The sequence below is a fragment of the Roseomonas fluvialis genome (genome assembly GCF_022846615.1).
Taxonomy (GTDB): Bacteria; Pseudomonadota; Alphaproteobacteria; order Acetobacterales; family Acetobacteraceae; genus Neoroseomonas; species Neoroseomonas fluvialis.
In genome coordinates this window covers 1,885,001-2,112,886 of the sequence record NZ_AP025637.1, presented here as the reverse complement: position 1 = coordinate 2,112,886, position 227,886 = coordinate 1,885,001, and the positions used below count along the sequence as shown (strand labels likewise).

Annotated in this window: 202 protein-coding genes, 4 tRNA genes and 2 rRNA genes (1 of these 208 running past the window's edge); 103 read left to right on the top strand and 105 right to left on the bottom strand. The window is 70.8% G+C overall.

All coding sequences use genetic code 11. The annotated features are described in order from the left end of the window. Positions 1–380 carry the 3' portion of a cyclase family protein gene (locus MWM08_RS10250; protein ID WP_244459340.1) on the top strand. 310 nt of this gene lie to the left of the window's left edge, so 380 of the gene's 690 nt are visible here — the last part of the coding sequence; the start codon falls outside the window, past its left edge; its stop codon occupies positions 378–380. Between the two features lie 59 nt (positions 381–439). Here MWM08_RS10250 and MWM08_RS10245 read toward each other — a convergent pair whose 3' ends face one another. After that, entirely contained in the window at positions 440–1,426 is a 987-nt protein-coding gene (locus tag MWM08_RS10245) for an NAD(P)-dependent oxidoreductase (RefSeq protein WP_244459339.1), read from the bottom strand. On the opposite strand from MWM08_RS10245, the gene MWM08_RS10240 reads away from it, so the two are divergent. Further along, a complete protein-coding gene (locus MWM08_RS10240; protein ID WP_244459338.1) occupies positions 1,425–2,612 on the top strand; it encodes an MFS transporter in 1,188 nt (395 codons plus the stop codon). The genes MWM08_RS10245 and MWM08_RS10240 overlap by 2 nt on opposite strands. Position 2,613: 1 nt before the next feature. On the opposite strand, the gene MWM08_RS10235 is transcribed toward MWM08_RS10240, so the two are convergent. After that, positions 2,614–3,411 (bottom strand): enoyl-CoA hydratase/isomerase family protein, encoded by a 798-nt coding sequence (locus MWM08_RS10235; RefSeq protein ID WP_244459337.1) that lies wholly within the window; start codon positions 3,409–3,411, stop codon positions 2,614–2,616. 86 nt (positions 3,412–3,497) lie between these two features. Here MWM08_RS10235 and MWM08_RS10230 point away from each other — a divergent pair, with 86 nt between their 5' ends. Further along, positions 3,498–4,460 carry a Gfo/Idh/MocA family oxidoreductase gene (locus MWM08_RS10230; protein ID WP_244459336.1) on the top strand — a complete coding sequence of 321 codons (963 nt, stop codon included), beginning with the start codon at positions 3,498–3,500 and terminating at the stop codon, positions 4,458–4,460. On the opposite strand, the gene pobA is transcribed toward MWM08_RS10230, so the two are convergent. Then, the gene (pobA, locus tag MWM08_RS10225; RefSeq protein WP_244459335.1) at positions 4,448–5,623 is read right to left on the bottom strand and encodes a 4-hydroxybenzoate 3-monooxygenase; all 1,176 of its coding nucleotides are present in this window, start codon (positions 5,621–5,623) and stop codon (positions 4,448–4,450) included. The genes MWM08_RS10230 and pobA overlap by 13 nt on opposite strands. 117 nt (positions 5,624–5,740) lie before the next feature. Here pobA and MWM08_RS10220 point away from each other — a divergent pair, with 117 nt between their 5' ends. Beyond that, positions 5,741–7,279 (top strand): ABC transporter substrate-binding protein, encoded by a 1,539-nt coding sequence (locus MWM08_RS10220; protein ID WP_244459334.1) that lies wholly within the window; start codon positions 5,741–5,743, stop codon positions 7,277–7,279. 161 nt (positions 7,280–7,440) lie between these two features. On the opposite strand, the gene MWM08_RS10215 is transcribed toward MWM08_RS10220, so the two are convergent. The 6 genes from MWM08_RS10215 to MWM08_RS10190 are packed head-to-tail and all read right to left on the bottom strand — an operon-like array spanning position 7,441 to position 13,751. Next, the gene (locus tag MWM08_RS10215) at positions 7,441–8,388 is read right to left on the bottom strand and encodes an ABC transporter ATP-binding protein (protein ID WP_244459333.1); all 948 of its coding nucleotides are present in this window, start codon (positions 8,386–8,388) and stop codon (positions 7,441–7,443) included. Further along, positions 8,385–9,356, bottom strand: a complete 972-nt coding sequence (locus MWM08_RS10210; RefSeq protein ID WP_244459332.1) for an ABC transporter ATP-binding protein — start codon at positions 9,354–9,356, stop codon at positions 8,385–8,387. Before MWM08_RS10210 ends, MWM08_RS10215 begins: the two co-directional genes overlap by 4 nt. Further along, positions 9,353–10,204, bottom strand: coding sequence for an ABC transporter permease (locus MWM08_RS10205; protein ID WP_244459331.1), 852 nt, complete (start codon positions 10,202–10,204; stop codon positions 9,353–9,355). The genes MWM08_RS10210 and MWM08_RS10205 overlap by 4 nt, the downstream gene beginning before the upstream one ends. An 11-nt stretch (positions 10,205–10,215) precedes the next feature. Further along, positions 10,216–11,133, bottom strand: a complete 918-nt coding sequence (locus tag MWM08_RS10200; RefSeq protein WP_244459330.1) for an ABC transporter permease — start codon at positions 11,131–11,133, stop codon at positions 10,216–10,218. A 44-nt stretch (positions 11,134–11,177) separates the two neighbouring features. After that, positions 11,178–12,785 carry a gamma-glutamyltransferase family protein gene (locus tag MWM08_RS10195; RefSeq protein WP_244459329.1) on the bottom strand — a complete coding sequence of 536 codons (1,608 nt, stop codon included), beginning with the start codon at positions 12,783–12,785 and terminating at the stop codon, positions 11,178–11,180. A gap of 3 nt (positions 12,786–12,788) precedes the next feature. After that, positions 12,789–13,751 (bottom strand): Bug family tripartite tricarboxylate transporter substrate binding protein, encoded by a 963-nt coding sequence (locus MWM08_RS10190; RefSeq protein WP_244459328.1) that lies wholly within the window; start codon positions 13,749–13,751, stop codon positions 12,789–12,791. A gap of 69 nt (positions 13,752–13,820) precedes the next feature. Here MWM08_RS10190 and MWM08_RS10185 point away from each other — a divergent pair, with 69 nt between their 5' ends. Beyond that, positions 13,821–14,735: an ABC transporter substrate-binding protein gene (locus MWM08_RS10185; protein ID WP_244459327.1), complete on the top strand. Its 915-nt coding sequence runs from the start codon at positions 13,821–13,823 to the stop codon at positions 14,733–14,735. Here MWM08_RS10185 and MWM08_RS10180 read toward each other — a convergent pair. The 5 genes from MWM08_RS10180 to minC all read right to left on the bottom strand — a co-directional run bounded on the left by MWM08_RS10180 (position 14,719) and on the right by minC (position 19,002). Next, entirely contained in the window at positions 14,719–15,696 is a 978-nt protein-coding gene (locus MWM08_RS10180; RefSeq protein ID WP_244459326.1) for a Bug family tripartite tricarboxylate transporter substrate binding protein, read from the bottom strand. The genes MWM08_RS10185 and MWM08_RS10180 overlap by 17 nt on opposite strands. 73 nt (positions 15,697–15,769) lie before the next feature. Beyond that, positions 15,770–16,936: a uroporphyrinogen decarboxylase/cobalamine-independent methonine synthase family protein gene (locus tag MWM08_RS10175; protein WP_244459325.1), complete on the bottom strand. Its 1,167-nt coding sequence runs from the start codon at positions 16,934–16,936 to the stop codon at positions 15,770–15,772. A gap of 126 nt (positions 16,937–17,062) precedes the next feature. Then, positions 17,063–17,350: a cell division topological specificity factor MinE gene (minE, locus tag MWM08_RS10170; RefSeq protein ID WP_244459324.1), complete on the bottom strand. Its 288-nt coding sequence runs from the start codon at positions 17,348–17,350 to the stop codon at positions 17,063–17,065. Further along, positions 17,350–18,168: a septum site-determining protein MinD gene (gene minD, locus MWM08_RS10165; RefSeq protein ID WP_244459323.1), complete on the bottom strand. Its 819-nt coding sequence runs from the start codon at positions 18,166–18,168 to the stop codon at positions 17,350–17,352. The genes minE and minD overlap by 1 nt, the downstream gene beginning before the upstream one ends. A 63-nt stretch (positions 18,169–18,231) precedes the next feature. Beyond that, on the bottom strand, positions 18,232–19,002 hold the full coding sequence (gene minC, locus MWM08_RS10160; protein ID WP_244459322.1) for a septum site-determining protein MinC: 771 nt from the start codon (positions 19,000–19,002) through the stop codon (positions 18,232–18,234). Between the two features lie 279 nt (positions 19,003–19,281). On the opposite strand from minC, the gene MWM08_RS10155 reads away from it, so the two are divergent. The 5 genes from MWM08_RS10155 to MWM08_RS10135 are packed head-to-tail and all read left to right on the top strand — an operon-like array spanning position 19,282 to position 22,980. Then, positions 19,282–20,187 carry an ABC transporter substrate-binding protein gene (locus tag MWM08_RS10155; RefSeq protein WP_244459321.1) on the top strand — a complete coding sequence of 302 codons (906 nt, stop codon included), beginning with the start codon at positions 19,282–19,284 and terminating at the stop codon, positions 20,185–20,187. Positions 20,188–20,189: 2 nt separating this feature from the next. After that, positions 20,190–20,627 (top strand): acyl-CoA thioesterase, encoded by a 438-nt coding sequence (locus MWM08_RS10150; RefSeq protein WP_244459320.1) that lies wholly within the window; start codon positions 20,190–20,192, stop codon positions 20,625–20,627. A gap of 60 nt (positions 20,628–20,687) precedes the next feature. Further along, the gene (locus MWM08_RS10145) at positions 20,688–21,650 is read left to right on the top strand and encodes a D-2-hydroxyacid dehydrogenase family protein (RefSeq protein ID WP_244459319.1); all 963 of its coding nucleotides are present in this window, start codon (positions 20,688–20,690) and stop codon (positions 21,648–21,650) included. Next, positions 21,647–22,492 carry an alpha/beta hydrolase gene (locus MWM08_RS10140; RefSeq protein ID WP_244459318.1) on the top strand — a complete coding sequence of 282 codons (846 nt, stop codon included), beginning with the start codon at positions 21,647–21,649 and terminating at the stop codon, positions 22,490–22,492. Before MWM08_RS10145 ends, MWM08_RS10140 begins: the two co-directional genes overlap by 4 nt. Beyond that, on the top strand, positions 22,489–22,980 hold the full coding sequence (locus tag MWM08_RS10135; protein ID WP_244459317.1) for an MOSC domain-containing protein: 492 nt from the start codon (positions 22,489–22,491) through the stop codon (positions 22,978–22,980). Before MWM08_RS10140 ends, MWM08_RS10135 begins: the two co-directional genes overlap by 4 nt. 6 nt (positions 22,981–22,986) lie before the next feature. Here the strand turns inward: MWM08_RS10135 and MWM08_RS10130 are convergent, their stop codons facing one another. Further along, complete coding sequence (locus tag MWM08_RS10130) at positions 22,987–24,993, bottom strand: BTAD domain-containing putative transcriptional regulator (RefSeq protein ID WP_244459316.1); 2,007 nt, start codon at positions 24,991–24,993, stop codon at positions 22,987–22,989. Positions 24,994–25,428: 435 nt separating this feature from the next. Between MWM08_RS10130 and MWM08_RS10125 the strand changes: the two genes are divergently transcribed. From MWM08_RS10125 to MWM08_RS10115, 3 genes are all read left to right on the top strand, one after another. After that, positions 25,429–26,004, top strand: coding sequence for a hypothetical protein (locus tag MWM08_RS10125; RefSeq protein WP_244459315.1), 576 nt, complete (start codon positions 25,429–25,431; stop codon positions 26,002–26,004). Between the two features lie 75 nt (positions 26,005–26,079). Further along, on the top strand, positions 26,080–26,892 hold the full coding sequence (locus MWM08_RS10120; RefSeq protein WP_244459314.1) for a DUF6065 family protein: 813 nt from the start codon (positions 26,080–26,082) through the stop codon (positions 26,890–26,892). Between the two features lie 250 nt (positions 26,893–27,142). Continuing rightward, positions 27,143–27,955 (top strand): DUF169 domain-containing protein, encoded by an 813-nt coding sequence (locus MWM08_RS10115; protein WP_244459313.1) that lies wholly within the window; start codon positions 27,143–27,145, stop codon positions 27,953–27,955. A gap of 313 nt (positions 27,956–28,268) precedes the next feature. On the opposite strand, the gene MWM08_RS10110 is transcribed toward MWM08_RS10115, so the two are convergent. The 6 genes from MWM08_RS10110 to MWM08_RS10085 form a co-directional block, all read right to left on the bottom strand. Then, a complete protein-coding gene (locus MWM08_RS10110) occupies positions 28,269–29,726 on the bottom strand; it encodes a UdgX family uracil-DNA binding protein (RefSeq protein WP_244459312.1) in 1,458 nt (485 codons plus the stop codon). Further along, positions 29,726–30,958 (bottom strand): putative DNA modification/repair radical SAM protein, encoded by a 1,233-nt coding sequence (locus MWM08_RS10105; RefSeq protein WP_244459311.1) that lies wholly within the window; start codon positions 30,956–30,958, stop codon positions 29,726–29,728. The genes MWM08_RS10110 and MWM08_RS10105 overlap by 1 nt, the downstream gene beginning before the upstream one ends. Before the next feature lie 107 nt (positions 30,959–31,065). Continuing rightward, complete coding sequence (locus MWM08_RS10100; protein ID WP_244459310.1) at positions 31,066–31,761, bottom strand: SDR family oxidoreductase; 696 nt, start codon at positions 31,759–31,761, stop codon at positions 31,066–31,068. Next, the gene (locus MWM08_RS10095) at positions 31,761–33,179 is read right to left on the bottom strand and encodes a M20 family metallopeptidase (RefSeq protein WP_244459309.1); all 1,419 of its coding nucleotides are present in this window, start codon (positions 33,177–33,179) and stop codon (positions 31,761–31,763) included. Before MWM08_RS10095 ends, MWM08_RS10100 begins: the two co-directional genes overlap by 1 nt. A gap of 58 nt (positions 33,180–33,237) precedes the next feature. After that, a complete protein-coding gene (locus MWM08_RS10090) occupies positions 33,238–35,436 on the bottom strand; it encodes a xanthine dehydrogenase family protein molybdopterin-binding subunit (RefSeq protein WP_244459308.1) in 2,199 nt (732 codons plus the stop codon). Positions 35,437–35,449: 13 nt separating this feature from the next. Further along, positions 35,450–35,914 (bottom strand): (2Fe-2S)-binding protein, encoded by a 465-nt coding sequence (locus MWM08_RS10085; protein WP_244459307.1) that lies wholly within the window; start codon positions 35,912–35,914, stop codon positions 35,450–35,452. A gap of 130 nt (positions 35,915–36,044) precedes the next feature. Here MWM08_RS10085 and MWM08_RS10080 point away from each other — a divergent pair, with 130 nt between their 5' ends. Then, positions 36,045–36,584, top strand: a complete 540-nt coding sequence (locus MWM08_RS10080; RefSeq protein ID WP_244459306.1) for a carboxymuconolactone decarboxylase family protein — start codon at positions 36,045–36,047, stop codon at positions 36,582–36,584. A 70-nt stretch (positions 36,585–36,654) separates the two neighbouring features. Next, positions 36,655–37,581: a polysaccharide deacetylase family protein gene (locus MWM08_RS10075; protein ID WP_244459305.1), complete on the top strand. Its 927-nt coding sequence runs from the start codon at positions 36,655–36,657 to the stop codon at positions 37,579–37,581. On the opposite strand, the gene MWM08_RS10070 is transcribed toward MWM08_RS10075, so the two are convergent. Next, a complete protein-coding gene (locus tag MWM08_RS10070; protein WP_244459304.1) occupies positions 37,578–38,336 on the bottom strand; it encodes an amino acid ABC transporter permease in 759 nt (252 codons plus the stop codon). The genes MWM08_RS10075 and MWM08_RS10070 overlap by 4 nt on opposite strands. Before the next feature lie 27 nt (positions 38,337–38,363). Here MWM08_RS10070 and MWM08_RS10065 point away from each other — a divergent pair, with 27 nt between their 5' ends. Continuing rightward, a complete protein-coding gene (locus MWM08_RS10065; protein WP_244459303.1) occupies positions 38,364–39,155 on the top strand; it encodes a transporter substrate-binding domain-containing protein in 792 nt (263 codons plus the stop codon). Position 39,156: 1 nt separating this feature from the next. Here the strand turns inward: MWM08_RS10065 and MWM08_RS10060 are convergent, their stop codons facing one another. From MWM08_RS10060 to MWM08_RS10050, 3 genes are all read right to left on the bottom strand, one after another. Further along, the gene (locus tag MWM08_RS10060) at positions 39,157–39,462 is read right to left on the bottom strand and encodes a hypothetical protein (protein ID WP_244459302.1); all 306 of its coding nucleotides are present in this window, start codon (positions 39,460–39,462) and stop codon (positions 39,157–39,159) included. An 80-nt stretch (positions 39,463–39,542) separates the two neighbouring features. Continuing rightward, a complete protein-coding gene (locus MWM08_RS10055) occupies positions 39,543–40,097 on the bottom strand; it encodes a cupin domain-containing protein (protein ID WP_244459301.1) in 555 nt (184 codons plus the stop codon). Then, positions 40,097–41,065, bottom strand: a complete 969-nt coding sequence (locus MWM08_RS10050; protein ID WP_244459300.1) for a S1C family serine protease — start codon at positions 41,063–41,065, stop codon at positions 40,097–40,099. Before MWM08_RS10050 ends, MWM08_RS10055 begins: the two co-directional genes overlap by 1 nt. A 322-nt stretch (positions 41,066–41,387) precedes the next feature. Between MWM08_RS10050 and MWM08_RS10045 the strand changes: the two genes are divergently transcribed. The 6 genes from MWM08_RS10045 (at position 41,388) to MWM08_RS10020 (ending at position 49,042) form a co-directional block, all read left to right on the top strand. Further along, positions 41,388–42,407, top strand: a complete 1,020-nt coding sequence (locus MWM08_RS10045; RefSeq protein WP_244459299.1) for a phosphotransferase family protein — start codon at positions 41,388–41,390, stop codon at positions 42,405–42,407. Then, positions 42,404–43,693, top strand: coding sequence for a phosphopyruvate hydratase (gene eno, locus MWM08_RS10040; protein ID WP_244459298.1), 1,290 nt, complete (start codon positions 42,404–42,406; stop codon positions 43,691–43,693). Before MWM08_RS10045 ends, eno begins: the two co-directional genes overlap by 4 nt. A 178-nt stretch (positions 43,694–43,871) precedes the next feature. Next, positions 43,872–44,810, top strand: a complete 939-nt coding sequence (locus tag MWM08_RS10035; RefSeq protein WP_244459297.1) for an NAD(P)-dependent oxidoreductase — start codon at positions 43,872–43,874, stop codon at positions 44,808–44,810. 447 nt (positions 44,811–45,257) lie between these two features. Then, positions 45,258–46,565: an MATE family efflux transporter gene (locus MWM08_RS10030; protein WP_244459296.1), complete on the top strand. Its 1,308-nt coding sequence runs from the start codon at positions 45,258–45,260 to the stop codon at positions 46,563–46,565. Between the two features lie 153 nt (positions 46,566–46,718). Further along, positions 46,719–47,849, top strand: a complete 1,131-nt coding sequence (locus MWM08_RS10025) for a hypothetical protein (protein WP_244459295.1) — start codon at positions 46,719–46,721, stop codon at positions 47,847–47,849. Next, positions 47,846–49,042 carry a hypothetical protein gene (locus tag MWM08_RS10020; RefSeq protein WP_244459294.1) on the top strand — a complete coding sequence of 399 codons (1,197 nt, stop codon included), beginning with the start codon at positions 47,846–47,848 and terminating at the stop codon, positions 49,040–49,042. The genes MWM08_RS10025 and MWM08_RS10020 overlap by 4 nt, the downstream gene beginning before the upstream one ends. A gap of 9 nt (positions 49,043–49,051) precedes the next feature. On the opposite strand, the gene MWM08_RS10015 is transcribed toward MWM08_RS10020, so the two are convergent. Beyond that, positions 49,052–50,284: an ABC transporter substrate-binding protein gene (locus MWM08_RS10015; protein WP_244459293.1), complete on the bottom strand. Its 1,233-nt coding sequence runs from the start codon at positions 50,282–50,284 to the stop codon at positions 49,052–49,054. A 68-nt stretch (positions 50,285–50,352) separates the two neighbouring features. Next, a complete protein-coding gene (locus tag MWM08_RS10010; protein WP_244459292.1) occupies positions 50,353–50,766 on the bottom strand; it encodes a hypothetical protein in 414 nt (137 codons plus the stop codon). Between the two features lie 116 nt (positions 50,767–50,882). On the opposite strand from MWM08_RS10010, the gene MWM08_RS10005 reads away from it, so the two are divergent. Together MWM08_RS10005 and MWM08_RS10000 are read left to right on the top strand one after the other, a co-directional pair. After that, positions 50,883–52,289 (top strand): phenylacetate--CoA ligase family protein, encoded by a 1,407-nt coding sequence (locus MWM08_RS10005; protein ID WP_244459291.1) that lies wholly within the window; start codon positions 50,883–50,885, stop codon positions 52,287–52,289. Positions 52,290–52,561: 272 nt separating this feature from the next. Next, on the top strand, positions 52,562–54,016 hold the full coding sequence (locus MWM08_RS10000) for an N-acyl-D-amino-acid deacylase family protein (protein ID WP_244459290.1): 1,455 nt from the start codon (positions 52,562–52,564) through the stop codon (positions 54,014–54,016). 57 nt (positions 54,017–54,073) lie between these two features. Here the strand turns inward: MWM08_RS10000 and MWM08_RS09995 are convergent, their stop codons facing one another. Beyond that, positions 54,074–54,571 (bottom strand): RidA family protein, encoded by a 498-nt coding sequence (locus tag MWM08_RS09995; RefSeq protein WP_244459289.1) that lies wholly within the window; start codon positions 54,569–54,571, stop codon positions 54,074–54,076. A gap of 69 nt (positions 54,572–54,640) precedes the next feature. Here MWM08_RS09995 and MWM08_RS09990 point away from each other — a divergent pair, with 69 nt between their 5' ends. The 3 genes from MWM08_RS09990 to MWM08_RS09980 all read left to right on the top strand — a co-directional run bounded on the left by MWM08_RS09990 (position 54,641) and on the right by MWM08_RS09980 (position 58,042). Beyond that, complete coding sequence (locus MWM08_RS09990) at positions 54,641–55,225, top strand: LysE family translocator (protein WP_244459288.1); 585 nt, start codon at positions 54,641–54,643, stop codon at positions 55,223–55,225. Between the two features lie 53 nt (positions 55,226–55,278). After that, complete coding sequence (locus MWM08_RS09985) at positions 55,279–55,902, top strand: protocatechuate 3,4-dioxygenase (RefSeq protein ID WP_244459287.1); 624 nt, start codon at positions 55,279–55,281, stop codon at positions 55,900–55,902. 82 nt (positions 55,903–55,984) lie between these two features. Next, positions 55,985–58,042 (top strand): DUF4139 domain-containing protein, encoded by a 2,058-nt coding sequence (locus MWM08_RS09980; RefSeq protein ID WP_244459286.1) that lies wholly within the window; start codon positions 55,985–55,987, stop codon positions 58,040–58,042. A 222-nt stretch (positions 58,043–58,264) separates the two neighbouring features. Here MWM08_RS09980 and MWM08_RS09975 read toward each other — a convergent pair whose 3' ends face one another. The 4 genes from MWM08_RS09975 to MWM08_RS09960 form a co-directional block, all read right to left on the bottom strand. Beyond that, positions 58,265–59,239 (bottom strand): Bug family tripartite tricarboxylate transporter substrate binding protein, encoded by a 975-nt coding sequence (locus MWM08_RS09975; RefSeq protein WP_244459285.1) that lies wholly within the window; start codon positions 59,237–59,239, stop codon positions 58,265–58,267. Positions 59,240–59,383: 144 nt separating this feature from the next. After that, on the bottom strand, positions 59,384–60,355 hold the full coding sequence (locus MWM08_RS09970) for a Bug family tripartite tricarboxylate transporter substrate binding protein (RefSeq protein WP_244459284.1): 972 nt from the start codon (positions 60,353–60,355) through the stop codon (positions 59,384–59,386). 382 nt (positions 60,356–60,737) lie between these two features. Continuing rightward, positions 60,738–61,703: a Bug family tripartite tricarboxylate transporter substrate binding protein gene (locus MWM08_RS09965; RefSeq protein WP_244459283.1), complete on the bottom strand. Its 966-nt coding sequence runs from the start codon at positions 61,701–61,703 to the stop codon at positions 60,738–60,740. A gap of 182 nt (positions 61,704–61,885) precedes the next feature. Then, entirely contained in the window at positions 61,886–62,866 is a 981-nt protein-coding gene (locus MWM08_RS09960; protein ID WP_244459282.1) for a Bug family tripartite tricarboxylate transporter substrate binding protein, read from the bottom strand. A 162-nt stretch (positions 62,867–63,028) separates the two neighbouring features. On the opposite strand from MWM08_RS09960, the gene MWM08_RS09955 reads away from it, so the two are divergent. The 3 genes from MWM08_RS09955 (at position 63,029) to MWM08_RS09945 (ending at position 68,567) form a co-directional block, all read left to right on the top strand. Beyond that, positions 63,029–64,663 (top strand): thiamine pyrophosphate-binding protein, encoded by a 1,635-nt coding sequence (locus tag MWM08_RS09955; RefSeq protein WP_244459281.1) that lies wholly within the window; start codon positions 63,029–63,031, stop codon positions 64,661–64,663. Positions 64,664–64,669: 6 nt separating this feature from the next. After that, complete coding sequence (locus MWM08_RS09950; RefSeq protein ID WP_244459280.1) at positions 64,670–66,793, top strand: glycosyltransferase; 2,124 nt, start codon at positions 64,670–64,672, stop codon at positions 66,791–66,793. A gap of 160 nt (positions 66,794–66,953) precedes the next feature. Beyond that, on the top strand, positions 66,954–68,567 hold the full coding sequence (locus MWM08_RS09945) for a caspase family protein (protein WP_244459279.1): 1,614 nt from the start codon (positions 66,954–66,956) through the stop codon (positions 68,565–68,567). A 6-nt stretch (positions 68,568–68,573) separates the two neighbouring features. On the opposite strand, the gene MWM08_RS09940 is transcribed toward MWM08_RS09945, so the two are convergent. Continuing rightward, complete coding sequence (locus tag MWM08_RS09940; protein ID WP_244459278.1) at positions 68,574–69,842, bottom strand: nucleotide sugar dehydrogenase; 1,269 nt, start codon at positions 69,840–69,842, stop codon at positions 68,574–68,576. A 162-nt stretch (positions 69,843–70,004) separates the two neighbouring features. On the opposite strand from MWM08_RS09940, the gene upp reads away from it, so the two are divergent. Then, positions 70,005–70,637 (top strand): uracil phosphoribosyltransferase, encoded by a 633-nt coding sequence (gene upp, locus MWM08_RS09935; RefSeq protein ID WP_244459277.1) that lies wholly within the window; start codon positions 70,005–70,007, stop codon positions 70,635–70,637. 183 nt (positions 70,638–70,820) lie between these two features. On the opposite strand, the gene MWM08_RS09930 is transcribed toward upp, so the two are convergent. Genes MWM08_RS09930 through MWM08_RS09920 form a run of 3 tightly spaced genes read right to left on the bottom strand, consistent with a single transcriptional unit; the run spans position 70,821 to position 75,896 of the window. Next, positions 70,821–71,297 (bottom strand): TspO/MBR family protein, encoded by a 477-nt coding sequence (locus MWM08_RS09930; protein WP_244459941.1) that lies wholly within the window; start codon positions 71,295–71,297, stop codon positions 70,821–70,823. Between the two features lie 41 nt (positions 71,298–71,338). After that, on the bottom strand, positions 71,339–72,640 hold the full coding sequence (locus tag MWM08_RS09925) for an aspartate aminotransferase family protein (RefSeq protein WP_244459276.1): 1,302 nt from the start codon (positions 72,638–72,640) through the stop codon (positions 71,339–71,341). Positions 72,641–72,692: 52 nt separating this feature from the next. After that, positions 72,693–75,896, bottom strand: coding sequence for a DUF3971 domain-containing protein (locus MWM08_RS09920; RefSeq protein WP_244459275.1), 3,204 nt, complete (start codon positions 75,894–75,896; stop codon positions 72,693–72,695). 17 nt (positions 75,897–75,913) lie between these two features. On the opposite strand from MWM08_RS09920, the gene MWM08_RS09915 reads away from it, so the two are divergent. Then, entirely contained in the window at positions 75,914–78,901 is a 2,988-nt protein-coding gene (locus tag MWM08_RS09915; RefSeq protein WP_244459274.1) for a bifunctional [glutamine synthetase] adenylyltransferase/[glutamine synthetase]-adenylyl-L-tyrosine phosphorylase, read from the top strand. Beyond that, complete coding sequence (gene bcp / locus MWM08_RS09910; RefSeq protein ID WP_244459273.1) at positions 78,898–79,365, top strand: thioredoxin-dependent thiol peroxidase; 468 nt, start codon at positions 78,898–78,900, stop codon at positions 79,363–79,365. Before MWM08_RS09915 ends, bcp begins: the two co-directional genes overlap by 4 nt. A 15-nt stretch (positions 79,366–79,380) precedes the next feature. Here bcp and MWM08_RS09905 read toward each other — a convergent pair whose 3' ends face one another. Beyond that, positions 79,381–79,932, bottom strand: coding sequence for a hypothetical protein (locus MWM08_RS09905; RefSeq protein WP_244459272.1), 552 nt, complete (start codon positions 79,930–79,932; stop codon positions 79,381–79,383). 246 nt (positions 79,933–80,178) lie between these two features. Then, positions 80,179–80,679 (bottom strand): hypothetical protein, encoded by a 501-nt coding sequence (locus MWM08_RS09900; protein ID WP_244459271.1) that lies wholly within the window; start codon positions 80,677–80,679, stop codon positions 80,179–80,181. Between the two features lie 129 nt (positions 80,680–80,808). Here MWM08_RS09900 and MWM08_RS09895 point away from each other — a divergent pair, with 129 nt between their 5' ends. From MWM08_RS09895 to MWM08_RS09880, 4 genes are all read left to right on the top strand, one after another. Then, complete coding sequence (locus MWM08_RS09895; protein ID WP_244459270.1) at positions 80,809–81,786, top strand: Bug family tripartite tricarboxylate transporter substrate binding protein; 978 nt, start codon at positions 80,809–80,811, stop codon at positions 81,784–81,786. A gap of 5 nt (positions 81,787–81,791) precedes the next feature. Then, the gene (locus MWM08_RS09890) at positions 81,792–83,036 is read left to right on the top strand and encodes a CaiB/BaiF CoA transferase family protein (RefSeq protein WP_244459269.1); all 1,245 of its coding nucleotides are present in this window, start codon (positions 81,792–81,794) and stop codon (positions 83,034–83,036) included. 99 nt (positions 83,037–83,135) lie between these two features. Next, positions 83,136–83,675, top strand: a complete 540-nt coding sequence (locus MWM08_RS09885) for a TetR/AcrR family transcriptional regulator (RefSeq protein WP_244459268.1) — start codon at positions 83,136–83,138, stop codon at positions 83,673–83,675. Positions 83,676–83,742: 67 nt separating this feature from the next. Next, positions 83,743–84,384 (top strand): glutathione S-transferase family protein, encoded by a 642-nt coding sequence (locus tag MWM08_RS09880; protein ID WP_244459267.1) that lies wholly within the window; start codon positions 83,743–83,745, stop codon positions 84,382–84,384. A gap of 3 nt (positions 84,385–84,387) precedes the next feature. Here the strand turns inward: MWM08_RS09880 and MWM08_RS09875 are convergent, their stop codons facing one another. After that, positions 84,388–85,407: an L-idonate 5-dehydrogenase gene (locus MWM08_RS09875; RefSeq protein ID WP_244459266.1), complete on the bottom strand. Its 1,020-nt coding sequence runs from the start codon at positions 85,405–85,407 to the stop codon at positions 84,388–84,390. Then, the gene (locus MWM08_RS09870) at positions 85,404–86,345 is read right to left on the bottom strand and encodes a 2-hydroxyacid dehydrogenase (protein ID WP_244459265.1); all 942 of its coding nucleotides are present in this window, start codon (positions 86,343–86,345) and stop codon (positions 85,404–85,406) included. Before MWM08_RS09870 ends, MWM08_RS09875 begins: the two co-directional genes overlap by 4 nt. 140 nt (positions 86,346–86,485) lie before the next feature. On the opposite strand from MWM08_RS09870, the gene MWM08_RS09865 reads away from it, so the two are divergent. Further along, positions 86,486–87,241: an SDR family oxidoreductase gene (locus MWM08_RS09865; protein WP_244459264.1), complete on the top strand. Its 756-nt coding sequence runs from the start codon at positions 86,486–86,488 to the stop codon at positions 87,239–87,241. Here the strand turns inward: MWM08_RS09865 and MWM08_RS09860 are convergent. The 18 genes from MWM08_RS09860 to MWM08_RS09775 all read right to left on the bottom strand — a co-directional run bounded on the left by MWM08_RS09860 (position 87,238) and on the right by MWM08_RS09775 (position 103,792). Then, a complete protein-coding gene (locus tag MWM08_RS09860) occupies positions 87,238–88,104 on the bottom strand; it encodes an HpcH/HpaI aldolase/citrate lyase family protein (RefSeq protein ID WP_244459263.1) in 867 nt (288 codons plus the stop codon). The genes MWM08_RS09865 and MWM08_RS09860 overlap by 4 nt on opposite strands. Continuing rightward, positions 88,101–89,006 carry a polysaccharide deacetylase family protein gene (locus MWM08_RS09855; RefSeq protein WP_244459262.1) on the bottom strand — a complete coding sequence of 302 codons (906 nt, stop codon included), beginning with the start codon at positions 89,004–89,006 and terminating at the stop codon, positions 88,101–88,103. The genes MWM08_RS09860 and MWM08_RS09855 overlap by 4 nt, the downstream gene beginning before the upstream one ends. Before the next feature lie 169 nt (positions 89,007–89,175). Further along, positions 89,176–90,150: a Bug family tripartite tricarboxylate transporter substrate binding protein gene (locus MWM08_RS09850; RefSeq protein WP_244459261.1), complete on the bottom strand. Its 975-nt coding sequence runs from the start codon at positions 90,148–90,150 to the stop codon at positions 89,176–89,178. Between the two features lie 99 nt (positions 90,151–90,249). Continuing rightward, positions 90,250–91,767 carry a TadE/TadG family type IV pilus assembly protein gene (locus MWM08_RS09845; RefSeq protein WP_244459260.1) on the bottom strand — a complete coding sequence of 506 codons (1,518 nt, stop codon included), beginning with the start codon at positions 91,765–91,767 and terminating at the stop codon, positions 90,250–90,252. Then, positions 91,764–92,336 carry a TadE/TadG family type IV pilus assembly protein gene (locus MWM08_RS09840; RefSeq protein WP_244459259.1) on the bottom strand — a complete coding sequence of 191 codons (573 nt, stop codon included), beginning with the start codon at positions 92,334–92,336 and terminating at the stop codon, positions 91,764–91,766. Before MWM08_RS09840 ends, MWM08_RS09845 begins: the two co-directional genes overlap by 4 nt. Beyond that, a complete protein-coding gene (locus tag MWM08_RS09835) occupies positions 92,314–92,814 on the bottom strand; it encodes a TadE/TadG family type IV pilus assembly protein (RefSeq protein ID WP_244459258.1) in 501 nt (166 codons plus the stop codon). The genes MWM08_RS09840 and MWM08_RS09835 overlap by 23 nt, the downstream gene beginning before the upstream one ends. Next, positions 92,811–93,533, bottom strand: a complete 723-nt coding sequence (locus MWM08_RS09830; protein WP_244459257.1) for a tetratricopeptide repeat protein — start codon at positions 93,531–93,533, stop codon at positions 92,811–92,813. The genes MWM08_RS09835 and MWM08_RS09830 overlap by 4 nt, the downstream gene beginning before the upstream one ends. Positions 93,534–93,552: 19 nt before the next feature. After that, positions 93,553–94,473 carry a type II secretion system F family protein gene (locus MWM08_RS09825; RefSeq protein ID WP_244459256.1) on the bottom strand — a complete coding sequence of 307 codons (921 nt, stop codon included), beginning with the start codon at positions 94,471–94,473 and terminating at the stop codon, positions 93,553–93,555. Continuing rightward, a complete protein-coding gene (locus tag MWM08_RS09820) occupies positions 94,470–95,426 on the bottom strand; it encodes a type II secretion system F family protein (protein WP_244459255.1) in 957 nt (318 codons plus the stop codon). The genes MWM08_RS09825 and MWM08_RS09820 overlap by 4 nt, the downstream gene beginning before the upstream one ends. Beyond that, entirely contained in the window at positions 95,423–96,820 is a 1,398-nt protein-coding gene (locus tag MWM08_RS09815; RefSeq protein WP_244459254.1) for a TadA family conjugal transfer-associated ATPase, read from the bottom strand. Before MWM08_RS09815 ends, MWM08_RS09820 begins: the two co-directional genes overlap by 4 nt. Continuing rightward, positions 96,808–98,049, bottom strand: coding sequence for a CpaE/TadZ family protein (locus MWM08_RS09810; protein WP_244459253.1), 1,242 nt, complete (start codon positions 98,047–98,049; stop codon positions 96,808–96,810). Before MWM08_RS09810 ends, MWM08_RS09815 begins: the two co-directional genes overlap by 13 nt. Further along, entirely contained in the window at positions 98,036–98,344 is a 309-nt protein-coding gene (locus MWM08_RS09805) for a hypothetical protein (RefSeq protein ID WP_244459252.1), read from the bottom strand. The genes MWM08_RS09810 and MWM08_RS09805 overlap by 14 nt, the downstream gene beginning before the upstream one ends. A 14-nt stretch (positions 98,345–98,358) precedes the next feature. Then, positions 98,359–99,822, bottom strand: coding sequence for a type II and III secretion system protein family protein (locus tag MWM08_RS09800; protein WP_244459251.1), 1,464 nt, complete (start codon positions 99,820–99,822; stop codon positions 98,359–98,361). Then, a complete protein-coding gene (gene cpaB / locus MWM08_RS09795; RefSeq protein ID WP_244459250.1) occupies positions 99,819–100,685 on the bottom strand; it encodes a Flp pilus assembly protein CpaB in 867 nt (288 codons plus the stop codon). Before cpaB ends, MWM08_RS09800 begins: the two co-directional genes overlap by 4 nt. Before the next feature lie 4 nt (positions 100,686–100,689). Further along, positions 100,690–101,208: an A24 family peptidase gene (locus MWM08_RS09790; protein ID WP_244459249.1), complete on the bottom strand. Its 519-nt coding sequence runs from the start codon at positions 101,206–101,208 to the stop codon at positions 100,690–100,692. Between the two features lie 121 nt (positions 101,209–101,329). Continuing rightward, complete coding sequence (locus tag MWM08_RS09785) at positions 101,330–101,515, bottom strand: Flp family type IVb pilin (RefSeq protein WP_198370732.1); 186 nt, start codon at positions 101,513–101,515, stop codon at positions 101,330–101,332. Positions 101,516–101,690: 175 nt separating this feature from the next. Then, positions 101,691–102,611, bottom strand: a complete 921-nt coding sequence (locus tag MWM08_RS09780; protein WP_244459248.1) for a nucleoside hydrolase — start codon at positions 102,609–102,611, stop codon at positions 101,691–101,693. After that, positions 102,608–103,792: an amidohydrolase gene (locus MWM08_RS09775; RefSeq protein WP_244459247.1), complete on the bottom strand. Its 1,185-nt coding sequence runs from the start codon at positions 103,790–103,792 to the stop codon at positions 102,608–102,610. The genes MWM08_RS09780 and MWM08_RS09775 overlap by 4 nt, the downstream gene beginning before the upstream one ends. Before the next feature lie 67 nt (positions 103,793–103,859). On the opposite strand from MWM08_RS09775, the gene MWM08_RS09770 reads away from it, so the two are divergent. Further along, the gene (locus MWM08_RS09770; RefSeq protein WP_244459246.1) at positions 103,860–104,543 is read left to right on the top strand and encodes a phosphoribosyltransferase; all 684 of its coding nucleotides are present in this window, start codon (positions 103,860–103,862) and stop codon (positions 104,541–104,543) included. Then, positions 104,540–106,096, top strand: a complete 1,557-nt coding sequence (locus MWM08_RS09765) for an ABC transporter substrate-binding protein (protein ID WP_244459245.1) — start codon at positions 104,540–104,542, stop codon at positions 106,094–106,096. The genes MWM08_RS09770 and MWM08_RS09765 overlap by 4 nt, the downstream gene beginning before the upstream one ends. Here the strand turns inward: MWM08_RS09765 and MWM08_RS09760 are convergent. Then, positions 106,093–106,719 carry an SOUL family heme-binding protein gene (locus MWM08_RS09760; RefSeq protein ID WP_244459244.1) on the bottom strand — a complete coding sequence of 209 codons (627 nt, stop codon included), beginning with the start codon at positions 106,717–106,719 and terminating at the stop codon, positions 106,093–106,095. The two genes, MWM08_RS09765 and MWM08_RS09760, sit on opposite strands and share 4 nt — an antisense overlap. A gap of 108 nt (positions 106,720–106,827) precedes the next feature. Between MWM08_RS09760 and MWM08_RS09755 the strand changes: the two genes are divergently transcribed. The 3 genes from MWM08_RS09755 to MWM08_RS09745 are packed head-to-tail and all read left to right on the top strand — an operon-like array spanning position 106,828 to position 111,355. After that, entirely contained in the window at positions 106,828–109,683 is a 2,856-nt protein-coding gene (locus MWM08_RS09755; RefSeq protein WP_244459243.1) for a molybdopterin oxidoreductase family protein, read from the top strand. After that, complete coding sequence (locus MWM08_RS09750; RefSeq protein ID WP_244459242.1) at positions 109,680–110,417, top strand: 4Fe-4S dicluster domain-containing protein; 738 nt, start codon at positions 109,680–109,682, stop codon at positions 110,415–110,417. The genes MWM08_RS09755 and MWM08_RS09750 overlap by 4 nt, the downstream gene beginning before the upstream one ends. Further along, positions 110,414–111,355 carry a dimethyl sulfoxide reductase anchor subunit family protein gene (locus MWM08_RS09745; protein ID WP_244459241.1) on the top strand — a complete coding sequence of 314 codons (942 nt, stop codon included), beginning with the start codon at positions 110,414–110,416 and terminating at the stop codon, positions 111,353–111,355. The genes MWM08_RS09750 and MWM08_RS09745 overlap by 4 nt, the downstream gene beginning before the upstream one ends. Before the next feature lie 158 nt (positions 111,356–111,513). Here the strand turns inward: MWM08_RS09745 and MWM08_RS09740 are convergent. The 8 genes from MWM08_RS09740 to MWM08_RS09705 form a co-directional block, all read right to left on the bottom strand. Next, positions 111,514–111,590: transfer RNA gene (locus MWM08_RS09740), tRNA-Pro, on the bottom strand. A 46-nt stretch (positions 111,591–111,636) separates the two neighbouring features. Next, positions 111,637–112,059 (bottom strand): MerR family transcriptional regulator, encoded by a 423-nt coding sequence (locus MWM08_RS09735; protein WP_244459240.1) that lies wholly within the window; start codon positions 112,057–112,059, stop codon positions 111,637–111,639. Further along, positions 112,056–112,361: an integration host factor subunit alpha gene (locus tag MWM08_RS09730; RefSeq protein WP_244459239.1), complete on the bottom strand. Its 306-nt coding sequence runs from the start codon at positions 112,359–112,361 to the stop codon at positions 112,056–112,058. Before MWM08_RS09730 ends, MWM08_RS09735 begins: the two co-directional genes overlap by 4 nt. Positions 112,362–112,600: 239 nt before the next feature. Beyond that, on the bottom strand, positions 112,601–113,581 hold the full coding sequence (locus MWM08_RS09725; protein WP_279323241.1) for a beta-ketoacyl-ACP synthase III: 981 nt from the start codon (positions 113,579–113,581) through the stop codon (positions 112,601–112,603). Positions 113,582–113,595: 14 nt separating this feature from the next. Next, positions 113,596–114,648 (bottom strand): phosphate acyltransferase PlsX, encoded by a 1,053-nt coding sequence (gene plsX, locus MWM08_RS09720; RefSeq protein WP_255751398.1) that lies wholly within the window; start codon positions 114,646–114,648, stop codon positions 113,596–113,598. 38 nt (positions 114,649–114,686) lie between these two features. After that, positions 114,687–114,887 (bottom strand): 50S ribosomal protein L32, encoded by a 201-nt coding sequence (gene rpmF / locus MWM08_RS09715; protein WP_230164179.1) that lies wholly within the window; start codon positions 114,885–114,887, stop codon positions 114,687–114,689. A gap of 196 nt (positions 114,888–115,083) precedes the next feature. Beyond that, a complete protein-coding gene (locus MWM08_RS09710; protein WP_244459238.1) occupies positions 115,084–115,590 on the bottom strand; it encodes a YceD family protein in 507 nt (168 codons plus the stop codon). Further along, entirely contained in the window at positions 115,580–116,134 is a 555-nt protein-coding gene (locus MWM08_RS09705; RefSeq protein WP_244459237.1) for a ubiquinol-cytochrome C chaperone family protein, read from the bottom strand. The genes MWM08_RS09710 and MWM08_RS09705 overlap by 11 nt, the downstream gene beginning before the upstream one ends. Positions 116,135–116,201: 67 nt before the next feature. On the opposite strand from MWM08_RS09705, the gene MWM08_RS09700 reads away from it, so the two are divergent. Next, complete coding sequence (locus tag MWM08_RS09700) at positions 116,202–116,711, top strand: outer membrane protein assembly factor BamE (protein ID WP_244459236.1); 510 nt, start codon at positions 116,202–116,204, stop codon at positions 116,709–116,711. 146 nt (positions 116,712–116,857) lie between these two features. On the opposite strand, the gene MWM08_RS09695 is transcribed toward MWM08_RS09700, so the two are convergent. The 10 genes from MWM08_RS09695 to glyA all read right to left on the bottom strand — a co-directional run bounded on the left by MWM08_RS09695 (position 116,858) and on the right by glyA (position 125,629). Next, positions 116,858–118,057 carry an MFS transporter gene (locus MWM08_RS09695; RefSeq protein WP_244459235.1) on the bottom strand — a complete coding sequence of 400 codons (1,200 nt, stop codon included), beginning with the start codon at positions 118,055–118,057 and terminating at the stop codon, positions 116,858–116,860. A gap of 264 nt (positions 118,058–118,321) precedes the next feature. Further along, entirely contained in the window at positions 118,322–119,290 is a 969-nt protein-coding gene (thiL, locus tag MWM08_RS09690) for a thiamine-phosphate kinase (protein WP_244459234.1), read from the bottom strand. Next, entirely contained in the window at positions 119,287–119,781 is a 495-nt protein-coding gene (gene nusB, locus MWM08_RS09685) for a transcription antitermination factor NusB (RefSeq protein ID WP_244459233.1), read from the bottom strand. The genes thiL and nusB overlap by 4 nt, the downstream gene beginning before the upstream one ends. Continuing rightward, positions 119,778–120,263, bottom strand: a complete 486-nt coding sequence (ribH, locus tag MWM08_RS09680) for a 6,7-dimethyl-8-ribityllumazine synthase (protein ID WP_244459232.1) — start codon at positions 120,261–120,263, stop codon at positions 119,778–119,780. The genes nusB and ribH overlap by 4 nt, the downstream gene beginning before the upstream one ends. Next, positions 120,260–121,390: a 3,4-dihydroxy-2-butanone-4-phosphate synthase gene (ribB, locus tag MWM08_RS09675; protein WP_244459231.1), complete on the bottom strand. Its 1,131-nt coding sequence runs from the start codon at positions 121,388–121,390 to the stop codon at positions 120,260–120,262. Before ribB ends, ribH begins: the two co-directional genes overlap by 4 nt. Continuing rightward, positions 121,387–121,998: a riboflavin synthase gene (locus MWM08_RS09670; protein WP_244459230.1), complete on the bottom strand. Its 612-nt coding sequence runs from the start codon at positions 121,996–121,998 to the stop codon at positions 121,387–121,389. The genes ribB and MWM08_RS09670 overlap by 4 nt, the downstream gene beginning before the upstream one ends. Then, positions 121,980–123,098, bottom strand: a complete 1,119-nt coding sequence (gene ribD / locus MWM08_RS09665) for a bifunctional diaminohydroxyphosphoribosylaminopyrimidine deaminase/5-amino-6-(5-phosphoribosylamino)uracil reductase RibD (RefSeq protein ID WP_244459229.1) — start codon at positions 123,096–123,098, stop codon at positions 121,980–121,982. The genes MWM08_RS09670 and ribD overlap by 19 nt, the downstream gene beginning before the upstream one ends. 49 nt (positions 123,099–123,147) lie before the next feature. Then, the gene (locus MWM08_RS09660; RefSeq protein ID WP_244459228.1) at positions 123,148–123,798 is read right to left on the bottom strand and encodes a zinc metallopeptidase; all 651 of its coding nucleotides are present in this window, start codon (positions 123,796–123,798) and stop codon (positions 123,148–123,150) included. A 30-nt stretch (positions 123,799–123,828) separates the two neighbouring features. After that, positions 123,829–124,284 carry a transcriptional regulator NrdR gene (nrdR, locus tag MWM08_RS09655; protein ID WP_244459227.1) on the bottom strand — a complete coding sequence of 152 codons (456 nt, stop codon included), beginning with the start codon at positions 124,282–124,284 and terminating at the stop codon, positions 123,829–123,831. Between the two features lie 10 nt (positions 124,285–124,294). After that, the gene (glyA, locus tag MWM08_RS09650) at positions 124,295–125,629 is read right to left on the bottom strand and encodes a serine hydroxymethyltransferase (RefSeq protein WP_244459226.1); all 1,335 of its coding nucleotides are present in this window, start codon (positions 125,627–125,629) and stop codon (positions 124,295–124,297) included. A gap of 148 nt (positions 125,630–125,777) precedes the next feature. On the opposite strand from glyA, the gene MWM08_RS09645 reads away from it, so the two are divergent. After that, positions 125,778–126,590, top strand: coding sequence for a class I SAM-dependent methyltransferase (locus tag MWM08_RS09645; RefSeq protein WP_244459225.1), 813 nt, complete (start codon positions 125,778–125,780; stop codon positions 126,588–126,590). 85 nt (positions 126,591–126,675) lie between these two features. Here the strand turns inward: MWM08_RS09645 and rpiB are convergent, their stop codons facing one another. Next, a complete protein-coding gene (gene rpiB, locus MWM08_RS09640; protein ID WP_244459224.1) occupies positions 126,676–127,116 on the bottom strand; it encodes a ribose 5-phosphate isomerase B in 441 nt (146 codons plus the stop codon). 21 nt (positions 127,117–127,137) lie between these two features. Beyond that, positions 127,138–127,998, bottom strand: a complete 861-nt coding sequence (locus MWM08_RS09635; protein WP_244459223.1) for an FkbM family methyltransferase — start codon at positions 127,996–127,998, stop codon at positions 127,138–127,140. Between the two features lie 234 nt (positions 127,999–128,232). On the opposite strand from MWM08_RS09635, the gene MWM08_RS09630 reads away from it, so the two are divergent. Then, entirely contained in the window at positions 128,233–129,195 is a 963-nt protein-coding gene (locus tag MWM08_RS09630; RefSeq protein ID WP_244459222.1) for a glycosyltransferase family 61 protein, read from the top strand. Positions 129,196–129,199: 4 nt separating this feature from the next. Here the strand turns inward: MWM08_RS09630 and MWM08_RS09625 are convergent, their stop codons facing one another. The 3 genes from MWM08_RS09625 to MWM08_RS09615 form a co-directional block, all read right to left on the bottom strand. Then, positions 129,200–130,327: a capsular polysaccharide export protein, LipB/KpsS family gene (locus tag MWM08_RS09625; RefSeq protein WP_244459221.1), complete on the bottom strand. Its 1,128-nt coding sequence runs from the start codon at positions 130,325–130,327 to the stop codon at positions 129,200–129,202. Positions 130,328–130,386: 59 nt separating this feature from the next. Continuing rightward, positions 130,387–131,211, bottom strand: coding sequence for a class I SAM-dependent methyltransferase (locus tag MWM08_RS09620; RefSeq protein WP_244459220.1), 825 nt, complete (start codon positions 131,209–131,211; stop codon positions 130,387–130,389). Positions 131,212–131,273: 62 nt separating this feature from the next. Next, on the bottom strand, positions 131,274–132,197 hold the full coding sequence (locus tag MWM08_RS09615) for a hypothetical protein (RefSeq protein WP_244459219.1): 924 nt from the start codon (positions 132,195–132,197) through the stop codon (positions 131,274–131,276). A gap of 209 nt (positions 132,198–132,406) precedes the next feature. On the opposite strand from MWM08_RS09615, the gene MWM08_RS09610 reads away from it, so the two are divergent. The 7 genes from MWM08_RS09610 to MWM08_RS09580 all read left to right on the top strand — a co-directional run bounded on the left by MWM08_RS09610 (position 132,407) and on the right by MWM08_RS09580 (position 140,029). Then, complete coding sequence (locus tag MWM08_RS09610) at positions 132,407–133,015, top strand: hypothetical protein (protein WP_244459218.1); 609 nt, start codon at positions 132,407–132,409, stop codon at positions 133,013–133,015. A gap of 16 nt (positions 133,016–133,031) precedes the next feature. Next, positions 133,032–133,985: a glycosyltransferase family 2 protein gene (locus MWM08_RS09605; RefSeq protein WP_244459217.1), complete on the top strand. Its 954-nt coding sequence runs from the start codon at positions 133,032–133,034 to the stop codon at positions 133,983–133,985. After that, positions 133,975–136,335, top strand: coding sequence for a glycosyltransferase (locus MWM08_RS09600; protein ID WP_244459216.1), 2,361 nt, complete (start codon positions 133,975–133,977; stop codon positions 136,333–136,335). Before MWM08_RS09605 ends, MWM08_RS09600 begins: the two co-directional genes overlap by 11 nt. Before the next feature lie 157 nt (positions 136,336–136,492). Next, a complete protein-coding gene (locus tag MWM08_RS09595) occupies positions 136,493–137,818 on the top strand; it encodes an O-acetylhomoserine aminocarboxypropyltransferase/cysteine synthase family protein (RefSeq protein ID WP_244459215.1) in 1,326 nt (441 codons plus the stop codon). Further along, positions 137,815–138,870: a porphobilinogen synthase gene (gene hemB / locus MWM08_RS09590; protein ID WP_244459214.1), complete on the top strand. Its 1,056-nt coding sequence runs from the start codon at positions 137,815–137,817 to the stop codon at positions 138,868–138,870. The genes MWM08_RS09595 and hemB overlap by 4 nt, the downstream gene beginning before the upstream one ends. Continuing rightward, positions 138,863–139,186 (top strand): hypothetical protein, encoded by a 324-nt coding sequence (locus MWM08_RS09585; protein WP_244459213.1) that lies wholly within the window; start codon positions 138,863–138,865, stop codon positions 139,184–139,186. Before hemB ends, MWM08_RS09585 begins: the two co-directional genes overlap by 8 nt. Positions 139,187–139,234: 48 nt before the next feature. Further along, on the top strand, positions 139,235–140,029 hold the full coding sequence (locus MWM08_RS09580) for an SDR family NAD(P)-dependent oxidoreductase (RefSeq protein WP_244459212.1): 795 nt from the start codon (positions 139,235–139,237) through the stop codon (positions 140,027–140,029). A 63-nt stretch (positions 140,030–140,092) separates the two neighbouring features. On the opposite strand, the gene MWM08_RS09575 is transcribed toward MWM08_RS09580, so the two are convergent. Then, positions 140,093–140,929: an alpha/beta fold hydrolase gene (locus tag MWM08_RS09575; protein WP_244459211.1), complete on the bottom strand. Its 837-nt coding sequence runs from the start codon at positions 140,927–140,929 to the stop codon at positions 140,093–140,095. 27 nt (positions 140,930–140,956) lie between these two features. Then, positions 140,957–142,162 (bottom strand): CaiB/BaiF CoA transferase family protein, encoded by a 1,206-nt coding sequence (locus MWM08_RS09570; RefSeq protein WP_244459210.1) that lies wholly within the window; start codon positions 142,160–142,162, stop codon positions 140,957–140,959. A gap of 142 nt (positions 142,163–142,304) precedes the next feature. Here MWM08_RS09570 and MWM08_RS09565 point away from each other — a divergent pair, with 142 nt between their 5' ends. The 4 genes from MWM08_RS09565 (at position 142,305) to MWM08_RS09550 (ending at position 146,751) form a co-directional block, all read left to right on the top strand. Then, positions 142,305–143,276 carry a Bug family tripartite tricarboxylate transporter substrate binding protein gene (locus MWM08_RS09565; protein ID WP_244459209.1) on the top strand — a complete coding sequence of 324 codons (972 nt, stop codon included), beginning with the start codon at positions 142,305–142,307 and terminating at the stop codon, positions 143,274–143,276. A 74-nt stretch (positions 143,277–143,350) separates the two neighbouring features. Continuing rightward, positions 143,351–144,862: an aldehyde dehydrogenase family protein gene (locus MWM08_RS09560; RefSeq protein ID WP_244459208.1), complete on the top strand. Its 1,512-nt coding sequence runs from the start codon at positions 143,351–143,353 to the stop codon at positions 144,860–144,862. A 149-nt stretch (positions 144,863–145,011) separates the two neighbouring features. Beyond that, a complete protein-coding gene (locus tag MWM08_RS09555; RefSeq protein WP_255751397.1) occupies positions 145,012–146,187 on the top strand; it encodes a tyrosine-type recombinase/integrase in 1,176 nt (391 codons plus the stop codon). Between the two features lie 81 nt (positions 146,188–146,268). After that, entirely contained in the window at positions 146,269–146,751 is a 483-nt protein-coding gene (locus MWM08_RS09550; protein WP_244459206.1) for a hypothetical protein, read from the top strand. A gap of 455 nt (positions 146,752–147,206) precedes the next feature. Here the strand turns inward: MWM08_RS09550 and MWM08_RS09545 are convergent, their stop codons facing one another. Continuing rightward, entirely contained in the window at positions 147,207–148,100 is an 894-nt protein-coding gene (locus MWM08_RS09545; RefSeq protein WP_244459205.1) for an AbiTii domain-containing protein, read from the bottom strand. 257 nt (positions 148,101–148,357) lie between these two features. Between MWM08_RS09545 and MWM08_RS09540 the strand changes: the two genes are divergently transcribed. The 12 genes from MWM08_RS09540 (at position 148,358) to MWM08_RS09485 (ending at position 155,786) form a co-directional block, all read left to right on the top strand. After that, positions 148,358–148,561: a hypothetical protein gene (locus tag MWM08_RS09540; RefSeq protein WP_244459204.1), complete on the top strand. Its 204-nt coding sequence runs from the start codon at positions 148,358–148,360 to the stop codon at positions 148,559–148,561. Between the two features lie 90 nt (positions 148,562–148,651). Continuing rightward, a complete protein-coding gene (locus tag MWM08_RS09535; RefSeq protein WP_244459203.1) occupies positions 148,652–151,030 on the top strand; it encodes a VapE domain-containing protein in 2,379 nt (792 codons plus the stop codon). A 336-nt stretch (positions 151,031–151,366) separates the two neighbouring features. Then, complete coding sequence (locus tag MWM08_RS09530; protein ID WP_244459202.1) at positions 151,367–151,753, top strand: hypothetical protein; 387 nt, start codon at positions 151,367–151,369, stop codon at positions 151,751–151,753. Positions 151,754–152,847: 1,094 nt separating this feature from the next. Continuing rightward, positions 152,848–153,072 carry a hypothetical protein gene (locus tag MWM08_RS09525; protein ID WP_244459201.1) on the top strand — a complete coding sequence of 75 codons (225 nt, stop codon included), beginning with the start codon at positions 152,848–152,850 and terminating at the stop codon, positions 153,070–153,072. Positions 153,073–153,076: 4 nt separating this feature from the next. Then, positions 153,077–153,280: a hypothetical protein gene (locus MWM08_RS09520; RefSeq protein ID WP_244459200.1), complete on the top strand. Its 204-nt coding sequence runs from the start codon at positions 153,077–153,079 to the stop codon at positions 153,278–153,280. Positions 153,281–153,285: 5 nt separating this feature from the next. Further along, the gene (locus MWM08_RS09515) at positions 153,286–153,540 is read left to right on the top strand and encodes a hypothetical protein (protein WP_244459199.1); all 255 of its coding nucleotides are present in this window, start codon (positions 153,286–153,288) and stop codon (positions 153,538–153,540) included. Continuing rightward, positions 153,537–153,785 carry a hypothetical protein gene (locus MWM08_RS09510; RefSeq protein WP_244459198.1) on the top strand — a complete coding sequence of 83 codons (249 nt, stop codon included), beginning with the start codon at positions 153,537–153,539 and terminating at the stop codon, positions 153,783–153,785. The genes MWM08_RS09515 and MWM08_RS09510 overlap by 4 nt, the downstream gene beginning before the upstream one ends. Then, positions 153,782–154,231, top strand: a complete 450-nt coding sequence (locus tag MWM08_RS09505; protein WP_244459197.1) for a hypothetical protein — start codon at positions 153,782–153,784, stop codon at positions 154,229–154,231. The genes MWM08_RS09510 and MWM08_RS09505 overlap by 4 nt, the downstream gene beginning before the upstream one ends. Beyond that, on the top strand, positions 154,224–154,700 hold the full coding sequence (locus MWM08_RS09500; protein WP_244459196.1) for a hypothetical protein: 477 nt from the start codon (positions 154,224–154,226) through the stop codon (positions 154,698–154,700). The genes MWM08_RS09505 and MWM08_RS09500 overlap by 8 nt, the downstream gene beginning before the upstream one ends. Continuing rightward, positions 154,675–154,878 (top strand): hypothetical protein, encoded by a 204-nt coding sequence (locus tag MWM08_RS09495; protein ID WP_244459195.1) that lies wholly within the window; start codon positions 154,675–154,677, stop codon positions 154,876–154,878. Before MWM08_RS09500 ends, MWM08_RS09495 begins: the two co-directional genes overlap by 26 nt. A gap of 51 nt (positions 154,879–154,929) precedes the next feature. Beyond that, positions 154,930–155,139: a hypothetical protein gene (locus MWM08_RS09490; RefSeq protein WP_244459194.1), complete on the top strand. Its 210-nt coding sequence runs from the start codon at positions 154,930–154,932 to the stop codon at positions 155,137–155,139. Positions 155,140–155,327: 188 nt separating this feature from the next. Next, positions 155,328–155,786 (top strand): surface-adhesin E family protein, encoded by a 459-nt coding sequence (locus MWM08_RS09485; RefSeq protein WP_244459193.1) that lies wholly within the window; start codon positions 155,328–155,330, stop codon positions 155,784–155,786. Positions 155,787–155,927: 141 nt separating this feature from the next. Here the strand turns inward: MWM08_RS09485 and MWM08_RS09480 are convergent, their stop codons facing one another. After that, on the bottom strand, positions 155,928–158,306 hold the full coding sequence (locus MWM08_RS09480; protein ID WP_244459192.1) for a tetratricopeptide repeat protein: 2,379 nt from the start codon (positions 158,304–158,306) through the stop codon (positions 155,928–155,930). 98 nt (positions 158,307–158,404) lie between these two features. Between MWM08_RS09480 and MWM08_RS09475 the strand changes: the two genes are divergently transcribed. The 4 genes from MWM08_RS09475 (at position 158,405) to MWM08_RS09460 (ending at position 163,707) form a co-directional block, all read left to right on the top strand. Then, complete coding sequence (locus MWM08_RS09475; RefSeq protein ID WP_244459191.1) at positions 158,405–160,795, top strand: penicillin acylase family protein; 2,391 nt, start codon at positions 158,405–158,407, stop codon at positions 160,793–160,795. A gap of 154 nt (positions 160,796–160,949) precedes the next feature. Next, positions 160,950–161,714: an arginyltransferase gene (locus tag MWM08_RS09470; protein WP_244459190.1), complete on the top strand. Its 765-nt coding sequence runs from the start codon at positions 160,950–160,952 to the stop codon at positions 161,712–161,714. 30 nt (positions 161,715–161,744) lie between these two features. Then, positions 161,745–162,695, top strand: coding sequence for a catechol 2,3-dioxygenase (locus MWM08_RS09465; RefSeq protein WP_244459189.1), 951 nt, complete (start codon positions 161,745–161,747; stop codon positions 162,693–162,695). Between the two features lie 61 nt (positions 162,696–162,756). Continuing rightward, positions 162,757–163,707, top strand: a complete 951-nt coding sequence (locus MWM08_RS09460) for an MBL fold metallo-hydrolase (protein ID WP_244459188.1) — start codon at positions 162,757–162,759, stop codon at positions 163,705–163,707. 3 nt (positions 163,708–163,710) lie between these two features. Here MWM08_RS09460 and MWM08_RS09455 read toward each other — a convergent pair whose 3' ends face one another. After that, positions 163,711–164,691, bottom strand: coding sequence for a TRAP transporter substrate-binding protein (locus tag MWM08_RS09455; RefSeq protein ID WP_244459187.1), 981 nt, complete (start codon positions 164,689–164,691; stop codon positions 163,711–163,713). 137 nt (positions 164,692–164,828) lie between these two features. Here MWM08_RS09455 and MWM08_RS09450 point away from each other — a divergent pair, with 137 nt between their 5' ends. Both MWM08_RS09450 and MWM08_RS09445 read left to right on the top strand, forming a co-directional pair. Beyond that, positions 164,829–165,860, top strand: a complete 1,032-nt coding sequence (locus MWM08_RS09450) for a uroporphyrinogen decarboxylase family protein (RefSeq protein WP_244459186.1) — start codon at positions 164,829–164,831, stop codon at positions 165,858–165,860. Then, positions 165,860–166,717: an amidohydrolase family protein gene (locus MWM08_RS09445; RefSeq protein ID WP_244459185.1), complete on the top strand. Its 858-nt coding sequence runs from the start codon at positions 165,860–165,862 to the stop codon at positions 166,715–166,717. Before MWM08_RS09450 ends, MWM08_RS09445 begins: the two co-directional genes overlap by 1 nt. On the opposite strand, the gene MWM08_RS09440 is transcribed toward MWM08_RS09445, so the two are convergent. From MWM08_RS09440 to MWM08_RS09420, 5 genes are all read right to left on the bottom strand, one after another. Then, the gene (locus MWM08_RS09440; protein WP_244459184.1) at positions 166,718–167,998 is read right to left on the bottom strand and encodes a TRAP transporter large permease; all 1,281 of its coding nucleotides are present in this window, start codon (positions 167,996–167,998) and stop codon (positions 166,718–166,720) included. Next, positions 167,995–168,480: a TRAP transporter small permease gene (locus MWM08_RS09435; protein ID WP_244459183.1), complete on the bottom strand. Its 486-nt coding sequence runs from the start codon at positions 168,478–168,480 to the stop codon at positions 167,995–167,997. The genes MWM08_RS09440 and MWM08_RS09435 overlap by 4 nt, the downstream gene beginning before the upstream one ends. Beyond that, a complete protein-coding gene (locus MWM08_RS09430; RefSeq protein ID WP_244459182.1) occupies positions 168,477–169,472 on the bottom strand; it encodes a TRAP transporter substrate-binding protein in 996 nt (331 codons plus the stop codon). The genes MWM08_RS09435 and MWM08_RS09430 overlap by 4 nt, the downstream gene beginning before the upstream one ends. Positions 169,473–169,547: 75 nt before the next feature. Continuing rightward, positions 169,548–170,276 carry a maleate cis-trans isomerase family protein gene (locus MWM08_RS09425; protein WP_244459181.1) on the bottom strand — a complete coding sequence of 243 codons (729 nt, stop codon included), beginning with the start codon at positions 170,274–170,276 and terminating at the stop codon, positions 169,548–169,550. Further along, a complete protein-coding gene (locus MWM08_RS09420; RefSeq protein ID WP_244459180.1) occupies positions 170,273–171,166 on the bottom strand; it encodes an ABC transporter substrate-binding protein in 894 nt (297 codons plus the stop codon). The genes MWM08_RS09425 and MWM08_RS09420 overlap by 4 nt, the downstream gene beginning before the upstream one ends. Positions 171,167–171,300: 134 nt before the next feature. On the opposite strand from MWM08_RS09420, the gene MWM08_RS09415 reads away from it, so the two are divergent. Further along, complete coding sequence (locus MWM08_RS09415) at positions 171,301–172,269, top strand: Bug family tripartite tricarboxylate transporter substrate binding protein (RefSeq protein ID WP_244459179.1); 969 nt, start codon at positions 171,301–171,303, stop codon at positions 172,267–172,269. 45 nt (positions 172,270–172,314) lie between these two features. Here the strand turns inward: MWM08_RS09415 and MWM08_RS09410 are convergent, their stop codons facing one another. Genes MWM08_RS09410 through MWM08_RS09400 form a run of 3 tightly spaced genes read right to left on the bottom strand, consistent with a single transcriptional unit; the run spans position 172,315 to position 174,926 of the window. Further along, complete coding sequence (locus MWM08_RS09410; protein WP_244459178.1) at positions 172,315–173,262, bottom strand: Bug family tripartite tricarboxylate transporter substrate binding protein; 948 nt, start codon at positions 173,260–173,262, stop codon at positions 172,315–172,317. A gap of 29 nt (positions 173,263–173,291) precedes the next feature. Next, a complete protein-coding gene (locus tag MWM08_RS09405; protein WP_244459177.1) occupies positions 173,292–174,197 on the bottom strand; it encodes a dioxygenase family protein in 906 nt (301 codons plus the stop codon). Between the two features lie 36 nt (positions 174,198–174,233). Beyond that, positions 174,234–174,926, bottom strand: coding sequence for a polysaccharide deacetylase family protein (locus MWM08_RS09400; RefSeq protein WP_244459176.1), 693 nt, complete (start codon positions 174,924–174,926; stop codon positions 174,234–174,236). A 103-nt stretch (positions 174,927–175,029) separates the two neighbouring features. Between MWM08_RS09400 and MWM08_RS09395 the strand changes: the two genes are divergently transcribed. From MWM08_RS09395 to MWM08_RS09380, 4 genes are all read left to right on the top strand, one after another. Continuing rightward, positions 175,030–175,752, top strand: a complete 723-nt coding sequence (locus MWM08_RS09395; protein ID WP_244459175.1) for a GntR family transcriptional regulator — start codon at positions 175,030–175,032, stop codon at positions 175,750–175,752. A gap of 39 nt (positions 175,753–175,791) precedes the next feature. Continuing rightward, on the top strand, positions 175,792–176,835 hold the full coding sequence (locus MWM08_RS09390; protein ID WP_244459174.1) for a uroporphyrinogen decarboxylase family protein: 1,044 nt from the start codon (positions 175,792–175,794) through the stop codon (positions 176,833–176,835). A 97-nt stretch (positions 176,836–176,932) separates the two neighbouring features. After that, entirely contained in the window at positions 176,933–178,099 is a 1,167-nt protein-coding gene (locus MWM08_RS09385; RefSeq protein WP_244459173.1) for an acyl-CoA dehydrogenase family protein, read from the top strand. Positions 178,100–178,215: 116 nt separating this feature from the next. Continuing rightward, complete coding sequence (locus tag MWM08_RS09380; protein WP_244459172.1) at positions 178,216–179,148, top strand: calcium-binding protein; 933 nt, start codon at positions 178,216–178,218, stop codon at positions 179,146–179,148. A gap of 39 nt (positions 179,149–179,187) precedes the next feature. Here the strand turns inward: MWM08_RS09380 and MWM08_RS09375 are convergent, their stop codons facing one another. Beyond that, positions 179,188–181,131 carry a class I SAM-dependent methyltransferase gene (locus MWM08_RS09375; RefSeq protein WP_244459171.1) on the bottom strand — a complete coding sequence of 648 codons (1,944 nt, stop codon included), beginning with the start codon at positions 181,129–181,131 and terminating at the stop codon, positions 179,188–179,190. Positions 181,132–181,225: 94 nt separating this feature from the next. On the opposite strand from MWM08_RS09375, the gene MWM08_RS09370 reads away from it, so the two are divergent. The 23 genes from MWM08_RS09370 (at position 181,226) to MWM08_RS09255 (ending at position 212,875) form a co-directional block, all read left to right on the top strand. Next, positions 181,226–181,990: a response regulator transcription factor gene (locus MWM08_RS09370; protein ID WP_244459170.1), complete on the top strand. Its 765-nt coding sequence runs from the start codon at positions 181,226–181,228 to the stop codon at positions 181,988–181,990. Positions 181,991–182,052: 62 nt separating this feature from the next. Further along, positions 182,053–182,778, top strand: coding sequence for a calcium-binding protein (locus MWM08_RS09365; protein ID WP_279323240.1), 726 nt, complete (start codon positions 182,053–182,055; stop codon positions 182,776–182,778). Between the two features lie 91 nt (positions 182,779–182,869). Beyond that, complete coding sequence (locus MWM08_RS09355) at positions 182,870–184,963, top strand: glycosyltransferase family 2 protein (protein ID WP_244459169.1); 2,094 nt, start codon at positions 182,870–182,872, stop codon at positions 184,961–184,963. After that, positions 184,960–186,252, top strand: coding sequence for a glycosyltransferase (locus tag MWM08_RS09350; protein ID WP_244459168.1), 1,293 nt, complete (start codon positions 184,960–184,962; stop codon positions 186,250–186,252). The genes MWM08_RS09355 and MWM08_RS09350 overlap by 4 nt, the downstream gene beginning before the upstream one ends. Next, positions 186,215–186,910, top strand: a complete 696-nt coding sequence (locus tag MWM08_RS09345; protein ID WP_244459167.1) for a hypothetical protein — start codon at positions 186,215–186,217, stop codon at positions 186,908–186,910. Before MWM08_RS09350 ends, MWM08_RS09345 begins: the two co-directional genes overlap by 38 nt. A 2-nt stretch (positions 186,911–186,912) precedes the next feature. Next, positions 186,913–188,631 (top strand): ATP-binding cassette domain-containing protein, encoded by a 1,719-nt coding sequence (locus MWM08_RS09340; RefSeq protein WP_244459166.1) that lies wholly within the window; start codon positions 186,913–186,915, stop codon positions 188,629–188,631. Next, positions 188,628–190,274, top strand: a complete 1,647-nt coding sequence (locus MWM08_RS09335; RefSeq protein ID WP_244459165.1) for an ATP-binding cassette domain-containing protein — start codon at positions 188,628–188,630, stop codon at positions 190,272–190,274. Before MWM08_RS09340 ends, MWM08_RS09335 begins: the two co-directional genes overlap by 4 nt. Further along, entirely contained in the window at positions 190,271–191,605 is a 1,335-nt protein-coding gene (locus MWM08_RS09330) for an HlyD family type I secretion periplasmic adaptor subunit (RefSeq protein WP_244459164.1), read from the top strand. Before MWM08_RS09335 ends, MWM08_RS09330 begins: the two co-directional genes overlap by 4 nt. Before the next feature lie 61 nt (positions 191,606–191,666). Beyond that, positions 191,667–195,557, top strand: a complete 3,891-nt coding sequence (locus MWM08_RS09325; RefSeq protein ID WP_244459163.1) for a glycoside hydrolase family 99-like domain-containing protein — start codon at positions 191,667–191,669, stop codon at positions 195,555–195,557. A gap of 51 nt (positions 195,558–195,608) precedes the next feature. Next, positions 195,609–196,052 (top strand): hypothetical protein, encoded by a 444-nt coding sequence (locus MWM08_RS09320; protein ID WP_244459162.1) that lies wholly within the window; start codon positions 195,609–195,611, stop codon positions 196,050–196,052. A 36-nt stretch (positions 196,053–196,088) separates the two neighbouring features. Further along, positions 196,089–197,105, top strand: coding sequence for a hypothetical protein (locus tag MWM08_RS09315; protein ID WP_244459161.1), 1,017 nt, complete (start codon positions 196,089–196,091; stop codon positions 197,103–197,105). Between the two features lie 43 nt (positions 197,106–197,148). Beyond that, positions 197,149–198,351: a polysaccharide pyruvyl transferase family protein gene (locus MWM08_RS09310; protein ID WP_244459160.1), complete on the top strand. Its 1,203-nt coding sequence runs from the start codon at positions 197,149–197,151 to the stop codon at positions 198,349–198,351. A 351-nt stretch (positions 198,352–198,702) separates the two neighbouring features. After that, entirely contained in the window at positions 198,703–199,809 is a 1,107-nt protein-coding gene (locus MWM08_RS09305) for a helix-turn-helix domain-containing protein (RefSeq protein ID WP_244459159.1), read from the top strand. A 183-nt stretch (positions 199,810–199,992) separates the two neighbouring features. Further along, complete coding sequence (glsA, locus tag MWM08_RS09300; RefSeq protein ID WP_244459158.1) at positions 199,993–200,997, top strand: glutaminase A; 1,005 nt, start codon at positions 199,993–199,995, stop codon at positions 200,995–200,997. A gap of 28 nt (positions 200,998–201,025) precedes the next feature. Continuing rightward, a complete protein-coding gene (locus MWM08_RS09295; RefSeq protein WP_244459157.1) occupies positions 201,026–202,675 on the top strand; it encodes an MFS transporter in 1,650 nt (549 codons plus the stop codon). Next, a complete protein-coding gene (locus tag MWM08_RS09290; protein WP_244459156.1) occupies positions 202,672–203,649 on the top strand; it encodes an asparaginase in 978 nt (325 codons plus the stop codon). Before MWM08_RS09295 ends, MWM08_RS09290 begins: the two co-directional genes overlap by 4 nt. Continuing rightward, complete coding sequence (locus MWM08_RS09285; protein WP_244459155.1) at positions 203,646–204,638, top strand: lipid A deacylase LpxR family protein; 993 nt, start codon at positions 203,646–203,648, stop codon at positions 204,636–204,638. The genes MWM08_RS09290 and MWM08_RS09285 overlap by 4 nt, the downstream gene beginning before the upstream one ends. A 202-nt stretch (positions 204,639–204,840) precedes the next feature. Then, positions 204,841–206,523 carry a porin gene (locus MWM08_RS09280; protein WP_244459154.1) on the top strand — a complete coding sequence of 561 codons (1,683 nt, stop codon included), beginning with the start codon at positions 204,841–204,843 and terminating at the stop codon, positions 206,521–206,523. A 125-nt stretch (positions 206,524–206,648) separates the two neighbouring features. After that, complete coding sequence (locus MWM08_RS09275) at positions 206,649–208,031, top strand: M20/M25/M40 family metallo-hydrolase (protein WP_244459153.1); 1,383 nt, start codon at positions 206,649–206,651, stop codon at positions 208,029–208,031. A gap of 1 nt (position 208,032) precedes the next feature. Then, complete coding sequence (locus MWM08_RS09270) at positions 208,033–209,568, top strand: AbgT family transporter (RefSeq protein ID WP_244459152.1); 1,536 nt, start codon at positions 208,033–208,035, stop codon at positions 209,566–209,568. A 60-nt stretch (positions 209,569–209,628) separates the two neighbouring features. Beyond that, positions 209,629–210,087: a hypothetical protein gene (locus MWM08_RS09265; RefSeq protein ID WP_244459151.1), complete on the top strand. Its 459-nt coding sequence runs from the start codon at positions 209,629–209,631 to the stop codon at positions 210,085–210,087. Positions 210,088–210,151: 64 nt separating this feature from the next. Further along, positions 210,152–210,829 (top strand): MarC family protein, encoded by a 678-nt coding sequence (locus MWM08_RS09260; protein WP_244459150.1) that lies wholly within the window; start codon positions 210,152–210,154, stop codon positions 210,827–210,829. Between the two features lie 216 nt (positions 210,830–211,045). After that, a complete protein-coding gene (locus MWM08_RS09255) occupies positions 211,046–212,875 on the top strand; it encodes an SLC13 family permease (protein WP_244459149.1) in 1,830 nt (609 codons plus the stop codon). Between the two features lie 243 nt (positions 212,876–213,118). On the opposite strand, the gene MWM08_RS09250 is transcribed toward MWM08_RS09255, so the two are convergent. From MWM08_RS09250 to MWM08_RS09210, 9 genes are all read right to left on the bottom strand, one after another. Next, positions 213,119–216,835, bottom strand: a complete 3,717-nt coding sequence (locus tag MWM08_RS09250) for a cellulose biosynthesis protein BcsC (protein WP_244459148.1) — start codon at positions 216,833–216,835, stop codon at positions 213,119–213,121. Between the two features lie 2 nt (positions 216,836–216,837). Further along, the gene (bcsA, locus tag MWM08_RS09245; RefSeq protein ID WP_244459147.1) at positions 216,838–221,346 is read right to left on the bottom strand and encodes a UDP-forming cellulose synthase catalytic subunit; all 4,509 of its coding nucleotides are present in this window, start codon (positions 221,344–221,346) and stop codon (positions 216,838–216,840) included. Then, positions 221,343–222,164: a cellulose synthase operon protein YhjQ/BcsQ gene (locus MWM08_RS09240; protein ID WP_244459146.1), complete on the bottom strand. Its 822-nt coding sequence runs from the start codon at positions 222,162–222,164 to the stop codon at positions 221,343–221,345. Before MWM08_RS09240 ends, bcsA begins: the two co-directional genes overlap by 4 nt. A 470-nt stretch (positions 222,165–222,634) precedes the next feature. Then, positions 222,635–223,705: a family 8 glycosyl hydrolase gene (locus tag MWM08_RS09235; RefSeq protein WP_244459145.1), complete on the bottom strand. Its 1,071-nt coding sequence runs from the start codon at positions 223,703–223,705 to the stop codon at positions 222,635–222,637. Between the two features lie 327 nt (positions 223,706–224,032). Next, positions 224,033–224,109 (bottom strand) — tRNA-Met (locus MWM08_RS09230). Between the two features lie 57 nt (positions 224,110–224,166). Further along, a 5S ribosomal RNA gene (rrf, locus tag MWM08_RS09225) occupies positions 224,167–224,281 on the bottom strand. A gap of 108 nt (positions 224,282–224,389) precedes the next feature. Further along, positions 224,390–227,127, bottom strand: a 23S ribosomal RNA gene (locus MWM08_RS09220). A gap of 343 nt (positions 227,128–227,470) precedes the next feature. After that, positions 227,471–227,542, bottom strand: a tRNA-Ala gene (locus MWM08_RS09215). 158 nt (positions 227,543–227,700) lie between these two features. Continuing rightward, positions 227,701–227,777, bottom strand: a tRNA-Ile gene (locus tag MWM08_RS09210). Positions 227,778–227,886 lie beyond the last annotated feature (109 nt).

Here is a 227,886-nt window from a genome sequence, read left to right as displayed (position 1 = left end):
AAGTCCAGGCGGCCGTGGCGAAGTCAGGCCAGACGATCCAGAAGGGCGACACCGTGCTGGTGTGGCTCGCGACGAATGAACGCCTGCTCGGCAAGCCCGGCTACCTGCATGATTTCCCCGGGCTGTCGCTGCCCGCGATCCATTGGCTGGCCGACCAAGGCATCGGCATGTTCGGCGTCGAGGCGATCAGCCCCGCACCGGAAGGCGAGCCCAATTTCCAGGCGCACATGGCCTGCGCCGAGCGCGGCATCACGCACATGGAATGCCTCGCAAACCTCGACAAGCTGATCGGGCGCGGGCGCTTCCGCTTCATCGGCTTCCCGCTGAAGATCCGCGGCGGAACCGCGAGCCCGATCCGCGCCGTGGCGATCTTCGAGTAGCGCCCGATCCGCAAACGCGGCAACGGCGAAGCGGTGGATCGGCTGCTTGGCGACAGCGCCTACCGCTCGTTCAGGAAGCGGTGGATCTCGGTATTGTCGACCTTGGGGCCAAGCCGTTCCACCGCATCCGTCCACAGCGAACGGCATAGCGCGAGCGAGGGCGCATCGACGCCCGTGCCCTCCGCGATGCTGCCCGCCGTCTCCAGGTCCTTGCGCATGAGGCCGAGCTGGAAGCCGCCGGCGTAGCGGCGCGGGATGATCTCCTGCCGCGCCTTGGTCTCGGTCGCAATGTTCCGGCCCGACGACGCGTTCATCACATCGGTCAGGATGCCGAGGTCCAGCCCCAGCGCCTCCCCCATCCGCAGCGCCTCGGCGGTGGCCAGGAGCCCGGCTGCATAGACGAAGTTGTTCAGCGCCTTCATCGCATGCGCCGAGCCGACGGCGCCGGTGCGGATGATCGCCTCCCCCATCCCGCGCAGCACCGGCTCAGCCTGCGCGAAGGCCGCAACTTCACCGCCAACCATGATGGCCAACGTGCCCGTCTGCGCCTTCGCCACGCTGCCCGAAACCGGCGCATCGACGAAGCCCGCGCCGCGGTCCGCCGCCAGCGCCGCGAAGCGCCGCGTCTCGCCCGGCTCCGAGGATCCCATGTCGATCACGAGCATGCCGGGCCGCAGCGCCGGCAGTAGCGCTTCCATCACCGTTGCGACGATGCGGCTGTTGGGCAGCATCAGCACGACCACATCAACGCCCGCCGCGACCGCAGCGGGGTCGGGCGCGAACTGCACCGCTCCGGGTGCCGCACGCTCGGCCAAGGCATCGCGTGCCGCGGCTGCCGTATCGCAGGCCAGCACCGCAAAGCCGCGTGCCAGCAGCGATCGCGCCATGGGCAGTCCCATCATGCCGAGCCCGATGAAGCCGATGCGTTGCGCCATGGTCGTTCCCTTCCGCGCGTGATGCGCCGGATGCTCCGCCGCTGCCGCGCCGCTGGCAAGCCGCGGCGCGGGTGTTGCACCCATGCGCATGGCGCCTAGGCTGTGCATCATGGCACCCTGGATCGCCGCCCTCGGGGCCACCCTTCTGATGCAGTCCGTCGCGTCCTTCATGACGCAGACGCTGCCCGTGGTGGCGCCGCTCATCACCGCCAGCGCCGGCCTGGCGCCCGAGCGCATCGGCAATTTCTCCTCCCTGGTGGCCTTCGGCACGGTGCTGTTCCTGCTGCTGGGCGGGCCTTTCCTTGCGCGGCTGGGGCCGGTCAGGATGCTGCAGGCCGGGGCGGTGCTGGCCGCGGTCGCGCTGCTCGTCGCGGGCCTGGGCACGGTGGCCGCTATTGGCCTCGCCTCGCTGCTGCTGGGCGTGGGCTATGGCCCCTCCCCGCCCGCGGGCAGCCGCATCCTCGCCGCGACGGCGCCGAAGCACCACCGCACGCTGATCTTCTCGGTCAAGCAGGCCGGCGCGCCGCTGGGGGGCGCGCTGGCGGGGCTGGTCGCGGCGCCCATTGCCATCGCCGCGGGCTGGCCCGCCGCCCTGCTGGTGGCGGTCGGCACCTCGCTGCTTGCCGCCGCCGCGATCCAGCCGCTGCGATCGATGCTGGATGCCGAGCGCGACGCGACGCGCAGCATAGCCCTGCGCGACGTGCTCTCCGCGCACACCATCGCTGCACCCATCGCCGCCTTGCGCGTCGATCCGCTGCTGCCGCGCCTGACTGCGCTGTCGGTCGCCTTCGCGCTGTGCCAGGGCTGCCTGTTCTCCTTCACCGTCACCTGGCTGGTCGAAACCCGCGGCATGGGCCTGGTCGAGGCCGGCGGCGTATTTGCCGCAATGCAGGTGGCGGGCGTGGTGGCGCGCATCCTGCTGGGCTGGCTCGCGGACCGCACCGGGAACGCCACGCGCAACCTGGTGGTGCAGGGCTTCGTCGCGGCGGGCAGCGTGGCGGCGTTGGCGCTGCTGCCGACGCAGGCCGACGCGCTGCTGCTGCCGCTATGTGCGCTGGCGGGCTTCGTCGGCGCGTCCTGGAATGGCATCTCGTTGGCCGAGGTCGCGCGCGTCGCCCCGCCCGATCGCGTCAGCGACGTCACGTCGGGCACCACGCTCTTCGTCTTCCTGGGCTACGTCGCCGGACCGTCGGTATTCTCGCTGCTGGTCACGCTGACCGGCGGCTGGACTCTGCCAATGTTGGCGGTCGCCGCACAGCTCGCGGTGGTGGCGGCGCTGGTCGGGCGTGCGCGGTAAGTCATCCTGCCCAGGCCGGCGGGCGCTTCTGCTGGAAGGCCGCGATGCCCTCGCGCGCTTCCGGTCCCGCCGCACATTTCGCGAAGGCCTGCGCGCCGGCTTCCGCGTAGCCGTCCGGCGAGAGCGGACCCAGGGCAGCGATCAGCGCCTTGGTCTCGGCGAGCGCCATCGGCGCGCCCTGCCGCAGGTCGGCCAGCACAGTGCCAACCGCGGCGTCGAGCCCAGCCGCATCGTCCACCACCTGATGCACCAGGCCGAGCCGCCCGGCCTCCGTCGCGTCGATCACATCGCCGCGCAGCACCATGCGCGTGGCAGCGCTGCGGCCCATGCGGCGCGTCAACCAGGGCAGGATCTGCGCCGGCACCAGGCCGCGGCGCACCTCCGGCGCGCAGAAGCGCGCATCGGCGGTGGCGATCGCGATGTCCGCAGAACACACCCAGCCGAGTCCGCCCGCATGCGCCGAACCCTGCACCGCCGCCACCACCACCTGCGGCAGGCGCGACAGGCGCAGGAAGCGCTGGCCCGTGCGATGATTGCGCGCCTGCTGCGCAGCCAGACGCTCGGCCTCCGTGCCCCCGGACGCCACTTCGCCAAGGTCGAGCCCTGCGCAGAAATGCCCACCGGCGCCGCTCAGCACCACCACGCGCGAGTCATGGTCCGCCTCCAGCGCATCGAGCGCCGCGTCCAGCGCCGCGCCCATCGCGTTGTTCATCGCGTTGCGGCGCTGCGGGCGATTGAGCGTGAGGCGAACCACCGGCCCCTCGCGCGTGATCTGCACCGGCGTTTCGGTCTCGGACATGCGTTCCCCCATCGCTTGCGCGCGCAGGATAGACCGCGGCGGCGCGGGCGGCGATACAGGGCGACGAACACAGGGGGGCTGCGCACATGATCGCGCTCGGTATCGTGGGCTTCGGCATCATGGGGGAACGGCTCGCGCGCTTCGCGGCCGGGCATGCGCAGGTGCGCATCGCCGGCGTGTGGGACCCGGCGCCGGAGGCCGCCGCTCGCCTGGCCGCCGCCGCGCCGGGCGTGCCGATGCTGCCATCCGCCGAGGCGGTGATCGCGGCCTGCGACTGCCTGTATGTCGCCTCGCCGCCGGCCTTCCACCTGGCGCATGCGCGGGCGGCGTTCGCCGCGGGCAAGGCGGCGTTCCTGGAGAAGCCGCTATCGGTCGACACGCAGGCGGCGCGCGATTTCGTCGCCGCGGCGGAAGCCGCGGGCGCGCGTGGCGCGGTGAACTTCCCGATGGCGTCCTCGCCCGCGGTCGCACAGCTCGAAGCCTGGCACGCGGATATCGGCACCCCGCGCGAGGCCGCCATTACCGTCGCCTTCGCGGCCTGGCCTCGATCGTGGCAGCGCGATGCGGCGGCGTGGCTCGATCGCCGCGAACAGGGCGGCTTCACGCGGGAGGTCGTCTCGCATTTCCTGTTCCTGACGCGCCGCCAGCTCGGCGCGCTTTCGCTCGACGCCGCGCAGGCGCGCTTCGATGCCCCCGGTCGCGCCGAGACCGCGATTGCCGCGCGCCTGACGGCCGGCGGTGTGCCGGTCACGCTGTCGGGTGGCGTGGGCACCACGCTGGCCGATGACTATAATGAATGGCGGCTGGAGACTCCGGCCGGCGCGATCCGCCTGCGCGACTGGTCCTTTGCCGAGCGTCGTGGCGCCGATGGCGTGTGGTCGGCGGCACCCGACGCGCTGCCGAACGAGAAGATGCGCCCCATGGTGCTACAACGGCAGCTCGACGGCGTCGCCGCCATGACGCGCGGGCAGCCGCATCACCTGGCCACGCTGCGCGAGGCGCTCGAGGTGCAGGAGGTGGTCGAGGCGATCCTCGCTCAACCGGCGTAGGGCAGGCCCACGTAGTTCTCCGCCAGCGTGGTCCGCGCCGCGACGGACCCGGTCAGGTAGTCGAGCTCCGCCAGGCGCACCCGGTGCTCGAAGGCGTCCTCGCCATCCGTGCGGTGCAGCAGCTGCGTCATCCACCAGGAGAACCGCTGCACCTTCCAGATACGTTCGAGGCAGGTCGCGGAATAGGCATCCATCAGGTCGCCACCCTCGCCGGCGAAGAAGGCATCCAGCGCGCGCACCAGCACGCGTACATCCGCGATCGCGAGGTTCATGCCCTTCGCCCCGGTCGGCGGGACGATGTGCGCGGCATCGCCCGCCAGGAACAGGCGCCCGTGGCGCATAGGCTCCGCGACGAAGGACCGCATGGCGGTCACACCCTTCTGCAGGATCGGGCCCTCCGGCAATTCGCCGTCGGCCGCGCCGAGGCGCCTGCGCAGTTCCGACCAGATCCGGTCGTCCGACCATTGCGCCGGGTCCTCGTCCGGCGCGCATTGCAGGTACAGCCGGCTGACGGCATGGCTGCGCATGGTGGCGAGCGCAAAGCCGCTGTCGTGCCGCGCGTAGATCAGTTCCTCCGACATCGGGCGCGAGCGCGACAGGATGCCGAGCCAGGCGAAGGGGTAGATGCGGTCGAAGATGCGCAGGTCGGCCGGCGGAATGGCGGCCCGGCAGATGCCATGGAAGCCGTCGCAGCCGGCGATGATGTCGCAGTCCAGTACCTGGTCGCGCCCATCATGGCGGAAGGAGACGCGCGGGCGGTTCGTGTCGATGTCGTGGACCGCGACGTTGGACACCTCGAACAGCAGCGGCAAACCGGCGCGAAGGCGCGCGGCGATCATGTCCTTCACCGCTTCCTGCTGGCCGTAGATGGTGACCACCTTGCCGCCGGTCAGCCCCGCGAGGTCGATGCGGTGCGCCGCACCGCCAAAGCGCAGTTCGAGCCCGCGATGCACCAGCCCCTCGAGATGCAGGCGGTCGGCGACGCCGGCCTCGGTCAGCGTATCGACCGAGCCCTGTTCCAGCAGACCGGCGCGGATGCGCCCCTCGACGTAGTCGCGCGACCGCGCCTCGAGCACCACGGCATCGATGCCGCGCTGGTGCAGCATCTGCGCCAGCAGCAGGCCGGCCGGCCCGGCGCCGATGATCCCAACCTGGGTGCGCATCGCGAACGTCTCCCTGCGCGCTGGTATGGCGGGCGCGGAAGCCGGCCGCAAGGCTCGGGCTTGCCGGGCGGGCGCCGCAGTCCCTAGGCTGTCGCCAAGCAACGGGAGAGCACCGACATGACGATCTCACGACGCGTTCTGGGCCAGGGCGCCGCGGCGGTTCTGGCGGCCCCGATGATCCTCGCGCGCCCGGCACACGCGCAGCGCAGCGCGAACACCCTGCGGATCGCCTTCCGCGACGCCGTGCCCAACGTGGACCCGTATTTCAACAGCCAGCGCACCGGGCTGATCATCGGCCACCAGGCCTTCGACGGGCTGACGCATCGCGACCCCGCGACCTTCCGCATCGTGCCCGCACTCGCGACCGAATGGCGCTGGGTGGACTCCACCACCATCGACTTCACGCTGCGCCAGGGCGTGAAATTCCACGACGGCAGCGCCTTCGGCCCGGACGACGTGGTCTACACCATCAACACCGTGGCCGACCCCAACACGCGCGTGGCCACGCCGTCGAACTACAACTGGATCGATGGCGCCGAGAAGACCGGCGACTGGACCGTGCGGCTGAAGATGAAGCGGCCGACGCCCGCGGCGCTGGAATACGCTGCCCTGGTCATGCCGATCTGGCCCAAGGCCTATCGCGAGCGCGTCGGCGCCGAGGGCTTCTCCCGCGCGCCGATCGGCACTGGGCCGTACCGATTCACGAAGGTCGATGTCGCGGCCGGCGTCGAATACGAACGCTTCGCCGACTACTACCAGGGCGGGCCGAAGGGACGCCCGGCGATCCAGCGCCTGGTCGCGCGCTACATCGGCGATGCGGCGACCGAGCTGACCGAGTTGCTCGGCCAGCGCGTGGACTGGATCTGGAACATGAACCCCGACCAGATCGCGAACGTGAACCGGCTGCCCTACCTGCAGGCGACCCAGCAGGAATCGATGCGCGTCGGCTTCCTGAACCTGGATGCGGCGGGGCGCAGCGGCGCGGGCAACCCGATGACGAACCTCAAGGTGCGCCAAGCGGTGTGGCACGCGATCGACCGGCAGCAGATCGCCGACCGCCTGGTCGGCGGCGGGTCCCGCGTGCCATCGGGGCCGTGCTTTCCGTCGCAGTTCGGCTGCAATGCGGATGCCGCGGTGCGCTACGACTACGACCCGGCGAAGGCGCGCGCGCTGCTGGCCGAGGCCGGCTTCCCGAACGGCTTCGACATCGAGCTGACGTCGTACGTGCAGCCGCGGCAATGGTCGGAGGCCGTGCAGAACTATCTGCAGGCCGTGGGCATCCGCGCCCGGCTCAACCTGATGCAGGTTGCCGCGCAGATCCAGCGGTCCATGCGCGGGGAGCTCGCGATGCAGATGGGCTCGTGGGGGTCCTATTCCATTAACGACGTCTCGGCGATCCTGCCCAACTATTTCGCCGGCGGGGCGGACGACTACGCGCGCGACGCCGAGCTCACGCGACTGGTCGAGGAAGGCGGGTCGACCGCCGACGAGGCCGTGCGCAAGGCGGCCTACGATGCCGCTCTCAGGCGCGCCACCGAACAGGCGTATTGGCTGCCGCTGCACACCTATGTCAGCGTCTTCGGCTTCCAGCGGCAGCTCGAATTCCCGACCTTCGCAGACGAGCTGCCCCGCTTCTACCTGGCGAAGTGGAAGTAGGAAGTCTTTATTTGGCCCTCAGACTGCGGGCGCCGGCCGTCCGGCCGGCCTGCCTTTGCGCCGTGCACGGATGCGCCGGCGCCCTCTGATGGTGTGGGCGCGGTCGCGCTTCGCGGTCGCGGATCGAGGCTGAAGCCTCGATCCGAAGTGGCCAGGTTCATTCAAGCCAAATGGCATTCCACGAGGCCTGCGGCATCGTTCGCGGGCCTCGGTGCTTCGGTGGCGCATTTCGCGATCGCCACCGGACATCGCGGGTGGAAGCGGCAGCCGGGCGGGATATTCGCCGGATCGGGCATGACATCGCCGAGCCCAACATCCGGCACGCCCAGCCCGGGTTCCGGCGTCAGCACGGATGCCAGCAGCGCGCGCGTGTAGGGGTGGCGCGGTGCGGCGAACAGCGTCTCGCTTTCGGCGCGCTCGACGATGCGGCCGAGGTACATCACGGCCACCTCGGTCGCGATGTGTTCCACGACCGCCAGGTTGTGGCTGATGAACAGGTAGGTCAGGCCCAGGTCGCGCCGCAGCTCCGCCAGCAGGTTCAGGATCTGCGCCTGCACGCTGACATCGAGCGCGCTGGTCGGTTCGTCGCACACCACGATGCGCGGGCGCAGCACCAGCGCGCGCGCAATCGCCACACGCTGTCGCTGCCCGCCCGAGAGCTGCGCCGGATAGCGCGTGCCCTGGTCCGGCGAGAGGCCGACGCGCTCCAGCGCCTCGTTCACGCGGCGGTCGATGTCGTGGCCGGAGATATCGCCCTGCGCGATGAGCGGCATGGCCACGATGTCGCGCACCCGGCGCTTGGGATTGAGCGAGGCGAAAGGGTCCTGGAACACGGGCTGGATCAGCCGCGCGCGTGCGCGCCTGTCCATTGCGGACAGCCGCTGTCCGTCAACCACGACATCACCCGCGGATGGTTCCAGCAGGCCGAGGATGAGGCGCGCCAGCGTCGACTTGCCGCACCCGCTTTCCCCCACCACGCCCAGCACGCTGCCCGGCGGCACGGCGAACGACACGTCATCCACCGCGATCACGCGCTTGGGCGGCGCGAAGACGCCTTGGCGCACGCGGAATTCGCGTCTTAGCCCACGGACCTCGATCGCCGCCGTCATGCCGCGGCCTGCCAGCCGGGGTGGAGGACGCAGAGCGTCGCGTGGTCGGGACCGGCTTGCTGGCGCGGAATGCTGCCGGCACAGGCGAGTGTTGCCTGCGCGCAGCGGTCGCGGAAGCCGCAGCCGGTGAAGCCTGGCTGGATGCGCGGCACCACGCCCGGGATGCTGCCCAGGGGTTCATCGCGCCTCACCTTGCCCGGCACCGGCACGCAGGTGAGCAGGCCACGCGTGTAGGGATGCTCCGGTGCCGCGAACAGCGCGGCGGTCGGCGCGCTCTCCACCACCTCACCGGCATACATGACCGACACCCGGTCCGCGACGCGCGCAACAATGCCGAGGTCATGCGTGATCAGCAGGATGCCGAGCCCGAGCTCCTTCTGCAGCGTCGCCAGCAGCCGCAGGATCTGCGCCTGGACCGTCACGTCGAGCGCGGTCGTCGGTTCGTCCGCGATCAGCAATTCAGGGTCGCACATCAGCGCCATGGCGATCATCACGCGCTGGCGCAGCCCGCCGGAAAGCTGATGCGGAAACTGACCGAGCCGCAGCCCCGGCGCGGTGATGCCCACGCGCGCCAGCAACTCCGCCGCGCGATCCACGGCCTGCACGCGCGTGGCCCCGCGATGCCGGCGCAGCACCTCGGTCATCTGCGACCCCACCGTATAGGCCGGGTTCAGGCTGGTCATCGGTTCCTGGAAGATCATCGCCATGCGGTCGCCGCGCAGGCGGGACATCTCGCGTTCGTTGAAGCGACCGATCTCCTGGCCGGCGAAGCGCAGCGCCGTGGTCTCGCGCTTCGATCCGCGTGGCAGCAGGCCCATGACGGACAATGCGCTGATCGACTTGCCGCAGCCGGATTCACCCACCAGGCAATGCGTCTCGCCCTTGTTCACCGTGATCGACGCGCCGCGCACCGCGGCGGTCGAGCCGATCGTGACGCGCAGGTCGGCCACTTCCAGCAGGGCGCTCATCGCGACAGGTCCGTGCCCATCATGTCGCGCAGCGCATCGCCCAGCAGGTTCACCCCCAGCACCAGGATGAACAACGCCGCACCGGGGATGATGATGACCCAGGCCTCGAAGAACATGTATTCCTTGGCTTCGCTGATCATCAGCCCCCAGGAGGGCAGCGGCGGCGGCACGCCGAGGCCGAGGAAGGACAGCGCGGCTTCCAGCAGGATCGCCAGCGCCATCTCGAGCGTCGCGACCACGGCCAGGTGCGTGGCGATGTTCGGTAGCACCTCGCGCGTCAGCACCCACCAGCGCGACACGCCGGCGCACCAGGCGGCTGCGACGTAGTCCAGGTTGCGGATCTGCATGGTGGTGGACCGCGCGACCACCGCGAAGCGGTCCCACAACAACAGTCCCAGCACCAGCACCACCAGCATGAAGGACGACCCGCGCAGCGCCGCCACCGCCAACGCCACCAGCACGGCCGGGATCGACAGCCGCGTGGTGATGCAGAACACCACGAAGTCGTCGATCTTCCCGCCGTAGAAGCCACCCAGCACGCCGAGCGTGATGCCGATCAACCCCGAGGTGATGACCGTCAGCACGCCGATCACCATCGAGATCCGCGCCCCATAGATCAGCCGCGAGAGGTAATCCCGGCCGAGCTGGTCCGTGCCGAGAAAGTTCTGCGGGACGCCCCCTTCCATGAAGGATGGCGGCACAAGGCGTCGGTTCAGGTCGATCGCGAAGGGATCATAGGGAACGATCCAGGGGGCCAGGATCGCGACAATCGCGGTGAAGCCGACGATCACCGCTCCGACCACGAAGCCCGGGTTGCGCAGCAGGCGCCCACCGCGCGTCATGGGCATGACCGCGCCGCTCATGCCGTGCGCAGCCGCGGGTCGAGCACGGCGTTGAGCAGATCCGCCAGCAGCGTCAGCGCGATGTAGATGAGGGCGAGGACCAGCACCACCGCCTGCACCACCGGGAAGTCGTTCTTGCTGATGCTCTCCCAGGCCAGGAAACCGACGCCGTGCAGCGCGAAGACCGTCTCGATCACCACCGACCCGCCGAGCATGAAGCCGAGCTGAACCGCCGCGATCGACACCACCGGGATCGCCGCGTTGCGGAAGCCGTGCTTGACCAGGATGGACAGGCGCGACAACCCCTTCGCCCGCGCGGTGCGGATATAGTCCGACGACAGCGCCTCGATCATGCCCGACCGCGTGAGGCGCGTGAGCGACGGGATCGCCGAGAAGGCCAGCACCACGCCCGGCAGGATGTAGCCGTCCCACGTCTCCACGCCCGAGATCGGCAGCCAGCCCAGCTGCAGCCCGAACACGATCATCAGCACAAGGCCGAGCCAGAAGGACGGCATGGCCTGGCCGATGATCGCGACCAGCCCGACCGCGCGATCCACCCAGGATCCCTCGCGCACCGCCGCCAGGATGCCGAGCGGCAGCGACACCACCAGTGCGATGACCAGCCCCACCAGCCCCAGCGTCAGCGTCACCGGCATGCGGCTGCCGATCAGGTTGGCGACGCGGTCGCGGAAGAAATAGCTCTCGCCAAAATCACCCTGCAGCGCGCGGCCGAGCCAGTCGAAATACTGCACCCAGACCGGCCGATCGAGGCCATAGACGCGGCGGATCGTCTCGACGTCGGCCGCGGTCGCGTTTGGCCCAGCGATCGAGATCGCGAGGTCACCCGACAGCCTCGTCAGCATGAAGGCCAGCGTCAGCACCGTGAGTGCGACGAGCACCGCGACCGCGAAGCGACGGAGGAAGAAGCGAAGCATCCCGCGGCGAGCCTAGGCGCGCCGCACATCGGGGGGCAAGGGCCTCACCACGCCGCGGCCCAGCCATCGCGTCGCGGGTCGGAGGCGCCCATGCGCACGCCGTTCTCGAGCACGCGGATGGCCGCGACCGAACACGCGCCCTCGAGGTCGCCCACCACCTTCACCTGGTGGCCGCGTTCGCGCAGGCCGGCGATGGCGGCCTCGCCGAAGCCGCGCTCGATGGTGAGCACGTCCTCGCCGCCATGCGGGTAGTTGCTCTCCTGGCCGGGCTGGGAGGAGGTCCAGCGCGGCGCCTCCAGCGCCTGCTGCGGGTCGAAGCCGAACACTGCGCAGGAGACCAGCACCTGGAAGTTCACCTGCACCTGGTTGTCGGCGCCGGGCGTGCCGAAGACCATCCAGGGTTTGCCGTCCTTCATCACCATCGGCGCGTTCATGGTGTGGCGCACGCGCCGCCCGGGGGCCAACTGGTTCGCGTGCCCATCATCGAGGTGCCAGTAGGACATGCGGTTGTTGAGCAGGATGCCGGTGCGCGCACCCGTCACGCCGGAGCCGAACGCGCCGTTGATCGACTGGATGGCGGAGACGGCATTGCCATCGCCATCGACCACGCAGAAGTAGGTCGTGTCGGCCTCGGCCATCGCGCGAACCGGCAGGTGTGCAGCACGTGCGCCGATGGCGGCCGCGTGCGCATTGCGTCGTGCGTCCGACAGCAGCGCGGCGAAGTCCGGCGCGTCGCGCCCCGCCTCGGCCTCGCGGTCCAGGAAGGCGCGCTTCTTTGCCTCGACCATCAGATGGATCAGCGTGGGCGATCCCCAGCCGAGCGCGCCCAGGTCCTCCGCCTCGATGATGCGCAGCATCTGCAGCAGGGCAAAGCCCATGGATGGCGCGGGCGTCTGCCGCACCTCGAAGCCGCGCCAGGTGATGCCGATGGGCGGGGCCAGCAGCGGTGCGACGGCGGCGAGGTCGCCGGCCGCGACCAGCGCGCCGACGTCCACGCAATCCGCCGCCAGGTCGCGCGCGACATCGCCGCCGAAGAACGCCGCCGCGCCGGCCGACGCCAGCCGCTGCAGCGTCGCCGCAAGCGCCGGCTGCGCGATGATGGTGCCGACCGCCGGCACTGCGCCACCAGGCAGCCAGATGGCGCGGCTGGTGGCATCGGCCTCGATGATCTTGCGGTTCTCGCCGATGAAGTGCCGCAGCGCGTGGGTTGCGGCGAAGCCCTCCCGCGCGGATTCGACCGCCGCGCCGAACAGCGCGCCCCAGGTCTTCGCACCATGCGCCGCATGCAGCGCCGCCAGGCCCGCCAGCTTGCCCGGAGTCTGGATCGACAGGGGCCCGCGGTTCGCCACGCCGCCCTCCGCACGATAGCGCGCGACCGTCGCGGCCGCGGGCGCCTGGCCGGTGCCGGCGAAGGTCTCGGCCCGCCCGGTCTTGGCCGACCAGTGGTGATAGAAGCCATCGCCACCAAGGCCCGACATATGCGGTTCCACCACGCCGAGCGTCAGCGAGATGGCCACCGCCGCATCCGCCGCCGACCCGCCCGCGCGCAGCACGTCGAGCCCCGCCTGCGTCGCGACCGGATGGTTGGTCGCGACCGCGCCGCGGCGGCCCATGATCAGCGGGCGGTGCGCGCGGATGCCGTCATAGGCCATGGCTCAGCCCCCTGCCCTGATGCGCGCGCCGACCGGCGCCCAGCGATCGACTTCCGCGCGCAGCAGCGTCTGCGCCGCGGTCGGCGAGCTGTCCGCCCAGGTGTCCACGCCCGACCGGCGCAGCCGTTCCTGGACCGCCGGGTCGGCCAATGCACGCGCCGCCGCGGCCTCGAGCGTGGCGACCACCGGCGCCGGCGTGCCCGGCCGCACGAACAGCATCTGCCAGACACTCAGGTCGTAGCCGGGCACTGCCTGCGACATGCTGGGCACGCCCGGCAGCAGCGGCGATGTCTCGCGCGAAGAAACGGCCAGCCCGCGCACCTGCCCGCCCTGCATGAGCGGTGCGAGCATCGACGGGCTGTCGATGGTGAGCTGTACGCGCCCCGCCACCAGATCCTGCACCGCCAGCGCCGCCGTGCGGTAGGGCACGATGGTGTAGTTTACGCCCGCCACCTGCTTCAGCAATTCACCCGCCAGGTGGTTCGCCGCGCCGGGGTTGGTCGATCCGAAATTCACCGCATCGCCCTGCGCGCGCAGCCAGGCCATCAGTTCCGGCACGTCGCGCGCCGGCACCGATGGATTGACCGCGAGCAGGAAAGGCTGGCGCGACACCAGCGCGATGGGCCGGAAATCCGCCACCGGGTCGTGCGGGAAATCCGGGTTCATCGCGCGCATCAGCGCGTGGTTGATCGTGCCGATCAGGATCGCGTAGCCATCCGCTGGCAGGCGCTGGAACGCCGCGGCGCCGATCGCGCTGCCCGCGCCGACCACGTTCTCCGGCACCACCGGCTGGCCCAGGATGGGGCTCAGCGCCTCGGCCATGATGCGGCCCACGATGTCGGTCACGCCACCGACACCCACCGGAATCACCAGGCGGATCGGGCGGTTCGGAAAGCGGTCCTGGGCCACCGCAGGCGCCGCGAGGGCGGCAAGCGGGGCGGCGAGCAACGCGCGTCGATGCAGCATCAGGGTCTCCCGGTTGGCGGCAAGGGCAGGTTACGCCACCCTGCCCGCCTGACCAGCCCCGGAGCGACGATGCACCAGATCCGCCTGCAGGAACCCTTCCGCGGCCTGTTCTACGCGCCCTTCTACGCGGCGCTCGCGCGCGGGGCCTATGCGGCCGAGCGCGTGGAGGTGCAGTTCATCGACAGCCCCGGCCCGTCGCTGCAGACGGATGCTGTGCTGGAGGGGCGCGCGGACCTCGCCTGGGGCGGGCCGATGCGCCTGCTGCTCGCGCATGACCGCGACCATGCCTGCCCGCTGCGCCTGTTCGGCGCGGTGGTGATGGGCGACCCGTTCCTGCTGGTGGGCCGCGCGCCGCGGCCCGAGTTCCGACTGACGGACCTCGCGACGATGACACTGGGCAGCGTGAGCGAAGTGCCCACGCCGTGGTGGACGCTGCAGGACGACATCCGTCGCGCCGGGCTCGACCCGGACGACATCGCGCGCGTGACGGACCGGACGATGGGCGAGAACGCGGCCGCCGTCGCCGCCGGCACGCTCGATGTCGCGCAGCTCTTTGAACCGCTGGTGAGTGCGATGGAGATCGCCGGCACCGGCCATGTCTGGTACGCGCAGGCGAGCCGCGGGCCGACCTCCTACACCGCCTTCTATGGTCGCGCCGAGGTGATCGCGAAAAAGCGCGCCGCCTGCGAGGCGATGGTGCGCGGCCTCGCCGCCACGCTCGCATGGTTTGCGGCGGCGGCGACGGACGAGATCCTCGACACCATCGCTCCCTATTTCGATGCGCTGGACCGCGCCGCGGCGGGGCGCGCGATCGACCGCTACCGCACGCTGGGCGTCTGGACGACCAACCCGCGCTTCCCGCCGGCGGCGCTGGAACGCCTGCAGACCGCGATGCTGACCGCCGGCGCCATCACCCATGCGCCCGGCTATGCGGGGCTGGTGATGGAAGACGTGACGGAGGCCGCGCTCAGTTCTGCAAAGTGATGCCCTTCACGCGGATCACCTCGCTCCAGCGCGCGAGTTCCCCTTCCATGACGCGGCGCAGGGCGGGGCCATCGCCGCCGACGGTGGTCGCACCCTGCTGGCGGAAGCGCTCCTGCACCTCGGGGTTCGCGAGGAAGCGCGCGATCTCCTGCTGCATGCGTGCGACGATGGCGGGATCGAGCCCGCGCGGGGCGAGCACGCCGTACCAGAAGGAATAGGTGAAATCGATGCCCTGCTCGCGTGCCGTCGGCACGTCGGGCAAGGCGGGAATGCGCGCGCCGGTGGTGCCGATGGCAATGGCGCGCGCACGCCCTTCGCGCACGGCGCCCAGCACGGTGGGCGGCGCCGCGATCAGCAGCCCGACGCGCCCCGCCAGCAGGTCGGCGAAGGCCGGGCCCATGCCGCGATAGGGCACATGGGTCAGTCGGAAATTCGCCGCGTCCTGCAGGTATTCCATGTAGAGATGCGGGGATGATCCCGCGCCCATCGATCCGTAGAAGCCGGCGTCCTGCCCACGCGCGCGCGCCGCGGTGACGAAGTCGCTCAAGGTTCGCGCGGGGGACTCCGCGGGCACCACGAAGACCGTCGGGTAGTCCACCAGGAGCGAGACCGGCGTGAAGTCGGTCAGGATATCGAAGCCGAGCGCCGGGTAAAGCGGCGGCGCCGTCGCCAGCGAATTGTCGGTCAGCAGGAAGGTGGTGCCATCGGCGGGGGCGCGCACCGCCGCGGTCCAGCCGACCACGCCACCGCCGCCCGAGCGGTTCTCGACCACGAAGGGCTGGCCGGTCTGCTGCTGCAGGTGCTGGGCCAGGAAGCGCGCGACGAAGTCAGTGGTGCCACCCGGCGGATAGGTCACCAGGATGCGCACCTGGCCACGCGGCCAGGCGGGCGTCTGTGCTTCCGCCGGCAGCGCGGCGAAGCCGGCGAGCACCGCAAGGGCAGCAAGGGTGCGACGGAACATCGGTTTTCTCCCTGACGGTTCTTGTGGTTTCGGCGGCGGCGGGCGACGCAGCGTGCACAGCCAGCACATCGGCTCAGCGCCCCGCGAACAGCCGGTCGGAGGCGATGCGCGCGCCTTCCGACATGGCGCGCAGCTTGGCCCACACCACGTCGCGCGCGACGCGCCCGCGCCCGGCGGCCGTGTCGAAGCCGCAATCCGTGCCGGCCATCAGGCGCGACGGGTCGCCGATGCTCTGCGCGATGCGTTCGAGCCGTTCGGCCACCACTTCGGGGTGCTCGACGAAGTTGGTCAGCGTGTCGATCACGCCGGCCACCAGCACCTGGTCATCGGCCAGCGGCGTGCGCAGGAAGCACCGATGTTCGTGCGCGTGGCGCGGGTTCGCGAAGGGCAGCACGAAGCCGCCGACCCGGGCCTTCAGCACCACAGGCAGGATCTCGGCCAGCGGCACGTCGGCATCGTGCGGGCCTTCGTAGTTGCCCCAGCAGACATGCAGGCGGATGCGATCGCGCGGCAGGCCGGCGATGGCGCGGTTGATGGCCGTCACCACGCGCTCGCAAAAGGCGATGAAGTCGGACAGCGGGCGATCCTGGTAGGACCCGTGCCGCTCCAGCGCCAGGTCGGGACAATCCAGCTGCAGCGTGAATCCGGCATCGAGAATGGCGCGGTATTCATGTGCAAGCGCATCGGCCAGCGCCGCCAGGTAGGCTTCCTCGGTGTCGTAGTGCCGGTTCTGCACGACGGAGGCGACGATGCCCGGCGAGGGCGCCGCCAGGAAGGCGCCCACCGGCGCGGGCCGCGCGGCATCGAGCGCGGCGCGGAACTCCGCGCATTCCGCCTGCATGGCAGCGGCGCCGATGTAGCGCACATCGCCGATCGCGGCGGGCAGGTTGGCGGTCATGCTCGCCGTTTCCTTGCCGGCGTTGGCGGCCACCACTTCCGCCTTGAATTCGGGATAGGCTTCGACATCGGCCCAGCCGCCGCGCAGGCTTTCGCCGCCGAGGCCGGTCAGCCGGTCGCGCAGGTACAGCACGAAGGATTCGCGCCCCTGCTCCCCGTTGTTGACGATGTCGAGGCCGCAGGCGACCTGGCGCGGGACGATCTCTGCGACGGCGGCGCGGGCAGCGGCGGCAACCTCATCGGCACGGATCGCCTCGCCGCGTGCGCGGCGTGCGTGCAGCCGGGTCAGCGCAGGCGGGCGCGGCAGGCTGCCAGTGTGCGTGCAGGCGATGCGGTCGGCCATGTTTCCCCCTGCGGCCGAGTGTGCCGCAGGGGTGCGTGGGGCGCCAGGGCGTCAGCACGCCCCTGCCCTTGCGTTCAGCGCGCCGCCGCCACCCTTACGTTCAGCGCGCCGCCGCCACCCTTACGTTCAGCGCGCCGCCGCCGCGACGCGCATCGCCGCCGGCGCCGGCAATTCGATCTCGATCGCGAGCGTCGACATGTCCCCGCCGCGGTCGAGATTCACGTTCACCTTGCCCGGGTCGATCGCGACATACCGCGCCACCACCGCGACGAGTTCCTGCTGCAGCTTCGGCAGGAAGTCCTCGCGCGTGCGGCCGATGCGCTCGTGCGCAAGCACGATCTGCAGCCGTTCCTTGGCGGCGGAGGCGCTGCTGTCGGGCTTGCGCTGCCCGCGGAAGAAGTCGAGCCAACTCATCACGCAGCCCTCCCCCCGAACAGTCGCTTGAAGATCCCCTTCTTCTCGACCTCGAGGAAGCGGTGCGGCTTCTCCTCACCCAGGAAGCGGGAGACGGCGTCGGCATAGGCCTGGCCGGCCATGCTCTCGGCATCCATGATCACCGGCGTGCCGGTGTTGGACGCCTTCAGCACGCTCTCGCTCTCCGGGATCACGCCGAGCAGCGGGATGGACAGGATCTCCTGGATGTCCTCGAGCTTCAGCATCTCGCCGCGCTCGACGCGCACGGGATCGAAGCGCGTGACCAGCAGGTGTTCCTTGACCGGGTCCTTCTTCTCCTCGGCGCGCTTGGAGCGCGACTGGAGCACGCCCAGGATGCGGTCGGAATCGCGCACCGAGGACACTTCCGGGTTGGTCACCACGATCGCCTGGTCGGCGAAGTACAGCGCCAGCAGCGCGCCCTTCTCGATGCCGGCGGGGCTGTCGCACAGAATGTAGTCAAAGTCCTTCGCCAGTTCCTCGATGATCTTCTGCACGCCTTCCTTGGTCAGCGCGTCCTTGTCGCGGGTCTGGCTGGCGGGAAGGATCGACAGCGTGTCCACGCGCTTGTCGCGGATCAGCGCCTGGTTCAGCCGCGCCTCGCCGGAAATCACGTTGACGATGTCGAACACCACCCGCCGCTCGACCCCCATGATGAGGTCGAGGTTACGCAGACCCACGTCGAAATCGATGACGACGGTCTTCTTGCCCCGCTGCGCGAGGCCCGTTGCGAAGGCGGCGGAGGATGTGGTCTTGCCCACGCCCCCCTTGCCCGATGTGACGACGACGACCTGTGCCATGTCCCCTGCCTCCTCGTTCAATCATCGGCCGCGCGCGCCCCTGCGCCGTGCGCGGCGAAACCCCTACCCGATCGGGTCGAAGCGCATGCGCTCGCCGGTCAGGCGCACCTGCACGGCCTTGCCGATCGGCGCCCCCTGGAGCCCGTCGCGCACCGCGTAATAGCCGGCGATGGAGACGAGCTCCGGGTCGAAATTCTGCGCGAAGATCCGAGCCTCGGCATTGTCGCCGCCGCCGGCGATCGCCCGCCCGCGCAGCGCGCCATAGACATGGATGTTGCCGTCCGCGATCACTTCGGCCCCCGCATTCACCGTGGAGGTCACCACCAGGTCGCCGCCCTGCGCCCAGACGCGCTGGCCCGCGCGTACCGGCGTGTCGACGATCATGGTCGGGCGCGCCATGCCGGCGGGCGGTGGGGGCGCGGGCGGCGGGGCAACGGGCTCGGCCGCGGCGGCGGGTGCCGGCGCGGGTGCGGGTTCGTCGCTTTCCTTGCCGCCGGTGCTGCGGATCGGCGGCAGGCCGAAAGCCATGGCGGCGTTGCGCATCTCGGGGGTGCCGCCGGTGGTGCCGATCGGCACGATCTCGAGCCCGCGCAGCCCCTCGATCAGCCCGGCGAAGTCCACATTGCCCGGCGGGATGTCGAGGTCCCCGAGCCCCAGCACCACGGGCGCGAAGCGCAGGAAGCCGGGCGCGCGGCGGAACTGGTCGCCGATCGCGGGCACCACCGCCTCCGGCCGCGGATCCAGCAGGCGCAGCACCAGCAGGTTGAAGTTCGCTCCGCGCAGGCGGAACGGCTCCAGTCGGGGCGTTGTTTCGGGCCGTGGCACGGCGGACATGGGGGTTCCCGAGGCATTGGATCAGCGCGGTCGCTACCCAGGGATTGTGGCCCAAGGCGCCGACACACACCAGATGTAGCGTCATCACGAGTCCCGGCGAAGGGCTCGGGGGCTCCCCCCTGTCCGGGCAGGGGGTTATGGCGTGATCTTGCCAGACGACGCCAGCGGCGAATCGGTGGGTCTGGCGCGCGGGCCATGCGCGGCATGCAGACGGGGCGGGTCTGGTGCACCGCCGCGCGCCTGCGCAGGATGCGCGCCGACCACCCCGGGGACCCCGCGATGCAGCCCATCATACTCAACGAACCCTTCCGCGCCGTCTTCTACGCGCCCTTCTACGTGGCCGAGGCGCGCGGGTTCTTCGCCGCGCAGGGCGTCGAGGTGCGGCGCGACACCGCCGGCGACCCCAACAAGGCCGCCGACAACCTCCTGTCGGGAGCCGCCGACATCGCCTGGTCCGGCCCGATGCGCCCGATGCTGCTGCGCGACCGCGACCCCGCCTGCCCGCTGCGGTCCTTCTGCGCCGTGGTGATGAAGGACCCCTTCCTGCTGGTCGGGCGCGGCGCGCGGCCGGGCTTCACGCTGGCGGACCTGCCGGGGTTGAGTTTCGGCACGGTCAGCGAGGTCCCCACCCCCTGGTGGTGCCTGCAGGACGATATCCGCCAGGCCGGCATCGACCCCGATGCACTCGACCGCGTGACAGACCGTTCGATGGCCGAGAACATCGCCGCGGTGCGCGAGGGGCGGCTCGATGTCGCGCAGGTCTTCGAACCGCATGCGGCGCTGGCGGAAGCGGCGGGCCTGTCGGTGTGGCACCGCGCGGCCGATCGTGGGCCATCGGCCTATACCGCCTTCTACGCGACCGAGACGCGCATCGCCGAGCGCCAGGCGGAATTCGCCGCCATGATCCGCGCCATGGCGGCCGCGCTGGCCTGGGTCGCCGAAGCGCCACCGGCCGAGATCGCCGCCACCGTCGCGCCCATGTTCCCGGAGGTGCCGCAGGCCGCGCTCACGGTGTCGCTCGCACGCTACCAGTCGCTCGCGCTGTGGTCCCCCACGCCGCATTTCCCGCGCGCCGCCTTCGACCAGTTGCAGGGCGCGATGCGCTCGGCCGGCATCATCAAGGGCGCGCCCGCCTTCGAAGCCTGCGTGGACGAGGCGATCGTCACGCGCGCGCTGGGAGGCTGAGCGTGTCCAAGGGCCGCGGCACGCGTGCCGACTATCGCTTCTTCCTGCCCATTCCCACGCGCTGGATGGACAACGACGTGTATGGGCATGTGAACAACGTGACCTACTACTCGTGGTTCGACACGGTGGTGGCGCGCTTCCTGATCGACACCGGCTTCCTGCACATCCCGACCGCGCCGGTGATCGGCCTGGTGGTGGAGACGCAGTGCCGCTACTTCGCGCCCATCGCCTTCCCGGACACGGTCACGGCGGGGCTGCGTTGCGGGCGGGCGGGGAATACCTCGGTGCGCTACGAGATCGGCATCTTCCGCGGAGATGACGAGGTCGCCGCGGCCGAGGGCCACTTCGTGCATGTCTATGTGGATCGCGCGACGCAGAAGACGCCGACACCGCTGCCGGCGAATCTGCGCGCGGCGCTGGCGGGGATTACGGCGGGCTGAGCCTGCTTGCGCCCGGCGCGCGCCCGCGCCATGCACGTGCCACCACCAGGAGACGACCCCATGCCCGACGCCATCAAGCGCCTCGCCATCCTCGACGACTACCAGGGGGTCGCGATGTCCATGGGGCCCTGGGACACGCTGCCGGGCCTGGAGGTCACGGTGTTCCGCGACACCCTCACCGACCGCGCCGCGCTGGTGCAGCGCCTGGCCCCCTTCGACGCCATCCTGGCCATGCGCGAACGCACGCCCTTCCCGCGCGCGCTGATCGAAGCCCTGCCGAACCTGCGGCTGCTCATCACCACGGCCGCGCGCAACCGCTCGATCGACGCGTCCGCCTGTGCCGATCGCGGCATCGCCTTCTGCGGCACGCCCTCCTTCGGGGACCCGACCACCGACATCACCTGGGGCCTCATCACCGGGCTGATGCGCGACCTGCCGGCGCAGCAGGCGGCGCTGCGGGCGGGCCAGTGGCAGACCTCGGTCGGGCGGGGGCTGGAAGGGCAGACGCTGGGCATCGTGGGCCTCGGCAAGCTCGGCGCGCGCACGGCGAAGGTCGGCCTGGCCTTCGGCATGAAGGTGATCGCCTGGAGCCAGAACCTGACCGACGAACGTGCCGCCGAGGTGGGTGTGACGCGCGTCGACAAGGCCACGCTGCTCTCCACCGCCGACGTGGTGACGCTGCACCTGATCCTGTCCGACCGATCCCGCGGCATCATCGGCGCAGCGGATCTGGCGCAGATGAAGAAGACCGCCTTCATCGTGAACACCTCGCGCGGGCCCTTGATCGACCAGGATGCGCTGATCGCGGCACTCAAGGCCGGCACCATCGCCGGCGCGGGCATCGACGTCTTCGACATCGAACCGCTGCCGCCCGGCCATCCGCTGCTGGGCGCGCCGAACACCTTCCTCACGCCGCACCTGGGGTACGTGACGCAGCAGAACTACCACGCCTATTACCAGGGCACGGTCGAGGCAATCGCCGCCTTCAATGCCGGCGCGCCGGTCCGGGTCATCACGCCATGACCGCGGGTACGCCCTACGCCTTCGCGGAAGGCTGGCGGTACTGGTCCCAGAAGGACCGCGACGACGCCTACAACAACACCGACATGGTGGCCGACAGCGCCGCGCAGATCGCCGCGCGCAACGCGCTCTCGGCGGAATTCCGAGCAGCCCATGCGGGGCATCTCGACCTGCCCTATGGCCCGGCGGAACGGGAAAAGTGGGACCTGTTCCCTGGCGCCGATCCATCCGCGCCGTGCCTCGTGTTCATCCATGGCGGCTATTGGCAGCGCAACCGGCGGGAGGATTTCGCCATCCTCGCCCAGGGCGCGCTGGCCATGGGCTGGTCGGCCGCACTGCCGGGCTACACGCTGGCGCCGGATGCATCGCTCACGACCATCGCCTGGCAGATCAGCCGCGCGCTGGACTGGCTCTCGGCGGAAGGTACGGCGCATGGCATCGCCGGGCCGGTCGTGGTCTCGGGCTGGTCCGCCGGCGGGCACCTGGCCGCACTCGCCGCCGAGCACCCGGCGGTGACCGCCGCGCTCGCCATGTCGGGCGTCCACGAACTTGGCCCGATCCGCGACACCTACCTGGACGAGAAGCTGCGCCTGACCGAGGCCGAGATCGCCGACCTCTCGCCGATCCGCCGCCCGGTGGTGATGAAGCCGATCGCCATCGCGTACGGCGGCGCCGAACTGCCCGAACTGCGCCGGCAATCCCGCGTCTTCCATCGCATCCGGGCCGAGGCGCAGGCGCCCGGGCCACTCATTCCCATCCCCGGCGCCGACCATTTCCGCGTGCTGGAATCCCTCTGGAGCCCGGATGGCGCGCTGACCCGCGCCGCGGCGGAGCTGCTGCGATGAGCCATGATTTCACCGGCGTGCTGCTCGCGATCCACGTCGCGACCGAGGCCAGCGCACCCATGGTCGAACTGGACGCCGCGCGCCTGGTGGAAGGCCTGGGCATCGAGGGCGACCGCTACGCCACCCAACGCGGCACCTACAGCGGGCGCCCGCTCGCGGGCGACAACCCCTTCGCCAACCGCCAGGTCACGCTGATCGAAATGGAGACTCTGGATGCGCTCCAGCGCGACCACGGCATCGACCTGGCCCCGCATGAGACCCGTCGCAACCTGACGACCGCCGGCGTGCCGCTCAACCACCTGGTCGGGCGCGAATTCCGCGTGGGCGACGTGGTGCTGGTGGGCGGGCGGCTGAACGTGCCCTGCCAGTATCTGGAAGACCTGCTGGGCAAACCGGTGTTCAAGCCGCTGATCCACCGGTCGGGCCTGAATTGCCGCATCGTGAAGGGCGGGACCATCCGGCCGGGGGATGCGATCCGGCCGCTGTAGCGCGGGTCAACTCAACCCGGCGCCGCGCAGCCCGGCCAGGTAGAAGTCAAGGTCCGCCGGCAATTGCAGCGGTGAGCGCAGGCGCGCCTTCTGCAGGTCGAAATCGGGCTCCAGCGCGATCAGCTTCGCGAGCACCTCGCCCGCCTGTTCGCGCCGGCCCAGGTGACCGAGCGCCGACAGCCACAGCTTGTAGGGGAACGTGAAGCCGGCGTGCAGCGCCGTCACCTGCCGCGCATCGGCATCCACGTCCTCGAAGCGGCGCAGCAGCAGCAGCGGCACCAGCCGCGCGGCATCGAAGAAGAAGGCGTGCGGGTGCAGCGGCGCAAGCTTCTTGTACTTCTCCCACCGCCGCAGCGCCTCGGCGTGCTCGCCGCGGTAGGACAGCGTAAGCGCCGAGAACACCCAGGCCATGGGCAGGTTCGGGTTCAGCGCCAGGGCGCGTTCGTACAGCGTCACCGCCTCGGCCACGCGGTGGTGCAGGAAGGCGCGCACATGGCCCAGGATGGCCAGCGCCTGCGCATCCGACGGGTCGAGCGCGACGGCGCGCGAGGCGAGTTCCTCGCTTTTCGCCAGCACCTCCGTGCCGGCCGGCGCCCAGCCCTGCCCGACCAGGAACAGATGCCAATAGGCATGCCAGGCGAAGGCCGGGGCGTAGTCGGGCTCGAGCCGCGTCGCTTCCGTCAGCAGGGTCCCGGCGAGTTCGTAGGATTGCCGGTCGAGCCGGTAGATCGCCGGGATCGCACGCAGCAGCAGGTCATAGGCATTGGCATGCACCTGCGGGCGCGTGGCCGCGCGGTTCGCCTCGATCAGCAGGATCTCGGGGTCGACCCGGGCCACCACCTCGGCGGCGATCTCGTCCTGCAGGGTCAGGATATCGCCCGCGTCGCGGTCGAATCGTTCGGCCCAGACCACGGCGTCGGGCGGGCGGTGGTCGGTCAGGCGCAGGGTCACGCGCACTCGGTCCCCCGCGCGCTGCACCGTGCCCGACAGGGAGAAGTCGAGTCCGAGCTCCTCGCTCAGCCCTTCCTGGCGGTCAACCGCCGCGATCGAGGAGCTGTCGACCAGCACCAGCCAGCGGAATCGCGCGAGGGCTGCGGTGATCTCGCCGGCGAGGCCGAGCGACACCTCGGCATCTGACCCGCTGCCCAGCACCTGGAAGGGCATGACGCCGAGCCGCGCGCCGCGCGCCGCGCTGCGCTTGGGCGGGCGCGGCGGCGGGGCGGCCTCGCCACGCAGCGACTCCGCGAGTGCCGCGGTCTCGGGCGAGGGCGCGCCGCGGAAGCGTTCGGCGAAGACGCGGCGGCATTCCTCCCAGGCGGCGAAGGCGGCGCCGCGGTCGCCACGTTCGGCCTCGGCACGGATCAGGGTGCGCCAGACCGGTTCCTGCGCGGCATCGATGGCGAGCACGCGCCGCGCTTCCTGCGCACGCGCCTCGGCGCCGGCGGCGGCGGCAAGGCGTGCCGTCGCGGCATCGAGGGCGATTTCGCGCAGCCGGCGGCGCTGTTCGATCAGCCAGGCATCAAAGGCGGCATCCAGGCTGTCGAGGTCGGAGAGCAGCTCGGCCTGGAGCAGGTTGAGCGCTTCGGGTCTGTCGCGTGCCATGCGCGGGAGCTCGCGCGCGTCGATCCAGACGCCGGTGGTGTTCAGCGCCACGGTCTCCCGCGTCGCGACGATCAGCCCCTTGCCCCAGTCGCCGAGCACGTCCTGCAGTTCGTGCAGCGCCTGGCGCAGCGATCCGCGGGCCTGTTCCTCGCCCCGGCGGCTCCAGAGCAGGTCGGCCAGGCGCTGGCGGGAAACCGGCTCCGGCGATTCGAAGGCGAGTACGGCCAGGACGCCACGCGTCTTGCGCGAGCGCGGGAGCAGGGGGTCGCCTGCGAAAGACCGCACATCGAGGCGGCCGAGCATGGCGATGCGCAGGCGAATCGGCGGCACGGCGCCGAGGGCGCCTTCGGGCAGTTCGAGGTCTCGGGAAGGTCTGTCGTCCTGCCCGAGACGGCCAACGATGTCTGACATACTCACGCTCTCATAACGTGGGCGAGAGCGTTTACCAAACCTCCGCTCTGCAACCCTGAGTCATGGCGGCCCGGCGGGGATGCACGGGCACGCAGGGAATCGGTCGATGTCGTCCGGCCGAGTCGAAACCAGCCTCCGTCGGCGGAGCCTGCACCGCGATGATCTCGGGTCGCCAATAACCAATAGGTTGTATCCTGAAGCGTTATTTTCGCGTGATCGACGTCATCCCTGCATGAATGCAGCGTTCGCTTGAGTCATGGTGAAGGCCTTTGAGCAGTGCAACCACACATTGCAGTGATCGTTTTCCTATTTATGATCATATTGGGAAAAAGAATAGTTTCAAGTAGGAAAGATTACTTGAACTGACTGCATGATGTCTTCACCTTCCGGGTGTCTGGCGCCGCCAGAACAAGGACTTCAACCCGGAGAACCTCCATGGCCCCGATCCCCGCCTCCATCGCCGACAAGGGCACCGTGCGTACGGGTGCCGGCATGCGCACCCCGAAGGCCTCCGTCGCCGACAAGGGCATCGTCCGCACCGGCGCCGGCATGCGCACCCCCGCTTCCGTCGCCGACAAGGGCACCGTCCGCACCGGCGCCGGCATGCGCACCCCGGCCTCCGTCGCCGACAAGGGCACCGTCCGCACCGGCGCCGGCATGCGCACCCCGAAGGCTTCCGTCGCCGACACGGGCGCGGTCCGCATCGGCGCCGGCATGCGCACCCCGAAGGCTTCCGTCGCCGACACGGGCGCGGTCCGCATCGGCGCCGGCATGCGCACCCCGAAGGCCTCCGTCGCCGACAAGGGCGCGGTCCGCACCGGCGCTGGCATGCGCACCCCGAAGGCCTCCGTCGCCGACAAGGGCACCGTCCGCATCGGCGCCGGCATGCGCACCCCCGCTTCCGTCGCCGACAAGGGCGCGGTCCGCACCGGCGCCGGCATGCGCACCCCGAAGGCCTCCGTCGCCGACAAGGGCACCGTCCGCATCGGCGCCGGCATGCGCCGCGGCTGATCCCCGGAGCTGGGGGCTCCCCGCGCGGGAGCCCCCGCCCCTGTCTGCCTGACCGCACCGCCAAGGACCCACACCATGGCCCCGGACAAGACGCCGATCGTCGCCTTCCACCGCCTGATCCCCGGCATCCCGGCACCCGAGCGGGCCGATCGATCCGCCCTGGGCGGCCTGCCGACGCGCGCCTTCCGCTACTGCGATGCGGTCACTACCGCCGCCGGCTTCGGCTGGCACATCACCGCGCCGCTCGACCTCAGCCTGATGTGGGACGGGCACGAAGTGCTCTGGACCTGCGAGGAGCTCGAGCATGAATGGATGCCGCTCGGTCTTGGTGCCGTGCAGTACCCGCATTTCCGCGCCCGCTTCGATGAGGAAGTGCCGGAGGATATCCGCGGCTTCTCGCCACCCTTCCTGACCGGCCTGCCCGAACCTGGCGTCGTGCAGATGTGGACCGGCCTGTTCGTGCGCACCGCGCCCGGCTGGTCCCTGCTGTCGCGCACGCCGGCCAACCTGCCGCGCTCCCCGCACTACGAGCAGTTCGAAGGCGTGGTGGAATTCGACAAGTGGTTCGGCCCGCTGTTCACGAACATCCGCCTGACGCGCACCGACACGCCGGTCGAGATCAATCAGCTGCGCCCCATCCTGCAGGTCCAGCCCATCCCGCAATTCGCCTATGCCGATGCGGTGATGAACGCGCATTCCGTCACCGACGCCTTCACCCAATGGGGCGATGCGGAATGGGATGCGTATCGTTCGAGCGTGGTCACGCCCGCGATGGTCGAGGAACACCAGCCCGGCCACTACTCCGCCGAGATCCGCCGCGCCCGTCGCGGCCAGGGATGCCCCTTCGCGGCCATGGCGGCCGCACGGGAAGCCGCGCCGGCAGCCTGACCCCAGCCGGCGTCGCCCGAAGCCGCCGGCCCCCTTACTCCGGGGCCGGCGGCTTCCTGCATTGCACCGTGGCGTGACCGCCGACGGACCATCCTACCACGCGGAACCGGCCATGAACGGCCGACCGCGAGGCGCGCGCGAACCGCGGTCGGCCAGCCAGGCCCGTGGCGATGGTGACGCGTGCGGGCATCCGTGCATGATCGCCCCGGCCGAACGCGGCGCCGAACGCCGCGCGCCAGGAGGACCCGCCATGAACGATGCCCCGCCGGCCGCCGAGGCGCCGCCGCTCGACGCGAAGCATGTCGCCGATCTCGCGCGCCAGCTCACGGAACTGCTGCGACTGCGGACCCTGCCCTTCGGCATGAAGCTGTTCGAAAGCGCCGACGAGATGGCCGCCATCCCCGGCCTGCGTCGCCCGCCGGAAGGCCGCAAATTCTCCACCTGCCAGCTGGTGACGCAGGCGCGCATCGCCGGCTTCACCATGGGCATCAGCCACGACAACGTGCCGGGCTTCTCCAATTGCGGCGGCGTGATCGGGCTGAACGAACCCTCGGAGCTGTACCTGTCGGGCCGCAAGTTCGAAGGCGTGTGGTTCGAGAATCGCGAGGCCGCGGCGCTGCACCAGGCGCAGATGCCGCGCGTCCCCGCGCGCTATGCCGGCCTGGTGGTTTCCCCGCTGCGCAGCGCGCGGCTTGACCCGCCCGACATCTGCCTGTTCTACGCCAACCCGGCGCAGATGATCCTGTTCATTAACGGGCTGCAGTGGCGCACCTACAAGCGCTTCGACTTCTCCATCACCGGGGAGAGTGCCTGCGCCGATTCCTGGGGCCGTGCCCTGCGGGATCGTGCGCCCTGCCTGTCCATCCCGTGCTACGCGGAACGCCGCTACGGCGGGGTCTCGGACGACGAGATGCTGATGGCGCTGCCGCCGGGCGACCTGGCGGTCGCGGTCGAGGGGATGCTGGGGCTGTCCAAGGCGGGGCTGCGGTATCCCATCATGCCCTATGGCCCGCAGGCCGATCCCGGCGAGGGCATGGCGAAGTCCTACGCCGGCAAGAGCTGATCGGCGGGGGCCGCCGCGCGCACCCGTCGCGCGCGGCAAGGCCTGTTCGCGCCGCGTGTGCATGGCGCTAACCCCAGAGCCGTTTCCGTTCGCTTTCGCTCACCGCAACGTCTGTAGACCTCGGCTAGCGAGCATCGTCGCCCGATCCACGATTCCATCCGATCGAGATCTGCTCTGCGCGGGCGTATTCGCAACGCTGGCATCGCGGTACCGCAAGCGGGGCGCCGGCGCGGCAATGCGCCTCACCACCCGGGGGGGCACTTTCGCGGCCGCGGCCTTGCCGATGGCCGGTCGGCGCGTTGGCCGCTTGGCGCTACGCGTTCACCGGCCCGCGCCGCGCCTCAGCCTCCAGGTGCGCCCGCGCCGCTGCCAGGTCAGCATGAAAGCGCGCCGTCTCCTCCGCCGCACGGCGCGCATCCGGCAGCCGCAGCAGGTATGCGGGGTGAGTCGTGACCAGCAGCGCGCGGTCCTCCTCGAGCGGCAGGACGCGGCCGCGGATGTCGCCCAGCCGTGGCGTCTCGCCCGTCAAAGCCCGCACCGCCGTCGCGCCCATCGCGACCACCAGGCGCGGGCGCACCAGCGCGATCTCCTGGCGTAGCCACCAGCGGCAGTGCTCGATCTCATCGGCATTGGGCGTGACATGCAGCCGCCGCTTGCCGCGCGGTTCGTGCTTGAAGTGCTTCACCGCATTGGTCAGGTAGGTCGCCGCGCGATCGATCCCCGCCGCGGCCATTGCACGGTCCAGCACGGCGCCCGCAGGGCCGACGAAGGGGCGGCCGGCCAGGTCCTCGCGATCGCCTGGCTGTTCGCCGACGATCATCAGGTCGGCGCGGTCCGGGCCTTCGCCGAAGACAGCCTGCGTCGCGTGGCAATGCAGCGCGCAGCGCGTGCAACCGCGCGCGGCCTCGCGAAGGGCGGCAAGAGAATCGGTCGTGGCGGCCGGCGCTTCCACCGCGCGGCGCCGCGCCTGGATGCGCGCGTGATGCGCGGGCGGCGGCAGCGCGGCCTGGGCCGCCATGGCCGCCACGCGCGCCGGCGCCTGCGCCAGCAGCTCCGGGATCAGCGCGGCCTCGGGCAGGTTCCGCCAGTACTTCTTCGGCATCTCGGACATCATCGCCGCGACCTTCACCCGCGCGGGGTTGAAGATCGATGCGTAGTAGGTGAGCCATAGCGCGTCGGTCGCGTCTTCCAGCGCCGGCTTCGTCGCGGGCGCGGTGCTGACCGACAGCACGCCATCGTCGAAGGCGGCGGACCCCTTCGGCGTCAGGATCATCCAGTCCATGTCGGCGAATCGCCGTGCGAAGAAGGGCGCCTTGCGCGCCACGATGTGATGGTCCGGTTCGAACCAGGCCAGGAAGCGCCGCCGCCCGCCCTCCCCCGGCGTTTCGCGGAAGCGCACGAAGGCCGCCATCTTGTGGCAGTCGCGGCGGACGGATTTCGCCAGGCGCTCGGCGGTGACCACGTCCGGGTCGGCGGCCATGGACAGCAGCGCAGGGTCGCCCTGCAGGCGCGCCAGCAGGCGGTACAGCAGGGCGAAGCGGCCAGAATCGCTGTGGCAGATGACGGTCTCCGCGAGGTCGAGGAACGCGCGCGGCACGCGAGGCGGCGGGCGGGTCACGGGCGGCAGCGGCATCGCGCCATCGAACAACGACGCCGCGCCGGCCGTGCGCCAGTCGACGTGCTCCGGCGCCACCCCCGCCATGGCCAGCGCCCGCGCCGCGTCGCGCCATTCGGCGAGGTCGCCGCGCCCTTCCAGCGCGACGGCCAGCATCAGAACAGCGCCATCTGCCGCGGCGGCGGCGCCACCAATACGGCGAGGTCCGACCGGTCGAGTTCGCGCAGCGGCGTCCAGCCCTCCGCCACGATCCAGGGCCGCGCCTTGCGCAGCGGCACGCGCAGCCGCGCCAGGTCATCGAGGCCGAGGCGCCGGTGCCGCCGCGCCGCCAGGATGGCGGCCACGGTCTTCACACCGAAGCCCGGCACGCGCAGCAGCGGCTCCCGCGCCGCGGTGTTCACGTCGACCGGGAATTGCCCGCGATGCGCCAGCGCCCAGGCGAGCTTCGGGTCCATCTCGAGGTCGAGCATCCCGTCCGGCCGCGACGCCGTCACTTCCTCGATCGAAAAGCCATAGAAGCGATACAGCCAATCCGCCTGGTACAACCGGTGCTCGCGAACCAAGGGCGGCTTGACCGGCGGCAGAGTGGCGGAAGCATCCGGGATCGGGCTGAAGGCCGAATAATACACCCGCTTCAGCCCGTAGCCGCCATAGAGCCGCGCGCTGGTGGCGAGCACCGTCGCGTCATTCGACGCATCAGCGCCGATGATCATCTGCGTCGATTGTCCGGCGGGGGCGAAGCGCTTGCGCGTCTTGGTGCGCAGTGTCGGTTCCTTCGCGTCCTCGATGCGGATGCGCATGTCGGCCATGGCCTGGCGGATGCCGGCGGGCTGCTTCTCGGGTGCCAGCGCGGCCAGGCCGGCATCCGTCGGCATCTCGATGTTGATCGACAAGCGGTCGGCGTACAGGCCCGCCTCCTCGATCAGCGCCGGCGATGCGTCGGGGATGGTCTTGAGATGGATGTAGCCGCGGAAGCCATGGACCGTGCGCAGGTCCCGCACCACGCGCACCAGTTGCTCCATGGTGTGGTCCGACGAGCGCACGATGCCCGAGGAGAGGAACAGCCCCTCGATGTAGTTGCGCCGGTAGAACTCCATGGTCAGCCAGACGACCTCGTCTGGCGTGAAGCGGGCGCGCTCCACGTTGCTCGATGACCGGTTGATGCAATAGGCGCAGTCGTAGATGCAGAAATTGGTCAGCAGGATCTTCAGCAGCGAGATGCAGCGCCCATCCGGCGCATAGGCGTGGCAGATGCCCGACCCCTCGGTCGAACCGAGCCCGCCGCTGGCCGCGGAATCGCGCCGCGTGGTGCCGCTGGATGCGCAGGACGCATCGTATTTGGCGGCATCCGACAGGATGGCGAGGCGTTCGCGGAGGGACCGGGGCATGGTCCTATGTTCTCTAAACGTTCCCCTTCACCCGCGCAAGCGAAGCACCGTCTCGCCGCACAGCATCACGCTAACGCACGCGGTCGCTCGCCCGGCCCTGCACGCCGTCACACCGAGCGCGTCAGCCCGCCATCCACCCGCAGGTTCTGCCCGGTGATGTAGCCCGCGCCGTCGGACGCGAGGAACGCCACAGTCGCCGCGATCTCCTCGCTGCTGCCGTAGCGACCCATGGGAATGGACGGCAGGCGTTCGGCGCGCACCGGCAAGCTGTCGATGAAACCGGGCAGCACGTTGTTCATGCGCACGTTGTCCGCCGCGTACTTGTCGGCGAACAGCTTGGTGTAGGCCGCGAGCCCCGCGCGGAACACGCCCGAGGTCGGAAACGCCGGGTCGGGTTCGAAGGTCGCGAAGGTCGAGATGTTGACGATCGCCCCGCCCTTCTGCGCGACCATGATCGGCGCGACCAGCCGTGTCGGCCGGATCACGTTCATCAGGTAGACATCGAGGCCGCGGTGCCAGTCCTCGTCCGTCAGATCCAGCACGGGACCACGCGGTCCGTGCCCCGCACTGTTCACCAGCACATCGACCCGACCCCACTTCGCCATGGCCGCGTCGACGAGGCGCTGCAGGTCGTCATTCGACTGGTTCGACCCCGTCACCCCGATCCCGCCGAGTTCGCCAGCCAGCGCCTCCCCCTTGCCGGAGGAGGAGAGGATACCGACCGCAAACCCATCGGACGCGAGCCGACGCGCCACGGCCGCCCCCATGCCGGACCCGCCGGCGGTGACGAGGGCGACGCGCATCACGCCGACATCTTGATCGGCGGGTTCACGTCGGCCGGCAGAGGGCAGACATAGGGGTGCGCATCGGTGCGCTTCTTGTGGTCGGCTTTGGCCGCGGCCAGCAGGTCGGGGTTGGTGATGGCGTCCACTGCCGTGCCCGCCATGATCTTCGCCACATGCACCAGGCCCTTGTGCGCGATGCCGGACTTCCCCTGCGCTGTCAGCTGCCAGGAATGCCCCGGCGTGCCGATCGCATAGGTCGCGCCGCGCGCCTGCACCGTGGGCACCGCCCAGGACACATCGCCCACGTCGGTCGACCCCACGCCGCCCTTCCCCTTGGCATCCAGCGGCACGATGATGTCGCAGAGCGGCTTGTCGCGATCGACCTCGAGCCCATGGCGGCGGAAGGCGGCGGCGATGTCCTCGTCGGACAGCGTGCCCTGGATCTGCTTCGCGTAGGCGCGGTCGGCCTCGTCGAATTCCGGCGGGCCCAGGCGCTGCATATTGTCGTACATCGCCTGTTCGAGCGGCGTATTCGCTAGCAGGTTCGACACCGCGGAGACGACCTTGGTGGTGACCGTGGTCTCGGTCATCAACGCCGCGCCATCGGCGATCTTGCGCACGCGCGCGACCAGCTGGTTCAGCCCGACCAGGTCGCGCGCCCGGATCAGGTAGCGCACCTTCGCCGTGCCCTGCACGACGTTCGGCGCGATGCCGCCGGCATCCAGATACGCGTAGTGGATGCGCGCGTCCGAGGGCATGTGCTCGCGCATGTAGTTCACGCCGACATTCATCAACTCGACGGCATCGAGCGCCGAGCGCCCGAGTTCCGGCGCCGCCGCCGCGTGCGACGAACGGCCGGTGAAGGAGAAGTCGATGCGCGTGTTGGCGAGCGACACCGCCTCGTTAACGCCGGTGAAGGCGGCCGGGTGCCAGCAGATCGCCATGTCGACATCGTCGAAGGCCCCCTCGCGCACCATGAAGCCCTTGGCCGCACCACCTTCCTCGGCCGGGCAGCCGTAGTAGCGCACGCGCGCCTGGATGCCGTTCTCGGCCAGCCAGTCCTTCACGGCCGAGGCCGCGAGCAGCGAGGCCGCGCCCAGCAGATTGTGCCCGCAACCGTGGCCAGAGCCATCGCCCGGCAGCGGCTTGTGCTCGGCAATGCCGGCCTCGTTCGACAGGCCCGGGAGTGCATCGTATTCGCCCAGGATCGCGATGACCGGGCCGCCCTCGCCGGCTTCGCCCATCACGGCGGTCGGGATGCCGGCGACGTTGCGCGTCACGCGGAAGCCGTGCTGCTCCAGCAGCGCGGTGTGCTCGGCGCAGGAGCGTTCCTCGGCGTAGCAGAGCTCCGGCATGCCCCAGACGCGGTCGGCGAGTTCGATCGCGTCGGGCGCCTTGGCATCGACCAGGCGCCAGATCTCTTCCGTGTTCCGCATGGACCGTCTCCCGTCTGAAGACGGCCATCTACCCCCGCGGCGACGCGCGCGTAAAGCGTCAGGACCCCTGCAGCGCCGCGCGCATTTTCGCCGTGGTGAAAGGCACGGATCGCAGCCGCACCCCCGTCGCGTCGAAGATGGCGTTGGTCACGGCCGAGGGCACGATCGCCGCCGCCGGTTCGCCCGCGCCCCAGGGGCGTTCGGTCGGGCGGTCGATCAGTTCGATCACCATCTCGGGAACTTCCGGGAATGTGATGACCTGGTAGGAGGCCCAGTCGCGGCTGGTGACGGTGCTGCGGTCGAAGGTCAGTTCCTCCTTCAGCGTGCGCGACAGCGTGTGGATGATGTTGCCCTCGACCTGCGCCTTGACGCCGTCGGGGTTGATCATCTGCCCGCAATCATGGGTGCAGAAGAAGCGCGCCACGCGGATGGCGCCGGTGCGGCGATTGACCTCGACCTCCGCCACCGCGGCGACATAGGTGCGCACCAGTTCGTACTTCACATAGGTCACGCCGCGGCCGCGCAGGATGTCGCCGGTGCGGTCCTGCTGCGGGGATGGCCGCGTCTGCCAGTTGGCCAGGCGCGCGACGCGTTCCAGCACCTCCCGCCCGCGCGGGTCGTCCTGCGGCATGACGCGCAGGCGGTATTCCACCGGGTCGGCATTCGCCGCCGCGGCGCACTCATCGAGGAACGCCTCGTTCGCGTAGGTGTTCTGCATCCGCCCCGGCGTGCGGATCCAGGAGGGCCGGAAGGGCGTGGTGTCGACCCGATGGCAGGTCGTCTTGATCGCCGGGAAGGTATAGGGCAGCGCCAGGTTGTGGATGATGTTGCCCGGGTGAATCTGGTTCTCGCGCGGCAGCCCGCCGAGTTCCGCCGCCGTCAGGTCCACGTTCCCGCCGGCGCCCTTCGGGATGAAGGCCTCGGCCTCCCACCCCACGATGTTGCCCTGCGCGTCGAGCCCGGCGCGCAGGTCGACCAGGTGCGGCGGACCCTTCGGGTCCCACACATGTTCGTCCGCGCGCATCCACTGCACGCGCACCGGGCGGCCCACGGCGCGGGCGAGCAGCGCGGCATCGGCCGCCGCATCCTCATGTCCGTTGCGCCCGTAGCAGCCCGCCCCTTCCAGGTAGACACAGCGGATATTGTGCACCGGCATCGCCAGCATCATGCCGAGCTGCTTGCGCAGGTTGTGCGTCGCCTGGCTGGCCGACCACGTGGTGAGTTTCCCGTCCGCGCCGAATTCCGCCACCGCGCAGGATGGGCCCATCGACCCGTGCGTGTGGATGGCGAAGTCGTAGGTGGCGCTGACGCGCCGCGCGGCACCCTGGATGGCGGCGGCAGGATTGCCGCGGTCGGACGTCACCTGCACCTGCGCGACGGGCGTGGCGCGCACATGCTCCCACAGCCGCGCCTGGTCCGGCAGGCCGGCCCAGTTCGACCACGTCACCTTCAGATCGCGCGCGGCGCGGATCGCGGCCCATTCGGTTTCCGCCACCACGCCGACGAAAGCGCCCTGGTGCACCACGCGCACCACGCCGGGGATGCCGCGGATGCTGGCTTCGTCGACGCTCTGCGCCGTCGCACCCATGGCCGGCGGGCGCACGGGGCGGCCATGCAGCATGCCCGGGCGCTTGAAGTCATGGACGTATTCGAAGCGGCCGAAGACCTTGTCCGGAATGTCGACGCGCGCCACCGAGCGGCCCACGATCCGCCGCGCGCCCGGCGCCTTGATCGGCGCGTTGGTATCGACCTTCATGGTGAAGGCGCGCCCGCCGACCAGCTCGGCATACGACACCGAACGCCCACCGCCGCTGACCGCGCCATCCGCCACGCTCAGCTGCGCCGCCGGTGCGCCGAGCCGTTCCGCCGCCATGTTCAGCAATTCCCGCCGCGCCGTCGCCGCCGCCGCGCGCAAGGCCACGCCGCCATTCTGGATGGACAGCGACCCATAGGTCGGCCCCTGGTCGGGCGTCAGCGCCGTATCGCCTTCCACCACGCGGATGCGCGCCATCGGCACGTCGAGTTCCTCGGCGGCGATCTGCATGAAGCCGGTGCGGATGCCCGTCCCCATATCCACCTTGCCGATATAGACCGTGACCCCGCCCTGCCCGTCGATCGACAGGAAGGCCGCGACCTCATCCGCCGCCACCGGCTTCTCGGTCCAGGCTGCGGCACCCTTCGGGCGCAGGCCGATCGAGAAAGCCACCATCATCGCCCCGCCGGCCTTGAGCAGGCCGCGCTTGCTGATCGCGTTCATCGCCCTGCCCCCCTCAGCCCTGCGCCGCGCGCAGCACGGCCGCGACCACGCGCGGGTGCGTGCCACAGCGGCAGATGTTGTTGGCCAGAGCGTCCTTCACCTGCGCCTCGGTCGGGCGCGGGGTGCGCGCGAGGAGCGCGGCGCTTTCCATGATCATGCCATTGGCGCAGTAGCCGCATTGCACCGCCTGCTCGGCGATGAAGGCGGCCTGGACGGGGTGCGGGCGGTCCGGCGTGCCGAGGCCTTCCAGCGTTACCACGGTCTTGCCCGCAGCCTGTGCGACCGGCACCTGGCAGGACCTTGCCGAAGCACCGTCCAGGTGCACCGTGCAGGCACCGCATTGCGACAACCCACATCCATAGTGCGGCCCGGTCAGCCCGAGGTCGTTGCGCAGCGCATAGAGCAGCGGCATCTGCGGGTCATCGACGGTCACGGTGACGGCACGGCCGTTCACCGTCATGGCGACGGTCTGGGTCATGGTCGTTCTCCCTGCGCCGGCATGTCGCCGCCGGCTTCACGAAGGAACAGTTGGGCGCATCGGGCCGCTGCGCAACAGTGAATTCACGCCGCACTGGACGCCAGGGGCATCGCACCGCAGCATCCGGCCCATGCCCCGCGTCACCCCCATCCGCCCCGAGACCCTGCCGCCCGACCTCGCCGAGATCTGGCGCCGCTACGCCACCACCTACGGCTCCTTCGAAGGCCAGCTCGAGGTTTTCGCGCATGTGCCCGCCGCGCTGCGCCACCTCATGCCGATGCTGATGGAGTTGCGCGCGGCCGGCACGCTGCCGCGCCGTGCGCTGGAACTGGCGATCGTGGTCGTCTCGAAGCTGAACGCCTGCGACTACTGCATCGCCCACCATCAGCCCTTCCTGGCGGTCGAGGGCATCCCGCCGGATGTCGTCGCAGCCCTGCCCGAGGGCACCGACCACCCCGCACTGACCGATTGCGACCGCGCCGTGATCGCCTTCAGCGTGGCGGCCTGGGAGACCAGCCACCGCGTCCCCGAACGCCTGTTCCGCGACCTGCGCGAACACTTCACCGAGGCGCAGATCGTCGAGCTCACACTGCGCATCACGCTGACCGGGTTCTTCAACCGCTTCTCCTCGGCGCTGGGCATCGAGGAGGAAGCCAACGCACATGCCTGACCCATGCCCTGCGGCCGCGTTGCAGAAACCGGCAAGGCCAGGCGCGACAAGGCGTGCCGCGACGAGTGCGATGCTCGGCCTGCTCGCCGCGCCTGCCGTGGCGCGCGCGCAGCCCGCCCGCCCACGCGGCCCCTTCTGGCCCGGCGGGGCGCGCCTGGCGGTCGGTGTCTGCATGATGTTCGAAGCCGATGGCGGCCAGCCCGCCGCCTGGCAGCCAGGCCCGCCCGGCACGCCGCAGGCCGGCCAGCGCTTCCCGCATCTGCCCAACGTCATGAACCGCCGCTACGGCGCGCGCGAAGGCATCCCGCGCCTGCTGGACCTGTTCGACCGCACCGGCGTGCGCGTCTCCTCCTTCATGATCGGCGAGAGCATCCAGCGCTACCCGGACCTGGCGCGCGAGATCGTCGCGCGCGGCCACGAGGCCGGTGGCCGCGCCATCCGCCACGCCCCGCAATTCCATCTCCCCAAGGACGAGGAACGTGCCTTCCTGCGCGAGGGCTTCGCGGCGCTGCGCGCCGCCACGGGCCTCTGGCCCAAGGGCTTCAACGCGCAGGGGCTGCAGGGCAGCGTCAACACCAACGACCTGCTGCAGGACCTGGGCCTGATCTATTCCATCGACGACCGCACCCGCGACGAGCCCTGGATCCAGAAGGTCAATGGCGACCGCGACTTCTGCCTGGTGCCCTATATGGGCCACGTCAACGACCTGAACTTCTTCCAGAACCAGCAGCGCAGCCTGGCCGACTACGAACAGATGCTGCGCCAGGAATTCGAGGTGCTGTACGACGAAGCCACCACGCGCCGGCGCATGATGAGCGTGCCGCTGCATGATTTCGTCGCCGGCCGCCCCGCCGTGGTGCCATCCGTCGAACGCTTCCTGCGCTGGGCCGCGGGGCATCCCGGCGTGTGGTTCGCCCGGCGCGACGAGATCGCGGAATGGGCGCTCGGCCCCGGCCGCGCGCTGACGCCGCAGGACGACGCTGTGCGACCAGGTTAGCCTGGCATCGCCTGCCGCTGGTCGGCGCCGAGCCGCCGCTCCAGCCGCCGCACCGCCCAGGAAATCAGCAGGATCAACGCCAGGTATTCGACCACCAGGATGGTGTAGATCTCGAGCGGCCGGAACACGGTGACCACCAGCTCATTCGCCCGCCGCGTGAGCTCCTGGTAGCCGATCACGCTCGCCAGCGACGACATCTTCACGACATACACCAGCTGGTTGCCGATCGGTGGCAGCACGCGGCGGATCGCTTGCGGCAGCACCACGAAGCGGTAGCGTTGCCACGCGGACAGCCCCAGCGCCTGCGCCGCCTCGTGCTGGCCGCGTTCGATCGACTGGATCCCGCCGCGCAGGATCTCCGCCTCGAAGGCGGAATCGCAGACCGCGATCGCCAGCACCGCCGCGGCGAAGATGCCCACGCGGATGTCGAGCACCACCGGCAGCCCGTAGAACACCCACAGGATCATCACCAGGATCGGCACCGCGCGGAACAGCTCGACCCACACGCGGTTGAACCAGCGCAGCACTCGCCATCGCGCAAACCCCGCCAGCGCCACCGCCAGGCCCAGCGCCAGCGACACCGCCATGGCCGCGACCGACAGCGACACCGTCGCCCACAGCCCATCCACCATGAAGCGCAGATTGGCCTGGCCGCGCGGGTCGGCCGGGTTCACCACATGCCAGCCCCAATTGCCCCCGCAGCCCGCCAGCAGCAGCAGCGCCGGCAGGACGGCGACGCGCCGCCATGGCATCATGCGTGCGCCCACCCCGGAGACGCTTCCATGTTCCGCCGCACGCTCCCCGCCGCCGCGCTCGCTGCCGGCACCATCGCGATCCCGGCGCAGGCGCAGGCCCCGGCGGGGCGGCTCGCCGCCGTGCAGGCCGCCGGGCGCATCCGCATCGGCACCACCGGCGACTTCAACCCGATGACCGTGCGCGACCCCGCCACGCGCGAATATCGCGGCCATCAGATCGACTGCGCCCAGCAGTTGGCGCGCGACATGAACCTGCGCGCTGAGTTCGTCGCGACAGACTGGCGCACGCTGATCAACGGCCTGCAGGCCGACCAGTTCGACGTGGTGATGACGGGCACCTCGATCTCCGTGGCGCGCGCCATGGCGGCCGCCTTCACCCTGCCATGGGGGCGCACCGGCTTCATCCCCCTGGTACGCCGGCGGGATGCGACGAAGTTCGCCAATTGGGATGCGCTGAACGCCCGCGGCGTGACCATCGGCACGACGCTCGGCACCACGATGGAGCAGTTCGTCCAGCAGGCGTTGCCGAACGCCACGCTGCGGCGCGTGGAAAGCCCGGCGCGCGACTGGCAGGAACTGCTCGGCGGGCGCGTCGATGCGGCAATGACCAGCGTGATCGAGGCCGCCTTCCTCACGCGCGAATACCCCGACCTGGTCGCCATCTTTCGCGACACGCCGCGCAACCCGATCCCGATGGCGTTCATGGCGCCGGCGAACGATGCCGCCTGGCTGCGCTTCCTCGACACCTGGGTGACGCTGCGGATCGAAAGCGGATTTTTCGCCGAGATGGCGCGCAAATGGGGCCTGGCCGAGGCCTGAGTCAGCGCCGCGCGCGCACCGGGACCAGCACGGGCGTCACGCCTTGCCGCCGCCCGCCGCGGGGCGCGTCGTCGCGCCCGTCCTGCAGCATGACCGCCGCGCCGATCTGCACCGACCCGAAGGTCAGTCCGGTGAAGAACCACAGCAACCCGATCACCGGCAGCCCGCCCTCGCGCAGGATCAGGCGGCCGACGCCGCCCGGGTCGGCCCATAGCACCGCGCCCACGAAGATCGCGGCCAGGCCGAAGCCAACCAGCCCGTTAAGCACCATGAAGCGAACGGCGATCGGAACGCGGCGGAGCGACATGGCGGCCTCCCTGGCGAAGCCAAGATAGTCGCCGCACCGCCCGGGGCAACCACCGCCGGGCAGCGACCGGCACGGCGGAGCTACACAGCCTGCCGGCGAATCGCCTCCAGCACGGCGGGATCGATGATCGGCGCGGTGTCCCAGGGCGCTTCGGGCGGCGGGTCCAGCGTCTCGAATACGGTGGACAATTCGATCGCGCCGGTCTCCGCCGGGCGCGGATAGGGCGTGGGGTCGGGCGCACCCGCCACGCGCGGCTTGCCGATGCCGATGAAGAAATCCTCGAGCCCGGCTGGCACCAGCATCCACAGCATCCGGTACGGCGCGCCGCCATCGTTGATGAAGCCGTGGCGCACATGCGGCGGCGCCACCATGAAGGTGCCCGCCACGATCCGTCGCACCACGCCATCCAGGCGCGCGAGGCACTGCCCCTCGATGATCCAGAAGATCTCGGTCTGCGCCGGGTGCGCGTGCTCGCGGATCTTGCCGAGCGGCGGCAGTTCCTGGAGCCCGGCGGAAAACCCCGCCGGCGCGCCGGCGAAGCGTGGCGATGTCAGCACCTCGATCCAGCCATTGGCCGGCTGCGGTTGCCAGTGCTGTTCGCCCTGGCCGGGCGGGACGACCAGCATCCCTGCCATCAATGCATCCGCGGATGCTTGAGGAATGACATCCGGTCTGCCGAGACCACCGCGACATCGCGCGACCCGCGCGCGCGGCCGAGCTTCAGCTTCACCGTCGATCCCGCATGGCCGCAGGACCACACGGCGCGCCACAGCTCCGCCAGGTCGGTCACCACCGCGCCATCCACCGCCAGCACGCGGTCGCCGCTGCGCACGCCGGAATTCTCCGCCGGCCCGCCCGGCGCGAGCGAGGCGATCGCCACCCCTTCCTCATCCTCGGTGGCATAGAGGCCGAGCCACGGCCGCGCCGGCCGGTTCACCCGCCCCATGGTCACCAGGTCGTTCAGCACCGGGGACAGCCGATGCACCGGGATCACCATGTTGAGGTCGAGCCTGCGCCCTTCCTCGCCCTGCTGCAGGATCAGCGAACCGATCCCCATCAGCTTGCCATCCGGCCCGAACAGCCCCGCCCCGCCCCAGGACGGGTGCGCCGGCGCGGTGAACAGCGCGTCCTCGATCAGGTATTCCCAGTAGCCGGCGAAGGGCTGCCGCGCGACCAACTTGGCCGAGACCGCATGGCGGCGCCCGCCGGCCGCCGCCAGCATCACCGGCGCGCCGATCCGCACCGCCTCGCTGTCACCCATTTCGGCCGGGGTGACACCCAGCCGGCCCAGCGCCTGCACCAGGCCGAAGCCGGTCTCCTGGTCCACCGCCAGGGTATGGCCCGGCACGGCGCGGCCATCGGCATTGGTGATCCAGATGCCCTCGGCCTCGGTCACCAGGTAGCCGACCGTCAGCACCAGACCGTCGCGGATCACCACGCCGGAGCCCTCGCGCTCGGTGCCGAGCACGCGCGCGGTGAAGGCATCGGCCGGGACCTGGGTGCGCAACCCGACCACCTTGCCAAGCGCTTCCTCGATGTCGAAGGACCACTCGGTTGGGTCCGGCTGGAGGTGTTCGGGAATGTCCCACTCGTCCTTGGCCATGCTCGATCCGTCGGCGCCCCGCAGGTTGACCTGATGGTTCCTAGCATGGGTTACGGCAGGGCGCATGACGCGGATCGGGACCGGAATGCAAATCCGGTTGGTGATGCCCGCCATGCCGGGCATGCTGCCTGCGGGCCCCTCGCGGCGCGGGGCCCGGAAGCTCGGGAGGACACCGTGGCACCACTCCGCCGTCATCCGATCCGCCCACGGCGCGGAATCTTCCGCGCGCGCGCGCGACGCCAGGGGCGGAGGTCGCCGCGATGCGACGGCGTTTCGCGCCGCTGAGCAGCCCCAGACCCCGACCGTCATGCAGGAAGGCCTGATGCCCGCAGTGCTGCAGGCGATGCCGCCCGAGATGATCGAGGGGCTGCGCGCCATGGGCCTGCTCGCCCCCGATGCCATGGCGGAAGGGGAACCCCTGAGCGGCGGCGTGTCCTCCGACATCTGGCGCGTGGTGCTGCCCGATGGCCGCGAGATCTGCATCAAGCGCGCGCTGGCGAAGCTGAAGGTCGCGGCGGATTGGCGGGCGCCGGTGATCCGCAACCGCTACGAGGCACGCTGGCTGGCCCGCGCCGCCGAGGCCGCGCCGTGTTCGGTGCCCCGCCTGCTCGGCCAGCACGAGGCGACCGGCACGCTCGCGATGGAATGGCTGCCGCCGGCCGAACATCCGGTGTGGAAGGCGCGGCTGCGCGACGGGCACGCCGATGCCGGCTTCGCCGCCGAGGTCGGCCGGCGCATCGCGCGCATCCATTCCCATGCGGCGCGCAACCCGACCCTGTCGGCGGATTTCCCGACCGACCAGTTGTTCCACGCCATCCGGCTCGAACCCTACCTGGTCGCGACCGCGCGGGCGCATCCGGACCTCGCGGCGCCGCTCACCGCGCTGGTGGCGCGTACGGCGGCGACGAAGTTCACGCTGGTGCATGGCGATGTCAGCCCCAAGAACATCCTGGTCGGCCCGCGCGGGCCGGTGTTCATCGACGCGGAATGCGCCTGGTGGGGGGACCCGGCCTTCGACCTCGCCTTCTGCCTGAACCACCTACTCCTGAAATGCCTCTGGACGCCGCGCGCCGCCGGCGCCTACCTGACCTGCTTCGAGGCGCTGGCGACCGCCTACCTCGCGGGCGTGCAATGGGAAGCGCCGGCGACGCTCGAATTCCGCGCCGCCAGCCTGCTGCCCGGGCTGCTGCTAGCCCGCGTGGACGGCAAGAGCCCGGTCGAGTACCTGACGGACGACGCGGACAAGGACCGCGTGCGGCGCGTGGCTCGCGCGCTGCTGCTGGCGCCGCCGGACCGCCTCCGGACCGTGCGCGCCGCCTGGGGGGACGAGATCGGCGCATGAGTTCCACGACCATCGCTTCCGTGCGCGGCCGCCGCGTGTGGGACAGCCGCGGCCGGCCCACGGTGGAGGCCGAGGTGCGGCTCGCCGGCGGGGCGCGCGGCCTGGCCATCGCGCCCGCCGGCGCCAGCACCGGCAGCGGCGAGGCACTCGACCGCCGTGATGGCGGCACCGCCTTCGGCGGGTACGACGTGACCGGTGCCGTGGCCTCCGTGAACGACGAGATCGCGCCGCGCGTCATCGGCATGGATGCCGCCGACCAGGGCGCGCTGGATGCCGCGCTGATCGCGCTCGATGGCACGGCGAACAAGTCGCGGCTTGGCGCCAATGCGACGCTGGCGGTGTCGATGGCGGCGGCGCATGCGGCGGCGCACGCGCATGGCATGCTGCTGTGGAAGTACCTGGGCAGCGACGACGCGAGCCTGTTGCCGCTGCCGCAGATCCAGATCCTGGGTGGCGGCGCGCATGCCGGGCGGCGCGTCGACATCCAGGACTTCCTGGTGATCTGCCCGGAAGCGACATCCTTCGCGCAGGCACTGGACTGGACCGCCGAGGTCTATCGCGCCGCCGGCGGCATCATGAAGGATCGCGGCCTGCTGCAGGGCGTGGCGGATGAAGGCGGCTGGTGGCCCGCCTTCACGGCCAACGAACAGGCGTTGGAGACGCTGGTCGCCGCCATCGAGCGCGCCGGCTTCACGCCCGGCCGGCAGGTGGCGATCGCCCTCGACATCGCCGCCACCGATTTCGGCCGCGGCGGGCGCTACCGGCTCGGGCTGGAGGGGCGCGAACTGGATACCGACGGCATGATCCGCATGCTGCTCGGCTGGATCGACGCCTATCCCATCGCCTCGATCGAGGATCCGCTGGCGGAGGACGACGCCGCCGGCTTTGCCGCCTTTACGCGCGAAGTGGGCGACCGCATCCAGGTGGTGGGCGACGATTTCCTGGTGACCGACGCGGCGCGCGTGCGCGAGGCCGCGAAGACCGGCGCAGCGAACACCGTGCTCATCAAGCCCAACCAGCGCGGCACGCTGACCGAGACGAAAGCGGCCTGGGAGGCGGCGAAGGAGGTCGGCTACGCCGGCATCGTCTCGGCGCGATCGGGCGAGACGGAGGATGTCACCATCGTGCATCTCGCCCTGGGTTGGGGCGTGGGGCAGTTGAAGGTGGGGTCCTTCGCGCGGTCGGAACGCATGGCCAAGTGGAACGAGGCGCTGCGGATCGAGGAAGCGCTCGGCCCACGGGCGCGCTTTGCCGGGGGCGCCGTGCTCGGGCGGTCGCGGCGGTGAGGAGTCGGACGCCGCATTTTACGCGCTTTACGACTTTAGGACTTTACGCGCCCCGCCATCCCGCAGGTCAGGCGCGAAGTGCCCCGCGCGCAAGCGGCCGCGACGGCGGTCGGCGCAGCGGTGCTGTGGATATAATTCCTATAGCCTCGCTCCTGCCGCCGGATCAAGGCGAAACGCCGTGAAGGTGCTGCTGCATTACCGCGCCGGGCCGGGATTGGCGCAGCGCCTGGCCACGCTGCCGGGCATCGACCTGTCCGTCGTCTCCGACACCGATGAGGCCGCCTTCACCGCCGCGCTGCCGCAGGCCGACGCGATCTGGCATGTGCTGCGGCCGCTGACCGCCACGGACATCGCCGCCGCGCCGCGGCTGCGTCTGATCCAGAAGATCGGCGTCGGCGTGAACACCATCGACCTGGAGGCGGCGCGCGCGCGCGGCATCGCGGTGTGCAACCTGCCTGGCACCAATGCCCGCGCGGTGGCGGAACTGGCTCTTCTGCTGATGCTGGGCGCGCTGCGCCGCGTGACGCATTTCGATGCCGCCACGCGCGCCGGCAAGGGCTGGGCGCAGCCGCCTGCCCTGCAGGACAGCCTGTTCGAACTGGGCGGGCGCACCGTGGGGCTGGTCGGCTACGGCGCCATACCCGCGCTGCTGGCGCCCGTCCTCGCCGCGCTCGGCTGCCGGCTGCTCTATACGTCCACCGCGCCGAAGCCGGAGGCCGAGGGCAGCTACCGGACGCTCGCCGGGTTGCTGGCGGAAAGCGATGTGGTCTCCCTGCACATTCCCGAAACGCCGCAGACGCGCGGGCTGATCGATGCCGGCGCGATCGCGCGCATGAAGCGCGGCGCGGTGCTGGTGAACACCGCGCGCGGCGGGCTGGTCGACCAGGCCGCGCTGGTGGCCGCACTTCGGTCGGGGCATCTCGGCGCCGCCGGGCTCGACGTGTTCGCGCAGGAACCGGTCGACCCGGCCGATCCGCTGTTCAGCCTGCCCAACGTGGTGGTCACGCCGCACGTCGCCTGGATGACCACCGGGACCTTCGACCGGTCCTTCGCCATCGCGGCGGAGAATGTGCGGCGCCTGGCGGCGGGCGAAGCGCTGCTTCACCGCGTGGCGTGAAGAGACGTTGTTTCGCTGCAGGCGCCGGCGCGCAGGTTGGTCTGCCTCAAGCGCCGGCGCGCACATCCGTGCGCTTGGCTTGCGCGCCCTGCACTGTCGCACCGGGCAGGGCGGGCCGTCTGGGCGCGGTCTCGTTTCGCGCTTGCGGATCGCGGCAAGGCCGCGATCCGATGAGGTGGTGTGGGACCTTGGCTGGTGCACCATGGCACTCTGCGCAAGCGCCGGCGCGCACATCCGTGCGCTTGGCTTGCGCGCCGTGCACTGTTGCGCTGGGCAGGGCGGGCCGTCTGGGCGCGGTCGCGCTTCGCGCTCGCGGATCGCGGCAAGGCCGCGATCCGATGGGGTCGTGTCGGCCCTTGGCGGTTGCGCCATGACGCCCTGCACCAGGGCATCCAAGGCGCGGGCGCTGCGTCGATCGGATGCGGCCGTCATGATCACGCGCGCCCCATGACCCCCGCCCCCGCCCCGGTCGTCGAGATCGCGCGCCTGTCGGCCCCCACCATCCTGGTCACCTTCGTCCAGGCCATCGCCCAGACCACCGAGGCCGCGCTGATCGGCCGCCTGGGAACCGAGGCGCTGGCCGGCTACGCGCTGGTGCTGCCGCTGCTCATGCTCATGCAGATGACCTCGGGCGGGGCCATGGGCGGCGGCGTGGCGGCCGCCGTGGCGCGCGCCATCGGCGCCGGGCGGCGCGACGAAGCCGCGGCGCTGGTCAAGCACGCGGTGGTCATCGCGCTCGGGATGGGCGTGCTGACCAGCGTGCTCGCACTCGGCTTCGGCCCCGCACTGTTCCGCGCCGTGGGCGGCACCGGGGCCACGCTGGAACACGCGCTTACCTATGCGGGCATCCTGTTCGCCGGCGCGGTGCTGGTGTGGCTCGCGAATATCCTGGGATCGGTGTTGCGCGGGGCGGGGCGGATGCGCCTGCCGGCCACCATCATGACGGCCTGCTGGGTGCTGGAGGCGCCGCTGTCGGGCTTGTTGATGCTGGGCTTCGGCTGGGGGATGGCGGGGGCGGCCATCGCCTACCTGGTCACCTTCGCCGCGGCCGCGGTGAGCATGGGCGTGGTGATCCTGCGCGGCGGCGCGGGCTTCGTGCCAGACCTGCGCGCGCCGCTGCGGGCCGACCTGTTCCGCCGCATCCTCGCGGTCGGCGTGGTGGCAACTGTCATGGCCACCATCGCGAACCTGACCGTGGTGCTGATGACCGCGCTGGTGGCGCGCCACGGCACCGCGGCCATCGCCGCCTATGGCGTGGGCGTGCGGCTCGAATTCCTGATCATCCCGCTCGGCTTCGGGATCGGCGTGGCGCTGACCTCATTGGTCGGGCGGCGCGTGGGGGCGGGGGACTGGGCCTCGGCGCGCGCCACCGCCTGGCGCGGGGCGGCGATCGCGGGCGGGCTGGCGGGGGGCATCGGCGTGCTGGCGGCGATCTTCCCGCATCCGCTGGCGCGGCTGTTCGCCGGCGATCCCGAGGTGCAGGCGGCGATCGTGGTCTATCTGCGCTGGGTCGGGCCGTCCTTCGGGCCGTTCGGCCTGGGCATGGCGCTGTATTTCGCCTGCCAGGGGGCGGGGCGGATGCGCGGGCCCTTCGCCGCCTCGGTCTCGCGCCTGGTGTTCGCGGTGGGCGGCGGCTGGGCGCTGGCGGAATTCACCGATACCGGGCTGCCCGGTGCCTTCGCGGCGATCGGGCTGGGGCTCTCGGCCTATGGGGTGCTGGTGGCGGTGTCGGTGCGGCCGGGGGTGTGGCGGTAGCGCCTGATCGCAATCAGGTGGGCTCACCTGGTCGGGTGGGAAGGTTCGGCAAGACACCCGGCGCGCGGCGCTGACGCGCGCCAAGGCGAGCGGCAGCGGCTCTCGTGCGGCGCGCAACGGCTCCTTTACCCGTTGACGCGATACTGCGCAGGCATGAGCGATGTGCGCACCGATGTCCTCGAGCGTTTCGGCACCGCGGCCTACCAGCCGGCGACCTTCCTCGACCGCGGGGTGACGGTGCCCTTCACCACGCCCTTCCTGCTGGGCGCGCGCATCCGCCCCAACGAAAGCCGCGCGGGGCTCGAGGTGGTGATCACCAACCCGTCCGGCGGTCGCGGCAACTACATCGTGCCCTGGCCCGCCCTGCCCGAGATCTGCTCGCCCACGCTGCACGACCGCCGGCTGTGGCAGCGCCTGTCGGACCAGCCCGTGGTCTCCCCGCCCACGGTGCGCGAGACGGCGCGCGCCGTCGCCGCCGAGGGCCTGGCCGGGCGCGAGGCCGCCGCCGCCGTGGCACGCGCGGTCAACGAGGACGGCGCGGCGCGCATGCGGGCGAACTTCCTGCTGCTGCTCGACCTGATCCGCCGCACCGAATCGCGAGAGGAAGCGGTGGTGCCGCCGCAGGCCGACACGCCCGCGAACATCGAGCAGCGGGCGCGCCGCGCGGTGGCGCGCTTCGCCCCGCGCCTGGGCGTGAGCGCCGAGATCATCGCCGCCTGGCTCGAAGCCATCGCGGCGGCCTTCTGCGGCGTGGGCATCCCCGGCGACACGAGCGTCTCGCGCGCGCGCGGCCTGGTCCATGCGCTGCAGACCATGATCGGCGAGATCGAATTGTTCGTCGCGCAATCCCCCGACCCGGGCGAGCAGCATGCCGCGGTGCTGGTGGTGGATGCGGCGCGCCTGACGCTCGGCTGCGCCAATGCCGCCTTCAAGGACCTTGATGGCCTGCTGTCCGACACGCCGAGCCTGCTGCGCGGCTGGCGCGAGGATTCGACCGATCTCGGCCGGCGCGCCTCGCGCCCCGACTGGCTGCTCGATGGCTGGCACGTCATCACGGAACTCTGGCGCGATGCCGACCCGACCCTGCGCGAGGGCGCGCTGTGGGAGATGGCGCTGCTCGCCCCCGTCATGCCGCGCGAGGTCGAGGAATGGCTCGGCATCGAGGAGGACTGGGACCGGCCGACGCGCATGCGCCGCGTGGTCCGCGCGAACGAGGATTGGCGCAGCGGGCGCATGCTCGACATCGTCGCGCGCAACGAACGCCTGAGGTCGCGCGCCGCATGACCGTATCGCTGTCCGCCGAGCATCGTCGCCTGACCCATGCGGTGGCCTCGGCCTCGGATGATGCGCTGGCGCGCGTGGTCGCGGTGTTCGACCGCATGGCCGACCGGCGCGAGGCGGACCGGTTGCTCGATGCCGCGCGGCCGCGGCTGCGCCGGCTGCGTCCGCCGCGACCGATCGCCTTCACGCGGCTGCTGTTCCTGCCGCTCGATGGCGTCATCATGGATTCGCGCGCCTGGAAGCGGGCCGATGGCGGGCTGCCGCGCAGTGCGCTCCCGGCGCTGGGGGATGCGGTGCGGATCGCGATGGGCCATGAGGCCACGGCGATCGAAGCCGCCTTCGCCGGGCGCAGCTTCGCCGACCTGGCCGTGGTGGACGCGGCCGGGCGGCAATTGTGGCGCGCGGCAGGGAATGCCAGCCTGGCGCCGGCGCCGAGCTGGTCCGGGACCGGGCTGGGCGAGGCCGAGTTCCGGCACTGCGCGGCGCTCGCGGCCGGGGTCTGGCGCCATGCCGACCCGCTGTGGAACGCGCTGCTCGATGCCCGCGACGGGCCGCCGGATGCGCTGGTGCAGGCCGCGCTGCTGCAGGCCGCGCAGGAGGACGCGTCGGTGATCGAGGCGATCCTCGCGACCATCCTGACCAAGGCGGCCAGGCCCGGGTCGGTCGTCTCGGCCGCGGCGGCGGCGCGCGTCGGGCCGGCGGGGGTGGCGGACCGCGTGCTCGACCAATGGATCGACGAATGTCGGCCGGATCTGTCGGTCAGCGACCCGCAGGGGGCCGCGCAGCTCGCCGAGGAATTCGCCGAGGCGATCGAAGACCTGGAGGGGTCGGCCGCCGGGCGCCGCCCCGAACGACGCGGCCGCGTCGCCGCGCTGCGCCGGACGGTGGGCGAGGCCTGCCGCAATGCCTTCGCGGAATCGACCACGCACCACCTGATCGAACCGCTGGCCAAGGCGGGTGCGCGGCTGGACGATGCCGGCATCCGCGCCATGGAGACGACGGCGCGCAGCCTGCGGCGGCTCGAGACCGCGGGGCGCGCGCTGGGCGGTGCCAGCGCCTACGACGCGGCGCTGCGCCGCGTGACCGACAGCTTCGCCGTGCTGCGTGGCAATCCGCAGTCGAACGTCGCGGACCTCGCGCGGCTGACCGAGATCCTGGCGGGGCCGGAGGCGGCGCTGAAGCTGCTGGACGGCTGACCCGCCGGGTCAGGTCCTGACCAGCGGGCAGCCGCCCTCGGCGATGGGGCGGAAGGCGTCTTCGGCCGGCACGGTGGCGCGCAGCTTGTAGAAATCCCACAGCCCGCGGCTTTCCGACGGCGCCTTCACCTCGAACAGGTAGGCGGGGTGGATCTTGCGGTTGTCCTCGCGGATGCGTCCGGGGCCGAAGGCGTCGTCGTCGGTGGGCATGCGCTTCATCGCCTCGATCACCGCCATGCCCGACTGCTTGGCGCGCGCGACGCCGACCTCCGTCACCGCCTTGAGGTAGTGGATGCAGCAGGAATAGGTGCCGGCGTGTTCCTGGTTGGGCATGTTGTCGGGCGTGCGGCGTAGGATGCGCTGCGCAAGGCCGCGCGTGCGGTCATTGAGGTCGTGGTAGAAGACCTCGCTCATCACCATGCCCTGCGCGGCCTCGAGCCCGATGCCGCGGATATCCTGCACGAACATGATCATGCCCGCGAGCTGCGCGCCGCGGCGCGTCAGGCCGAATTCATGCGCCTGCTTGACGCAGTTCACCATGTCGCCGGCCGCCATTGCCAGGCCCACCACCTTGGCGCGCGAGGCCTGCGCCTGCAGCAGGTAGCTGCTGAAGTCCGTCGTGCCCGGGAAGGGGTAGCGCGCCGCACCGGCCACGCGCCCGCCGGCGCGCTGCACGAAGCCGCCGGTGTCGCGTTCGAGCTGGTGGCCGAAGGCGTAGTCGGCGGTGATGAAGTACCAGGAATCGCCGCCTGAACGCACGGTCGCACCACCCACGACGTTCGCGAACATCCAGGTGTCGTAGGTCCAGTGGATGGTGTGGGTGCTGCATTGCGCGCCGGTCAGCGCGGAGGTCGCCGCACCGGACGCCAGCTGCACCTTGTCCTTCTCGCGCACCAGGTTGGCGACGGCGAGGGCGATGGCGGAATTGTTCACCTCGCACATCATGTCGACGCCGTCCTGGTCGATCCAGCGGCGTGCCAGGGCCAGCGCGGCGTCGGGGCGGTTCTGGTGGTCGCCCTGCAGCACCTCGACCCTGATGCCGCGCTGCGCGAGGCCGAGATCCTCCACGGCTTGCTGTGCCGCAGCCAGGCTGGTGGGGCCGGAAGTGGAGCGGTAGGGCCCCGAGAAATCCGCCAGCACGCCGATGCGGATCACCTGGTCCTGCGCGCGGGCGCGCGGCGCGCCGGTCAGGGTCGCGGCGGCGGCGCCGCCCAGGAGGTGGCGGCGGTCGATGCTGGTCATTGCGTTTCCCCGTCGTGCTTCGTATCGGCGAAGCTTCACGGGCGACCGCGCGCGATGCAAGCGCGGTGTCAGAAGCGGAAGTTGAGGCTCACCCCGGGGCTCGGCGCGTAATACACGGGCGGCGGCGGCGCGTAGTAATAGGCGCGCGGCGGCGGCGCGTAATACACCGGCGGCGGCGGGCGGTAGTACCGCGGCGGCGGCGGCGCGTAGTAGTAGGCGCGCGGCGGCGGGCCATACCCATAGCCATAGCCACGATCCCCGCGTCGCCAGCGGCCGCGGCCGCCCTCCCCGCCCTCGCCCACCGGCAGCAGCGCGGATTGGCGGGTCTGCGGCACATCCAGGAATCCGCTGGCACCGGCGCGCACCAGCGTGACGCCGGCGCCCTCGGTAAGGTCGGCTGCGGCGGCGGGCATGGCGGCCGCGCCGAAGGTGACATGCACCACGCCGAGCAGAACGGCGCTGATCGCCACGGGTCGCATCACTGTGGGTATCTCCCTTCCGCTGCATTCAACGCATGGCGTCCTGGGTTTCATCCTGCCATGGCGGCTTCATGGCAGTCCTGTCATGTGCGGGACACGATATCGGGAGATCACGCCGCATGCGAAGCGACACGCCGCCGATCGACGTGGTCTCCGCCATGCCGGGCATTGCCTGGCCCGCGCTGCCGGCCGGGCCGGGGGCGGCGCTGCTGGCGCTGCTGTTCCAGTTGCAGGGCACGCAATGGTGGCCGGCGGAGCGCATCGCGCGCGCACAGCGGCGGCAATTGGCAGCGCTGCTGGCACATGCGCGCGCGCAGGTGCCCTTCTACGCGTCCCGCCTGCCAGCCGCGCTGCCCGACCCTGACGATGCCGAAGCCTTCGAGGCCGCCTGGCGGGCCATCCCGGTTCTGACGCGCGACGAGATCCAGGCCGCGGATGCCAGCGAAGCGATGCTCGCCGACCATCTGCCCCCGGGGCATGGCGAGTTTCGCGAGGTCTTCACCTCGGGCTCGACCGGCCGGCCGGTGCGCGCGGTGCGCAGCCAGGTCTGGGAACTTGTCTGGAGCGCCTTCACGCTGCGCGACCACCTGTGGCATCGCCGCGACCTGACCGGCCGCATGGCCGTGATCCGCGAGAGCGGGCACGGCAAGGCGGCGTATCCGGAGGGCGATTCGCAGCAGGGCTGGGGCTTCTCCAGCGCCGGGCTTTTCGAATCGGGCCGCCTCGTCAGCCTGAACGTCACCACCCCGCCGGATCTCCAGGCGGAATGGCTGGCGCGGCAGGACCCGGACTACCTGCTCTCGCATCCGACCATCCTGCTGGCGCTGGCCGCGCAGGCGCCGCGTCCGGCGCGGCTGCGCCAGGTGATCTGCATCGCCGAGACGCTGCGCCCGGCTGCCCGCACGGCGATCCAGGCGGCCTGGGGCGTACCGGTGGTCGACATCTACAGCACGCGCGAGGCCGGCTATCTCGCGCTGCAATGCCCCGACCATCCGGGCCACCACCACATCCAGTCCGAGGGCGTGCGGGTCGAGGTGCTGCGCGACGACGGCGCGCCCTGCGCCCCGGGCGAGACCGGGCGCGTGCTGGTGACGCCGCTGCACAACCTGGCGATGCCGCTGGTCCGCTACGACATCGGCGACGCCGCGGAAGTCGGCCCACCCTGCCCCTGCGGGCGTGGGCTGCCGGTGATCACGCGCATCCTGGGGCGGCGGCAGAACATGCTGCGCCTGCCGGGGGGCGGGCGGCGCTGGCCGTTGCTGTCCTCGGGCGACCTGGCGGGGCTGGTGGCCGCGGTGCCGGGGCTGCGGCAGTACCGGATCGTGCAGACGGCGCTGGAGGCGCTGCGGGTCGAGGTGGTCGCGCCGGCGCCGCTGACCGAGGGCGAGGTTGCTGCCACGGCCGCCTGGGCGCGGGCGAAGTTCGGCGAGGGCTTCGCGGTGAGCGTGCGGCACCTTGCGGACCTGCCGCGCAGCGCCGCGGGCAAGGCGGAGGATTTCGTCTGCGAGGTGCCGGAGGACGCCTGACATGCCCGGCGCCGGACGGCACGTCCGCCGGCGCTGCGCGGCACGCCGGCGAAGGTGTCGCAACGCGTCGTGGGCAACCACTGCGGCGCCAGGCGGCATCGCGCAGCGGCCGATGGGCTGAACCACCGCGACGCCGCCGCCATCCACGCGCGTTCAACCGGGGTGCGTCAGGCGCAGCCGGGCAGCCGCAGCCAGCGCGTTGCGCCGGGGCTTCCGCGCCCGGCGGCGCCGCGCCATGCTCGCGCGTCACGATTGTCCGGAAGACCCCGACCATGGCGCTGCGCTGCGACCTCATCATCCGCGATGCCACCATCTTCGACGGCACGGGCGGGCCGCGCCGGCGGGGCGACGTGGGCGTCACCGGCGACCGCATCGTCGCGGTGGGCGACCTGGGCGGTGCCAGCGCAGATCGCGAGATCATGGCGCATGGCCGCGCCCTCGCCCCAGGCTTCATCGACGCCCACACGCATGACGACCGCGCGGTGATGTGCGGGCCCGACTGCATGACCTGCAAGATCAGCCAGGGTGTCACCACCGTGGTGGTCGGCAATTGCGGCGTGAGCCTCTCCCCCGCGCGCTTCAAGCGCCTGCCGCCGCCGCCGCTCGACCTGATCGGCGAGGAAGGCTGGTGGCGCTTCGACAGCTTCGGCGACTACGCGCATGAGCTGAAGAAGCGCGGCAGCGAGGTGAACACCTACGCCCTGGTCGGCCACCAGACCATGCGCGTCGAGGCCATGGATGGCGACGTGATGCGCGTGGCCAAGGATTCCGAGATCGAGCACATGCGCCTGCGGGTGAAGAACTCGCTGGCCGAGGGCGCGTCGGGCTTCTCCACCGGCCTGTACTACCCGCCCAACATGCATGCGACGACCGAGGAAGTGATCGCGGTGGCCGAACCGCTGCGCGCCATGGGCGGCATCTATGTCACGCACATGCGCGACGAGGCCGACCGGGTGCTGGCTTCGATCGAGGAAACGGCGAAGATCGGCAAGCGCGTCGGCGTGCCGGTCTGGGTCAGCCATCACAAATGCTCGATGCCGGAGAACTATGGGCGATCGACGCAGACGCTGCCGCTGATCGAGGCAATCAACCAGACCCAGGACATGTTCTTCGACATGTACCCCTACCCGGCGGGCTCCACCGTGCTGATGCCCGATCGGCTGCGCGACGACGTGAAGGTGATGATCACCTGGTCGATCCCGCATCCCGAGATGGCGGGGAAGTATCTGAGCGACATCGCGCGCGGCTGGAACACCGATATCCGCATGGCAGCCGAACGCCTGCTGCCGGCAGGCCAGGTCACCTGGCAGATGGACGAGGAAGACGTGCGGCGGATCATGGCGCATCCGATGTCGGTGATCGGGTCGGACGGCATCCCGCACGACGCGCATCCGCATCCGCGGCTGTGGGGGACGTTTCCGCGCGTGCTCGGGCTTTATGCTCGCGAGCTGCGGCTGTTCAGCGTGGAGACGGCGATCCACAAGATGACGGGGCGCACGGCGTCGCTGTTCGGGATGCTCGACCGCGGGGAGATCCGCGAAGGGGCCTATGCCGACCTGGTGCTGTTCGACGCGGATACCGTGATCGACCGCGCGACCTTCGAGGACCCCAAGCAAACCAGCCACGGGATCGAGGAAGTCTGGGCGAACGGCACTCCGACTTACGTCGCAGGCAAGGGCGCCACCGGCGAAAAGCCCGGCAGGCTGGTCACGCGCAACCGGGTGTAGCGGGGGCGCCGCCCCCGGACCCCCACCGGGGTGACAGTGTCACCCCGGACCCCGCCATCAATCGAGAACGCGGAAGATCGCCTCGATCTCCACCGGGATCTGGTTCGGCAGGCTCACGAACCCCACGGCCGATCGCGCGTGCTTCCCGTTCTCCCCCAGCACCGCCACGAACAAGTCGGAACAGCCGTTGATGACCTTCGGATGATCCGTGAACTCCGGCGTCGCATTCACCATCCCCAGCACCTTCACGCAGCGCAGCTTCGACAGCCCGCCCGCGCCCTCCGCCGCGGCCGCCAGCAACCCGAGGCCGACAAGACGCGCATACCCATACGCATCCTCGACACTCATCTCGCTCGGCACCTTTCCGCGCACCGGCACGCCATCCGGCCGCCGCGGCCCCTGCCCGCTCGTCCACAGCATGTCGCCCTCACGCCGCCAGGGCACGTAGCTGCCGATCGGCTTCGGCACCGGCGGCAGCGTCAATCCCAGCGCCGCCAATCGCTGTTCGGGTGTATCCTCGGCCATCGCTTCCTCCTCGAACTCGGACCCCGCCATGCGACACGCGCAACGCCGCCCCGGCAAGAGCGCACGTGTATGTCAGTATTACTGACCTAAAATCGCCCCATGGACCACCTCGCCCTGCTCGGCTTCGCCATCGCCATGTCGGTCACGCCGGGACCGAACGTGCTGATGGTCGCGGCCGGCGCCGCCAATGCCGGCGTGCGCGCCACCGTGCCGCATATGTGCGGCATCGCGATCGGCTTCGGCGCCATGCTGCTGATCGTGGGGCTCGGCCTCGCCGCACCCTTCGCCGCGCTGCCCTGGCTGCACACCGCGCTGAAATGGGGCGGGGCGGCATGGCTGCTGTTGCTGGCCTGGAAGATCGCCCGCGCCGGCGCACCGGGCGAAGGGCCACCGAAGCCGCCGCTCGGCTTCGTCGGCGCCGCGCTGTTCCAGTGGGTGAACCCGAAGGCGTGGATGATCGCCCTAGCTGCCATTCCCACCTTCACCACGCCGGATGGCGACATGCTGCGCCAGTCGCTGACCATCGCCGGCGCCTTCGCGCTGGTGGGCTTTCCCTGCACGTTGGTCTGGGCGCTGCTGGGTGCAGGTGCCTCGCGCCTGCTGCGCACGGATCGCGCGCTGCGCGGCTTCAACATTGCCATGGCGGTCCTGCTGGTGCTCTCGCTGATCCCGGCGCTGCGCTGACACGTCGCACTTCGTCACACCGCGTCGCGCGCATCCGCGGCAGGATGGCGCGCATGACGCTCCGCATCCTTCGCCGCCCGCTGCTCGGCGCCGCACTGCTGCTGCCGCTGCCCGCCCTTGCGCAGGGGCGCGTCGAGACACCGCGCCAGACCCGTGGCCCCTTCTACCCCGTGGCCTTCCCCGCCGACAACGATGCCGACCTGGTGCGCGTGCAGGGCGCCGCTGCGCAGGCCATGGGCACCGTCGCGCATCTGCGCGGCCGCGTGACCGACACGGCAGGCAGTGCCGTGGCGGGTGCGCTGGTCGAGATCTGGCAATGCGACGCGCAGGGCATCTATCGCCATCCGCGCGCGCCCGACACGCAGCGCTTCGACGCCAACTTCCAGGGCTATGGCCGCGTGCTGACGGACGCCAGCGGCGCCTATGCCTTCCGCACGCTGCGCCCCGCGCCCTATCCGGGCCGCACGCCGCATATCCATGTGCAGGTCACGCGCGCGGGCGGTGCGCCCTTCGTCACGCAGTTCTACGTCGCGGGCGAACCGCTCAACGCGCGCGACGGGCTGCTGAATGCGATCCGCGACCCGCGCGCGCGCGATGCCGTGATCCTGCCCTTCATCCCCGCCGATCGCATCGAGGCCCGCGCGCTGCTGGCGCAGGGCGACATCGTGCTCGGCTGAAGCGCTTCACGCGCCGCACGCCCGAGCGCTGGACCGCGCCGGGCGGGCGCGCCTACGCTCCGCGCCGGAGAAGGACACCGCCATGCGCCGCCTGACACTCGCCTTTCTGCTGAGCGCGACCACCGCGCTCGCCACCGAATTGCCGGTGCGCAGCGTGACACTCTCCTCCGCGGGCCTCGCGCAGGTGGAACGCGCGGGGGAGGTGCCGGCGGATGGGTCCGTCACCTTCCGCGCACCGACCGACGACGTGGACGACCTGCTGCGCAGCCTGATCGTGGTGGATACCGCCGGCACCGTCGAAGGCCTGCGCCTGCCCGCCCGGGACCTGGCCGGCGAGGCCTTCCGCGGCCTGCCGCTGCGCCCCGACGATTTCGAAAGCCGCGTGCGCTTGCTCTCGGCCCTGCGCGGGCAGGAAGCCGAGGCCGGCGGCGCGCGTGGGCGCATCGCCGATGCCGCCGAGGTGCCGCCTGTGGCGGGCACGCCGGGCGGGCTGCGCCTCACGCTGATCACACCCACGGGCCTTCGCACCGTGGTGCTGCGGGAGGGCGACGAGGTCACACTGACCGACACCGGCCTGGCCGCGCGCGTCGCCCGCGCGGCGGAGGCGCTGGCCGCCGCACGGTCCAACGACGAACGCCGCATCGAAATCCGCCTGCGCGCCGACCGGGCGCGGCAGGTGGCGGTGCTGTATGTGGCGGGCGCGCCGCTGTGGAAGCCGTCCTACCGCCTGCTCGTCCCGCCAATGGGGGCCCCTGCGGCCACGCCCACCAACGCGCGGCTGCAGGGCTGGGCGGTGGTCGAGAACGGGTCCGGCAGCGACTGGGATTCGGTGCGCCTGGCGCTGGTCTCGGGCGAGGCGGCCGCCTTCCGCCAGCGCATCTACGACCCGATCACGGTCGCACGGCCCGAAATGCCGGTGCGCGTCGCGGGCGCGGTGATGGTCACGCCGGACACCGGCGGGCGGCCCGTGCCGATCCCCGCACCGGCGCCGGCGGCCATGCCCCCGGCGATGGTCATGGCCGCGCCGGCGCCACAGATGGCCGCCCGCGCGCGCGCCCCGGATGCGCCTGGCGCGGCTCTCGGCGGTGCGCCCGCGCCGCCCGCCACGGCCGCCACGGCCGAGGCCTCGGCCGGGCGCGTCGCCTTCGTGCTGGCGGAACCCGTCACCATCCGCGCGGGCGAGACGGCGAACGTCCCGTTCCTCGATGTCCGCCTGCCGGCCGAACGCGTCTGGTGGATCCAGGACCTGACGGCGCGCTATCCGCTGCAGGCGGTGCGCATCCGCAATGCATCCCAGCACACGCTGCCTGATGGACTCGCCACCGTGTACGGAGCCGAGGGCCCGGAAGCAGGCGTGTTCCTGGGCGATGCCGAAATCCGCGCCATGCCCGCGGGCGACGGGCGCATCCTGGCCTTCGCGCGCGACCGCGACGTGCAGTTCAGCCAGGCCGGGACCACCACCGAACGCCCGGTGCGCATCGCGCTGCGCCGCGGCTTCGTGGCGATCGAGGTGCTGCGGCGCGAGGAAACCGCTGTCGCGATCGACCCCCGCGGGGCGCGCGGCACGCTGGTGATCGACGTGCCCCGCCGCCCCGGCGCCGATCCTCGCTTCACCATCGTGAGTGAAGGCGATTTCGGCCTGCGGCACGAAGTCGTGCTGGACGGGTCCGCGCAGACCCTGCGCCTGCCCTTCGAGCGTACCGTCCGCCAGGACATCCCGCTGTACGACACCTCGCTCGGCGAACCGATGCTGCTGCGCTGGCAGCAATTCGACATCGAGCAGAACCTGCGCCGCCTGCCCGGCGGCCCCGGCACCATGGAACGCCTGCAGGAGATCCTGGCCCGCACGCCGGAGGCGGTGCCCGGGCGCGCCGACCTTGCCGCCGTGGTCGAAGCGATGGGCGACCTGCGCCGCCTGCTCGACGAAGCACGGCTGCGCGCACGCACCTACCGCACCGCAGACCAGGCGCTGGCCCGCGCCCGCCAGGCCGCCGAAGACCGCACCGGCCCGGAACAACAGGAAGCGCGCCGCCGGCTGAACCAGGCGAGCCGCGAAGCCGACGCCGCGGGCACGGCCGCCGACCAGGCGTGGGAGGCGTGGCAGCGCGGGGTGGTGGCGCTGCTCCAGCGCGGGTCGTAACGCGGAGGGGGCTTTGCCCCCTCCGGACCTCCCCCACCAGGGGGCTACGGCCCCCTGGACCGCGGGATTGCAATCGGGGGCATGAGGGAGGGGCATCGTCGGCCACGCCGACGCGACAGGCACGCCATGCCCCTCCCTCATGCCCCCGATCAAGTCGAGGGTTCCAAGGGCCTTAAGCCCCTGGTGGGTTGGGGGTCCGGGGGAGGGCAAAGCCCTCCCCTGCTACTCCGGCTGCGCCCCGGAAATGCGCACCATCTCCGCCCAGATCGGCTTTTCGCGCGTCAGGCGTTCGCCGAGTTGTTCGGGTGTGGTGCCGAGCAGGCGTGCGCCCATGCCGATGGCGCGCTGTTGCAGCGCCGGGTCGGCGAAGGCGGTGCGGATTTCCTGTGACAGCCGGTCTGCCACGGCGCGCGGCATGCCGGCCGGTCCGGCCCACATGTGCCAGGGGCCGTAGGACAGGCCGGCAAAGCCCGCTTCGGCGAAGGTCGGCACGTCGGGCAGTGCGGGCCAGCGCTGCGGGGTGGTGACCGCCAGCGCGCGCATCCGCCCTTCCTGGATGACCGAGACGTAGGACGCCAGGTTGTCGACTGCGACCTGGATGTCCCCGCCCAGCATGGCCGGGATGGTCTGCGCCGCGCCGCGGAAGGTGATGTGTTCGGCCCTGATGCCGGCCTGCGCCATCAGGTATGCGCCCGACAGGTGGATGGTGGTGCCCACGCCCGAGGATCCGTAGCTGACGCCCTGCGGGCGTGCCTTGGCCCAGGTGACGAACTCCGCCAGCGTGCGCGCGGGCACGTGCTGCGCGGGCACCACGGCGACATTCGGCAACTCCCACATGGCGCTGATCCAGGCGAAGTCGCGGTCCGGGTTGTAGGGCAGCTGGCGGAACAGCAGCGGGTTGATCAGCAGGTTGTGCATGCTGACGGTGCCGATGGTGTAGCCATCGGGTGCGGCGCGCGCGATCGCCTCGGCGCCGATGTTGCCCGAGGCACCGGAGCGCGTCTCGACCACGAAGGGCTGGCCGAGGCGCTGCTGCATCAATTCGCAGGCGAGGCGCGTCATGACGTCGAGCGACCCACCGGGCGGGAAGCCCACGATCACGCGCACCGGGCGGTTGGGCCAGGGCGACTGGGCCAGCGCGGGTGCGACGAGCGGTGCGGCCGCGGCGGCGGCGATCAGGCTGCGACGATGCATCATGGCGCGGTTTCTCCCTGTGGTGTGGCAGTCGTTGGCTGAGGGTCGCGCTTCCGCAGGACCCGCGCGGCGGGCGTCCGGCGCGGCCCGGCCGCGCCTACACGCCGGGGCGGCCACGGCATCACGCGGATGGCCCCGGTCGCGCGGTCATTCCGGCTGCACGCCCGCGCGGCGCAGCACCGCCGCCACGCGCGGCAGATCGGCCCGCACGAAGGCGTCGAAGGCGGCCTGGCTGGCGTATTGCGGCTGCACCTCGACGCCCATCTCGCTGAGGCGCGGCGCGAGGCGCTGCATGCCGGCGTTGAAGGCAGCGTTCAGCGTGGCCTGCGCGGAGGCCGGCGTACGGACCGGCACGAAGGCGCCGAACCAGGCCTCGGCATTCCAGGCCGCCAGGCCGGATTCGCTGGCCGAGGGCACGTCGGGCAGCACCGCCGCGCGTGTCGGCCCCGCCACCGCGATGGCACGCACCGACCCGCCGCGGATATGGCCGATCGCCGAGGCCAGCGGGTCGATGCACATATGCGCGTTGCCCGCGATCACGGCCGCCATGGCCGGCCCGCCGCCGCGGAACTGCACCATCTCCATCTGGACGTCGGGCACCGCGGCGCGGAAGATCTCGGAGGCGAGGTGGTTGCCGCTGCCGATACCGGCCGAGGCGAAGTCGACCTTGCCCGAATTGGCGCGCAGCCAGGCCAGAAGCGACGCCATGTCGGTGATCGGCAGGCGGTTGTTCACCACCAGCACCTGCGGCACGCGGCCCAGATGCGCCACCGACGCGAAATCCCCCAGCACGTCGAAAGGCATACGGGAGACCAGGCTCGGCGCGATGACATGGGCGTTGGAGTGCAGCAGCACGGTGTGGCCGTCAGGGGCGGATTTCGCCACCGCCTCGGAGCCGATCAGCCCGGCGGCGCCGCCGGCGCGGTTCTCGATCACGATGGTCTGGCCGAGCTGCGCGCCGACCGTCTCGGCCAATGCGCGCGCCACCACGTCGGTGGCCCCGCCCGGGGCGAAGGGCACCACCACGCGGACCGGGCGGTCGGGGCGCCAGGCGCCCTGCGCGCGGGCGATTGCGGGGGTCGCGAGGGCAAGCGCCAGGGCGGCGCGGCGTGCGGTCATGGCGGTCGTTCTCCCTGTGGCGCGGCATCTGGCGGCCGGCCTTGGTGAGTACAGCATGGCACGGCCGTGGCGCCCGTGCAGCCAGCCAGCGTCCACGCCAGCCCCGACACCGCCGGCACGGCCGCCGACCAGGTTTGTGAGGCCTGGCGGCGCGGAGGGGGCTTTGCCCCCTCCGGACCTCCCCCACCAAAGGCCTAAAGGCCCTTGGAACCCTCGACTTGATCCGGGGAATTAGGGAGGGGCATCGTCAGGGCCTCCGTCGCGAAACGCGCGCCCTGCCCCTCCCCAATTTTTCCGATTTGATCGCGATCCAAGGGGCCGTTGCCCCTTGGTGGGTGGGGTCCGGGGAGGGCAAAGCCCTCCCCCGCGCGACCATCCGCCGCTACTCCGGCTGCACGCCCGCGGCGCGCAGGATGCGCGTGTAGGAATCGATGCCGTCGCGCACCAGCGCCATGACCTGCGCGTTGGTCTCGAAGCCCGCGCGCGGGGCCACGCCGGTCAGTTCGTTCAGCCGCGCGGCGCTCTGCTGGATCGCCTGCCGGAAGGCCGTGCCCATTGCGGCCACGGCCTCGGGCGGCGTGCCCTTCGGGGCCACGATGGGGAAGAACTCCTCGTGCACCACGCCCGGGATGCCGGCTTCGGTGGCGTTGGGCACGTCGGGCAGCGCGGGGCTGCGCTGGTCGGACAGCACCGCGAGCGCACGCAGCGCCCCGCCGCGCACCTGGCCGATGGCGGACGCCATGGTGGGTGTGCCGAAATGTGCCTCGCCCGAGACCATCGCCGCAATGCCGGGGCCGCCGCCGCGGTAGTGCACCGTCTCGGCCTCGACGTTCATGCGGCTCATGAACAGCAGGCCGCCGATATGCGGGCCGCTGCCCAGACCCGCCGAGGCGTAGTTGAAGCGCCCGGGGCTGGCGCGCAGCAGGGCGACGAATTCCTGCGCGGTGCGGGCCTCGACGCGCGGGTTCACCACGAGCAGGTGCGGCGAGAAGCCGGCCACCGCCACGCCCTCGAAATCGGTCAGCGTATTGTAGGGCATGCGCGAGACCATCGCCGGCACGGTCGCGAGCGAACTGTTGATGAGCAGCGTGTAGCCATCCGGGGCCGAACGCGCCGCGGCCTCGGAGCCGATCACGCTGCCGGCGCCCGCGCGGTTGTCGATGATGATGGGCTGGCCGAGGATCTGCCCGGCGGATTCCGCGATGATGCGCCCCACGATGTCGTTCGACCCGCCGGGGGCCGCGGGCACGATCAGCCGGACCGCGCGCGTGGGCCGCCAGGCGGCCTGGGCGCGGACGATGGCCGGCGTGGCGAGGCCCATGGCAAGGACAGCGCGGCGGGTGGTCATGGCTTGGTCTCCCCAGATGGCGCGGCGTCTGTCGGCCGGCCTTGTTGCAAGGCGTCGCACCGGAGGTGCGCGGGTGAAACGCACCGGAGGTGCGCGGGTGAAGCGCACCGGACGTGCGCGCGTAGATCGCCCGGCGACTGCCCGGGCGGTCCGCGGCGGGGCTGCGCGCCCCGCCCGCCGCCTCACTCCGGCTGGACGCCGGCGGCGCGCAGGATGCGCGTGTAGTCCTCGACGCCCTCGCGCACGAGGGTCATCACCTTGGCGTTGGTGTCGAAGCCCTCGCGCGGGGCCACGCCGGCGAGTTCCGTCAGGCGCGCCGAACTCTGCTGGATCGCCTGGCGGAAGGCGGCCCCCAGCGCGGCGATGATCTCGGGCGGCGTGCCCTTGGGCGCGGTGATGGGGAAGAACTCCTCGAGCACCACGCCCGGGATGCCGGCCTCGGTCGCGCTGGGCACGTCCGGCAAAGCGGGGCTGCGCTGTTCGGCCAACACCGCGAGCGCACGCACGCCGCCGCCGCGGATCTGCCCGAGCGAGGACGCCATGGTGGGCGTGCCGATCTGCGATTCGCCCGCGACCAGCGCCGCCACGGCCGGCCCGCCGCCACGATAGTGCACCGGTTCGGTCTGCAGGTTCATCCGGTTGGTCAGCACCAGCCCGGCGATGTGCACGCTGCTGCCGATGCCCGCGGTGGCCAGGTTGAAGCGCCCGGGATTGGCGCGCACCAGGGACACCATCTCGGCCGCCGTGCGGGCCTCGAAGCGCGGGGTGACCACCAGCGTGTGGGGCGAGAAGCCGGCCACCGCCACGCCCTCGAAGTCGGTCACCGCGTTGTAGGGCATGCGCGCGACCACGGCGGGCACCGCGGCATGCGCGCTGTTGATCAGCAGCGTGTAGCCGTCGGCCGGCGCACGCGCGGCGGCCTCGCTGCCGATCACGCTGCCGGCGCCGGCGCGGTTCTCGATGACGATGGCCTGGCCAAGGATCTGCCCGGCGGGCTCGGCGATGATGCGTCCGACGATGTCGTTCGACCCGCCCGGCGCGAAGGGCACGATCAGGCGCAGCGGGCGGGAGGGCCGCCAGGCGGACCCCTGCGCCTGCACGAGGGCGGGCGCGGCGAGCCCTGCCACGGCGAGTCCGAGGGTCGTGCGGCGTGTCGGCATCATGGAAAATTCTCCCTGGCGATGGCTTGCGGGCCGCCCGGTATGGCCGGACGTGCCGTCTTGGACGTGTCGTTTTAGCGCGAACCGCCGCCGCCGCCACCCCCGGCATGGATCAAGCGGCCGCGCCGCGCTATCCGGATGACAGCCCAAGGGAAACGCCGCCGCATGACCACCGCCGCGCAACGACTGATCGACTTCCTGGCTGCACAGGGCATCGACCGTGCCTTCTGCGTGCCCGGCGAATCCTACATCGCGCTGCTCGATGCGCTGCACGCGCATCCGGCCATCGACCTGGTGACCTGCCGCAGCGAGGGGGGTGCCGGGTTCATGGCGGTGGCGGATGCCAAGTTGACCGGGCGGCCGGGGGTGGTGCTGGTCTCGCGGGGCCCCGGCGCCTGCAACGCGTCGATCGCCGTGCATACGGCGGAGCAGGATGCGACGCCGCTGATCCTGCTGGTCGGCCAGGTGGAAAAGCGCGACCTGCGCCGCAATGCCTTCCAGGAGATCGACTACGCGCGGATGTTCGGTGGCATCGCGAAATGGGTGGGCGAGGCGACGGCGGCCGACCAGGTGCCGGAACTCATTGCCCGCGCCTATGCCATGGCGATGCAGGGCGTGCCGGGGCCGGTTGTTCTCTCGTTGCCCGAGGACATCCTGGCCGAGCCCTGCGCCGCGGCCGAGGTGCCGGCCACGCTGGTGGCCCCTGCCCTGCCCGCGGCCGCCGACGTGGCGCGCCTTGCGTCCCTGCTGCGCGGCGCTGAGCGGCCGATCGTGCTCGCCGGCCATGCCTTCGACCGGCCCGGCGCGCGCGAGGCGCTGCAGGCTTTCGCGGAGGCGTGGCGCGTTCCCGTCGCGGTGTCCTTCCGGCGCCAGGATTTGTTCGCGAACCACCACGCGCTCTATGCGGGCGACCTCGGCCTGCGCAACCCGGATGCGCAGCGCGAGGCCTTCGCGCAGGCCGACCTGGTGGTGGCGCTGGGCACGCGGCTGACCGACATCACGACGCAGGGCTGGACCTGGCCGGCGGCGGGGCAGCGCCTCGTGCATGTGTGCGCGGAGCCGCGCTTCCTCGGCTGGCAGTTCCCGGCCGAAGTGGCGCTGGCCGCCGACGCGCCGGCGGTGCTGGCGGCACTCGGCGCCGAATCGCCCGCCGCGCCGCCGGCGCGCGACGCCTGGAACGCACGCCTGCGCGCGATCCATGTGGCGGATTGCGGCATCCGCCCGGCGCAGCACGCCGACGGCGTCGCCTTCGCGGAGGTCGCGCGGCGCATCGGGGAACTGGCGACGCCGGACGCGATCGTGACGCTCGATGCCGGCACCTTCGGCGCGCCCTTCTACCGCAAGGTCGCCTGGACGCCGCCGCAGCGGCTGCTGGCCCCGGTTTCCGGGGCGATGGGCTTCGGCGTGCCGGCCGGTGTCGCGGCCGCGCTGCGGTATCCCGGCCGGCAGGTGATCGCGGCGGTCGGCGATGGCGGGGCGTTGATGACCGGCGGCGAATTCGCCGTGGCGGTCGCGCGTGGCGTGCCGCTCAAGATGATCCTGTCGGATAACGGGTCCTATGCGTCGATCCGCATCCACCAGGAACGCGCACATCCGGGGCGGGTGAGCGGCACAACGCTCGAGAACCCGGATTTCGCCGCCTGGTGCGGCTGCTTCGGCGTGCCGGTGACGCGCATCGACGGCACGGCGGACATGCCGTCGCTGGCGGCGGCGCTGGCCGCGCCGGGGCCCGGGGCGATCGTGGTGCGGACCTCGCTGGCGGCCGTGCTGCCCGCGCCCGCGATGCGCGCCGCGGAATAGCGCGCCATGGCGCCGCTGCCGCCGGGGGCGCTGGCGCGGCTGGACGCGACCGACCCGGCGCTGCCGCCGGCCGCGCGCCTCGCCGCTGCGGCGCTGTCGGCTGGCGATGTGGCGGATGCCCTGGCACTGGCGCGCGCCGCCATCGACGCCGCCCCACAGGATGCCGCGCTGCGCATCGGCATGGCCGTGCTGCAGGCGCAGCGCGGCGCGCCGGCCACCGCCGTGGCCACCGCCGCGCCGCTGCTGGCCGCGGCAGGCACGGACGCCGTGCTGGCCGACCGCATCGGCATGCTCGGGGATACGTTGTCGCGCTACGGGGCGCCGGCCGAGGCCTGCACGCTGCTGCGCGCGGTGTGGCGCGCCAGCCCCCGCCCGGTGATGCTGCGCGCGCTGCTGGCCGCGGGCCTGCCGACCTATCGGCGCAGCCTGAACGAGGCGCCGGACGATCCGCTGCTGGCGGACCTCGCCGAGGCCGCGATCTCCGCGGCCGGGGCGCTGCCGGCGGCCGATCTGGCGGAACTGGTGCGCCTGGCCGGCGATGCCGGGCAGGACGGCGTGGTGCGCGCTCTCGGCCTGGCGGCGCTGGCGGCCGGTGGGGCGCGCCACGCCGGGCGCGTGATGGGCTTCGCGGGGGCGGACCCGATGGCCGAGGGGCTCGCGCTGCTCGCCACCGGGCGCGGCACCGAGGCCGGCATCGCCTTCGAGGCCGCGCTGCTGGCCGCCCCTGACGACCCGGCGGCGCTGTTCAACGCCGGCATGGCCGCGCTGGCGGCGGGGGATGCGCCGCGGGCCGAGGCGCTGGTCAGCGCGCTGCCGGCCTGCGGCGCCGAGCGCATGGCCGGCGCCGCCTGGCCGCGCTTCGGCGAATGGACCTGGCCTCACGCAGGGCCGCCCGCGCCGCCGCCGCCGGGCCAGGACTGGCCGCGCATCCGGCTGGTGACGCCCTGCTTCAACCCGGGGCCGTGGCTCGAGGAGACGATCCTGTCGGTCGCCGCGCAGGGGTATCCGGCGGTCGAGCATGTGGTGGTCGACGCCTGTTCGACCGACGGCACCGCGGCGCTGCTGGCGCGCCACCGCCACCTGCTGCACGACGTGATCGTGGGCCCGGACAGCGGCCCGGCGGAGGCGATCCTGAAGGGCCTGGCCGGCAGCGAGGCCGACCTGCTGGGCTGGATCAACGCCGACGACGTGCTGGCACCCGGTGCGCTGCACCATCTGGGCGCGGCATTCCGCGACGCGCCTGGCACCGACATCGTGCACGGCTTCACGCTGGCGCATCGCGCCCGGCGCGTCCTCGGCGTGCATCGCGCCCTGGTGGGCGGGCCGCAGGGTTTCACGACCGCGGGCCTGGCCGACGTGTTCGGCCGCTGGGCGCAGGGCGACTTCTTCCTGCAGCCCGAGGCACTGGTCGCGCGCCGCTTCTGGGAGCGGATCGGGGCGGGGCTCGATACGTCGCTCGGCGCGGTGTTCGATTATGAATTGTGGCTGCGCGCGGCGGCGGCCGGGCCGCGCATCGCCTCGGTGGCCTGGCCGGTGGTGTTCTACCGGCTGCACGCGGCGCAGCGCAGTGCCGGGCGGGCGTGGGTGGCGGCGGAGCAGGTCGCGGTCCGCGACCGCTTCGCCGCGCCGGCACCGCCGCCCGCGCGCGACGCGGCGATCCGCGCGGGCCTGCGCGCGGCGCTGGCGCAGGCCCCGGTGCGGCTGCTGGTGCTTGATCCGCGCGCCGCCGAGACGTTGCCCGCCGAGGGTACTGCCACGGCCCTGGCGGCGCTGGCATCGCAGGATATCGCGGCCGCCATCGCGGCGCGTCCGCCGGCCGACGCCGCCAGCCTGGACCTGGTGGTGCGCCTGCTGCGGGCGCATGACGGCGCGGACTGGGTCGGCCCGCTGCGCGCAACGGGCTTCGCCGGCCCGCTGGTGGGCTGGATGCTGGAGGATGACCGCGACGCGGCGGCGCACCACGACATGCTCCGCGCGATCGATGTCGCGGTGCCAGCGCGCGCGGCGCGGCGCAGCGCGTTGCTGCAGGAGGCCGCGCTGGTGTTGCCCGCGATCGCCCCGCCGGGCCGCGACGACCTGGCCCCTGCGCTGCTGGCGCTGGTCGCGGCGCTGCGCAGCGCGGCAGGCTGAACGCGCGCCGGGCAGCCCGGCGCCGGGGCGTCGCCGCGCGTGGCTGCCAGCCCGCGGCACGCGCCCGAAGGCGGCAGCCCGGCGCCGCAGCGAAGTACTTCACAGGCCCTTGCGCGCGATGCTGCGCGGCCTCGCGGCTTCGTGTTATGTTCCACTTGGCATGATCCGGGGCCTCCGCACGCTCATTGTCGCCTTCGCGCTGTTGTTGCCGGCCCTGCCGGCAGCCGCGCAGCCGGGTGCGCGCGTGGCACTGGTGATGGGGGTGGGTGCCTATCGGGCCATTCCGCCGCTGGCGAACCCGGCCAACGACGCACGCGCCCTGGCCGAGACGCTGCGCCGGCTGGGCTTCGACACCGACCTGGTGCTGGACCCTGACCGCAACGCCATGGAGCAGGCGGTGCGCCGGCTGGGCCAGCGGGCGGTGGGCGCCGAGGCAGCCCTGTTCTTCTACGCCGGCCACGCGCTGGAATTCGGCGGTCGCAACTGGCTGCTGCCGGTGACGACCGATGTCCGCAACGATCGCGACCTGCGCTTCGAGGCGCTGGATCTCGACAGCGTGCTGGCGCAACTGGAATCCGCGCGGGTGTCCATCGTGCTGCTGGACGGCTGTCGCGACAATCCGTTCAGGCTGCGCCTTGCGTCGGCCACGCGGGGCATCGCCACGGCGCCGGGCCTGTCGCCGGTGCGCGCGGCGGTCGGCACGCTGATCGCCTTCGCCACCGCGCCTGGCGAGGTGGCCGAGGACGGCAACGGCACCCACAGCCCCTTCACCGCCGCGCTGCTGCGCAAGATCGGCACGCCGGGGCTGGAATTGCGCTCCATGATGGCCGAGGTGCGGCGCGAGGTGCGCGAAGCCACCGGCGGGCGCCAGGTGCCCTGGGAGCACTCCGCGATGGAAGGGGCCTTCTACTTCATCCCCGCCGCGATCACGGTGCCGCAGGCGCAGCCCCCGGCCGCCGCCGCCGCACCACGCGACGACCGCGCCGAAATCCTGTTCTGGGAGAGCGTGCGCGCCGGCAATACCGCGGCGGATTACCGCGCCTATCTGGAACGCTTCCCAGCCGGCACCTTCGCGCCGCTGGCCCGCGCGCGGCTGTCGGCCATGGAGGCACCGCCGGCGGCGGTCGCGGCGGCCGCACCGGTGCCGGCCCCGGCCGCGCCCGCGGTGGCGCAGCCGGCGGCGGCCGCGGTGCGCCTGACCGCCGTCGAGCTCGCGCGGCGCGTGCCCAATGTGTCGCCCGCCCATGCCCGCAGCACGGCCGAGGGCTACCTGGCCGCGCCGGGCCCTCACCGCGCGCTGGCGGTGAACCCGGACCGGCAGACCAGCTTCCGCGTGCAGGGCTTCTCCTCGTCCGAGGATGCCGAGCAGGTGATGCTGGAACGCTGCCAGCTCACCTTCGGCACGCCCTGCATCCTGGTCGCGGTGAACGACACGGTGGTGCCGCCGGGGCTGGCCGACCGGCGGCGCGACATGCCGCGCATCCAGCACGCCGGCGCCTATGACCCTGCCCTGGTGCCGGGCATCGCCGCGCGCCGGCGGGCGGAGATGGCGGAGGTGATGGGCTATGCGGCGCAGCCCGGAGCCAAGGCCATGGCGCTGCACCCGCAGGGCCGCGTGGCGGTGGCGACCAGCGCGCGATCGCCGGAGGACGCGGCGCAGCGCGCCCTCGCGGCCTGCCGGACCATGGCGCAACGCGAAAGGCTGCCGGGGAATTGCACGCTGTATGCGCTGGGCGACCAGGTGGTGCTGCCGCAACGCATGGCGTCGCGCTGAGGCGGTTCAGACCGCGCGCACGCGCCCCGCGGCATCGGGCGGAATCAGGCCGAAGGGGTCGAAGACCAGCGGCGCCGCACCCGCCAGCACGGCCAGGTCGAAGGCACGGTGCGGGGTGCCGAGCACCAGTGCGTCGGCCTGCGCGTCGGCCGGGTCGGCCACGCGCGGGATGTCGTCGAGCATCGGCGGCGCCTCGCCCAGCACCGGGTCGCACCACAGCGCCTGCGCCCCGGCCGCGACGAGGCCCTGCAGCAGCGCGACCGGCGCGGCGCCGCGCAGATCCGCCACGTCGGGCTTGTAGGTGACCCCCGCGACGACGATGCGCCGGCCTTCCAGGCTGCCGCCGAAGGCCTCGGCGACCGCGGCGGCGACGCGGCCCGGCCGCGCCTCGTTGCCTGCCAGCGCCAGGTCGAGCAGGCGGGAGGGGGCGCCGGCCGCGCGCGCTTCCTGCTGGAGGTAGGCCGGGTCGACCGGGATGCAGTGGCCACCGGCGCCCAGCCCCGGCCAGAAGGGGGCGAAGCCGAAGGGCTTGGTGGCGGCGGCCGACACCACCTCGCGCGTCGGAACGCCGAGCGCAGCGAAGGCCGCGTGCAGCTGGTCGATCAGCGCGACATTGACCAGACGATAGGTGTTCTCGAGCAGCTTGGCGCATTCGGCGACCTCGGGGCTGCTGACCGGCACCACCGCGTCGGTCACGCGGTCCCAGAAGGCGCGCGCGCGCGCCATCGAGGCCGCGTCGGGCGCGCCCAGCAGGCGCGGGATGCGCCGCGGGCCGCCCCGCGCATCGCCGGGGTTCTCGCGTTCGGGAGACACGGCGAGGAACACATCGCGCCCGACGCGCCAACCCTCCTGTTCGAGTGCGGCACGGCACAGCCCATTGGTCGCCCCGGGCTGACAGGTCGAGACGAGGCAGGCGAGCGCGCCGCGCGGCATCCGCGCGCGGCAGGTGGCGAAGGCCGCCCGCACCGCCGACAGGTCCGGCCGGCCGGCCGCATCGAGCGGCGTGGGCACGCAGACCAGCCAGGTGGTGGCGGGCGGCAGCCCAGCGGGGTCGGCGGTGGTGCGCAGCGTGCCGGGCCCGCCGGTGGCGCGGAAAGCGTCGTCCGCCGCGGCGCCGGCGGCGGGCGAGAGGTCGAAGCCCGTGACCGCGAAGCCGGCGGCCGCGGCTTCCAGCGCCAGCGGGCGGCCGACATAGCCGAGCCCGATGACCACCACCTCCCCGGCGGGAGCCAGGGCGGGCAGCGGCGCGTCGGGGCGGAGGCCGGTGTCAGGCATCGCCGTCAGAGTGTATTAAGGCGATACGAATTTCAACCTTAAGGTGAATTGCGTCGTAGCCTTCCCGGCACCGCCCCCTGGTCCGCGCCCGCGCGATGCGCGAAACAGGGGAGCCGGAAACAGGGGTGGCGGAATGCGCGGGATGATCGGGCGGGCGGCGGCATGACGGGCCAGGTGAACCACGTCACGCATCCGCTGGTGCAGCACAAGCTGACCCTGATGCGCGAGAGCAGCTGCGCATCGAGCGACTTCCGCCGGCTGCTGGGCGAGATCGCAGGGCTGCTCTGCTACGAGGTCACGCGCGACCTGCCGGTCGAGCAGGTGCCGATCTCCACACCGCTCGAACCCATGATGGCGCCGCGCATCGCCGGGCGGAAGCTGGTGCTCGCCCCCGTGCTGCGCGCGGGGCTGGGGATGCTGGATGGTATGCTGGCGCTGGTACCCGCCGCGCGCGTCGCGCATGTGGGGCTGTACCGGGACCCGGCGACGCTGCAGGCGGTGGAGTACTACTTCAAGGCGCCCTCGGACGTGGCGGAGCGCACGGTACTGCTGCTCGATCCGATGCTTGCGACCGCGCATTCGGCGGTGGCGGCGGTGGATCGCTTCAAGGCGCGCGGGTGCACCGACATCCGCTTCGTGTGCCTGCTGGCCGCACCCGAGGGCATCGCGCATTTCCACGACCGGCATCCGGACGTGCCGCTGTGGACGGCGGCGATCGACCGGGCGCTGGACGACCACGGGTATATTCGGCCTGGGCTGGGGGATGCCGGGGACCGGATGTGGGGGACGCGGTAGTTATCGTGCCCTCAGGCGCCGGGCGCGGCCTCCGGCCGCTTGGCTTGCGCGCCGTGCGCTCCCGGATCGCTGCGCGATCCGTTCTTGTGCCCTCAGGCGCCGGGCGCGGCCTCCGGCCGTTTGGCTTGCGCGCCGTGCTCCCGGGTCGCGCATCCGCGCGATCCGCGAGACGCCACGCCGCCGTCAGGCGCGAACCGGGTTGAGCCGCCAGATCGTCAGGTTCAGGAAGGCCGCGAAGCTCACCCAGGCCAGGTAGGGCAGCAGGATCAGCCCAGCCGTCTGGCTGATCGGCAGGAACAGGATGATCGTGGCCAGGATCGACAGCCACAGCCCGATGACCTCGACGAATGCCAGGTCCGGCCGCCGCATCCCGAAGAACACCGCCGACCAGCCCGCATTGAACAGCAGTTGCACGCCATAGACGCCGAGCGCCAGCGCGCCGCCGGCGAAGCCGACCTCACGCCACACCAGCCAGCCCGCCACCGCGTTCAGGATGTAGAGCACCGTCCAGGCCGGCGCGAAGGCCCAGTTCGGCGGGTTCCAGGACGGCTTCGCCAGGCCCTCGTACCAGGCGCCGGGCTTGAAGACGGCGCCGGACAGCGCGACGACGAAGTTCGCGCCGATGAAGCCGAGGAGAGGCAGCCAGTATTGAATGTCCATCACGGTCCATATGGCAGGCGGCGGAGATATTTTCGATACGCTCAGGCGACCCGTCTGGTTGCCGGCAGGCTCGCCATGGCGGCGCGGAAGGCATCGAGCGTCTGCGCCACGTCCTCGGCCGTATGCGCGGTGGAGAGGTAGTACTTGCTCTCGCCCTTCAGGATCCCGCGCGCGCGCAGCACGCCGTTGACGTGCTTCTGCATCGCGGTGTCCTGGCGGCAGATGGCGCGGTAGTCGCGCATGTCGCCATCGGCATAGACCACGTCGAACATCACCGCCTCGCCCACCACCTGGGCCGGGATGCCGGCCTCGTGGATCAGGCCAGTCAGCCCGTCCATCAGCGACCGGCCGGTGGCGAAGACACCCTCATACGCGCCGGGTTCGCGCAGCACCTCGAGCGTCGCGAGGCCCGCCGCCGCGGCGACCGGATTGCCCGACAGCGTGCCGACCTGCATCAGGAAGCCGTCCTCGGCCACCGCCGCGCGGTCGAAATGCTTCATCATCTCCGCACGCCCGGCCACCGCGGCCAGCGGGAAGCCGCCGCCGATGATCTTGCCGAGCGTGCAGATGTCGGGGGTCACCCCGTAGTGTTCCTGCGCGCCGCCATAGGCGAAGCGGAAGCCGGTCACGACCTCGTCGAAGATCAGCGGGATGCCCAGGCGCGCGGTCACCTCGCGGATGGCGGCGAGGAAGCCGTGCTTCGGCGGGATCAGGCGCTGGAAGGGCTCCAGGATGACGCCGCCGATCTCCTGCGCGCGGGCCTCGATCAGGCGCACCGCGGCCTCGGTGTCGTTGAAGGGCGCGACCAGCACCTCGTTGCGGATGGCGTCGGGGATGCCGGCGCTGTCGGGCACGGCTTCGGGGAAATTCGCGAGGCGCTTGGGCGCGAGGCTCATCATCCCCCAGTCGGACATGCCGTGGTAGCCGCCCTCGAACTTCACGATCTTCGGCCGGCCGCTGACCGCGCGCGCCAGGCGCATCGCATAGGCGTCGGCCTCGCTGCCGGAGGAGACGAAGCGCACCTGGTCGGCGCAGGCGACGGCGTCCACGATGGCTTCCGCGAGGCGGATGCCCGGTTCGCTGTTGGCGAAAAAGGTGGTTCCGCGCGGGATCTGCGCGAGCACCGCCGCGGTCACCGCGGGGTGGTTGTGGCCGATGAACATCGGCCCGGAGCCCAGCAGGTAGTCGATGTAGTCGTTGCCCGAGACATCGCGCACGTGCCCGCCCTGGCCTTCGGCCACCACGATGTCGGGCGCGAAATTGCCGAAGCCGCCGCCGGGCAGCACGCGCCGCGCGGCCTCCATCAGCGCCTGTTCCGCCGCGCCCTTCGCGATGCCCGCCATGATGGTGCTCCTTGCGTGATGCGCGAAGGCTAGGACGGCGCGCGTCGCCACGCTACCGCGGCGCCGCAGGGGTGCTGCCCGCCGCCTCCTGCCCGATGCCGAAGATGCCGCGCAGGAAGCCGGGCGTGAGCGCGGCCAGCGGGTTCACGCTCACCGAAGGGTCGGCCAGCGGGCCGCGCATCCGGTAGGTCGCGGCGAACAGCCCGCCGCCCTGCTCGGGGCTGAAGATGCGCCCGAGGATGGGAATGCGCCCGAGCAGCGAGTTGAACACATAGGCCGGCACGATGGTGCCCTCCATGTCGATCGTCTCGCGCAGCCGGTCGATGCGCCCCCTGGCGGTGACGCCCAGCGAGACCGAGAAGGCGCGCGCATCGTTCAGTACCAGCGCCTCGCGCGTCAGCACGAAGGGCGCGGTGAGTGATGCGAAGGACAGGCCGCGCTGGTCGAGTGCTTCGAATACGCCGAACACCGTCATGGCCTGCAGCAGCTTGGCGAGCGCCGGCGCATCGCGCACCGCGAAATCCTCGAGCGTCGCATTGCCCGACAGCGGCGCGTTGGGTCGCGCACTGGCATAGGTGGCATCGACCGCGAGCCGCCCGCCCTGCACGGTGCGCAGCACGCCGAAGGCGCGCAACAGGGCGCCACCATCGTCGGTGGCGATGCGCAGGCGCCGCAGCGCCGCCTCCTGCGCGATGCGCATGGTGAAGGGCGCGCTGCCGCCGGCCACCGTGCCGGTCAGGTCCGCCGCCAGGATCACGCCATGGCCATCCACGCGCGTGGTCGCGCTGACGCCCGTCAGCGCCTGGTCGCGGGCCAGCAGCATGCGGTCGAAGCGCGCCTCCACCGCGGCGCCCGGCCCGGGCGAGGACTGCGCGCCCTGCGCCGGCGGGGGTGCGGCGGCGAGGACCGGGACCAGGTCCAGCACTGGCCCGCGCATGCCGATCGTCCAGTTGCCGGTCCGACCGGCGGGTGGCGCGATCTCGGCGGTGAAGCGGTTGCGACCCAGGTTGCCCTGCTGGATCTCGATGCGCTGCGGGATGTTGTCGCGCGGGTTGATCGCGCGCCCGCGCAGCAACGTATCGGGTGCCTCCACGCGGATGGCGTCGATCGATACGAGCGACCCGTTCAGCATCACGATGGTCGCCTCGCCGGTCGCGCGCACGCCGGGCGGCTTGGCCCAGGCGAGCGGTTCCACCGACAGCCGTGCCGCCGTGAGATCCGTGCGCAGCTGCATCCGCCCCTGGCCGTTGCGCCGCGTCTCGCCGCGGATGTCGATGCCCACCTGCCCTTCCACCAGCGGCCGCGGGTCGAGCCCGAGCCCGGCCAGCTGCGCCGCATCGGCGCGGCCCACCGCGGTTTCGCGCGCGACAACCTGGCCCGCCGGGCCTGGGCGGAAATCGGCCTCCTGAGTCAGGCGCAGCTGGATGCCGGCGAGCGTCGCGGTGCCGTTGACGCGCAGCCCCTCGGTGTCGGCCGCGAAGTCGAAGGCGCCGCGCTCGATGTCGCGGCCGAGGATGGCGCGCGGCACCCGCACATCCGTGCCGCGGCCCGAGGCGTTCACGCGCACCGCCTCGGTCGGCACCTCGCTGAGCAGCGGCAGCGAGACCTGCAGCCGCGCCTCGCGCAACGTGCCGGTGATGGCGGTGATCGGCGGCGGGCGGCGTTCGAACAGGCGCAGCCGCGGGTGGCGCAGCAAGGCCCAGACATCCGCGAGCGGCCCGGCGGCAACCAGGTTGATCTCCGCCGTCTCGGGTTCGGTGTCGAAGCCGATGCGCACCGCGCCCTCGCGCACCACGATCCCGGTGCCGGATTGCTGGCCCGCCGCGACATCGATGGTGATGGCATCGAGCGCGAAGTTGGCCCGCCCGCGCACGCCCTCGGCCGGCGGGATCGGGCGCAGCCAGTGGACGGTCACGTCCTCGGCCAGCGCGCTGCCCTCGAGGGCCGTGATGCGTACCGCGCCGGTCGCGACATCGCCGGCGACGGCGATGCGCCAGGCACCGTCGCGCGCGACACCGGCGGTCAGGTTCGCGGTAAGCCAGCCGCGCGCGCCGGGCGCGATGCCCGCGGGCCAATGCTGCGGCAGGTCGCCCAAGGCCAGGCGGTCCACGCGCAGCCGCGCCTCGCCCTGCCAGGCCTCGCCATCGAGCCGCGCCTGGCCGGATGCCTCGATCACGGGCGGGATGGCGCCGACGCGCGCGGGCGCGGGCCGCAGCACCGCGCGGTCCAGCGTGAGCACCTGGCCGTCGAGCGTGAGGTCCGCCTCCGCCGCGCCTAGCAGCACGCGCCCGCGCGCGCCGAGGTCGATGGCGCCGCCGCCCACCCGCAGCCGCGCCTGCGCGCGCGAGGGCAGCCGCAGCCCCGCGATCTGGACGTCGAGCGCGATCGAGGCCGGCGCATCGAGTGCCGCGAGCGGCCGCAGCACCGGCGCGGCGCGGGCGAGCGCGGCGGGGCTGATGGTGGGCAGGCTCAAGGTCAGCCGGCCGTCGCTGGTCGCGCCTTCGATCATGCCGGACAGGCGGAGCGGCACGCGCTCGGGCCCCAGCGCCGCCACGCCACTGCCCACGAGGTCTAGCCCGCCGCGATCGCGCCGCGTGAGCGACAGCATGCCGATATCGACCGACCAGGTGCGGTCGAGCTGCGCATCGGCGACCACCAGCCGCGTATCAGCCAGCCGCAGCAGCCGCAGCGCCGCCAGCGGCGTGGCGTCGGAGGGCGGGTGCATCATCTCGGCCAGGATCGTCTGCACCGCTTCCTCGGCACCGGTCGGGCCGGTCGGCGGGGGTGCGTCGGGCGCGGCCGGAGCCAGCAGGCCGAGGCCCAGGCTGAAGCCGCCATCCGCCCCGCGCACCGCCCGCAGGCTGAGGCCGCGCATCTCGAGCGCACGGGGCGCCACCTGGCCGCGCAGCAGCCAGGACGGCGAGAGCGAGATCACCGCATCGGGCAGTTCGGCCCGCACAGCCCCGGCGGCATCGACGGCGCGCACCCGGCGCAGGGTGAATTCCAGGGGGGAACGATGGCCGTCCCGCCAGCCGGCCCAGGCGACCGAGGCTTCGCCGATCGACAGCCGCGCGGGGGCATCGGCGGTGTTGAAGGCGGCCTCGGCCCGCTGGGCGAGCCAGGGCACCTCCACCGGGCCCTGCGCGAGCCGCCAGGCAGCCGCCGCGACGCCGGCCGTGGCCAGGACAACCGCGGCCAGCACCAGCCGCAGCAGGCGGTTCAGGAAGTGCCCGGCTTGACCCGCGGCCCGCCTCACCTGTTCCCTGCCCGGCCATGACGGCCTGCTTCAGCACCGAACGCCTGCCCCGCCCCTTCGACCCCGCCGCCGCGAGGCTGGCGGCCGAGCACTTCGCCGAGCGCGGCGCGGCAGAACGCGACTTCGCCGCCAGCCCCGAGGGCGCGGCGCTGCTGGCCGCGCTGGGGGGGCACAGCCCGTATCTCGCGGAACTCGCGGTGCGGGAATCCGCCGCCCTGCTGGCGCTGGCAGAACGCGGGCCGGATGCGGCGTTCGAACGTGCGCTCGACCCGCTGTCGCGCATCGACCCCGCCACGCCCCGCGCGGCACTCGCCACCATCCTGCGCCAGGCCAAGCGGCAGGGTGCGCTGGCGGCGGCCGTCGGGGACATCACCGGGTTGTGGCCGCTCGACCGCGTAACCGGGGCGCTGTCGGACCTGGCGGAGGCAGCGATCGACGCGGCTTGCGCCCACCTGCTGCGCGACGCCGCCGCGCGGGGCGAATTGCGCCTGCCCGGCGCATCCCGGGCGGATCCGCGCCTGGTGGGGCGGAATTCCGGCCTGGTCGTGCTCGGCATGGGCAAGCTCGGCGGGCGGGAACTGAACTACTCGTCGGATGTCGACCTCATGGTGCTGTACGAGCCCTCGGCGGCAGCCTACCACGCCGACCGGGCGCAGGCGGTCTATGTCCGCATCGCCCGCGACATGGTCCGGCTGCTGGAGGAACGCACGGCGGAGGGCTATGTTTTCCGCACGGATCTGCGATTGCGCCCGGACCCGGCGGCCACGCCGCTCGCGGTCTCGATCCCGGCCGCCATCACCTACTACGAGAGCATGGGGCAGAACTGGGAACGCGCGGCCATGATCAAGGCGCGCCCGGTGGGCGCCGACCGCGCGGCGGGCGAGAGCTTCCTGCGCGAGATCCGCCCCTTCGTGTGGCGCCGCCACCTCGACTTCGCCGCGGTGGCCGACATCCATTCCATCAAGCGACAGATCCACGCGCACAAGGGGGCCAAGGGGGCCAACGCCACCGTCCAGGTGGAAGGCCACGACGTGAAGCTCGGCCGCGGGGGCATCCGCGAGATCGAATTCACCGCGCAGGTGCTGCAGCTGATCTGGGGCGGGCGCGACCCGGGGCTGCGCGACCCGACCACCCTCGGCGCGCTGGTCGCACTCGCCGCCGCCGGCAAGATCGACCGGCGCGCCGCCGCCGACCTCGCGGATGCCTATGTGTTCCTGCGCAACCTCGAGCACCGGCTGCAGATGGTGGCCGACCGCCAGACCCACCGCATGCCCGAGGATGCGGAGGGTGTGGCGCGCATCGCCTCCTTCATGGGCTTCGCGGATGCCGAGGCCTTCCGCGTGGCCTTCACCGGCCACATGGCGCAGGTGGAACGCCATTACGGGCGCATGTTCGAAGCCGAGCCGACGCTGGGCGCCGAGGCGGTAGATGGCAGCCTGGTCTTCACCGGCGTCGAGGACGACCCCGGCACCATCGCCACACTTCGCGCCATGGGCTACGCGAATCCGTCCGGCGTGGCGGCGTTGGTCCGCGGCTGGCACCACGGGCACACGCGCGCCACGCGCAGCGAACGGGCGCGCGAATTGCTGACCGCGCTGATGCCGGCGCTGCTGGCGGCCTTCGCGAAGCAGCGCGACCCGGACACCGCGATCCAGCGGCTGGATGGCGTGTTCGGGCGGCTCTCGGCGGGGGTGCAGGTGCTGTCGCTGCTGGCGCGCAACCCGCCGCTGCTGGATCGGCTCGCGGGCGTGCTGGGGGCGGCGCCGCAATTGGCGGACCACCTGTCGCGCCACACCGCCGCGCTGGAAGGGTTGCTGATGGGCGCGGGGGGCACGGTCGGCAGCGCCGCGGCCACCCTGCCTGCCCTGCTGCGCGAGGCGCATCACATCGAGGAAGCGCTGGAGGCCGCGCGCCGCCTGGTGCACGAGGGCAAGTTCGAGATCGACGCGGCCACGCTCGAGGGCACGCTCGATGTCGATGCGGCCGGCGAGGCGCGCTCCGCCCTGGCCGATGCCGCGATGTCCTCCCTGTTGCCCCATGTCACCGCCGCCTTCGCGGAGCGGCACGGCAAGGTCAAGGGGGGCGCGCTGGCGATCGTGGCGCTGGGCAAGCTGGGCGGGCGGGAGATGCTGCCGGGGTCGGACCTCGACCTCATTCTGATCTACGACCATGCCGAGGGGGCCGAGACCAGCGAGGGGCGCGCCAAGCGTGGCGCCCCGCCGATCCGCCCGCTGCCCGCCAGCCAGTATTTCACGCGGCTCGCGCACCAGATGGTGGCGGCGATCGCGGCACCGGGCGCCGAGGGCAAGTCGTATGAGGTGGACATGCGCCTGCGGCCGTCCGGGTCGAAGGGGCCGGTCGCCGTCTCGCTATCCGCCTTCGAGCGCTACCACGCCGAGGATGCCTGGACCTGGGAGCGCATGGCGCTGACCCGGGCGCGCGTGGTGGCCGGCCCGCCTGCGCTGCGCCGGCGCGTCGAGGCGGCGATCCGGGCCGCGCTGCTGCGCCCCGATGCGGCGGAGAAGGCGATTCCCGATGCGGTCGCGATGCGCGCGCGCATGCTGCGCGACCTGCCGCCCGACGGGCCCTGGGATGTGAAGCTCGGCCGCGGCGGGTTGGTCGAGGTGGAGTTCATCGCGCAGGCGCTGCAGCTGGTCCATGCTCGGGCGCATCCGCGCGCGCTCGCGCCCACGACGCGAGTTGCGCTCGCGAACCTCGCCGGGATCGGCGCGCTGGGCACGGATGAGGCCGCGACGCTGATCGCGGCGGAGCGCCTGTGGCGCACCGTGAGCGGGCTGCTGCGCCTGACGGTCGGGCCCTGGCGCGAACAGGCGCTGCCGGAGAGCGTGGCGGCGGCGCTGCTGAATGCCTGCCGGCGGATCGACGCGGAGGGCGCGCCGGTTGACCTCCCGGGACTCCAGGCACAGATGGCCGGACGGGCGATGGCGGTGCGGGCGATCTTCGAACGCCGCCTGGGCCGCCCGGAGATGCAGGGGGACACATGAGCGAGTTGGTCGAGGGCAAGAAGGCACCTGCCTTCAAGATGAAGGCGAGCGGCGGGCGCGAGGTGTCCTCCGCCGGACTGAAGGGCAAGCCCTACCTGATCTATTTCTACCCGAAGGCGGATACGCCAGGCTGCACCAAGCAGGCCTGCGGCGTGCAGGAGGCGCTGCCCGCACTTGGGAAGATCGGGATCGAGGTGATCGGCGTCAGCCCGGACCCGATGGCGCCGATCGAGAAGTTCGCGAAGAAGTACGCGCTGGAATTCCCGCTGGCGTCGGACGAGGACCACACGGTGGCCGAGGCCTATGGCGTGTGGGTGCAGAAATCGATGTACGGCAAGACGTATATGGGGATGGAGCGGTCGTCCTTCCTGGTCGGCGCGGACGGGAAGATCGTGAAGGTCTGGCGGAAGGTGAAGCCGGAGGCGCATGCGGCGCAGGTGCTGGAGGCGGCGGCGGCGCTGTAGCGCCCCCGCGGCGGGTCAGCCGCCGTGGCTCGTCGTGATCTGGCGGAAGACTTCCTCGGCTTCCTTGAAGGTCTCCTCCGCCCGCGACTTCATCGCCGGGTCGGCGAAGCGGTCGGGGTGGAAGCGCAGGCGGAAGGCGCGCCGCGCGGCATCGACCAGCCAGGCGGGCGCGGTCTCGGCCAGGTGCACGCGGCGGAGCAACCCGTTGCTGCGCGCGGGAAGCGCCTCGGTGGCCAGGGCGCGCTCGGCGGCGGCGGCGCGGCTTTCAGCCTCGCGCAGGCGCTGCTCGGTCGCCTCGAGGCGGGCGCGCAGGTGCTCCAGGCGGCCATCGCGTTCGATGGCGGCCGCGGTGGGGTTCTCGGCGGCACCGCTCTCGGCGCGGTTCAGCAACTGGGAGACGCGCCGCGCGGCGGATTGCGCGACCTCGACATCGCGCCGGCCGAGTTCGCCCAGGATGAAGGCCAGCAGTTCGATGTCGTGCGGATGCGCCTCGGCGCATTCGAGCAGCCGCGAGGACGGCCAGTTGGTCAGGGCCTTCTTGTTCGCGAGGGCGGACGTATCCGACATCGATTGGGGGTTCGAGCCCATCATTATTTTTGAGACATAGCAGTCTTGCGACAAGACTTCTACGCATCAGGGGTTGGGGCCACACACTTCATGGTTGTTTTCGCGGGCGAAAGACTCGCTCCGGAGACGGCGGATCAGCGCCGGTTCGGGAACGCGCCGTGTGCCGCATTCGGGGTGTCCGGCGGCGCCTAGCCATTCGGCCCGATGCGCGGGTGGGCGCCGATGCCGGACGTGCCGAACACGCGGTCAGCCGTGTCGCTCGATCTCGGCGAAGACCGCCTCGGCGCGCTTGAAGACTTCCTCGGCACGGCCGCGGCGGTTGGCGTTGCCGTGGCTGTCGGGGTGGTAGCGGCGGCGGAAGGCGCGGCGCACCTCGCTGACCAGCCAGGCCGGCGCATCGGGCGTGAGGTAGACGCGCCGATGCGGGCCGAGTTCGCTTGGCGCACCGTCCTGGGCCTGGACCAGGCGGACCTCGGCCAAGGCCAGCGCGCTGCGCAGGCGGGCGATCTCGGCGGCCGCGCTGGCGAGCAAGTCACGCAATTCGGCCACGGCCTGGCCGCGTGGCGCGGCGCCGGCTTCCTCGTGCAGGCGCTGCAGGCGGGCGTGCAGGGCACGCGCGCGCGTGCCGGGACGATGCGCGACCTCGACCGCCAGGCCGGCCAGCACGGCCTGGTTGGACGCATGCAGGATGGCCTGCTCGGCCAGTTGTTCGAGCGGCCATTCGCGGAACGGCCGGTCCTCGGGCATGGGCAAAGACCCTCCTGGTCCCTGGGGCGGGTGTGGCATGGCGCGGGTGAACACGGGGTTCATGGCGCGGTGCTTCCGGCGCGCGCGGGGATGGGCAAGACTGGGTGCCAACGGGAAGGAACGCGACAGATGCGGATGATCGACGGGATTGGACGGCGCACGCTGCTGGCAGGGGTGGGCCTGCTGGCGGCACCGGCGGTGCGCGCGCAAGGGGCCTGGCCGAACCGGCCGGTGCGCATCGTGGTGCCCTTCCCGCCCGGCGGGTCGAACGACGTGGTGGCGCGCCCGCTGGCCGAACGGCTGCAGCAGCGCCTGGGGCAGCCGGTGGTGATCGAGAACCGCGCCGGCGCGGGGGGTGCCATCGGTGCCACGGCGGTTTCGCAGGCGCCGGCGGATGGCTACACGCTGATGGTCTCATCGTCGTCCTTCATGACGACGTCGATCGCGCAGCGCGTGCCCTGGACGGTGCTGGGGGATTTCACGCCGGTGGCGCTGCTGGCACGGTCGCCCTTCATCGTGCTGACCAACCTGGACTTCCCGGCGCGCACGCTGGCAGACTTGGTACGCATGGCGCGCGAGCGGCCGGGGTCGATCGATTTCGGGTCGTCCGGTCCAGGCGGGATCAACCACTTCGTCACCGAGTATTTCTGCCTGCGCGCGGGCATCCGCATGAACCACGTGCCCTACCGCGGCATGCCGCCCGCGGTGAACGACCTGGTGGCGGGGCATATCCCGGTGCTGATCACGACCATGCCGAGCGCGGCGGGCGTGGTGCGCGACGGGCGGGTGCGGCTGCTGGCCTATACCGCGCCCGGCGCGCCGGAGGGGTCGCGCCCGGCACCGACCGTGCGCGAGCAGGGGATCGACTACGAGAGCGACATCTGGTGGGGCCTGTTCGCGCCGAAGGGGCTGCCGGAACCGATCCTGGCGCGGCTGAACAGCGAGACGAATGCGGCGCTCGCGGAACCGGACATGGCGCGGCTGTTCCAGGCCGAAGGCGCGCGGCCCTCGCCGATGTCGCCGGCCGACTTCGCCGCGCTGTTGCGCACCGAATACGACCGCTGGCGCGAGGTGGCGCAGGCCGCGAACATCCGGCCAGAAGGCTGACCGGCGTGGTGCAGATCCATCGCAAGGCGTTCGACCCGGCCGCGCGCGGCGCCATGGAGGGCGTGCGGGTGGTGGACCTGTCGCGCCTGGTGGCGGGCAATGTGCTGACCAAGGTGTTCTCCGACCATGGTGCGGAGGTCGTGAAGGTCGAACCGCCCGAGGGCGACACGCTGCGCGCCTGGCGGGTCGGCGGTGTCGAGACATCGTGGAAGACCATCTGCCGCAACAAGAAGTCGGTGGCGCTGGACCTCAAGCGACCGGAGGGGATCGCGGCGGTGAAGGCGCTGGTGAAGGGCGCCACGATGTTCGTGGAATCCTTCCGCCCGGGCGTGCTGGAGGCGATGGGGTTGGCGCCTGCCGACCTGCTGGCGATCAATCCCGCGCTGGTGGTGGTGCGGATCTCCGGCTGGGGGCAGGACGGGCCGTATCGCCACAAGCCGGGCTTCGGCACGCTGGTCGAGGGCTATTCCGGCTTTGCCGCGGTGAACGGCTTCGACGACCGCGAGCCGGTGCTGCCGCCGATGTTCATGGGCGATGCCTATGCGGGACTGTATGGCGCATCCGTCGCGATGATCGCGCTGCGCCATGCGGAAGCGGGCGGCGGGGGGCAGGTGCTGGACGTGTCGTTGTTCGAACCGCTGTTCAGCGTGCTGGAACCGCAGGTGGCGAATTGGCGCATCACCGGCAAGCGCAAGGCGCGCACCGGCAGCCGGTCGACCAATACCTCGCCGCGCAATGCGTACCGCACGTCCGATGGCGGGTGGGTGTGCCTGTCGGCCTCCACGCAGGGGATGACGGAGAAGCTGTTCCGGTCGATCAATCGCGCGGATTTGGTGACCGACCCGCGCTTCGTGAACAACCCCGCACGCCTGCAGCATTGGCAGGAGCTGGATGCGATCATCGGCGGCTGGATCGGGCAGCGCACGCTGGCGGAGAACGTCGCGCATTTCGACCGCGCCGGCGTGACCATAGGCCCCATCATGGACACCGCCATGCTGGAGACCGACCCGTACACGATCGAGCGTGAGGCGCTGATCGAAGTGCCGGACGACGACATGCCCGGCGGCTGGCTGCCGATGCACGGCATGGTGCCACGCCTGTCCGGCACGCCTGGCGTTCTGGCGCGCCCCGCTCCGCGCATCGGCGAGCACAATGACGAGGTTCTGGGGCCGGTGCTGGGGGCCGCGGAATTGGCGCGGCTGCGGGGGTTGGGCGTGGTGCGGGATACGGCGCCGCGCAGCGCGGCTTGATACTGGAACACTCGTTCCATATCCTGCCGGCCTGACCGGAGACCGCCCGCCCTGGCCCGACCCCGTGCCTTTGATGAGGACGCCGCCCTGGATGCCGCCATGCTGCGCTTCTGGGAGCATGGCTATGCGGCGACCTCGGTGCGCGACCTGGGCCAGGCGATGGGGCTGGGCGCGGCCAGCCTGTATAACAGCTTCGGCGACAAGCATGCGCTGTTCGCGCGCTGCCTGGACCGATATCTCGACCGCAACATGCGCGAGCGCATCGCGCGGCTGGAAGCGACGCATCCGCCGCGCGACGCCATCAAGGCCTTCCTGCATGAGGTGGTGGCGCGGTCCTGCGCCGACCGGCGCGGCTGCCTGCTGGTGAACACCGCGCTGGAAGTGGCACCGCATGACGAGGCGATCGGCGCCATCGTCGCGGCGCGCCTGGCGGAACTCGAAGCGTTCTTCCGCCGCTGCGTGGTGGCGGGGCAGCGCGCTGGCGGCATAGCCCGCGGGCGATCAGCGCGCGACCTGGCGCGGGGGCTGCTGACGACCGTGATGGGGTTGCGCGTGCTGGCGCGCGCACGCCCCGAACCCGCCTTGCTGCGCGGTGCGGCGCGCCAGGCGCTGGCGCTGCTGGACCCGCGCGTCGCATGAACAGACCAACGGGAGACGCTTGATGGCTCGGCAATTATTCGAACTCTGCGGGAGCGATCCTGCGCGCGTGTTCAGCCCCTTCTGCTGGCGCAGCCGCATGGCGCTGGCGCACAAGGGGCTGGACTTCGACAGCGTGCCCTGGCGCTTCACCGAGACCGAGCGCCTGGCCTTCGCCAGGCACGACAAGGTGCCGGTGCTGGTGGATGGCGATGCCGTGGTGGTCGAATCCTTCGACATCGCGCGGCATCTCGACGCCGCCTATCCGCAGGCGCCGTCGTTGATGCATGGCGCGCCGGAGCCGTACCGCTTCATCGGCGCCTGGACGGATACGGTGCTGCATGCGGGCATCGCCGGGCTGATCGTGACCGACATTCCGCCGCTGCTGGATGATGTGGACCGCGCCTATTTCGTGACCAGCCGCGAGAAGCGCTACGGCAAGGCGCTGTCCGAGGTGACGGCCGGGCGCGAGGACCGCCTGCCGGCCTTCCGCGCATCCCTGCTGCCGCTGCGCCATGCGCTTCGCGGGCGGGATTTCCTGGGCGGCGCGGCGCCGGATTATGCCGACTACACCGTGTTCGGCGGCTTCATGTGGGCGCGGGTTGTGAGCCCGCTGGAACTGCTGGCTGCGGATGACGCCGTGCATGCGTGGCGCGAGCGGATGCTCGGGCTGTTCGGCGGCATGGCGCGCGCGGTGCCGGCCGCCGCCTGAGCCTCAAAAGGCGATCTGCACCTTCATCGCGCGCGTGCGGTCGGCGGCCAGGGCGAAGGCTTCCGCCGCACGTTCGATGGGGAAGCGTTCGGTCAGCAGCGGCGCGACATCGATGCGCCGCGCCGCCAGGGCTTCGACCGCCATGGCGAATTCGGCGTGGAAGCGGAAGGTGCCGCGCCAGGTGATCTCCTTGGCCGCCAGCACCGACATCGGCACGGGCACGTCACCGCCGATGCCGATCTGCACGATGGTCCCGCCGGGGCGCGCCACAGGCAGGATGCCGAGCAGCGCGCGCGGGCTACCGGAGGCTTCCAGCGCGACGTCGAAGAAGCCCTTGTCGGGGGTGTAGGCGTCGAGGCCATCGGCGTGGAAACGGTCCGCGCCCATGCGCAGCGCGATCGCCTTCGGCGCGTCGCTGAGGTCGGTCGCCACGATCTCCCGCGCGCCACCCATGCGCGCGGCGGCGATGGCAAGCGCGCCGATCGGACCACAGCCGGTGACCAGCACGCGACGGCCCAGCAGCGGGCCGGCCTGGCGCGCGGCATGCAGACAGACGGCGAGCGGTTCAGCGAAGGCGGCTGTGGTGGTGTCGAGGCCGTCGGGTAGCGGCACGGCCTGCGCGGCTTCGCAGACCAGGCATTCGCGGAAGCCGCCATCGACATGCGGGTCGCGCATCGCACTGCCGTAGAAGCGCATGTCGAGGCAGTGCTGCGCGGCGCCTTCGAGGCAATACCGGCAGCGGCCGCAGGGCAGCGAGGGGTTCACCGCCACCGACTGGCCGGGCTTGAGCGCGGTCACGCCATCGCCCACCGCGTCGATCACGCCGGCGACCTCGTGCCCCAGCACCATGGGGTGCTTCACGCGGATGGCGCCGAAGCCGCCGTGCTGGAAGTAGTGCAAGTCCGACCCGCAGATGCCGCCGGCCGCGACCCGCACGCGCACCTGGCCGGGCCCGGGTTCTCCGGTGTCGCGCTGTTCCACGCGCAGGTCGTGGGCGGCATGGATGACGACGGCGCGGGTCATGGCACGGGGGTCGGCAGCGGGCGGCCGTCGAAATGCGCTTCGAGGTTCGCGAGCATCAGCGCGCCCATGGCCTTGCGCGTTTCCACCGTGCCCGAGGCTTGGTGGGGGGAGAGCACGGCGTTCGGGAAACTCGCGAAGACCGGGGCGATGGCGGGTTCGTTGTGGAACACGTCGAGGCCCGCACGGGCGATGCGGCCGGATTGCAGCGCCTCGATCAGCGCGGCCTCATCCACCACCGACCCGCGCGAGACATTCACGAAGATCACGCCGGGGTTCAACGCCTCGATCGCCGCGCGGTCGACCAGGCCAGCCGTCGCCGCACCGCCGGCAGCCGAGACCACGAAGATGTCGACATGCGGCGCCATCGCGGCCGGCGAGGCGTGGAAGGTGTAGGGCAGGTCCTTCTTCGTGCGGCCGGAATAGGCGATGGCCATGCCGAAGCCCTCCGCGCGGCGCGCGATGGCACGGCCGATGCGCCCCAGGCCCACGATGCCGATTCGCTTGCCCCAGACGCGCGTGGCCAGGCGCATCGGCCCCTGCTTCGCCCAGGTGCCGGAGCGCACATAGGCGTCGCAGTCGGGGATCTCGCGCGCAGTGGCCAGCAACAGGGCGAAGGCCATGTCGGCCACGTCCTCGGTCAGAACGTCGGGCGTGTTGGTCACGGCGATGCCGCGGGCGCGGGCGGCGGGCAGGTCGATGGCATCCACGCCGACGCCGTAGCAGGCGATGATCTTCGCCTGCGGACACGCATCCATCATGGCCGGGTCGGCGCCGAGTTCGCCCTTGGTCGCAATGGCGCGGATGGATGGGCCGTGCTGCGCGAGGAAGGCGGCGCGGTCGGGCGCTTCGTACAGCAGGTGCAGGGTGAAGCGTCGCGCAAGGGCTTCGAGATCCCAATCGGGCAGCACGCCCACGACCAACAGTCCCGGCTTGTCCATGCGCGTCTCCCTTCCGACGTGATCCACTTCGCCGGATCGCGTCGTAGCCTTGATTTGAGCGACCGATTCACCGCTTCGGCGATTTCGCCTTCGCGGATCAGGCGCTAGCCTTGCCACGCAGATTACACGGGGAAACGCCGATGTCGCGCGCGCTGTTCGACCTGACGGGGAAGCTGGCCCTGGTGACCGGATCGAGCCAGGGGATCGGCCTGGCGCTGGCCCGCGGACTGGCGGAGGCCGGGGCGCGCGTGGTGCTGAACGGGCGGGACGCGGCGAAGCTGGAAGCCGCGCGCGCGCATGTGCCCGGCGCCCTGGTCGCGTCCTTCGACGTGACGGACCACGCGGCGGTCGAGGCCGGCATCGCCGCCATCGAAGCCGAGCATGGCCCGCTGTCCATCCTGGTGGCGAATGCCGGCATCAACCTGCGTGCGCCGTCTACGGACATGCCGCCCGAGACCTGGCGGCGCGTGATGGACGTGAATGTCGATGGCGTCTGGTACTGCTGCCAGGCCGCGGGCAAGCGCATGGTCGCGCGCGGGCGCGGCAAGATCATCACAGTCTGCTCGGTGCAGAGCGAACTGGGGCGCCCGACCATCGCGCCCTATGCCACGAGCAAGGGCGCGTTGAAGATGCTCACCCGCACGCTTTGCGCCGAATGGGCGAAGCACGGGGTGAACGTGAACGGGCTGGCGCCCGGCTACTACGACACGGAATTGACCAGCGCGCTGGTGCAGGATGCGGCCTTCACGGATTGGCTGTGCAAGCGCGTGCCCGCAGGGCGCTGGGGGCGCGTGGAGGAACTGATCGGGGCGACCGTGTTCCTCGCCGCGCCGGCCTCGGATTTCGTGCACGGCCAGTTGCTGTTCGTCGACGGCGGGATGACCGCCGTCGTCTAGCCGGCCCGTGCGATCAACCGCCGCGCCCGATCCACGATCGGCTTGTCGATCATGTCGCCCTCGAAAGCCACCGCCCCCTTCCCTTCTGCCAGCGCCGCCTCGAAGGCCGCGACGAGGCGCTTTGCGCGCGCGACCTCCTCGGGCCGCGCGCCGTACTCCTCGTTGATGATCGCCACCTGCGAGGGATGCACGCAGGACGCGCAGGCGAAGCCGATGGCGCGCGACCGCCGCAGCATGGCGCGATAGCCATCCAGGTCCTTCAGCCCCGCCACCGTGCCGATGAAGCCGAGCGGCAGCACGCCCGCCGCGCGCGCCGCGACAACGCCCATGCGCTTGGGCAGATCCAGTGCATCGGGCGTGGGCTCGGCGCCGAGGTCCGTCGCAAGGTCCTCGCCGCCCACCCCCAGCGCCACGACGCGCGGATCGGCGGATGCGACGGCCTGCGCATGTGCCAGAGCGGCCGCATCCTCGATCAGCACGATGAAGCGCACGGAGCCGATCGGCCGACCGGACTCTGCCTCGGATTCTGCGGTCAGTTCCGACAGCAGCCGCACATGATCCGCGCCCATCATCTTGGTGCAGACCAGCCCATCCGCGCCCGCCGCGACCGCCGCGGCGATGTCGCGCGCGGCCATGCGCAGGGGGCGGTTGATGCGGACCACCACATCCGCGCCATTGCGCCGCACGCTGGCGACCGACGCCGCCAGCCCCGCGCGCGCCGCATCCTTCGCATCCGGCGCGACGCCGTCCTCGAGGTCCAGGATCACCACATCCGCGCCGCGCTCATGCGCCTTCGCGACGAATTTCTCGGCGCTCGCGGGCACATACAGCAGCGACCGCCAGGCCGGCAGCACGCGCGTCATGGCAGCATCTCCGATCCCGGCACGACGCCCTTGGGCAGACCGGCCGCGTAGCGTGCCATCTCCCCCGGCCGCGCCACCCACAGCCGATCGCGATGCGACATCACGTGCCGCAGCGCATCGCGCAGCGCGCGCAGGCGGAAGGGCTGGCCGACGACGAAGGGGTGCAGCACGATCGAACACACCAGCGGCCGCTTGCGGGATTGTTCGAGCATCTCGTCGAACTGGTCGATGATCATCTCGGCGAACTGGCGGCCCGTGTGCTGGCGGAAAACCTGCGCCGGGCTGTCGTTCAGCTCGATGGAATAGGGCACCGACAGCATCGGCCCGGCGCGCGTCGTCATCCAGAAGGGCTGGTCATCCGCCGGCCAGTCCATGACGTAGGAGAAGCCTTCCTCCTTCAGCAGGTCCAGCGTCACCGCCGATTGCGCGATATAGGGGCCGAGCCAGCCGGCCGGCGCGCTGCCCGAATGCCGGATGATGGCGTCGCGGCTTTCGGCGATCAGCCGCCGCTCATCCTCCTCCCACATGCCGTCCTGGCGTTCGGCGTTGGTGCGGCCATGGCCCACGAATTCATCCCCGCGCGCGACCAGCGCCGGCGCGATCTCCGGGCAGGCATCGAGCACCGCGCCGTTCACATTGTGCGCGCAGGGAATCTCCAGCTCGTCCAGCATGTCGAGCATATTCCACAGCCCGACGCGGTTGCCGTAGTCCCGCCAGGCGTAGTTGCGCTGCCCCTGCGGGGCCGCCGCGCCCGTGCTGTCGGACCCCAACCCCGCGCGATAGGCAAACGCCTCGATGTTGTTGCACACCACCACCGCGAGCCGCGCGCCGTTCGGCCATTCATAGGTGGGGCGCGTCGGGATCGCGCTGTGGGCGTAGCGCCCGTGGCCCGGCATCTTCATGGTGCAGTCCTCCGCATGGCGCGGAGGCTGTGGCAGGACCCGCCGCGCGTCAACGCAGGTCGAGCAGCACCTCGGCCGCCGCGCCGAGATCCACGGGCAGAACCGTCGGCGGAGCGACCTGGCGGCCCTCGCGCCGCGCCTGCACGAGCAGCCGGGCCAACATGCGGGTTCAGCCCTGCGTCGTGATTCCGGCGGCGCGAACCACCGGGCCCCAGCGGTCGAATTCCTGGCGCACGAAGGCCTCGGTCTCGGCGGGGGTCATGTAGAGCGGCTCGCTCCCGATCGCGACGAGGCGGGAGGCAACCTGCGGGGCGGCCAGCGCATCACGTACCGCGGTGGTGAAGCGTTCGACGATCGGGGCCGGCGTGCCGCGCGGCGCGAACAGCCCGGTCCAGGACCGCACGGCGTAGTCCGGCACGCCCTGCTCCATCACGGTCGGCAGGTCGGGGCGGATCGACACGCGCTGCGCGGTGCAGACGGCGATGATGCGCACGCGTCCATCCGAGGCTGGCGGGGCGACGGTCGGCAGGTTCATGAAGCCGATCGGCACGGTGCCGGCGATCAGGTCGTTGATGGCCGGCCCGCCGCCGCGATAGGGCACGTGCGTCAGGTCGACGCCGGTGCGCAGCCTGAACAACTCGCCCGCCAGGTGGTTCGATGTGCCGACGCCCGAGGACGCGAAGGAGATCCCACCGCGCGTGGCCCGCACCTTGGCGATCAGGTCCTGCACGTTGGTCACGCCGAAGGCAGGGTTGGCGGCGATCACGTTGGGCACGTCGACCAGCATGGCGACGGCGGGCAGCGCCTCGCGCGGGTCGTAGCCGAGGTCGCCCGAGACCAGCGGGTGGAACACGTGGTTCGAGGCGGAGGAGATGAGGAAGACCGACCCGTCCGGCCGCCCACGCGCCACCATGCCCATGCCGAGCGAGCCACCGCCGCCGGGCCGGTTCTCGACCACGAAGGGCTGGCCTAGGCGGGCTTCCAGAACGGGTGCGAGCAGGCGTGCGACCACGTCGTTGGACCCGCCGGCAGCGAAGGGCACCAGCAGCGTCACGGGACGATTGGGCCAGGCGTCCTGCGCACGCGCGGCGATCGGCGCGGCAAGGGACGCGGCGGCAAGGGCGATGGCATGCCTGCGGTTCATGGGCGGCTCCCGGTTGGTCTTGATCCGCCGCCTACAGCCTTGGCCCGCTGGCTGCAAGCATTCGTGCCGGCGGCCGGCCTTCGGGCCGACGGCACGTGTTCAGCGGATCAGGCGCAGGTTCGCGAGCTGGCCGCCGATCTCGCGGAACGCGGCGCGCAGCGCCGTCGCGTCCGGGCTGTTAAAGTAGTATTCCGGCCGCGTCGCGCAGGTGCGGTAGAGGTTCTGCGTCGTGGTGTTCGAAACGTTGAAGGTGATGGCATAGACGATGGTGCCGGTCGCCTTGATGGAGGTGCACAGCCGCGACATCCGGGCGTTGATCTCGGTGAGCGCGCGCGCATTGGTGATGCCGGCGATGCCGAGCCGGTTCTCGCGCAGGCGGCCATAGGCGGTCATGTCGGCGTCGCCGTCGCTGGTGTAGCCGCTGCGGCAGGGCGGGTTGCTGCCGGTGGTACGGCAGGCACCGGGCGCGCCTTCGGCCCAGTCGTGCCATTCGTTGTTGCCGTCGGTCATGAGTACCAGGACCTTGTCCATGAACGGCGTGTCGTAGTTGAGCGGCAGGGTCGGCGACCCCCACAGCCCGCGCCAGCGCGGGGAGATCGTGGCCCAGCCCATCTGCAGGCCCAGATTGGCCATGGTGCCGCCGCGATGCGTCGCACGCAGGTTCGCGATCTCGGTCAACAGGGTCGTGCGCGATGCCACCAGCGGCGTGATGGCGCGCCCGCAGCCGAGGTTGGGCCCGCGCGCATCATTGCCGATCGCGTTCTGCGCAGCGTCGGAGGCGGGCGATTCGGGATTTGGTTCGTTGATGTTGAGGTTGTTCCACTCGTTGTCGCCCCGGTTCGGGCTGTAGCGCCCGGAGGTCGAGGGCCACAGATGCGGGCGGAACGGCACCAGGGTGGGCGGCGTGTCGGTCTCGTCCTCGCCGTTCAGGTGGCGCGCCTGCACGCAGCCGCGCCAGACCGTGCTGCCATAGGCGGTGGGATCGAGGCTGCCCGGCGCCAGCCAGTTGCTACGCCCGCGGCCGATGTTCACGGTCGAGGTATAGGGCACGAGGGACATATAGAAATTCGGAATCGTCTCGTTCGGCCCGTACAGGATGTTCACGAGCTCGGTCGCGGAATCGCGCAGCGCCGTCATCGACGCACCGGCCATCGAGCCCGTCACGTCGAGCACGAGGGCGAGTTCCATGCCGCGGTCCTGGCGGCGCGCCGCGTGGTCGGCGGTGGCGATCAGCGTGTCCTGGCCGAACACCCGCAGCACCGTGGTGGGAAGGGCCGCACGCACCTGCAGGCGCACGACGCGGTTCGATTCCTCGACGCTGATGGTGAAGCTGGTGATCTCGGCCCCCAGGAAGCCGGTGCGCCCGAGCCGCGTCTCGCGCGTGAAGTTGGCCCAGAACCAGCGCTGGATCTGCGCGTCGCGGTCGAGGTCGTTGATCACGCGCGCGCCCGCCAGCGCCGCGGAATCGACCGCTGTGACCAGGCGCGAATGCAGCAGGTACAGCCTGGTCAGGTCGATCGCCGCACCGGCCATCGCGAGCAGCGGGATCGCCGCGAGGCCCGCCAGCATCGCCACCGCGCCGCGGCGGTCGCGCAGCAGTTTGCGCAAGGATGTCATGGCGAGATCCTCAGGATGGAGACCATGCGCGGCCGCTGCAGCGCGAAGGATTGCAGGCGGGAGAACGGGTCGCCGGCCAGGAAGCGTCCGGACAGCACCCAGGGTTCGCGGGCGTAGAAGATCTCGGCGGCGAGCGCGCTCTGGCCGATCGCGAGCGAGAGGTCGGCCGAACCGGCCGGGATGGTGGCCGCCCCGCCCTCGGTGCCGAAGGCGCTGGCATAGCCGCCCGAACCCTGCCGGCGCTGCCAGAGCACCATCGCCCCGGTCCCGGTATTGGCAATGGCGGTCAGGATGACCGCGCCATCCGACGCCGTGACGCGATAGGGCGCGGCGACGCGCCCGGCCAAATCGAAGATGGTGGCGAAGTCCTGTTCGCGCAGCGCCTGGTACTGCGCGACGACGTTTACCACCTCGCCCGCCGTGCGTTCGAGGCGTAGTGCCACGCGCAGGAAGTCCACCACGTCCAGGACAGCCAGGCCGAGCACCGCCAGGATGGGTGCGACCAGTGTGAATTCGACCGCCACCGACCCGCGCCGGCGGCGCCGGTCAGGGTGGCGGGAAGGGTTCATTGCGCACGATCATCCGCGAGCGGTGCTCGAGGCTGGTCCGCCCGAGCACGAGCATGGGAAAGGGGCTGAGGAAGGGCTGCTGGTACGAGAGGTCGTACATCACCGTCTCGCTCGCCCCGCCGGCGCCGGCGCGGGCCGAACCGGGCGCCGACAGCGCCGCGGCATCGGCGAAGACCTGCACGGTGACGCTGAGCCGGTCCTGCTGCAGCACGTAGGGGCCGAAATGCAGCACCACGCGGCGCACCGCTTCCTCCCGCGTGGTGGGGGCCGGCGGCGGCAGCCAGTCCGGCATGGCCTGGCCGGTCGCACCGAAGCGCGACGCCTCCCGCGCACCGATGTCGAGGGTCGCGGCGGTCAGCGCCTGCCATGCGCCTTCCAGCACCGTCATCATCAGGGCGAACAGCATCGGCCCGGTCAGGGCGAATTCGAGCAGGACGGCGCCGTGCCGCCCGAGAGTTCCGCGTCGCCGCCGGATCATGGGCCAGCCAGCGCGAGCCGCCAGGCCGCTGCCGCCTCCCGGCTGTTATCGCCCAGTTCGGGCGCCATCATCTCCGCCGCGCGGGGCGCATCGCCAGCGGCGGCATAGGCCAGCGCCAGGTTGTGCCGCTGACGCGGCGTGGCCTGTGGGGCGCGCGCCACCGTCTCGAGCATGCGCACGGCTTCGGCCCCCTGGCCCGACAGAGTGAGCGACAGCGCGAGGTTGGTGCGCGCGCCTTCATGCGTGGGGTCGAGTTCGAGCGCCGCGCGATAGGCCGCCTGCGCCTCCGGATGGCGGCCCTGGTGGTCGAGCGCCACGCCAAGGCCGCTCTGCGCGCCCGGGTCGCGTGGCAGGGCGGCGATTGCCTCGCGGAAGGCGGCCTCGGCTCCCGCCGCATCGCCGCCGCGCAGCCGCGCGCGACCGAGGCCGAGCCGCGCGGTGCGCGACGTGCCGTCAGCCTGCACCGCACGTTCATAGGCGGCGGCGGCCTGGTCCCAGCGCGCACCGGCGGCGAGCATCTCGGCATGGCGTAGTTGGGCGGCGCCATCGCGCGGGTTGGCCGCCGCCGCCCCCGCCGTGGCCGCCAGCGCGGCCGAGGGATTGCCGGTGGCGATCGCGGCCTGCGCGATGCGCGCCTGCTGGTCGGTATCGCCGGTGCCGGCCGCCCCGCAGGCCGCAAGCAGGGCTGACAGGATCACGGGGGTGAGGGTCTTGCGCATGATGCCAACTCCTTCGGCTTCAGGGACGCGAGGCGAGGTCGAGCACCCGCAATACTGCGGGGCCACCAACGATCAGGAAGATGCAGGGCAGGATGAACGCGATGGTGGGCAGCGTGAGCAGCGCGGGCAGGCGTGCCGCGCGCGCTTCGAAGCGCATGAGCGTCTCGTGCCGCAATTCGGTCGAGAGCGTGCGCAGCGCCTGCGACAGCGGCGTGCCGTACTGCAGGGTCTGCGCGAGCGTCCCGCCCAGGCGGCGCAGGGATTCGAGGCCCGTGCGGTCGCCCATGTTCTGCAGCGCCTGCCGGCGATCGGACAGGATGCGCAGTTCGGTCCCGACATTGGCGAATTCGGCGGCCAGGGCGCGGTTCGCCTCGGCCATCTCGGTCGAGACGCGTTCCACCGCGGCCTCGAGCGGCAGGCCGGATTCCGCGCAGATCACCATGAGGTCGAGCGCATCCGCGAGGCCGCGTTCGACCTGCTGGGCATGCGCTTCCTTCATGCGGCGCAGGATCATGTCGGGCAGCACCAGGCCCGCGACCGCCGCCCCGGCCACCAGCAGGTTGCGCCCCATCGGCCCGAAGCCCGCCGAGAGCGGCAGCATCAGCACAGGCAGCGCGACCATCAGCAGGACCTTGGCGCCGATGAAGACCGCGACCGGGCGCGCCCCGCGGAAGCCGGCGGCGACGACCGTGCGCTGCAATTCGGCCAGCGTCTCGCCTTTGACGATGCCGGAGGCCAGCACCGCCTGGCCCACGCTGCGCGCGATGCGCTGGGGCAGCGGCACGGCATCGACGCGACTGCGCGTGACCAGGCCGCGCAGCGTACCGAGTCGCGCCTGGAGTTTCTCGGCCCGGCGCATCCGCGGCACCAGCAGCGCCACGCACAGCAGCATTGCGGCCATGATGCCGAAGGCCGCCTGGAGCAGCAGGACCCGGTTCACGACAGGCTCCGGCGGATGATCGCCTTCATGGTGCCGAGCCCGGTCGCCAGCGAGGCAATAGCGCAGGCCAGCACGATGTTCCCACGCGGGTCGTTGAACAGCACCAGCACGTAGCGCGGGTTGATCAGCATCAGTGCCGAGGCCGCGAAGATCGGCACGGCGGAGAGCACATAGGCGCTGGCCCGCGCCTGGGAGGCCAGCGCATGACCGCGCTGGCGCGTCGCCACCCGCTTGCGCACTACGTCCGCCAGGTTGTCGAGCGTTTCGGTCAGGTTGCCACCCGCGCTGTTCTGCAGCGTGAGCGAGACCGCGAAGAAACGGTATTCCGGCAGACCCGAGCGGCGCGCCAGGCGCTTCAGCGCATCCTCCATGGTGATGCCGATGGCGAGCTGGTCTGCGAGGCGGCGGAATTCGGCGCCGGTCGGGTCCGGGATCTCACGCCCCACGGTGCGCAGCGCCTCGACCACCGGGATGCCGGCGCGCACCGCGCGCACCACCATGCCGAGCGCATCGGGCAACTGCTTGTACAGCGCATCGGCGCGCTTGCGGTGGATGGAGGCGAAGACCCAGCGCGCGAGCAGCACCCAGATCAGCAGCGTGGACGTCCAGCCGGTCCCGCCCGCCAGGCTCGCGGCATAGGCCCCGCCCGCGACCGCAGGCAGCGCGGCCAACAACACCAGCAGCGGCGGCGCGAGGGGATACTGGTCGAGCCGCTCGGGATCCCAGCCGAAGGCCGCCGACAGGCGCGCCTCGAGCGGCTGGGGCATGCGCAGCCAACTCGCCTGCGGGGCGCGATGGGCCAGGCGGCTGGCCATACGCACCCGTGCATGCGGCAGCGAATAAGCGGCGAAGCGTTCGCTCAGGCGCCGCCCGCGCCCCTTGCTGCCGGTGCTGTGCAGGCCCCACAGCGCGAGGCCGATGCCCACCAGCATGGCCATCAGGAGCGCCATCATTCGCTGTCGTCCTCCAGCGACGAATACCAGGCGCGCTCGAGGCCGAAATACGCGAGGCGAGGCGCGAAGCCCGGGCGCGCGCGGCTGAGGCGATAGGTGCCGCGCAGCTTGCCGCCGGGTTCCTCGCCTTCGTATTCCCACTGGAAGATGTCGTTCAGCACGACGACCTCGCCTTCCAGGCCGCAGACCTCGGTCAGCTGGGTCACGCGGCGCACGCCGTCGCGCATGCGCTCGATCTGGATGATGAGGTCCACCGCCGAGACGATCTGCTGGCGGATGGCGCGCGCGGGCAGGCTGTTCTGGCCCATCAGCACCATGTTCTCGATGCGGGTGACGGCATCGCGCGTGGTGTTGGCATGGATGGTGGACATCGACCCGTCATGGCCGGTGTTCATGGCCTGCAGCATGTCGAAGGCCTCGGCGCCGCGACACTCGCCGAGGATGATGCGGTCGGGGCGCATGCGCAGCGCATTCTTGACCAGGTCGCGCTGCGTGACCTCTCCGCGGCCTTCCAGGTTGGCAGGGCGTGTCTCCAGCGGGATGACATGCGGCTGCTGCAGTTGCAGTTCGGCCGCGTCCTCGCAGGTGACGATGCGCTCGGTCGGGTCGATCAGGCGCGACAGCGCATTCAGCATGGTGGTCTTGCCCGACCCCGTGCCGCCCGAGATGATGATATTCAGCCTGGCGCGCGAGGCGATTTCCAGCACGCGCCCCATCGGCGGGGGGATGGAGCCGTTCTTCACCATCTGCTGGAAGTCGATCTTGCGTTTGGCGAATTTGCGGATCGACAGGCAGGGCCCGAGCAGCGAGAGCGGCGGGAAGATGATGTTCACGCGCGAGCCATCCGGCAGACGCGCATCGACCATCGGGCTGCTTTCGTCGATGCGCCGGCCGATCTGGGCGGCGATGCGCTGCGCGATGCCGGCCAGATGCGTGCCGTCGCGGAAGCGCACGTTGGATTGGGTGAGACGGCCCTTCTGTTCGATGAAGACGCGGAAGGGGCCGTTCACCATGATGTCGGTGACGGTCTCGTCCTCGAGCAGCGGGGCCAGCGGGCCGAGACCCAGCATGTCGTCGACCAGCTCGGCCGCGACCTCGCGCTGCTCGCGCGCCGACAGACCGATGCGCTGGCCGTCGGCGATCTCGGCGATCATGCGCTCGACCTCGGCGAACAGCGCCTCCTGCGGCAGGGCGGCGACCGAAGCGGGGTCGATGCGCGCAAGACACAGCGCGCGCAGTTCCTGCTTCTGGCGCTGCACCGGCGTGAGCGCGGCGGTCGGCGCGGCGGGGGCCTCGGGCGGCGGCGCCTCGGGCGCAGGGGCGGGCGTGGTGACCGTGAGGTCCTTGCGGACCAGGCGACCGAAGGCGGGGGCCGGGTGTTCTAGCGGAACCATCGCGCGAAGATCCCCCGCTTCTGTTCTTCCTCACCCTCCGCGCGGATCGACGCGACCTCTTGCACGAGCTTCAGCAGCGCGCTGCGGAACGGTCCGCGCTTGGCGGCCGCGGCCTCGCCCAGGTCTGCCGAGACCGGCACCACCTTGGGCAGCCACGGGATCACCAGGTCCGCGTCCTCTCCCATCGCCTCCTTCACCTGTTCGGCGGTCAGCAGGCCTGGCTTGCCAAGGTTGTTCAGTACGGTGAAGGCGCGGCGCGACTGGGTGGGTGCGTTCGGGATCGCGGCGTAGCGCAGCATCTCGCGTGCGCCGGCCAGGGACGGGTCGGTGACGAGGATGCGCTGGTGCGCCATGTCCAGCACCTCGCGCGCCGCGGGGGCGCTGCGCGCAGGCAGGTCCACCACGACGAAATTGTAGCGCCGGCGCAGCATGGTGATGAGGCGCGCGGCCGCGCCCGGCTGGGCCAGCACGGCCTCGCCGGGCTTTTCTTCGGCGGCGAGCACATGCAGGCGTTCGCCGACCGGCTGCGCGGTGCGCTCGACGAACAATTCATCGACGCGCTCGGGATGTTCGAGCGCCGCGCGCAGCCCGTTCGTAGTGCGCGCGCCGAGCAGCAGCGCCGAGGCCCCCGCATGGAGGTCGGCGTCATACAGCACGGTGTGCCGCCGCGCTTCCTCGCCCAGGTGCCAGGCGAGGTTGGCGGCGATGGTGGTGGCGCCGACGCCGCCGCGCACGCCGGTGACGGTGATGACGCGCCCGCCGCGTAGGTGCATGTCGCGCTGCGTGCTGCCCTGGCGCAGATAGGGCAGCAGATGGCGCGCTACCATTTCCTGCGACAGCGGCTTGAACAGGTATTCCAGCACGCCGAGCCCGCGCGTGAGCTGCCGGTAGAAGGCGGCGTCCGTGCGTTCGCCGATGACCAGCACGCGCACGTCGGGCTCCACCACCAGCGCCAGTTCCTCGAGCGCGGTGAGCGGCTGCTCGACGCCCGAGACATCGACCACGAGCGCCAAGGGCGTGCTGGACCGCTTCAGCGCCTTGGTCGCGGCCACGATGTCGCCGCGGCGGACCTCGGCCCCCTCGCCCATTTCGGTCAGCAGCGTCTCGCGCAGGATGGCGTCGCTCTCGGCATCGGTGACGAAGGCGATCAGCGGCGCGCGATCGGCCGACGGCGCGCTGGCCTGCGCCGTCGCCGGCGCGTTCCGGTCGGGACCGTCAACGCCCGCCATCACCACCCCCGCTGGGCGACGCCGCACCGCCGGCGCCGGTCGCCTGGATGCGCGCGACACCCGAGGCCGCAAGCGGCTTCACGCGGTCGGTGCGGTAGCGATGCACGGCGGCCGCGGTGACGGCGCCATCCGATCGCGGGTCGTCCACGCCACGGTCCAGCATGGCCGGGTCGGCGACGTGGACGCGCAGGTTCGCCTCATTGGCGCGAACCGGGCGCCAGGCGCCATCGCGCGTGAAGGGATCGATCTGCTCGCAACCGCCGAGCAGCAGGACCAGGAGGATCGCGCGGCGCATCTTCGCCTTGCCCTTCAATCCAGCACGAAGCCGGGCGTGCCCGACAGGTTGCGCGCCGGCGGCGCGGCGGGTCGGTTGGGCGGCCGCCCGGTCTGGCGCAGCAGCAGGATGCGCTCGACATCGTTCGGCGGGACGTAGCCGTCGGTCGGCGCGCTGATCGCGCGCGGGCTTTCGGCCGGGCGCACCAGGTAGGGCGTGATGATGATGACGAGTTCCGTCTCGTTGCGCTGGAAGCGATCGGAACGGAACAGCGCGCCGAGGATCGGCACCTCACCGGCATAAGGCAGAGCGCGGCCGGTCTGGCGCGAGGTGTCCTGCAGCAACCCGGCGATCGCGAAGGCCTGGCCGGAGCCGAGCTCGACCGTCGTCTCCGCACGGCGCACGGTCAGCGAGGGCACCGAGATGGTGTTGTTGTTGCCCGACAGCAGCCGCACCGAGCCCTGGTCGGACAGCTCGCTCACCTCCGAGCGCACGCGGAAGGAGATGCGCCCGTCCGACAGCACCGTCGGCACGAAGGCGAGGCCGACGCCGAACTGCTTGTATTCGATGGTGACCTGGTTCTCGCGCTGGGAGACCGGCACGGGGAACTCGCCGCCGGCGAGGAAGGACGCGGTCTCGCCGGAGGTGGCGGTGAGGTTCGGCTCCGCGAGGATCGTCACCAGCCGGTCCTGCGCCAGCGCGTCGAGGATCATGTTGATGTCGCGCAGCTCGGCATTGCCGGTGCGGAAGCCAAGGCCGATGCGGTCGGACGGCGCAGTGCGGTCGAAGGCGAAGTTGAAGGTCTCGGCGGCGATGCCGGCCGGTCCGCCGATCGCGGTGCCGATCCGCCCGATATTGCCCAGCGCCTGCCAGTTCACGCCGAGCTGGCGCGTCACCTCGCGCGAGACCTCGGCCACGCGCACGCGCAGGTTCACCTGCGTGACGCCGGTGACGGCGATCCGGTTGTCGATCGGCAGGCGCTGGTCCTCGATCCGCGATCGGATGAGCGTCTGCGCGCGGTCGGCATCGGCGGGCGCGGCGACGGTGCCGCTCACGACGATGCCGCCGGGCCCGGACTCAACGCGCAGGCTGCGGTTGCCGGGGAAGGCGCGTCGGAGCGCCGACTGCAGATCCGACAGCAGGAAGGCCGAAGGCCGCACCGTCACTTCCCACTGCACCAGCGGCAGCCCCGCCGCATCCATGGCCGCGAGCGTGGTGCGCCCGGGTGCAACGCCGAACACGAAGACGCTGGTCGGGCTGGCGGGGCGCATCTCGGCGATACGCGGATCGGCGGCGAACAGGCTCGCGGCGGGGGCGGAGAGCACCAGCACGCGGCCCGTCCCGGCCTCGATCGACATGCGTTCCACGCGCAGGCCGGGTGGCGACTGAACCATCGGCAGGTTGGCCTGCGGGTCGGGCGGCGTCGCGGGCTGCGCAAAGCCTGCGGGCGCGGCGAGCACGCCCGCGCAGGCCAGTGCGACCAGGGAAGGCTTCCTCATCGGAACTGGATCTCCTCGACCCGTCCTGGGCCTCCGAAGACGCGGATGCGCGCGCCGGTTCCCGCCGAGGCGGCGGAGGCAGGTCCAGATGGCGCGAAGGCACCGCTGACATCGCCGCCCCAGACCGGGCGTTGCGCGATGGTTTCCTCGAGCGCGGTGCCGGCGGCGCGCAGTGCCAGCGACAGCCGCCCCAGGCGTGTCGCGACGGCAAGGCGCGTCGCCTGTTCGGGCGTCACCTCGATGGTGACGGTGCGGTTGGTCTCGCGCAGGCTGTCGCCGACCGCGCCGGGCTGCATGCCCTGCACGAGGTGGCGATCCACCGCGATAACGCGCGCCGCCGTGAGCACGGCTTCGCCGGCGACGCGGCGCGCCGGGGCGATGTCAGTCTCGTCGAAGGCCTGGGTGAGGATCACGTCGACGCGGTCGCCGGGCCAGATCAGGCCGGCGGTGCCGGTCACGGCATCGACACCGACGGTGACCGCGCGCATCCCGGGCGCGAGGACGGCAGCGAGGAAGCCGTTCTCGCCCGGGCGCAGCACGGCATCGAGGCGCAGCGTCTCGTTCTGCGACAGCGTGCGGCGGACCATGGCGCCGATCATCTCGACCCGCGCCTCGGGCGTGTCGCGCATCGCGCCGACGGGAAGGTCCTCGGCCGGGAGCTCGCGCGCGGCGATGTCCTCGGGCTTCAGCAGCGTGCCGGCCTGTACGCCGCGCGCGGCGACCAGCACGCTCACGCGCGCGGGCGGCGCGTTGGTGGCGGTCGCCGGCGGCGGCGGCGCGGGGGCGAGCGCGATCACGCCGAGCAGGCCCATGCCGGCCACGCCCACGATCACGACGACGATGAGGATGAGGCGCATCGCCATGGGTTCAGACTCCCGCCCCGGTCATGACGAAGGCGGTGCCGGCGGCGATCGCGACGCCATAGGGCAGTGGCGCGCCACGCCGGATGCGCCAGGCCTCGCAACGCAGAACCCGGCGGAGCGTGCCGGCGGGGCGCGGCTGGGTCGGTCCGCCGAGCCAGCCCCGCAGGGCCAGGTGCAGGATGGCGAGCATCCCGCCCGCAAGCGCGGTCGCAAGCAGCATGGCGGGGATGGCCGCCGCGGGCAGCAGCAGGCCCGTGGCGGCAAGCAGCTTCACGTCGCCGCCGCCCAGCACGCCGCGCAGCCAGAGCAGCGTCGCGCCCAGCAGCATGCAGCCCGCCGCCAAGAGCGCGATGGCGGGCGCGCCGACCAGCACCTGGCGCGCAAGCCCGGCCAGGGCGACGACAGCCGCCAGCAGGTTCGGGATCCGGCGCAGCGCGACATCGTTCAGCGCCGCTGCGGCAAGACCAAGCAGGGCCAGCAGGGCGAGCGCGTCGGGCAGGATCGGGGGGATGTTCGGGACCATCGACGCGATCATCGCGGCCGCCCGTGAAGGAAGTGTTTAACCCATCGCAGAGCGCGCTTGCCGCCCGGTGGCGGCGGCGCGGCATGGGGCGGCGGGTCCTTCTCCCGCCGCCCCGCCCGCATCAGGTCGGCGCCACGAACTTCGCGGCGATGCCGTTGAGCATCGCATCGAGGTTGCCGCCGAGCAGCGTCAGGCCGCCGATGATCGCCACCGCGATGAACGCCGCGATCAGGCCGTATTCCATCGCCGTCACGCCACGCGTATCGGCCTTCAGCGCGGACAGGCGCGCCACGAACGTCTTCACCATGATCAGGTCTCCGAGGACGCGCGCCGTGCGGGCGCGCGAGGGGGGTGGAGGCCAGGCATCCTGCCAGCCGCAGAGCGGTCCCTGTGCCGCCGCCGCGCGAGGCGCAGGCAGGCGGATCGGGCCCTCCCGAGCATTTGAGGAGACGTCGATTAAGAAAGCGTGAAACGCGACTCGCTCACGGCAGCGTCGCGAGATTTTCTCCCAGCAGCGTGAAGAAGCCGTCGGCGTCCAGCGTCTCGAGCAGCCGCGCATTGTGCGCCACGCCCGAGCGGTCCCAGCGGTCCACCACCGTGCGGCCGCGCGCAACGCCCGCGCATTCCACATGCACATGCACGTCGCGCGTGGCGAACAGCCCCGGCGCCAGCAGCCACGCCACGGCGCAGGGGTCGTGCAGCGGATGGCCGCGATGGGCGAAGCGGCGCGAGGCCGGAACGCCCGCCATGATGTGCGCCGCGGCATCGAGGCACGCCCCGCCGCCGCGCGCCCGCAATGCGGCGATGCGTGCCGGCGTGACCAGCGCCTGCGCCGTGAGCTCGAGGGTCGCCAGCGTGACCGGCCGCCCGCATTCCAGCAGCACGGCCAGTGATTCCGGGTCGGACCAGGCGTTGAACTCGGCCGACGGCGTGATGTTGCCCTCGGCCCAGGCGCCGGTCATCAGCACGATCTCCTCGACGCGCCCCGCCAGCGCGGGTTCGGTGGCGAGCGCCAGCGCCAGGTTGGTCGCGGGGCCGATGCCGATCAGCGTGACGCGCGGTTCCGCCCGCAGCAGCGCGCGGATGGCGTCGGCAGCGATGCCCGGCTTGGGGGGCGGGCCTTCGGGCAGCGCGACGCCGGCCAGACCATCGGCGCCATGCACCTGCGTCTCGGACCGGAAGGCACCGAGCAGCGGGCCGTCCGCGCCCGCCACCACCGGAACGTCGCGGCCCGCCAGCCCGACGATCGCGCGCGCGTTGCGCAGCGTGTGGTCCAGCCCGACATTGCCGCCCGCCACCGTCACCAGCCGCACATCGAGCGACGGCGCGGCCAGCGCCAGCCACAGCGCCACCGCGTCATCCGTGCCGGGATCGGTATCGATGACGCAGACGCGGCGCGTCATGCCAGTTCCTGTTCCACCAGCGCGCACCAGAAGGCCGCGCCATGCGCCAGCGCGGCATCGTTGAAGTCGAAATGCGGGTTGTGGTGGAAGCCCTCGGGATGCGCGGGATCGCCGGTGCCGAGCCAGACATAGGCGCCGGGGCGCTCGGCGAGGAATTCGGAGAAATCCTCGCCGGGCGTCAACGGCGGGTGGTCGTCCATCGCCAGGTCGCCCACGGCCGCGCGCGCGGCGCGCAGCGCGGCGGCGGCCTGTTCGGCGCGGTTGATGGTGGGGGAGATGCGGCGGATGTAGCGCGGATCGGCCTGCACGCGGCAGGTCGTGGCGATGGCGTGCGCAACCTCCGCGACGCGCGCCTCCAGATGCGCGCGCACGGCCTCGGTGAAGGCCCGCGCGGTGCCGCAGAGGAACACCTCGGACGGGATGACGTTGGGTGCGTTGGGCGCACCGGCGGCCATGTGGCCGACCGACAGCACGGCGGCCTGCAGCGGGTCGATCTCGCGCGCCACGATCATCGGCAGGGCCGCAATGAAGTGCGCGGCCGCCAGCGGGGCATCGGTGCCCAGATGCGGGCGCGCGCCATGCACGCCCGCACCGCGGAAGCGCACCTCCCAGGTGTCGGACGACGCCAGCACCGCGCCCTTGGGCACCGCGACGGTGCCGAGCGGCAGGCCGGGCAGGTTGTGCATCCCGTAGACCGCATCGACCGGGAAGCGTTCAAACAGCCCGTCCTTCACCATGCGCGCCGCACCGCCGCGGGATTCCTCGGCCGGCTGGAAGATGAACTGCACGGTGCCGCCGAAGCGGTCGCGGTTCGCCGCCAGCCAGCGCGCCGCGCCCAGCAGCATGGCGGTATGCCCGTCATGGCCGCAGGCATGCATCGTGTTGGGCGTGGTGCTGGCGTAGTCGGCACCGGTCATCTCCGGCATGGCCAGCGCATCCATGTCGGCGCGCAGGCCGATGGCGCGGTTGCCGCCGCTCGCGCCGCGCGTGCCGGACAGCGTGCCGACCACGCCGGTCACCCCGATGGCCTGTTCCACCGTGATGCCCCACTGCCGCAGCAGGTTGGCGACGATGCCGGCGGTGCGGGTTTCCTCGAAGCCGAGTTCGGGGTGGCGGTGGAAGTCGCGCCGCCAGGCGGTCATGTCGGCCGCGAGGGGTGCCAGGTCGTCGGGCGAAGGCATGGGGCGCTCCGTTGCTGCGCTGCGGCGAAGATGCCACGCTGCGCGCCCTTCCACCACGGGCCGCAGCATGGAGTTCTGGCAAGCCTTCGACGCCGCGACGGGCGACGAAGGCCCCTTCACCGACCGCTACCCCGCGCCGATGCCCGATGGCTCGCGCCTGGTACTGCCGCTGCGCGACTACGGCGAGATCGCGGTGGCGGGCTTCATCGCGAATCAGGCGGCGATCAGCGTGGCGAAGCGCATCGGCGAATGGATGGCCCTGGCAGCGCGTGGGTTGGGCGCCGAGGTCGTGGTGGGGATGCCGACGCTCGGGCAGGTGTTTGCGCCGCTGGTCGCGGAGACGCTCGGCCACACGAACTGGGTCGCCCCCGGCTGGTCGCGCAAGCGCTGGTATGACGAGGCGCTGTCGGTGCCGGCATCATCCTCGACGGCACCGGATGCGCGGCGGCTGTGGATCGACCCGCGCATCGTGCATCGGCTGGCGGGTCGGCGCGTGCTGCTGGTGGATGACGTGATCTCGACCGGGAGTTCCGCGCTGGCAGGGGTGGCGCTGCTGGAACGCGCGGGCGTGCGGCCGGCGGCGCTGCTGCTGGCGATGGCGCAGGGCGACCGCTGGCGCGCGACCTGGCCCGCCGACATACCGGTGCGCGCCGCCTTCGCCACGCCGATCTTCACGCGCGCGCGGGGCGGCTGGGTGCCGCGCCCCGGCAGCGCGCCAGCCGATACGCTGACCTGGGATGATGCCGCATGAAGCGCCTGCTGCTCGCCGCCTTCACCGCCCTCGCGCTGCCCGCGGCGGCGCAGGACCGCGCCGCGCTGCGCATTGGCGTCGAGGCCGGCCCCACCAGCCTCGACCCGCATTACGCCAGCCTGATCACCAACATCGCCTACGCGCGGCATGTCTTCCAGCCGCTGGTGGAACAAGACGCGCGGCAGGTGCTGCGCCCAGCGATCGCGCGGTCCTGGCGGGTGGTCGACGACACCACCTGGGAGCTGGAGCTGGACCCCAATGCGCGCTTCGCCGACGGGCGCGCCGTGACGGTGGAGGACATCGCCTTCACCATCACGCGCGCCGGCGACGTGCCGAACAGCCCGTCATCCTTCCGCTACGCGACGCGGCCGGTGGCGGCCGTGGAATCGGTCGGCCCGCACACCATCCGCCTGCGCTCCAATGGCCCCTTCCCGCTGCTGCTCAACCAGCTCGCGCTGGTGATGGTGGTGCCCAAGCGCGAGGGGCTGACCACGCCAGCCTTCAACGACGGGTCCGCCATGATCGGCAGCGGGCCGTATCGCCTGGTGTCCTGGCAGCCGGGCCAGCCGGTGCGCTATGCGCGCAACGACGCCTTCGCCGGCACCGCGCCCGCCTTCGCGACGGTGGAATTCCGCCCGATCGCCAATGCCGGCGCGCGCGTGGCCGCCTTACAATCCGGCGACGTGGACCTGATCGAGATCGTCCCGCCCGACCAGTTCGCGCGGTTCCGGACCAATGCCGCCTTCAGCACCGCCGAAAGTCCGTCCAACCGGCTGATCTTCCTGACGCTCGATTCCGGGCGAGAGGAAAGCCCGCATATCCGCGTGCCTGAGGGCGCCCCGCTGCGCAACCCGCTGCGTGACGCGCGGGTGCGCCGCGCGCTGTCCATCGCGATCAACCGCGAGGCGATCGTCAGCCGCACGCTGCAGGGCCAGGCGGTGGCGGCCGGGGACCTGGGCCCAGCGGGCTATTTCGGTACCTCGCCCGACCTCACGCCGCCACCCTTCGACCCCGACGCGGCGCGGCGCCTGCTGGCCGAGGCCGGCTTCCCGCGCGGCTTCACCGTGCAGGTGAACGGCCCGAACGATCGCTACGTGAATGACGAGCAGGTGGTGCAGGCGATCGCGCAGTTCTGGACGCGCATCGGCCTGACCGCGACGGTCGAGGTGAAACCGCGCGGCGTGTGGCTGACCGAGGCGGCGCGGCTGGCCTATTCGGTGAACCTGGCGGGCTTCTCGCCAAACCCGGAAGTGCTGGGGATGCTCGAGACGCAGATCCACACCTGGGACACGACGCTGGGCCTCGGCACGGCCAATCGCGGGCGGTTCTCCAACCCGGGTATCGACGCGATCATCCAGCGCGCGCGCACCACCATGGACAATGCCGAGCGCGAGCGCCTGACGCAGGAGGCGACGCGCCGCGCGCTGCGCGACGAGACGGCGCTGATCCCGCTGTATTTCCAGGTCAACACCTGGGCGATGCGTCGTGGCGTGGCGTACGAAGCGCGCACGGATGAGATGACGCTGGCCTTCTCCGCCCGCCGGGCGGATTAGCGGCGCGCCACCGGCGCGACCACCTCGTTCCGCCGCAGCGCCGGCACGGTCCAGGGCGGGTCGTAGAACCAGGCCTGTACGGGGCCTGTCGGCACCCAAGGGGACGCCGCCAGCGCGGCGTTCAGCCTGGCCATGTTGGAGGCTACCGCCTCGGCCCGCGGCAGGCCGGAGAAGCGCAGCACGGCCACGGTTTCCTCGGGCACCGTCACCAGGGTCACGCTCGCATCGTCGGGCACCGGCAGGGTATCGAGCGTATAGCGGGCCGGCATGAAGAAGCGGATGCGCCAGCCATCCGCGTCGCCGGCCTGCGCGACCGGCGCGGTCATGGCGATGCGCTCGCCGCGGGACTGCGCCACCGGGGCCGTCATGGCGATGCGGTCGCGCCGCGCATTGCCGCCGAAGATGTAGCCGGCCAGGCGGCGGAAGCCTTCATTGCGGGCGGCGTCCTCGGCCCCTGGAACCGTGGTCTCGGCGGCGATGCGCGGGGCGTAGCGGCGGATCTCGATGTCTCCGATCGTCTCGACCACCTCGAAGCGCGGTTCCTCGGTGCCGCTGCGGATGCCCACGACGGAACAGGCCCCGAGCAGCAGGGACGACAGGATGGCGGGCAGGCGCAGGGCCATGCTTGGGTGCTCCGGGACATGAACCAGATATGGCGTGGCGGCCCCCTTTGCGAAGGCAGGGCGGCGTGCGCTACTCCCTTCCAAGGATTGCGATGGACGGGACAGATCATGCCGGCTGATGGCGGCGCGACCGACAGGATTTCCTACTCGAGCCCGATCGGGGACGAGGTCAAGACCACCACCTGCTACATGTGCGCCTGCCGCTGCGGCATCCGCGTGCACCTCAAGGATGGCCGCGTCCGCTACATCGAGGGCAATCCCGATCATCCGGTGAACAAGGGCGTGCTCTGCGGCAAGGGCTCCGCGGGCATCATGACGCAGTATTCGCCAGCACGCCTGCAGGCGCCGCTGAAGCGCGTCGGCCCGCGCGGGTCGGGCGAATATGCCGAGATCAGCTGGGAGGAGGCGATGGACACCGCCACCGGCTGGCTGAAGCATGTTCGCGAGACGGATCCGAAGAAGCTCGCCTTCTTCACCGGGCGCGACCAGTCGCAGTCGCTCACGGGCTTCTGGGCGGCGCAGTTCGGGACGCCGAACTTCGCCGCGCATGGCGGGTTCTGTTCGGTCAACATGGCGGCCGGCGGGCTCTACACCATCGGCGGGTCCTTCTGGGAATTCGGCGAGCCCGACTGGGAGCACGCGAAGTACCTGATGATCTTCGGCGTGGCCGAGGACCATGATTCCAACCCGATCAAGACCGGCCTGGCGGCGCTGAAGAAGCGCGGGTCGAAGATCGTCTCGGTGAACCCGGTGCGCACGGGCTATTCCGCGATCGCCGATGAATGGGTCGGCATCCGCCCGGGCACCGACGGGCTGTTCGTGATGTCCTTGATCCGCGAGCTGATCCTGACCGATCGCGTCGATGGCGAATTCCTGGTGCACTATACGAACGCGCCCTGGCTGGTGGTGCGCAATCCGGGCGGCGCGGATGACGGGCTGTTCGCGCGCAATGCCGATGGCAAGCCTCTGGCGTGGGACCGCGCACGCGGGGCCATCGCGGCGGAGACGGCGGACCTGTCGCCGATGCTGGTCGGCGACTTCACGCTCGATGACGGCCGCCGCGTGCAGCCGGTGTTCAACCTCATGGCCGAACGCTATCTGTCGGCCGATTACGCGCCGGAAGCGGTGGCGGAACGCTGCGGCATGACCGCCGAACGCATCCGCCGCCTGGCGGCCGAGATCGCCGACATCGCCTTCAACCATCCCCTCACGCTCGACATTCCCTGGACGGATGTGTGGGGCCGCAAGCACGAGACGATGGTGGGGCGGCCGGTGGCCTTCCACGCGATGCGCGGCATCAGTGCGCATTCCAACGGCTTCCACACGTGCCGCGCGCTGCACATCCTGCAGATGCTGCTGGGCGCGGTCGATACGCCGGGTTCCTGGCGCTACAAGTCGCCCTTCCCGCGCCCGATCCCACCGGGCCCTGGCCCGGCTGGCAAGGGCGCCAAGCCGAACACGCCGCTGGCCGGCAACATCCTGTCCTTCACGCATGGTCCCGACGACCTGCTGGTCGAGGATGACGGCACGCCGCTGCGCATCGACCATTCGTTTTCCTGGGAAGCGCCGCTCGGCCTGCACGGGATGATGCACACCGTGATCGGCAATGCCGAGAAGGGCGACCCGTACAAGATCGACACGCTGTTCATGTTCATGGCGAACATGGCGTGGAACAGCGCGATGAATCCCATGGAGACCATCCGCTGCCTCACGGCGCAGGACGCGAATGGGGAGTACGTCATCCCGCACGTGATCTACTCGGATGCGTATTTCTCCGAGACGGTGCCCTATGCCGACCTGATCCTGCCGGACACGACGTACCTGGAACGCTGGGATGCGATCAGCATCCTCGATCGTCCCATCGGCTCCTCGCATGGTCCTGGCGATGCGATCCGCCAGCCGGTGATCAAGCCCGACCGCGACGTGCGGCCCTTCCAGGATGTGTTGATCGAGCTCGGCGCTCGGCTTGGCCTGCCGGCCTTCGTGAAGGAGGACGGGTCGCCGAAGTTCAAGGACTATCCGGACTACCTCGTGAACCACCAGCGCATGCCCGGCGTGGGTCCGCTCGCCGGCTGGCGCGGCGAGGACGGCACGAAGAAGGGTGTCGGCGAGCCGAACCAGGACCAGTTGCAGCGCTACATCGAGAATGGCTGCTTCTGGCGGCACAACCTTTCGCCGGAAGAGTCCTACTTCAAGCACGCCAACGCGACGTATCTCGCCAATTCCAAGGCGATGGGCATGCAGGGGCAGTCCAACCAGATCGTGCTGCAGATCTGGTCCGAACCGCTGCAGAAGTTCCGCCTCGCCGCCGATGGCCATGGCGCGAAACAGCCGCCTGCGCATCTGCGCGAGCGTGTGCGCACCTACTGCGACCCGCTGCCCTTCTGGTACGCGCCGCTCGAACAGCAGCAGCACGACACCGACCCGTATCCGCTCTCCGCCGTCACGCAGCGGCCGATGGCGATGTACCATTCCTGGGGGTCGATGAATGCCTGGTTGCGGCAGATCCACGGCTCCAACAAGCTTTACATGTCGCGCGAACGCGCCACCGCCGAGGGCCTGGTGCAGGACGACTGGGTCTGGGTGGAAAGCCGCAGCGGCCGCGTGAAGGCGCAGCTGTCGCTGATGGAAGGTGTCAACCGCGACACCGTCTGGACCTGGAACGCGATCGGCAAGCGTGCGGGTGCGTGGATGCTTACACCCGATGCCGCGGAGGCGCAGCGCGGCTTCCTGCTGAACCACGTGATCAGCGAGTGGCTGCCCGCGCAGACCGGACCGCGCATGGCGAACGCCGACCCGATCACCGGCCAGGCCGCCTGGTACGATCTGCGCGTGAAGGTCAGCAAATGCGCGCCTGGCGAGGAAGGCATCACCGACCCCTTCCCCACCATGCTGGACCCACCGCCGGACATGCCGAGCACACCCGACATCCTCCGCTATAACGAAGGAGGGTCGAAGCCATGACCTCCCTGCCGCAACCGGGTGCGAAGAAGCTCGGCCTGGTCATCGACCTCGACACCTGCGTGGGCTGCCAGGCCTGCGCGACCAACTGCAAGGAATGGAACACCAGCGGCCACATGGCCCCGCTGCCCGACCACAACCCGTACTCCGCGGGCCAGGAAGGCGTGTGGTTCAACCGCGTGCATTCCTACGAAGCGGGCGACGGCGAAGACGGCCGTACCGTGCATTTCCCCCGGTCCTGCCTGCATTGCGAAACGCCCGCCTGCGTCACCGTCTGCCCCACCGGTGCGTCCTACAAGCGCGCCGAGGACGGCATCGTGCTGGTCAACACCGACATCTGTATCGGCTGCCAGCTCTGTGCCTGGGCCTGCCCCTATGGCGCGCGGGAATTCGACGACGATGCCGGCGTGATGAAGAAGTGTACGCTCTGCGTCGACCGCATCTACAACGAGACCATTCCCGAACCGCAGCGCCAGCCCGCCTGCGTCACCACCTGCCCCGCAAATGCGCGGCATTTCGGTGACCTCGGAGACCCCAACAGCGCGGTGTCGCAGCTGGTGGCGGAGCGCGGCGGGTACGAGCTGATGCCTGAACTCGGCTACAAGCCGGTCAACCGCTACCTCCCGCCGCGCCGTGCGCCAAAGGCCGATGCCGGGCCGCCAAAGGATGCCGGGCCCCTGCCCTCGCAGATCACCAACCCGCTGCTGCGCTGGGTGGACAAGGTTCTCTCGCGATGAATCCGGCCCCGTCGATCATCTTCTTCACCGTGGCCTCGGGTGCCGGCTACGGGCTGCTGTTCTGGATGGGGCTGCTGCGGCCGCTCGGCCTGGTGCCGGGCGGCGCTGGCTTCGGCGCGCTGGCGGTCGGCCTGGCGCTCGTGCTGGTGATGCTGGGGCTGCTGTCCTCCACCGCGCATCTGGGGCGGCCGGAACGCAGTTGGCGGGCGCTGAGCCAGTGGCGGTCATCCTGGCTGTCGCGCGAGGGCGTGGCGGCGGTGCTGGGCTTCCCGCTGGCCGGGGTCTTCTTCATCGCGGTGGTCGGCCACAAGGAATGGCTGGCGCTGCCGACCGGGCTGCTGACCGCGGCCGTCGCGGCGGTGACGGTGTGGTGCACGGGCATGATCTACGCCTCGCTCAAGCCCATCCGCCAATGGCACCATCCGCTCGTCGCGCCGGGCTACATGCTGTTCGGCGCCTTTTCGGGTGCGGCGCTGCTCGCGATGCTGGCAGGCTTCTGGGGCCAGGCGGCGGTCCCGGCGGCGATCGCGGCGGTGCTGGGTGCTGGCGGCTTCGTGCTGAAGCGCGCGTATTGGTCCAGCGTCGATGCCGGGCCGCCCATCGCGACGATGGAGACCGCAACGGGCCTCGGCTTCATCGGCACGGTGCGCCCGCTCGACCCGCCACATACCGAGACAAACTACTTGCTGCGCGAGATGGCCTTCCGCATCGGGCGCGTGCATGCGGCGCGGCTGCGGCGGATCGCCGCGATCGGCGGCTTCGCGGTGCCGGCGGTGTTGCTGGGACTGGCACTGGTCACGGGCGGTGCGCTGGCCGGCCTGCTGGCGGTTGTGGCCGCGGGCTTGGCCCTGGCTGGCCTGCTGGCCGAACGCTGGCTGATGTTCGCGGAAGCCACGCATACCGTGGCGCTCTACTACGGGGTGGATTCACGCGGCTGACGCCGCCACCGCAACCAGTGGACCGAGGCTTGCCTCGGTCCGGGAGCGCAAAGCGCGACCGCGCCCAACCCGCCCATTGTCGCCAGACCGCCAGCGCTTTGCGCGAAGGCAAGCCGCACGGATGTGAGGCGCCCGCCGTTTGAGGGATCAAGTCAAAATGGTCGGGCAGGCGGGATTCGAACCCACGACCCCCAGTCCCCCAGACTGATGCGCTACCAGGCTGCGCTACTGCCCGACCGAGGCGCGCGGTGTAGCACCCGCGACGCCGGCGTGAAACCCCCTCAGGCCGACATCGCGCGCAGCGCGCGGGCGATGTCCTCGAGCTCGGCGAGCGCTGCGCGCAGCGCGGCCATCTCCTGCTCCTCGGCGGCCGGCGGCGGGTCCCCCAGCGGCAGTTCCGCGGTGGCCGCCTGCGGGCCTTCGTCGGTGCCGTCGCGCAGCAGGCGCTGCACGCCCTTGATCGTGTAGCCCTGGGTGTAGAGCAGGTCGGAGATGCGCCGCAGCAGCGCGATGTCCTCGGGCCGGTAGTAGCGCCGCCCGCCGCCGCGCTTGAGCGGCTTGAGCTGCGGGAACTTGGTTTCCCAGAAGCGCAGCACGTGCTGCGGGATGTGCAGGTCGTCCGCCACCTCGCTGATGGTGCGGAAGGCAGTGGGCGCCTTGCGGGTCTTGGTACGGGCCTCGGCCTCGGGCAGGTCGTCGCTCATTCGTCGCTGCCCACCGGTTCGTTGTTGATGCGCGCCTTGAGCACCTGCGACGGGCGGAAGGACAGCACCTTGCGCGGCAGGATCGGCACCTCGATGCCGGTCTTGGGGTTGCGGCCCACGCGCTGGCCCTTCTGCCGCACCAGGAAGGTGCCGAAGGCGGAGATCTTGACCGGCTCGCCCGCCTCGAGCGCGGCGGACATGCGTTCGAGGACCGTCTCGAGCAAGGCGGCGCTTTCGTTGCGGGACAAACCGACACTGGCGTAGACCGCCTCGGCCAGTTGCGCGCGCGTGACCGTGTTCATGCCGTCATTGCCCCGCAGGTACTTGATCCTGCAAGAAAACCGGTAAGCCGGGCGGAGGTCAACAGGTATTGCCCTCAGGCGCCGGCACGCGCCGGCTTGGCTTGCGCGCCGTGCACAGCGGCGCCAGGCGCCGCGGGCAGGTTGGGTATGGTCGCGCCCTGTGCGCGCGGATCGCGCCGATGCGCGATCCGATATGGCTCCGGAGGAGACTTTGCGATCCACCGGGCTGCGGCGTCCGGTCAGAAGCGCGCCAGCGCCGCACCCCAGGTGAGTCCGCCGCCGATCGCTTCCATCACCACCAGGTCGCCATCGGCGATGCGCCCGTCGCGCCGCGCCTCGGCCAGCGCCAGCGGAATCGACGCGGCCGAAGTATTGGCGTGGCGTTCCACCGTGACCACCACGCGCTCGGCCGGCAGGTGCAGCTTGCGGCCCATCGCCTCGATGATGCGGGCATTCGCCTGGTGCGGCACCAACCAGTTGATGTCGGCATGGGTCATGCCGTTCGCGGCCAGCGCCTCATCGACCACCGCCGCCAACTTGGTGACAGCGTGGCGGAACACTTCCTTTCCCGCCATGCGCAGAACGCCTGGCCCGCCGGTGGAACCCGCGCCACCCTCGATGTGCAGGATGTCGCCGTGGCGGCCATCTGCATGCAGGTGGCAGGACAGGATGCCGCGGTCCGCCGTGGTGCCGGCAGCCTGTTCCGCGCGCAGCAGCACCGCGCCGGCGCCATCGCCGAACAGCACGCAGGTGCCGCGGTCGGTCCAGTCGAGGATGCGCGAATAGACCTCGGTCCCGGTCACCAGGACGCAGCGCGCCTGGCCGGCGCGGATCAGGCTGTCGGCGACACCCAGCGCATAGACGAAGCCAGTGCAGGCCGCCGCCATGTCGAAGGCGAAGCCGCGCGTCGCGCCGATCCTGGCCTGGATGCGCACCGCGGTCGCGGGAAAGGCGGAATCGGGGGTGGAGGTCGCGACCAGGATGGCATCGACCTCGGATGCATCGACGCCGGCATGGGCCAGCGCGTCGCGCGCCGCGGCCGCGCCCATGTCGGATGCGGTCTCGTTCGGCGCGGCCAGGTGGCGGAAGCCGATGCCGGTGCGTTCGCGGATCCAGGCGTCGGAGGTATCGAGGCCATGCATCGCCGCGAGTTCGTCGTTCGACACGCGCCGTTCCGGCAAATAAGCGCCGCAGCCGGCGATGGTCGCGCGCAGAACCATGGACGTCGATGCTTTCAGCGAGGGTCGGCCGCGACGCGCGGGCCGGCCGTGGACAGGCGAGTCAGGCCCTCACGGATACGCTCGTTGAAGCCGTGCGTCACCATGTCCATCGCGACATCGACGGCATGTGCGAAGCCGAGCGCATCCGCCCCGCCATGGGACTTCACGACCACGCCGTTCAACCCGATCAGGATCGCGCCGTTGTACCGGCGCGGGTCCATCCATTCGCGCAGCCGGTCGAGGGCCGGGCGCGCCAGCAGGTAGCCGAGCCGCGCCGGCACGCTGGAGGTGAACACCTGGCGCAGCAGGTCGCGCATCAGCTTGAGCGCGCCCTCTCCGGTTTTCAGCGCGACATTGCCAGTGAAGCCGTCGGTCACGATCACATCCGTGGTGCCGGCGGTGATGTCGTGGCCTTCGACGAAGCCGCGGAACTGCGCGCCGATATGCGAATCGCGCAGCACCTCGGCCGCCGCACGCACGCGGTCATCGCCCTTCAGCTCCTCCGACCCCACGTTCAGCAGGCCGATCGACGGGCTGGTGAGGCCGAGCACGGCGCGCGCGAACGCATCGCCCATCACGGCGAATTCAACGAGGTTACGCGCATCGCACTGCACATTGGCGCCGAGGTCGAGCAGCACCACGTCGCCGCGCGCCGAGGGCCCGATCGCGGCCAACGCCGGCCGGTCGATCTCGGGCATGGTCTTGATGACGATCTTGGACAGCGCCATCAGCGCGCCGGTATTGCCGGCCGAGACGATGCCCGCCGCCTCGCCGGTCGCGACGGCGTCGATCGCCATGCGCATCGACGAATTGCGGATGCGCAGCGCAGCGGTCGGCTTCAGGTCCGATGAGATGCGATCGGGCGCGTGGCGCAGCGAGCAGGCGCGCGCGGCCCGCTTGCGCCGCGCCAGCCCGCCGGCCACCAGGGCCTCGTCGCCGACCAGCAGGAAGCGCGCATCGGGGTGCCGCTCCGCCGCCAGCTCAAGCCCGTCGAGCACCACATCGGGCGCGTGGTCGCCGCCCATGGCGTCGATCGCGAGCGAGAAAAGCGGCGCGGCCTGCGGCACGATCAGTGACCCCCGCGTGCGGGCGTGCTCACCGCGCGTCAGCTGCGGATGGTCTGGCCCACGCGCTCGGCGGCCACGACCTCGCGCCCGTCATAGTGCCCGCAATGGGAGCAGACGTGGTGCGGGCGCTTCAGCTCGCCGCAATTGGAGCACTCCTGGTAGGAGGGCACGCTCAGCGCCTCGTGGCTGCGGCGCATGCCGCGGCGGGAGGGCGAAACCTTCTTCTTCGGAACGGCCATGGTGCCGAGCCTCTTTCATCAATCAACGTGCAGGATAGCGGGAGGGCGGGGCATTACCACCCGCTCCGGACGGGCGCAAGGCTTCCCGCGGGCTGGCGCCATTTCGGCCCGCCCTGGCGCGCCGCCACGTGTCCAGCCATTCGGTTTCGCGCGCGTCTTCACCCGATCGGATGCATGCATCCGGCCGGATCTGCCCTTAGCCCTGCGTGCCGCCGGGGCGGCGCAGCGCGGCCAGCGCCCCGAACGCGCCACCCGTGCCATCGCCGGTGATCTCGGCCGGCAGTTCGGCGCCCGGGGCGCGCGGATAGGGGTCGAGTGCCAGGGCCAGCTGCTCGGCCATTGCCTCGCCGAGGTCGGCGGTGTCGCCCTCGATCGGGATCTCGTCCGGCCCCTCGGGGTCGTCGGAGGGGTCCTCGCCAGGCGGCAGCAGGCGCAGCGCCACCGCGTCCTCGACCCGCTGCGCCACGGGCTCGAGGCTCACCACGCAGGACTGCACCACATCGGCCCGGAGCATGCCGGTCACCATGACGCCGCCGCCGGGTTCGGGGCGCAGCAGCAGCGTGGCCTCCAGCCACTCCACGGCCGGGATCGCGAAGCGCTTCGCCAGGGCCGCGCACTCGGCCGGGCTGGCGCGCAGGTGTTCCTCGCGCCCGGCCTCGGGCAGGCGGGCGAGCGAGACGGGCCGGGAGAATTCAGGCGCCATGGGTCCCCTCCAGCACCGGCAGGAAGGTGGCGCGGCCGGCCACCAACGCCGTGATGTCCTGGCCGGCCAGGTGGGCCGCCTGCGCCCGGGCGCGGCCGGCCAGCGCGGCGGGGGCGCCGGGTGCGGCCTCGCCACGCCAGACGTTGCGTTCCAGCGCCTCGGCCAGGGCGCCGGCCTCGGGCGAATCGAGCGCCGCCTCATAGGCCAGGGCACGGCCGTGGAAGGCCTCCCACAGGCCGCGCACCCGCTTGCCGACGGACAAGTCGCCGACCCCCATCTCGCGCAGGTTCACGTCCATGTCGGCGAACATCGCGTCGAACACCGCCTGGGCCAGGGCGGGGCCGCGCGGGTCGGAGTCGGTGCGCAGGCGGCGGATCAGCAGCGCGACATGCAGGCTGACCAGGTCGAAGCGGCCCTCGACCGTGTCGGGCACGCCGAGTTCCGCGAACAGCCGGGGCTCGCGCGCCGCGGCCACGGCGGCGCCGTAGAGCTCGAACCCGGCCCGTTCGTGCGGGCGGCGGCGGAACATGGCAAGCAGGCCCATGGCGGCGTGGCACTCCGGCCGCCAAGCCGGTTGACCCGGGGGCGGCATGCTGTCTATTGCCGCGGACATGGCCCGCCCCACCCGATCGGTCAACGCACGCCTGCCAGTCCTCGCACTCGTCGTCCTGCTGGGCGGCTGCGGCTGGATCACGGACACGCTGGGGCCGCCACCCGTCGAACGCGGCAACCGGATCGATCCGGACCGGCTGACCCAGATCACCCCGGGCGTGCAGACCCGCACCGATGTCGAGACGCTGCTCGGATCGCCGACCGCCCGCAGCACATTCGACGACGACAACTGGTACTACATCAGCGCACGCACCCGGCTGCAGCCCGCCCGTTTCCTTGAGGTCGAGGACCGCCGCGTGGTCGCCATCTCGTTCAACCGCCAGGGGGTGGTGAGCAGCATCCGCGAACTCGGCGCTGCCGACGGGCGCAACGTGGCCATGGTGGCGCGCGAGACACCCGTGCCCGGCAATGAACGCACGCTGCTGCAGGCGCTGTTCGGCAATCTCGGTCGGCCCGGCCTGGCGGGGACCGGCGCGACAAACCCGGCCAATACCGGGGGCCGCTTCTGAAGTCTGGTTTGAGGGTGCGCTTCCTGGCGCAGTCTCAAGTGCCGGCCCGACGCGCCGCAGAACGGCTCGGGCGCGGCTGACGACACTCCGGCAAACCTGCGCAGCACCGCCGACGCATCGGCGCCGGGTGTCTGGTGGCCGGCGCGTCAGGCCGCGCTGCCGACCGCCTGGCGCCCGCGCCATGCCTGCCAGCCGAGCACAGCCAGCGCCAGGATGACCGCCGGCACGGTGACCAGGTTCAGCATCTCCCACCCCGCCTGCGCATGCACGGCGCCGGAGGCGAAGGCGGTGCAGGCCACCGTGCCGAACACCAGCACGTCGTTGGCCGCCTGGGCGCGCACCCGTTCCTCGGGCGCATGGGCGGTCGCCAGCAGCTGGGTCGCGCCCACGAACATGAAGTTCCAGCCGATGCCCAGCAGCACCAGCGCCACGGTGAAATGCCCGAAGGACCGCCCGGTCACCGCGACGACGGCACAGCCCGCCGTGAGCACCGCGCCCGCCACGATCACCTGGCGCAGCCCGAAGCGCGTGATGAGCCGCCCGGTGACAAAGCCAGGCGCGAACATCGCCACCGCATGCAGCTGGATGACGGTGGCGGAGGCCCCGATCCCGAAGCCGCAGAGCATCATCTCGAGCGGGGTCGAGGTCATCACCAGGTTCATGGTGCCATAGGCCACCATCCCCGCCAGGGCGGCAGTCATGAAGGCCGGGCGGCGCATGATATCGAGCACAGGCGTCGATACCTTGGGCCGCGGCGGCGCCGGCGGCAGGTCCACCACCGCCAGGATCGCCATGCAGATCGGCGGCAGCAAGGCCAGCATCAGGTAAGTGCCCAGGAACAGGAAGGGCACCAGCATGTCCTTGGTGTGCTTCACCAGTTCAGGCCCGATCACGGCCGAGGCGATGCCCCCCGCCATCACCAGCGCGATGGCGCGCGGACGATAGGACGGGGTGGCGACCTCGGCGGCGGCGAAGCGGTAGTGCTGCGAGATGCCGAAGCCGAGCCCACCCGGGATCGCGCCCAGGCAATAGATCAGGAAATCCCCGCGCCAGACGCCCAGCGCGAAGATCAGCGACCCGGCCAGCGCACCGGCCGCGCCCATGATGAATCCCGCACGCCGTCCGAAGCGGGCAAACACGATGCCGGCCGGGATCGAGGCACACATCGTGGCCAGCATCTGCAGCGCCATGGGCAGGGTCGCGAGCGCCTTGTCCTCGGCCAGCGAATGGCCGATCAGCGCGCCCATGGCCACCTGGCCGATCATGCTCGCACCCATCAGCGCCTGGCAGCAGAACAGCAGCCAGACATTGCGCTTCATGCGCGCGGGGTCGGTGGTGTCGGGCACGGGCGTTCCTCGGGCGGCGCCGGGCGGTGGCGCGGCTTGCCATGACAGATGCCGGAACATGCGCTGTTGCGCAAAGGGCGGGGACCGCAGCCCTGCCCTGCGCGCCGGGCGATGCGCCACGCGCACCGCCCGGCGGCGGCCTGCCGCAGACCGACCGGACCCGAAGCGCGAGAGACGATGACCATGCGTCGCAACGCGAAGGCCGCGCACGGCGCGCGCCCGGGCGGCGCGCGGCCCAGCGGCCGAACCGCCGGGTGCGACGGATCAGAAGTGGCTCCAGCCCTCGCGCCGCAGGTCGATCGCAGCGCCCGCGGCATCACGCACCAGCACCGCCGGCGGGCCGGCAACCATGCGCCCGATGCGCAACACGGGCGTGCCCACGCGGTCTGCCGCGGCCGTGATGGCCGGCGCCGCCGCCGGCGCCGCGGTGAACAGCAATTCGTAATCGTCCCCGCCGGTGAGGATCGTGGACATCAACGCCGGATCGGCGGCGAAGCACGCGCGTGCGGCCGGCGAAAGCGGCAGCGCATCGGCCGCGATCTCCGCCCCGCACCCCGCCGCGCGGCACAGGTGGCCGAGGTCCTGCACCAGGCCGTCCGACACATCCATCCCGGCATGGGCGAGCCCGGCGATGGCCTGGCCCAGCGCCAGGCGCGGCTGCGGCAGCCGGTAGCGCGCCGCGAGATGCCCCGCTTCGTCGTCACGCAGGCCATTGCGCAGCACCCGCAGCCCGAGTGCCCCGTCGCCGATCGTGCCAGAGACCCAGACGTCATCCCCCGCCCGCGCGCCGTCGCGCCGCAGCGCCGCGCCGGGTGCGACCGTGCCGAGGATGGTCAGCGACAGGCAGGTCGGCCCCGGCGTGACCGTCGTGTCCCCACCCAGCACCTGCAGGCCGAATTCCGCTTGGTCCTGCGCCAGGCCGCGGACGAAGCCGGCGATCCAGTCCTCGGTGACGCCGCGCGCGAAGGAGGTCGTCATCAGGTAGCCGAGCGGCACCGCACCCATCGCCGCCAGATCCGACAGGTTCACCCGCAGCAGCTTGCGCCCGATGGTGTCGGGCGGGTCGTCGGGGAGGTAGTGCACGCCCTCGACCATGGCATCGGCGGCGATGACCAGGTGGCGGCCGGGCGGGACAGCCAGCACCGCCGCGTCGTCGGCAAGGTCGAGCGCGCCCTGCCCTGCCAGCGGCCGGAAATGCCGCGCGATCAGCGCGAATTCCGGCGGCAGGCTCACTGCGCCGCCCCGAACTCCTGCGGGCGCAGCGCGTGGGCCATGGCGTCGAGCACGCCATTGGCGAAGCGTGCCGTGTCCTCATCAAGGAAGCCGCGCACGACATCGAGGTATTCGTTGATCACCACCCGCGCGGGCGGGTCCTTCGCCGCCAGCAATTCCGCCGCGGCGGCGCGCAGCACGGCGCGCAGCACGGGGTCGAGGCGCTCGAGCGTCCAGTCCTTGTTCAGATGTGCGCGGATCTCGGCATCGCCGGCCTCGGCCCCGGTGGCGGCGGCGCGCAGGATGGCTTCGAACAGCGGGATATGCGCGAGCGGCACGGCGCCTTCGTCGAAGCCTTCCGCGCCCTCCCCGGCGCCGATGCGGTGGCGGATGAACTGGTCGGCGACGGTCTCGGCGCTCTCCCCGGTCTGCTCGGACTGGAACAGGGCCTGCACGGCGGCGACGCGCGCGCCGGTGCGCGGGCGGCCGGCCGGATTCTGGCGCTGGCTCATCCCGCGATGCCCCAGCCACGGGCGATGCCGATCTGCGTCAGCACGGCATGCGCCGCCTCGGCGCCCTTGTTCATGCGGTCGTCGCGCGAACGCGCCTCGGCCTGCGCCAGGCTGTCCACCGTCAGCAGACCGAAGCCGATCGCCGCCGCGTGCTTCGTCGAGAGGTCCATCACGCCATGACAGATGGCGTCGCAGATGAAGGTGTAGTGGTCGGTCTCGCCCTTCACGACGCAACCGAGCAGCAGGAAGCCGTCCCAGCGGCGCGGCGAGGCCAACGCCATGGCCAGTGCGCCGGGCAGTTCGTAGGCGCCGGCGACCTCGACCGTCTCGATGGTCGCGGCGACGTCGGCCAGGACGCGTTCGGCGCCATGGCGCATGCCGTCCACCACGTCGCGGTAGTAGGGCGCGGCGATGACCAGGATACGCGGGGCCGGCCCGGCCAGCGTGGCGGCGCCGCGCTCGGGGGAATCGAGGGTGCTCAAGATGCAGTGTCCGATGCGATGGGGCGTGTCTCGACATCCTCGAGCCCATAGCCTTCGAGGCCGACGATCGGGCGGGGATGGTTGGACAGGCGGATGATGCGCGACAGGCCGAGATCGGCCAGGATCTGCGCGCCGATGCCGTAGTCGCGCAATTCCGGCGCGAGCGTGCGTCCGCGGCCGCGGCGGATCTGGTCGGACAGGCCATCGGCGCGGCCGTCGCGCAGCAGCACCACGACGCCGCGACCGGCCTCGGCGATCATGCGCATCGCGCCGTGCAATTCGCCGAGCGTGCGCCCCGCCACCAGGTCGTTGATGAGCGAGGCGGCGTGCATGCGCACCAGCACCGGTTCCGTCCCGGTGATGTCACCCTTGACCAGGGCCAAGTGCTCACCGGGACTGACCGTGCTGGCATAGACCACGGCGCGCCAGTCGCCGCCGATCGCCCGCGGCAGGGTGCTGTCCTCGACGCGCTGCACCAGGCGTTCGGTGCGGCGGCGATGGGCGATCAGGTCGGCGATGGTGCCGAGCTTCAACCCGTGATGCTGCGCGAAGGCGACCAGGTCGGGCATGCGCGCCATGGTGCCGTCGTCATTCATGATCTCGCAGATCACGCCGGACGGGTTGAGGCCCGCCATGCGCGCAAAATCCACCGCGGCTTCCGTGTGCCCGGCGCGCACCAGCGTGCCGCCCTCGCGTGCCACCAGCGGGAAGACATGGCCGGGGGTGACGATATGCTCGCGCCCGAGTTCCGGGTTGATCGCGACCGCCACGGTGCGCGAGCGGTCGGCGGCGGAGATGCCAGTGGTGACACCGTCGCGTGCCTCGATGGAGACGGTGAAGGCGGTCTGGTGGCGGGTGCCGTTCGACTGCGCCATCAGCGGCAGGCCGAGCTGGTCGACGCGCGAGCGCGTCATGGCCAGGCAGATCAGCCCGCGGGCGAAGCGGGCCATGAAGTTGATGGCGTCAGGTGTGGCGAATTGCGCGGGGATGACGAGGTCGCCCTCGTTCTCGCGGTCCTCGTCATCCACCAGGATGAACATGCGCCCGCGGCGCGCTTCCTCGAGCAGTTCCTCGGTGGGCGACAGGAATTCGGAGAAGGAGGTACGGACGGTCTCGGTCGCGCTCAACGCTCGTACTCCCGCAGGCGCGCCACGTAGCGCGCCATCATGTCGACCTCGATGTTCACGCGGTCGCCGGGCTGCAGCGTGCCGAAGGTGGTGACCGAGGCGGTATGGGGGATGATGTTGACCCCGAACACCTCCCCGTCAACCTGGTTGACGGTCAGTGAGACGCCGTCGATGGCGACCGAGCCCTTGGGCGCGATGAAGGGCGCGATGGCACGCGGCACGCGGAAGCGCCAGCGGACCGATGCGTTCTCGGGCGTGGCCGAGACCACCTCCCCCACCCCATCCACATGTCCGGCGACGAGGTGGCCGCCGAGTTCGTCACCGATGCGCAGCGCGCGTTCGAGGTTGATGCGCGCGCCCTTGGTCCAGGCGCCGGCGGTGGTCTTGGCCACAGTCTCGGCCGAGCAATCCACGCTGAAGGCATCGGCGGCGAGATGCACGACGGTCAGGCACACGCCCGAGCACGCGATGGAAGCGCCGAGCACCGCCGGCACCGGCGCTGTGAGGAAGGCCGGGTCGGTGCCGATCACCAGGCGCAGATCGTGGCCGCCGCCGATCGGCAGGATGTCCCGCACGCTGCCGAGCGCGGTCACGATGCCGGTGAACATGGGGGGCTCTCCTCGAATTCGGTCAGGATATCGGGCCCGAGGGTGCGGACGGCTACCCTGCGGAAGCGAGGCATGGCGGCGAGGGCGGCGAGGCGCAAGCCCTCGGCGGCGGGCCAGCCATCTGCGCCCATGATTCCCGGGGCGTGGAACCAGGCGAGGCGGTCGACCAGGCGCGCACGGAGCAGCCCGGCGGCGAGGCCGGCACCGCCCTCGGCCAGCACGCGGGTGACGCCGCGGCGCGCCAGGGCCGCGAGCAACGCGCGCAGGTCGAGGCCGCCGGCAGGATCGGCGGGGACGGTCTGCACCGCGACGCCGGCGGCGATGTAGGGCGCGAGCGCGGCGGGCGGATGGCCGGGCGCGGTGATGATGCAACTCGGCGCGGCGGTGGCGGTCGCGACCAGGCGGGCGGTCGCGGGCGTGCGGAGTCGCGCATCGGCCACCACGCGCAGCATGGGGACGCGCTCCATCCCGGGGATGCGGCAGGTGAGGTCCGGGTCGTCCGCCACCACGGTGCCGGAGCCGACCAGGATAGCGTCGTGGCGGGCGCGCAGGGCATGGACCTCCCGCCGCGCCTCCGGGCCGGTGATCCAGCGGGACTCGCCGGTGGCGGTGGCGATGCGGCCATCCAGCGTGGAGGCGAGCTTCAGGGTCACGACGGGCAACCCGGCCTCGATCCGGCGGAAGAAGCCGGCGTTCAGCGCGCGGGCCTCGGCCTCGCAGAGCCCTTCCTCGACCACGATGGCGGCGGCGCGCAGGCGGTCCAGGCCGCGGCCGTTCACCCGCGGATCGGGGTCGCGCATGGCGGCGACCACGCGGGCGATGCCGGCGGCTTCCAGGGCCTCGCAGCAGGGCGGCGTCCGGCCGTGGTGGGAACAGGGTTCCAGCGTGACATAGGCGGTGGCGCCACGGGCCTTTGGGCCGGCGCGGCGGATCGCCTCGGTCTCGGCATGCGGGCGCCCGCCCGGCTGCGTCCAGCCGCGGCCGACCACCTGGCCATGGCGCACCAGCACGCAGCCGACCGCCGGGTTCGGCCAGGCATTGCCGAGGCCGCGGCGGGCGAGCGCCAGTGCGGCGCGCATGTGGTGGAGGTCGTCGGACATCGGGGCCGCGGTTTGTCGCGCGGCGGGAGGCGGCCGGCAAGCGCGGCGGTCAGCGGATGACGCGCGCGAGTTGTAGCAGCGACAGGAACGTCCCCGCCACATACGTCATGGCCGCCGCGCGCAACACCCGCTGCGCCGACGCCAGGTCCCGTTCCGCCAGATAGCCGCCCGCCCGCAACGCCGGCAGTGCGCGCGCGAACGACGCATCGAATTCCAGCGGCAGCGTCACCAGTTGCAGCCCCACCGACAGCACGAAGACCGCCAGCGCCAGCAGCATGGAGGGCAGCACCAGGTGCCCCGCCCCCGCCACCACGCCCAGCAGCGGCAGCACGGTCATCAGCGCGATCGCCAAGCCACGCAGGGGCGTGATGGCCCGCGCCAGCACCAGCCGCAGGTTGAACAGCCGTGCGCCGTCGCGGTGCTGCACCGCGTGCGCGACCTCATGCGCCGCGACCGCGACGGCGGTGACGGACCGGCCATCGTGGTGTTCGGGCGACAGCCGCACCGCCAGCGCGGCCGGGTCGTAGTGGTCGCCTTGGTCGGTGGGTTCGACCGTCACATGCGGCAGCCCAGCCTCGTCCAGCAGATGCCGCGCGAGTTCCCCGGCGGTGCACGGCAGGTCCGGCCGGTCGTCGCCATGCCGCGCCATGGCCCATTTCACATAGGCCATGGGGCCGAACAGCAGCAGGATCAGAAGCACGCCACCGACGATGACCATCGCCGCGCGCCGTCAGTCCTTCTGGCCGAGTTCGCCGAGGAAAGCCTGGAAATCCTTCGCCTCGCCGAAATTGCGATAGACGCTGGCGAAGCGGACATAGGCCACCTGGTCGAGTTCGCGCAGGCTCTCCATGACCAGTTCGCCGATCTTGCGCGAGGCGATCTCGGTCTCGCCTTCCGTCTCGAGCCGGCGCTGGATGGAATTGACCAGGCGCTCGATGCGGTCCTCGTCGACCGGGCGCTTGCGCAGGGCCACGCGGATGGACCGTGCCAGCTTCTCGCGGTCGAAGGGCGCACGGCGGCCGTCGGTCTTGAGCACCGTGATCTCGCGCAGCTGCACACGCTCAAAGGTCGTGAAGCGCGCCCCGCAGGACGGGCACGCCCGGCGGCGTCGGATCGCCGCGCTGTCCTCGGCGGGCCGGCTATCCTTCACCTGGGTGTCCTCGGCGCCGCAGAAGGGGCACTTCATCGGGCGTGCCTCAGTACACGGGGAAGCGGCGGCAGAGCTCCAGCACCTTGGCCGCGACGGCCGTCTCGACCGCGGTGTTCACGCCATCGGCGTTAGACGCGGCGGCCCCGTCGAGCACCTCGCCGATCAGTTTCCCGATCTCGCGGAACTCCACCGTGCCAAAACCACGCGTGGTGCCGGCGGGGGTGCCGAGCCGCACGCCGGAGGTCACCATCGGCTTTTCCGGGTCGAAGGGGATGGCGTTCTTGTTGCAGGTCAGGTGGGCGCGGTTGAGCGCGGCCTCGGCGATCTTGCCGTTCAGCTTTTTGGGGCGCAGGTCGACCAGCAGCAGGTGGTTGTCGGTGCCGCCGGTGACCAGGTCCAGGCCCTGGGCCTTCAGCTCCTCGGCCAGCGCCTGCGCATTGGCCACGATGGCGGCGGCATAGGCGCGGAAGTCGGGGCGCAGCGCCTCGCCGAAAGCGACCGCCTTGGCGGCGATGACGTGCATCAGCGGGCCGCCCTGGAGCCCCGGAAAGACGGCCGAGTTGAACTTCTTGGCCAGCGCCTCGTCATTCGTGAGGATCATGCCGCCCCGCGGGCCGCGCAGCGTCTTGTGCGTGGTGGTGGTCACGACATGCGCATGGGGGAACGGGGACGGATGCGCGCCGCCGGCCACCAGGCCCGCGAAATGCGCCATGTCGACCATGAAGATCGCGCCGACCTCGTCCGCGATGGCACGGAAGCCAGCGAAATCCCAGGTGCGGGCATAGGCCGAGCCGCCGGCGATGATCACCTTGGGCTTCGATTCGAGCGCGATGCGCCGGACCTCGGCCATGTCGATCCGCTGGTCCTCGCGCCGCACCGTGTAGGGCACCGGCTTGAACCACTTGCCCGACTGGTTGGCCGGCGATCCGTGCGTCAGGTGCCCGCCGGCGGCGAGATCCAGGCCCATGAAGGTGTCGCCCGGCTGCAGCAGGGCCAGGAAGACGGCTTGGTTGGCCTGGGCGCCGGAATGCGGCTGAACGTTGGCGAAGCCGCAGCCGAACAGCTGGCAGGCGCGTTCGATGGCCAGGCGCTCGGCGATGTCCACGGCCTCGCAGCCGCCGTAGTAGCGCCGGCCGGGGTAGCCTTCCGCATACTTGTTGGTCAGGACGGAGCCCTGGGCCTCGAGCACGGCGCGCGAGACGATGTTCTCGGACGCGATGAGCTCGATTCCGTCCTGCTGGCGCGTGAGCTCCTGCGCGACGGCGGCGGCGATGGCGGGGTCGGCGGCGGCCAGGGAGGCACCGAAGAAGCTGGCAGCGGGCGGGGCGGCGCCGGCGGCACCGTCGGGGGAGCGGGCGGGGGTGGGGGCGGGGCGGATCATAGGGCGGTTTTGCGCCGGGGGGTGTCGGGTTGGCAAGCGTTGCGCGGACAGGTCAGGCGATGATGCCCGGCACACCGGATCCGAGCCTCTCGACGGCGACGCCATTCATGCTACCTGCACCCATTGAAGGCGCGTGCAGGAGACCGGAATGTCAGCGACGGCGACAGAACAGGATGCGACTGACGCCGTCACGCAGTGGCGCGCAGGGCACATCTCCGATCCTGTGCGGCTTGCGCCACGGCTCAGCGGCGCAGGGTACCAGAGGCTCCTGGCGGCGACCCACCGCGACCTGAAGCCGCGCACGTATTTCGAGATCGGTACGCGGCTTGGAGACTCCCTGAAATGGGCCACTTGCCCGTCCGTGGCCGTCGACCCGGTGTTCCGGCTACCGGAAGGATTTGTAGAAGCCCGGCCGCGCCTGCAGCTGTTCAGCATGACGAGTGACGAATTCTTCCGCCGCCATGATCTCACGGAATGCTTGGGGGGACCCGTCGATCTCGCGTTCCTCGACGGGCTGCACCGCTTCGAATTCCTCTTGCGCGACTTCATGAACACCGAACGTCATTGCCACGCGCAATCGGCCATCCTGCTGCATGACTGCGTGCCCACCACGTCCGAGATCGTGCGCCGCGAGCAGAATGGGCCTCGCGAAGCGGCGTTCGACGTCATGCCGCGCGCCTGGGCCGGCGACGTCTGGAAGCTCATGCCCATCCTCCGGCGCTACCGCCCGGACCTGAAGATCACGGCCTTCGACGCGACCCCAACCGGCCTCGTGTTCGTGACGCGCCTCGACCCGGCCTCGACGGTATTGCGAGATCGATACGAAGACATCGTGGCGGAATTCATGGAAGCGGACATCGCCGCGATCGGCGTATCGGCGTTCGTCGCCGGATTGGCGCTGAATTCGGCGGATGCGGCCCTCGCGGCGGGACGACTGCCGGCCATGATTGCGCCGGCCTGACGCTCGGCGGGGTCTCGGCACAAGCCCCTTGCCGCGGGATTGCCGGGCCGACCTGGCCCGTGACGGCACGGCGTTCAGGACGCGTTCATGCGCCGCGGGCGGCTTCGATTTTCGCGACGCGCGGCGCATGCCGCCCACCCTCGAAAGGCGTGGCCAGAAACATGCGCAGCGCATCGATCGCCGTCTCCACGCCGATCGTGCGCGCACCGAAGCAGGCAATGTTCGCGTCGTTATGCGCGCGCGTGAGCCGCGCCTCGGTGGTGTCGTGCAAAACCGCGGCACGAACGCCGGCGTGGCGGTTCGCCGTCATGGCCATGCCGATTCCGCTGCCGCAGACCAAGATGCCGAAGGGGGCGGCACCGGAGGCGACAGCGCGCGCGACCTGCGCAGCGAAGTCGGGGTAGTCGACCGACCCCGGGCCGTGCGTGCCTAGGTCGGCGACATCGTGCCCGTCTGCCTCAAGCGCGGCCTTCAATGCCAGCTTGAGGGGGAGTCCCGCGTGGTCGCAGGCGAGGGGGATGGCCATGCTGTCAGGTCCGGTTGTTCGTCAATCTGCGACACGACCGCCGACATATTCAATCGGCCGTCGGCAAAGCTGCACGCAGACCTTCCATTCGGCGATCGGCGCGCGTTCGGGCAGCGTCGTCCAGAAGCGGTGGATAGTCCGTGTCACGAGGTCGCGCCGCGGGTCGTCGCGATGCAGGGCGATGAATTCGAAGGCGAGGTCCTTCGATGTCCAAGTCTCCGGTGTGAGCGGCCGATTGTGCAGGTCCACGGTCGCGTAGCCCATCGCGTCGAACCAAGCGAAGAATTCATCCCGGGTGTACCCGTAACGCCGGGCCGCCCCCTCGCGCGCGTTCTCGAAAATGACGGGCGGCCGGAAGGCGCCGATCAGGCGCTGCGCACCACGCATCCCATTGAAGTCGAAGCCCTCGAGGTCGAGCTTGATGAAGTCCAGACGGTCGGTCTGCACGACGTCGTCCATACGAACGACGGGGACCACGATTACCTCTTCGTCGGGACCGGGCTGGTCAGCCGCCGCCGTAACGCGGCTGAGCGCCGATCGCTTGCGATTGGCCGTGAAGCGCAGTTCGCCCGGCTGGTTGCCGAGCGCTTCATGCCGCAATTCTGCGACGCCGTCGGCCACCGCGCGGGCGAGGTTGCGCGCGAGGCCGGCAGCGGGTTCGGGATTCGGCTCGAAGCAGACCAGCCGCCCGGAAGGACCAACGAGATCGGCGAGCGGAACGGCATGCAGGCCCGCATTGGCGCCCCCGTCGACCACATGCGCTCCCGCTGCGACAAGGTGATGGTAGATATAAGAGACGAGAATCTCGAATTGACTGCCGTAGTCCGTGCGTTCCGCCTTGACCTGGGGAAAGGCAGGCGTCTGCTCGGAGCCCAAGGGCATCAATGCGCTTCTCCTATCGGTCCGGCGCCAACGCACCCGCGTCCGACATCTGCGCCACGTGGGCGCGCATTGGCAAGGGGAGGAGAGGATCGGTTGAGCCGGGACAGCCGACGGCCGGTGCAGCACTTCCCCTGCGCACGAAACGTCGTGCGGCAAAGGGCCGCGGGCATGGCGGGATCCAGTGACGGGCGGCATGGTGCGCCATGCTGTGGCGATTCGCGATCAAGGGGCACGATGACGCGCGGGCAGGGTGAAGCGACTGCTCAAGCGAGCTTGACGGTCGCTGCCGCGGCGGACGGGCTGGTCGGGCGGCGGATCACGGTCACTGCCCTGCGCAAGACGGCTAATGCGGGACTTGCCCGCTGGCAGTTCCGCGCCGCGGACGACCATGGCGAGGCGGTCGAGGCGATGCTCCTGCGCCGTTCCTATGCCCGAATGGAGATGGGCCCGGCCGAGCCCATCCTGCAGCAGGTGAGCGAACCCGCCATCTACGGCGGCATCATTGTAGATCACTACGGGCACTTTCTGCTCGAGACTCTCAATCGCGTCTGGGCGATGCGGTGCTGCCCGGACCGGCGCACGGTCTGGCACGTCACCGGCCCCACGGTGCGGCCGTGGCAGCGCGAGATCGCCGCACTGCTCGGCTTCGACTTCGACGCCGGCATCCGCGTGACCCAGGCCACGGCCTTCCAGGACCTGGTCGCGCCGGAGCCCGGCTTCGTCATCGGCGTCGGCTGTTCCCCCGAACAGGCCGAGGCTCTCGGCGCCTTCCCCGCGCGTCGCCCGATTCCTGGGCGGCGCATCTGGGTCTCGCGGTCATTGCTGCCGGCGCACAAGGGCACGCTGGTGGGCGAAGACCGCCTCGAGGCCGCGCTGCAGGAGCGCGGCTGGCTGGTGTTCCACCCACAGTTGCACGGTATACTGACGCAACTTGAAACGATGTGCGACGCTGAGGTGATCGCCGGCGTCGAGGGCTCGGCGCTGCATAGCCTGCTGTTGACCCGCGGGCTCGGTGCAGAGGTCCGCATTTTGCAGCGCGGACGCGTACTCAACCCGAACTACGACATTATCGCACGGGCGCGCGGGTTCCGGCAATCATCGACTTTCGCAGGTCTGCGCCGGATCGCGGGTAGCGGAGCGACGGCGACGCAGACGATCGAGGATTTCGACGCTGTGCTCGACTTCGTGGCGTCCTGAAGGGTCAGTTCTCGTCGATGACGTCGGCGGTCGAGCGCTTCGGGCGGACGCGGGTCAAGTGCTCGCACAGCGCGCGCAGCACCTGGCGGTCCATCGCGACCGGCTTGCGCACATCGACCTGGTAGCGGGTCATAGCGGCAAAGACGACGCGGCGGATCAGCGCCAGGTCGTGCTTCTTGAGGGCCGTGGCCAGCACGGCGCCGGTTTCGCGCGCGTCACGTACCTCGTGGCAGGCGTGGCCGTAATCCGCCTGCGCCAGGCACAGCACGGTCTTCTCGTGCAGCAGGGCCTCGAACCCAACCCCGGAGTTGGCCGTCACCACCGCGAGGCTTCCGGGAAGGAGATCATGGATCGACCCGTCGTTGACCTCCATGGCGGGGCCAACGAGGCCGTCGAGCATTTCGAGAAGCCGCGGCCAACGCCCGAAGGGATGCGGCTTCACGACCACCCTGTGCCCGGCCGCCAGTACCGACCGGATCGCTGTCTCGACAGTCGCGATGTAGTCCTTCTCGAAGCATAGCGAGATGACGCTGTCGTCGGGCACCTGGAGCGCGAAGAACACGTAGCCCGGCTCGGGCACCGAGGTCGTGGCGGCTTGCTTGCCCTTCGATATGCGGTTGCGCGTGATCTCGGCGGCGGCGCCCGCGAAGAACTGGTCCGCCGCGGCCTGGTCGATGCGCGCAAAGGTGACCGGCTTGACCGACTGCATTTCCGACCAGCCGGAATACCCGCGCCGGTCGAAATGGAACATGAACGGAAGATAGGCCATCTTGTAGTGCCATAGACCCGGCTCGAGGCCGCGCGAATGGTGCATGAAGCGGATGGCGTTGCCGATCTCGGGCGCGTGCGAACCCTGCCGATAGAAGGTCACGGTGGCGCCGATGCGTTCGAGTGCCTGCAGCAGGGCGCTGCGGAAGGTTTCGCTGCCCTGCCCGACGACATAGGACATCAGCCAGTTGGGCCGAGCGATCAGTTGCATGATCCGCGCCCTTTCGAGCGGGAGGTCGCAAGTGTCGAACTGGTCCAGCGTGCGGCGAACCTGTGGCACAAAAATGTGATTGGCCCGGAAATACGCGTCCAGGAGCTTGTCGGGCGGCAACAGCTCCATCGTGGCGATGTCAGCCTTGGCCATTGCTGCCCCCTCCGTTGCATCGCCGGCCACCGCTGGGCCGAGGGCCGCGCGGATCGGGGTTATTCGGTCGTCGCACGTGAGGAATCCATCGACTCGTTGAAGCCGCGCGGCAGGTAGGGCCTGAGGCGTCCGATGTCGCCCGTGTCGTAGTGCAGCGGCGGCAGCTCGATCGTGCTGTTCCGGACGAAGGCCGAGATGTTGTAGCCGTGCTGGAAAATCTCGGCTCTGGAGCAGTCGAAGCCGGCCAGCACCAGATGGTAGGCGAGATGCCCCGGCGTCCAGAGCGACACGTGCCCGCCCACCAGCTCGAGCTTCGCCGGGGGAACCGTCACGCACAGGAGCCCGTCCGGCGCCAGGCAGCGCTTGAGCTTCTCGAGGAAGCGTCCCGGGTTGCGCTGGTGCTCGAGCACATGCGACGCCCAGACGCAGTCGAAGGTCTGGTCGAGCTCGATCTCGTTCACGTCGCCCACGATGGTCGTCGAGCCGTCGGTCTCCTTCTTGAAGTAGACGCTTACGCCGAAGTCCATCTTCGTCACGGTCTTGCCGTGCGCCGCGAGTACCCGCGCGTGACGGCCGGCACCGGAACCCACGTCGAGCACCGTGTCGAAGCTGTAGCGCTCAATCAGGCGCTGCAACGCCGAAGCGGCCAGCCCGCACTCGCGGTATTCATCGGCGATGGGCGGCTGCGGCCGCATCACGGGCAGCACGCGCAGCGGCGAGCCAACGATGCTCCGCACGATCGGCTTGTGGTCGATCCGCGCGAGCGCCGCCTTCAGGAGATCGGGGTACTGCGCCAGCAGTGCCGGCAGGCCGTCGGCAAGGGCGGCGTCATCCATCCCGAGCAGTCGGGCAAGCTGCTCGCGCAGGTCTGCTGCGGCGCTCACGCTCGCGGCCGCCGGGAGGGCACGCGAGCGGCAGTGAACCAGGGTGACGACGGCATCCCGATCTACCGCGTCAGCTCGGCGATCGCCGCCTTCGCTTCGTCGAGATTGGGCACGAACCCAAAGATGTCGCGGGTTCCCTGGCTGCGCTGCATCAGCGCCGTGCGAAAGGCCGCATCGGCTTCGTTGGCGGCCCTCGACAACCCTAGCAGCGTCGCGACCCGGCGCACCTCCGCAACGCGGTCGGCGAACTCGCCGCGGTACAGGTCTTCGAAGAAGGTCAGTGCGTAGTTCGCGCGGTGCTGCAGCATCAGTCGCATCAGCCGTCCCAGCGCCGCCGCGTCCCGGTCGAGTTCGCGGCGGATCTGCACGATGTTCAGTGGTTCGAGCTTGCGGGTGCCGGCGCGGATCTCGTCGTAGATCGCCGCGGCTTCGCTTGGGCCCCACGCATTCGTCACACGCGCAAGAGCCAGCGACAGTTGCCGCTCGACCTCGTCGAGGCGCAGCAGGACCAGGTGCCGATAGCCGGCGGCGACGGACTGCCGCAGCAGGCTGCTGGTGACCTGATAGGGCACGACCTCGATGCAGTGCTTGAGGTTCTTGCGCCGGGCCACCACGTCGCCGACCGACGCCTCGAGCGCCGCCAGGTCCTGCGATGCTTCGAACTCGCGCGTGATGGCGCCGAGTTCACGGTCGCGATTGAACCCCTCATCCTGCCAGGCCTCGAAGGGGGACAGCCAGAAGAAGATCGACCGAAGCGATGTCCCGCCGGTCCGCCGGAAGGTCCAGATGATGAAGGGCGCCTCAGATGCGTTCGGGGTTGGCGCCACCGCGGTGTCGCTTGGCGTCGCGCCCGCGTTGGTCGTCGTCATCCTTGGCCCCCTGAACCAGCGGCTGCGCGTTGGCGGCTGCGTCCCGCGGTCGAACGGCACCCAAGGCGGCAAACGCTCATCACCCGCCAGGCGACCAGGCCGTGCGGCATCGACCATCTGCCTGCCTTGGCCAGGACATGCGGACCTGTCATTGAACCCTTGCCTGATGCGACTGAAGTCCACGACGCTTTACACAGCGCCCGCTTGGCATGTCCAGACGCGCCGCCGCGACGGCCCGAGGTTGCCCAAGGCGGGCACCCATCGTATCGAAGCAGCGTGCCGCGCCAGCATGCAGCCGGCCCACCAAACGATTGCTGCGAGCCCAGGTGAACGCATTCCCCGACACCGCGCCGGTCGCGGCGGACCCCGACGCCACCGACCTCGCCGCCCTACGCGCCGAGGTCGCTGACCTGCGCGCGCGCGTCGAATCCTACGAACGGATCCTGCAGCTCCACGATGCCGCCCTCGCCGCCGCGCCGCCCGCGCCCGCCGCCGCGCCACCGCCGCCCAGCCCCGACCTGCCCCACCACTTCGAGATCGCGGCCGACCAGCTGCTGCCCGCCCAGGACGGCTTCTACCAGCTGGAATGGGGCCCCGAGGGCGCTTTCCGCTGGACCGGCCCGTCCGAGGAGGTCGGTTTCGACGCCTGGGTCGACCGCAGCCGGCCGCTGGTCGCAACCCTGCGCCTGTTCCATCTGGGCACTCCGGCGAACGCGAATAGCCTCGCGATCGAGGTCGACGGCGTCGCATATCCTCTCACGCGCGACGGCAAGGACAAGCTGCTGCGGTCCGACCCGATCCAGCCGCGCAGCTCCGACGGGCCGACCCGCCTGACGCTGCGCGTGCCGCATATGCATTCCCCCGCGGCGCGCGGCGCGGCCGACCGGCGGGTGCTGGGCGTCGCGTTCCAGCGCCTGCGCATCGAACCGGCCTGAGACGGGACGCGCGTCGATGGTCGCGCCCGCCCGCCGCATAGCCGCGGCCATCTGCTCCTACGAACGCTACGACCTGCTGCCCGGCGCCATCGAATCGGCGCTCGCCCAATCGCTGCCGTCCGGAAGCTTCGACGTCGTGGTGGTCGACAATTCATCCGACCCGGTGCGCTCCGCGCAGGAGGCGGCGGCCTTCGCCGGGCGGCCCGGCCTGGTGTGGCACCACGAACCGCGCCCTGGCCTGTCGAATGCGCGCAATGTCGCGGCGCGGCTGACCGACGCGCCGCTGATCGCCTACCTGGATGACGACGCGCGCGCTGATGCCGTGTGGCTCGAGAACATCGCCGGCTGCTTCGACCAGTTCGGGCCCGCGGTGCAGGTGGTGGGCGGGCGCATCCGGCCCTGGTGGGGCGCCCCGCGGCCGGACTGGCTGGCCGATGAGATGCTGGGCGACATCACCGTGGTCGACCTCGGACCCGAACGGCGCCTGCTGGGCGACGGCGAATGGGTCGCCGGCGCCAATATCGCCTTCCGGGTCTCCGCGCTCCGCGCAGCGGGGTGGTTCGACACCTCGCTCGGGCGGACCGGCGGGGGTGCCAGCCTGCTTTCGGCCGAGGAGACGGCGCTGACCGACCGCATCAAGGCGCTGGGCGGCAAGGTCGCCTACGACCCGCTGGCCGCGGTGGACCACTGGGTCGACCCGGAGCGGCTGACGCAGCGCTGGTTCCGCCGCCGGGCGGCCTGGCAGGCGGTTTCGGACTACCTGCGCGACCCCAGGGCGCGGCTTGCCCGCAGCGACGAATCCTGGGCCGCGGTGAAGGGCTTCCTGCTGCAGCAGAACCCGGCCAACCGCACGCTGCGCGGCCTCGCTCTCGAACAGGTGGGGGCGGCGGAATTCCGCTGGCAGGTCTCGGCGGTCTACAACGCGGTCACCGCGCTGCTCGCCGGCCTCGATGAACGCGATGATCTCTGACGCGCCCGATGGCGCGATGACCCCAGACGCGCCCGATGGCGCGATGACCCCAGACGCGCCCGATGGCGCGATGCTATCCGGCGCGCCGGGCGGGTCCTGGGACGGGCTGCGCGTCCTGGTGCTGTCGCCGGTGCCGACCTGGCCGGTCACGCTGGGCAACCGCAATCGCATCGTGCAGGTGAACCGCGCGCTGCAGCGCGCGGGTGCGCGGGTATCGCTGCTGCACTACCCATCCGACGAGGAATGGCGCGCCCGCCTGCCGCGCAGGGCGCTGGCCGAAATGACCGCCCAGTGGGAGGAGGTCTTCACCTGCCCCGTCACGCGCCCGCTGCACACCCGCCCGTCGGAGGGCGAGGACCATGCCGCGGACGACTGGTGGGACCCCGCGATCGGCCAGATGCTCGACTGGCTGTTCAAGGTCGGGCGCTACGACGCGCTGCTGGTGAACTACACCTGGTTGTCGAAGGCGCTCGAGCACGCGCCGGCGGGCGTGCTGCGCATCCTGGATACGCATGACCGCTTCTCGGACCGCCGGGCGCTGCTGGCCGAAGGCGGCCTGCCACCGGAATACTTCCACACCACGCAGGCGCAGGAGCGCCTGGCGCTCGACCGCGCCGACATCGTCTGGGCGATCAAGGACCAGGAGGCCGAATTCTTCCGCACACTGACGGCGCGCCCGGTGCGCACGCTGCTGCATGCCGAACCGGTGCAGGACCTGCCCGCCCCGGCGGCCGCCGGCGGCGTGCTGCGCCTGGGCATCGTGGGCGGGCGCAACAACATCAACGCGACCAATATCCGCGCCTTCGTGAAGGTTGCAGACGCCTATCTGCGCCGCACCCTGCTGCCGGTCGAGATCATGGTCGCGGGGTCGGTCTGCGACTTGCTGGACGGGTTGCGCCTGCCCTGGCTGCGCCTGATCGGCCGCGTCGAGGACATGGACCAGCTCTATGGCCAGGTCGATGCCGTGCTCGCACCGCTGGCCTTCTCGACCGGGCTCAAGATCAAGGTCGGCGAGGCGCTGTCGCGCGGCAAGCCTCTGATCAGCCACGCGCATGCCTTCGAGGGCTACGTGCCCACCCACGCCTTCCACGGCTGCGCCGACTTCGAGGCGATGATGCGCGCCATCCATCGCCTGGTGCGCGACCCCGCGGCGCTCGCCACGCTGGCCGAGGCATCGTTGCGGTCGGTGGCCGCGGCGCAGGCCGGCATCCTCGAGACGCTGCGCGACGCCGGGGAACGGGCCGGGCGGCTGCCGCCCTCGGTCATCCTATCCCTGCGCTTCGACCAGGCGCGGATCGGCGCGCTGGCCTTCGACCACCTGCTGGATGCGGCCCGCTATGCCGGCTTCCGCGCGCCGGTGGTGTTCCACCTGGCGGGCGACCCCGCGGCGGCGGACCCCGCCGCACTGCGGCTGTTGCCCTCGCGCGGGCGGGTCGCGGTGGACCCGCGCGCGGCCCCCCTGCCCGACACCGTCGCGCAGATCCTGTTCGACGACACCCGGCCGCGCCTGGCCAGCCTCGACGCGCTGCTCGCGGAACCGCACCTGGTGGCGTGGTTCGCCGCCATGCCCGCCGCGCCGCTGGCCGGGCCCGTCAAGACGCGGCTCGGGACCTGCCACCTGTCGGCGCTGGCGCTCGATGGCGGCCTGCCGGACCCGGCAGACCTGGCCGTGCTGGCCCGTGCCTTCCCGCGCTTCCTCACGATGGAGGAATGGCCCACGCGCCACGCCGCGGTGCTGATGCGCGCGGCGCGGGCCGAGCGCGCCTGCATCCCGCTGTTGTGGCGCGGCGAGGACAGCCGCCTGCTCGCTGCCCTGCGCAGCGGCGCCCCCGGGCCGGTCGCGCTGCTGTGCGAGGATGCGTCGGCGCAGCCCATCCTGCCGGTCCTGGCCTTCCTGACCGGGCCCTGCGAGCGCAACGTGACGCTGTTCTGCCCGCCCACCGCCGTGCCGCCCGCCTGGCCGACCACCGGCCCACTCGCGGTGCGGGCCGAGGCGGTGGCCTTCGCGCCGGTCGAAGCCTTCTTCGCGGCTGCCACCTGGGCCCGGCACCGCCCCGCCTTCGTGCTCGAACACGGGCGTCCCGAAGCCGCCCTGCCGGTCCGCGAGTTGGCGCTGCGCGCGGGCATCGCGCATCTGCGCTTCGGGGATGCGGGCGCGCCGGCCGTGGTCTCGACGGTGCCGGCGATGTCCTTCCGCACGGGCGGCTTCGTCTCGACCGCCCTGGTGCTGTCGCTGCTGCACCGGCGCGACGGCGCCGTGCCGGCGAATACCGGCGCCGCCGAGGAATACGGCCGCGATGCCGGGTGGGCCCGGCTCTGGGGCGAGCTCGGGCGCCTGACCGCGGCCTGATCGGCGCGGTGGAGAAGAGTTTTCCGTGCGGTGAGCAGGCCGGCGCAAGCGCTTGCCACGGGCACGCGCGCCGGGGCGGGCGCCGCATTTCCCTTTCGCGCGTGCCCGACCCGTGGCACTTGATGCAGAGGAAAACGCCGCAAACGGAGGGTGCCCCATGTCCGCCCCGACCTTCACCAACCCCGAGACCATCGCCCTGCATGCCGGCTGGCGGGCGGATCCCTCCACCGGGTCGGTCGCGGTGCCGATCCACCAGACCACGTCGTTCCAGTTCCAGGACACCGGCCATGCGGCGCGGCTGTTCGGGCTGGCGGAACTCGGTAACATCTACACCCGCATCATGAACCCGACCGTCGATGTGCTGGAGAAGCGCATCGCGGCGATGGAGGGCGGCGTGGCGGGCCTGGCGCTGGGGTCCGGCCAGGCGGCGACGACCTTCGCGGTGCTGAACCTCTGCGAGGCCGGCGACAACATCGTCAGCAGCACCGACCTGTACGGCGGCACCTGGAACCTGTTCGCGAACACGCTGAAGACCTTCGGGATCGAGGTCCGCTTCGTCGACCCGGCCGACCCCGAGGCCTTCGTGCGTGCCACCGACGCCCGCACCCGCTGCTGGTATGCCGAGACGCTGCCCAACCCGAAGCTGCAGGTCTTCCCAATCGCGGAAGTGGCGGCCCTAGGGCGCAAGATCGGCGTACCGCTGATCATGGACAACACCGCGGCCCCGGTGCTGTGCAAGCCGCTCGCCCTCGGTGCGGCCATCGTCATGCACTCCACCACCAAGTGGATCGGCGGGCATGGCACGTCGATCGGCGGCATGGTGATCGATGGCGGCAACTTCGACTGGGAGGCGCACCCCGAACGCTTCCCCACGCTGAACAAGCCCGACAGCTCCTACCACGGCGCGGTCTGGACGCAGGCGGTCAAGCCGATGGGGCCGATCGCCTACATCATCCGCATGCGGGTGATACTGCTGCGCGACCTGGGCGCGCCGATGGCGCCGATGAACGCCTTCCTGACGCTGCAGGGGCTCGAGACGCTGCCGCTGCGCATGGAGCGGCACTGCGAGAACGCGCTGCGCGTCGCCGCCCACCTGGCACAGCACCCGGCGGTGGCGAAGGTGATCCATCCGTCGCTGATGACCGGCGAGGCCAAGCGCCGCGCGGATGCCGCGCTGCGCGGTGGCTACGGGTCGTTGATGGGCATCGAACTCAAGGGCGGCAAGGAAGCAGGGCAGAAGTTCATCGAGGCGCTGCAGATGTTCTATCACGTCGCCAATATCGGCGATGCGCGCAGCCTGGCGATCCATCCCGCCACCACCACGCACAGCCAGTTGAACGAACAGGAGCAGGCGGCGTCCGGCGTGACGCCAGGCTATATCCGCCTGTCGATCGGCATCGAGCATATCGACGATATCCTGGCCGATCTCGACCAGGCGCTGGCTGCCGCCACGGGTCCCTCCATGAAGGCCGCTGCCGAATGAATGCCGACCGCCGCCAGGGCGCCCCCTTCAGCATCGAGGCCCCCGACACCCAGGGCGCCTTTCCCACCGTGCGGATGCGCCGCAACCGGCGCGACGCCTGGACGCGCCGCCTGGTCGCCGAGAATACGCTGTCGGTCGATGACCTGATCTGGCCGATCTTCGTCATCGAGGGCAGCAACGAGGAACGCCCGGTCGCCTCCATGCCCGGCCAGGTGCGCGTCACGGTGGACCGCGTCGCGAAGCATGTGGAACGGGCGGCGAAGCTCGGCGTGCCCGCCATCGCCATCTTCCCCGCCACGCCGCCCGAAGCGAAGGACGCCGAGGGCACCGAGGCGCTGAACGCCAACAACCTGATCTGCCGCGCCGCGCGCGAATTGAAGCGCGCCTTCCCCGAGGTCGGGCTGGTCGGCGACGTGGCACTGGACCCCTATACCGACCACGGCCATGACGGCGTGATCCGCGAGACCCGCACCGGCGACTACGTCCACAACGATGATTCCGTCGCCATCCTGGTCCGCCAGGCGGTGAACCAGGCGGAAGCGGGCATCGACGTGATCGCGCCATCCGACATGATGGACGGGCGCATCGGTGCGATCCGGCAGGCACTGGACGCGCAGGGCTTCATCGACACGCGCATCATGTCCTACGCCGCGAAGTACGCGAGCGCCTTCTACGGCCCGTTCCGCGATGCGCTGGGCTCCGGCAAGGCGCTGCGCGGCGACAAGAAGACCTACCAGATGGACCCCGCCAATTCGGACGAGGCGCTGCGCGAAGTGGCGCTCGACCTCGCCGAGGGCGCCGACATGGTCATGGTCAAGCCGGGCATGCCGTACCTGGACATCGTGCGCCGCGTGAAGGACCGCTTCGCGGTGCCGACCTTCGCGTATCAGGTGTCCGGCGAGTACGCGATGATCATGGCTGCCGTGCGGAATGGCTGGATCGAGCACGAGCGCGCCATGATGGAGAGCCTGATGGGCTTCAAGCGCGCCGGCGCGAACGGCGTGCTGACCTATTTCGCCGTGGAGGCCGCGCAGCGGCTGCGCCATGGCTGAGGTGCACGCGCCGGACGATGCGCTGCGCCGGTCCTGGCACGGCGCGTCCGACCGCGTGGATGCGCCGGAGGTCCAGGCGATCCGCCTGCACCGCGCCGAGGTCGAGGCGATGATGGCATGGCGTCGCACCGCGCCGGGCAGCCCCGACCAGGCGCGCGCCTGGCGGCGCCTCGCGGCGCTGCGCGCGAAGCGGGCCGCGCTGATGCCCCCTGCTTCCGCCGCGAGCCTGCCGCCGTTGCCGCCAGCGCCGACCGCCGCCGGGGGGCTTTCGGCATGGCAGAAGCTGCGCCGGCGCTTCGGGCTCGAACGCGGCTGACGGTTCGGCCGCGCCGGTGCGCGGCCCCCCGGCCGGGAGGACGCTTCGATGGCAGGTGACTGGCTTGGGCTCGCGGGGCGGGTTGCGATCGTCACCGGCGCGGCGGGCGGCATCGGCAGCGCCATCGCTGCCGAGCTCGCCGGCGCCGGCGTGGCGGTGGCGTTGCTCGACCTCGATGGCGCTGCAGCGGAACGGGTGGCGGCGGCGCTCGGCGCGCAGGGCGCGAAGGTGGCGGCCGCGGCCTGCGACACCGCGGACCAGGCGAGCGTCGCCGCCGCCTTCGCCACCACGCGCGCGGTCCTCGGGGATGCCGACATCCTGGTGACCAACGCCGGCATACTGCGACCTGGGCCGCTGGCGGACCTGCCCGTCGCGCAGTGGAACGCGCTGATGGCGGTGAACCTGACCGGCTACCTGCTCTGCGCCCAGGCGGTGCGGCCGCAGATGGTCGCGCGCGGCGGCGGGGCGATCGTGCATATCGCATCGATCGCCGCAACAAACCCGCAGCCGCGCAGCGGCGCCTACAGCGCGTCCAAGGCCGCAGTCGCGATGCTGTCGCGGCAGATCGCCGACGAATGGGGGCCCGATCGCATTCGCAGCAACGTTGTCAGCCCGGGATTGATCCGCACGCCGCTGTCGGAAGCCTTCTACCAGGCGCCGGGCGTGCTGGACCGGCGATCCGCCATGGTGCCCGCCGGGCGGGTCGGCACGCCGCAGGACATCGCCGATGCCGTGACCTTTCTGGCCAGTCCACGCGCCATCTACGTCAACGGCGCCGAGTTGCTGGTCGATGGCGGGCTCGACCAGGTGATGCTGGGGCTGGTTCCGCGGCCTGGCTATTGAGCCACGAGCAGGGCCGCGCGCCCTGCCGGACCGGACCGGGGTGGCGTCAGCCGGGCTGCCGCTTCACTCGCCCAGGAACCCCGCCACCAGCGCGATCTGCGCGGGATCCATCAGCGCGGGTGCATGGCCGGCCTGCGGCACCTCCGCCAGGCGGACATTCGGGCGTGCGGCCATCTCCGCCGCCGTATCGGGCAGCAGGATGTCGCTGTGTGCGCCCCGGATCACCAGCACCGGCAGGCGCACGGCGGACCACAGCGCGGTCATGTCGAGCGCCTGCGCCTCCTGCGAGAGGATCGGCGCGCTGATGCCCGGGTCGTAGTGCAGCGCGACACCATGGTCGGCGCGCCGTGCCGAGGTCTCAGCGAGATGCCGCCATTGCGCGTCGGTCAGCGGGCCGAAGGGGGCATGAACCTCGCGCAGATGCGCCTCGAGCGTCGTGAGATCCGGGAAGACGGGTTCATGGCCCATGTAATCCCGGATGCGCGCCATCGCCTCGCGCGGGACGAAGGCGCCGATGTCGTTCAGCACCAGGCGGCGGATCGGCTGGCCTGGCGTGGCTGCCAGCGCCATGCCGCAGATGCCGCCCAGCGAGGTGCCGACCCAGTCGACCGGACCATCGATGCGCGCCAGCAGGTGCGACAGCGCGGTGATGTAGGTGGGCGGCTGGTACAGCATCGGGTCAGGCAGCCAGTCCGAAGCGCCGCGGCCCGGCAGGTCGGGGCAGATCACGCGGCGCCCGGCATCCGCCAGCGCCTGCGCCAGCGTGTCGAAGTCGCGCCCCGACCGTGTGAGGCCGTGCACGCAGATCACCGGCGCGCCGTCGGCCGGGCCCCATTCCCACCAGCGCATCGTGAAGAAGCCGATGGGCGAAAGCCAGCGGACCGCGCCTTCGCGCATCATTGTCTCCTCGCGTGCCGGAGATGCCGGCTACAGGATCGCCTTGGCACGAAGGGCCGCGATGTCCTCGGCGGACATGCCGAGCAAGCCCGACAGCACCTCGTCCGTATGTTCGCCCAGCACCGGCGGTGCACTGCGATAGGTGGGCGGCGTGGCGCTGAGTTTCACCGGGTTGGCGATCACCTTCACGGTGGCGCCCGAGCCGTGCTGCATCTCGAGCGTCATCTGCCGCGCCTGCACATGCGGGTCGGCAAAGACGTCGGCCAGAGTGTTGATCGGGCCGCAGCCGATCTTCTCGGCCTCCAGCGCCGCCACCCATTCGGTCGTGGTGCGGGACTTCATCACCGGCGTCAGCGTGGCCGTCACCAGGTCGCGGTTCGCCACGCGGTTGGGGTTGGTCGCGAAGCGTTCATCCGCCAGCAGGTGGTCCTGGCCGAAGGCCTTGCAGAAGCGTTCGAAGGTCGGGTCGTTGCCGACCGCGAGGATGATGTAGCCATCCTTGGTCGGGAATTCCTGGTAGGGGCTGATGTTGGGGTGCTGGTTGCCCAGGCGCGGCGGGTTCTCGCCCGTGCTCAGGTAGTTCATGCCCTGGTTCGCCAGCCACGCGACATGCGTGTCCAGCATGCCGATGTCGATCTGCTGGCCCTGCCCGGTCGCGGTGCGGTGGTTCAGCGCAGCGAGGATGCCGATGCAGCCATAGAGCCCCGCGAACAGGTCCGCGACCGGCACGCCGACCTTCTGCGGGCTGCCGTTCGGTTCGCCGGTCAGCGACATCACGCCGCCCATCGCCTGGATCAGCGCGTCATAGCCCGGGCGCGGCGCATAGGGGCCGGTCTGCCCGAAGCCGGTGATCGAGCAATAGATCAGCCGTGGATACTTCGCCTTCAGCTGGTCCCAGCCCAGGCCCATCTTCGCCAGCGCGCCGACCTTGAAGTTCTCCACCAGGATGTCTGTGGTCTCGAGCAGCCGGTGCAGGATCGCCTGCGCCTCCGGCTTCGCCATGTCCATGGTGACCGACTTCTTGTTGCGGTTCACGCCGAGGAAGTAGGCGCTTTCCTTCGTCTCGGGCCAGAACGGAGGCGCGAAGCCGCGGGTGTCGTCGCCGGCCTCGGGGCGCTCGATCTTGATCACCTCGGCGCCGAGGTCGCCCAGCATCTGCGTGCAGGTCGGCCCCGCAAGCACGCGGGTGAGGTCAAGGACGCGAAGGCCCGCGAGAGGGCCGGCAGGCTGGGACATGACGCAACTCCGGGAACGGTCTCGCGGGCAGGCTTAGTCGGCACCCTGCGCGGGGGCAACCCGCCAGGCGGCTTCGCCGCGGCGCGCCCGCGTGGCAGGCTGCCGCCAGGCCGCACTCCGACGGCCGCGAGGGAGGACCACGATGACCATCCACCGCCGGCATCTGCTCGCCGCCGCCTTCGTGCTGCCCGCCGCGCCGCTCCTCGCGCAGACCGGGCGCGCCGTCACGCTGGTGGTGCCCTTCGCACCGGGCGGCACGACCGACATCGGCGCACGCCTGGTGGCGGCGCGCATGGCGGTGCATCTGGGCCAGCCGGTCGTGGTGGAGAACCGTGCGGGCGCCGGCGGCGCCACCGCCGCTGACCATGTGCGACGGCAGCCGGCGGATGGCACCACGCTGTTGATTGGCACCGCCTCGACCCATGCGGTCAACCCGGCGCTGTTTGCCGACCTGCCCTACGATCCGGTGCGGGATTTCGCGCCGGTGGCGCTGCTCGGCGTCACCGGCTTCGTGCTGGTGGTGCCGGCCAGCCTCGGCATCACCGACCTGGCCGGGCTGGTGGCGCGTCTGAAGGCGGAGCCGGGACGGCACAACTATGCCTCGGCTGGCGTCGGATCCATGCCGCATCTGGCCGGCGAATGGTTCGCCAAGGGCGCCGATGTCCGCGTAGAGCACGTGGCCTATCGCGGCGGCGGGCCGGCGCTGCAGGCGCTGCTGACGGGCGAGGTCACCTACATGGTTGAATCCGCGCCCACGGTGGCCGGCGCCATCGCCGATGGGCGGCTGCGCGCCCTCGCCCGGGCCAGCCTTCGCCGGTCGGGCCCGCAGGCCGACCTGCCGGCGATCGCCGACATGGGCATCCCGGGCTTCGATGCCGAGACCTGGATCCTGGCCTTCGCGCCGGCGGGCACGCCGCCGGCGACGGTTGCCCGGCTGAACGGCGCCTTCAACGCGGCGCTGGCGGAACCGGAGCTTGTCGCACGCTTAGCCGAGGTCGGCACCGTCGCGGTGCCCGACAGCACGCCCGAGACGACCGCGACCTTCGTGGCGAACGAGATCGCGCGCTGGCGGCGCGTCGTGGCCGAAACCGGCGTGCGCATCACGCGGCAATAGGCGCGCGGCGGTTCCCTCCCGCCCCGCAGGGGTCTATTGCTGCCCGCCGAAGCAAGACCTCGAGGAGCGCCCCTATGCTCGACCGCCCGCATCCCACCCCTGCCGCACCGTCCACCGACCCCTTCGCGTTGGCCAAGGCGCTGTCGGGCGTTCACTTCATCGGCGGCGCCTATGTGCCGGCGCGGTCGGGCAAGACCTTCGCGGTGGTGAACCCCGCGACCGGCGCCGAAGTCGCGCGCGCGGCCGAGGGCGACGCCACCGACGTGGACGCCGCCGTGCAGAACGCGGCGAAGGCGCAGAAGGACTGGGCGAAGGTCCCGGCGCGCAAGCGCGGTGCCCTGGTGCACCAGTGCGCGCAGCTGCTGAAGGAACATGTGGATGAGCTCGGCCGCCTGATCGCGCTCGAGACCGGCAAGGCGCTGCGCACGGAATCCCGGGTGGAGGCGAACGTCGTCGCCGATGTCTTCGAATTCTTCGGCGGCCTCGGCTCTGAACTGAAGGGCGAGAGCGTCCCCTTCGCGCCCAACGTGCTGTCGGTGACGGTGCGCGAGCCGCTCGGCGTGGTCGGCGCGATCATTCCCTGGAACGTGCCGATGCTGCTGATGGCGCTGAAGGTTGCGCCCGCGCTGGTGGCTGGCAACGCCGTGGTCGTGAAGTCGGCGGAAGAAGCGCCGCTCGCAGTGCTGCGCATCTGCGAGATCATGAACCGCGTCCTGCCGCCCGGCGTGTTCAACATGGTGTCGGGCTTCGGCCCGGAATGCGGCGCGCCACTGGTCACGCACCCGCTGGTGCGCAAGGTGACGTTCACGGGCAGTGTCGAGACCGGCAAGATCGTCGCCCGCGCCGCGGCCGATAAGTTGATCCCGGTCACGCTGGAACTCGGCGGCAAGTCGCCGATGATCGTCTTCGCGGATTGCGACTTCGACAAGACCGTGAGCGGTGCGCTGACCTCGATGCGCTTCACGCGCCAGGGCCAGTCCTGCACGGCGGCGAGCCGCATCTATGTCGAGCGCCCGATCTTCGATCGGTTCGTCACCGCCATGACGGGTGCGGTGAACGGCATGGTCATGGGCGACCCGCTGGACGAGGCGACCGACATCGGCACGATCGTCTCCGAAGGCCAGCTCGAGAAGGTGCGCGGCTTCATCGCGGAAGGCACCGCGACCCCGGGGGCCACCGCGCATGTGTGTTCCGCCATGCCAACCGACCCCGCGCTCAAGAAGGGCCTGTTCATCCAGCCCGTGATCTTCACCGGCCTCACGAAGGACAGCCGGCTGGTGCGCGAGGAGATCTTCGGGCCCGTCACCGTCATCCAGCCCTTCGACGACCCGGAATCGGTGCTGGCCGAGGCGAATGATTCCGACTACGGCCTCGCGGCGTCGCTATGGACGAACAACCTGAAGGTGGGCCTCGACCTTGCGCATCGGCTGGAAGCGGGCCTGGTGCAGATCAACCAGAACCTCGTGGTGCAGGCGAACCTGTCCTATGGCGGCGTGAAGTCCTCGGGCCTCGGCAAGGAAGCCTCGTTGGAAGCGATGCTGGAACACTTCACGCACAAGAAAACTATCATGGTAAACATGGCATAGCGCGAGGGTGCAGAACGTAGCGTTTACAAGGCGATAGCCTTCCTGGTCCATGACGCGCCATTGCGCTACATTGCGGGGCAGCGCACCCCCAGGCACCCCCGGGAACACCCCCGGACGCGGGCCTGGGGGGTGCCGAAGCAAGGCCCGCCATGGCGAGAAAACTTACAGACACCTTCCTGCGGGGAATGGAGCCGAACACCGAGGAGCGGGACACGGTTGTTGAAGGACTGATCGCCCGCAAACGAGCTGACGCCTTGTCGTTCGTGTTCGCGTTCCAGCGTCACGGGAAGCGCCATAAGATCACCCTAGGGCAGTATCCCGGCACGTCCCTCGCCGAGGCCCGCGACAAAGCGCAGGCTCACCGGGGGGCGCTCCAAGCCGGGCGGATGCCGCACCCCGCAGACACCCCCTGCCGTAGCGTCAACGACCTGCTGGACCGCTACGCCGCTCACCTGGACGAGACCGCCAAGGACCCGGCGCAGGTGAAAGCCATCCTCGCCAAGCATGTTCGCCCGAGCCTTGGCCCATACGACCTGACGAGCCTCACCCGCCGCGATGTGCAGGGCCTCGTGGACCGCATCCGGCCCCTCACCGTCGCTGGCGCTGTCGGCCGATATGTGACCGCGGCGATGAACTACGGCGAGCGTCGCGGCCTGATCGAGCACGCCATCCGTAACCTGGAAATGCCATCGACGGGGGAACCAAGACAGAGGGTCCTAAGCGACGGTGAAATCACCGCCCTTATGACCGATTGGCTCCCGCATGGTCCCGACGCCCTGGCCCGGTCGCAGTTCGGCAGCATCTTCGCCCTCTGCCTGCTGACGGGCGCACGGCGCAGCGAGATCGCCGAACTGACACGGGCAGAAATAGATGTCGCCAACGGCGTCATCCATCTCAGCGCCCAGCGCAGCAAAGGCGGTCGGGAGACGGAGGTTCTACTATCGTCCTTCGCGCTTCGTATTCTCGCCCAGGTGCCGCTCCGGGGCGACAAGGTGTTCCCGGTCGAGCGTCCCCGCACCGCCGATGCGGCAGGGGGGACGCGCCCTGGTCGTGCGATGCGTGGGTTCGTCAGTGGGTTCAGCCGGGCGGTCGCAGACTCCCAGCGCCGCACGAAAACGGATGCCTGGACGATCCACGATCTACGCCGCACCGCCGCGACGCAGATGGCGATGGCTGGCATCGAGCCGCACATCGTCGAGGCCATTCTCAACCATGCCGCCCCCCGGCTGAGGATGACCTATTCGGTCAAGCCGCACGAGGCGAAGGCCCGCGCCGCGCTCGAAGCCTGGGGCACCCGAGTATGGGGCCTCGCTGGGTGGGAATGACGCCTTGCGATACGCTTCGCTTTTTTCGGTTCAAAGTCGGGGCGGCTAGGCTAATGGGGAACAGGTAAACTCGAGAATCCCATGGATAGAAAAACCCTTGGAATATTGGCAGGCTGCGTTGCCGCGCTTGCTGTCGGCACCTTCGTCATTCCCAAAACTAGGATCGGTCTGTGGGGCGTCTACTTCTCTTATGAAGAATGCCTCTCTGGTCAGTTGCCGGGAACGCAAAGTGATCTTGCGGCACGGGGAATATTCTTGGCGTGCGCCAAATATCGCGATTCTGAGCGCCGAACGGAACGCGACATAACTCAATCAGTCAGAAATCTTTCAACCCGACTAAGCAGCAACACGCTGACAGTCAGTCATGAAACGAGCAATTTCCGCATCAACAAAATCACTATTGCTCTCGAAGATGGTAGAATTCGTCGGGAATTTGACTGCACTAATTATGACGGATTACCGCCGCGCTCCAGTGGGACTTTTTATTGTAGCATAATGGAAGATGGGTTTGATACTAACCGATGGAGATACTCAGTAGTTCGTGTCATGGGATCGCCAAATTAGCCCCCTTGAGCCGCTAGAGCCGCGCTGCCGGGCCATTGTGCGCCACGGGTTGCTCCCGCCCGTTGCCCCGTGCTACGCTTTGCGCTGCTAGCGACTCTCGCCTCCCCCAGAGAGCACGCGCCAAGCATCTAGCGACCCAAAATCCTGAAGGGGTAGGTCGGTGGCCGCGATCGATACGCGGCATCAACCACGGTGCGAAATGCACCGGACAGGATTTCTATGTCCATTCGTTGGATCGACGCTAAAGGCGTCGTGGCTAAGGGCCTGTATGGCTCCATTCATTCCGTGCATCGCGCCTGGAAGAAGGGCGAAATCCCGCCCCCGGTGCAGAGCGGGCGTCGCTGCATGTGGGACGAGGGCGCTCTCGACGCCCATGTGAAGGCCCGCGCTGGCCAGACCCGGCCCGCCGTTCCCCGCCGCAGGGTGATCGTGCGGCGATGAGCGCCGCCGTGCGATCAGCCCAAGCCGATCTGTTTCTTTATCAGGTCCCAAACAGCCGATCCTGCGACGCCCACGGTCAGATTCCCCATCGTCGGGGCGAGAGCCTTGAGGGCTGCGCGGACCTTGCCTTCGCGCGGCTCGTCCTTCGCCAATTCAGCCTCGGCCATCACAATGTTACCCTCGGCGACCTCCCGGTCGTCCGCTGGGAGCGTGCCGAGCGCCCCCCGCAATTCTTTCAGAAATTCGGCAACCTGCTTCAGGTCCAGGGGGGCCTGAGTCGCAGTCTGCGTTGCCGAAACGCTCGCTTGGTCTCCGGCGACAATCACGTTCTGCGCATATATATTGTGGGTGATAGACTCGGCGCGTTTCTTGTCACTATCCGAAAAAGTCATACCCTCCCCCGTCACACCAGCACGCCCAAGTTCCAGCGCCCAATCAAGAACAATATCGCGGACTTTTTCGGTCACTCCCTTAAGTGTCACAACATTAATTTCCATATAAAAAATCGATATATCCGGAAATTTTGTCCGCAAAATTTTAGATGCTTCTGGCCTCATCATATATGCAATGTCAGTTTTATCTTTGGAATTTCTAATAGCCTCCTCCAACTCAAAGAGTGGATTCGGGAATGTCATTGTATTCACCAAATGAAAAGATGCCGGGTCCGAGAAGAGCAGCCTCTTCGCGTGCCCATACTCATTCTCGCCGCAAAGCATACCGCGAATTTTTCGATAACTTGGGATATCCTTGCCTTCTTCATATCCCTGAAGCTCTCGGTTCAGCCAAGCCGTAAACTCTTCGCTCGCACCAAGCCTTACCGCTGCGATTTTTGCCTGTCGAAGCAGATCCCCAACCGGAACTGCGCTCGACACCGCATTTTTCTGAATTTCAAGAATCAGAGATCCCATAGGCGGAATGATGGGTTGCCCGCCCACCCGCGTCTAGGGGCGCCACCCCGATGGCCATCTGCGACTGCCCGGCGGGCCTCATACGAGCACTTTGAGCGCACCGCTGGGCCAGGGGTAGCGCCAGGGGGGCCAAGCCCGCTGGTGAGCCATAAGCATCGCTTATGGAGATACCTACGACAATAACGAATATTAATGGCATGGGGGCTGGTCCCCTCTCGGCAGCGCCTGCCACCCTGTAAATAATCGAGGAGGTCGATATGGAATTGCCGGAGGTCGTTATTATGGATGACTTGCTGGAGCTCGGCATCTACCGGGCGCGCCAGACAGTCCACGCCCATGTGCGCGATGGGATACTGCCACGCCCTCGCATGTTGAACAATCGCTACATCTGGTCGCGGGCGCAGATCAAGACGTTCCTGGCGAGTGACAAAGGGAAGCGGATCTACCCCAGAACAAAGTAGCGCCGCCCAGGGGGCGATCCCGGGCGGCGCTCGCAGCATACTTGGGAAACTGAAACACGCATTCACCGCCACTACCAGAAAGGGAAGGCAATGGCTGACGACCACTATACACAAGAAAACGCGAGCGCGCAAGGTAGTGATTACGAGCGCTCCCACGACTCTGGCACTACAGTCAAAAAAGCGAGGGCGGAATACAGGAAGGGTATTTCGCAGATTCAGGCTGACCACCCTGTCGCACGCTACTTTGATTCACGCGGCTTGTGGCCCCTGCAACCCTACGAGCGGGAAATTCTACGCGCTCAATTCCATGATGTAGACGGCGACACCCCGGAGGAGGATTGGTCGGGGTTCTGGTTGTGCGCCCCCCTGCACGATCAGGACGGCTCTCTGGTCGCCATTCAGCGGACCTCCATCAGCAAGCAGGGGGAGAAGGTCCGCGTCGCGGGCCGCAATGATCGCATCACCGTGGGTGAGGCTTACGGGGCGTCCATCCGCCTCAGGCCAGTGGTCGGTGACGATGGCATTCTGTATGTCGCCGAGGGCCTGGAAGATGCCATGTCGATCGCCCGCTTCACCAAGGGCGCCGCGGTCTGCTGGGCAGCGTGCGGTCGGCGTGCGCTTGAGGAAATCCACCTTCCCCCGAATCTGGGTGAACTACGCATCTGTGCCGACAACGATCCGGCCGGGCTGGAGTCAGCGCAGGTTCTGGCAATGCGCGCGGTCCTGGCGGGAAAGAAGGTCCAGATCCTCGCCTCGCCGGTCGCTGGCGAAGACCCGAACGACGCTTGGCTTGCGAAGCGTGATCTAAACTCCATCCTGGAAGGTTGGATCGGCCGTCTGCACACCTACCTGTCCTGGCGCCCGTTGTCCGAGGGCGAAACCGAAACTCGGCTCAAGGCGCTGGCCAAGTCCGAGAAACTGACCCAGGCCGCCATCAAGGCTGAGTGGAAAGCCTTCATCAAAGGTGCCCGCCCGAAGCGTGCGCTCGTCGCGGGGGGCGTGCTTGAATCCATCGAGGGCGCTGTCACCGCGGGCTATCGGTTCAACCGCGACGGCGTCAAACCGGGCGACATCGTTAACGCCCTGATCGCTTTCAAGCGCATCGGCCTGACCGCCCGCCTGGACCTGTTCGACCTGAGCATCATGCTGGAAGCGACAAGTCCGCAGGCGTTGATCGTCAGCATTCCCGGCGCCCCGCTGCACAATCTGGGGGAGGCCGTCCGGTTGCGCGACGAACTTCTCTCCCCCCTGGTCGGCTTCATCGCCCTCAAGGACAACGTCACGTTCTCGGAAAACATGGTGCTCGCGGCGCTCAAGTTCGTCGCTCACGCGAGGCGCTATCACTCCATGCAGGACTGGCTTGAGGCGCACGGGGAGTGGGATGGCACGCCCCGCCTTCACCTGGTCCTGCAGAATACGTTCGCCGCCGAAGACACACCGCTGAACAGGTGGACGTCGCAGGCGCTGTTCGTCGGGCAGGCGCTTCGCATCCTATATCCCGGCGCGAAGGTCGATGTGATGCCGGTGCTCTGCGGTGAGTCCGGAAAGCGTAAATCATCGTTCGTGGCCGAGATCGCGGCAGGGGGGCGGGAGCGCTGCACCGACTCCCCCGTTGATGTGCATGATCCCCGCAAGGTGCTTGAGCAGACGCGCGGCAAGACGGTCGTCGAGTGGGCCGAGATGGAGGGGCTGGGCCGTTCCGACTGGGAGGCGGTCAAAGCCCACCTTACGCGGACGACCGATAAGGGGCGGCTGGCCTATGGGCGTGAATCTACGGAGGTCCCACGCGGCTTCATCAATGTGGGCACGGTCAACGGTATGGACTTTCTGCGGTCGCAGGTCGGCAGTCGGCGCTTCATGCCAGTGGAAGTTCCGGGCCTCGCCGATCTGTCCTTCCTCCGCGAGCATTGGTCGCAGCTCTGGGCCGAGGCGGTGGCTCTGGCCGGTGCGATCATCAAGGGGGCGGGGGATAGGCTGCCCGAACTGGCGGTTCCCCCTGATCTCTGGGAATCCGCTGCTGCTCTGCAATCGCGCCACCTGAAACTCAACACCTGGGCGCAGATCATGGAGCCGTTCTTGCAGCCGTTCCCGGATGCCGTGGTGAAGACCTCCGACGTCAAGAAGTTCTTGATCGGCCACGGGCTGCGGTCGGTCCCCGATAACGAGATCGGGGAGGCGTTGCGGCATCTGGGATTCAAGCGGCAGGCGAGCGCTTTCGAGTTCAAGGGTCTCGGCAAGTGGCGCGGATGGTGGCGGGGGGAGAAGCCCGGCGCAGCGGATGTTGATCGCCGACTTCTTAAGGTCATCCGCAACGACGCTATCGGCAAGCCGGATTTCACCCACGAGAACTCGCCGCCGAAAGACATGTCCGCGGTTGATCGTGCTTCTCAGGCCGACGCCACCCCACACGCCCCCACACCTGGAAGGGCGGTCGTTGCCCGGACCCGAGGGGTGCCGAAAGCCAGGTAATCCCCCGGCGCGAGCCTTTACCCCACACTACCCACACTAATTTAGTAGAGGTAGTAAAGGGTAAGGGGCATAGGGGAGGAATGTATATTTGGCACCAGCCCTATAGTAGCGCCGTTGCGTGGGGGTTTAGTGTGGGGGCGTCCAACACTAGGTAAAGCCTGGGCTACGACAAACAGCAGCGCCTAACTGGACGTGGGGGGTGCATGTGGGGGGCGGCTACTCGCCCGGGCCTCAAACGGTTCCACCCGATGATTTGGTGGGGACGATCATAATCTGTCCTTAGCACCCAGGACCGGCAAAGCCCTATCTGCAGGCTCTTAATCATTATCGTCAGCCGTGTTGTTCGCGCACCGAAATATCTTGTTATCGCAGACAAGGAATATTTTCCTTGTCACGCTGATCGGCCTCGCCCCATCAAGGCTGCACGGCGCATCCATGGGGGATGCCCCGCTGCAAGGACTTCTGACCATGGCTTCTAAGAAGAACGCTGCCGCTGCCCCGGCCCCCGACGCCACCCCGGCCCCGGCCCCCGCACCCCGCAAGATCACGGTGCTGGTCGAGGCACCCACCCTTCGCGGCAGCCGCGCCGCGCGCTGGTCGCTCATCACGCAAGCCAAGGATGCGGCCGAACTGGCGACGCTGCTCAAGGACAACGGGCACAAGCAGACCGCGGCAGGCACCCTTCGTTGGCTGACAGAAGCCAAGTTGATTCGGCTGGACTAACCGCCCCCGATCCAGGGGGGCACCCTACCGGGGCAGACGAGGGGGGCAGGTGATTCACCTTGCTCCCCTTTCTGTTGGGCGATGAGCGTTATCGGCGACCCAGCCCGACGCCACCCCCGGCCCCGCCCGGCAGCCCCGCCAGAGCCTGCCCCCGCGCTGGCGCACCCCACCACCCCGCCACCCCTGCCCCTGCCCCCTGGCCCGCCACACGGCGGTCGCCTGACCCGCTGCGCTTGCGCTGCCTGCCCCCCGCATGGCCCGCCGCACCCAGGCAAGCCCACCGACCCAAGATAGACAGAGTCTTTGTGCAGACCTGCGTTGCGCGCCAGCAACTCGTGACAATCAATCCTCAATCCATCGCAGACAGACTGACAGCCCGCGCGCCGGGTGTTCTCCTCCTGGCGTCCCTGCTCTTGCATGTTGACACGCCGATCACTGACATCGAGCGATAACCAACTATCGCATTTGGTTATGTGGGCAAAACGAGAACGAGTCTGGCCAACGATTCGGTGGAGTTTATCTTAATCTATATATAGGCCAGGATACCTATTGGCCGCAAAGATGGCCGAAGTCGGTGGCGGTAATGCGCGACGGGGGCGGGGGATGAGCGAAACGGCCAGGGACCTCCATACCGAACGGTCCCAACCGCAACAAATTGCATTGCCCTTTGGGACCTGCCCGTAGAGATCGGCCTTTCATCATCCCGTCTTCGTAATAAGCGGCTGTAACCCTGGCGCAACCTAGGTTATCCTACCCAAATGCCCCGCCAGCCCCGCCGCAAGCCCTACCGGACCCGCGTGGTCCACTACGTCCAGATCGGCCCGCTCGTAGTGCAGCGTGCCTCGCCCCGTGTGCTGATCCTGGGACGCGACGCTCCCTTACTGATGACCCGCAAGACGGATGCGCTCGCCCTGGCACGCCGAGCGGGGGGTTATCCGGCGAGGCTGACCAAGTATCGTAAATACCGACCCGTAGTAGAATGGTGGCTTCTGCCATAATAGAACCTAAATAGAATTGCCAGGCTTGCTACCAGACTCTTGCCCCCCGTGCTATACTAGGCTCCTCGCCACAAGTATTCGTGCAGGAGACCCCAAGTGAAATTCACCAAGCAGGAACTGATGGACTTCGTGATCACCGGCATCAAGGCCGTCGCCGGCGGGATGATCGAGAAGGCGCTCGCGCCCGTGACGCAGCGCCTTGCCGCCCTGGAGACCGAAAACAAGCATCTCCGCGAAGCCGTGGCCGAACTGCGCGCCGACGACACCCCGCCCGAGCAGATCGCAGCGGAGATGCAGCGCCGCTACGCGCGGATTCAGTAGCGCCATGCTGCCGCAGAAGAAGGCCATCACGCTCCAGGGCGCCGTGAATACCCTGATCAGCATGGGATTCGTGCTGGACCTCGACAACGGGTTTCTCGTGCATGGCGTGGAGCACCGCCTGGACGTGATCGACGACCAGGTGACGGTAAAGGGCGACAAGGGCCGAACGCCCTGGGTCGAGTTCGTTCGCACGTTGCGCCCCCGATGAACCCGATGGTCAAGCAGATCGACGACCAGTTCTTCATGCGGATACACGCGGAGGGCCGCACCACGGGCGCCATTAGCGAGGCGATGCAGGCGCTGAACCGGATGGGCATCGCCGTGGACCTCTCCGGCTGCGTGGTCGTCGATGGGCGATCCGTGCCGCTCCGGGTCCAGGGGGGCAGCGTGGTGGCCCTGGTCGATGGCACCCCCATCCCCTGGAGCCTGTTCAAGACAACACTCAAGCGAAAGGAAGCCACCGCATGACGCAAAAGTCGCTCCTGCATGTTCCGCAGAATTGGCCCCTTTGCTGGAACGGGGGAAACAACGTTCGTGGAGCCTGCCCGTCGTGCGGCGAGTTCCACCTCTACATCGACCGCCCCGACGAGGGCTCGCCGACCATCGAGTGCAAGGGGTGCGGGCTGTCGGGCGTCGCCGCCGTGCAGCGGAAATTCAACGCCCTCACCAAGACCAAGCCCACCCCGCAAATCGAAGAGGCAGCCACATCATGAAGATCCAGGACGCCATCCGTGTCGCCAGCGAGCACACGCGACCGACCTACACTCCCCACGATCCATTCGTGGACCTGGAGCCCGCGGTCCATGCGGAGGCGCACTCCATCCTCGCCCGACTGGCCGCCATCGGCGCCCCGTTGGAGGTCGATCCACGAATTCCCATGACCGTGGGGACCGTGCTGGAAGGTCAACTGTTCCGCATCGCCATCTCGACCAACCCGGCCACCGGGGGGCAGAGCGTCGTCATTCTCGGCCCGAACATGCAGGAGTGGACGAAGGACGACTTCCTCGCCCTCATCCCGGAGGCGGTGCCCGAGCCCACACCCGCGCCGAACCGGGTCAACTTTCACATGCCCGTCGAGCGCCGCCATCCGTCCGACATCATGGAGGACATTCTGTCTGTGCAGCACGACATCCTCGCGGAATTGCGCCGTCGTGCCTGATATCCTGGATGCGATGCCGCCCCGGCACACCGACAAGCGCATTGGGAGACTGGTGCGTCGGTTCGGGGTCAAGACCCTGTTCTCGATCTCGGATGCCGCGCAGGTTCTCCAGATCGACGACCTCCGGGCCTGGAAGCTCCTCTACATCGGCGATCTTGCCGATAGTTCCTACCGCGTCGCGCGGAACAACGGTCGCCTATGGTGCCTCCAGGTCAATCCGTTTGTGCCAGCGGCGCAGGCATGGGCGAGCCAATACCGATCGGTGATGGCCGCCCTGCCGCCTCCGTTTAGCGCGGACCAGTTCTCGAAGGCTGCGGGAATCCCGTTTGCGGCGGGGAATACTATCCTCTCGGTGATGGCCCAATACGGACACCTGGTCACAGGCCGTCTCGAGGAAGTCGGCGGCAATGCCCTCTATCGCCTTCCGCCCCGCAAGGTGATCCATGCTGGTCACCTGGAACACGCCTGACGGCACCGAGGTCGCGCTGGTCGAGAGGCTGGCGTTTGTCCAGGGGGGTATGACCGTCTATTTCCGCGATGGGCGCGCCGTGCCCGTCCGACTTTCCGCTGATGCCGTGGCCGAGATTCGTAGACTCTACTACGCGGACGCGATTACGCGGCTGGTGATCGACCCACCCCCGTCCTAGGCAGATTCGCCTAGACGTGCTAGGCTATTTGTCCTATTCAGGAGGATAGCCGTGCTTCACCCCGACGCCGAGATGATGGTCCGCGAGGTCATCGAGGAAGGGGCCGCCAACCCCGTCCTGTTCGCCAATACGGTCGCCTTCGCGCTGGAGATATGGGAGTTCAGTGACCTGCCCCACGCCCCCGAGGTCGTGGCAGCCTTGCGCCGCTGCACCAGCGTCGAAGCGGCGCGGGCGATACTGGCCAACCCAGCGAGTGAATAGGCGAAGGCGGAAGGGCGTCATGGCCCGTCCCAAAGGCCATGCTAGACTGCCTTTGGTCAAAGAATGTCAGGCACCCCCCAGATGCACCCCCGTATGACGTGCTTGACCCGCAACCCCAGGCCCCAGGCCGGTTGCGGCGCTCCCAGGCCAAACACGCACAAGAAAACCATCATGGTGAACATGGCGTGATGCGCCGGAACCCCGGCCTTGCGGGCGCCGCGGTGCTCGCGCTGCTGCTGGCCGGCTGCGCGGCGGAACCGCCGCCGGCCGAGGCGCCGCCCCCTGCCCCGCCCCCGCCGCCCGGCTGGCAGGCGATCCCGGCGCTCAACACCAGCGGGGATATCGTCAGCGGCTATGTGCAGACCCGCGGCCTGGTCTCCACGGGCCGCGTGCGCCGCGCCTGGATCCTGCTGAACCTTCGTGAATCCATCCCGATCCCGGAGACCGGCGGGCGCGCCCAATCGGTCCGCTTCCTGGGCGAATACCGCTGCGCCGAACGGCAATGGCGCCCACTCGAAGGTGCGTGGTTCGCGCGACAGAATGCGCAGGACCCGGTGCATGCCGAACGCCCGCGCGGCACAGGCTTCCGCCCGGCGGAACCGGCCACGCTCGGCGGGTCCTTCCTGGATGCCGCCTGCGGCCTGTAGCGCGTTCGGCGTGCTTGCCGGGATCGGCACCGACCCGCTCCGCCACCCGACCGACTGTCGTCGGGTCGCCGGGGCCGGGCGCGGGCCGCCGCCGCGCGATCCGAAAGCGCGCCGTGACAGCGCCACGCGGGCTCCTCGTCGCTATTCCTCGAGCTCCCCGAACAGCCGGAACCGCAGCATGCGGCGCGTCATGCGGTCCATGCCGAGCGCCTCCGCCCGGCGATAGGCCTCGATCGCCGGCTTGATCTGCTTGCGCAAGCGCTCCGCGTCGCACAGGCCGGTCCAGGCCGGCACCAGGTCGGGCTTGATGGCGATGGCGCGTTCGAACTGCGACGCCGCTTCATCCGCGTCGCCGGTCTCGAGCAACAGGTGGCCCAGCCGCGCCGCGACCGCCGGGTCGTTTGGGACAGCCACCGCGACGTCCCGTGCCGCCGCCAGCGCCTCCGCGCGCCGGCCCTGCCGCCACAGCGCATCGGCGACCGCGAGGCGCACCGTCTCCGAGCCGGGATCCTCGGCCATCACCTCGGCCAGGGCGGCGCGCGCGGCCTCGGCGTCGCCGCCGGCCAGCAGCAGCTGGCCCAGCCGCGTGCGCAGTTGCACATGGCGCGGATAGGCGGCCAGGCCCTCGCGCGCCGCGGCCTCGGCCTCCGCGACCTCGCCCGCGCGCCACAGCGCGTCGGTCAGACCGAGCCAGGCTTCGGCATTCGCCCGGGGGTGCCGCACCGCGTCGCGGAACACGGCGGTGGCCGCGGCCGGTACACCTTGCATCAGGTGCAGGAACCCCAGCCGCAGCCGCAGGGACTGGCTCTCGGGCATCGCCGCCAGCCCGGCTTCGGCCGCGCGCACGGCATCGCGGCCGCGATGCTGGCGCCATAGCGAATCGACCAGCAGCAAGTGCGCCGCCACGTCGCGTCCATCGATCGCGAGGGCACGGCGCGCCTCCCGCTCGGCACCGATCGGGTTGCCGGCCGCGATCAGCAGCTCGGCGCCGCGGCGCGCCAGGCGCGCATCGCCGGGGTGGCGCGCTGCGGCCTCGGTTGCGACCGCGGCCGCCTGATCGTGGCGCTTATGCCCGGCCAGCAGGTCGGCCAGCATCAGCCAAGGCGCGGAATCCTCGGGCGCCAGCGCGATGGCGCGCCGCCAGGCGCCCTCCGCCTCGGCGATGCTCCCCGATTCCTGGTGCATCTGAGCGATGCGGGCCGCGAGACTTGCCGAGGGCACCGCCTCCAGCGCCAGCGCCGCTGCCGCGAGCGCCGCGACTGGCCTGTCCTGCGCGCGCAGAAGATCCATCACCCTCTGCCAGTCGGCCTCCGGAGCGCCGTCGGCGGCCATGGCGGCCAAGAGGGCGGCGAGCGCCGGGCCCGGACCGTCGTCGCGGCCGCCGCCATCGCCTGCCACGGTCAGCCCCAGGCGCGCCGTGTCATCGGCAGGGTCGATCGCCGCGGCGCGCGCGAAGGCCTCCGTCGCCGCATCCCGGCGCCCGGCGGCGAGCAGCGCTTCGCCCAGCAGGGCGGCGGGCGCCGCGGCGGCGGGCCAGGTCGCGGCCGCGGCCTCGGCAACGGCGATGGCCTCGTCGTGCCGGCGCGCCTGCAGCAGCATGCGCACCAGCCGCGCCTGCAACGCCGCGGGCAGCGGTGCAACGCCGTTCGCGCCCTGCAGCGCCGTGACCGCGCGCCCCTGCTGGCCCAGCGCGGCATGCGCGGCGGCCAGGCGCCGGCGCGGCAGGGCGAGGCGTGGCTGACGCCGGATCAACTCGCGCAGCGGCGTGATCGCCTCGGCATGGCGGCCGAGCCGTTGCAGCACGCGGACCCGCGCATCGGCCTGCGCGTCCGGAGTCCAAGGACGCGTCTCGATCGCCAGGACGGCCTGGGCCAGGCGCGCATGGCCGGCGGCAGCCAGCCGGTCCGCCAGCCGCTTGCGCATCCGCGGTGCCGCCAGGCGCGCGACGCGAAGCGCCATGGCCGCGCGCGCCGCATCGCCGGCCAGCAGGGCGTCGATCGCTTCGGACAGCGCGCCGCTGGCGAGCAGGATCTCCGGCAAGGCCCCGCCCGCGTGGCGCAGCGGGGCCGGCACGATGCCCTCCGGCAGTGCCGGGGCCTCCCTCACCGCCAGCGGATCGAACGCCATCACCGCGACGCCCGAGACCGGCGCAGCGACGACCGCCGGCACCATGTCGGGTGCTATCATCGCGAGCACACCCGTGGCGCCGAGGCTGCCCGCGTGTTCGAGCGCGGCGATCGCGCCCGCCCCGGCGCCGAGCAGCACGACCCGGCCCACCAATGTCGCGCGCGCCTGCGGCAGCAGTTGCGCGAGCGCGTCTTGGGGGAAGCGGCCATCAGCGGCATGCAGCGCCAGGGCCGGGCGGCCGATCCGCGCCGAGAGCCGCCCGGCCCAGGCCAGGGCCGCGGCGTCGGGCGCCAGGACCAGCAGGCCGGCGGGGCCATCGCCGGAGGTCAGGTGCAGGCTGAGGCCATCCGCCGCGTGCAGCAGCCTGGCGGCGGGCCGGTCGGTCTCGGGCATGCGCGCGGCCCTACCAGCAACCTGCCGCCGCGTCGATGGCCGCGCCCCGTGCCGGGCAGAGGTTCCCAAGCCGCCCCTGCGGCGCCATCTGTGCTGGCGTGAAGACATTCCTCCGCTGGTCGGGCCGCGCCCTTGCGGGCCTCGTGATCCTTGTCGTGCTGCTGCTGGGGGCCGCCGTCGCCGCAGTGTGGTGGACGCTGCCGGCCCGCGACGGCGGGGTACAGCTGCCTGGGCTGTCCGCCCCGGTCGAGATCGGCTTCGACGCGCAGGGCATCCCGACCGTGATCGCGCAGTCGGACACCGATGCCTGGACCGCGCTCGGCTGGCTGCATGCGCGCGACCGGATGTTCCAGATGGACAGCATGCGCCGCGGCGCGAGCGGGCGGCTGGCGGAGGTCGCGGGGAGTTCCGCGCTACGGCTCGACCGCTACATGCGGGTGCTAGGCTTGGTGCCGCGCGCGGAGGCCGACCTCGCCGCGCTGGCGCCCGACGTCCGCGGCGCGATGGAGGCCTATGCGCGCGGCGTGAATGCCTGGATTGCGGCGCGCGGTCGCTTCGCCGCGCCGGAATTCCTGCTGCTCGGCACGCCGGATCCCTGGCGGCCGGTCGACAGCCTGCTCTGGGGCAAGGTGATGGGGCTGTGGCTGTCGGGGAACTGGCGCACCGAACTGGATCGTGCGCGCCTCGCGGGGCTGCTGCCGCCGGAGCGGCTGGGGGACCTCTGGCCGGCCGACACCACGCCGGGGCGGCCCGACCTGCCGGGCCTGACCGACGCGGGCACGGCGCCGCGCAGTCACCTCGCGAGGATGCCGGGCCTGGACCGTGCGGCGCTGGACCGGCTGGCGGCCGCGGTGCCGCGCTTCCCGGTCGATGCGCCGCTACCCTCCATGGCGTCGAATGCCTGGGCGGTGGCGGCGACGCATTCGACCACCGGCGCTCCGCTGCTCGCGAGCGACCCGCATCTCGGCTACCAGGCGCCGATCCTGTGGTACCTCGCGCGCATCGAACTGCCGGGCGGGCGGGTGCTGTCGGGTGCGACGGCGCCGGGCGTGCCGGGCATCGTGATCGGGCGCAACGAACGCCTGGCCTGGGGCTTCACCACCACCCATTCCGACACGCAGGACCTGTTCGTCGAACGGCTCTCCGGGCCTGACGCGTACCAGACCCCCGATGGGCCGGTTCCCTTCGTGGTGCGGGAGGAAGTGATCCGCGTGCGCTGGTCCGCCCCGGTCACGATCCGCGTGCGCGAGACGCGGCACGGGCCGGTGGTCAGCGACCTCGATGCGCCGGGCGGGCGGTCCGACGGCACGGTGCTGGCGCTGGCCGCGGCGAATCTCGCGCCCGGCGATACCGCCGCGGCCGGGCTGCTGGCGCTGAACAGTGCGCGCGGCCTGGCCGATGCGCGGGCGGCCGCGGCCCTCATCACCAGCCCATCGCAGAACCTGATGGTGGCCGAGGCCGGCGGCGGCATCGCCATGTACCTGACCGGGCGGATTCCGGTGCGGCGGTCGGGCGATGGCAGCCTGCCCGTGCCCGGCTGGGACGGGCGGGCCGACTGGACGGGCTTCATCCCCTTCGCGGACCTGCCGCATGTCGAGAATCCGGCCAGCGGCGTGATCGTGAACGCCAACAACCGGGTGGTGCCACCGGGGCATGCGGCGTTTCTCGGGCGCGACTGGAACGGGGATTGGCGGTTCCGGCGGATCGGGCAGATGCTCGAGGCCTCGCCGCGTCATGACGTGGCGGGTTTCGCGGCGATGCAGGCGGATGTCGTCTCGCTGTTCGCGCAGGCCGTGCTGCCCGCGCTGCGCGCCGCCCCGCGGCCCGAGGGCACCGCAGGCGCCGCGTCCGACCTGCTGCGCGGCTGGACCGGCGAGATGCGCATGGACCTGCCGCAGCCACTGGTCTTCCACGCCACGCTGGCGCGCTTCGGCCGGGACGTGCTCGCCCGCGCGCGCCTCCCCGAGGATGCCGCGCGCGCCAGCCCCGAATTCCTGCAGCGCGTGCTGACCCACGCGCCGACCGGCGCGGCCTGGTGCGGCGAGGGCGGCTGCGGGCCGATGCTCTCGGCGGCCATGGCGACGGCGGTGGCGGAGCTGGTCCCGGTCCATGGCGCGGACCCCGCCGCTTGGCGCTGGGGTGCGGCGCATCCCGCGCGCTTCGACCATCCGCTGCTGCGCTTCGTCCCGGGCCTGGGCGCGCTCACTCGCATCGCCACGCCCTCGCCGGGCGACGGCGAGACGGTGAATCGTGCCGGGCTGCGCGCCGAACCCGGCGGCATCTTCGCCAATGTGCATGGCGCGGGGTTCCGCGGCGTGTTCGACCTGGCCGACCCATCGGGCACCCATGCCATCATCGCCACCGGGCAGTCCGGCCATCCGATGAGCGGGCATTGGTCGGACCTGCTGGCGCGCTGGCGGGACGGCGGGGTGATCCGCCTCGGGCTGCCCACCGGTTCGCCGGGCGGGCGGGTGGTGCTGGCACCGTGAGGCAGGCGCCGGGCAGGCCGCCCGATCCCGGCCGTGGCGCGCGGGCACGAGACGTGCGTGCCATCACCGCGGCCAGCGCCACGGAGCCATGTCACCCCACGACGCCATCTCCCGGTTGATTCCCGCCGCGCGCGCGCCGACACTAGAGACCCAGATGCTCCACCGCTCCTCCCGCCGACCGCAGTTCTTCTACACCACCGCGCCGCTGCCCTGCCCGTACCTGGCCGGCCGGACGGAACGGAAGATCGTGACCGAGCTCTCGGGCACGGATGCCGAGGGGCTGCACGACAGGCTGTCCCGCGCGGGGTTCCGGCGCAGCCACAACATCGCCTATTCGCCCGTGTGTCCCGGCTGCCAGGCCTGCATCCCGATCCGCATCGTCGCCGGCGCCTTCGAACCCGACCGCACGCAGCGCAAGGTGGCGCGCTTCAACGCTGACGTGACCGCGGCCGAGATGCCGGCACGCGCCACGGCCGAACAATTCGCGCTGTTCCACCGCTACCAGAAGGCGCGCCATGCCGATGGCGACATGGCGGCGATGGGCTTCTACGACTACCGCGCCATGGTCGAGGACACGCCGATCGGCACCGGCGTGGTCGAATTCCGCGACGCGACCGACCGGCTGCTCGGCGCCTGCCTGACCGACCGGCTGAGCGACGGACTTTCGGCGGTCTATTCCTTCTATGACCCGGCGGCGGAGAAGCGATCGCTCGGCACCCATGCGGTGCTGTGGCTGGTGGACCGCGCGCGCGAATTGGGGCTGCCCTACGTGTACCTCGGCTACTGGGTGCCGGAGAGCCGCAAGATGGCCTACAAGGCGCGCTTCCGGCCGAGCGAGGTGCTGATGGGCGGCGCCTGGCGCATGTTGGGCGAGACAGCCGTCGCGCCGGCGCCCGCCATGTCCAGCGTCGAGGCCTGAGCGGGGCCGATGCATCCGCCGGAGCCGGTGATGGACGTTGCCCATCTCGGCCATGTCGAACTGCTGACGCCGAAGCCTGACGACTCTCTGCGCTTCTTTCGCGACGTCATGGGCATGACGGTCAGCGGTGCGCAGGGCGACAGCGTGTTCCTGCGCGGATGGGACGACTACGAGCGGTATTCGCTGCAACTGACGGCGTCGAAGACCTCGGGCCTAGGCCATGCCGCCTTCCGCACGCGCAGCGCGCAAGCGCTGGAACGCCGCGTGGCGGCGCTGCGCGCGGATGGCTGCGAGGTCACGGAGGTCACGGACAATGTCGGCCATGGCCCGTCCTTCCGCTTCCGCGACCCGGACGGGCATGTCTTCGAGCTGTACTGGGAGACGGAGTGGTACGCGGCACCGGACGACCGCCGCGCAGCGCTGAAGAACCAGCCGGAACGCTACCCCGCTCGCGGCGTGAACGTCCGGCGGATCGACCACTTCAACTGCCTGGCCGTCGATGTGCGCGCCTGCCGCGCATTCTTCGAACGCACGCTGGGCTTCCGCTGCACCGAGCGCATCGAACTCGACAGCGGCGAGGAGGCGGGCATGTGGCTGACCGCCACCAACAAATCCTACGACTTCGCCTTCACGAAGGAAGCGCACGGTGTCCCGGGCCGCTTCCACCACGTGACCTTCGCGCTGGATAGCCGCGAGGCCGTGCTGCAGGCGGCCGACACCTTCCTGGACGCCGGCGTGCCGATCGAGACCGGGCCGCACAAGCACGCGGTGCAGCAGACCTTCTTCCTGTATGTCCATGAGCCCGGCGGCAACCGCGTGGAGGTCGCCCATGCCGGCGCGCGGCTGGTGCTCGCACCCGACTGGAAGACCATCACTTGGACCGAAGCCGAACGGAAGAAGGGCCAGGCCTGGGGGCTGCGCACCGTCGAGAGCTTCCACACGCGCGGCACCCCGCCCCTGCCCGGCGAGGATGCGCCGTAGTGACGGCTGGGGCGGCACCGCCGGGCATGCCATGATGCGGACCCAGGGAGGAACCAACGCCATGATCACCCGTCGCCAGGCCGGCCTCGGCGCCGCCGCATCAGCCCTGCTTCCGACGCTGGCCGCGGCGCAGTCCGCGCCCGCCGGCCCGCCTCAGGCCGCTGGCTTCCATCGCTTCAAGGTCGGCGGCTTCACCGTGACCGTGGTGAATGACGGCTTCGCCCGCCGCAACATCGACGGGCTGGTGCTGAACGCGCCGGTCGAGACGGTGCGCGCCGTGCTGGCCGAAAGCTTCCTGCCCACCGATCACTACATCGGCCCCTACAACGTGACCTTCGTGGATACCGGGCGGCAGTTGGTGATGATCGATGCCGGCACCGGCGGCCAGCTCACGCCGACGGCGGGGCGCATGGCGGCGAACATGGCGGCGGCGGGGCTCGATCCCGCGCGCGTCGGGCTGGTCGTCATCACGCATTGCCACCAGGACCACATCCATGGGCTGACCACCGCCGAGGGCCAGGCGGTCTTCCCGAATGCCGAGGTCGCGATCTGCGAGACCGAGCACGCCTGGTGGGCCGATGCCGGCAACGAGACGCGCAGCCCACAGGGACAGCGCGTGAACTTCGCGAATGTCGCGCGGCGCTTCGCACCCTACCAGGGCCGCATCCGCCGCTTCGCGCCCGAAGGCGAGATCGCGCCCGGCCTGCGCGCCGTGGCGGCACATGGCCACAGCCCGGGGCACACGGTGGTGCAGGTGGCCGACGGCAATGATCAGATGCTGATGCTGGCGGACATCACCCACAGGCCCGAGCTGTTCGTGCGCCGCCCGGACTATGTCTCGCTGTTCGACTTCGACGGCGCGGCGGCGGCAGCATCGCGCCGGCGCATCCTGGACCGCGCCGCGACTGACCGCGTGCGCGTGACAGGGTACCACTTCCCCTTCCCCTCCAACGGCTTCATCACCCGCGAAGGGGAAGGGTTCCGCTTCGTCGCGGCGGACTGGAACAGCTGACCGTCAGCGCTGCGCGGTGGCGCGGAAGCGTTCCAGCAGCTGCTGGCCTTCCGGACCGGCGCGCTGCGCCCATTCCTGGGTCTGCCGCGCGCCGACCTCGCGCAGCTGCGCCAGGAATTGCGGCGAGGGCGTGCTGACCACCATGCCGCGCGCGCGCAGACGTTCGACCATCTCGGTCTCGGCGGCCTTGGCGGCTTCTAGGCCGCGCGCGCTGGCGCGTTCCGCCGCCTGCGTCACGGCGTTGCGCGTGGCTTCGTCCAGCCCGCGGAAGGCGCGCGCGTTGACGATGATGAAGTTGCGCGCGCGCATCCCGCCGACATCGGTGAAGTAGCGCGCGTAGTCCCACGCGCTGGTGTCCACGCCAGTCTGCGCCGAGGTGAACATCGCCGCGATCACGCCGGTGGCGAAGGCCTGCGGGATCTCGGCCACCTGCACCGTGACCGGCGCCGCGCCCATCAGCTCCGCCATGCGCGTGGTCAGCACGTTGTAGGTGCGGAACCGCAGGCCGCGCAGGTCGTCCGTCATGCGGATCTCATTGCGGGTGTAGAAGGCCTGGCTTGGCCAGGGCACGGCGAACAGCGGCAGCACGCCCTGGCGTTCCATGCGCGCGGCGATGAAGGGCGTGCTGACGCGATCGAGCACCGCGGTCGCTTCCCAGGTGTCGGCGAGGAAGGGGACGGAATCCACTTCGAAGAACGGGTCCTCGTTGCCGTGGACCGAGAGCAGCACCTCGCCCAGCTGCACCTGGCCGGTCTGCACGCCGCGCTTGATCGCGGGCATCTGCAGCAGGGACGCCGCGGGGTGCAGTTGGATGCTCAGGCGCCCGTTGGTGCCGCGCTCCACATCCTCGATGAAGGCGCGGATGTTGCGGGTGTGGAAGTTGCCCTCGGCGTAGGCCGTGGCCATGGTCCAGCGGGTCTGGGCGGTGGCGGCACCGCAACCCATCGCCAGCATCGCGGCAGCCGCCAGCAGCGTCCTGCGCATCGTCAGCCTCCCTTGTTTGCACGGCGATCATGCGTCGCCATGGCGCACATCCTTTCGCCGAACGGGCGGCGCGGCAAGGGCAGCCCCTGGCCGGGCGCGCGCACCGCCGCTAGCCTCGCGGCACCGGAGGAAACATCATGACCGCCACGCTGCTGCCGACCTCGCTCGTCGGTTCCTACCCCCAGCCCGAATGGCTGATCGACCGCAAGCGCCTGGCCGGGCGTTTCCCACCGCGCGTGCGCGCAACCGAGCTTTGGCGCGTGGCGCCCGAGGCGCTGGAACAGGCGCAGGACGACGCGACCCTCCTGGCGATCCGCGCGCAGGAGAAGGCGGGGCTCGACATCATCACCGACGGCGAGATGCGCCGCGAAAGCTACTCGAACCGCTTCGCGACCGCGCTGGATGGGGTGGACATCGACAACCCCGGCACGGCGCTCGATCGCAGCGGGCATCCGAACCCGGTGCCGCGCGTGGTCGGGCGCATCAGCCGCCGCCATGCGGTCGAGACGCGCGACGTGGCCTTCCTGCGCGCCAACACGGACCGCATGATCAAGATCACCGTGCCCGGCCCCTTCACCATGTCCCAGCAGGCGCAGAACGATTTCTACAAGGATGAAGGAGAGATGGCGAACGACTACGCGGCGGCGGTGAATGCCGAGATCCGCGACCTGTTCGCCGCCGGCGCCGACATCGTGCAGATCGACGAGCCCTACATGCAGGCGCGCCCGGAGAAGGCGCGCGCCTTCGGGTTGGACGCGGTGAACCGCGCGCTCGATGGCATCACCGGCACCACCGCGCTGCACATCTGCTTCGGCTATGCCGCCATCATCCATGAACGGCCGAACGGCTATTCCTTCCTGCCGGAGCTGTGCCGCTGCAAGGTACGGCAGATCTCGATCGAGACGGCGCAGTCGAACCTCGACACGACTGTACTGAAGCAGCTGCCGGACCAGACCATCATCCTGGGTGTGATCGACTTGGCGGACCAGCGGATCGAGAGTGCGGAGACCGTCGCCGCGCGCATCCGTCGCGCGCTGCCGCATATCGATCCGGCGCGCGCGATCGTCGCACCCGATTGCGGCATGAAGTACCTCCCGCGCGAGGTCGCGGACGGCAAGATGCGCGCGTTGGTGGAAGGGGCGGCGATCGTGCGGCGGGAGATCGCGTGATGCATCCCTGTCTCCCGCCGCTCGACATTGAGCCGACGCCGTCCTGGAAGGGGCCGCCGCTTTCCTGCGACTGCCACTTCCACATCTTCGGGCCCTATGACCGCTTCCCCCTGGACGCCGGGCGGCACTACGAACCGCCGGCGGCGCTGGTCCCGGCCTATCTGCGCATGGCCGAGGCGTTGGGGATCGGCCGAATGGTGATCGTGCAGCCCTCGGTCTATGGCACCGACAATGAGTGCTCGCTCGATGCGGCGGAGCGCTTCGGGCTGGACCGCGCGCGCGTGGTCGCCGTGGTCGATGACAGTTTCAACGAGGCGGCGCTACGTGCGATGCATGCGCGCGGCGCGCGCGGCGTGCGCTTCAATGCGGTGAGCGGCAATGGCACGCCGCTCGATCAGTTGGACACGCTCGCGCGCCGGATCGCGCCGCTGGGCTGGCACCTGCAGGTCTATGCGGAGGGGCATCAGTTGCCGGACCTGGCACCGCGCCTCGCCGTGCTGCCGATCCCTGTCGTGATCGACCACATGGGTGGTGTGCGCACGGCCGATGGCTTGAACGGTGCCGGCTTCCAGGCGCTGTTGCGGCTGCTGGGCGGGCCACGGACCTATGTGAAGCTGTGCGGCTACCGCATCAGTTCGGCCGGGCCGCCCTTCGCGGATGTGGCGCCCTTCGCGCGCGCGTTGCTGGATGCGTCGCCGGATGGTTGCCTGTGGGGCACCGACTGGCCGCACCCCTCGCTGTCGTCCTGGATGCCGGAAGATGGCGCGCTGTTCGACCTGCTGGGCGAATGGGCGCCGGGTGCCGCCGAACGCAAGCGTGTGCTGGTCGACAACCCGGCACGGCTTTACGGCTTCTGATCAGCGCGCGGCGGGCTGGAACATCAGCGCGAAGCCTGGGATGTACGTGGTGAGGAATAGCACCACCAGCATCCACAGGATCTGCGGCCAGATCGCCCGGCTGATGCGCGTGAGCGACAGCCCGCTGATCGCCATGCCGATGAACAGGCAATAGCCGATCGGGGGCGCGGCCATGCCGATCGCGACATTGGTGACGATGATCGCGCCGAAATGGATTGGGTCCACGCCGAACTTGTTGGCGATGGCGATCAGCATCGGCCCCAGGATCACCATGATGGCGATCTCGTCCATCACCGCCGCCATCAGGAAGAAGGCGATGTTGAGCGCCGCCAGCGCCATCCATTTCTCGCCGACATTCTCGCCCAGCCAGGCTGCGAAGCGCGTCGCGATCTGTTCCTGCGCGACCAGGATTCCGAAGCCGGCCGAGACAGCGATGATGGCGCAGACGATCGCACTGGTGCGCATCGCGCTCGCGAAGATGCCCGGCAGCGCGCGCAGCGTCAGTTGCTTCTCGATGAACAGCCCGACCAGCAGGGCATAGACGCAGGAGACGGCAGCCGCCTCGGTCGGCGTGAAGACGCCGCCATAGATGCCGCCCAGCACCAGCAGTGGCGAGGCGAGCGCCCAGCGCCCCCGCGCGAAGGCAAGGCCCGCCTCGCGCAGCTTGGCGCGCGGCAGGCGCGGCACATCGTGGCGCCAGGCATGCACCCAGCAGATCGCCATCAGGCCAGCGGCGATCATGATCCCCGGCACGATGCCCGACAGGAACAGCCGCCCGATCGACTGTTCCGCCACGATCCCCCAGATGACGAAGGCAATGGAGGGCGGGATCAGCGGCCCCAGCACGCCCGCACTGACCGCGATCGAGGCAGCAAAGGCACGGTCATACCCCGCCGCCGCCATCGCCGGGATCATGATGGCGCCGATCGCCGCCGTGGTCGCCGGCGCGGAACCTGAGATGGCGGAGAACACCAGCGCCGCCAGCACCGTGACCATCGCGAGACCGCCGCGCAGATGCCGCACCAGCGTGCCGGCGAAATCCACCAGGCGCTGCGACAGCCCGCCGGCGGTCATGATCTCCCCCGCCAGCATGAACAGCGGGATTGCCAGCAGGCTGAACGACTGCGACCCGCTGATGACCGACTGCGCCAGGAAGGCCGGCTCGATGTCGGCCGCGATCAGCGCCCCGGCGACGACCAGGGCGATGGTGATCGCGAAGGGCACACCCAGCACCACCAACACGGCGAAGCCGGCGGTCAGGAACCAGGCCACCTCGCTCATGCCGCGGCGTCCACCGCGCCGCCGGGGCGCAGCGCGCGCTCCAGCCCGAACAGCGCGACCAGCGCCCCACAGGCGATGGCGAGCGCGTTCAGGATCTCCGTCGGATAGCCGATCGCCGCCGAGACCGAGCCCGAGGTGATGTCGAGGAAGCGCCAGCCCGACCAGGCAAGGAAACCGCCAAGCGCCGCCGTCAGCGCATCCACCAGCCGTTCATACGCCACGCGCGCCCTGCCCGGCAGCGTGTCCGGCAACAACGTGAGACGCACATGGAATCCCTCGTGCACGCCGAGCGCCAATCCGCCCAGCACGCTCCAAGAAAACAGCAGCACCGCGAGTTCCTCGCTCCAGGAGGATGCCGCGCCGACCACGTAGCGCATCACCACTTGGTAGACGATCGCAGCCAGCATTCCCGCCGCGGCGAGCGCCACGGAGAATCGCGTCGCCGCCGCGACGGCGCGCGTCGCGGCGGCGAGCAGCCTCACTGCACGGCGGCCAGCGCGTCGCGCACGATGTCGGCGCCGATCTGGCCGCGGAAGGCCTCGTACATCGGCAGTACGCCGCGGCGGAAGGCGGCCTTGTCGGCGACCTCGTTCACCTGCATGCCGTGGCGGCGCAGGCTCTCCAGCAGGCCGGCATTGGCGGCAGCATTGGCGGCGCGCTGGGCGCGCGTGGCCTCGGTCGCGGCTTCCTGCACGGCCGTCTTGAGGTCGGCAGGCAGGCGGTCGAAGCTGCGCTTGGCCATCAGCAGCCCGATCATCGAATAGATGTGCCCGGTCAGCGACAGGTACTTCGTCACCTCGTAGTATTTGTTCTGGTCGATCACGCCGAGCGGGATCTCGAGCCCGTCGATCGCGCCCTGCTGCACGGCGGTGAAGGTCTCGCCCCAGGCCATCGGCACGGCATTGCCGCCGAGGCTGCGGAACATCTCGATGTAGATCGGGCTCTGCAGCACGCGGAACTTGATGCCGCGCAGGTCCTCCGGCCGCACGATCGGCCGGATGTTGTTGATCATCTGGCGGAAGCCGCCCTCCATGTAGCCGAGCGGGACCACGCCGCGCGCTTCCAGTCGCGTCTTCAGCGCCGTACCCACCGTGCCGTCCAGCACGCGATGCGCCTGGTCTTCGCTGGAGAACAGGAAGGGCATGTCGTTGACCTGGAAGGCCGGTTCGATCTGCGCGATCACCGCATTGGTGATGACGCCCATGTCCACCGTGCCGAGCCGCATGCCATCCAGCATCGGGCGTTCGTCACCCAGTGCGCGGTTGGGGAACAGCTGCACGTCCACGCGCTCGCCCACGCGGCGTTCGAGACCCTGCTTGAACAGGCGCGCACCGGAGGCATAGGGGTCCTGCGCACCGTCGCCGCTGGTCCAGCCGATCCGCAGCACCGTGCGACCCTGCGCGTGCAGGATGGCGGGCGCGGATGCGATGGCGATGGCGGCGGCGCCAAGGCCGCGGCGGGTCGTGCGGGTCATGCGGGTTTCCTCCGTGGGCCCGGTCGTGGCCGGGTTGGACGCGCGGATGATAGGCGCATGCCGCGCCCGGACAAGTCAGCCCAGCGCCATCAGCCGCCCGAAGCCCGGCACCGCATCGGTGATGCCGCAGCGCCGCAGCGCATGCCAGACCATCACCTGATTGCTGGTGACGATCGGCAAGCCGAGTTCCGCCTCCAGCGGCGCGATCAGCGGGGCCGAGCGGATCGCGGTACACGAGATGAAGCAGGCCTGCGCCCCCGACGATCCCGCGACGGCCGCATGGACCTGATCGCGGATGCGCCCGGGAGGCAGCGCGGCCATCTCCGCATTGGTGTTCAGCCCCAGCATCGATCCTCCGGCCACCTCGATCCCGTGCGCGGCGAGGAATGCGACCTCACGCGCATGCACCTCGGCGATGTAGGGTGTGGCCAGCACCACGCGTTGCGCGTCGAGCGCGGCGAAGGCCGCCAGGATGCCATCGGCCGTCGCGATCGCGGGCAGGCCCGTCGCTTCCGTCATGCGCCGCGGGATGGCCTCGGCCATGGCGGGGGCGAAGGTGGACACGGCGGTGCAGTGGAAGGCGAGCAGCGCCGGCCGCGCATCCGCCAGCAGCCGCGCCGCCGCTTCCAGGCCCTCGACCATGCGCAGCAATTCCGCTTCGGAACTTCCGCGCAATTCGAGCCGCGTGACCAGAGCCGCGACGCCCCGGGGCATCATTGCGTGCAGTTCCGCCTCGCAGACCTGGTTGCCGGAGGGCACCAGGAAGCCGATGCGCGCGCGGTCGCCGTAGTCGATGGCGCTCACAGCGATGCCCGCGCCTGCGCCAGCCAGGTGCGGTCGATGTAGTCCTCCGCACGCGTGCGGGCGCGCGTGGGCAGGTCGCGGATCAACGCGCTGGTTTCGATCAGCGCCTGCACGCCGGCTTCGCTGGCCTCGGCATCGCGGGGGAAGATCTCTCCCTGCGTGTATTCCTCCCAGGCGCTGTCGGCGTAGCGTGCCTCGATGCCGCTCTCGGCCATCGCGACCTGCCGCGCCAGGTTGCGATCTGTATGGAAGCGTTCATGCGCGCGCAGGAAGCCCCGCAGGAAGCGCAACAGCAGGTCGCGGTTCGCCGTGGCCCAGCGCGTGTCCACGTCCAGGCTGGTGAACTGGAAGTCGTCGCGCGGCTCCGCCAACGACACGAAGCCCTGGTCGAGTGCCATGTGATTCAGCGGCGCGCCCTGCAGCCCGGCATCGATGCCGCCCGAACGCAGCAGGTCCCAGCGCGCCAGGATCGGCCCGCAGGCGACGAGTTCGTAGTCGCCCGGGTAGTGCAGCCCGTGTTGCGCCAACAGCCTCATGATGAGGGACGACGACCCCGCGCGCAGCGACGACACCCCGATCCGCTTGCCACGCAGACCGGCGATGCCGTCGATGCTGGCGCGCGCCACCAGCGAGAAGGGCAGCCGGTTCACATTGCCGCCGATGATGACCTGGTGCCCGCCCGCTTCGGCATCGAGGATGACGTGCTCCGTGACGCCATAGGCGAGTTGCGCGCGACCGTCGCGCACACGCTCGTTGACCTCCTCGATGCCTTCGATGTGGTCGATGGCGAGGTCGATGCCCTCGGCCGCAAACAGCCCGGCATGCAGCCCCATCCAGGCCGGCATGTTGAAGTAGTTGCGCGAGACGACGGCGAGCGTCAGGCGGTCCATGGCGGCTTCCCTCTCCTGGCCCGACCCTCGCATTGCGGCGCGCGGCTGCCCAGGGGGGTGGCTACCGCCGAACCCCGGATCGGGTATCTAGGGGCGCCGGCGTCGCGATGCGCCGTGCAGGGAGGAAGAACCGCATGCTCACCCGCCGCACAACGCTCGGCCTCGCCGCCGGCCTTGGCCTCGCCGCGCCCGTCCGCGCGCAGGAGGCGTGGCCGTCCCGCCCCGTCACGCTGGTGGTGCCCTGGGCCGCCGGCGGGTCGACCGACGCGGTCGCGCGCATCCTCGCGCAGCGTCTGACACAGGACACCGGCCGCAGCTTCGTGGTGGACAACCGCACCGGCGCGAACGGCACGATCGGCTTCAATTCCGTCGCCCGCGCGCGGCCCGACGGCACCACGCTGCTGGTCAGCACGGTCAGCACCTACGCCATGGCGCCGTGGCTCTATCAACTGCCCTACGACAACGAGCGCGACTTCGTGGGCATCGGGCTGCTCGCCGCCATGCCCATCATCATGGTGGTGAACAAGGATTTCCCCGCGCGCACGCTGGCAGAGTTCATCGAACTGGCACGCCGGCCAAACCACCGCATCACCTACGCGAATTCCGGCACGGGGTCGTCCACGCATCTCGCGACGGAGCTTTTCCTGCAGGAGGCGCGGCTCGAAATCCCCGACATCGGCTATCGCGGCGGCGCGCCCGCGGTGCAAGGCGTGATCGCGAACGAGACGCCGATGGTCTTCCAGGCGGCCTCGGGCATCCTGCCGCAGATTCAGGCCGGCACGCTGCGCGCACTCGGCATCGCCTCGCGCGAACGCAGCCCGCTCGCCCCGGAAATTCCGACCTTCGCGGAACAGGGCCTGCCTGGCGTGGTGGTCGAGGAACACATCGCCTTCCAGGGCCCGGGCGGGCTGCCGGCGGACATCGTCGCCCGCGCCAATGCCGCCGCGCGCGCGGCGATGGAAGCGACGGAGACGCGCCAGCGCCTGGCCGCTCTCGCGGTCGTGCCGAGCGTCGGCACGCCGGAAGCCTGGCCGGCCTATTTCACCGCCGAGAACGCGAAGTGGCGCGATATGATCCGCGCGAGGAATATCCGCGTGCAGTGACGGCGCCCCGTGTGCCGCCGCGCGCGCGGCGGCACACGGAAGCCTTCAGTTCAGCCGAACGCCGCGCAGCACCTCGGCCTTCTGCTCGATGTCCTGCTGCAGCCGGCGCGTGAAGTCCGCACGATTGAGGAAGAAGTTCGCCGGCTGCGATCCGGTGCGCGCGGCAGTGCGGTAGACCTCGGTCGCCGCTGCGGTCGCGCAGGCGGCCTCGATGCGCGCGATGCGGTCCTCCGGCGTGCCGGCGGGCGCGAACAGCCCGCCGAAGGATGCGGGCGCGACCTCGAAGCCCTGCTCGACCGCTGTCGGCGCATCGGGGAAGTCCGGGTGGCGCTGCTGGTCGAACACCGCCAGCACGCGGATGTCGTTGCGCCCCGCCGCGCTGCCCAGCACGATCGAGCCTACGTCGATGCGCCCCTGCAGCACCTCGGTCATCACCTGCGCGTCGGCGCGGTAGGGCACGTGCTCGATCTCCGCGCGCGCGGCCCCCAGCCACTGCACCATCGCCAGGTGCGGGATGGAGGTGACGCCAAGCGTGCCGTAGGTCATACGCCCAGGCGCCGCCTGCGCCGCGCGCTGCAGGTCGCCCAGCGTGCGGATCGGGCTGTCAGGCTTCACCACCAGCGCCATCGAATTGCTGAACACCTGGCAGATCGGGCGGAAGCTGTTGACGCTGAGGCCGCCCTGCGGCTGCGTCACCGGCAGCACCGAGGCCACCAGCGCCGGCACGAACAGCAGCGTATAGCCATCCGCCGGGGCGCGCGCGACGGAGACCGAGCCGACCAGCGCCGCGGCGCCCTCGCGGTTCACCACCACGACCGGCTGGCCCAGCAGCGGCTGCATCTGTGCCGCCAGCGCGCGCACCAGCAGGTCGATCGCATTGCCCGGCGGGTACGGAATCACGACCTGCACGGGCCGCGTGGGAAAGGCCTCCTGGGCGATGGCTGCAACCGGCAGCGCAGCGCCGGCGGTCGCCAGAAGGCGTCGGGTGATCATTCTGTGTCTCCTCCCTGGATCGTCGTGGGTCAGCCGGCCGGCACCAGGCGCGACGGGTCGGAACCCACGCGCCCGCCGCCGCCTTCGCTCTCGCGCGACATGGTGAAGTCGTAGCGGATGCTCGGGATGCCTGGCACCGGCGCATCCGGCAGGCCAAGACTCTCCTGGATCACCAGCGACTTCGACACGCCGAAGACGGTGTCGCTGTCCACATGCGCGTCGTCGGCAAAATACAGCGCGGTGACCAGTTCGCGGTATCCCGGTGCCGCCACCAGGATGTGGATATGCGCGGGGCGGAAGCCATGGCGGTCCTGCTGGCGCACCATCTCGCCGACCGGGCCGTCCATCGGGATGGAATAGCCGAGCGGCTTGAGCGTGCGAAAATGGAAGCGGCCTTCGGCGTCGCAACGCAGCTGGCCGCGCATGTCCATCACCGACGGGTCGTGCGCCTGGAGGTCGTACAGCCCATCGGCATCAGTCTGCCAGACGTCGATCACGGCATGCGGGACACCCTGGCCCTCGGTGTCGCGCACCTGGCCGAAGATCATGATCTCCGGGCCGTCGGAGGCGACCGCGATGCTACCGCCGAGCTCGACCTTGGGCGCGGCCTCGCGGAAGAAGGGGCCGAGCAGGCTCGTCTCGGTGCCCGCTGCCTCGCGCCCCTTGCTGTCGTGCATCACGTTCACCAGGCGCGACAGGCCGAGCACATCCGACAGCAGGATGAATTCCTGGCGGATCGGCGAGCACATCTGCCCGACCGCGGTCAGGAACGCGATGCCTTTCAGCCATTCGTCCGGGGTGAGATTCACCTCGCGCGCGAATGCGTGCAGGTGGCGCACCGCGGCCTCCATGATCTCGCGCATGCGCGGATCGGGCGTGGTGGCCATCTGCGCGATGACGGCGTCGGTGATGTCGTTCGCGTCGAGGTCCTGCATCGTGTCCTCCTGTTGGCCGCGGGGCGGCGTCGTTCGTCAGGCTGCGGGGCGGGCCCGCGGCGGGTCAAGCGGTGCGGCGACGATCGCATCGAGGCCCGGCCCGGCGATGCCGCGGCGCATCGGCACGCACTGCGCCGGGAAATCCTGCCGGAAGGTCGCGCCGTGATCGGCCAGCCGGCCCAGCACGGAATCGAGGTGCCGCAGGGCACCGCCGGCGATGTCGTGCAGCACCAGCACGGGTTCGGCTTCATCGAGGCATTGCGCGATGGCGCGGTCCGGCCAACCATCGGCATCCCGCCAGTCGCCCGGCACGGCGGACCACAGCACGACGGTCCAGGCTCCGGTGGCAAGGTGGTCGCGCGCCTCGATGCTCAACAGATGCGGGCCGAGCCGTCCGCCGCCGCCCATCGGACGGAACAGTCGGTCCGGATGCGCGAGGTCGCCGATCAGCGCGTCGGTCCGCGCGATCTCGGCCGCCGCATGCCCCCGGTCGGTCCGGTCGCCGAGCGGCGTGCCGTGCGTGAAGGTGTGGTTGCCGATCCAGTGCCCCTCGGCATGCGCGCGTTCGGCCAGAGCCCGGGCGCCCGGCGCAGCGAGCCGCGCGCCCACCACGAAGAAGGTCGCGCGGATGGCGCGCCGCCGCAGCACGTCCAGCACCGCCGGCGTGACCTCGGGGTCGGGGCCGTTGTCGAAGGTCAACGTGACGGATGGGGCGGCGGCTGGGCGCATGGGCACCTGCGTGGATGCCGCTTCTTTTACCGACAAAATGGGCCGGTCAAGTGATTTTGTCGGGGTTGCCGTCGCGCGGCGCCTGCCGCATCTTCCGCCCGCCATGACCGCCCTGCCCGGCATCGCCGGTTCCCCCGACACCCAGGCCACCGCGGCCTATCGCCGGCTGCGGGCGGAGATTCTGGAAGGCCGCCTCGCGCCCGGGCAGCGGCTGAAGGTGCAGGACCTGGCGGCGCTCTGCGGCGCAGGGCCGACCCCGGTGCGCGAGGCGCTGGCGCAGCTCGCGGCCGAGGGGCTCGCACGGCGCATTGAACAGCGCGGCTTCCGCGTGGCCGATGCCGACCCGGCGGGCTTCGCCGGCCTGATCCGCAGCCGCTGCATCGCCGAATCCGCCGCGCTGCGCGAAGCCATCGCGCAGGGCGACGCCGCCTGGGAAGACGCGGTCGCGGCGGCCGAACGGCGCCTGTCGCGCCTGCCGCGCTCGCTCGACCCTGCACGCTACGTCACCAACCCCGCCTGGGAGGCGGCGCATCGCGGCTTCCACCAGGCGCTGCTCGCCGCCTGCGGCGCCGCGCCGCTACTGCGCTTCTGCGACCGGTTGCGCGAGGAAGCCGAACGCTACCGCGCCATCGCCAATGCCATCGCCTGGCCGGGGCGCGACGTGGCGGCCGAACATGCCGCGATCGCCGAGGCCGCACTCGACCGTGATGCCGACCGCGCGGCCGCGTTGCTCGCCGACCACCTTGGCGCCACCGGGGATTTCGTGCGCCTCGCACTCGAACGCCGGGTCGCCGCACCCACGTCACGGCGCATCGCCGCCGCATAGACCGCCGGCACGACCGCCCGGCCAAGGACAGGAAACGCCATGCCCGAGACACCTTCCCTGCTGCCCACCACCGTCGTCGGCAGCTACCCGCAGCCCGACTGGCTGGTCGACCGCGCCATCCTGACCAAGAACAACGTGGTGCCGCGCGTGCGGCTCAAGGAGATCTGGCGCGTGGCGGAGGATGCGCTCGAGCAGGCGCAGGACGACGCGACGCTGATCGCCATCCGCGACATGGAGCGCGCGGGCATCGACATCATCACCGATGGCGAGATGCGGCGCGAAAGCTATTCGAACCGCTTCGCGCTCGCGCTCGATGGCGTGGACGTGGACAACCCCGCCATCGTCAGCGGCCGGATGGGCAAGCCCACGCCGGTGCCGCGCGTGACCGGGCCGATCCGCCGCCGCCACGCGGTCGAACAGCGCGACGTGGAATTCCTGCGCGCCAATACCGACCGGCGCATCAAGATCACGCTGCCCGGCCCCTTCACCATGTCGATGCAGGCGCATGACGAGCACTACGGCGACGACGAGGCCTTCGCCATGGCCTATGCCGAGGTCGTGGCCGAGGAAGCGCGCGACCTGGTCGCCGCGGGCGCGGACGTGATCCAGTTGGACGAACCCTGGCTGCAGGCACGCCCCGAGCAGGCCAAGCGCTACGGCGTGAAGGCGATCAACCGCGCGCTGGAAGGCGTGGGCGGCACCACGGTCGTGCACCTGTGCTTCGGCTATGCGGCGCTCGTCTCCGACAAGCCCTCGGGCTACTCCTTCCTGCCGCAGCTCGCGGATAGTACCGCGGTGCAGATCTCGATCGAGGCGGCGCAGCCGAAGCTCGACCTCGGGATGCTCAAGGAACTGTCGAACAAGACCATCATGCTGGGCGTGCTCGACCTTGGCACGAACGAGGTCGAGACCGCCGAGACGGTCGCCGCCCGCCTGCGCGAGGGCCTGCGCCACGTGCCCGCCGAACGCCTGGTGGCGGCACCGGATTGCGGCATGAAGTACCTGCCGCGTGCGCGCGCCTTCGCCAAGCTGAAGGCGCTGGCCGATGGTGCCGCCATCGTGCGGCGCGAACTGGCGGGCTGACGGAGCCTGCACCGCACGTCGCTTCGCAGCGACGTGCGGCGCCCTTGCGGCGCGCCGGGGCACGGACGATCCTCCCGCCGCTGCACGGGAGGATCGCATGGACTTCGGCCTGTCGCCGGAACAGGAGGCCATCGTCGAGGGTGTCGCGGCCATCTGCCGCCGCTTCGGCGACGACTACTGGCGCGCCTGCGACGACGAGGCGCGCTTTCCGCGCGACTTCCACCGCGCAATGGCCGAGGCCGGCTTCCTCGGCATCACCATGCCGGAAGCCTTCGGCGGTGCGGGCCTCGGCGTCACGGAAGCCGCGCTGATGATGCACACCGTGGCGCGCCATGGCGGGGGCATGGCCGCGGCGTCCTCCATCCATATCAACATGTTCGGCCCGCACCCGATCGTCGTGCACGGCACGCCGGAGCAGCAGGCGCGCTGGATCCCTCCCCTGGTCGCCGGCACCGACCAGGCATGCTTCGGCGTGACGGAACCCAATGCCGGCCTCGACACCACCTCGATCACCACCTTTGCGACAAGGGTCCCCGGCGGCTACCGGGTGAACGGGCGCAAGATGTGGACCTCGACCGGGCAGGTGGCGAACAAGATCCTGCTGCTCGCGCGCACCACGAAGAAGGAGGAAGCGCGCCGGCCGACCGAGGGCATCACGCTGTTCTACACCGAGCTCGACCGCAGCAAGGTCGACGTGAAGCGCATCCCGAAGATGGGCCGCGCGGCGGTCGATTCGAACATGACCTTCATCGACGACCTGTTCGTGCCCGAGGAAGACCGCATCGGGGAGGAAGGCCGCGGCTTCTCCTACATCCTCGACAGCCTCAATCCCGAACGCATCCTGCTCGCGGCCGAGGCCGTCGCGATCGGCCAGGATGCGCTGGACCGCGCCGCGCGCTACGGGCGCGACCGCGTGGTGTTCGGCCGGCCCATCGGCCAGAACCAGGCGATCCAGCACCCGCTCGCCGAATGCTGGACGGCGCTGGAATCCGCCTGGCTGATGGTGATGAAGGCGGCCTGGCTCTACGACAACGGCAAGCCCTGCGGGGCCGAGGCGAATGCCGCAAAGCTGCTGGGCGGGCGCGCCGGCCACAACGCGTGCCTGCAGGCAGTGCTGACCCATGGCGGCATGGGCTACGCCAAGGAATACGTGGTCGAGCGCCTGCTGCGCGAGGTGCTGATCTGCCGCATCGCGCCGGTGTCGGAGCAACTGGTGCTGTCCTTCATCGCGGAGCGCGTGCTCGGCCAGCCGAAGTCCTACTGAGGCGGCGGGGCGCCTCACGACACGCGCAATGCGTGTAAAATGACACAAAATACCACTTATACGTGTATCTCGAGGTCGCTACGGTCCCGTTCCATGCGACAGCTGGAGCACCCTGCATGACCTACACCATCGGCCTCGGCCTTCTCGGCAACGCGACGCAGTGGGTGCTGCCCGGCATATCCACGGGCCTGCTGCCCAACCAGCCCATCATCCCATCGCCGCCCGTCGCGGGCGCGATCACCGAGACTCTCGCCGCGCCGCCGGTCACTGTTCTCGCCTTCGGCGGCCAGGTGCAGATCACCACCGGTCCCGGCGGCGTACTGGTGGACGTGCTGGGCGCCTGGAACAGCGTGAAGAACGGCACCTTCACCTCGGCCGAGGCGCAGAACGTCACGATGTCGGGCTTCGTGCACGCCGATGTCTCGCTCGGCGGCGGCGGGGATTCCTCGGTCCTGCTGCTGGGTGCGAAACGCGGCAATGTCGCGACGGCGGAAGGCGACGACGTGGTGAACATCCAGGTCGCCACCAACGTCTTCGGGTGGGTGAACGAATTCCGCGTGCGCACCGGCGCCGGGGATGACTTCGTCACGGTCGGCGCGCTCGACATCGCCGCGGCCGCCGCCGTCGATGCGACCTTCGCGTCCACCGCCAACCGCGCCGGCGCCTTCACCGGCACCGACGCGGGCACGCTGGCCTTCGTGAAGCTGGGCGCGGGCGACGACAAGTTCGTGGGCCTTGGCCTCAGCCGGGACGAGGTCTCGGGCGGGTCGGGCGATGACCTGCTGTTTGCCGGCAAGGGCGATGACCTGCTGAGCGGCGGCTCGGGCGAGGATGTCTTCCTGTTCGCGCGCGGCGACGGTGACGACCGCATCGAGGATTTCACCAGCGGCGAGGACCGCCTCATCCTGCAGGGCTTCGGCATCGACGAGATCCTGGCGGTGTTGGATGCGGCCGTGCTGCAGGATGGCGGTACGCTGCTGACCTATGATGGCGGGTCCGTCTTCCTCGAGGACATCACCACCCCGTTGTCGCTCAGCGACATCCTGTAGGCGCGCCTGGGCGGCGGGCCGGTCCCGCCGCCCGGCACCTCACCGGCGACGCCGCAGCACCACCAGATCCCGCAGGCCGGACAGCGCGGCCTGATCCACACGCAACACCTCGAAGGCGGTACCCCAGGCGGTGCGCAGATGCGCCTCGCTCCGAATGGCGCGCCGCCCGGGCGGGGCCTCGGGCAGCACCACCAGGCCCTGGCGCAGCCACGCCAGCAGGCGCGCCGTGCCACCTTCCCCGCCCAGCAGGGCCAGCGCGCCCGGCATCCCGGCCACAACCAGCGCGCCCGGCGTCAGCACGCGCGCCAGGGCCGCGACCAGCGCCGCCTCCCCTGCGGCCTCCCACACATCGAGGCCCTCCAGCGCCACCACCAGCCGTGCCGCGCCAAGCGGCGTCGCTTCGAGCAACGCCAACGCGTCGGCCGGGACGTCGAGGCGCGGCACCAAAGCCGCCAGGCTGAGCCCGGTCGCCACGCGGAGCCCCTCCGCCGCCGCCAGCCCGTCGAGCACCGGCGCAAGCGCGCCCTCCGGCGCCTGGCCGGGCACCGCACGGCCCTCCACCGGGGCCCAGGCCGCGCCATCCGCGCCGCACAGCCGCAACGACGCGCCACGCGCCGGCAACTCGCCGTCGATCCGGAAGCGATGGAAGGGGCGCAAGCCGCCCGGCGCCAGCCCCAGCGCCGCGCCGAGCGCATCCTCCGCGGCCCCGGTCGGCACCAACGGTACCTGCGCGCCGGCCAGCACGAGATGCGGCGGGCGGTCCGGCGGCACGGCCCGCGGCGGGATCGCCCAGGCCACGCCCTCGACCGCACCATCCGGCTGCCAGGCGAGACTGTCGATCCGCCAGAACCCGCGCTGCACCGCCTCGATCCGCCAGGCGCGCGCGAGTTCCTCCGCCGGGTCGGCCAGCAGCACGCGCGGGCGCGCCAGCAGCGGGAGGTCCTCGTCGCCCGCCAGCACGTGCAGGTCGCGAACCTCGCGCCCCAGCAGGTGGGCCGGCAGGTCGATCGCGAAATCGGCGCCCTCGCGCGCGGTACTCCGCGCCACGACCTCCCCGCCGACCCGCAGGCACAGCGGCGCCGGCGCACCATCGGCTTCGCGCGCCCAGCCGCGGATGGCGCCGCCGGAGAGCCCCGTGACGGCACCGCGCGCACCACCGGCGCGCACGACGCCGCGCCGGCGCGCCACCACGAGGTCCTGGTATTCGAAGGGCGGCTCGCCGCGCGGGCACCAGGCGCCCGGCCGCCATTCGGCGTCGAACCCGGCAGCGTCGAGCAGCGCCAGGATCTCCGCCGCGTCATAGGCCACGGCATCCTCCGGCACCGCCGGGTCGGCGATCTGCGCGATGCCGTGCGCCACCGGGAAGGTCCGGTCGCTGCGCCCCGCCTGCATCGCCGCGCGGGCCTGGGTGTCGAGCAGGAAGAAGGTCGCGACCAGCTGGCCGCCGGGCCGGCACAGCCGCGCGGCCTCGGCCAGGTAGCGCGCGGTGGCGTCGGGCAGCAGGTGCGTGAACAGGGAGAAGGCGACGACGCGGTCGAAGCGTTCCTCCCAGGGCAGCAGCACAGCCCGCGCGGCCGGGATGCGCCCGCGCGGATTGGCGTAGCTGTTGCGGATATCGGCATGGTGGAAGCGGAAGCGCGGGTCCGCCTCGGCGATGTTGCGGCGGCACCAGGCGACCGCCTCCGCCGCCGCATCCATGCCGAGGTAGCGCCCCCGCGCTTCGAGCCGCGCGGCCAGCGGCAGCGCCAGCCGCCCCCAGCCGCACCCGATGTCGAGAATGCTGTGGTCCGGCGCGATGCCGGCACTCTCCTCGAGCGCGGCGCGCAGCAGCAGACCGGTCTGCAGGAAGTCCCGCACGGTGGCCGAGCCGACGCGACGGATGGCGGTCGCGTCGGGCAACGGAAAGCCGGGCGCGGCCAGGAAGGCCAGGGCCGCGGGCGTGTTCAGCAGCGCGGCATGGCGCTCGGCCAGGGAGATCGTCATGCGTGCATCATTGATCTGTGAATCCCGTCATTCGTGTTTAGTTTGATAGATATTCTCTTAATGGTTGTGTCTGTAGTTGAGAACACACGCAACCATGCTCAGCCGATCCCCACCCGCCCCGCGCCTTTTCCTTCTGGCCACGCGGCAGTTGCGTGCGCGCCTGGTTGCGGATGGGCTGGCGCGCCGAGGCGTGGCCGTCGAGGTGGCCCCATCGCTCGACACCCTGGTCGCGGCGGCGGCGGCGGGCCTGCCCGACGCGGTCCTGCTGGTGCCCGAAAGCCTGGCAGGGCCGAACGGCATCGCCGCGATCCGCCGCCTGCGGGCGGCGTCGGCGACGCCCTGCGTCGTCGTCGCCACCCCCGAGGACACCGCGGCCGACCGGGTCGAGGCGCTGGATTGCGGCGCCGACGAGGTCCTGCACGGCGGAATACCCGTGGCCGAGGCGATCGCCCGCATCCGCGCCACCCTGCGGCGCGCACGGCCCATGGCGGCGCCCGTCGCGGAAGCCGCCGTGGTGGGGCCCTGGCGCCTGCATGCGGCGGGCCGGCGCCTCGCTGCACCAGGCGGGCCCGCGCAGCGCCTGACCAGCGCGGAGTTCGACCTGGTCGCGGTGCTGGCCGCCGCGCAGGGCGCCGCGGTCGACCGGGAGGTGATCAGCCGCCAGGTGTTCCGCCGCCCCTGGCGGCCGGACGACCGTGCGGTCGACAGCCTGGTCAAGCGCCTGCGCCGCAAGATGCCGACCGATGCGATCCATTCGGTCCGGGGCGTGGGGTATGCGCTGACCGTCGCCATCGATGCCGCCCCGTCGCCTGTGGAAAATTGTGCACTGCACGCGATTAGATCTGCCGCACTGCGATAGACTACCTATAGTTGTCTCACTAACGAGACCTCAACCATCAGACGTTACAGGAGGCACGAATCATGGCCGATTTCGCGACCCTTCCCGGCGGGCTTCTGTTCGGCGGAAACGACGCCGACCTGATCGATGCCGACATCGACATCCCCGGGTCGTTCGACAACCTGATCGCGTCCTTCGGCGGGAGCGACACGGTGCGCTCCGGCAGCGGCGACGACCTGGTCTTCGCCGGCAAGGGCACGGACGTGGTCCTGGCCGGGTCCGGCGACGACATCGTGTTCGGCGACGACGGCGACGACCTGCTGAACGGCGAGTCCGGCGACGACGTGCTCGATGGCGGCAAGGGCGACGACCTGCTGAACGGTGGCGATGGCAAGGACCGCCTGCTGGGCGGCGACGGCAAGGACACGCTGGCGGGTGGCGCGGGCGACGACTGGCTGGCGGGCGGCAAGAGCGACGACGTGCTGGCCGGCGGTGCCGGCAAGGACACGCTCGCGGGCGGGACCGGCGACGACACCCTGACCGGCGGCGCGGCGGAGGACACCTTCTTCTTCGAAAGCGGCTTCGGCCGCGACGTGGTGCTCGACTTCCGTCCCGGCGACGACGTTATCGCCATCAAGTCCAACATCAACGGCACGGGCATCACCAGTACCGGGCAGCTCGCCGACCGTATCTCGAGCGACGACACCGGCGCGGTGATCGACCTGGGCGGCGGCGACCAGATCAAGCTGGTCGGCGTTTCAAGCGAAGACCTGATCGACAACCTCTCCAGCTACTTCCGCATCGTCTGAGGGGCCCCTGGACGCGGAACTCACCATCGCCGTGCCGCCAGGGAAGGTCATTGGCCTTCCCTGGCCTTCGGCATGCGCGGCGCCGCGCGTGATGGCGACCGCCGACGGCTTGCTGCTGGCCGACATCGCCTTCGACGCGCCGCTGCCCGACGGCGCGGCGCACCTCTGCATCGGCGCCGACGCGCTCCGCCCGCCAAGCGGCTCGGTCCAGCTCGGGACCGCCGCCGGGCGCCGCTTGGTCCATGCCGCAAGGTTGCGCGGCCCGGTCGTTGCCGGCACAGCGACGGTGCTGCGCCTCGGCCGCACGGACGCCGCGGCCTTCGCCTGGCCGCTGGCCTGCACACCGCCGGACTTCGCCGCGGGCTTCCCGCCTGACACCCATGCCACGCTTCTCCGCTTCCTGGCCGGCACCTGCGCGCGGATGCTGCGCGCAGCGAATGACACCGGGCTCGCGACGCTCTGCCTGGCCTTGGCTGCACCGGGGGGCGAGGCGCGGCGGATCGCCAACCCCACCGGGGCGCTCTCCGCCTGGCGGGTGCCGCCGGCGCCCGACGGGGCCTGGACCCTGGTCTCGGCCAGCGCCATCCGGCGCCTGGATCCGCCGCGCGGTGGCGTGCTGCTGATCGATGGCGCGGTACCGCCCGGCGCCGTGCTGCTGCCGCCCACGCCGCTGCCGCCGCTGCGCCTGGTGGCAGGCGGCGCGCAGGCATCGCTGTCGCGGCGCGTGCGGGAGGCTTGGTCGGGGCGCGGCTCCACGCCGTCTCCGATCGCGGCGCTGGCCGCGCGCGCCGCGCAGGACGCGCAGGCCAGCGCGCTGCTGCGGGAGGCTCAACTTCTCGCCCCCGCGCGCCCGACACGGCTCGACGACCCGGCACGGCCGGTCGGCGCTGGCCTGGACCTCGCGCTGTCGGACCATGCCGGCGGCGTCTTCGCATGCGGCTGGCTACGCGACCCGCTGGGCCTGGTTGCCGGGCTTTCGCTGCGCGGGCCAGGCCTGGTGCGCGACATTCCCCACAGCGCGCTGCATCGCGTGCCGCGGCCGGATCTCGACGGGCGCTTCGCGCGCGCGCCGCTCGGCGGCGCCGGCCCGCAGCCGGGCTTCCTGGCGTACCTGCCGGAGTGTGACCCGGCACGCACGGCACAATGGCGCCTCACGGTGCGCCTGACCGGCGGCGAGGAGATCGAGGTCGCCGCCCCGCCCGGCCTGATGCCGCCGGCCATGGCACGCGACCTGGTGCTGCGCGCGGCGCATCCCGCGGCGGTGACGCCAGCGCTGCTGGATGAGTGTATTGGCCCGGTCGCCTCGCGGCTGCACCAGGCTGCACTGCGCGAGGCCTCCGGCGCGCCCGCCGTCATCGCCTCCGGCACGGCGCTGGGGCGCCCGACCGCAAGCCTGATCGTCCCACTCTATCGCAACCTCCGCTTCCTGCGCTTCCAGCTCGCCGCCTTCGCCCGCGATGCCGAACTACGGCGCGCTGACTTGATCTACGTGCTCGACAGCCCCGAGCAGCGGGCCGAGGTCGAGCACCTGTTGCGCGGCATGGCGGCGATGCTCGACCTGCCGCTGCGCCTGGTGGTGATGCGGCGCAACGCCGGCTATGCGGCGGCGTGCAATGCGGGCGCGGCGGTCGCGCGCGCGCCCATGCTGCTGTTCCTGAATTCCGATGTGCTGCCGGATGCCCCGGGCTGGCTCGGGCGGATGCGCGCGCGGCTCGGGCGCGACCGGCGCATCGCCGCGGTCGGCCCGAAGCTGATCTTCGATGGCGGCACCATCCAGCATGCCGGGTTGCTGTTCCGCCGCGGCGAGGACGGGCTGTGGCTCAACGACCACTACTGCAAGGGCTTCCCGCGCCACCACCCGGATGCGCAGCACGCACGCCGCGTGCCCGGCGTGACCGGCGCGGCGCTGCTGGTCCGCCGCGCGGCCTTCGAGGCGGCTGGCGGCTTCTGCACCGACTACATCGTCGGCGACTTCGAGGATTCCGACCTGTGCCTGAAGCTGCGCGCGGCGGGCCACGCGATCGCCTACGAACCCGCGGCCGAGTTGTTCCATTTCGAACGCCAGTCCATCGCGCTGCATGACGGGCATGCGCGCACGCTGGCCGGCTTGCTGAACCGCCGCCTGCACCACGCCCGCTGGGATGGCGCGATCGCCGCGCTGATGGCGCGCTTCCCGGACGCATGAGCGCCATGCGCGTCCTGTTCCTCACCCACAACCACCCCGCGCTGCAGCCCGGCGGCACCGAGGCCTTCGCGCATGGCCTGTTCCGCGCGCTGCGCGACGTGCACGGCATCGAGGGGTTGTTCCTCGCCGGCACCACCGCGCAGCTGCGCGAACGCCGCCCGGGCACGTTGCTGCAGGCGGCGGGCGATGCGCCGGACGAGATGCTGGTCTCGCTCGACCATTTCGACCGCTTCTACCTCTCGCAGGGCGATGTGTATGGCCTCGCGGCGCTGGGGCCGATGATCGACCGCCTCGCGCCCGACGTCGTGCACCTGCACCACCCGCTGCTGTGGGGCATGGAGGGCATCGACTGGATCCGCCGCGCCGCGCCGCGCGCCGCCCTGGTCGCCACGCTGCATGACTACTTCGCGCTGTGCCCGCGCGAGGGCCAGTTGCTCACGACGGACGGCCGGCTGTGCCACGGCCCCGCGCCCGATGCCTGCCGCCGCTGCTTCCCCGACCGCCACGGCAGCGACTTCACGCTGCGCGGCCTCGGCATCCGCAGCGCCTTCGCCGCCTTCGACGCGCTGCTGGCGCCAAGCGACTTCCTGCGCGGACGCTTTGCCGCGGCGGGCTGGGATGCATCACGCATCGCGCTGATGCGCAACGCGATCGCCGCCGCCACGCCGGCGCCGCATCGGACCGCACCGGATGGACGGCGCGACCGGTTCGCGGTGTTCGGCAACGTCAACCGATTCAAGGGCACGCTGGTCGCGCTCGCGGCGTCGGCGCGTCTTTCGAAGGACGGCATCGCGCATGGCCTCGCGATCCATGGGGGTACGGCCTGGCAGTCGGAGGCCTTCCTCGCCGAATTCGCCGCGGCCCTCGCCGCCGCGCCGGATGCTGCGCATCACGGCGGCTACGCGCCGGCGGATGTCAGCCGCCGCATCGCCGCCGCCGACTGGGTCGTGGTGCCCTCCATCTGGTGGGAGAACGCCCCACTCGTGATCCTCGAGGCGTTCCGCCACCGCCGCCCGGTGATCTGCGGCGATGGGGGCGGCATGGCCGAAGCGGTGCGCGATGGCATCGACGGGCTGCACGCACCGATCGGCGACGTGGCCGCCCTCGCGGCCGTCATGCGCCGCGCCGCCGAAACACCCGGCCTGTGGGAGTGCTTGGTGGCGGGCATCCGCCCGCCGCCGGATTTCCCTGCCGCCGCGGCCGAACACCTCGCGCTCTATCGCGCACTCGCTCCAGGAAGGAGGACCCGCCGTGGCGACCGACACCGCGCCCGCGCTGCAACGGCCTGACGCCCCGCCCGCCCCGGCCCCGGACATCCGTGGCCTGGTCGACAACGCGACGCCCGACCGGCTCTACGGCTGGGCCTGGAACGCCGCCGCGCCGGCTGAACGCGTCGCGATCGAGGCGCGGCTCGGCGCCACGACCGTGCACGCCACCCGCGCCGACCTTGCACGGCCCGACCTTGCCAAGGCCGGCGTCGGCGATGGCTGCCACGCCTTCGAGATCCCGCTCGAGCCGGAATGGATCCGCCGGCGTTCGGAGCTGAGCATCGTCGCGCGCAGTGCCGACGGCACCGAAACGCCGGTGCCAGTGCGGGTTCGTCGCGCCACAGGCGATGCCGACGACGCCGGGCTGCCGCGCATGCTCGACGCCATCGTTGCCGGCCAGCGCCGCCTGCACGAGGACCTGCGCGCGATCGCCGCGCGCCTGCCCGATCCCGGTGGCCAGACGGCGCTCGCCAGCCTCGTGCAGTCGCATCGCGACCTGCAGGAAAGGCTCGACGTGCTGGCGCTGTGGCTCACAAGGCTCGATGAACGGCTCGCAACGCTGCCGGTGGCGACCGAGCCCGCGCCGGTGCGCGGCAGCGGCTGGACCATCCTGCTGGGTGGCGTGCTCGGCACGCTGGGCGCGGCCGCGCTGCTGCTCGCGATGCGGCTCGGGGGCTGAACGTGGCCTCACGTGCCATGGCCGGGATGGCGGCGGAGCTCTCGCGCGCGGCGCGGGCGGCCGCGCTGCTGGGCCTGGCGGGCGCGCTCGGTCCCTTCGCACTGGTGATGATGACCGTGCAGTTCTACGCGCTGGTGGTGCCGACCGGCAGCCTGGGCACGGCGCTCGGCCTCGGCGCGGGCTTCGCGTTGGTCGCGGCGGCAGTGGTGGCGCTGACCCAATTGCGCGAGCGGCTGCTGCTGCTGAGCACCGAACGCCTGGTACGCCGCCTGACGGCACGCGCGCTGGCCGCGGCGACCGCGCGCGCCGCGACCCCGGCCGCCGCCGCGGAAGGCGTGCTGCGCGACATCGACCAGGTGCGCCGCGGCATCGCCGGCCCGCTCTCGGCGATCGCGCTGGATGCGATGCTGGTGCCGGCGCTGCTGCTGCTGCTCGCGTACTTTCACTGGGCCTTCGCGTTGTTCGCCGGCGCCGCGGCGGCGCTGGCGCTGCTGCTGGGCCTCGCGGCGCATCGCGCGACACGCGTCGCGTTGGCGGATTCCAACGACGCCGCGGGCCAGGCGGCGCGGCTGGTGGCCGATGCCGCACGCGCCGCCGAGGCGGTCGAGGCGATGGGCATGTTGCCCGCGCTGGTGCGCCGATGGGCCGGCGCCCTTGCGCGCGGCACCGGCGGGCTTAGGCGCGCGCAATCCGCCGCGCGTGCCGCACAGGCGGCAACCAGCGCACTGTATGGCGTCGCGCAGGGTGGGGCGGTCGCGGTCGGCGTGCTGGTCATCATCGACGGCAGCAACGCCGGTTACGGCATCCTGGCCGGAATGCTGCTCACAGCGCGGGTCATGGACCCCTTCTCCCGCCTGGGTACGCAGATGGAGGACGCGGCGGCGGCACGCGCGGCCTGGCAGCGGCTGGACCGGCTGCTCGCGGCAGATGAGGCCGCGCCCGCACCGCAGACGCGCGCCTTCCCCTGCCCCGAGGGACGCCTGGTCCTCGACCGCGTCACGCTGGTCCTGCCCGGCGCGGCGCGGCCGTTGTTGCGCGATGTCGGTCTGGTGGTCGCGCCGGGCGACACGGTGGCGCTGGCCGGACCGCCGGGGACGGGCAAGTCCACGCTGCTGCGCGTCATCCTCGGCCTGCAGGCGACCAATGCCGGCGATGCCTTCCTCGACGGCCACGCCACCGCGCAGTGGGACCGCGCAGACCTCGCCCGGCATGTTGGCTACCTGCCGCAAGACCCGGTACTCGGCGGGGAGACGATCGCGGCCGCCATCGCGAGGCTGGCACCCGCGCCCGACATGGCTGCGGTGATGGAGGCGGCACGGATCGCCGGCGCGCTGCGTATGGTGGCAGGCTTGCCGCACGGCTTCGCGACCCGCCTGGGGGACGCACCGCCGCTGTCGATGGGCCAGCGGCAGCGCGTCGCCCTGGCGCGCGCGGTGTTCGGCACGCCGAGGCTGGTCCTGCTGGACGAACCGGCGGCCTTCCTGGATGCCGAGGGCGAGACGGCGGTCGCCGCGCTGATCGCGGCACTCACGGCGCGCGGCACGGCGGTCATCTTCACTTCGCACCGCGAAGGGCTGCTGCGGTCGGCGACGCGGGTGCTAACGCTGCGCGACGGTGCGCTGCTGCCCGTCGGCAAGGCCCCACTCTCCCTGGCTGCGCCCGCACGGCGCGCGGCCCTGCCCGCGCCGCCCCTGCGGATCGCGTCGTCGGTGGCGGCATGAACGCGACCCTGACGCCGGCGCTGCTGCCGCCGCGCCTGCTGGCGCCGACGCTTGCGGTCTGCGTGGTGCTCTCGGTTGCGGTGCAGGCGACCATGCTGACCGCACCGATGCTGACCATGCATGTCTTCGACGGTGTGCTGGAAAGCCGCAACCTCGGTACGCTGTGGGTGCTCTCGGCAGCCTTCCTGGCGGCGCTGCTGTTGGGCGGTGTGCTGCAATACCTGCGCGCCGCGCTGCTGGCCGCGCTGGCCGAACGCATCGGGCGGCGGCTGCAGCTCCGGGCTCTCGCGGCCTCGGTGCGCGTGGCACTCGGCGGTGATCGCACGGCCGCCGGGCGCGCGCTGCAGGACGTGGCGGAACTGCGCCGCATGCTGGGCGGATCGATCCCGGCCGATGTGCTGGACCTGCTGTCGATCCCGCTCGCGCTCGGCTTCCTGTGGCTGCTGCATCCGTTATTCTTCCTGGTCGCGCTTATGGCTGCGCTGGTGCAGGGCGCGATCGGGGTGCTGGCCGACCGCGTGACGCGCGGCGCGACCGCGCAGGCCAAGCTGCACGAGGCACGCGGCCGCCGCGGGCTGGTGCAGCAGCTGGGTCTGCGCGAGATGGTGCTTGGCCTCGGCATGCTGCCAGCCGCACTCGCGCGCTTCGCGCCACGCCATGCGCTGGCACTGCAGAGGCGCGGCGGGGCCGAGCGTGACGCCCGCGCCCTGGCAGGCCTGCTGGAACTCGCCGTCTTCGCGCAGCAGGGTGCGATCGTGGGTGCGGGCGTGTGGCTGCTGCTGGCGCACGAGGTCTCACACGGATCGATGCTGGCGGCAGCGACGCTGGTGGCCTTTGCGACGCGACCCGTGGTGCACCTGGTCGGACATTGGCGGGACTGGAGCGAGGGCCTCGCGGCTGCCCGTCGCCTCGCCAAGCTGGTGCGTGCCGGCGCGCCGCCGGAGCGCGCGTCGTGCGCGACCGACGCACCATCGGGCCTGATGGTGCAGGGCCTGAGCCTGTTCGCGCCGGGGCGCACGCGTCCGCTCGTCGACGCGCTGGACCTCGCGCTGCCGCCGGGCAGTGCGCTGGTGCTGGCCGGGCCGAACGGCGCGGGCAAGTCCACGCTGATCCGCGCGCTGCTCGGGCTCGCCGCGCCGGCATCGGGCCGCGTGTTGCTCGATGGGCAGGACACCTGGCGCACGCCACGCGACGCTTTCGCCGGGCGCATCGGCTACCTGCCGCAGGAGGCGCAATTGCTGGACGGGAGCATCCTCGAGAACATCGCGCGCTTCGATGATGACGGCGCCAGCGCCGCCGTTGCGTCCGCGCGGCGCGTCGGCGCGCATGACGCGATCGGCCGCCTGCCGCGTGGCTACGAGAACGCCGCCGGGGCCGATGCCGGTCTGTCAGGCGGCCAGGCCCGGCTGGTCGCGCTGGCGCGTGCCTTCCATGGCGCGCCGCGGGTGATCGTGCTCGACGAACCGGAGGCGGGGCTGGACGGTGCCGCGCGCGCGGGCGTGCGGGCCGGCGTCGCCGCGGCACGCGCGGAGGGCAGCGTCGTGCTGCTGGTCTCGCACGACGTGGCTGCCTGGCGCGGCGCGGTCGATGGCGTGCTGCGCCTGACCGGCGAGGGCCCCTGGACGCTGGAGACTACGGCATGAGCGCGGCCGCGGATGCGCTGGAAGCCGCCTTCGACGCGGCGGTGCCACAGCCGCGCCTGGGCCGGCTCATCGGCATCGCGGCCGCGGTGCTGGTGGTCGGCGTGGGTGGGCTGCTGGGCTGGGCGGCGATCACGCCGATCGAACGCGCGGTGATCGGCCAGGGCACGCTGGTGGCTGAGGGTCGGCGCAAATCCGTCACGCTGCTCGAACCCGGGATCCTGCGCGAACTGCTGGTGCGCGAGGGCGAGCGTGTGGCAGCGGGGCAGCCGCTGCTGCGGCTCGATACCACCCAGGCGGATGCTTCCGCGGCGCAGGCGCGCGCAGTGTTCTGGGGGCAGTCGGTGCGCGCGGCCCGGCTGGTCGCCGAACAGCAGGAAAGCCGGCGGATGATGCTGCCTGACGGCGCCGGCGCGGCGGGTCGTATCGACCCCGCGATCGCGTCGTTGATCGAGGCCGAGGGCCGCCTCTTTGCCGCGCGCTGGGAAGCCTATGACGGCGCGGTGGGGGTCAGCCGCACGCGCGTCGCGCAGTTGCGCGAGCAGGTGGTGGCCTATGCCGCGCAGCGCGAGGCGACGGCCACGCGCGTGGCCGCCATCCGTGCCGAGTTGGAAGGTGTCACACAGCTTCTCGCGCGTGGTTTCGCCACACGCACGCGACTGTGGGAGCTGCAGCGCGCGGAGGCGGAACTTTCGGGCAATCTCGGCCAGTTCCAGGCGCAGGAAGCCCAAACCCGCGAGGCGATCGCGCAGGCCGAGCTCGAACTGGCGAACACGCGCCTGGTGCGGCAGCAGGAGGTCGCGCGCGAATTGCAGGACGCGCAGGCGCTGCGCGCGGACGCCGAACAGCGCCTGCGTGGCGCCGAGGACGTGCTGGCACGCCGCGTCGTGACCGCGCCCGAGCCCGGCGTGGTCACCGAAATCCGCTTCTTCACGCCCGGCAGCAGCGTGGGTGCGGGGCAGCCGATCCTGGACCTTGTGCCGGTCGATGACCGCCTGGTGGCGGAGGTGCGGCTCGCCCTGACCGATGTCGAGAATGTGCGCGTCGGCCAGCCGGCGCGGCTGCGCCTCGCGGCCTTCCGCACGCGCGACGTGCCGCTGATCGAGACGGCGGTGACGTATCTCTCGGCGGATCGGCAGATCGATGCGCAGGGCGGGTCGTACTTTGCCGCTCGGCTGTCGGTCGACCCGAGCGTCCTCGGCGAATTGCCGTCGGGCACCACGCTGGCACCGGGCATGCCGGTCGAGGCCTTCCTGCTCGGCGAACGGCGCTCTGCTCTCGACTATGTGCTCAGGCCGCTGACCGATGGCCTGCGCCGATCGCTGCGGGATTGAGTGATGGGTAACCATCCCCCGCTAGACCCTGAGGCTGCTCCATCATGACGAGGCGCTGCGCATGACCGAGTTCTTCGCCCTGCTGGACCGCCGTCGCGGCGTGCAGCCCGCACAGCGCGCCGAGGACGCCGCGCCGGCGCCGGCTGAGGCTACGCCTGTCGCACAGGAGGCGGTTCGCGCGGTGCGGATGGCGACACTCGCGGGCACCGGGCTGTTCGATGCGGCGCACTACCTCGCAGCCTATCCGGACATCGCCGCGGCGGGCATCGAGCCCTTCGCGCATTTCTACGACCACGGCTACACCGAAGGGCGCCGGCCGAACCCGTATTTCGACCCGCTCTGGTACCTCGCGCAGAACCCGGATGTCGCACAAGGCGGGCTGAACCCGCTGTTCCATTACGCCTTCCACGGCGATGCCGAGGGGCGCCGGCCGGGCCCGCTGTTCGACCCCGCGTGGTACCGCGAACGCTATGGGCTGCCGGTGAACGAGAATGCGCTGGCGCATTGGCTGAGGCACCGCGCGACCGGCCGCTTCAGTCCAATGCCCGACTTTGACGTCGACTACTACCTGGCGCGCAACCCGGATGTGGCGGCCGCGGGCGTCGATCCCTTCGAGCACTTCTGGTGCCAGGGGTACAAGGAAGGACGCGACCCCTCGCCCGCCTTCGATGTGCGCTTCTATGCGCAGCGCTATCTGCTCGGCGATCTGTCGGAAAACCCCTTCGCGCACTGGCTCGCGCATCGCCACGAACCCGGTGTGCATGGCCGCATGCCCGATGACGAGGCCTCCGTCCCGCGCGAGGTGAAGCGCTTCACCCGGCCTGGTCCCGATTTCGAGGAGGTGCGCCCGCTGCCGCCCGATGCGGTGAAGCGGGTGAAGCTGCTCACCTACTACCTGCCGCAGTTCCACGCCTTCCCGCAGAACGACGCCTGGTGGGGCCGCGGCTTCACCGAATGGACGAATGTGCCGCGCGGGCTGCCGCGCTTCCGTGGGCACTACCAGCCGCGCGTGCCACGCGACCTCGGCTTTTATTCGCTCGAAGGCAGCGAGACCTTCCGGCGACAGGTCGAGATGGCGAAGGCCGGCGGCGTGCATGGCTTCGTCTTCTACTTCTACTGGTTCAACGGCACGCGCCTGCTCGACGCGCCTGTCGAGCGCTTCCTGGCCGACCCGTCGATCGACATGCCCTTCGCCCTGATGTGGGCCAACGAAAACTGGACGCGCCGCTGGGATGGCGCCGAGAGCGAGGTGCTGATCTCGCAGGACTACAAGCCCGACGACGACGAACGCATGGTGGATGAATTCGCCCGACATTTCCGCGATGCGCGCTACATCCGCGTGGGTGGACGGCCGGTGCTGATGGTCTATCGCCCTGCACTGATCCCCGACAGCAAGTCCACCATCGCGCGCTGGCGCACGCTGTTCCGCGACCGCCATGGGGAAGACCCGCTGCTGGTAATGGCGCAGGGCTTCGGCGATTTCGACCCCCGCCCGCATGGGCTTGACGGCGCGATCGAATTCCCACCGCACAAGCTGACGCAGAATCTCGAACCCGTCGCGACAGGGCTCGACATCCTCGACCCGGACTTCACGGGCAAGGTCTATACTTATGAGGCGGTCACGCAGGTCTCGCTGTCCGAGCCGCCGCCGCCCTTCCCCCTGATCCGCACCGCGGTGCCGTCCTGGGACAATGACGCGCGCCGGCAGGGCAACGGCCTGGTGATCACGGGCAGCACGCCGGCCAAGTATGAGGCCTGGCTCGCCGCATTGATCGAACACGCGGGCCAGCACCCCTTCCACGGCGAGGCGATCGTCTGCGTCAATGCCTGGAACGAATGGTGCGAGGGGGCCTACCTCGAACCCGACCTGCATTTCGGCGGCGCCTACCTGAACGCCACCGCGCGCGCCGTGACAGGTGCGACCCGCCTGGGCGACGAAGCACCGCCGCGCATCCTGCTGGTCGGCCACGACGCCTTCCCCGGCGGTGCGCAGCAATTGCTGCTGTCGATCGGCACGACGCTCAGGCGCGCGCATGGCGCGGAGGTGGAATTTCTGCTGCTCGGCGGCGGGGCGCTCGAAGCTGACTACCGGCGCGTCGCGCCGACCACCGTTGTTGCCGGCCACGCGGCGCTGTCCGCACGTGTGGGCGCGATGGCGGCACGTGGCTGGCGCCATGCGATCGTGAACACAACCGCGGCGGGGCCGGCTGTCGCGACACTACGCGCCGCGGGGATCGGCGCGGTGCTGCTGGTGCACGAATTACCACGGCTGATCCGCGAGAAGCATCTCGCCGATGGCGCGCGCGCCGGCATCGCTTCCGCGCGCCAGGTGGTCTTCCCCGCCCCCTTCGTACGCGACGAGGTGCTGGCGGAACTCGGCCTCGAAGCCGATGAGCGCTGCGTGCTGCGTCCGCAGGGCATCTACAAGGACATCGCGGCGCCACCAGGCTCGGGCGCGCGGATCCGCGCCGAACTCGGCATCGCGGAAGGTGAGCGCCTCGTGCTCGGCATCGGATACGCCGACATGCGCAAGGGCTTCGACCTGTTCCTGCAGCTGTGGCGGCTGCTGCGCTGGCGTGGCCGCCGGCGCGTGCATCTGTGCTGGCTGGGCGGCATGGACCCGCAGATGCAGGCCTGGCTCGCCGACGAGATCGAGGCCGCGCGCGCGACCGGCACCTTCCACATGCCGGGCCGGCGCGATGACGTCGGTGCATTCCTCCGCGCAGCGGATGCCTATGCGCTGACCTCGCGCGAGGATCCCTTCCCGTCGGTCGCGCTCGAGGCGATCGCCGCCGGGCGGCCCGTGGTGGCCTTCGGCCGCAGCGGCGGCATCCCGGACATGCTGGCCGAGACCGGCGCCGGCAGCGTGGTCCCATATGGCGACGTCACCGCCATGGCCGAGGCGATCTCGGCCTCGATGCAGCCCGCCGGCGGCGAGGCGGCCCGCGACAAGGCGGCGACCATGCGCCGGCGGGTCGCTGCGGCGCGCTTCGGCTGGCGGCCGTACGTGCGCGACCTGCTGCGGCTCGCGGCGCCGGACCTGCCCGCGGTCTCGGTCGCGGTGCCGAACTACAACTACGCGCGCTTCATGCCCGAACGCCTGGGCTCGGTCTTCGCGCAGAGCCTGCCGGTACACGAAGTCATCGTGCTGGACGATTGCTCCACGGATGACAGCCTGGAGGTGATCCGCGCGGTCGCCAGGCGGCATGGGCGCGAGATCCGTCTCGCCCCCAACACCGCCAACAGCGGGTCGGTCTTCGCGCAATGGCGCAAGGCGGCCGAGATGGCGCAGGGCGACTACGTCTGGATCGCCGAGGCCGACGACCTGTCAGACCCCGATTTCCTGCTGCGCGCCACCGCGCGCATGAAGGCGGACCCGTCGATCCGCTTCGCCTTCACCGACAGTAGCACGATCGCTGCCGACGGATCGGCGATGTGGCCGGACTACAAGGGCTACTACGCAACGCTGGAATCCGGCGCGCTCCAGCACAGCGAGGTTTTCGCCGCCGCGGACTTCGTGCGCCGCTTCCTCGCGGTGAAGAACCTGGTGCTGAACGTGAGCGCGGTGGTGTGGCGGCGCGATGCGCTGCTCGCGGCGCTGGATGCCTGCGCCGAGGATCTGCGCGGCTTCCGCATGGCCGGCGATTGGCGGCTCTACCTGCAGGCGCTGGCCGTGCCGGGCGCGCGCGTGGCCTACGAGGCCGCGCCGCTCAACGTGCATCGCCGCCACGCCGCCAGCGTGACGCATGCACTCGACGGCGGTCGGCATGTCGAGGAGATCGCCCGCTGCCACGCCTACGCGCGCGACGCCTTTCCCGATGCCGTCGCCGCCGCGCCGGCGCAGCAAGCCTACGTCGCGGAGGTCTCCGCCCAGCTCGGCGTCGCGGCGCCCGCAGCGGCTGCGAAGCCGAAGCGGCGCCGCGCTGCCCGCCCGAAACGCCGCGCGACATGACGCGGCGCATCGCCAGCCAACAGCCCACCCACCGCACAGGAGCCTGAACCGATGTATGTCCCCCCCTATGATGCCGTTCTCGCCAGCATCGGCACCTCGCGCGAGGCGCTGCGCACCGAGCAGTCCGTCACCATGCCGATCGGGCTGTTCCGCTTCCTGCTGCAGATCGCAGTCGCGAACGGCGACTTCAACGAGGCCGGCTACCTCGAGGCCAATCCCGACGTGGCGGACGCCCTGCAGTCGGGCACCATCGACAGCGCGCGGCTGCACTACATCGGCTTCGGCTATTTCGAAGGCCGCCAGGGCGGCACGCCCGACGTGGACGAACGCTGGTACCTGCGGTCCAACCCCGATGTCGGCGCGGCGGTGAAGGCGGGCAAGCTCAGTTCGGGGCGCGAGCATTTCTCGATGATCGGCGCCTCCGAATGGCGCAGCCCGAGCCCGCGCTACGAGGCCGATGCGCAGCAGTGGAAGCGCGCGCTCGAGGACGCCTGACCCGCCAGCGCCCCCCCGCGGGCAGGAGAGCCGAGCGTGACACGCGTCGTCATCCACATCGGATCGCACAAGACCGGGACCACCTACCTGCAGCGCGGCTTCGTCGCGCTGCGCCCGGACCTGCGTGCCGCCGGCATCGACTACCCCGTGCAGTGGCAGGACCACCTGCACGGGCATCATTCGCTGGTGCGGCTGCTGGCGGCGGGGGATGCCGAGACCCCCGCGCGCCTCGCGGTCCTGGCGGGGGAAGCCGGGCACGGCGGCCGCGCGCTGCTGCTCTCCAGCGAGAACTTCGAGGACATCGAAGCCGCCGCGATCGGACGCCTGGCATCAGCCCTGCACGGCCACCAGGTCGAGATCGTGTACTTCCTGCGCCGCTGGCAGGGCCTGGTGCCCTCCGCCTGGCAGGAGGCGGTCAAGCAGGGCGGCAGCGAGACCTTCCCGCAATTCCTGCTTGCGCACATGCTGCGGCTGGCCGACAGCCCGCTTCTCAACCCCGGCATCACGCTCGGCCGGTTCGCGGAGGCCTTCGGCCGCCAAGCGATAAGGCTGGTAGCCTATGATCGGCTGGTCGAGCAGGGCGAGGAACTGCTCGGCTTCTTCCTGCGCGCCGTACTCGGCGTGGCAGTCGCACCGCCGGAGCAGGCGGGCCGGATCAACCGCGCCCTGCCGCCCGCGGATGTCGAGATCATTCGCGCGCTGAACGCCGCGGCGCAGCGCTCACCAGACAGCCTGCCCGGCGGCGTCTGGCCGATGCGGCTGTTCTTTGAACTTGGCCGCCACGGGCTACCCGCGATCGCCACCCTGCGCCGCGTTATGGCGCAACACGTGACGCGCCAGGTACTGCCCACCATGCCCGCCCTGCGCGCGGTGGAACGCGACGTGATCGCGCGCTTCGGCCCTGCGCTGCCCGGCGACGTGCCGGAAGCCGCCCCGGCCGAGGCCGAACATGTCGCCGGCACCTACTGGATGGAACCGTCGGTGCCGGCCGCCTTCGCCGAGCTGCGCGCGGCGATCCGACAGACCCACGCCGAGGCGGCGCTCGCCGCATGACCGAGATTCTTGGCCAAAACGCCGCCTCCCGCAGGAGATCCCCATGACCAACCTCGGCCACACGCCACCGTTCCGGATCTCCGCACCCGGCAAGCGCATCTGCTTCTGGGGCGCGCCGGCGCATGTGCCGCCCTTCGGATCGCTGTTCGAAGGGCTCGACCTCACCGGTGCCAATACCGGCAACCTGTTCATCGGGCACGGGCTGTTCCATGGCGTGGACTGCGCCCACAAGGCGTTCCATCCGGGGTTCGGCGCCATCCCGGCCGAACGCCTGCACGAACACTTCGATATGCTGTTCGTGCCGGCGTCGAATTTCGTGGGCAATGGCGTCGACCTCACGGCCCATGCCGACTACTTCGCCCGCACGCGGCTGCCGATCTTCTGCTTCGGCCTGGGGTCGCAGCTGCGCCCCGGCGAGGCGCCCGCGCTGAAGCCTGGCACCGAACGCCTGCTGCATCTGCTCGCGGAGCGCGGCGGGTCGATCGGCGTCCGCGGCGCCTTCACCGCCGACGTGCTCTGGCGCATGGGGATCCGCAACACCAGCATCGTCGGCTGCCCGTCCCTGCTGGGCCTGCAGGCATCGGCGCTGGAACGGCTCGCCGCCGCCAGGCCGGCACTCGACAAGATCGCTCTGAACCTGTCGAACAACGTGCGCCGGCACGCTCTGCATCCCGAGGCAATGCGCACCTCGGAAAATGGCCTGTTCCAGCGGCTGCTGGGCGAGAACGCCTTCTACATCCTGCAGAACGAGCGCCCGGAGATCGAGCTGCTGGCCGCCATCGCCGCTGGCGAGGCCGCCAAGGTGACGGACGCCGTCCAGCGGATCGCCGACATCTTCGACATCTCGGGGTCGCGGGATGACATCAAGGCGTTCCTGGAACGCCGGGTGCGCATCTTCTACGCCGTGGACGACTGGGTCGGCTGCATGGCGACCATGAGCCTCGCGATCGGTTCGCGCTTCCATGGCAACGTGGCGGCCTTGCTGGCCGGCACGCCGTCGCTTTGCCTAGTGCACGACATGCGCACGCGCGAGTTGTGCGAATTGCTGCGGCTGCCACATGTCGTGCTGGACCGGCGCATCGCGGCGGAGGAACTCCTGGAGCGCGGACTGGATGCCGACTTCGGACCCTTCCTCGCGAACCGGCCTCGGCTAATGACGGAGTGGAGCCTGTTCCTCGCGCGCAACGGGCTCGAGCCCGTCCCCGAGACGACGCGCGCCCCGGCGCTGGCCGAAATGCTGGCCTGATGCCGCCGCGGGCCGCTGGTCTGCACAACACGCGCCGATACAATCGAATGTGAAATGAATATGAGGCCGAACAGCCGGCACCGGCAATACGCGACCTTACTGATATAAGGCAGCCTTTGCATTCGACAGCGATCTCTCGCTACACTTGTCACCCGATCACTAGATCGACTGCATCGAGCCGCATCCTATACAGAAGAACCTGCTGCATCCCAGTCGCAGGAATTTACTGTCGCGGCCCGGCATACGCACCGCCAGGCGCCTCGCACGCGATTTTGCTTGAGTGGCCGCCGGGCCAAGTGTTTCCTGCGGCCCTCGCGGGTACCCAAAGAAAGCCCGCACCGGGAGTGACACATGCCAAGCCAGTCGGCGCGACGGCCTGCAACGCCGCGCGGGGAAGGCGGGACCGCCGACGACTTCACCGGCACCGCGGTGCGCCCGTTGGTGCTCAGCACCCGCGGCCTTGCGCCGCATCATCAATTCGAAGCGTGGCGCGATCTCTCCGTCCCGTACCTCGATACCGGCCGGCCGAAGTCACAACATGATCGTGGTTTCGAGGCGCGCGGAACGGCGCTGCCCTTCGGCGCCTTTATGTACTACCACGCGGTCCTGCCGCCCTATGACTACAGCCGGTCGCAGGCGCGCATCCGCCGCGATTCGCTCGACCACTGGATCATCGGCATCTGTCGACGGGGCACCCAGCGCCAGCGCAGCGGCAATGCCGAAGTGACCTTCGACCTGGGCGTTCCCTATGTCCTGACCATGGCCCGCCCGTTCGAGGCACAGCGCGAGGGCGCCGAAATCGAATGGGCCTCCCTGTTCGTCGCGCGTGATTCGATGCCAGAGCTCGAACCGCTCTTTTCGGCCACGCTCTATCGACCCTTGGCCGGGCCTGCAGGCCGCCTGCTCGCCACCTACCTCGAAACCATGCAGGAGGTGTCGCAGAACCTGCGCGCGAGCGAAATCGCACATCTCGAAACCGCGACGCGGGCGCTGCTCGCGGCGGCATTGGAGGGCAGCCGCGATGCGCTGGAAGCGGCGTGTCCGCAGATCGAACACCTCCAGCTCTCCCGCATCAAGCGGCTGATCCGCGCCAATCTCGGGTCCGCGACGCTTGGCCCGGGGCGGCTTTGTGCCATGGGCGGCGTATCGCGGTCCGCCCTGTACCGGTTGTTTGAACCGCTCGGCGGCGTGGCGTGCTACATCCAGCGCGAGAGGCTGCGGTGCGCCTACCGCTTGCTCACCGATCCCCATGACCGCCGTGGCATCGCCCAGATGGCCGAGGCGGTCGGCTTCTTCGAACCTTCCAGCTTCAGCCGGTCCTTTCGCGCGCATTTCGGCGCTACCCCGCGCGAGTTGCGCATGGCCGCGCTTGAGGGTCGCGGCACGCTGCCACACGCGGCCTTCAACGCGCCGGGCCAGGGGCCATCCAGTGTGAGCGAGATCCTGCATCGGCTTTAGCGAAGCCCGGGCTCGCGCTGCGCCGCCGGCCCTTTGGAACCCCCGGCCCAATGCCGGGACGTGCCGACCATACGCGGCCCCGCCGCCGCTGATAGGCTCCCGAAATGCCATCCTCCGCCCAAGACCGACCGCACGTCAGCCGCCGGTCCCCAATCCCGGCGCCCGCCCCGGCGGCCAACCACCATGCATGAGCGGCTGCATGCCGAGGAGGCGATGGGCCCTCCGGCCGTGTCCACCGGCCACCTGCCGCCGCCTGGGGTGGTTGCCGAACTGGTGCGCGAGGCCCACGGCCGCTACGGCGCCGTGACCGAGGGCCGCGTCGCCGACTACATCCCCGCCCTGGCCAAGGCCGATCCCGCCTGGTTCGGGATCTGCGTCGCCGGCGTCAATGGCCAGGCCTTCGAGGTTGGTGAGGCGGAACACGCCTTCTCGATCCAGTCGATCTCGAAGCCCTTCGTCTTCGCGTTGGTCTGCCAGGCGCTGGGCGGCGGGCGGGCACGCGCCGCGATCGGCGTGAATGCGACCGGCCTGCCCTTCAACTCGGTCATGGCGATCGAGCTGAACGGCGAGCGTACCGTGAACCCGATGGTCAATGCCGGCGCGATCGCCACCACGAGCCTTGCGCCGGGTGCGGATGCGCAGGAACGCTGGCGCTTCATCCTGGATGGCCTGTCGCGCTTCGCCGGGCGCACGCTGGAGATGGACGAGGAGGTCTACGCTTCGGAAGCCGCGACCAACCAGCGCAACCAGGGCATTGCGCGGCTGCTGCACGGCTATGGCCGGATGTACTGCGATCCGGACGAGGCGACCGACATCTACACGCGGCAATGCGCCGTGCGCGTCACGGCGCGCGACCTCGCGGTGATGGGCGCAACGCTCGCCGATGGCGGGGTAAACCCGATGACCGGGGAACGCGTTCTCGATGCGGATCGCTGCCGCCGCGTGCTGGCGGTCATGGCGACCGCGGGGCTGTACGAGCAGTCGGGCGACTGGCTGTACGAGGTCGGCCTGCCCGGGAAAAGCGGCGTGGCGGGCGGCATCGTCGCGATCGCGCCGGGCAAGGGTGGGCTCGGCGTCTTTTCGCCGCCGCTCGATGCGGCGGGTAACAGCGTGCGCGGGCAGCTCGTCACGCGCTTCCTGTCGGAACGGCTGGGGCTGAACCTGTTCGCCTCGGCGCCGGAGGCCTGAGACACGTCATGACAGGAGTGGACAACCCATGAGCAGCACGGACGCCGCGCCGCCGCGCGAATCCTGGGTGCCGATGATCGCGATCGCACTCGGGCAGATGCTGATGTCGTTCAACGTGGCGGCGCTTCCCGTTTCTCTGGCGGGCATGGTGTCGTCCTTCGGCGTGCCGCCCACCACCATCGCCACCGGCATCGTGATGTATTCGCTCTCGGTCGCCGGCTTCGTGATGCTGGGGGCGAAGCTGGTGCAGCGCTTCGGCTCCACCGCGGTGTTCCGGGTGGTCGTCGGGCTGTTCGGCATCGCGCAGATCCTGATGGTGATCGCGCCGGCGGCGACCTTCATGCTGGTGGCGCAGCTGCTGGCGGGTCTGGCGGCGGCGGTGATCGTCCCCGCGCTGGTGGCGCTGATCGCGCATCATTACCGCGGTCAGCAGCAGGCCACCGCGGTGGGCGCGCTCGGGTCTGCGCGCGCGGCGGCGGGTGTCGCGGCCTTCATGATCGGCGGGATGCTCGGCACCTTCATCGGCTGGCGGCCAGTCTTCGGCATCCTGGTGGTGGCCGCCGCCGTGGTGTTCTGGCTGTCCTTCAAGCTCAAGCCAGAGGAGTCGCGCCCCGAGGTGAAGATCGACATCGTCGGCGTCGCGCTGGCGGCCTGCGCCATCATCATGGTCGTGTTCGGCTTCAACAACCTGAATCGCTGGGGCCTGGGCGTCGCACGGCCGGGCGCGCCGTTCGACGTGATGGGCATGTCGCCCGCGCCGATCATGATCGTGACAGGCATCATCCTGCTGCAGGTCTTCATCGCCTGGTGCAAGCGCGTGGCGGCCCGCGGCGGCACGCCGCTGCTGGATCTGCGCGTCATCACCTCCGGCGAGGAACGCGCGGCGGTCTATGCGATGTTCACCGTGGTCGGGCTCGAGGCCATGCTGAACTTCACCGTGCCGCTCTATATCCAGATCGTGCAGGGGCGCACGCCGATCGAAACCGCGATCGCCATGATGCCCTTCAACCTGACGGTATTCTTCACCGCGATGCTGGTGGTGCGGCTCTATCCCACCGTGCCCCCGCGGCGCATCGCGCAGGGCGGCTTCGCGCTGTGCGTGGTGGGGCTGCTGTGGCTGGCCTGGGTGGTGCGCAACGACTGGTCGGCCGTGCCGGTGATGCTGGGGCTGATCACCTTCGGCATTGGCCAGGGCGCGCTGGTGACGCTGGTGTTCAACGTGCTGGTGACCGCCGCACCGAAGGAGCTGGCGGGCGACGTGGGCTCGCTGCGCGGCACCACGCAGAACCTCGCCGCCGGCGTGGGCACGGCGGTGTCTGGCGCGCTGCTGGTCGGGCTGTTGTCCGCCGGCATCCTGTACCGGATCGCCGAGAACCCCGCCCTGCCGCCTGCGGTGGTAACGCAGATCGACCTCGACAGCATCAATTTCGTCAGCAACGACCGCCTGCTGTCGATCATGGAACGCACCGGCGCCGCGCCGGAGCAGGTGGCCGAGGCGGTGCGCGTGAACACCGAGGCGCGATTGCAGGCGCTCAAGATCGGCCTGCTCATCATGGCGATCGTCGCCGCGCTGGCGATCATCCCGGCCTCGCGCCTGCCGGCCTACCGCCCGGGCGAAATCCCCGACGGGCTACGCCCGCCGCCGCCGGGCAAGCGCGAGGACGAGGCCGCGGCATGAAGCGGCTGCTGATGCTCTCGCTGGGCGGCACCATCACCATGGTGCCGTCCGCCGGCGGGGGCATCGCGCCTAAGCTGGGCGCGGCGGAGCTGGTGGCGTCCGTGCCGGAGCTCGCGACCGTCGCGACCATCGAGGCCGAAAGCGCCGCGCGCCTGCCCAGCCCGTCGCTGACGCCGACGATCCTGGTGGAGGTCGCGCGGCGGATCGAGGCGGCCTTCGCCGACGGCGTGGATGGTGCCGTGGTCATCCAGGGAACCGACACCATCGAGGAGAGTGCCTTCATCCTCGATGCGCTGGTGGGCGGCGACAAGCCGGTGGTGATGACCGGCGCGATGCGCGGCGCCGACGCGCCCGGCGCGGACGGGCCGGCCAATCTGCTGGCGGCCGCACGCGTGGCGGTGTCCGATGCTGCCCGCGGGTTGGGTGCGCTGGCCGTGCTGAACTACGACATCCACGCGGCGCGCTTCGTGCAGAAGACGCATACGACCCTGCCCTCGGCCTTCGCCTCGCCGCTGGTCGGGCCGATCGGCGCGGTGGCGGAAGGCCGCCCACGCATCCATGCGCGCGTGCAGCGCCTGCCTGTGCTGCCGGCCGCCGACGGCCCGCCCGCGCCGATCGCGCTGATCACCTGGGCGATGGGCGATGACGGGCGGATGCTGGCGGCGCTGCCCGGCCTGGGCTATGCGGGCGCCGTGATCGCCGGGATGGGCGCGGGGCATGTGCCGGCCGATGCCGCCGATGCGGTTGGTACGCTGGCAGCGCGCGTGCCGGTGGTGCTCGCCTCGCGCTCCGCGGCGGGGCCGGTCTTCACCAGTACCTATGGCTATGCGGGCGGAGAGATCGACCTGATGGGACGCGGCCTGGTTTCGGCGGGAATGCTCACGGCGCTGAAGGCGCGGCTGCTGCTGGGCCTGGCGCTGCGCGGCGGCGCCGGGCGCGATGCGGCGGCGCGCGCCTTCGCCCCCTACGCATGAGGGCGCTGCGCTTCGCCGCGGCACTCGCCTCAGCCGCCCTGCCCGCCTTGGCTGACGACCGCGTCGAGGGCGAGCACCACGGCACCTGGACCTTCACCTACGAGAACGACCTCCTGGCCGGCACCGATCGCTACTACACCAGCGGCGTGCAGGCGGCCTGGCGGTCGCCGGTCTTCGTGCCGCCATCCTGGCTGGGCTTCCTGACCGACGGGCCGGGCATCGTATTCCCACGCGGCGGCACGCCGCGCTGGGGGCTCTCCGTCGGGCAGAACATCTTCACGCCGGCGGATACGCAGGTGCGCGATCCCGATCCGCTCGACCGGCCCTATGCCGGATGGCTGTACGGGTCGATCGGCCTCGTCTCCTACACCGCGCGCGAATACGGCAGCATCGAATTGCAGCTGGGCATCGTCGGGTCCGGTGCGCTCGGCGAGCAGACGCAGAACGGCGTGCATGATGCGATGAACATCGACCGCGCGCTGGGCTGGGCCTACCAGATCAAGGACGAACCGGGCGTCAACCTGATCGTGACGCGGCAGTGGCGCCTCAACAGCGACCCGATCCTTGACGACGTGGCGGTCGGCATGGTGCCGAGCGTGACCGCCAGCCTGGGCAATGTGCAGACCTATGCATCGGCCGGTCTGATGCTGCGCGTGGGCAATGAGCTGGAGGCGGATTTCGGCCCGCCGCGCATGCGGCCTTCCATCTCCGGATCGAACTTCTACCAGCCGGACGGGCGCTGGGGCTGGTACGCCTTTGTCGGCGTCGATGGCCGCGCGGTGGCGCGCGACATCTTCCTCGACGGCAATACCTGGCGCGAAAGCCGCAGCGTCGACCGCGAAGCGCTCGTCGGCGACGCGAATGCCGGTGTCGCCATCGTCATGCCCTTCGCGCGCCTGACCGTCAGCTACACGGCCCGGTCGCGCGAATTCACCACGCAGCGCAATACTGCGCAGTTCGGCTCGATCAGCCTGTCCTTCCGCTTCTGACCGCCCACCGCGCTATGCCGCCGGGACACTCGGCACAGGGGCGGCATGGCGCGCCAATGGCACCCGCTGCCCGGCACCAGCCGTGGCTCCTAACCTTGCGTGGCGCGGCGCCCTGGGCGATCCGCCGCACCTCACCGGAGGATGACCCGATGGCGCCGTTTCCCGCTGGCTCCGAGCCTCAGCCCGTGCCGGACAGCACGCCATGAGCGCCCGGGTCGGGTCGCTGCTGCTGGCGGGGGCGCTCGGCCTCGCCGCCGCACCGGTTGCGGCGCAGGCACAGGGCGGCGATGCCGCGATGATCGCCGAATTGCGCCGGCAGCTCGAGGAAATGCGCCGGCGCGTCGAACAGCTCGAGGCCCGGTCCGCCGCGCAGCCGCCCGCGCGCGCAGCAGTGACGCCGGCACCGGCCCGGCAGGTCGCCCGCCCGACCCCGCGCCAACCCGCCGCCGCCGAAGCGCAGGCTGCAGCCGCCGAAGCCCGCGCCGCCGCCGCCGAGGCGCGCGCCGCCCAGGCCGCGCTCGCTGTCGCCCCGTCGCCCTTCGCGCCCAACGTCGCCGGTCTGCAGCCCCCCGAACCGATGGGCGACCAAACCGCGACTGGCGACGCGCTGCGCTCGGACCTGCCCGGCATCGCGTTCCGCGTGCCAGGCACCGACACGCAGGTGCGGCTCTACGGCTTCGCGAAACTGACCGGCTACTACGATTTCGGCGGGCGCAACCAGACCGACGCGCCGCCGCCGCAGACCATCCCGCTGGCAGGCAGCTTGGCCGACCAGCAGGGCGGCGATTTCGGCATGACGGCGCGCTTCAGCCGCTTCGGCTTCGACACCCGCACGCTGACCGCCTGGGGCACCCTCGAGACGCGGCTGGAGGGCGATTTCGGCGGCGGTTCGCCGACCTCGAACAATGCGGTGTTTCGGCTGCGCCAGGCCTGGGCGGAACTCAGCGACGAACGGCTGCGCGTGCTGGTTGGCCAAGCGAACAGCCTGTGGAACGAGGGCGTCTTCGAAACCCTGATCGACGCCACCAACCTGAACCAGTCCTTCATCCGCCAGGCGCAGCTGCGCGTGACCGGGCGGCTGGCCGATGGCGTGACGGGCATGATCTCGCTCGAGGCGCCCGAGACCTCCTACACCTCGGCCGCCGGCGCCTTCACGCCGGGCAGCAGCCTCGATGGCGGCGCCAGCCCTGCCTTCAATTCGGTGCCCGACCTGCTGGCGCGCGTCTCCTGGCGGCATGACGGCGCCGAGGTGATGGGCCGCGCGCTTCTGCGCCAGTTGGAACTGCGCACCGACGGCACCGCGGCAGCAGGCGTGGCACCGGTCTCGGACACCGCGCTGGCGTGGGGTGTATCGGGGCTGGTGCGGCTGCCGATGCGCTGGCTGTCGGAGGCTTTCGGGCCTGACGAGATCGTCGGCATGGCCTTCTATGGCGAGGGGATCGGGCGCTACTTCGCTGGCCAGAATTCGGGGCAGGACGCACTGACCAACCTCGGCCTGCCTGGCGTGCTGCAGGCGGGGCTCGACCCGATCCCAACCTATGGCGCGACGATCGCCTACCGGCGGTTCTGGACCGACCAGCTGCGCAGCAACTTCACCTACGCTTACGCGCGGAGCGACTTCCCGAGCTATGCCATGGGCTTCACGCCGGGATCGGCGGCGGCCACCTCGCTCAACCGCGAATACCAGCAGGTGTTTGCCAACCTGATCTGGAGCCCCTTCGGCAGCGTGCGCAACGGGGTGTTCAGCAGCGGCTGGCTCGACCTCGGGGTCGAATACCTGTTCACCCGGCGCGACCTGTTCGGCGGCGCGCAGGCGGGCGGGCCGGCGGGGTTCGGGCACGGCATCGCCAACCGGGTGCTGTTCGCCGCCGTGGCGCGGTTCTGACCCGCGAGGCGGCAACCCGCACGGGACGTGAAGCCAAGCCCCGGCACGCGTTGCGCAGGTGACACGGCCGCATTCCGGTCTAGGCTCCGATGGGCCGGCGGTTACGGCCGGGGGAGAAGATATCGATGGGCGAACTCGATGCCGTCCTCGCACGGATCGATGCGGAGGCGCCTGCCGCGCTCGACCGCCTGTTCCACCTGCTGCGCATCCGCTCGATTTCCGCCGACCCGGCCTATGCCGCGGAATGCCAGGCCTGCGCGGACTGGCACGCAGCGGACCTCGCCTCCATCGGCTTCGAGGCGCAGGCGCGCTCGACCGCCGGGCATCCGATCGTGGTCGGGCATCACCGCGCCGGCGCCGGCCCCTCCGCGCTGTTCTACGGCCACTACGACGTGCAGCCGGTCGACCCGCTGGACTTGTGGGAGCACGACCCCTTCGAACCGCGCATCGAGACGCGCGCCGATGGCACCAAGGTGATCCGCGCGCGCGGCGCGGCCGACGACAAGGGCCAGCTGATGACCTTCGTCGAGGCCTGCCGCGCCTGGAAGGCGGTGACCGGCAGCCTGCCCATCCCGGTCACCATCCTGCTCGAGGGCGAGGAGGAATCGGGCGGCGCCAACCTCCCCGGCTTCCTCGCGGCGAACGCCGATGAACTCCGCGCCGATATCGGCCTGATCTGCGACACCAACATGTGGGATGCGCGCACGCCCGCCATTACCACCATGCTGCGCGGCCTGGTGGGCGAGGAATTCATCGTCACCGCCGCCGACCGCGACCTGCATTCTGGATTCTACGGCATGGCGGCGGCGAACCCGAACGCGATCGTCGCGCGCATCCTGGCGGACCTGCGCGATTCGGAGGGGCGCGTAACCCTGCCCAGCTTCTACGACGGCGTTCCCGAACTCGACCCCGCCCTGCGCGCGCAGTGGGAGGCCCTGCCCTTCGACCCCGCGGCCTTCCTCGGCACGGTCGGCCTGTCGGTCCCCGCCGGCGAGAAGGGCCGCAGCGTGCTGGAAATGACCTGGTCCCGCCCGACCTGCGAGGTGAACGGCATGGGCGGCGGCTACCAGGGGGAAGGCTTCAAGACCGTGATCCCCTCCAAGTCCTCCGCGAAGGTGTCGTTCCGCCTGGTCTTCGACCAGGATCCACACAAGGTGCGCGAGGCCTTCCGCGCCTTCGTGCGTGCCCGCGTGCCGGCGGACTGCAAGGTGGAGTTTCTCGACCACGGCGCCGGCCGCGCCATCCGCTTCCCGATCGACGCCCCGGCCTTCCGGCAGGCGCGCCAGGCGCTGAGCGACGAATGGGGTCGCGAGGCCTTCTTCATCGGCGGCGGCGGATCCATTCCCGTCACGCACATGCTCAAGACTTCGCTCGGCATGGACGTGATCCTGGCGGGCTTCGGGCTCGAGGACGACCGCATCCACAGCCCGAACGAGAAATACGACCTGGACTGCTTCCTCAAGGGCACACGCTCCTGGGCGCGCGTCCTGCACGCACTGGCATCCTGACATGACCACCTCCACCGAAGCCCCCAAGACACGCATGCAGAAGCTGCTCGACACGGTCGAGCGGGTCGGCAACCGCGTGCCGCATCCGGTGATGATCTTCGTCTACCTGATCGGCATCATCATCGTACTGTCCACCATCCTGTCGGTGTTCGGCGCGCGGGTCAGCTACCAGGCCTATAACCCCGCCACCGGCGACATCGAGCCCGCGATGACCGAGGCGCGCAGCCTGCTGACCATCGAGGGCCTGCGCTTCATGTACACCGGCGTGGTGGCCAACTTCATGGGCTTCACAGCGGTCGGCGTGATCATCATTGCGATGGTGGGCGTGGGCGTGGCCGTGGAATCGGGCCTCGTGAAGGTGCTGATCCGCAAGCTGGTGATCGTGGCCCCGCGCTGGGCGCTGTGCTGGATCCTCACCTTCGTGGGCATCCTGTCGTCGGTCGCGGCGGATGCCGGGTACCTGGTGTTGATCCCGCTGGCGGCGGCGGCCTTCCTGTCGGTCGGACGGCATCCGCTGGCCGGGCTGGCGGTCGGTTTCGCCTCGGTCGCGGCGGCGTTCCTGGTCAACATCCTGATCGTGCCGGTGGACGGCATCCTGACCGAGATCACCAACGACGCGATCCGCCTGGTCGATCCGACCAAGACCATCGATCTGGCGTCGAATGTGTGGTTCTCGATCGGTTCGGTGGCGCTGCTGACCGTGCTGATCGTCATCGTCACCGAACGCGTGATCGAACCCCGCCTGGGCGCCTATACCGGGGATTACCAGGTGCCGGGCGAGAACGTGCTGAGCGAGGCCGAGTATCGCGGCCTGCGCTACGCGGGCTATGCGCTGCTCGCGGTGCTCGGCTTCGTCGCCCTGATGCTGCTGCCGCCCGGCGCGCCGCTGCGCAACCCGACGACCGGCGCGATGATCAGCAACTCGCCCTTCATGAACAGCCTGATCGTGACGATCGCGCTGATCTTCGGCGTGACCGGGGCGGCCTATGGCCGCGGTGCCGGCACGATGAAGACATCCAACGACATCATCGCGGCGATCCAGAAGTCCATCGGCGGCCTGGCCGGGCTTATCCTGCTGCTGCTGGTGATCAGCCAGTTCATCGCCTTCTTCAACTACACGAACATGGCCACGCTCGCGGCGGTCTCCGCAGCCCGCATCCTCGAGGCACTGAACCTCCCGTCGATCGCGCTGATCATCGGCTTCGTGGTCGCGGTCATGGGCATCGACCTGATCATCACCGCGGCAATCGCGAAATGGGCGATCTTCGCGCCTGTGTTCGTGCCGCTGCTGATGCAGCTCGGCGTCGAGCCCGAGGTCGTGCTGGCGGCTTACCGCGTGGGCGACAGCCCGATGAACGCGATCACGCCACTCAATGCCTATTTCGCGATGATCGTGACCTTCGCCATCAAGTACCAGAAGGAAGCCGGCGTCGGGACCGTGATCGCGCTGATGCTGCCCTATGTCATCTGGATCTCGCTGGTCTGGACTGTCTTCCTGACGGGTTGGTACCTCCTTGGCCTGCCTTGGGGCGTGTGATGGCGCGCCATGGCGCAATCGGCCATAACGGACAGCCACCCCAGCTTCCGGAGTCTGCCGTTGCCCCTCCTGCGTCGCCTGGTCCTGTCGGCCGTACTGGCGCTTCCCGCCTTGCGGCCAGCGCTGGGCCAGCAGCGCGGTCGCCCGGACCCCAATCCCGACGGAACGGTCGAGATCGAGCAGGTCCGCGTGGGCGTGCTCGCGGTCGGGACCTCGATCGGCGGCGGTCGTCTGCGCTTCCGCGGGGAGGAGCACCGCTTCTCCGTGCGCGGCATCGAATTCGGCAGCGTCGGCGTCTCCTCGCTCTCGGCGCGCGGAGAGGTCTTCAACCTGCGCCGGCTCGAGGATTTCGCGGGCCGCTACACCGAACGCGTGGTGCCGCGCACGCCAGGCGCGCCTGGCGGCCCCGAAACGCGCTTCCTGCGCAACCAGGCTGGTGTCGAACTGCGCCTGCGCACGGAACGCGCCGGAGGGCAGTGGCGCTTCAACGAAGCCGGCGTGACCATCGAACTGCGCTGAGCATGCCACGCATGCCCCACGCGCGGGGTGCCGCGCGATTGCCCCACGCGCGGGGTGCCGCGCGATGATCGACGGCTTCCTCATCGCCAAGGCGCTGTCCTTTTGGCTGTTCGGCTTCTCGACGTTGCTGAGCATCATCAACCCCTTCGGCGTCGCCTTCGTGTTTCACGACATGACGCGCTGGTTGACGGCGCGCGAACGCTCGCGGCTCGCGCGGCAGATCGCGATCAATTCCTTCATCGTGCTGGTGGTCGCGCTTTTCCTCGGCTCCCGCGTGCTGTCTTTCTTTGGCATCTCGCTCGAGGCGCTGCGCATCGGCGGCGGCCTTGCCGTGGCAGCTTCGGGCTGGGTCATGCTTCGCGCCCCGCCGGAGGAGACGAAGGCGCCCGCGGCCATGGACACTGCGCCGATCGAACGCATGGCGTTCTTTCCCCTGACGCTGCCGCTGACGACCGGCCCCGGGTCGATCGCCGCCTCCATCGCGCTGGGCGCGGAGCGCACCACGGAATCACAAGGCGTGCTGCTGGTCAGCGCGCTGTCCTCGTTGTTCGTGGCCGCCTCGGTCGCGGCCTGCATCTGGCTGGCCTATGCCTATTCCGAGGCGATCGCGCGGCGGATCGGCCCGCAGGGCACACTCGTGGCGACCAAGCTCACGGCCTTCCTGCTGCTGTGCATCGGCTGCCAGATCATCCTGACCGGCGTGACCGACGCGCTTCGGCCGCTCATCGCGGTGCGCAGCTAGTGTCCCGGTTCCGAAGCCCTTGGGCCATCGTTCGGGGCCCTCTGGGATTTGTCTTGCGTGGCCTGCCAGCCCGCTGCTTTCGCTGTGGGCAGGACACTAGAGCCGTCTCCGCTCGCCTTGGCTCGCGGCAGCGCCTCTAGCCTTTGGATTTCGCGAGCATCTTTGCCCGGTCGGATGATTTCATCTGAGCGGGATCTGCTCTAGGGGGGGGCGTCCATGACCACCGACCTGATGATCGTGCTGGCGCTGCTCGGCGCCGCCATCGTGATGTTCGTCGCGAACCGTCCGCGCATGGATGCGGTCGGGCTGCTGATGATGGCGCTGCTGCCCCTCACCGGCGTCATCACCATGAACGAGGCGATCGCGGGCTTCTCGGATCCTGCCGTGGTGCTGCTCGCGCTGCTGTTCGTGGTCGGCGAGGGCCTGGTGCGCACGGGTACCGCCCAGCGCATCGGGGATATCCTGAACGCGCGTGCCGGCGGCGACGAGACGCGCCTGCTGGTCATGCTCATGGTCTCGGCCGCCGTGCTCGGCGCCTTCATGAGTTCCACGGCCGTGGTCGCGATCTTCATCCCGATCGTGCTGCGGCTGTGCCACAATACCGGCGCCTCGCCCTCCAGCCTGATGATGCCGCTTTCGGTCGCGGCGCTGATCAGCGGCATGATGACGCTGGTCGCGACCGCGCCGAACCTGGTGGTGAGCGCGGAGCTGGTGCGCCAGGGCCATGCCGGCTTCTCGTTCTTCGCCTTCGCGCCTTTCGGCGTGCCGGTGCTGCTGCTTGCGGTCGGCTACATGCTGTTCGCCCGCCGGCTGCTGCCGGACCGTCGGCCGCCCGGCACCGATGCCCGGCGCCCGCCCAGCCTGCGCGACTGGGTCGAAACCTACGCCCTTGCGGGGCGGGCCTTCCGCGTGCGCATCCCCGCCGACTCGCCGCTGGTCGGGCGACGGCTCGACCAGCTCGAACTGCGCAAGGATGGCATCAACATCCTCGCCATCGAACGCCGGTCCCGCTTCGACACCGGGGTCATCCGCCCCGATGGCACGACCGAACTACGCGCCGGGGACCTCGTGCTGATCGATGCCCGCTCGGCGCCCGAGCGAAGCCGGCAACTGCAGCAGGAACTGCGCGTCGAGGTGCTGCCGCTCGAAGGGAGCGACTATTTCTTCGACCGCACCCAGCAGATCGGCATGGTCGAGGCGATCGTCCCGCCGGACTCCCCGCTGATCGGCAGTACCGTGCTCGAGGCGCGCATGCGTGCCGAATACCGACTGACCGTGATTGGTCTTCGGCACGGCCGCCAACCGGCCGGCGAGGATCTCCTGCAGGAAAAGCTGCGCTCCGGCGACACCCTGCTGCTGACCGGCTTCTGGACGGACATCGCGAAGCAGGAGGCCGACAGCAAGGGCCTGGTGGTGCTCAACATGCCCGCCGAACGCGCCGACGTACTGCCGGCGGCCGGACGCGCGCCGGCGGCGGTCGCGATCCTGGTGCTCACGGTCGGCCTGATGATCAGCGGCTGGGTCACCAACGTCCATGCCGCACTGATAGGCTGCCTGCTGATGGGCATCTTCCGCTGCGTGGACCTGCCCAGCGCCTACGGGTCGATATCCTGGAAATCTCTCGTGCTGATCGTCGGCATGCTGCCCTTCTCGATCGCGCTGCAGCGCACCGGGGGCGTCGACCTGGCGGCCGATGCGGTCGTGCAACTCGCCGGTGCGGCCTCGCCGCGCGTGCTGCTGGCGGTCATCTTCGCGATCACCGCGATGCTCGGCCTGTTTATCTCGAACACTGCGACGGCGGTGCTGATGGCGCCGGTCGCGCTGGCAATTGCGAAGGAGACCGGCGCCTCGCCCTATCCCTTCGCGATGATCGTCGCGCTGGCGGCCTCCACCGCCTTCATGACGCCGGTCTCGTCGCCGGTGAACACGCTGGTCGTGGGGCCGGGCAACTATGCCTTCGCCGATTTCGTCAAGGTCGGCGTTCCATTGTCGCTGGCGGTGCTGGTGGTCTGCGTGGCAATCGTCCCGGTGGTGCTGCCGCCGTGAGGAGACCCGCCCGTGGAGCGGCCCGACACCACGCGCGTGCCCCGGCGAGAACGCGACTGCGTACGGTGCCGCGTACCGCCATGGTTCGCCTCCGATGCGGGCAACCATTAGCCCCCGGTCCGATAGCGCCGCCTGATCGCGATCTGCCCTAGCGCCGACTCCGCTCGCCGGGAACGGCTCAAGGTTGTGGTTTGCACGAGCGTCTTCACCCGGACAGATGATCCCATCTGATAGGGATCTGCTCTAGTCCGGCAGGCTGTAGCGGACATAGACCGTCCCGCGCGCCTCGTTCCAATCGGCCGAGCGGTCGTAGCGCAGCATCGCGCCCATCACGAGGTCACGCGACAGCTGGTACTCGACATCGCCGACGAAGCTGCCGATCACCCCGGCCTGGCTTTGGCTGGGGTAGAAGGCCTGGATCCGCGGGTCGCTGCCGACGCGCGACTGCAACTGGGCCTGGAGGCTCGCATTGGTCGGGAAGACCGGCGAACTGTCCTCGGACCACACCGCGTAGCCGAGCGACCCGCCCAGCCGCCATCGCCAATCCCCCGACCGCGCACGCCATTCCACCGGCAGGATCACAGCCGAATAATCCTGCGGGCTGAAATACCCCCCCTGCCCGAGCGTGAAGTACCGCAGGTTCTGGTCGTAGGCGAAGTAGACCAGGTCGAGCCCGACCGTCACCGTCTCGTCCGGCCGGCGCACCAGCGCGAAGGACCCGCCCGCGCCCATCTCGATGCGCGTGTTGTCCGCGACACCCTGGCCATCCACCACTGCGTAGCCGCCGCCGGCATAGAAATTCGCCGGCCCGGTCGAGTATTCGAGCTGCGCACGGCCGCCGGTTCGCACCACGCCGCCCCAGGTCTCACCGGTCAGGGCGTCGCGCTGTCCGGACCAGGAGAGCAGGCTGTCCGTGACCGCGCGACGTTCGCCGGCCACCCGCAGGCGCAAGCCGCCGCCCAGTTCCGGCGCCACCTCGAGCCCGCCTACCACCGTGGGAAAGCGGAAGCCGATCGGGCTGCTGCCCACATCGCCGCGGAACCAGCCGCGCTGGTAGGCGAGGCCGAGCCCTACGCCGGAGGCGCCGTCGTCGCGTGGCGGGCGCATCCCGCCGGGGAAGGCGATGGGATTGGCACCGAAGGATTGCAGTGATGAGAGGTCCGCCGGCAGCGTCCCGGCGCTGATCGTGACCGGCGTGACGCTCGCAGTGACCCGGCCGCCGATGCCGCGCGGCGAGAACGACCCCTCGATCGGCAGCGCCAGTTCCTCGAGCCGGTCGAGCCCCTGCGTGCCGGACCGCCCGCGCACCGTCGGCAGCACCGCAAAGCGCGTCGCAGCCGCTTCGCGGGCGGCATCGACCTCCCGCCCGATCTCGGCCAGCAGGGGGTCGGAGGGCGCAGGTGCGCCAGGAATGCCGCTGCCGCTGCCGCGGAACGGATTGGGCCCGGCAGTCGCGAAGCCCATCGGCACGACCGGGCCGACCTGTGCCTCGCGCTGCTGCTGCGCCTGCCGGGCCGCGACGAGCGCGCCACGATTGTCGCCCCTGGCGCGTGCGAGCCGCGCCTGCATCAGCGAGACGCGCGCCTCGTTCGGCGCGAGCACCCGCGCTTCGTCGATAAGGTCCTCGGCGCGGCGGAAGTCACGCCCGGCGATGGCGGCGTCCACCGCCGCAGCACGGGCATCGAGGTTGCGCGGATCCCGCGCCAGCACGGATTCGGCAATGGCTTGCGCCTGCGCCGGCTGGCGTGCGCCCGCATGCAGGCGCGCCAGCGCAAGGTTGGCCGCCGGGTCCTGCGGGTTGCGCGAGAGCACGGGCCGCAGGCGGTCGTAGCCCGCTGCCTGATCGCCCGCCTCGTTCGCGCGGTCGGCGCCGCGCACCGCCACGCCGGCCATCAGCGCATCCGCCTGGCGCCGCGCATCGGCGGACAGCGATGCGTCGGCCTCCAGCCCGCGCGCGAGGGCGGCGGCGGCTTGCTCCTGGCCGGCCTCCAGGAGCGCGCCCGCGATCGCAAGCCGCGCCGAGGCGCTGGGCGAACGGTTCACGGCCAGCGCTACGCGCGCCGCCTCCTCAGCCCCGCGCGGGTCGTTGATGCGCCCGAAGGCACGGACCACAGCGGCAGCGGTGGCGCCAGTGGGGTCCTGCCGCGCGGCGAGCGCGAGCAGGCGCTGCCGCCCCTCGAAGCCGCCGCCGGCCGCCGCCGCCGCCGCCTGTTCCACCTCGGCGGCAATGCGCGTCCGGGCGGCCAGGCGGGCCATGTCAGGCGATCGCCGGCCGGGCGGGATCCGCGCAAGCAGCGCCGCGGCGTCGCCGACACGCCCCTGCTCCTCAGCGAACAACGCGGCCGCGAAGATGGCCTCCGCGCCGCCGCCCTCAGCGACCGGCGCCTCGATGATGGCGCGCGCCTCGCTCCCCTGCCCCTGGCGCGCCAGCGCACGCGCCAGGTCGAGCCGCACCCACGGATCGTTCGGGGCCTGCGCCAGGGCTGCGCGTAGCAGGTCGGTCGCGGCGGTCGGGTCGGCCGTGCGGGCGGCCTCGGCCCGCAGGCGCCCTGCCTGGCCGCCGCTGCCTGCTCCGGCGCCCGTCCCGGCCGGCTGCGCGACACGCAGGCGCCGCGCGATCTCGTCGGCCTCGGCGATGCGGTTCTGCCGGCGCAGCGCCTGTTCCAGCCCCTGCTCGGCCGGCGCGAAGCCGGGGCGGCGCGCGAGCGCGGCGCGGAAGCGCGCCTCGGCCCCGGCGGGGTCGTTGCGGCGCAGCGCCACCTCGCCCAGCAGGGCCTCGGCATCGGTGCGATCGGCGGCATCGCGCGCCACGGCGCGGCGCAGCACGGTGTCGGCTGCCTCAACATCGCCGCGGCGCAGAAGGGTACGGCCCTCGGCCAGTTCCAGCGAATAGGTCGCGCCCTCCAGCGCTTGGCGCCAATTCGCCGCACGGGACGGATCGGCCGCGACGGCGCGCTGCAGCAGGTCGCGTGCCTCGGCGGCACGGCCCTCGCGCAGGCGCACCACGCCCAGGCCACCCAGCGCGTCGGCGTCATTGGGGTTGGCGGCGATCGCGGCCTCGAAGGCACGCGCGGCATCCGGCAGCCGGTTCGCCTGCAGGCGGTCGAAGCCGTCCTGGCGCGGCCCCGCGGCGGCCTCGGCCGCGCGGCGCGTCGGATCGCGGACCTCGGCGAGGCGCTGGCGGATCGCGGCATCGTCCGGCCGAACGGCCAGGAAGGCCTCGAGCGGCGCCTCGGCGGACCGTCCGGTGCCGAGCCACAGCAGCGCCTGGCGCCAGGCCTGTACTGCCAGCGGGCCGGTCGCTGGGTCGCGCGCCAGCTGCGCCAGTTGCGCGATGCCCTCAGCGCGGGTCGGTTCGCGCCAGGTCAGCACCTGGGCGGCGGCGACACGCGCGCGCGCATCCTGCGGGCGGCGGGCGGCCAGCGCGGCCAGTTCGCGCCGCGCCTCCTCCCAGCCACCGGAGGTGCCGGCCAGCGTCAGCCAGTATTCGGTCGCATAGGCATCGGGCGGGCGGTTGCCGTCGAAGGCGTCGCGGTAGCGGGTGAGCGCCTCGGGCACGCGGCCCTCGCGCGACAGACGACGGGCATCCTCGATGGCGGAGCGTTCCACTTGGCTGCCGCGAAGCGCCTCCTGCGCCGCGGCTACGGCCGGCGCGCCGGGTGCCACCGCGCGCAGCCGGGCCAGCAGCGCCTCGGCCGCCGGTCGGTTGCCGAGCGCCGCCTGCGCCTCGGCCGCGCCCGACAGTGCCTCGGCGCTGGCGGGGTCGGCCAGCAGCGCGCGCTCGAAGGATCGCAGCGCGAGGTCAGGGCGCTGCTGCGCCTGCCAGTGGCGGCCCTGCTGCACCAGGGCCGCAAGCGCGGCATTGCCCTGCGCCTGCGCCCCGAGCGGCGCTGCCAGCGCGATGCCGACCAGCGCCGCGCCGATCCGCGCGGCACGGCGGTCCCTGCGGTCCCGACGCATCGTCAGTGCCCCCTCAGCCGATGCACTGCGCGGCGTCGCAGCGCGGCCCGCAGCGGCAGCGCGATCAGCAGCGCGCCGCCGATCATCAGCCCCAGCACCAGCCAGGGACGCGACCCGAGGTAGTGGTTCGGCCACAGCCACGGCGGCAGCGTCCCGACGCTGTAGCTGGGCGCGATGCGAAAGGCCTCGAGCGTATCGCCTGACAGCAGCACGAGGTCGCCTTGCACCCGCGGAATGCGCGCGGGGTCGCGCAGCGCCTCGGCGATCGCCTCGACGCCGGCAGGGGTCGGCGCTGCCAGCGCCACCACCGAGCGCCCACGCGCCAGCGGCGATTCCGCACCGGCGACGAAGCCGAGACCTTCGGCGGGAGAGGCGAGGAAGCTCGCCGCCCGCGCCCGGTCGGCCGCGGGCGGTCCATCGGCGAGCAGCCGTGCGAAGCCCTCGATCCGGTCCGGCAGCGCGATCGCGAGCCGCCCGCCTTCCTCGATGCGCAGCGGCATGTCCCGCAGCAGTTGCTGCAGCGCCGACTGGCCCGACAAGGTACCGATCACGATCAGGTCCCGTCCGGCGACCTGCGCCAGTTGGCCCGGTCGGACAACTGCGAGTCCCGTTGCCGGCACGCCGACCATCGACGACAGCCCGCCGATCAGGCCAAGGAAGGCGCTGACTTCGACCGGGCTCGGCCGATCGGGCATCACGACCGCGCTCTCGGACAGGTCCGCCAACCTCGTGAAGGGGAAGCCCGCGCTGGCCAGGAAGGCGAGGTTCGGCATGGTCGCAAAGCGATAGGCACGGCTGATGTCGATGGTGCTGACCGGGTCGATCGCAGCCTGCACCTCGGCCGGGATGGCGGAGCAATCGACCCGGTGGAAGGGCCGCATGTCGAAGCGCATCTGCAGCTCATTGCGTCCGGACACCAGCCAGGGTGGGATCGGGACCGTCGTCTCGCGCGGGCCGGGCTCGGCGCCGGCCTGGCGCAACACCCAGGACAGCGGCCAGCTCTCCTGCTCACGCAGCGGAACAGCGCGCAGGAAGGTTCCGCTGACCGAGACATCAAGGCGCGAGGCCTGCACGTCGAGGACCGGCCCTGGCGGGGCGCGCAGGCTGAGCGTGAGCGGGAAACCGTGTCGCCGCCAGGTCACGAGGTCCGGAGCCGTGCGCAGCGGCACGGTGATCGGCCCCGGCGCGAAGCCCTGCACCTGCAACTCGCCGCGGTCGACCAGTTCACCGAGCGCGACCGGACGGTCGGGCGGCAACCAGCGGGGGGCCTCGTAGGGGCGGCGCTGCGGCGCACGCGACGTCGCCACCGTCGCCACCTGCCCGGACAGAAGCTGCGGCGCCAGCACCAGGCCCATCGCGGCGGTCGCGGCCTCCGCCGGGTCGCGCCCGGCGATCAGCAACAGCGTACCCGATGGATCGTTGGGGTTGTCGATCAGCGCCACGGTCGGTCCGGCCAGCGGCGGCAGCACAAGGCCGGCCGGAACAGATTGCGGCGTCGCCACCACCACGCCGTGGCCCGTCGCCGGCAGCGCAGAGGCGACCGGGAAACGGGCGCCGCGATATTCCGCCTGCACCGCGAACCAGGATGCGGCCATGGCCGCAGTGCGCAGGATCTCGCTGCCGGGCGCGTCCGGCAGCACGAAGGGGAGCACCAGGGTTTCGCGCAGTTCGCGCGGGTCGAAGAACGGTTCGGGCAGCCGTGCGAGGTCCCGCGGCAGGGCCAGGCGCTCGAGCGTCAGGTGCAGCGCCGAACCGTCCGAGACGGTCATCCAAAGCAGGTCCGACACCGGATCCTGGCAGGCCGCCGGGTAGCGTCCGGCGAAGGCGAAATTCAGGCGGTTGACCTCGGTGAAGAAGTCCGCGCTCAGCGGCAGATCGATGGGGCCGAAGGCGGGGCGCGCGGGGTCGGGCCGCACCGCCCCGACCAGCTGCTCGTTCAGCGTGATGGTCAGCTGGCTCGCCTCGGGCACCAGGGCGGGGGACGACGCGCCGGAGATCACCAGGCGCGCTTCGGTCACCACCTCATCCGCTCGAATGCCGAACTGTACGCCCTGCAGGGGCGATACGCCGCGCAGCTGCATCGGGCCGCTGAGCCCAAGCTGGCGCAACGAGCGCGTGACGCGGCGGGTGGAGGAAGCAACCGCCGGCGCTTGTCGGACGATCGGCGCAGGATCCGGCGCGGTCTGGACGAGGGCCGGCGGTGGCGGATCGGCCACGGGGGGTGGTGCAGGCGCTTCGGCGGCGGGGCGCGTGGCAGGCACCTGCGCGCCCGGGCGCTGTGCGAACGCGGGCGCGGGCGACAGGAGCAGCAGCGCAAGCACCGCGGCCCCGCCGCCGGCGGCGATGCCTGCGCGTGGGGCCAGCACCTCGGACCGGCGATCGACCGCGACCGGCGCGACCGGCATCCGCAGCGAGTCCCGGCGCGCACGGCGCGCGCGCCACCAGGCGAAGGAGAGCTGCGAACGGCCGCTGAAGACCGCGCCCACCGTCGCGACCACTTCGAGCAGCGATCGCAGCGGCCGGTCCGGGCGGTGCCGGTCCCAGCCCAGCCAGGCATCGGCACGGCCGAACACTGCACGAACCACGGCGGTCTCCTCCTCGATGGTGCGGGTGAGGAAGGCCATCTGCACCTCCCCCCCTTCGATCCGCAGGAAGGTCGCGGCGAGCACGATGGTCTCCTCGCCCATCGGGATCTCGAGCCGCAGTTCTGTGCCTTCGGGCAGGTCGGGCATGCGCGCGACAACTAGCCCGGCACCGCCGAGCGAGAGGTCGTGCGTGCGCGCATCGATGCGCCGCCCGTCGGGCAACACCACGACCGCAGGCAGTGTCACGTCGATGCGGGCGCGGGCGCGCAGCTGGCGCCGTTCCCGGCCGGCCGCGATGGACGCCAGCACGGGCACCAGGCAAAGCAGCGCCCAGATGCCGTTCAGCAGGTAGGCTTGGCCCTCGATGCTTCCCCAGGGATTGGTGGAGACGCCATGGATGCCGGCCGCGACGCCGAGCGCCAGCAGGACCCCGAGTACCAGGACAGGCCACACGGCGCGCCAATCGAAATACCCATCCGGCAGCAGCCCGCCCTTCGCCGTGACGTTGAACTTGCCCTTGCGCGGGTCGAGCAGCGTCGCGAGCGTGATCGGCACGAGCCAGAGCGCAAGCACGGTTTCGTAGATCTCGGACCAGAAGGAATGGCGCACGCTGCCTGCCACGCGCGAGCCCGTGGCGACGGCGTGGAAGATGTGCGGCCCGGCATAGGCGATGATGGCGAGCGGCGACGCGGCGATGACGCTGTGGCCCAGCAGCAGGAAAGCCAGCGGCGCGGTCAGGAAGACCACGCGCGGGATGGCGAACATGAAGTGGAACATGGCGCTGAAGTAGCAGAGCCGCTGCCACAGGCTCAGGCCGCGCCCGAACAGCGGGTTGTCGACACGCATGATCTGCAGCATGCCGCGCGCCCAGCGCATGCGCTGGCCGATATGGATCATCAGGCGATCGGTCGCGAGGCCGGCGGCTAACGGCACGCGCAGGTAGGCGGTGTTCCAGCCCAGGCGCTGCATGCGCAGCGAGGCGTGGCAATCCTCTGTCACCGTCTCGGTCGGCACGCCGCCAGCCTCCAGGATGGCTTCGCGGCGGATCACGGCGCAGGAGCCGCAGAAGAAGGTGGCGTTCCACAGGTCGTTGCCGGGCTGCACCAGGCCGTAGAACATCAGCCCTTCATTCGGCACGTCGCGGCCGTTCGAGAGGTTCCGCTCGAAGGGGTCAAGCGAGTAGAAGTGGTGCGGCGTCTGCAGCATGCCGAGCTTCGGGTCGCGCAGCATCCAGCCCATGGTCATCTGCAGGAAGGCGCGCGTGGGCACGTGGTCGCAGTCGAAGATGGCGATGAAGTCGCCGGTCGTATGCGCCATGGCGTGGTTCAGGTTGCCGGCCTTCGCACCCTTGTTGTCGGGGCGGATGATGTAGCCGGCGCCGCAGTGTTCGGCGAAGTCGCGGAACTCCGGGCGGCGGCCGTCATCGAGGATCCAGACGCGCAGCTTGTCGGCCGGCCAGTCCATCGAGAGCGCGGCCAGCACCGTGGGCCGCACGAGTTCGAGGTCCTCGTTGTAGGTCGGAATGTAGACATCGACGCTCGGCCAGCTGGCGGGGTCATCGGGCAGCGGCACAGGCTTGCGGTCGAGCGGCCAGAGCGTCTGGAGATAGCCCAGCAGCAGGGCGATGACCGCGTAGGCTTCCGCCAACACCAGGCCGATCATGAAGAAGCCCTGCCAGAATCCTTCCGGTTCGATGGTGTCGGCGATGCGCCAGTGGATGTAGCGCAGCGACACCAGGCAGGAGATCACCGCGAGCAGGATGGTCACCTGGCGCGACTTGAATCGGTTCAGCACGACGAAGACGACGATGCCGCCGGCGGCGAGCAGCGCCTGATCCTCGGGCGCCATGGGCGCAACGACGACCGCCCATGCGATCACCAGACCCATCAGGACAAGGACGCTGCGCAGCAGGAATGTGGCGATCATGTGCGCATCCAGGGAAACAGGGGCGATGCCACTGGCGAGGGTACCGGCGGGGCTGGTGGCGGGAGGTCGCGCAGGATGGCGGCCGCGAGGTCGGCCACGTCGCGCGCCACGGCGCTGGAGGGGGCATGCAGCCCGACCGGGCGCTGGCAAGCCAGCGCCTCGGCCATGGCTTCGTCGCGCGCCACGGCGCCGACCAGCCTCGGGCCGAGATGCCCAGCGAGCCCTTCGGCCGCAGCGAGCGATAGGCGCGAGTTGCGGTCCACTTGGTTCAGCACGATGCGCAGGCGCGGGCCCATCAGGCTGCCCAGGGTGCCGCCGCCAAGGAACCGTCCGCTCTCGACATCGGGCAGCAACGCCGTGCTGGCGGCGTCGGCCAGCAGGACCACCAGCAACATGGCTGCCTGCGGCGCCAGGACCTGCAGCGCGCCGGAGGCACCCGGCGGCGTGTCAGCGATGACGAGCACACCCGGATCCGCAAGCATGGCGCGCAGCGGAGCGGCGAGCAGCTCGGGGTCCGCTGCAAGGGCGCCCGCCGCCGCAAGGGCGCCGCGCAAGTCGGTCTCGCCGTGCGGCAGCAATTCGGGCCCGGCTGGCGTGGCACGGAGCGCCGTGCGCCAATCGGGGCGCTCGGCGATGCGTGCGAGGAAGCCTGCGGTATCGCTCAGCGGCAGACCCAGGTGCAGGCGCAGTGCATTCTGCGGGTCGCAGTCGATCGCGATGACCCGACGGCCCGCCCGACGGAGCGCATCGCTCAGCGCCGCGACCAGCGAGGTCTTGCCGACCCCGCCCTTGGGTGAGGCGACGCAAATGAGGGCCATGCGCTTAGTGCCCCTGGGTGGTGCGTGAAGTGCGGAGGCCGAGGAAGACGAGCGTCGCCTCGGTCGGGGCAGGCGCGGATGTTGAGGGCGCGACGCCAAGCGCGGCCGCCAGGAGCGGGAAGTCGGACAGAGAGGGCGGCGCTTCGACGCCAGGCGACGCAGGTGCCGGCGCGCCCGCGGCAGGAATCGACATGGGCGCGACGGCCGGCGGCGTCGATGGCGCGGCGCCGGTCACCGGGGGCGCGCCCATAGCCGCGTCGGGCGCGTCAGATGGTGGCACGGCTGAAGGGCTCGAAACCGGCCGATTGCCGAACGAGCGGTAGTGCATGCCACGCAGCCCGAGGCGCGCGACAAGTGCAGCGATGTCGGGGTCCTGAGGCGTCACGACGCCGAAGGGACCTGGTTGGAGCGGCGTTTTGCCGCATACGCACACATGACAGCCTCCGGGCGATGGCCCGGTGCGCCGTGTCTCAACCGACCGGGGTTCCGGTCGCGAGACAGGCGAAGCGGACCAACATGGTCAACGACGCGGAATAATAGTCCCGCGAGTCGTTTACGGACGGTATCGCTACCGCGAATGCGTTGCCAGAACGACGCGCCATCACGAATGAGGCAATCGCCCTAACACCCGGAGAAGCCTGGAAATTTGCGGGCTCTCCCGTGACGAGGTCGACATAGGCTGGTGGCTCGCGCCAGCGAGAATCGGACCAGAAGGCCGCCGCGGCTGTCACCGCCGGGTGGTTCTGCTCGCCGGCCCAGGCCAGAAGCAGCGGAACCCGCACCGCATCGAACGAAAATCGTGGCGGCCAGCGCTGCGGGAGGCGCAGGGCAGCGCCCCCAGGTGGCACCAGCACCCAGTCCGGGCTGAGGCCCCAGGCGCCAAAGCGCGCTCGGCGCAGCAGGTTGGTGCCGTCCTGCGCGAGGGTGGGCCAAGGTGCCCCCGGCATCGCGCGTGCAAGTGCGGCGAAGGCAGGCAGCGCGATGTAGGAGGGGTTGAGCACCATGCCTTCGGCGGATTCGAAGCCTGCGGCGCCGGGCAGCAACAGGGCCTGACCCTGCGCCCGACGTAGCGTGAGGCGCAGGATATCGCGCCCGATGGCCACGGCTTCCTGACGCCAAGCCACTTCACGCCAGCGTTCCGCACCGAGGAGGAGGCCCCAGGCGATGTAGAGGTCGCCGTCAGTCGCATTGTTAGGGTCGTCGATGGCAGGCGTCGCGTCGGGCCGGAAACGCCAGGCGTGCAATCTGTCCTGCCGGTGTTGCAGGACCTCCCGGGTCCAGCCGCGGATATTCTCGAAGGTCGGCCGGTCCCCGGCCACGGCCGCGAGCATAAGACCCCAGCCCTGCCCTTCACTGTGTGAGACGCCGGCGTTTCCGGTGTCGATCACGCGGCCATTCGGGGCGACGAAGCGCTCGGCGAAGATCCGCCATTCCAGCAGGGTGACCGCTTGCGTTTTGCTTGGGGCAAGACACGTCGCGGCGAGAGCAGCCAGAACCGGGCGGCGGCCGATGTTGGTCGAGCGGGCAAAGCGGGTGTTCACGGCCGTCCTGAGCATGACAACAAGCAACTTATGCGGGAAGATCGTACGATTGCTACTCGATTTACGTGAACAAGCGGCGCTGGGATGGCGCGGCTCAAGGGGCGCGTGATCCAAAGTGCATGATGGGTTGAGGACGGTATCGTTGATTGAAAGCAAGACCTGACTGGTGAGGCGAGTTGTCCACCCCGTGTCTGCTCGAGGGTTCCGTCATCACCTGTCTTGTTTTTCGTATGTTTTTTGCGAGTGGTTTGTGACGTGGTGGTGGACGCAAAAGAGGCCCGAGACGGTATGCCGTCGGGCCTGATCTGTTTGCGTGTTTGGTTAAGCTGGATGCGGGGACAGGATTTGAACCTGTGACCTTCAGGTTATGAGCCTGACGAGCTACCGGGCTGCTCCACCCCGCGATGTATCCTGGGGGGGTTTGTCCCGGGATGCTGATGTGCTGAGGATCCGGCCTGGTGGCCTGGCGGCGACCGACTCTCCCGCGCCTTAAGACGCAGTACCATGGGCGCTGGGGTGTTTCACGGCCGTGTTCGGGATGGGAACGGGTGTATCAACCCCGCGATGGCCACCAGGCCACCGGGCCGGATCCTCGGATGTGGTGATGATGGGTGTTGTTGTGTGTGGTCGTGTTTTGGCGCTGTGCGCGGTGGATGCCGAGGCATCCATGCGGTGGTGCGTAGGATATGGAGTTCTATCGGGCGATTAGGATCGCTCGGCTGCACGCCTTACGGCGCTTCCACCTGCGACCTATCGACGTGGTGGTCTACCACGGCCCTTAGGGAGACCTGGTCTTGAGGCTGGTTTCCCGCTTAGATGCCTTCAGCGGTTATCCATTCCGCACTTGGCTACCCGGCGATGCGGCTGGCGCCACAACCGGTGCACCAGAGGTGCGTCCTTCCCGGTCCTCTCGTACTAGGGAAAGATCCTCTCAAGTCTCCAACACCCACGGCAGATAGGGACCGAACTGTCTCACGACGTTCTAAACCCAGCTCACGTACCGCTTTAATCGGCGAACAGCCGAACCCTTGGGACCTGCTCCAGCCCCGGGATGCGATGAGCCGACATCGAGGTGCCAAACCTCCCCGTCGATGTGGACTCTTGGGGGAGATCAGCCTGTTATCCCTAGAGTACCTTTTATCCGTTGAGCGATGGCCCTTCCACGCGGGACCACCGGATCACTAAGGCCGACTTTCGTCCCTGCTCGTGCTGTCGCACTCGCAGTCAGGCGGGCTTGTGCCTTTGCACTCAACAGCCGATGTCCGACCGGCTTGAGCCCACCATCGCGCGCCTCCGTTACTCTTTGGGAGGCGACCGCCCCAGTCAAACTGCCCACCAGGCAGGGTCCCGACCCCGGATGACGGGGTTCGGTTAGACGCCAGAAAGGCGCAGGGTGGTATTTCAAGGTTGCCTCCACCAGAGCTGGCGCCCCGGCTTCAATGGCTCCCACCTATCCTACACAGCCCCTTCCTGGCGCCACTGCCAAGCTGCAGTAAAGGTTCATAGGGTCTTTCCGTCTGACCGCGGGTACCCCGCATCTTCACGGGGAATTCAATTTCACTGAGCCCATGCTGGAGACAGTGGGGAGGTCGTTACGCCATTCGTGCAGGTCGGAACTTACCCGACAAGGAATTTCGCTACCTTAGGACCGTTATAGTTACGGCCGCCGTTTACCGGGGCTTCAGTTCGGAGCTTGCACTCCTCCCTTTAACCTTCCGGCACCGGGCAGGCGTCAGACCCTATACGTCATCTCACGATTTCGCAGAGCCCTGTGTTTTTACTAAACAGTCGCCACCCCCTGGTCTGTGCCACCCACCCATGGTTGCCCACAGATGGGTCCCGCTTATCGCTAACTTACGCGGGCAATTTGCCTAGTTCCTTCAGCATGGTTCTCTCAAGCGCCTTGGAATACTCATCCAGTCCACCTGTGTCGGTTTCGGGTACGGTCCATATGCCAGAGCTATTTCCCGGACCGATCCACGAGCCACTCCAATCCGATAAGGAATGACACGGTTTCACGGCCGTCACTTCTGGCGGGCCCAGGAATATTCACCTGGTTCCCATCGGCTACGGCTCTCGCCCTCGCCTTAGGGGCCGGCTCACCCTGCGCGGATTAACCTTGCGCAGGAACCCTTGGACTTTCGGCGACAGGGTTTCTCACCCTGTTTGTCGTTACTCATGTCCGCATTCGCACTTCCCATACCTCCACGGCCCGTCACCGGTACCGCTTCACAGGCCTAGGGAACGCTCCGCTACCGCGCGTATTGCTACGCACCCACAGCTTCGGCAGATGGCTTGAGCCCCGGTACATTTTCGCCGCAAGACAGCTTGTTTAGACCAGTGAGCTATTACGCTTTCTTTAAAGGATGGCTGCTTCTAAGCCAACCTCCTGGTTGTTTTGGCCGTCTCACATGCTTTCCCACTTAGCCATCATTTGGGGGCCTTAGCTGGTGGTCTGGGTTGTTTCCCTCTCGACAATGGACCTTAGCACCCACTGTCTGTCTGCCCACCTGCACTCCTCGGCATTCGGAGTTCGGTAGGGTTTGGTAGGGCTTTGGGCCCCCCTAGCCCTTCCGGTGCTCTACCTCCGAGGGTGATCGGTGGACGATCTACCTCAATAGATTTCGCGGAGAACCAGCTATTTCCTGGTTTGATTGGCCTTTCACCCCTAACCACAGATCATCCCCGACTTTTTCAACAGGCGTGGGTTCGGTCCTCCAGTGGGTGTTACCCCACCTTCAACCTGTCCATGGCTAGATCACCAGGTTTCGGGTCTCATGCCGGCAACTGAACGCCCTGTTCAGACTCGCTTTCGCTGCGCCTACACCTCTCGGCTTAAGCTTGCTGCCAACACGAACTCGCGGACCCATTATACAAAAGGTACGCCGTCACTCTTGCGAGCTCCGACTGCTTGTAGGCATCCGGTTTCAGGTCTCTTTCACTCCCCTCGTCGGGGTGCTTTTCACCTTTCCCTCACGGTACTTGTGCACTATCGGTCGCCAAGGAGTATTTAGGCTTGGAGGGTGGTCCCCCCATGTTCAGACAGGGTTTCACGTGCCCCGCCCTACTCAAGGATCACTGCAAGCACTACGCCTACGGGGCTATCACCCACTACGGCCAACCTTTCCAGATTGTTCGGCTTCTCTTGCAGCAACCACTGGCCTACTCCGCGTTCGCTCGCCACTACTAGCGGAATCTCGTTTGATGTCTTTTCCTCCAGGTACTGAGATGTTTCAGTTCCCCGGGTTCGCCTCCCGACCCTATGTATTCAGGCCGGGATACCCCAAAGGGGTGGGTTTCCCCATTCGGACATCCGCGGATCAACGATCGCTCGCATCTCCCCGCGGCTTTTCGCAGCGTGCCACGTCCTTCATCGCCTCTTGGCGCCAAGGCATCCACCGAATGCCCTTCTCTCACTCCATATCCACACCACCGCCCGCGCACAGGGCCAAAACACGCCCTACGCTGCTTTCAGTCTCGGTCGGCAGCGCCCGCATCATCCCCAGGGCGCGGTCAAGTCTGCCCCCGGACGATGTGCGTCACTCGCACACACAACAACTCATCATCTTCACCATGTGAAAGAACATGCTCGCCCAGCACGCCACCCGGCTCCCTCTCGAGGATCCCGGGCAACGCCACATGGGCGGGTTTTGGAAGTGTCGCCGCATCCCATCGGGGACACAGCTCACCAGGCCTTCGACCGTCAACGCCACACCATACTTGGCATCGGCGAATTTCCTCGAGCGCCCGAGGCGCGGGAGGAAATGGAGACGGTCGGATTCGAACCGACGACCCCCTGCTTGCAAAGCAGGTGCTCTCCCACTGAGCTACGCCCCCGCGGGAGAGGATCGCCAACAGCTCCACCAGGTCAGGACAACGAGGCATCGCTGACGCGACACCGCACCACGACGCAACGCGACGTGGATCGCTCCAACGAACGCCATTGGCGTTCGTTCCCGTCCAGGGAATCGCATGCCGGCCGCGCCGACATACGATGGTGGGCCAGGGAGGACTTGAACCTCCGACCCCACGCTTATCAAGCGTGTGCTCTAACCAACTGAGCTACTGGCCCCGCATGCGCGGGGTCGCCCAAATCTCAGGGAAGGATGCGCGGTCGGCGCCCGCCATGGCTTTCGCCACGACCAGGCACGCCGGCAAGGCCGGTCTATTAGCAGATAGTC

Bases quoted from the DNA above. Each gene is read 5' to 3' on its own strand.
- MWM08_RS10240 (WP_244459338.1), top strand. From the start codon at position 1,425: ATGGCACCCTGGATCGCCGCCCTCGGGGCCACCCTTCTGATGCAGTCC.
- MWM08_RS10245 (WP_244459339.1), bottom strand. From the start codon at position 1,426: ATGATGCACAGCCTAGGCGCCATGCGCATGGGTGCAACACCCGCGCCG.
- MWM08_RS10235 (WP_244459337.1), bottom strand. From the start codon at position 3,411: ATGTCCGAGACCGAAACGCCGGTGCAGATCACGCGCGAGGGGCCGGTG.
- MWM08_RS10230 (WP_244459336.1), top strand. From the start codon at position 3,498: ATGATCGCGCTCGGTATCGTGGGCTTCGGCATCATGGGGGAACGGCTC.
- pobA (WP_244459335.1), bottom strand. From the start codon at position 5,623: ATGCGCACCCAGGTTGGGATCATCGGCGCCGGGCCGGCCGGCCTGCTG.
- MWM08_RS10220 (WP_244459334.1), top strand. From the start codon at position 5,741: ATGACGATCTCACGACGCGTTCTGGGCCAGGGCGCCGCGGCGGTTCTG.
- MWM08_RS10215 (WP_244459333.1), bottom strand. From the start codon at position 8,388: ATGACGGCGGCGATCGAGGTCCGTGGGCTAAGACGCGAATTCCGCGTG.
- MWM08_RS10210 (WP_244459332.1), bottom strand. From the start codon at position 9,356: ATGAGCGCCCTGCTGGAAGTGGCCGACCTGCGCGTCACGATCGGCTCG.
- MWM08_RS10205 (WP_244459331.1), bottom strand. From the start codon at position 10,204: ATGCCCATGACGCGCGGTGGGCGCCTGCTGCGCAACCCGGGCTTCGTG.
- MWM08_RS10200 (WP_244459330.1), bottom strand. From the start codon at position 11,133: ATGCTTCGCTTCTTCCTCCGTCGCTTCGCGGTCGCGGTGCTCGTCGCA.
- MWM08_RS10195 (WP_244459329.1), bottom strand. From the start codon at position 12,785: ATGGCCTATGACGGCATCCGCGCGCACCGCCCGCTGATCATGGGCCGC.
- MWM08_RS10190 (WP_244459328.1), bottom strand. From the start codon at position 13,751: ATGCTGCATCGACGCGCGTTGCTCGCCGCCCCGCTTGCCGCCCTCGCG.
- MWM08_RS10185 (WP_244459327.1), top strand. From the start codon at position 13,821: ATGCACCAGATCCGCCTGCAGGAACCCTTCCGCGGCCTGTTCTACGCG.
- MWM08_RS10180 (WP_244459326.1), bottom strand. From the start codon at position 15,696: ATGTTCCGTCGCACCCTTGCTGCCCTTGCGGTGCTCGCCGGCTTCGCC.
- MWM08_RS10175 (WP_244459325.1), bottom strand. From the start codon at position 16,936: ATGGCCGACCGCATCGCCTGCACGCACACTGGCAGCCTGCCGCGCCCG.
- minE (WP_244459324.1), bottom strand. From the start codon at position 17,350: ATGAGTTGGCTCGACTTCTTCCGCGGGCAGCGCAAGCCCGACAGCAGC.
- minD (WP_244459323.1), bottom strand. From the start codon at position 18,168: ATGGCACAGGTCGTCGTCGTCACATCGGGCAAGGGGGGCGTGGGCAAG.
- minC (WP_244459322.1), bottom strand. From the start codon at position 19,002: ATGTCCGCCGTGCCACGGCCCGAAACAACGCCCCGACTGGAGCCGTTC.
- MWM08_RS10155 (WP_244459321.1), top strand. From the start codon at position 19,282: ATGCAGCCCATCATACTCAACGAACCCTTCCGCGCCGTCTTCTACGCG.
- MWM08_RS10145 (WP_244459319.1), top strand. From the start codon at position 20,688: ATGCCCGACGCCATCAAGCGCCTCGCCATCCTCGACGACTACCAGGGG.
- MWM08_RS10140 (WP_244459318.1), top strand. From the start codon at position 21,647: ATGACCGCGGGTACGCCCTACGCCTTCGCGGAAGGCTGGCGGTACTGG.
- MWM08_RS10135 (WP_244459317.1), top strand. From the start codon at position 22,489: ATGAGCCATGATTTCACCGGCGTGCTGCTCGCGATCCACGTCGCGACC.
- MWM08_RS10130 (WP_244459316.1), bottom strand. From the start codon at position 24,993: ATGTCAGACATCGTTGGCCGTCTCGGGCAGGACGACAGACCTTCCCGA.
- MWM08_RS10125 (WP_244459315.1), top strand. From the start codon at position 25,429: ATGGCCCCGATCCCCGCCTCCATCGCCGACAAGGGCACCGTGCGTACG.
- MWM08_RS10120 (WP_244459314.1), top strand. From the start codon at position 26,080: ATGGCCCCGGACAAGACGCCGATCGTCGCCTTCCACCGCCTGATCCCC.
- MWM08_RS10115 (WP_244459313.1), top strand. From the start codon at position 27,143: ATGAACGATGCCCCGCCGGCCGCCGAGGCGCCGCCGCTCGACGCGAAG.
- MWM08_RS10110 (WP_244459312.1), bottom strand. From the start codon at position 29,726: ATGCTGGCCGTCGCGCTGGAAGGGCGCGGCGACCTCGCCGAATGGCGC.
- MWM08_RS10105 (WP_244459311.1), bottom strand. From the start codon at position 30,958: ATGCCCCGGTCCCTCCGCGAACGCCTCGCCATCCTGTCGGATGCCGCC.
- MWM08_RS10100 (WP_244459310.1), bottom strand. From the start codon at position 31,761: ATGCGCGTCGCCCTCGTCACCGCCGGCGGGTCCGGCATGGGGGCGGCC.
- MWM08_RS10095 (WP_244459309.1), bottom strand. From the start codon at position 33,179: ATGCGGAACACGGAAGAGATCTGGCGCCTGGTCGATGCCAAGGCGCCC.
- MWM08_RS10090 (WP_244459308.1), bottom strand. From the start codon at position 35,436: ATGAACGCGATCAGCAAGCGCGGCCTGCTCAAGGCCGGCGGGGCGATG.
- MWM08_RS10085 (WP_244459307.1), bottom strand. From the start codon at position 35,914: ATGACCCAGACCGTCGCCATGACGGTGAACGGCCGTGCCGTCACCGTG.
- MWM08_RS10080 (WP_244459306.1), top strand. From the start codon at position 36,045: ATGCCCCGCGTCACCCCCATCCGCCCCGAGACCCTGCCGCCCGACCTC.
- MWM08_RS10075 (WP_244459305.1), top strand. From the start codon at position 36,655: ATGCTCGGCCTGCTCGCCGCGCCTGCCGTGGCGCGCGCGCAGCCCGCC.
- MWM08_RS10070 (WP_244459304.1), bottom strand. From the start codon at position 38,336: ATGATGCCATGGCGGCGCGTCGCCGTCCTGCCGGCGCTGCTGCTGCTG.
- MWM08_RS10065 (WP_244459303.1), top strand. From the start codon at position 38,364: ATGTTCCGCCGCACGCTCCCCGCCGCCGCGCTCGCTGCCGGCACCATC.
- MWM08_RS10060 (WP_244459302.1), bottom strand. From the start codon at position 39,462: ATGTCGCTCCGCCGCGTTCCGATCGCCGTTCGCTTCATGGTGCTTAAC.
- MWM08_RS10055 (WP_244459301.1), bottom strand. From the start codon at position 40,097: ATGGCAGGGATGCTGGTCGTCCCGCCCGGCCAGGGCGAACAGCACTGG.
- MWM08_RS10050 (WP_244459300.1), bottom strand. From the start codon at position 41,065: ATGGCCAAGGACGAGTGGGACATTCCCGAACACCTCCAGCCGGACCCA.
- MWM08_RS10045 (WP_244459299.1), top strand. From the start codon at position 41,388: ATGCCCGCAGTGCTGCAGGCGATGCCGCCCGAGATGATCGAGGGGCTG.
- eno (WP_244459298.1), top strand. From the start codon at position 42,404: ATGAGTTCCACGACCATCGCTTCCGTGCGCGGCCGCCGCGTGTGGGAC.
- MWM08_RS10030 (WP_244459296.1), top strand. From the start codon at position 45,258: ATGACCCCCGCCCCCGCCCCGGTCGTCGAGATCGCGCGCCTGTCGGCC.
- MWM08_RS10025 (WP_244459295.1), top strand. From the start codon at position 46,719: ATGAGCGATGTGCGCACCGATGTCCTCGAGCGTTTCGGCACCGCGGCC.
- MWM08_RS10020 (WP_244459294.1), top strand. From the start codon at position 47,846: ATGACCGTATCGCTGTCCGCCGAGCATCGTCGCCTGACCCATGCGGTG.
- MWM08_RS10015 (WP_244459293.1), bottom strand. From the start codon at position 50,284: ATGACCAGCATCGACCGCCGCCACCTCCTGGGCGGCGCCGCCGCCGCG.
- MWM08_RS10005 (WP_244459291.1), top strand. From the start codon at position 50,883: ATGCGAAGCGACACGCCGCCGATCGACGTGGTCTCCGCCATGCCGGGC.
- MWM08_RS10000 (WP_244459290.1), top strand. From the start codon at position 52,562: ATGGCGCTGCGCTGCGACCTCATCATCCGCGATGCCACCATCTTCGAC.
- MWM08_RS09995 (WP_244459289.1), bottom strand. From the start codon at position 54,571: ATGGCGGGGTCCGAGTTCGAGGAGGAAGCGATGGCCGAGGATACACCC.
- MWM08_RS09990 (WP_244459288.1), top strand. From the start codon at position 54,641: ATGGACCACCTCGCCCTGCTCGGCTTCGCCATCGCCATGTCGGTCACG.
- MWM08_RS09985 (WP_244459287.1), top strand. From the start codon at position 55,279: ATGACGCTCCGCATCCTTCGCCGCCCGCTGCTCGGCGCCGCACTGCTG.
- MWM08_RS09980 (WP_244459286.1), top strand. From the start codon at position 55,985: ATGCGCCGCCTGACACTCGCCTTTCTGCTGAGCGCGACCACCGCGCTC.
- MWM08_RS09975 (WP_244459285.1), bottom strand. From the start codon at position 59,239: ATGATGCATCGTCGCAGCCTGATCGCCGCCGCCGCGGCCGCACCGCTC.
- MWM08_RS09970 (WP_244459284.1), bottom strand. From the start codon at position 60,355: ATGACCGCACGCCGCGCCGCCCTGGCGCTTGCCCTCGCGACCCCCGCA.
- MWM08_RS09965 (WP_244459283.1), bottom strand. From the start codon at position 61,703: ATGACCACCCGCCGCGCTGTCCTTGCCATGGGCCTCGCCACGCCGGCC.
- MWM08_RS09960 (WP_244459282.1), bottom strand. From the start codon at position 62,866: ATGATGCCGACACGCCGCACGACCCTCGGACTCGCCGTGGCAGGGCTC.
- MWM08_RS09955 (WP_244459281.1), top strand. From the start codon at position 63,029: ATGACCACCGCCGCGCAACGACTGATCGACTTCCTGGCTGCACAGGGC.
- MWM08_RS09950 (WP_244459280.1), top strand. From the start codon at position 64,670: ATGGCGCCGCTGCCGCCGGGGGCGCTGGCGCGGCTGGACGCGACCGAC.
- MWM08_RS09945 (WP_244459279.1), top strand. From the start codon at position 66,954: ATGATCCGGGGCCTCCGCACGCTCATTGTCGCCTTCGCGCTGTTGTTG.
- MWM08_RS09940 (WP_244459278.1), bottom strand. From the start codon at position 69,842: ATGCCTGACACCGGCCTCCGCCCCGACGCGCCGCTGCCCGCCCTGGCT.
- upp (WP_244459277.1), top strand. From the start codon at position 70,005: ATGACGGGCCAGGTGAACCACGTCACGCATCCGCTGGTGCAGCACAAG.
- MWM08_RS09930 (WP_244459941.1), bottom strand. From the start codon at position 71,297: ATGGACATTCAATACTGGCTGCCTCTCCTCGGCTTCATCGGCGCGAAC.
- MWM08_RS09925 (WP_244459276.1), bottom strand. From the start codon at position 72,640: ATGGCGGGCATCGCGAAGGGCGCGGCGGAACAGGCGCTGATGGAGGCC.
- MWM08_RS09915 (WP_244459274.1), top strand. From the start codon at position 75,914: ATGACGGCCTGCTTCAGCACCGAACGCCTGCCCCGCCCCTTCGACCCC.
- bcp (WP_244459273.1), top strand. From the start codon at position 78,898: ATGAGCGAGTTGGTCGAGGGCAAGAAGGCACCTGCCTTCAAGATGAAG.
- MWM08_RS09905 (WP_244459272.1), bottom strand. From the start codon at position 79,932: ATGTCGGATACGTCCGCCCTCGCGAACAAGAAGGCCCTGACCAACTGG.
- MWM08_RS09900 (WP_244459271.1), bottom strand. From the start codon at position 80,679: ATGCCCGAGGACCGGCCGTTCCGCGAATGGCCGCTCGAACAACTGGCC.
- MWM08_RS09895 (WP_244459270.1), top strand. From the start codon at position 80,809: ATGCGGATGATCGACGGGATTGGACGGCGCACGCTGCTGGCAGGGGTG.
- MWM08_RS09885 (WP_244459268.1), top strand. From the start codon at position 83,136: ATGCTGCGCTTCTGGGAGCATGGCTATGCGGCGACCTCGGTGCGCGAC.
- MWM08_RS09875 (WP_244459266.1), bottom strand. From the start codon at position 85,407: ATGACCCGCGCCGTCGTCATCCATGCCGCCCACGACCTGCGCGTGGAA.
- MWM08_RS09870 (WP_244459265.1), bottom strand. From the start codon at position 86,345: ATGGACAAGCCGGGACTGTTGGTCGTGGGCGTGCTGCCCGATTGGGAT.
- MWM08_RS09865 (WP_244459264.1), top strand. From the start codon at position 86,486: ATGTCGCGCGCGCTGTTCGACCTGACGGGGAAGCTGGCCCTGGTGACC.
- MWM08_RS09860 (WP_244459263.1), bottom strand. From the start codon at position 88,104: ATGACGCGCGTGCTGCCGGCCTGGCGGTCGCTGCTGTATGTGCCCGCG.
- MWM08_RS09855 (WP_244459262.1), bottom strand. From the start codon at position 89,006: ATGAAGATGCCGGGCCACGGGCGCTACGCCCACAGCGCGATCCCGACG.
- MWM08_RS09850 (WP_244459261.1), bottom strand. From the start codon at position 90,150: ATGAACCGCAGGCATGCCATCGCCCTTGCCGCCGCGTCCCTTGCCGCG.
- MWM08_RS09845 (WP_244459260.1), bottom strand. From the start codon at position 91,767: ATGACATCCTTGCGCAAACTGCTGCGCGACCGCCGCGGCGCGGTGGCG.
- MWM08_RS09840 (WP_244459259.1), bottom strand. From the start codon at position 92,336: ATGAACCCTTCCCGCCACCCTGACCGGCGCCGCCGGCGCGGGTCGGTG.
- MWM08_RS09835 (WP_244459258.1), bottom strand. From the start codon at position 92,814: ATGATCCGGCGGCGACGCGGAACTCTCGGGCGGCACGGCGCCGTCCTG.
- MWM08_RS09830 (WP_244459257.1), bottom strand. From the start codon at position 93,533: ATGCGCAAGACCCTCACCCCCGTGATCCTGTCAGCCCTGCTTGCGGCC.
- MWM08_RS09820 (WP_244459255.1), bottom strand. From the start codon at position 95,426: ATGATGGCGCTCCTGATGGCCATGCTGGTGGGCATCGGCCTCGCGCTG.
- MWM08_RS09815 (WP_244459254.1), bottom strand. From the start codon at position 96,820: ATGGTTCCGCTAGAACACCCGGCCCCCGCCTTCGGTCGCCTGGTCCGC.
- MWM08_RS09810 (WP_244459253.1), bottom strand. From the start codon at position 98,049: ATGGCGGGCGTTGACGGTCCCGACCGGAACGCGCCGGCGACGGCGCAG.
- MWM08_RS09805 (WP_244459252.1), bottom strand. From the start codon at position 98,344: ATGCGCCGCGCGATCCTCCTGGTCCTGCTGCTCGGCGGTTGCGAGCAG.
- MWM08_RS09800 (WP_244459251.1), bottom strand. From the start codon at position 99,822: ATGAGGAAGCCTTCCCTGGTCGCACTGGCCTGCGCGGGCGTGCTCGCC.
- cpaB (WP_244459250.1), bottom strand. From the start codon at position 100,685: ATGGCGATGCGCCTCATCCTCATCGTCGTCGTGATCGTGGGCGTGGCC.
- MWM08_RS09790 (WP_244459249.1), bottom strand. From the start codon at position 101,208: ATGGTCCCGAACATCCCCCCGATCCTGCCCGACGCGCTCGCCCTGCTG.
- MWM08_RS09785 (WP_198370732.1), bottom strand. From the start codon at position 101,515: ATGGTGAAGACGTTCGTGGCGCGCCTGTCCGCGCTGAAGGCCGATACG.
- MWM08_RS09780 (WP_244459248.1), bottom strand. From the start codon at position 102,611: ATGACGCGCCGCGTCTGCGTCATCGATACCGATCCCGGCACGGATGAC.
- MWM08_RS09775 (WP_244459247.1), bottom strand. From the start codon at position 103,792: ATGCCTTCGCCCGACGACCTGGCACCCCTCGCGGCCGACATGACCGCC.
- MWM08_RS09770 (WP_244459246.1), top strand. From the start codon at position 103,860: ATGGAGTTCTGGCAAGCCTTCGACGCCGCGACGGGCGACGAAGGCCCC.
- MWM08_RS09765 (WP_244459245.1), top strand. From the start codon at position 104,540: ATGAAGCGCCTGCTGCTCGCCGCCTTCACCGCCCTCGCGCTGCCCGCG.
- MWM08_RS09760 (WP_244459244.1), bottom strand. From the start codon at position 106,719: ATGGCCCTGCGCCTGCCCGCCATCCTGTCGTCCCTGCTGCTCGGGGCC.
- MWM08_RS09755 (WP_244459243.1), top strand. From the start codon at position 106,828: ATGCCGGCTGATGGCGGCGCGACCGACAGGATTTCCTACTCGAGCCCG.
- MWM08_RS09750 (WP_244459242.1), top strand. From the start codon at position 109,680: ATGACCTCCCTGCCGCAACCGGGTGCGAAGAAGCTCGGCCTGGTCATC.
- MWM08_RS09745 (WP_244459241.1), top strand. From the start codon at position 110,414: ATGAATCCGGCCCCGTCGATCATCTTCTTCACCGTGGCCTCGGGTGCC.
- MWM08_RS09735 (WP_244459240.1), bottom strand. From the start codon at position 112,059: ATGAGCGACGACCTGCCCGAGGCCGAGGCCCGTACCAAGACCCGCAAG.
- MWM08_RS09730 (WP_244459239.1), bottom strand. From the start codon at position 112,361: ATGAACACGGTCACGCGCGCGCAACTGGCCGAGGCGGTCTACGCCAGT.
- MWM08_RS09725 (WP_279323241.1), bottom strand. From the start codon at position 113,581: ATGGTTCTGCGCGCGACCATCGCCGGCTGCGGCGCTTATTTGCCGGAA.
- rpmF (WP_230164179.1), bottom strand. From the start codon at position 114,887: ATGGCCGTTCCGAAGAAGAAGGTTTCGCCCTCCCGCCGCGGCATGCGC.
- MWM08_RS09710 (WP_244459238.1), bottom strand. From the start codon at position 115,590: ATGGCGCCTGAATTCTCCCGGCCCGTCTCGCTCGCCCGCCTGCCCGAG.
- MWM08_RS09705 (WP_244459237.1), bottom strand. From the start codon at position 116,134: ATGGGCCTGCTTGCCATGTTCCGCCGCCGCCCGCACGAACGGGCCGGG.
- MWM08_RS09700 (WP_244459236.1), top strand. From the start codon at position 116,202: ATGGCCCGCCCCACCCGATCGGTCAACGCACGCCTGCCAGTCCTCGCA.
- nusB (WP_244459233.1), bottom strand. From the start codon at position 119,781: ATGAGCCAGCGCCAGAATCCGGCCGGCCGCCCGCGCACCGGCGCGCGC.
- MWM08_RS09670 (WP_244459230.1), bottom strand. From the start codon at position 121,998: ATGTTCACCGGCATCGTGACCGCGCTCGGCAGCGTGCGGGACATCCTG.
- ribD (WP_244459229.1), bottom strand. From the start codon at position 123,098: ATGTCCGACGACCTCCACCACATGCGCGCCGCACTGGCGCTCGCCCGC.
- nrdR (WP_244459227.1), bottom strand. From the start codon at position 124,284: ATGAAGTGCCCCTTCTGCGGCGCCGAGGACACCCAGGTGAAGGATAGC.
- glyA (WP_244459226.1), bottom strand. From the start codon at position 125,629: ATGATCCGCCCCGCCCCCACCCCCGCCCGCTCCCCCGACGGTGCCGCC.
- MWM08_RS09645 (WP_244459225.1), top strand. From the start codon at position 125,778: ATGTCAGCGACGGCGACAGAACAGGATGCGACTGACGCCGTCACGCAG.
- rpiB (WP_244459224.1), bottom strand. From the start codon at position 127,116: ATGGCCATCCCCCTCGCCTGCGACCACGCGGGACTCCCCCTCAAGCTG.
- MWM08_RS09635 (WP_244459223.1), bottom strand. From the start codon at position 127,998: ATGCCCTTGGGCTCCGAGCAGACGCCTGCCTTTCCCCAGGTCAAGGCG.
- MWM08_RS09630 (WP_244459222.1), top strand. From the start codon at position 128,233: ATGACGCGCGGGCAGGGTGAAGCGACTGCTCAAGCGAGCTTGACGGTC.
- MWM08_RS09625 (WP_244459221.1), bottom strand. From the start codon at position 130,327: ATGGCCAAGGCTGACATCGCCACGATGGAGCTGTTGCCGCCCGACAAG.
- MWM08_RS09615 (WP_244459219.1), bottom strand. From the start codon at position 132,197: ATGGTCGATGCCGCACGGCCTGGTCGCCTGGCGGGTGATGAGCGTTTG.
- MWM08_RS09605 (WP_244459217.1), top strand. From the start codon at position 133,032: ATGGTCGCGCCCGCCCGCCGCATAGCCGCGGCCATCTGCTCCTACGAA.
- MWM08_RS09600 (WP_244459216.1), top strand. From the start codon at position 133,975: ATGATCTCTGACGCGCCCGATGGCGCGATGACCCCAGACGCGCCCGAT.
- MWM08_RS09595 (WP_244459215.1), top strand. From the start codon at position 136,493: ATGTCCGCCCCGACCTTCACCAACCCCGAGACCATCGCCCTGCATGCC.
- hemB (WP_244459214.1), top strand. From the start codon at position 137,815: ATGAATGCCGACCGCCGCCAGGGCGCCCCCTTCAGCATCGAGGCCCCC.
- MWM08_RS09585 (WP_244459213.1), top strand. From the start codon at position 138,863: ATGGCTGAGGTGCACGCGCCGGACGATGCGCTGCGCCGGTCCTGGCAC.
- MWM08_RS09580 (WP_244459212.1), top strand. From the start codon at position 139,235: ATGGCAGGTGACTGGCTTGGGCTCGCGGGGCGGGTTGCGATCGTCACC.
- MWM08_RS09575 (WP_244459211.1), bottom strand. From the start codon at position 140,929: ATGATGCGCGAAGGCGCGGTCCGCTGGCTTTCGCCCATCGGCTTCTTC.
- MWM08_RS09570 (WP_244459210.1), bottom strand. From the start codon at position 142,162: ATGTCCCAGCCTGCCGGCCCTCTCGCGGGCCTTCGCGTCCTTGACCTC.
- MWM08_RS09565 (WP_244459209.1), top strand. From the start codon at position 142,305: ATGACCATCCACCGCCGGCATCTGCTCGCCGCCGCCTTCGTGCTGCCC.
- MWM08_RS09560 (WP_244459208.1), top strand. From the start codon at position 143,351: ATGCTCGACCGCCCGCATCCCACCCCTGCCGCACCGTCCACCGACCCC.
- MWM08_RS09555 (WP_255751397.1), top strand. From the start codon at position 145,012: ATGGCGAGAAAACTTACAGACACCTTCCTGCGGGGAATGGAGCCGAAC.
- MWM08_RS09550 (WP_244459206.1), top strand. From the start codon at position 146,269: ATGGATAGAAAAACCCTTGGAATATTGGCAGGCTGCGTTGCCGCGCTT.
- MWM08_RS09545 (WP_244459205.1), bottom strand. From the start codon at position 148,100: ATGGGATCTCTGATTCTTGAAATTCAGAAAAATGCGGTGTCGAGCGCA.
- MWM08_RS09540 (WP_244459204.1), top strand. From the start codon at position 148,358: ATGGAATTGCCGGAGGTCGTTATTATGGATGACTTGCTGGAGCTCGGC.
- MWM08_RS09535 (WP_244459203.1), top strand. From the start codon at position 148,652: ATGGCTGACGACCACTATACACAAGAAAACGCGAGCGCGCAAGGTAGT.
- MWM08_RS09520 (WP_244459200.1), top strand. From the start codon at position 153,077: ATGCTGCCGCAGAAGAAGGCCATCACGCTCCAGGGCGCCGTGAATACC.
- MWM08_RS09515 (WP_244459199.1), top strand. From the start codon at position 153,286: ATGGTCAAGCAGATCGACGACCAGTTCTTCATGCGGATACACGCGGAG.
- MWM08_RS09510 (WP_244459198.1), top strand. From the start codon at position 153,537: ATGACGCAAAAGTCGCTCCTGCATGTTCCGCAGAATTGGCCCCTTTGC.
- MWM08_RS09505 (WP_244459197.1), top strand. From the start codon at position 153,782: ATGAAGATCCAGGACGCCATCCGTGTCGCCAGCGAGCACACGCGACCG.
- MWM08_RS09495 (WP_244459195.1), top strand. From the start codon at position 154,675: ATGCTGGTCACCTGGAACACGCCTGACGGCACCGAGGTCGCGCTGGTC.
- MWM08_RS09485 (WP_244459193.1), top strand. From the start codon at position 155,328: ATGCGCCGGAACCCCGGCCTTGCGGGCGCCGCGGTGCTCGCGCTGCTG.
- MWM08_RS09480 (WP_244459192.1), bottom strand. From the start codon at position 158,306: ATGCCCGAGACCGACCGGCCCGCCGCCAGGCTGCTGCACGCGGCGGAT.
- MWM08_RS09470 (WP_244459190.1), top strand. From the start codon at position 160,950: ATGCTCCACCGCTCCTCCCGCCGACCGCAGTTCTTCTACACCACCGCG.
- MWM08_RS09465 (WP_244459189.1), top strand. From the start codon at position 161,745: ATGGACGTTGCCCATCTCGGCCATGTCGAACTGCTGACGCCGAAGCCT.
- MWM08_RS09460 (WP_244459188.1), top strand. From the start codon at position 162,757: ATGATCACCCGTCGCCAGGCCGGCCTCGGCGCCGCCGCATCAGCCCTG.
- MWM08_RS09455 (WP_244459187.1), bottom strand. From the start codon at position 164,691: ATGCGCAGGACGCTGCTGGCGGCTGCCGCGATGCTGGCGATGGGTTGC.
- MWM08_RS09450 (WP_244459186.1), top strand. From the start codon at position 164,829: ATGACCGCCACGCTGCTGCCGACCTCGCTCGTCGGTTCCTACCCCCAG.
- MWM08_RS09445 (WP_244459185.1), top strand. From the start codon at position 165,860: ATGCATCCCTGTCTCCCGCCGCTCGACATTGAGCCGACGCCGTCCTGG.
- MWM08_RS09440 (WP_244459184.1), bottom strand. From the start codon at position 167,998: ATGAGCGAGGTGGCCTGGTTCCTGACCGCCGGCTTCGCCGTGTTGGTG.
- MWM08_RS09430 (WP_244459182.1), bottom strand. From the start codon at position 169,472: ATGACCCGCACGACCCGCCGCGGCCTTGGCGCCGCCGCCATCGCCATC.
- MWM08_RS09420 (WP_244459180.1), bottom strand. From the start codon at position 171,166: ATGGACCGCCTGACGCTCGCCGTCGTCTCGCGCAACTACTTCAACATG.
- MWM08_RS09415 (WP_244459179.1), top strand. From the start codon at position 171,301: ATGCTCACCCGCCGCACAACGCTCGGCCTCGCCGCCGGCCTTGGCCTC.
- MWM08_RS09410 (WP_244459178.1), bottom strand. From the start codon at position 173,262: ATGATCACCCGACGCCTTCTGGCGACCGCCGGCGCTGCGCTGCCGGTT.
- MWM08_RS09405 (WP_244459177.1), bottom strand. From the start codon at position 174,197: ATGCAGGACCTCGACGCGAACGACATCACCGACGCCGTCATCGCGCAG.
- MWM08_RS09400 (WP_244459176.1), bottom strand. From the start codon at position 174,926: ATGCGCCCAGCCGCCGCCCCATCCGTCACGTTGACCTTCGACAACGGC.
- MWM08_RS09395 (WP_244459175.1), top strand. From the start codon at position 175,030: ATGACCGCCCTGCCCGGCATCGCCGGTTCCCCCGACACCCAGGCCACC.
- MWM08_RS09390 (WP_244459174.1), top strand. From the start codon at position 175,792: ATGCCCGAGACACCTTCCCTGCTGCCCACCACCGTCGTCGGCAGCTAC.
- MWM08_RS09385 (WP_244459173.1), top strand. From the start codon at position 176,933: ATGGACTTCGGCCTGTCGCCGGAACAGGAGGCCATCGTCGAGGGTGTC.
- MWM08_RS09380 (WP_244459172.1), top strand. From the start codon at position 178,216: ATGACCTACACCATCGGCCTCGGCCTTCTCGGCAACGCGACGCAGTGG.
- MWM08_RS09375 (WP_244459171.1), bottom strand. From the start codon at position 181,131: ATGACGATCTCCCTGGCCGAGCGCCATGCCGCGCTGCTGAACACGCCC.
- MWM08_RS09370 (WP_244459170.1), top strand. From the start codon at position 181,226: ATGCTCAGCCGATCCCCACCCGCCCCGCGCCTTTTCCTTCTGGCCACG.
- MWM08_RS09365 (WP_279323240.1), top strand. From the start codon at position 182,053: ATGGCCGATTTCGCGACCCTTCCCGGCGGGCTTCTGTTCGGCGGAAAC.
- MWM08_RS09355 (WP_244459169.1), top strand. From the start codon at position 182,870: ATGGCGACCGCCGACGGCTTGCTGCTGGCCGACATCGCCTTCGACGCG.
- MWM08_RS09350 (WP_244459168.1), top strand. From the start codon at position 184,960: ATGAGCGCCATGCGCGTCCTGTTCCTCACCCACAACCACCCCGCGCTG.
- MWM08_RS09335 (WP_244459165.1), top strand. From the start codon at position 188,628: ATGAACGCGACCCTGACGCCGGCGCTGCTGCCGCCGCGCCTGCTGGCG.
- MWM08_RS09330 (WP_244459164.1), top strand. From the start codon at position 190,271: ATGAGCGCGGCCGCGGATGCGCTGGAAGCCGCCTTCGACGCGGCGGTG.
- MWM08_RS09325 (WP_244459163.1), top strand. From the start codon at position 191,667: ATGACCGAGTTCTTCGCCCTGCTGGACCGCCGTCGCGGCGTGCAGCCC.
- MWM08_RS09320 (WP_244459162.1), top strand. From the start codon at position 195,609: ATGTATGTCCCCCCCTATGATGCCGTTCTCGCCAGCATCGGCACCTCG.
- MWM08_RS09310 (WP_244459160.1), top strand. From the start codon at position 197,149: ATGACCAACCTCGGCCACACGCCACCGTTCCGGATCTCCGCACCCGGC.
- MWM08_RS09305 (WP_244459159.1), top strand. From the start codon at position 198,703: ATGCCAAGCCAGTCGGCGCGACGGCCTGCAACGCCGCGCGGGGAAGGC.
- glsA (WP_244459158.1), top strand. From the start codon at position 199,993: ATGCATGAGCGGCTGCATGCCGAGGAGGCGATGGGCCCTCCGGCCGTG.
- MWM08_RS09295 (WP_244459157.1), top strand. From the start codon at position 201,026: ATGAGCAGCACGGACGCCGCGCCGCCGCGCGAATCCTGGGTGCCGATG.
- MWM08_RS09290 (WP_244459156.1), top strand. From the start codon at position 202,672: ATGAAGCGGCTGCTGATGCTCTCGCTGGGCGGCACCATCACCATGGTG.
- MWM08_RS09285 (WP_244459155.1), top strand. From the start codon at position 203,646: ATGAGGGCGCTGCGCTTCGCCGCGGCACTCGCCTCAGCCGCCCTGCCC.
- MWM08_RS09280 (WP_244459154.1), top strand. From the start codon at position 204,841: ATGAGCGCCCGGGTCGGGTCGCTGCTGCTGGCGGGGGCGCTCGGCCTC.
- MWM08_RS09275 (WP_244459153.1), top strand. From the start codon at position 206,649: ATGGGCGAACTCGATGCCGTCCTCGCACGGATCGATGCGGAGGCGCCT.
- MWM08_RS09270 (WP_244459152.1), top strand. From the start codon at position 208,033: ATGACCACCTCCACCGAAGCCCCCAAGACACGCATGCAGAAGCTGCTC.
- MWM08_RS09260 (WP_244459150.1), top strand. From the start codon at position 210,152: ATGATCGACGGCTTCCTCATCGCCAAGGCGCTGTCCTTTTGGCTGTTC.
- MWM08_RS09255 (WP_244459149.1), top strand. From the start codon at position 211,046: ATGACCACCGACCTGATGATCGTGCTGGCGCTGCTCGGCGCCGCCATC.
- MWM08_RS09250 (WP_244459148.1), bottom strand. From the start codon at position 216,835: ATGCGTCGGGACCGCAGGGACCGCCGTGCCGCGCGGATCGGCGCGGCG.
- bcsA (WP_244459147.1), bottom strand. From the start codon at position 221,346: ATGATCGCCACATTCCTGCTGCGCAGCGTCCTTGTCCTGATGGGTCTG.
- MWM08_RS09240 (WP_244459146.1), bottom strand. From the start codon at position 222,164: ATGGCCCTCATTTGCGTCGCCTCACCCAAGGGCGGGGTCGGCAAGACC.